Here is a 227,314-nt window from a genome sequence, read left to right on the forward strand (position 1 = left end):
TGCAGGCCCGATTGCGCGAGCTCCTGATTGCGGCGGATCGTGTCGGTGAAATGCGTGTTGCCGCCGTCGATCAGCACATCGCCCTTCTCGAGCAGCGGCTTGAGCGATGCGATCGTCGCATCGGTCGCTTCGCCGGCCTTCACCATCATCAGGATCCGGCGCGGCGTTTCGAGCGACGCGACGAATTCCTCGAGCGTATAGGTCGGCACCAGGTTGCGGCCGGGGAATTCGGCGATCAGTTCGTCGGTTTTCTCGCGGCTGCGGTTGTACACAGACACCGCGTAACCGCGGCTCTCGATATTGAGTGCGAGATTGCGGCCCATCACCGCGAGCCCGATCACACCGATTGCTTGTTTGCCCATTAGTCAATTCTCCGGAAAAAACGGGGCGCGACCCGAACCGGGTCGCGCGCACAGGCGAAAGGATAGTGGAAACCCGGCGGCGATGCGCGCTTGCGTGTCACTGCTCCGCGTGCGGCAACCGCCGGAACACGACGCTCAGGTTGTTCGCCGGCATCTCGACCACCTCGATGCAGTCGAGCCCGCGATCGAGGCCGAGCGCGACGACGGTTTCGAGATCGCGCACGCCCCACGACGGGTCGCGGCTGCGCAATTGCAGGTCGAATGCCTCGTTCGACGGCGCCGTGTGCCGGCCCTCGCGGCGATACGGCCCGTACAGGAACAGCACGCCGCCCGGCCGCAGCAGGCGCGACGCGCCCGCGAACAGCGCGTCGGTGCAGGCCCAGGGCGAGATATGGATCATGTTGATGCAGACGATCGCGTCGAGCGCGTCGACCGGCCACGACGCGTCGCGCACGTCGAACGCCAGCGGCCCGGCAACGTTCGCAAGGCCCGCATGGGCAACCCACGCGGCGATCGAGCGGCGCGCCTGCGCATCGGGATCGCTCGGTTGCCAGTGCAGGCCCGGCAACGCCTGTGCGAAATGGACGACATGCTGGCCCGTGCCGCTCGCGATTTCGAGCACGCGGCCGCTCGCCGGCAACACGCGGCGCAAGACGTCGAGGATCGGCCCGCGATTGCGTTCGGCTGCCGGCGCCGACAGCCGCGCGGACGGATCGGGCGAAGCGGTCGGATCGGTCACGATGCGTGCTCCGGTGCGTGGCCCGCGAGGCCCAGCCGCGCGGTGAGCGCATCGAGCGCGGGTGCGCAGCGCGCCTCGACCTTCAGCGTCAGGATCGGATCGGCGCGCGTATGGCCGAGATTGAGCGCGGCGACCGGCTTGTGCTGCGCCTGCGCCCACACGCAGAAGCGGTAGCCGGAATACACCATCAGCGACGAGCCGACGACGAGCAGCGCATCGGCCGCATCGAGCGCCTGCGACGCGAGCGCCACGCGCTCGCGCGGCACGTTTTCGCCGAAGAACACGACTGCCGGCTTCAGCAGCCCGCCGCACGCGGGGCACGCCGGGATGCGGAACGTGTCGAGCGCCGCCCATTCGAGATGCGCGTCGCCGTCCGCTGCAGGCTCGGCCTGCGCGCCCAGCAGCTCGGGATTGTCGGCCTCGAGCATGACCTGGATCGTCGCGCGCGCATGATGCGCGCCGCAATCAAGACACGTGACGCCGTCGATGCCGCCGTGCAGCTCGATCACGTCGCCGCTGCCCGCGCGCTGGTGCAAACCGTCGACGTTCTGCGTGACGAGACGCTCGATCCGCCCCGCGCTGCCGAGCCGCGCGAGCGCGACGTGCGACCCGTTCGGCTGGGCGCGGCCGACGACGGGCCAGCCGATCATGCTGCGCGCCCAGTAACGCCGCCGCGCGGCATCGGAGCCGAGAAATTCATGGAGCTGAATCGGCGGCGAGCGCATCCACTGGCCGTTGCGGTCGCGATAGCCGGGAATGCCGGAGTCGGTGCTGATGCCCGCGCCGGTCAGTACCAGCAGGCGCGGATGACGTTCGACGAACGTCTGCAGCGCATCGAGTGCGGCCGGATCGATGCCGGCGGTTGAGGGGTCGTGCAGGGCTGTGTCGTTCATGTTGGCAACGCGTGATCGGGTGCGCCGGCAAGCCGTGCGCCCGCACGGGCAGCCAGGCACGCCAACACATGATACAGAACGCCGCGCGATCGGGCCGATGGCCCGCGTCGCAAACCGGCGCACAAAAAAAGACGCCCATCCGCCACTCGGCGATGGGCGCTTCAACAATTGATCCATCGGGGTAGTGGATCAACTGACAGCACAATTTCGCGGCGCCCGCCATGCCGCGGCCGGCGAACGCTTCCCCTGGACTGCATGTATTCCGCGGTGCCGGACACATCGATGCGCTGTTGGCTTTCCGGTGCGACCCGGTGCGTTCCGGTTCGGGCCCGTCGCGCCGACGCGATACGCGGCGCACGAACACCTGCGCCGCGCGACGACTCGCGTTGCGCGCGCCAGCATGACGATCCGGGTTCCGGGCCGGGCCATCCACGGATATTCGAAGTTCGTCCCCGACGGCCGACCGGCACCAGTCGGCCTCGTGCGTCACACCTGCACGTCGTCGTTCAGAACAAACCCGATTGCTCGGATGGAACGGAAAGCCGCGCGCTCACGTCGCCTCGATCAACGGCGAAGCGAATACCCAGGCAGGTCGGCGATTCATGTTTGCAACACGGCATGTTGCGATTCGGTCTGTTTTCATTCTCTTGTCCCCGTCTCCGATACGTCCGACCCACTGAAGCGATCGCCGGACCGACTGCGTCCGCGACCGCGCTCACGGCACGTACAGATATGCAAGGAGCGCACCATGCTTCATGCCGCAAGGCCGCGCGGGCCGAAGCGGGGCCATCGCGGCGAATCGCGCACCGGCAAGCAGCGCGAACGTTTCGAAACTGAAACGCGTGCCGGATCGGCGACCGTCGGCCGGGCATGCCGCGATGTCGTCATGCCGCGCCGGCACGGTCCGCGCCGATGTCGCGTCGTTGCATCCGCGCGCGATTGCCGACCGGCTTACAATCGCCCCACAGTGCCGCATACGCACGAACGGACGCGCGGGCCCGCCCCGGCCGGCTTCGCGCAACTCGCCGCCACCTGACGGGAGCCACCTGCCCGACCTATGCCTGACACACACGACTGGCTGGATATCGACTACCGGACGCTGTTCCGGCTGCATCCGGATCGCCGGATCGAACGCGAGAACGATCCCGACTGCTCGCCCGGGCCCCGCTTCTGGCTCGGCAGAGGCGCAAAACGCACCCTGGCGGGCGTACGCGCCGACGTGCCCTTTCCTGTCGCAGAAAAACTGGCGCGCCTGGCCGACAGCGAAACGCCGTCGGCGGACTGCACGCAGCCCGCGCATCTCGAACGCTATCTGTCGCTGCTCGCCCCCGTTCCGCACTGGAACATCGGTCTCGTCTACGCGCTGCCGCACGCACTCGGCTTCGACACCGACGCACACGTCGAACTGATCGACGGCGACAGCGACGCGGGCCGGCATCTGCTGCACGCGCTGTCGACACGCGGGATGCCCGAAGGCCTGTTCTCGATGGGGTTTCAAGACGCCGCCGATCTGTGGGCGCCGTGGTGCGCGGCCGTCGTCGACGGAGAAGTCGCCTCGGTCGCATTCGCCGCGCGGCTATCCGAAGTCGGTGCCGAACTCGGTCTCGCGACGGCCCCTGCATTCCGGGGGCGCGGCCTCGCGGCGGCCGTGACCGCCGCGTGGTCGCGGCTGCCGTCGCTTCGAACCCGCACGCTGTTCTACAGCACCGACAGCGACAACCGCGCGTCACAACGCGCGGCGGCGCGCCTCGGCCTCACGCTGCGCGGCACGACGCTGCGGGTGGCATAGCGCCGGGGCCTGCGCGACACCTCAACGAAAGGCCTCGATAACCTTCACGCGACGTTCGGTTTCGCCGACGAAGCAACTGTCAACCTCCACGAGCCCGAGCGTACCGCCTGCATCGGGCTGCCGCGATTCGGCGCAGGCAGCATCCCGCGCCTTGAGCCAGCGGCGCTCGTCGTCGCGCAACCTCGCCTTGCCCTGTGCATCCAGGCTCGCCATCTTCGTCTTGTAGACGGCATTCAACCGTCGGTCGGCCTCGTCGTATTTCAGCCGCAGGCAATTGCGGATGTCGGCCGTGTAGCCCGTTTCCTCGGCGGTCTTGCAGATAGCGGTACGCTGCGCATCGTCCGCGCGCGCGCCGGGCGCAACCGTGAAAAGCATCGCGCTCGCCGCCAGACCGATCATCGCGTGTTGAAGCGCATTCATCCGGATTCGCTGTTCTCGATGATTGAAGGCACCGATTATGCCCGGCCCGCTGCCCGCATGGCTCCCGTTACCTCGACGTCACCGGTCACGCCCGATCGGGCGCTGCGCATGCCGTGCCGCGCAGCCGGCGCGCAAACACGCTAGCATTCGGACACGCAACGTCGCACGCCCGCTTTGCCCCGCCTCCAAGGACCCGACATGACCACGCCCGCCCCTGCCCGTCCCGACGTCGCGCATCGCGTCTTTTCGGCCGGGCAGCTGTCGATCGGCCTCACGTTGCCGCTGCTTCGCACCGGCCATGTCGTCGCCGACTTCGACGAGCAACTCGAACTCGCGGCGCTGGCCGACACGCTCGGCTTTCGCGCGCTGTGGATTCGCGACGTGCCGCTGAACAGCGCCGACTATCCCGACCCGGTCGGCCACCTCGACCCGTGGGTCCTGCTCGGCGCACTGGCGTCACGCACGCGCCGGATTGCACTCGCCAGCGGCGCGATCGTGCTGCCGCTGCGTCATCCGCTGCATATCGCGAAAGGCGCGCTGTCGGTCGCGACGCTGTCGGGCGGACGCTTCATCCTCGGGCTCGGCTCCGGCGACCGGCCGCCCGAATATGCGGCGTTCGGCGTCGACGCGGAAACGCGCCGCGACCGGTACCGCGCGCACTGGGACGTCGTCGCGGCCGCGCTCGGCGTGCCATCGCGCGTGCTGCCCGACGAAGCGCCGCCCGATGCGCCCGACTTCACGCTGCTGCCTCGCGGCGCCGACGCGGTGCCGATGCTGGCGGTCGGCTCGGGCGGTCAAAGCGTCGACTGGATCGCGCGTCACTCGATCGGCTGGATGACGTACCACCGCGATCCGGACACGCAGCGCGCACGGTATTCGATGTGGCGCGCGGCGGTTGAAAGGCTCGCGTCGCCGGCCTTTCGCGCGTTCGGCGTGTCGATGCGACTCGACCTCGTCGAGGATCCCGATGCGCCGGCTACCGCATTGCCGCTCGGTTATGCAACCGGACGCCGCGCATTGATCGACATCCTGCGGAACATGCGCGCGGCAGGCACGCATCACGTCACGCTGAATCCGGGCTCGGACCGGCCCGTGCGCGACGTCATCGAAGAAATCGCGGAACACGTCCTGCCGGTTTTTCACGACGGGGAAGCGTGATTTGGCAGGATTCCGGATGAATTCGGCGCGATGCGCGCGGCGCTCGCCGTTGCCCGCAAGCGGGCATTACGCGAGCCTTACACGCCGGCAATCGAGTCGCCTCCCCGCTGCGTCAGCCACATGACCGCGGAAACGCGCCGCAAACGGCCGCGCCGCGTCGTGCATGCCCGATTCGAATGATCGTCGACGGAACTATTCGGTTCCGGGCGCGATCATGTTAACTTCCCGTCCATCGTTCAGCCCGGCGGGCCGCGCGCCGATGCGCGCCCGCATGCCCACTCCATGCGACATATCCTCCTCGGCTGGCTGCTTGCCGCCGTCGTCACGGCCGCTCACGCGGCCGCTCCCGCCCCGGCCGCCGCGTCGGCCGCTTCCGGCACCGCGCCCGCGCTGACGCCGCAACAGGCTCAGCAGGCACTCAACGTGCTCGAAAATCCACGCGATCGCGCGCAGGTCGAAACGACGCTGCGTGCGATCGCGGCCGTCGGCGCGCTGAGCGCACCCGCGGTCGTGGCCAGCGATGCGGCGGCGGCCAGCGGCGCATCGGCTGCCGCGGCCCCGGGCGCGCTCACGTCGAACGGGCTCGCGTCGATGCTCGTCCGGCAGGGATCGCGCTGGGCCACCGAAATCGGCGGCGCGCTGAAGGAGTCGCTGCGCTCGCTGCTCGATGTCGGCTCGGTCGGAAGCTGGTGGCACGACAGGCTGGTGCGAGCCGACGAGCGCGCGAATCTCGCGCACGCGTTCTGGATCATCGTCGCCGTGCTCGTGCCCGCGCTCTTCGTCGAATGGTTGGCAAAGCGGTTGTTGCGACGCGCGCTGGCCGCAGTGGCCGCACGGCGTGCCGACACGTCGCCACGCACCGCGCCGGACTCCGCCTCGCCCGATGACGACGACGCGCCGCCGGACACCCTCGCCAAACCCGACGCCGCCGATCCCGCCGATGCTCCTGACACCGCCCCCGCATCGTCACAAGGCCGAGGCCACGCGCGCCGCCACACCACGCTGCTGCACCGGATGCCGCGCGCGCTCGTCAGCCTCGCGTTGCGGGCCGTGCCGCTGCTCGTGTTCGTCGGTGTCGCGAGCCTGACGATGTCGGCGATCGGAGAGACGGGTACCCCGGTCGAATCCGCGCTCGAAGCGCTGATCGACATCTACGTGATCTGCCGGCTCGTCACGATCGTCAGCCGGCTGTTCTTCCAGCCCGATGCGCGGCAATTGCGGTTGCTGCACATCAGCGATGCGTGGGCCGATTTCGCGCAACGTTCGATCGCGCGGATCGTGATCGTGGTCGGCGCCTGCACGGCCGCTGTCGAGATCGCCGCGAGCTTCGGGCTCAGCGAGGCCGGTCATGTCGCCCTGCTGAAAGCCGTCGCGCTCGTCGGGCACCTGATGGTGTCGGCGCTGATCCTGCGGTGCCGCCAGCCGGTCGCCGCGCGGATCCGCGCGGCCGGCGACGACCGTGCGTCCTTCGAGATGGTCGCGAATGCGCTCGCGGACGCGTGGGCTCCCGTGTCGGTATTCATCGTGATGGCGCTGTGGTTCGTGTGGGCGCTCGACGTCCACAACGGCTATCGCGTGCTGATCACGCTCGGCGGCCGCTCGATCGCCGTGATGATCGGCATGCGGATGGTCTCGATCGTCGTGTTCGGCGCGCTCGCGCGGCTGTTCCAGGGCCGCGACGAAGACCGCACGCTCGTCCACCTGCACGCGTACCGCTACTACCCGCTGCTGCGCCAGATCGTGTCGGGCGCGATCGGCATCGTGACCGTCGTGTTGCTGCTGCAGATCTGGGGTGTGCCGATCTTCCGCGCGTTCGAAACCGGCACCATCGGCCACCGGCTCGCGTCGGCGCTGGTGACGATCGCGATTGCGGCCATCGTCGCGCTCCTCGTGTGGGAAGCCGCGAACATCGCGATCGAGCGCCGCCTGCAGCGGTGGACACGCGAAGGCAATCTCGTGCGCGCGGCGCGACTGCGCACGTTGCTGCCGATGTTGCGCTCGCTGCTGTTCGTGATGATCGCGCTCGTCGTCGTGCTGACGGGCCTCAGCCAGCTCGGCGTGAACGTCGGCCCGCTGCTTGCCGGCGCGAGCATCTTCGGTGTCGCGCTCGGCTTCGGCTCGCAGAAGCTCGTGCAGGATTTCATCACCGGGATCTTCCTGCTGATGGAAAACGCGATGCAGGTCGGCGACTGGGTCACGCTCGCGGGCGTGTCGGGTACGGTCGAGTACCTGTCGATCCGCACCGTGCGGCTGCGTGCGGGCGACGGGTCGCTGTACACGATCCCGTTCAGCTCGGTGACGACCGTCAACAACACGAACCGCGGGCTCGGCAACGCCGCCGTCAAGATCAGTATTGCCTACGGCGAGGATATCGATCGCGCGATCGCGACGCTGAAGGAGATCGGCGCGGCGTTGCGCGACGATCCGAATTACCGCGACGGCATCCTGTCGGACTTCAGCTACTGGGGGATCGACCAGGTCGACGGCGCGGCACTCGCGCTGTCCGGACAGATGCAATGCACGGACGCGACGCGCTGGAGCGTGCAGCGTGAATTCAACCGGCGGATCGCGGAGACGTTCCGCGAACGCGGCATCCGGATCGCCAATCCGCAGCGCAGCGTCGTCGCCTATGCGGACGGATCGCGGCCTGTCGTCGAAGGCGAAAACGGCGGCAATGGCAGCGACGGTGACAACAGCGGCAACGGCCATGCCGCAGAACCGGCGGCCCGGCCGCCGTCGCCCGCCGAACCGGAGCGCAAGCCGGGTTGACCAGCCGGGGGCGATGCCGCGCCGCGCTCAACGCGCGGCGGGCTTGTTCACGCGCCGTGTGCTTTTCGCGCCGGGCGCCGATGCCCCCGCCTTCGCCTTGACCGCACGTTTCGCCGCCGCGCCCTGCCCGCGCTTCGCGCCGGCTTCCGGATCGGCAGCCGATGCATCGCGCTGCGCATGCCATTGCTCGAGCAGCAGGCGTGTCTGGTCGGCGATCGTGTCGACCAGCAATGCCGCGCGCTCGCCCTCGAACGCATCCCATTCGAGCAACTGCAGCGCCGAACGCTGCGCGATGTGGAACACCGTGATCTGCCCGAACAAGCTCAGCGCACGCAATCGGGTGACGGGATCGTTGGCCGGCCGGCCCGAGATACGGCCGATCAGTTCGGCGCTCACGTCGTTGAGCGGCTTGCGCATGCGCTTCATCAGGATCTCGCTCGCGCTCGCCGGCTCCTGGCCGCCTTGCTCGCGTGCGAAGAACATCCGCTGGTTCATCGTCTTCGGCGCGGTGAACATCCGGTCCGACAGCGCGCGCAGCAGCCCGATGAACGCGTCGATCAGCACGTCGACGTCCGCGTCCGCATCGAGCATCGCCCTCGCATGGCCGACCGACGGTGCGAACACTTCCCTGCCATTCTCCGCGATCGCCTCGACGCACGCGCGGTACACGCCCTCCTTGTTCTCGAAGTAGTACTGGAGCGCCGGCGCGTTCACGCCGGCCATCGCAGCGATCTCGCGTGTCGATGCACCCGCGAACCCGCGCTCGCCGAACAGTTCGATCGCCGCCTCGATGATCCGCTGGCGCGTTTCGTCGCCGCGGGCGTAGCCGCCCGCCGACGTCCGGCGCAGCTTCTTCGCTTCGTTCATGCCTTCCCCGTCATTCGATCGATCGATATTCTACTTGACACAATTTTATCAACTGGAATAATTCTTCCACTTGGAATAAATTGGACACCGGAATGTCGACGCCGCAAGACCCGCCACAGCAAGCAGATCGTCAGGAAAACGGAACAACACCGCGAAACGGAAGCAAATCCGGAAACGGATCGAAACGGCGCATCCTGCTCGTCGTCGCCGTGCTCGCGGCGATCGGCGGCGCCGTCTGGCTCGGCCGCTGGTGGACGGTCGGCCGTTTCATCGAAAGTACCAACGACGCGTACCTGCAGGCGGACAGCATGACTGCCGCGCCGAAGGTCGCCGGCTACGTGACCGATGTGTATGTCCGCGACAACCAGGCCGTGAAGGCCGGCGATCCGCTCGTGCGACTCGACGTCCGCCAGTACCAGGTTGCGCTCGCGCAATCGCTTGCGACCGTCGATGCACGCCGCGCGGATATCGCACGCGCCGAGGCCGACATCAGCCAGCAGCGTGCGAATCTCGAACAGGCCGACGCGCAGGCGAAGGTGTCGCGGATCAATGCGCAGCACGCCGGCGACGAATACGCGCGTTATGCGCCGCTCGCGGCGACCGGTGCGGAGACGCACGAACGTGTGGCAGACCTGAAGAGCACGCGCGATCAGGCGGTCGCGACGCTCGCCGCGAACAATGCGTCGATCGCGGCCGCACGCACGCAGATCGCGTCGTTCACAGCCCAGCTCCAGCAGGCACGCGCGCAGCTCGAAGCCGCGCAGGCCAGTGCCGCGCAGGCGCAGCTCGACCTCGACAACACGATCGTGCGCAGCACCCTCACCGGCCGCGTCGGCGATCGCACGGTGCGCGTCGGTCAATACGTGCAGCCCGGCACGCGCCTGCTGACCGTGGTGCCCGTCGATTCGATCTACCTCGTCGCGAACTTCAAGGAAACGCAGATCGGCAACATGCGTATCGGCCAGCCGGTCGAACTGCATGTCGACGCCTTGCCGGACGGTGCGCTGTCCGGCGTCGTCGACAGCTTCGCACCCGGCACCGGCGCGCAGTTCGCCCTCCTGCCGCCCGAGAATGCGACCGGCAACTTCACGAAGATCGTCCAGCGCGTGCCGGTACGCATCCGCCTCGCCGCGAACGCCCGCGCGCAGCGCATGCTGCTGCCGGGGCTGTCGGTGACGGTCGACGTCGATACGCGCTCGGCCCGCGACGAGACGCATCATGGCTGAACCGTCCGCCACGATGCCCGTGCCGCCGCACGAAGGCCGCGCGAGCGTGACCGACTGGATCGCGGTCGCGGCCGGCGCGCTCGGCGCGCTGATGGCGACGCTCGACATCTCGATCACGAATTCCGCGCTGCCGCAGATCCAGGGTGAAATCGGCGCGACCGGCACCGAAGGTACGTGGATCTCGACCGGCTACCTGATGTCGGAGATCGTGATGATCCCGCTCGCCGCGTGGCTCACGCGCGTGTTCGGGCTGCGCAATTTCCTGCTGACGAACTCCGCGCTGTTCATCGCGTTCTCGATGATGTGCGGCTGGTCGCATTCGCTGCCGATGATGATCGCCGGCCGGATCGGCCAGGGCTTCACCGGCGGCGCGCTGATCCCGACCGCGCAGACCATCATCCGCACGCGGCTGCCGCTGTCGCAGTTGCCGGTCGGCATGACGCTGTTCGGCCTGATCGTGCTGCTCGGGCCGCTGTTCGGCCCGGTGCTCGGCGGCTGGCTCGCGGAAAACGTGAACTGGAGCTGGTGCTTTTTCCTGAACCTGCCGGTGTGCCTGCTGTTGATGGGGCTGCTGTGGTTCGGGCTGCCGTCCGACCGTCCGCAATGGAGCACGTTCTTCAACGCGGACTGGCTCGGGATCGCCGGCCTCGCGATCGGGCTGAGCTCGCTCACCGTCGTGCTCGAGGAAGGCCAGCGCGAACGCTGGTTCGAATCGCAGATGATCGTCACATTGAGCCTGGTGTCGCTCGCCGGGATGATCCTGATCGCGCTGTCGCAACGCTTCGCGAAGCGGCCGATCGTGCGGCTGTCGCTGATGCGCAATCCGCGCTACGCAAGCGTGATCGTGATCGTGTCCGCGGTCGGTGCCGGCCTGTACGGCGTGTCCTACCTGCTGCCGCAGTTCCTCGCGATCGTCGCCGGCTACAACGCGGAACAGGCGGGCGCAATCATGCTGCTGTCGGGGCTACCGGCCTTTCTCGTGATGCCGATCCTGCCGCGCCTGCTCGGCAAGGTCGATTTCCGCATCCTCGTGATCTCCGGGCTGCTGCTGTTCTGCCTGAGCTGCATGCTCGACATCAGCCTGACCGCGCAGAGCGTCGGCCACGACTTCGTCTGGTCGCAACTGATTCGCGGCGTCGCGCAGATGCTCGCGATGATGCCGCTCAACCAGGCATCGATGGCGGCCGTCGCACGCGAAGACTCCGGCGATGCAGCCGGGCTCTACAACATGGCACGCAACCTCGGCGGCTCGATCGGGCTCGCGATCATCGGCACCGTGATCGACCGGCGCACGACCTTCCACACGGCCGCGCTGCGCGAATCGGTGACGGCGAACTCGCTGATCGGGCAGGACCGGCTGTCGGCCTACGCGGCCAACTGGTTCGCACACACCGGCGATCTCGCGTATTCGAACATGCGCGCGCTCGGACAGCTGGCGCAGCAGATCCAGGTCCAGGCCGTCGTGATGACCTATTCCGAAACCTTCTATCTGCTGGGCCTTGCACTGCTCGCCTGCGTGCCGCTCGCGCTGCTGCTGAGAACGCCGCGCGGGCCGCAGCCGATGTCGTCCGGCCACTGAACCGTCTTACGCGATGAAACCCTTCTCCCTGCCCCGCCGCCCCGTGCTCACGCTGTGTGCGGCCGCGTGCCTGCTCGCCGGCTGCACGGTCGGCCCCGACTACCGCGGCGCGCCCGCCGCACCGGATGCGCCGGTCTTCGTGCGCGCGCCGGCCTCCGGTGTCGACACCGCCGCACCCGCGCCAAGCGCGTGGTGGCACGCGCTCGACGATCGCCAGCTCGACGACCTGATCACTGCGGCGCTCGCGTACAACCCCGATCTGCACGCTGCGCAGGCACGCTTGCGCGCATCGCGCGCGCAGCTCTCGCAACAGCGCGCGGCGCAGTTGCCGAAATCGTCCGCCACCGTCGCCGCCATCCGCATGCGCGAGCCGGACGTCAGCGCGCTCGGTTCGCTGCTGCCGTCGAACGGCTCGAACCAGTCGGGCGGTGCATCGCCGTCGCTGGGCGGCTCGGGTCCGCTGCAGCTCTATTCGGCAGGCTTCGACGCAACCTGGGAAATCGACCTGTTCGGCGGCACGCGCCGGGCGGTCGAAGCCGCTTCCGCTCAAGCGGAAGCAGTCGACGCCGATCTCGCCGACACGCAGGTGTCGATCGCGGCAGAAGTCGCGAACGCGTATGTCGACCTCCGCGACCAGCAGCAGCGGCTTGCGCTGTCGCGACGCACCGCCGAGTTGCAGCAGAAGATGCTTGAACTCACGCAGCAGCGCCGCGCGCGCGGCGTCGCGGCCGATGCCGACATCGAACGCCTGACGACACAGGTCGAGAACACGCGAGCCTCGCTGATCCCGCTCGACGCGCAGGTGACGGAATCGCTCGACCGGCTCGCGATCCTGACGGGGCGCGCGCCGGGTGCGCTCGACGCGACGCTGACGACACCGGCCGCGCCGCTGCCGACGCTGCCCGGCAGCGTCGCGATCGGCGATCCGGCCACACTGCTGAAACAGCGCCCCGACATTCGCGCGGCCGAGCGCCGGCTCGCATCGAGCAATGCGCAGATCGGCGAGCATGTCGCCGATTACTTCCCGAAGGTGACGCTGCTCGGCGATCTCGGCTTCAGCGCGGCGGACCCGGGCCACCTGCTCCGCAAGCAGAACTTCACGTGGGTCGGCGCGCCGTATCTGCAATGGAACATTCTCGACTTCGGGCGCACGCGTGGCGCGGTGCGCGCGGCCGAAGCATCGCGCGACGAAGCGGAAGCGAACTATCAGAAGGCGGTGCTCGGTGCGTTGCAGGACGCCAACACGGCATTGCAGCGCTACGGACACCAGCGCGAGCACGTCGTTGCGCTCACCAAGGTTCAAACCTCCGCCGTGCATTCGCGATCGCTGATGGATGAACGCTATCGCGCGGGCGTCGCATCGATGATCGACCTGCTCGATACGCAACGCGAAGCACTTTCCGCGCAGCAGAACGTGATCGCCGGGCAGGCCGAACTGATCAAGGACTACGTGTCGGTGCAGAAGAGCCTCGGGCTCGGGTGGCAGGCGGGTGCGGGTTGATGGTGAGTCGAGCAGTGCCGTACGGGCGGGTTTGTCGCGGCTGCAACGCATCGACAACAGCGATGCGCGGGACAGAAAAACGTTTCGCGCGCCGCCCGTGACCACCCGATGAATCAGAAAAACTCGTCGAGCAGCCGGTAGAAAGCGATCCGGCCCGGATCGGGCTGCCCGACTCCGTACCGGTCGAAGAAAGGCGCGACCCATTCACTGACGAGATCGGCTCCGATATCTCACACCGGCGATTCGAGTCGCGCCTCGAACACGATCGGGCAATCGCGCCAATTACGCATCGAACCGGAAACGATCGGCGAACCGCATTCAGCATTACTTTCTTCGTTGGCGTCGAATATTACAAATTACTGCCAAAATTTTCAAAAACATTGCATTTATTCGCTTTAAATTTGTTTCATATAACCAAAAAAAGTTTGACACCCCGCTTTCGTTCTTGATACCGTCCGATGCAAGCAATCTGACAAATTGCTCACTGCGCAATCGCTTCCGCTCCACGTTTTTTCGCTTCCGCCGCACCGAAGTGCCAGCCGCCGGCCGTATCGTTCGCGCGCCGGCCATGCAACATCCCGATGCATTTCATTGGACGACTGCCATCCGGCAGCGGGCCGAAGGATCGAATCAAATGAGAAGGACAACGAAACTGTTGCTCTAGCAATCCCGCCCGCGCCCAGTCCGCGCGACTGCGCCGTATCGCGACGCAGCCCTCTCGCTACCGCATTTTCCGAATTTCGCCCCCGGAGAAAAAACACCTTTCCGGATCGGGCGAAAGGCCCTGTCGCGTCCGCGCCATCCGCACGCATGCGACAGAAATCGGCGGTGCACGATCCGCGCCGCTGTCGACCGTTGTTGTTCGTGCCGTTCGATGTTCAACCGGAGGGGTAATTCAAATGAATCAGGTTGCAGACAAGAATCAAAAGCACAATCGCTTCATCAAGCTCGCCTTCGCCGCCGCGGCAGCCGCATCGTTCGGCATCGCGACCGTCCACGCCGCGCCCGCGGCCGGCTGGACGGAAACGCGCACCAAGGGCTTCCTGCCGCTCGTGCAGCAGAACGAAGCCGGTACGGCCGGCGCGCCTGCCGCAAGCACGGCCGCCGCTGCCACGGCAGCCATCGAGATGGCACCCGGCGAATCGGTGGACATCGTGCTCGGGCTGAACCTGCGCAACGAAGCACAGCTCGACCAATACCTGCACGACCTGCATACGCCCGGCTCGCCGCACTACCGGCAGTTCCTCACGCCGGCGCAGTTCGCCGCGCAATATGCGCCGACCGACCAGCAGGTCGCCTCGGTCGTCGCGCACCTGCGCAAGGAAGGCTTCGTGAACATCGTGGTCGCACCGAACCGCCTGCTGGTATCCGCGTCCGGCACCGCGGCGACCATCAAGTCCGCGTTCCGCACGACGCTCAAGCGCTTCACGCGCAACGGCCGCAGCGTCTATGCGAATACCGACGCCGCGCAAGTGCCGAACGCGATCGGCGGCGTCGTGGGCGCGGTGCTGGGCCTGCAGAACGTCGAACTGATGCACACGGGCGCGGGCAGCAAGCCGCAAGGCAACACCAGCAACCTGACGATTCCGGCCGGCGCATCGGCGGTGCCGCACAACCCGACCGAGTTCTCGTCGATCTACGGCGGCAACGGTACGCCGACGGCCTCGCAGACCACCGTCGGCATCATCTCCGAAGGCGACCTGTCGCAGACGGTGAGCGACCTCAACACGTTCGCCGCAAACAACAGCCTCGGCACGATCAGCAGCAGCATCGTGAAGACGGGCCCGTCCGGCAGCTCATACACCGATACCGACGGCACCGTCGAATGGAACCTCGACAGCCAGTCGATCGTCGGCGCGGCCGGCGGCAGCGTGAAGCAGGTCGTGTTCTACGTCGCACCGTCGATGACGCTCACGGCGATCACCGCCGCATACAACAAGGCCGTGACCGACAACGTCGCGAAGGTAATCAACGTGTCGCTCGGCGTGTGCGAATCGTCCGCGAACAGCACCGGCTCGCAGGCAACCGACGACACCATCTTCAAGCAGGCGATCGCGCAGGGGCAAACCTTCTCGGTATCCGCCGGCGACCACGGTGCATACGAATGCGCGGGTGGCACGCCGTCGCGCTCGACCTACACGGTGAGCGAGCCGGCAACGTCGCCGTACGTGATCGCAGTGGGCGGCACGACGCTGTTCACCAATACGTCGACCAACGCTTACAACAGCGAGATCGTCTGGAACGATCCGAGCTGGCAGCCGGGCACCGTGTGGTCGACGGGCGGCGGGTACAGCAAGTACGAAGCCGCGCCGTCGTGGCAATCGTCGAGCCTCACGGGATCGACCAAGCGCGCGCTGCCCGACGTCGGCTTCGATGCCGACCTGCGCACCGGCGCGATTCTCGTCGTGAACGGCCAGACCTCCGACACGCTGTGGGGCTCGGGCTACCTGAACAACGAAGGCGGCACGAGCCTCGCCGCACCGATCTTCACGGGCATCTGGGCGCGGCTGCAGTCCGCTAACAACAATGCGCTCGGGTTCCCCGCGTCGAGCCTCTACAAGTACTTCCCGAGCAACGCGGCGCTGCTGCACGATGTCACGTCCGGCAACAACGGCAGCGGCACCTACGGCTACAAGGCGAAGGCCGGCTGGGACGCGACGACGGGCTTCGGCAGCGTGAACATCTCGAAGCTGAACGCGTTCATCCAGAGCACGCCGGATTTCGCACGCTGATGAACCGATGACCGCCCCGGTTCCGCGTGTGCTCCGAGGCGCACGCATGGAACCGGATGCGGTCGTTCAAATCACCCGCGATGACCGCCAGGCCGTCGCGGGTTTTTTTGCGTTCCGCGCAATCTCGCGGGGCAGCAGCCGGTGCGACGACGCACTCGCCGGCCTTTCAATCGTTGCGCAAGCGACTTTAACGTCCAATACCCGTGCATGAGCATCGCACCGAGTGAAACGCACCCCGCCACGGCAGCGCGGTATTCGCGCTGCCTGCCGACGAAACGCGCGTCGTGCCGCCATGCGACGCGAGCACGACTCAAACGCCGTACCCCGCCGTCTTCCACGAAGCCGCGCGGCCTTGCCGCACAACTCACTCGGCCCAGTTCCGGACGTAGTCCGGCACCGGCATGTTGCCGTCGGCATGAACCGGTGCGCCGCGCGTCGTCTTCAGCGGCAGGATCCCCGTCCAGACAGCAAGCGCGAGATCTTCATCCTTGTCGGAAGGCAGCGAATCGCTGACTTTCACCGCCGCTTCCGCAAGGGCAATCCGCAGCACGCTGGTCGCATTGATTTCCTTCTCGTTGCCGGGCCGCGCGTCATGCTTGCGACCGGGTGCGATCTTGTCCATCAACGCATCCAGCGCCGCCAGCTTGTCGTCACGGCTCTCCACGACGTCGAACCGCCCGTAGATCACCGCGGATCGATAATTCATCGAATGGTTGAAGGCCGACCTGGCCAGCACGAGCCCGTCCAGCAACGTAATCGCGACGGAGGCCGGCGCGCCCGCCGACAGCGCCTTGATCATCCGGCTACCGTTGGACCCGTGAATATAGAGGTCATCGCCCCGTCTCCAGTGCGCGGTCGGGATGCAATGCGTGTCGTCGCCTGCACCGAACGCGATGTGGCAGACGTAGGCTTCGTCCACGATGCGATGAAGCATCGTGCGATCGCGATTCGCCAATTCCGGCAGGCGGCGAATGGTGGTGCGGGGTGTGGAAGCGATGACGGTCTGGTCTTTCATGTTTCGTTTTCCTGTTCGCGCGCCCTTGCGCACATCGAGCGACCCGCGTTCCGGCAGGGCTCAATGATCCGCCCGGAATATATTTGTACTGCGAATTTAATCGAATTGAACACGTGCGACTTCCACGCCTGAACGACCGATCGATCGCCCCATCGACAGCCGCGCTTCAAATCGATCAAAATATGCGCGTGCCGCAATCGGGGACGATCGCCGGAAGGCCCCGCGCACCGGCCGGCACCGCGAGAACTGAACGATACGATGCGCGCCGAATCTTCAAAAGAACCAGCTCACCGAAAAATTCTGGAACCAGCCCATGGATCTCGCGCTGCTCATCTCGTCGCTTTCCAGACAGGAGGGCACGACGCGCCACAGCCAGCAGGAAGCCCTCTACCGGAGCCTGCGCAACATGCTGCTGGACGGGCACATCCCGTCCGGCACTCGGCTCGTGTCGACCCGCGTGCTCGCGGCGGAATTGGGCATCGCGCGTAATTCGGCCGTCTATGCGTACGAGCGACTTGCCGAGGAAGGCTTCGTGGCGGCCACGCGCAACGGTACGATCACGCGCTGGGACGGATGCGGCCGTTCGAGCACCGGGCTCGAGAGCGGGCCGGCCACGGTTCGCTTGTCCGAGCGCGTGCACGGGCTGGAGAACGCCGATCCCGAACCCGAACGCATGCTGCCGTTCGTCCCCGGTCTTCCGTCGCTCGATGAATTCCCGGTTGCCCAATGGCGCCGTTGCATCGAGCGCGCATGGAAAGTCATCAAGCCCGCGCAGCTCGCATACGGTCCGGTCGAAGGGCTGCCCGAATTGCGACATGCCGTGGCGGCCTACATCCGCGTCTCGCGAGGCGTGCGCTGCGAAACAGGCCAGGTATTCATCACCGACGGCACGCAAGGCAGCCTCGAACTGTGTGCGCGCATGCTGGCGAATCCCGGCGAACCCGGCTGGCTCGAGAACCCCTGCTACAACGGCGCCCGTACCGCATTCCGCTCGACCGGCCTCGATATCGTGCCGATCGAGGTCGACCGCGAAGGAATGGCGCCCACCGACGAACAGTGGCGCTCCCGGCCACCCCGGCTGATCTATACGACGCCATCGCATCAATACCCGCTCGGCGCGCTGATGAGCCCCCGGCGGCGAGCGGCGATCGTCGAGCACGCACGTGCGTGCGGTGCGTGGATCATCGAGGACGACTACGACAGCGAGTTCCGCCACGACGGCCAGCCGCTGCCCGCGATCCAGGGCCTGCATGCCGACGCACCGGTCTGCTATCTCGGCACCTTCAGCAAGACGATGTTTCCCGCCCTTCGGCTCGGCTTCATGGTGGTTCCGCCGGTTCTGGTCGAACGCTTCACCCGGACGCTGCGCGAACTCGTTCATCGCGGCCACTCGGCCGATCAACTCGCGATGGCCGAGTTCATCGACACCGGCCTCTTTGCGCGGCACCTGCGCAAGATGAGGGCGCTGTATGCCGAGCGGCGGAACAACCTGGAAACGGCACTCGCCCGCCACCTCGGCACCGCGCTGTGCGTTCGGGAAAGCCCGGGCGGCATGCATCTGTCGGCGGACCTCGCGCTCCCGCTGCGCGATACCGACGTCGCCCGCGCCGCAGCCGCGCGTGGCCTGCTGCTTCAGCCGCTGAGCAGCTACCGGGTCGGCGACGGCCGGCCGTACAACGGCTTCGTGCTGGGATACTCCGGGCTGAGCGATACGACGATCGAGACCGCGACGATGCAGCTCGCTGCCGTCATCGACGCGCAGGGCTGCACGCGCGGCTGAGCGTCACACGCGGCATCGTCGCTTACAGTTGCGACTCCAGCGGAAACAGCCCGAGAAACCAGACTTCCATCCGCCGCCCGGCCGACACTTCCGGTTCGTGATCGAGCTCGGTGACCTTCCCGTTCGAATCGGTCTGAATCCACTTGAGCTGCCCCTTGCCCGCCGCATCGGTCCTCGGCTCGACGCGCCACGCGATTAGATCGAGCCGCGCTTCCAGATCGTTCGCCACCTGCGACGCAATCGCCGGGCTCTCGCAGTAAACGCCGATCTCCGTATTGAGGTTCAGCGAACGCGGATCGAGATTCATCGATCCGATGAAAATGCTCTTGTGGTCGAACACGTAGGTCTTCGCATGCAGCGACGCACGCGACGATCCGATGATGACCTGCTTCGAGATGCTCTTGTCGCCCGACGGCCGCCGTTCGTAAAGCCGCACGCCGGCTGCCACGAGATCGCTCCGGTAATGCCGGTAGCCCGCATGCACGGCCGCCACGTCGGTCGACGCGAGCGAGTTGGTCAGCACCGTGACGCGCACGCCGCGCGCCGTGAGCGCGCGCAGCCGCTCGACGACATCCTTGCCCGGCACGAAATACGGCGACACGATCAGCAGGTCATGTTCGGGCTGCAACGCGAGCGCCCGCAATTGCGGCATCAAATGCCCGTCGCTGTCCTTCGGCGCGTGCGCGATCTTCGACGGATCGTCGTACAGCACCGTTGCGCGGCCCCATGACAGTTCCGTGCCCTGCCCGTGAACGATCCGGTCGAGTCGCTGCCTGGCCTCGAGCACGTACGGATTGTCCTCCATGGCCCTCAGGTAGTCGCGCAACCGTTCACGCTCGCGGTCCAGCCCGCCCGGTGCCGCCTCGTGCCCGACCAGCGCGCTGATCGGATACGCGTACGGGGAATTCCAGAACGTGTCGAATTCGGTCGAGATGTCCTTCACGACCGGGCCGTGGACGACGACATCGAGATCGCCGAACTCCAGCATCGACGATGCGCCGAAATACTCGTCGCCGATATTGCGGCCGCCGATGATCGCCGCCTGGTTGTCCGCGATCATCGCCTTGTTGTGCATGCGCCGGTTGACGCGCGCGAACTCGAACACCGTGCCGATCTTCTTGAACCGCCGCGTGGCGACCGGATTGAACAGCCGGATCTCGATGTTCGGGTGCGAACTGATCTCGAGCAGCTTGCGGTCGTCCGCGTTCGTGCCGAGATCGTCGAGCAGCGCACGGACGCGGACGCCGCGATCCGCCGCGCGAATGATCGCATCGGCCAGTTCGTGCCCGGTCAGGTCGTCGTGCCAGATGTAGTACTGAAGGTCCAGCGAGCGATCGGCGCGGTCGGCGAGCAACACGCGCGCATCCAGCGCGTCGACCGGATCGGTCAGCAGGTGAAACGCGTCCTGCCCGGGATGGGCGCTGGCTTGCTGCCGGAACGCTACGCCCAGCCGCGTGTTGTCCGTATCGGTATACGCGTGCGTCGGCGCGCGATCGGCCTGCGGCGGCAGGCTCGCGCATGCGACGAGCGCCAGCAACGAAAGAATCGCACCCCACGAACGCAGCATGGTCATGATTGCCGTCCCGCTCCCGGCCGAAGTCTGTTTGTTCTCGCCGCCGGATGGATCGCGGGGCTGCCTGGTTTTCGTTCGGCCGTACCTGGTGTCGCGTGTGGAACGGCCGCGCTACAGCATACTTCGATTGACAGCGGCGCGGCACCCTCTCGGTACTTTCCTGATCGCGGCACGCGTCCATACAAAGAAAAACCCGCGATGCATGAAGCCATCGCGGGTTTTCGGCATGCGGCGCGAGCGCGCGCATGAAATCTGGTGGGCCCGGCGGGGTTCGAACCCGCGACCAATCGATTATGAGTCGACTGCTCTAACCGCTGAGCTACAAGCCCTGAAAAGAATCGAAGCGTGTCACACGCTGCCCCGGCAAAGAAGCCGGGCCGGCATTGTAACAACAAAGGAGACAAACGCCACCGGCATCACGCGGATACCGGCGGCGTTCGCAGGAGAGACGCTGGAAATCAGTTCCCTTCGAGGAACGACTTCAGCTTGTCGGAACGGCTCGGGTGACGCAGCTTGCGCAGCGCCTTGGCCTCGATCTGACGGATCCGTTCACGCGTGACGTCGAACTGCTTGCCGACTTCCTCGAGCGTGTGATCGGTGCTCATCTCGATACCGAAGCGCATCCGCAGCACCTTCGCCTCGCGCGGCGTCAGCGAATCGAGCACGTCCTTCACGACGTCGCGCATGCTCGCATGCAGCGCGGCATCCGCCGGCGCGACCGTGTTGGTGTCCTCGATGAAGTCGCCGAGATGGGAATCGTCGTCGTCACCGATCGGCGTTTCCATCGAGATCGGCTCCTTCGCGATCTTCATGATCTTGCGGATCTTGTCTTCCGGCATCTCCATCTTCTCGGCGAGCGTTGCCGGATCCGGCTCGAGACCGGTTTCCTGCAGGATCTGCCGCGAGATGCGGTTCATCTTGTTGATCGTCTCGATCATGTGAACCGGAATACGGATCGTGCGCGCCTGGTCCGCGATCGAGCGCGTGATGGCCTGGCGGATCCACCACGTCGCATAGGTCGAGAACTTGTAGCCGCGACGGTATTCGAACTTGTCCACCGCCTTCATCAGGCCGATGTTGCCTTCCTGGATCAGGTCGAGGAACTGCAGGCCGCGGTTCGTGTACTTCTTCGCGATCGAGATCACGAGACGCAGGTTGGCCTCGGTCATTTCGCGCTTCGCCTGGCGCGCCTTCAGTTCGCCGGCCGCCATCTGGCGGTTGGTTTCCTTCAGGTCCTTCAGCGGCAGCACGACACGCGCCTGCAGGTCGAGCAGGCGCTGCTGCTGTTCGCGGATCGCCGGAACGTTACGCGACAGCACCGCGCTGTACGAATGGCCTTCGGCCATGATCTTCTCGGCCCAGTCGAGGTCGGTTTCGCTGCCCGGGAAGCGCGCGATGAATTCCGAACGCGGCATGCCGCACTTGTCGACGACGATGTGCAGGATCTGGCGTTCGACCTGACGCACTTCGTCCACCTGCGCACGCAGCGTGTCGCACAGGCGTTCAACGGTACGCGCGGTGAAGCGGATCGTCATCAGTTCGGTCTGGATCGTTTCCTGCGCCTTCAGGTAGGCCTTCGACTTGTAGCCTTCCTTTTCGAACGCGCGGCGCATCTTGTCGAACCACTCGCTGATCTGCGAGAACTTCTCGAGCGACGCACGCTTGAGGGCTTCGAGCTGGGCGGCGTTGGCCGATGCCTGTGCGGCACCGTCGTCTTCCTCCTCTTCCTCTTCTTCCTCTTCCTCTTCGGCTTCCTCGTCCTCGTTCTCGATGGCTTCCGCTTCCTTCGCGGAGAAGCCGTCGGTATCGGCGGAGTCCGAAGCATTCGGATCGAGCAGGCCGTCGACGAGCTCGTCGACGCGGATCTCTTCGTTCGCGACGCGTTCGGCCATCGCGAGGATGTCGGCGATCGTCGTCGGGCACGCGGAGATGGCCATCACCATGTGGCGCAGGCCGTCCTCGATCCGCTTCGCGATCTCGATTTCGCCTTCACGCGTGAGCAGTTCGACCGTGCCCATTTCGCGCATGTACATCCGGACCGGATCGGTCGTGCGGCCGAATTCCGAATCGACGGTGGACAGCGCGACTTCCGCTTCCTCTTCGACTTCATCGTCCGACGACGCGGCGGGCGCGTTGTCGTTCAGGAGCAGCGTTTCCGCGTCCGGCGCCTGCTCGTAGACCGCCACGCCCATGTCGTTGAACGTGCCGATGATGCCTTCGAGGGCTTCGGTCTCGGTGAAGTTGTCCGGCAGGTGGTCGTTGATTTCGGCGTACGTGAGGAAGCCGCGCTCCTTGCCGAGCTTGATCAGCGCGCGCAGCTTCACGCGGCGCTCTTCGAGCTCCTCGGCCGTACCCGGCGTGCTCGTCGCGAACGCTTCCTTCAGCAGCGCCTTTTCCTTGGCGCGACGGTCGCGCACCTTGGATTTGCCCGGTGCAGCCGCTGCTGCTGCTGCGGGCTGCTCGTCGCTCTGATTTGCGTCGTCTTCGACGGATACTTCGTTCAGCTTTTTGGTCATGGAGTTCGCCGTACCGGCTATATCGACTCGCGGCTGCTGGACGACAGCCGGTTGAACCGTGGGTGCATGAGTAGTACGTACTGCCGTTTCGTCCGCGGCGGCAGTCGTGTCCCTTGCGCTTTTCGCACTTGCCCGCTTCGCCGCCGGCTTGGCCGGCCCGGAGTCGGGTCTGGCGGCAGCCCGTGTTCTGGCTGCCGGCGCCGGCGCAGCCTGAGCAGTGCCGGCCGCGGTTTTTTTTCCTGCTGGGGCTGACGTGGCTGAAGACGTTGTCCTGGTGGAAGAAGCAGACTTGGCCGCTGTGACCTTCTTGGTCGGCTCCGTCGAGCCCTTGCCTGTTGCTTTCTTTCCGCCTGTCGTCTTTGCCATCGCGATTCTCGCCTCTGCTTAGAAAACAAACCGCTGGAAACCTTATATTATAGCACGCTGGGGAACCCTCTCTAAGCTCCCCGGCCGCCTACAGCCCGAGCCGACGCTTCATGTCGGTTCGCTGCTGGTTCAATTCCGTCAATTCGGCCAATTCCTCGGGTGTGAAGGTGGATTGCCGCGCCAGCCTGTCAAGCCGGTCGCAGCAAGCGTCGTAACGCATCTTGAGCACCGCGGCCTGCAACTCCTCCCCCGCGATCCGTTCCTGCTCACGCTGCCGCTCGGGCACCGTCTCGTCTTCCGGATTCTGTAACAGCAAATCGCGGACGTTTTCATCATAGTCCAGAATTTCGCGGAAGATTTCCTCGTAAGTCGCTCCATTCGAGGACGTCCGCAGGACATCGGAAAGCAGCCGGAACTCTGCGCCGTCGCCCAGCGCGCGGGCATGATCGACGACCTCCGCGAACAGTTCGCCGATGCGCGGCAACGCACGCAGGGTCGCAAGCTGTTCATCGTCGAGCTGGGACGCGATGCGCGGATGCATCACCAGCGTGCGCAACGCACGCTTTTCGCTGTCCGTCACGCGGCGCCGCTCGCTGCGTGCAGGCGCCTGGCGCGGCGGTGCCGCGATCCGCGTATCGACATCGGACAGCCCCGCAACCTCTTCGAACGGGATATCGAGGCGGTCGGCGAACATGTGCATGATCTGCGCGCGCAACGCGTTCGCGGGCAGCGCCTGCAACATCGGCTTCGCATCGAACAGCGCCTTCGCACGGCCTTCCGGCTGATCGAGCGCCTTGCCGGCAATTGCTTCGTTCAGCAGAAATTGCGACAGCGGCATCGCGCGCTCGACCTGTTCGGAGAACGCATCCGCGCCGAATTCGCGCACGTAGCTGTCCGGATCGTGCTCGGCCGGCAAAAATAGGAACCGGATCGTACGGTTGTCGCCGGCATGCGGCAGGCATGCCTCGAGCGCGCGCCGGGCTGCCCGCCGTCCTGCCGAATCGCCGTCGAAACTGAAAATGACCGTATCGGTCTGGCGCAGCAGCTTCTGCACGTGAATCGGCGTACACGCTGTGCCGAGTGTCGCAACCGCGTTCGGGAACCCGAGCTGCGCGAGCGCGACGACGTCCATGTAGCCTTCGACGACCAGCACGTACTTGCGCTCGCGAATCGCGAGCCGCGCCTCGAACAGGCCGTACAACTCGCTCCCTTTGTTGAACAACGGGGTTTCAGGCGAGTTCAGGTACTTCGGCTCGCCGCTGCCGAGCACGCGGCCGCCGAAGCCGATCACCTGTCCCTTCACATTGCGGATCGGGAACATGATCCGCTCGCGGAACCGATCGTAGCGGCGCGCGACGCCCTGCGCATCGGTCTTCTCGCTGACGATCACGAGCCCCGACTCGACGAGCGACTCGTCGCGATAGTCGGGGAACGCAGCTTCGAGGTTCTGCCAGCCGTCCGGCGCATAGCCGAGCCCGAAGCGTGCGGCGATCTCGCCGGTCAGGCCCCGGTTTTTCAGGTACTGGATCGCGACGGTCGCGCCACGCAACTGCTTGCGGTAGTAGTCGCACGCGGCGGTCATTGCATCGGACAGCGCGGTCGCAACCGATTTCGACACCGGCGCCGGATAGTCGCCGCCACCGCCACCCCCACCGCCGCCGCCACGCATCGACGGCTCGTGCGGCACGGTCAGGCCGACCGACTGCGCGAGCTCCTGCACGGCTTCCGGGAACGTGAGCCCCGCGTGTTCCATCAGGAAGCCGATCGCCGTGCCGTGGGCGCCGCAGCCGAAGCAGTGATAGAACTGCTTGGTCGGGCTGACCGTAAACGACGGGCTTTTCTCGTTATGGAACGGGCACAGCCCCATGAAGTTGGCGCCGCCCTTCTTGAGCTGCACGTACCGGCCCACCACGTCGACGATATCGACGCGGTTCAGCAAATCCTGCAGGAACGAATGCGGAATCACCGTGGGATCGAGCGAAAAAAGACAATACGACACCCCGGCGCACGCACCGCGCGCACCGGGGAAACGGGTGTTACTTCGAGAGCGCGGCCTTGACCAGTGCGGAAATGGCCGTCATGTCGGCACGGCCCGCGAGCTTGCCCTTCAGGACGCCCATCACCTTGCCCATGTCCTGCGGGCCCGCGGCGCCCGTCTGCGCGACCGCGGCCTGGACTTCGGCGGCCACCTCGGCCTCCGACAGCTGCTCGGGCATGTAGCCGCTCAGCACGACCAGCTCCGCCTGCTCCTTCGCGACGAGGTCGTCACGGCCGGCGGCCTGGAACTGGCTGATCGAATCCTTGCGCTGCTTGATCATCTTGTCGATCACGGCCGTGATGCCCGCGTCGTCGAGGGTGATCTGATCGTCGACTTCGCGCTGCTTGATCGCGGCCATCAGCAAGCGAATCGTTGCCAGGCGCTCGCTTTCCTTCGCGCGCATCGCGGCCTTCATGTCTTCGCTGATCTGCTCTTTCAAACTCATCTTTCACCCAGGAAGGAAACGTGAATCCGACGCCCGCCATACGGGCGTCAACACAAAAACCCGCTTGGGACTGTGTCTCAAGCGGGTTGCTCGAATCCGGCATCGGCGGCTCGCCCGATCGGTCGCACGATCATGCTCGATCTTCCGCGATCGCCCGATCGCACGGAGTCGCCGGTGCGCCGCTCAGCGAACCGCGCGGCGCCCAATCGTTCAGTACAGCTTCTTCGGCAGCGTCTGGCTGCGGATACGCTTGTAATGACGCTTCACCGCTGCCGCCTTCTTGCGCTTGCGCTCCGCGGTCGGCTTCTCGTAAAACTCGCGCGCGCGAAGTTCGGTCAACAGCCCGTTCTTCTCGATCGTGCGCTTGAAGCGACGCATTGCAACTTCGAACGGCTCGTTCTCTTTAACGCGAATGATCGTCATGATCCGACACGAATAAAGGTTTGCAGGGAAAGACTACCGAGTATAGCAGAGCGATTGCCCAAAGGCACGGGGCCTGGTCCCGCCAAAACGGCGTCGGCCCGGCATGTCAGGCGCCACGCGAATACTCCGCGGCAGCCTGCCCGGCCGCCGTGCCGGACGCCCACGCCCACTGGAAGTTGTAGCCGCCGAGCCAGCCCGTCACGTCCACCGCCTCGCCGACGAAAAACAGCCCCGGCACACGCGTGCTCATCATCGTCGCCGACGACAGGTCGCGCGTATCGACCCCGCCCTTCGTCACTTCGGCTTTCTTGTAGCCCTCGGTGCCGTTCGGCGTCAGCGTCCAGCCGGACAGCGCGTCGCCGATCTGGCGCAGCGTCTTGTCGGGCAGGTCCGCGAGCCGCGCGTCGGCTGCAACGCGATGCGTGTCGAGCCACGCATGCGCGAGGCGCGACGGCACCCAGTCCGCGAGCAGCGAACCGATCTGGCGCTTCGACGTGCGCTTCGCGTCGAGCAGGTCGGCTACCGTATCGCGTTGCGGCAACAGGTCGACGCGGATCGGGTCGCCCGGCTGCCAGTAACTCGAAATCTGCAGGATCCCTGGCCCGGACAGGCCGCGATGGGTCAGTAACAGGTCCTCGACGAATTCTCCGCCGCGCTTCTTGTCGCCGGTCGATACACGCACTTCGAGCGATACACCGGACAACGCCGCAAACGGCTCCCAGTCCTGCTGCGCGAACGTCAGCGGCACGAGCGCGGGCCGCGTGTCGATCAGCTTATGGCCGAACTGCTTGGCGAGCCGGTAACCGAAGTCGGTCGCGCCGATTTTCGGAATCGACAGGCCGCCGGTCGCGATGATCAGTGCACGCGCGCCGATCGTCCCCGCCTGCTGCGTGTCGAGCGCGAAGCCGTCGGCCGGCGCGTGGCGCACCTCGTCGACGACGACGGGCCTGCGCCACGCGATGCCGCCCGCGTCGCACTCGTGCTTCAGCACGTCGATGATCGCGTCGCTGCCGTGGTCGCAAAAGAGCTGGCCCTTGTGCTTTTCGTGCCAGGTCACATGATGGCGCTTGAGCAGCCCGAGGAAGTCGCGCGGCGTATAGCGCGCCAGCGCCGAGCGCGCGAAATGCGGATTCGCCGACAGATAGTTGTCGGGGCCTGCGTAAAGATTCGTGAAGTTGCAGCGGCCGCCGCCCGAGATGCGGATCTTCTCTGCGAGCCGCGGCGCGTGGTCGATCAGCACGACGCGGCGGCCGAGCTGCCCGGCAACCGCGGCGCTCATCATCCCGGCGGCGCCCGCGCCGATCACGGCGATGTCATAAGTTTCCATGGCGCGGATTGTACCCGCCCGGCCTCCGGCCCGGGCTGCCTGCGGCGGCGACCTGCCCCCGCCTGCTATAATTTCCGGTTACGTTGACCTTCCCGCGGCGCGCTCGATACGGCGCGCCCTGCCCGCACCCATGCTCGTTCTCGGCATCGAAAGCTCCTGTGACGAAACCGGCCTCGCGCTCTACGACACGCAGCGCGGCCTGCTCGCGCACGCGCTCCATTCGCAGATCGCGATGCACCGCGAGTACGGCGGCGTCGTGCCCGAGCTCGCATCACGCGACCACATCCGCCGTGCGCTGCCGCTACTCGAGGAAGTGATGGCGCAAAGCGGCACGCGCCGCGACGACATCGACGCGATCGCGTTCACCCAGGGCCCCGGCCTCGCGGGCGCGCTGCTGGTCGGTGCGAGCATCGCGAATGCGCTCGCGCTTGCCTGGAACAAGCCGACCGTCGGCATCCATCACCTCGAAGGCCACCTGCTGTCGCCGCTGCTCGTCGACGAGCCGCCGCCGTTCCCGTTCGTCGCACTGCTGGTGTCCGGCGGCCACACGCAACTGATGCGCGTGACCGACGTCGGCGCGTACGAGACGCTCGGCGAAACGCTCGACGACGCGGCCGGCGAAGCATTCGACAAGACGGCCAAGCTGATCGGCCTCGGCTACCCGGGCGGCCCGGAAGTCTCGAAGCTCGCCGAAACCGGCACGCCGGGTGCGGTCGTGCTGCCGCGCCCGATGCTGCATTCGGGCGATCTCGACTTCAGCTTCAGCGGCCTGAAGACGGCCGTGCTCACACAGATGAAGAAATTCGAAGCGGCGAAGCTGGAGGGCGAAGCGCTCGAACGCGCGAAGGCCGACCTCGCGCGCGGCTTCGTCGACGCGGCCGTCGACGTGCTCGTCGCGAAGTCGCTCGCCGCGCTGAAGAAGACGAAGCTCAAGCGCCTCGTGGTCGCGGGCGGCGTCGGCGCGAACCGCCAGTTGCGCGCCGCGCTGTCGGCCGCCGCGACCAAGCGCGGCTTCGACGTGCACTACCCCGACCTCGCGCTCTGCACCGACAACGGCGCAATGATCGCGCTCGCGGGCGCCTTGCGGCTCGGCCGCTGGCCCGAGCAGGCGAATGCCGACTACGCCTTCACGGTGAAGCCGCGCTGGGATCTCGCGTCGCTCGCACGCTGAGCGACGCCCCGCGACACAACGCCACACCGACAAACGAAAAGGCCGCTCATACGAGCGGCCTTTTTCATCGGCGCGGCAAAACGACGCAGCGTTATGCAGCCTGCCGCTTGTCGCGTTCGATCAATGCATACGCGCTGTGATTGTGGATCGACTCGAAGTTCTCGGCTTCGAGCACATACGCGACCACGCGCTCGTCCGCGTCGAGACGCTGCGCGACGTCGCGCACGAGATCCTCGACGAACTTCGGGTTCTCGTATGCGCGCTCGGTGACGAACTTCTCGTCCGGACGCTTCAACAGGCCCCACAGCTCGCACGATGCCTCTTCCTCCGCGATGCGGATCAGCGCCTCGACCGGCAGGTCGGCCGCGAGCTCCGCGTCGATCGTCACGTGCGAGCGCTGGTTGTGCGCGCCGTATTGCGAGATCTTCTTCGAGCACGGGCACAGGCTCGTCACCGGCACGAGCACCTTGAGGAACAGGCGCGTGTCGCCGTTGCGGCTTTCGCCCGCGAGCGTCACTTCATAGTCGAGCAGGCTCTGCACACCCGACACCGGCGCCGTCTTGTTCACGAAGTACGGGAACGTGACCTCGATGCGGCCCGCCTCGGCTTCCAGCTTCTCGAGCATCGACGCAAGCATCGCGCGAAAACGCTCGACCGTCAGCGGCGCACGGTTCTCTTCGAGCAGCGCGACGAAGCGCGACATGTGCGTACCCTTCTGGTCAGCCGGCAGGCGGACGTCGAGATTCCAGACGCCGACGGTCGGCTGCACGTCGCCGCCTTCGGTACACACCGTCAACGGATGCCGGACCGCCTTCACGCCCACGCGCTGAATCGGAATCTGGCGGGTATCCACCGTGCTCTGCACGTCGGGCATCACGAAGGCGGGATTCATCTGGTTCATCTTGTTCAATCCTTGTAAGCCGCGCGTTCGATGACGCGCACGCCGCGTCATGCGGCAGCCGGAAAAGCAACATGGGCCCGCAGGCCCATGTTTTCCGCATCAATGAAGACCGGTCGCGCCAGTCGCACCGGCACCGCCCGCGGGCGGCGCCAGCTTATGCGACGCGCTTCGCCTGACCGGCGACATCGGCCGCCGGATTCAGAAAGCGTTCGCGAATCGATTTCGCGATACCCGCGCCGTCGAGGCCGCATTGCGACAGCAGCTTCGCGGGGTCGCCGTGATCGATGAACAGGTCAGGGAGGCCCAATTGTAGTACGGGTCGGATAACCCCACTCTCCATCAGGGCTTCCACGCAGGCCGAGCCCGCGCCGCCCATCACGCAACCTTCCTCGACCGTGACGAGGTAGTCGTGCGTCTCGGCGAGTTCACGCACGAGCGCAGCGTCGACCGGCTTCACGAAACGCATGTTCGCGACGGTTGCATCGAGTTCCTCGGCGGCGGCAAGCGACGGTGCGACCATCGTGCCGAACGCGAGGATCGCGACGCGCTTGCCTTCCGGCTGCGACGTGTGGCGACGCACTTCACCCTTGCCGAGCGGGATCTCGGTGAACTCCTTCACCGTCGCCACGCCCGTACCCGCGCCGCGCGGATAACGCACCGCGGTCGGGTTCGGCTGTTGCAGCGCCGTGTGCAGCATCTGGCGGCATTCGTTTTCGTCGGATGCGGCCATGATCGTCATGTTCGGGATGCAGCGCATGAACGCGAGATCGTACGCGCCCGCATGCGTCGCGCCGTCCGCGCCGACGAGGCCCGCGCGGTCGATCGCGAACACGACCGGCAGGTTCTGCAGCGCGACGTCGTGGATCAGCTGATCGTACGCACGTTGCAGGAACGTCGAGTAGATCGCGACGACCGGCTTGAGCCCTTCGGTCGCGAGGCCGCCCGCGAACGTCACCGCGTGCTGCTCGGCGATGCCGACGTCGTAGTAGCGATCCTTGAAGCGCTTCTCGAATTCGACCATGCCCGAGCCTTCGCGCATCGCCGGCGTGATGCCGACCACGCGCGTGTCGCGCTCGGCTTCATCGCACAGCCACTCGCCGAACACTTGCGTGTACGTCTTCTTCGCGGGCGTGGCGGACGGCTTGATGCCTTCGGCCGGATTGAACTTGCCCGGGCCGTGGTAGAGCACGGGATCGGCTTCGGCGAGCTTGTAGCCCTGGCCTTTCTTCGTCACCACGTGCAGGAACTGCGGGCCGCGCAGTTCGCGGATGTTCTGCAGCGTCGGGATCAGCGAATCGAGATCGTGACCGTCGATCGGGCCGATGTAGTTGAAGCCGAACTCTTCGAACAGCGTGGCCGGCACGACCATGCCCTTCGCGTGCTCCTCGAGCTTGCGTGCGAGCTCGAGCACCGGCGGTGCAACGCTCAGCACGCGCTCGACGCCCGCGCGCGCAGCCGCATAGAAACGGCCCGACATCAGGCGTGCGAGATGGCGATTCAGCGCACCGACCGGCGGCGAGATCGACATGTCGTTGTCGTTGAGGATCACGAGCACTTTCGCGTCTTCCGACACGCCCGCGTTGTTCATCGCCTCGAACGCCATGCCGGCCGTCATCGCGCCGTCGCCGATCACGGCGATCGAGAAGCGGTCGTCGCCGTTCAGCTGACTGCCGATCGCCATGCCGAGCGCGGCCGAGATCGACGTGCTCGAGTGCGCGGTGCCGAACGTGTCGTATTCCGACTCCGAACGGCGCGGGAAACCCGAGATGCCGTCCTGCTGACGCAGCGAATGCATCTGGTCGCGACGCCCCGTCAGGATCTTGTGCGGGTAGGTCTGGTGCCCCACGTCCCAGACGATGCGATCGTTCGGCGTGTTGAACACGTAGTGCAACGCGATCGTCAGCTCGACCGTCCCGAGATTGGACGACAAATGGCCGCCCGTCTTCGACACACTGTCGAGCACGAACGCGCGCAGTTCATCCGCGAGCGGTTGAAGTTGGCGACGATCGAGGCGGCGCAAGTCCGCCGGGTCGTCGATGGTTTTCAGCAAGTCGTACATCGTCGTTCCATTGTAGGAAATCAAACGCGCCCGCATTCTGTTGCACGCACCGTAGCATGTGCGCGGCGGCGGGCTTTCGCGTCAGCTGACCCGGTTCACTACCAGGTCGGCAAGTTCGGCGAGACGCTGAGCGCGTGCGCCGAACGGTTTCAGCGCGTCGTGCGCTTCGGCGCGCAGTTGTGCTGCGAGCTCGCGCGACGCCTCGAGGCCGAGGATCGATACATAGGTCGGCTTGTCGTTCGCTGCATCCTTGCCGGCCGTCTTGCCGAGCGTCGCCGAATCGGTCGTGACGTCGAGAATGTCGTCGACGACCTGGAAGGCCAGACCCACGGCCCCTGCGTACACATCGAGCGCCGCCATCGTTTCCGCCGACGGCGTCTCGCCGGCCAGCGCGCCCATCCGCACGGCCGCGCGCAACAGTGCGCCCGTCTTCATCCGGTGCATCGTCTCGAGCTGCTCGCGCGTCAGCTTGAGGCCGACGCTCGCCAGGTCGATCGCCTGCCCGCCGGCCATGCCGATCGAGCCGCTCGCCAGCGCCAGCTCGCGCACGAGCGCGGCCTGCTGCACCGGCGACAGCGCAGCGGCGTCGGTCAGCGCAACGAACGCCTGTGACTGCAGCGCGTCGCCGACCAGCAGTGCCGTCGGCTCGTCGTACTGCACGTGCACGGTCGGCTTGCCGCGACGCAGTGCGTCGTCGTCCATGCACGGCATGTCGTCGTGCACGAGCGAGTAGACATGGATCATCTCCAGTGCCGCCGCCGCCGCATTGCGCGCCGCTTCCGTCGCGCCGGTCAGTTCGCCTGCTGCATGGCACAGCAGCGGGCGAACGCGTTTGCCGCCGCCGAGGACCGCGTAGCGCATCGCCTCGTGGAGTTTCGCCGGCACCGCGGTTTCAGCCGGCAAATAGTGGCCGAGTGCGTCCTCGACACGGTCTAGCACGGACCGCATCCATTGTTCGAATGTCATAGATCGTCGTCTTCGCCGTCCGTGGCGGCCGTTCCGGACGAAAGCGGCTTCAGCGTCGCGCCGTCGAGCACGCGAACCTGCTGTTCCACTTTCTCAAGCTGCTGTTGGCAAAACGCAACGAGGGTCGCACCGCGGCGATACGCCGTCAGCGAATCCTCGAGGCTCAACGCGCCGCCTTCCATCCGGGCAACCAGCGTCTCGAGCTCCGCGAGCGCCGTCTCGTAATTGTCCGGCAACGGTTCGGTGCCATTGCCGGGCGGCGTGGCGCCTGGGGATGCGGTTTTCGCCATGGACGAGGGTGTCAAATTTCAAAACAAGTCGGACATTCTACGGCAAAAGAGAATTTTCCGACCTGCCGTCTTGGGCACCCGGCTACATATTCCGGCCCCACCTTCGACGCACATTGTGCGCCTTCCGATTCCCACCCGACAAAAAATTGACACAAATCAGGCACTTAATCCTGGCCTTGCGAGGCGAACCGGGTATAATTCCGCGTTTCCCTAAATCGATTTTTCGATGGTTGGGTTGTTCACTGCTTTCACGCTAACACCGGGAGTGGGAATGTCCAATCTGAGCGATGCGCTTCAGTTGAAGTCGGCCCACAGCCAGCTTCCAGTCACTGCATACTTCGATGAGGCGCTACTCGAGCGCGAGATCGAAACCCTCTTCAAGAAAGGACCTCGTTACGTCGGGCACGAGTTGATGGTGCCCGAGGCGGGGGATTATTTTGCGCTGCCGTCCGAGAAGGAAGGTCGCGTGCTGGTCCGCAACCCCGCGAACCAGATCGAACTGCTGTCGAACGTCTGCCGTCACCGGCAGGCGATCATGCTCAACGGGCGCGGCCACACGCAGAACATCGTGTGCCCGCTGCACCGCTGGACGTACGACCTGGACGGCCAGTTGCTCGGCGCGCCGCACTTCCCCGACAAGCCGTGCCTGAACCTCGGCAAGAGCCCGCTGCAGAACTGGCAGGGGCTGCTGTTCGAAGCCGAAGGCCGGAACGTCGCGCGCGATCTCGCCCATCTCGGCACGAAGCATCACTTCGACTTCTCCGAATACCACTTCGATCACGTCGAAGTGCACGAGTGCGATTACAACTGGAAGACGTTCATCGAGGTCTACCTCGAGGATTACCATGTCGTCCCGTTCCATCCGGGCCTCGGCAGCTTCGTGTCGTGCGACGACCTCAAGTGGGAGTTCGGCGACTGGTACAGCGTGCAGACGGTCGGCGTGCACAACGCCCTCGCGAAACCGGGTAGCGCGACTTACCAGAAATGGCACGAGCAGGTGCTCAAGTTCCGCAACGGCGTGCCGCCGGAGTTCGGCGCGATCTGGATGGTCTACTACCCGGGCCTGATGATCGAGTGGTATCCGCACGTGCTCGTCGTGTCGTGGCTGATCCCGCGCGGCCCGCAAAAGACGACCAACATCGTCGAGTTCTATTACCCCGAGGAAATCGCGCTGTTCGAACGCGAATTCGTCGAGGCGGAACGCGCCGCCTATATGGAAACGGCCGTCGAGGACGACGAAATCGCGATGCGGATGGACGCAGGTCGCCGTGCGCTGATGGCACGCGGCGAGTCGCAGGTCGGCCCGTACCAGAGCCCGATGGAAGACGGCATGCAGCACTTCCACGAGTTCCTGCGCCGCCACCTCGGCGACATCTGAAAGCCGGTGCGGCGCTTTGACGCCGCACGGCATCCGGCAGACGAAAAGACGGGCTTCGGCCCGTCTTTTTTTGTTTAGACTTGGAATGTCAGGCCATTCGCACTCCAGGGAGCCGTCATGCCACACACCCACTACACCACACTCATTTCCGCCGCCAATCTCGCCGAGCGCCTGGCGGCGGCGCCCGGCAGCGTCGCACTGTTCGATTGTCGCTTCGATCTCGTCGATCCCGCCGCCGGCGAAGCCGCGTATGCGGCCGGTCATATCCCAGGCGCACAGTATCTTCATCTCGACCGCGACCTGTCCGGCCGCAAGACGGGCACCAACGGCCGCCATCCGCTGCCGACCCGCGACGCACTCGCCACGCTGCTCGCGAGCCGAGGCCTCAAGCAGGGCCAGCAAGTCGTCGCGTACGACGCACAGGGCGGCGCCTATGCGGCGCGCCTGTGGTGGCTGCTGCGCTGGCTCGGCCACGATTCGGTCGCCGTGCTCGACGGCGGCCTGCAGGCCTGGGAAGCAGCCGGCCAGCCTCTGGCGACCGACGTGCCGCACCCGGCCGCCGGCGATTTCCGCGCGGCTGCGCCGCTCGAATCGACGGTCGACGCGGCAGCCGTGCTCGCCAACGTGAGCACACCCACGCGCGTCGTGATCGATGCACGCGCACCCGACCGCTACCGCGGCGAAAACGAAACGATCGATCGTGTGGGCGGCCACATCCCCGGCGCGCGCAACCGCTTCTTCAAGGACAACCTCGCCGCGGACGGCCGCTTCAAGACCGGCCATGAGCTGCGCGAAGCGTTTTCTGCGGTGCTGGCTGGCACCGAACCGAACCGCGTGATCCTGCAATGCGGCTCCGGCGTCACCGCCTGCCACAATGCGCTTGCACTGGAGGTGGCGGGCCTGCACGGCGCGTCGCTGTATCCAGGCTCGTGGAGCGAATGGAGCGCCGATCCGTCGCGACCGATCGCAACCGGCCCGACACCGTAAGCGCGGTCGCAACGCAGCGGCGGCATGTGCCGCCGCTTGCCGGTTACATCACGCCGTACTTGTGGAACCACGCGATCGCGCGCTTCCAGCTCTCCTCCGCATCAGCCTTCACATAGCTCGGCCGGTAATCGGCAAAGAACGCGTGGCCGGCATCCGGATACACGACGATCTCCGATTCGCGCGCGAGCTTCGAATCGCTCGCCTGGATCGCCTTGCGCATGTCGGCGAGCGATGCCTGCGTGATGTTCGCGTCCTTCTCGCCGTAGAGCCCGAGCACGGGCACCTTCAGCAACGATGCATGATCGACCGGGTTGAACGGCGTCATCTCGTCGGTCTTGCCTTCGACGAACCCGTACCATGCAATGGCCGCACGCACGTGCGGGTTGTGCTCGGCATACAGCCAGCTCTGACGGCCGCCCCAGCAGAACCCCACCACGCCGAGACGCGACAGGTCGCCGCCGTTCTTGCCGGCCCACGTGACGGTCGCATCGAGATCCTCGGTCACCTGCCGGTCAGGCACCTTGCTGATGATGTGCTCGGACAGATCCTTGATCGTCGGATACTTCGCCGCATTGCCCTGCCGTACGAACAGGTCGGGCGCGATGGCGAGATAACCGAGCTTCGCGAAGCGGCGGCAGACGTCGGCGATGTGCGCGTGCACGCCGAAGATCTCGTGAATCACGATGACGATCGGCAGGTTCGTCTTGTCCTTCGGCTGCGCGCGATACGCGGGCACGCTCGCGTCTCCCGAGCGGATCTCGACGGTGTCGACGTCCAGCCCTTCGCTGTCGGTCGTGACCGTCTGCGCCGACACAGGCAGCACCGCCGCTGCGAAGGCACCGCCCAGCGCGGCCTGCATGAACTTGCGGCGCGAGAACGGAACGTGGGGGACCAGGCTGTCGACTTCGGGTTTCAACATGAATGCACTCCTCGATTGGGCGCCGCCGTCACGATCGCGGATACGGCATGACGTGGCATCGCGCCGGTATGCGGCGCGGATGTCGCGGCGGTTGGCACCCCGCCGCAAACGGAAACCCGGACAAGATGCCCAATAATCCGTTGTCACGTCAACTGTCGGATATGTAAGACTCGATTACGGCGTGTTGCTTCGACACGCCGATCGCCGCGCAAAAAACCGCAGGCGCCCCATCGAATCGCGATGCAACAAGCCGCATGTCGATCGCAGTCGAGCGATCGGATGCTGGCGAATTGAAACGAAAAACACGCGATCGATGTTGCCCGTCACACGCCGGCACGGCAGCCCGCAAAGAACGACGGGCAGGGACTACGCACGACGTGCGCTCCCCGCCCGCTTCCCGCGCGAACGCGCGCTCAGTGCAACTTGACGCGCGGCAGCGTCGTGCGCCGCAGCCAGTGCGCAACCGTGTCGAGCATCATGCGCGGATAGCCGTGCAGCGCGGCGATGTGCATCCGGTACAGCGACATGTACATGAAGCGCGCGAACAGCCCTTCGATCAGCATGTTGCCGCCGATCAGCCCGCCCATCAGGTTGCCGACCGCGCTGAAATGGCCGAGCGACACGAGCGAGCCCAGGTCGCGATAGGTGAATTCGGGCAGCGGGCGCCCGTCGAGCCGACAGCCGATTGCCTTCAGCAGGAAGCTCGCCTGCTGGTGCGCAGCCTGCGCGCGCGGCGGCACGTTGCGCTCGTTGCCGGGCCATGCGCATGCCGCACAATCGCCTAGCGCGAACACGTTGTCGTCGGTAAAGGTCTGCAGCGTGCGGCGCACGTCAAGCTGGCCGAGCTTGTTGACCTGAAGGCCATCGAGATTGGCGAGCACGGACGGCGCCTTGATGCCTGCGGCCCAGACCGTCAGGTCGGCACGCACCGTCTTGCCGCTCGCCGTATGAACGGCCCCGGGCGCCACCTCGGTCACGCGCTCGGCAAGCATCAGCCGCACGCCGATCTTTTCGAGCAGTTCGGCCGTCGCCGACGACACGCGCTCCGGCAACGCCGGGAGAATTCGCGGCCCCGATTCGATCAGCACGATGCCGACGTCGTGCCGCGGGTCGAGCTTGTGCAGCCCGTAGGCCGACAACACCTGCGCGGTGTTGCGCAACTCGGCGGACAACTCGACGCCCGTCGCGCCGCCACCGACGATCACGACCTGGATGCGCGGCTCGGCCGCCTCGCCCGGCGCGGTCGGCGCCGGCGCCTGATGTTCCGCACGCATGCACGCGGCGATCAGCCGCTTGCGGAAACGCTCGGCCTCGCCGACCGTATCGAGCGCGATCGCGTTTTCCGATGCACCCTGCACGCCGAAGAAGTGGGTCGTGCTGCCGATCGCGATCACGAGCGTGTCGTATTCCAGCTCGCGCGCCGGCAGCAGTTCCTCGCCGTCGCTGTCGTTGATGGGTGACAGCGTCAAGCGTTTCGCCGCGCGGTCGAGTCCGGTCAGCTCGCCCTGCTGGAATTCGAAGCCATGCCAGCGCGCCTGCGCCGCATATTCGAGCTCCTGCGTGAACGGATCCATGCTGCCGGCCGCGACCTCATGCAGCAGCGGTTTCCAGATGTGGGTCGGATTGCGGTCGACGAGCGTGACAAGCGCACGCGCGGGACGATTGCCGCGCGCGCCGTAACGGTCGCCGAGCCGCGTCGCCAGTTCCAGGCCGCCCGCGCCTCCGCCTACGATGATGATCCGATGCATCTGTTCCCCCTTTGCGATTCGAAACTGCTGCCGCCGGACAGTGCGAACGCGATGCATTCGCGCCACCCGTTGGATTAACCGGTTCGGACATCATCGATGTGCAGTTCGAAGCACTTCGATGCGACCGCTCCGGGAACGCGGGGCGCGCAAGCCCCCGTGTCCATGACATGCATTGTCCGGGAGCTTGCGCGTTGACCACAAGCAAACCATCTCGATATTCAGCATCCCTGCAACAATATGCCGCAGGAATCGGGAACCGCGTGGCGGTGCGTCAGTGTGCCTCTTCCCAGTTCGCGCCGGCACCCACTTCGGCGACGAGCGGCACCTTGAGCTTCGCCACGCCGCACATCATTTCCGGCAGTTTCTCGCGCACCAGCGACAACTCGCCGTCGGGTACCTCGAGCACCAGTTCATCGTGCACCTGCATGATCATCCGCGACGCAAGCTTGTCGCGCGTGAGCCAGTCGTCAACCGCAATCATCGACAGCTTGATCAGGTCGGCCGCCGTGCCCTGCATCGGCGCATTGATCGCCGCGCGCTCGGCTGCCTGGCGGCGCGGCCCGTTGCCGCCGTTGATCTCGGGCAGCCACAGGCGGCGACCGAAAACGGTTTCGACGTAGCCCTTCTCCTTCGCCACCGAGCGCGTGTCTTCCATGTACTGCGCGACGCCCGGATAACGGGCGAAATACCGGTCGATATAGAGCTTCGCCGCATCACGCGTAATGCCGAGGTTCGATGCGAGCCCGAACGCGCTCATCCCGTAGATGAGCCCGAAGTTGATCACCTTCGCGATCCGGCGCTGGTCGGAATTGACCTCCAGCGGCGTCACGCCGAACACCTCGGCGGCCGTTGCACGGTGAATGTCCTCGCCCTGCGAGAACGCGCGCAGCAGCGACGCATCGCCCGAGATATGCGCCATGATCCGCAGTTCGATCTGCGAATAATCGGCCGACACGATCCGGTGGCCCGGCGAGGCGATGAACGCCTCGCGGATCCGCCGGCCCTCGGCCGTGCGCACCGGAATGTTCTGAAGATTGGGATCGTTCGACGCGAGACGGCCCGTGACCGCGACGGCCTGCGCGTAGTTCGTGTGCACGCGGCCCGTGGACGGGTTCACCATGCGCGGCAGCTTGTCGGTATAGGTCGACTTCAGCTTCGACAGCCCGCGATGCTCGAGCAGCAGCTTCGGCAGCGGGTAGTCCTCGGCCAGTTTCTGCAGCACTTCCTCGTCGGTCGACGGCGCGCCGCTCGGCGTCTTTTTCACGACCGGCAGTTGCAGCTTCTCGAAGAAAATCTGCCCGATCTGTTTCGGCGAGCCGAGATTGAATTCGCCGCCGGCCAGTTCGTACGCCTGCCCTTCGAGCTCGATCAGGCGCGTCGCGATTTCGGTGCTCTGCGCCTGCAGGCGCGCATCGTCGATCAGGACGCCCGTGCGTTCCATCTTGCGCAGCACGAGCGACACGGGCATTTCGATCTCGCGATACACGCGCTCGAGGCCCGGTTCGCGTGCAACCTGCGGATACAGCACGTGATGCAGCTGCAGCGTGATGTCCGCATCTTCGGCCGCGTATGCGGCGGCCTCCGCAAGCGCCACTTCGTCGAAACCGATCTGCTTCGCGCCCTTGCCGGCCACGTCTTCGTACTTGATCGTCTTGACGCCCAGATGACGCAGCGCGAGGCTGTCCATGTCGTGCGTGCGGTGCGATTCGACGACGTACGATTCGAGCAGCGTGTCGTGCTCGATGCCGTTCAGTTCGATGTCGTAGTTCGCGAGTACCTGCGCGTCGTATTTCAGGTGCTGGCCGACCTTCTTTCGATCGGCCGACTCGAGCCACGGCTTCAGGCGCGCGAGCACTTCGTCGAGCGGAAGCTGTTCGGGCATGTCGGGGCCGCGGTGCGCAACCGGCAGGTATGCCGCCTTGCCCGGCTCGATCGAGAACGACAGGCCGACGAGCCGCGCGAGCATCGGGTCGAGCGAAGTCGTCTCGGTGTCGAACGCGGTCAGCGCGGCCGTGTCGATCTTGGCGAACCACGCGTCGAACTGCTCCCAGGTCTGGATCGTGTCGTATTCGCGGACGATGTCGGCTGCCACCACCGGCGCCGGCTCGCCTTCCGGCGCATCGGCGCCGCCGCCTTCGGCCGGCGCGCTGTCGACTTCGCGCAGCCAGGTCTTGAAGCCGTAGCGTGCGAAGATGTCGCGCATCATGTCGCGGGCTTCGCCGTCCGTCTTCAACGACGCCTCGATCGATTCGAGGTGCGGCGCGAGATCGCAGGCCGTCTCGACGGTCACGAGCTTGCGGCCGAGCGGCAGGAAGTCGAGCGCGCGGCGCAGGTTGTCGCCGACCACGCCCTTGATGTCGCCCGCATGCTCGATCACGCCGTCGAGGCTGTCGTATTGGGCCAGCCATTTCACGGCCGTCTTCGGCCCGCACTTCTCGACGCCCGGCACGTTGTCGACGGTGTCGCCGATCAGCGCGAGGTAATCGATGATGCGCTCGGGCGGCACGCCGAACTTCGCGATCACGCCGTCGCGATCGAGCGTCTCGTTGGTCATCGTGTTGACGAGCGTGACGCGGTCGGTCACGAGCTGTGCGAGATCCTTGTCGCCCGTCGACACGATCACGTTCATCCCGTGCCGCTCGGCTTCGCGCGCGAGCGTGCCGATCACGTCGTCGGCCTCGACGCCTTCGACCATCAGCAGCGGCCAGCCGAGCGCACGCACGGCGCCATGGATCGGCTCGACCTGCAACGCAAGATCGGGCGGCATCGACGGACGGTTTGCCTTATAGTCGGCATAAAGGTCGTCACGGAACGTCTTGCCCTTTGCATCGAACACGCAAGCGCTATACTCTGCACTGACTTCCTTGCGCATACGGCGCAGCATGTTGATGATTCCGTAGAGCGCTCCGGTCGGCTCCCCGCCAGGGCCACGCAAATCAGGCATCGCATGGTAAGCCCGATACAGATAGCTCGAACCGTCAACCAATAGCAGGGTCTTACCTTCCAGATTTCGTTCTTCAGGCATTATGAACAAGAGAAAAGTGATTCCGAGTCTGCGTTCGCTCGCAGATCAAGAACGCGCGACGGCCAAGAAGGCGCGCGCATCGTGGCAGATGTTCACGATTATGGCAGAGTTTATCGAGGCGACCGAGTACCTGTCGGAGATCCGCCCGGCCGTCAGCATCTACGGTTCTGCCCGCCTCAAGCCCGACACGCCGCACTACAAGCTCGCCGTGCAGATCGCACGCAAGCTGTCCGACGCCGGCTTCGCCGTGATCTCCGGCGGCGGCCCCGGCATCATGGAGGCTGCGAACAAGGGCGCGCACGCCGGCAAGGCGCCGTCGGTCGGCCTGAACATCGAGCTGCCGCACGAACAGGCCGGCAACCACTACCAGGACATCTCGCTGCGCTTCCGCCACTTCTTCACGCGCAAGGTCACGTTCGTGAAGAATTCGGATGCGGTGATCGTGATGCCGGGCGGCTTCGGCACGCTCGACGAGCTGTCGGAAGTGCTCACGCTGATCCAGACGAAGAAGTCGCGCCTCGTGCCGATCATCCTCGTCGGCAGCGAGTTCTGGAAGGGGCTGCTGCAATGGTTCCGCGACCAGTTGATCCCGATGGGCCTCATCAATCCGGAAGACATGAACCTGATGCAGGTGATCGACGATCCCGACCAGGTGCTCGACGCCGTGCTCGCGTTCTACGAGGACAGCGGCGAGGAAGAAGGTTCGGACGACGATGGCCATCCGCCGCGCCCCGAAGAAGACCGGATGTTCTACCTGTAACCGGTCGATGAAGACCGCCGGCCCGAGGGCCGGCTTCCCGCTTTCCGCGCGGCAGGCGTGGCGATCCCGCCACCTGCCGTGTGTCAGTTTGTAACGCGCCATTAATCGCGCTTGGCGTGCCATACGCCGTCGAATGTCAAATTCGCAAGGCCGGTGCCGTGCGACGCGCGCAATCATCCGCAAACGCGGGCCGCCATTGTCAAATGACGCGACCCGGCGCCCGTACCCTGCGCCTGCCGGCCGCCAATCCGCCGTAACAAACCCGCCTCGCGTTTTCCGTCGCGCACCAGCACACTGCATGTGTCGGTGCGGCGTTTCCCCCGGTGGAACGATCCCCCCTCGCTTCCATCGCGTCGCGCCGGCCTTTTACAACGACATCACGGAAAAGAACATGCAACGCTCGCTGATCGCCCTTGCCTTCGCCGGCCTCGGCCTTTCGCTGTCCGGCCTCGCCCACGCCGTCAACGTCGACGTCAACATCGGCACGCCCGCACCGGTCGTCGTCGCGCCCGCACCCGTCGTGGTCGCCCCGGCGCCCGCAGTCATCGTCGGCTGGCACGGCGACCGCTACTGGGACGGCCACCGCTACTGGGAACGCCGCGAATGGGAAGATCACCAGCGTTATCGCGGCCGCGAACATGGCCCGGATCGCCGCGGCTATCACTGCCCGCCGGGGCACGCGAAGAAGGGCGAGTGCTGAGCGACAGCGCATTCGCCTGACCGGCAAGGCCGCCCGTGCGCTTCAGCGCCGGGCGGCCTTGTCGCTTTCAGCGGCGCGCTCCGCGCCATCCCTGCCCCCACCGGCGATGCGAGCGGCAAGCCCGACTGTCGCGCACGCCGCGGGCCGGTGCAGCGCGTGCCTGCAACCGCCCGCACGACCGTGGGAACCAATGGTAGGATCGGCCCTGTCCATGGCCATTCCCGCCACCCATGCCACTCATCCGGATCTGGGCTGTCGACCATGCCCTTGCGTCTGGCATCGCCGCGCCGACCGACATCTTCACGGCAGCCAATCATCTCGCCCCGTCATTGCGTATCGGCCGGCCGCAAGCCCCGTTTCGCTGGCGCATCGAATCGATCGACGGCAAGCCGGTACGCACGGCTTCCGGCCAGGCCGCCGCGGTCGACGGCACGATCGACGGTCACGGCACCGCCGATGCGATCTGGCTCACCGCTCCGTTCGTCGCCGATCTCGAGCGGCTGCTCGCCCGGCCGGCGTCACTCGCGCCGCTGTTCGACGCGCTGCGCCGGCAACATGCGCGCGGCACACTGATCGCAACGTACTGCACGGGCGCGTTCCTGCTCGCGGAAGCCGGGCTGCTCGACGGCCGCGTCGCCACGACGCACTGGTCGAAAGCATCGAGCTTCCGCGTACGCTATCCGGACGTGGCATTGCGCGCGTCGGACGTCCTGACCGAACAGGACGGCATATTGTGCGGCGGCGCCGTCACGTCGTATCAGAATCTCGCGTTGCGGGTCGTCGACAAACTGGCGAACGCGCGCCTTGCCGCAGCCGTCGCAAAGGTCATGCTGATCGACGTGAACCGCGTGTCGCAGGATTCATTCATCGATCTCGGCCGGATGGGGCATGACGGGCACGACGATGCGGCCATCGCACGCGCCCAACGCTGGATGGAAAAGCACCTGCGCGAGCCGTTCAGCCTCGCCCGGCTGAGCGATCACGTCGCGATGAGCGAGCGCACGCTCCATCGCCGCTTCAGGGACGCCGTGGGCGCGCCGCCGCTCAGGTATCTGCAGACGCTCCGTATCGAAGTCGCGAAGCGGCTGCTCGCGGAAACGACGCTCGCGATCGACACCATCTGCGAGCGCGTCGGCTATGCGGACATCAGCGGCTTCCGGCAACTGTTCAAGCGCGAGACCGGCATTTCCCCCGGCGAGTATCGCCGTCGCTTCACGCGATAAGCGCGCGCAACCGTCGTCGGGTGCAGTGTCGGAAATGGCATCGTCGAATGGCGGTTTCGCCACTCCGCGTGGCGGCATGCGGTTCGTACACTGGATTCACGTCGCCCGGCATCGGAGCGACGCCATCCTCACCGAACCAGGACACCATCATGCCGATGATCGACGTCTACATTCCCGAAGGTGCGCTCGCACCGCAGGCCGAAGCCCAACTGATGGAAGAACTGACCGGAACGCTGATCCGTCACGAGGGACTCGATCCCGACAATCCGCGCACGCGGGACGTGACCTGGATCTTCGTCCATCGGCCGGCAGCCGTGTATCGCGCAGGGGCTGTCGCGCCTGCGCCGATCTACCGGATCGTGCCGACCGTGCCGGAAGGTCAGTACACGGATGCCGCGCGTGCCGGGCTGATCGCGGACGTGACCGCTGCCGTCGCGCGCGCGGAGGGCCTGCCGGTCGATGCCGTCGCGACGCGCGTGTGGGTCTTTCCAACGGAAATCGACGACGGCTGCTGGGGCAGCCGCGGCGTCGTGCGCCGCCTGCCGGACATCATGGAATATTTCGGTGGCGCCGAACTGCGGGCGCTCGGGGAATGGCGGCTGGCGATCAAGCGACAGGCGGATGCGGGTCGGGTCGTCGATGCGGTGCGAGATTCGATGTTGGAAACGGCTCGGAGTGGATCGCACGAACCGGCCGCCAAAGCCGCGCGCTGACCCCGGCGCGCAGCTGCTTGTCCGACACGCACAGCAGCGTGCCGGACGGCACGAAAAAGCAATACACGGACGAGATGCGCCCAAGGGCGAGCGCACCTGTTCAATCACTTATTCGGTCAATAGCACGGACACTTTTTGACAGGGCCGGGACCAATCACCGCGACGGGTTTGCAGGGGTTGGACGGACCGATTACTGCGACGGGTGCACAAGGATTGGACGGGCCGATCACCGCGGTTGTGGCCATTGCCGACAGAGATGTGGTGAACATCAGGGAAGCCAGCAAGAGATTGATTTTCATCAGGTATGCCCTCTTTCATTTTGATAGGAATCGATCGGATCGACTGTTCGCCGTTCCTTCGTACGGGCGTCGAATAACGCCGCGCAGGAGAGCATATTCTCGATGACAGGGGCAACCAATAGGACAACTTCCAAATTGCAGAAAATGATCGAGTTCCAGTACTAAGGCCGCGACGCGCGCCACCGCGAGTGGCTACGCACGGCCAGACGGAGCGGTACAAGTGCACGCCTGCCGCCTTGAAGCCCGTCATGCCCCGGGTCGCGATTGCGCCTGACATCGCGACGCGCACCGCACCCGGGGCCGCCGTTCACATCACTGGAACGCCACTTCCGCAAAGCTCCGCAGCTTCCGGCTATGCAGCTTGTCGAGCCCGTTCGTGCGCAGGATCTCCATCGCCTTCACGCCGATCTGCAGATGCTGGTCGACCTGCCCGCGATAGAACGTATCGGCCATGCCCGGCAACTTGAGCTCTCCGTGCAGCGGCTTGTCCGACACGCAGAGCAGCGTGCCGTATGGCACGCGGAAGCGGAAGCCGTTCGCGGCGATCGTCGCGCTTTCCATGTCGAGCGCGATCGCGCGGCTCTGCGACAGGCGCTGCACAGGTTCGCGATGATCGCGCAGCTCCCAGTTGCGGTTGTCGACGCTCGCGACGGTGCCCGTGCGCATCACGCGCTTCAGTTCGACGCCATCGAGCCGCGTGACGTCGGCCACCCCGCGCTCGAGCGCGAGCTGCACTTCGGCGAGCGCCGGAATCGGCACCCACAGCGGCAGGTCGGCATCCAGCACGTGATCCTCGCGCACGTAGCCGTGTGCGAGCACGTAGTCGCCGAGACGCTGCGTATTGCGCAGCCCCGCGCAGTGACCGAGCATCACCCATGCGTGCGGACGCAGCACCGCGATGTGATCGGTGATCGTCTTCGCGTTCGACGGACCGACGCCAATGTTGACCATCGTGATCCCGCTGCCGTCCGCGCGCTTCAGGTGATACGCGGGCATCTGCGGCAGGCGCGGCGGCGCGGCGCCCTCGGCCGGCTCGCTGCCGAGGTTCGCGTTGTAGGTCACGACATCGCCCGGCTCGACGAACGAGCTGTACTGGCTGCGATACGCGCGCACCTCGGGATCGTCGCTCTCCGTCATCACCGTGCGGCCCAGCTTCACGAACTCGTCGATGTAGAACTGGTAGTTCGTGTAGAGCACGTAGTTCTGGAAATGCGTGGGCGACGTCGCCGTGTAGTGGCGCAACCGGTGCAGCGAGAAGTCGACGCGCGCGGCCGTGAACAGCGCGAGCGGATGCGGCTCGCCCGGCGCCGGCTCGAACGTGCCGTTGACGATGCGATCGTCGAGATACGACAGGTCGGGCGTATCGAAGATGTCGCGCATCGCGAGCAGGCGGTCGCGGTCGAGCTCGCCCTCGAGATGGATGCCTTCGGGAAACGCGAAATGGATCGGAATCGGCTGCGACGACACGCCGATCTCGATCTTCACATGGTGGTTCTTCGCCAGCAGGCGCAGTTGCTCGCGATAGTAGTTCGCGAAGAGGTCGGGGCGCGTGACCGTCGTCTCGAACACGCCGGGGCCCGCGACGAAACCGTACGAGCGGCGCGAATCGACGTGCGTGTTGACATCGGTGCGGATCCGCACGAACGGGTAGCACGCTCGCACGTGCTCGGTGATCGGTTCGTGGCGGCGATAGCGCGCGAATGCGTCACGCAGGAAACCCGTGTTCGTGTCGTAAATGGCGGACAGCCGCGCGACGGCGGCGACCGGATCGTCGAAAGCCTCGACCGACGGGCTCTCGGGCGTCAGCACACGGTGCCGGCGGCTCAAATCGTTCTTCATTTTCATCACCTCGTCTGATCCGACGACATTACCACGGAACCCGGTCGCCCTTGTGGCTGCCCCCACGCACGCGAGGGCCGGATGGTGCGCAGTATTTGCTAAAATCGGTGGGTTCACTGGAGACTCATCATGAAGCCGCTCATTCTCGTCGTCGCTGCCGCCGCGTTTGCCGCCGCCAGCGCCGCTTACGCCGCCGGCGGCACGCCTGACGCCGACGCGCAGGCACGGGCCGAGGCCAACGAGGCCGCCGGCCTGCCCGATCTCCGCAAGATCAACCGGCCGGGCGCCGAAGTCACGTCGAAAGTCGACTTCGCCGACATCCGCCGCACGCCGAGCTTCCACGAAAAGAGCAAGAACGGCACCGAAGTCACCGAGTACCGCGATCGCGGCAAGCCGGTCGAGATCGACGTGAAGTCGAACTTCGGCACGCGCTACCAGATGAGCTCGACGCCCGACACGTCGCCGAAGCCGCACGACGCGGGCATCCCGATCACGCGCCTGCCGTCGCTGAACCTGCGCTACTGATTCCGTGGCGCGCCGCACCGAACGCCGCGCGCCGCTTCCCTTCACCTGCTGTCGCGACGCACGCCGCCCGCGTGCCGACACCCTGACCTGACGCATCCCGCATGGCCGTTTTCACAGCTGTTTCCGACTCCGATCTCGCGCAATGGATGCGCCACTACGAACTGGGCGACGTGCTTGCGTTCCGCGGCATTCCGTCCGGTATCGAAAACAGCAATTTCTTCCTGACGACGACGCGCGGCGAATACGTCCTCACGATCTTCGAAAACCTGACGGCGCAGCAACTGCCGTTCTACCTCGACCTGATGCGCCATCTGGCCGGCCACGGCGTACCGGTGCCGGATCCGATCCCGCGTGACGACGGCGCGTTGTTCGGCGAGCTGCACGGCAAGCCGGCCGCGATCGTCACGAAGCTCGACGGCTCCGCCGAACTCGCGCCGGGGGTCGAACACTGTATCGAGGTCGGGCAGATGCTCGCGCGCATGCACCTCGCCGGCCGCGACTATCCGCGCAACCAGCCGAACCTGCGCAGCCTGCCGTGGTGGCAGGAGAACGTGCCGGCGATCTCGCCGTTCATCACCGACGCGCAGCGCGCGCTGCTGGAAAGCGAACTCGCGCATCAGGCCAGCTTCTTCGCGTCGGACGATTACGTGGCGCTGCCGGCCGGACCGTGCCATTGCGACCTGTTCCGCGACAACGTGCTGTTCGCGCACGCGGCGCCCGGCACCGGCCATGACGTGCGGCTCGGCGGCTTCTTCGACTTCTATTTCGCGGGCTGCGACAAGTGGCTGTTCGACGTCGCGGTCACGGTCAACGACTGGTGCGTCGACCTCGCGACCGGCGTGCTCGACGTCGCGCGCGCCGATGCGCTGCTGCGCGCGTACCAGACCGTGCGGCCGTTCACGGCCGAGGAGCGCCGCCACTGGAGCGACATGCTGCGCGCGGGTGCGTACCGCTTCTGGGTGTCGCGCCTGTACGACTTCTACCTGCCGCGCGCGGCCGAGATGCTCAAGCCGCACGACCCCGGCCATTTCGAACGCATCCTGCGCGAGCGTATCGCGCATACGCCCGCGCTTCCCGAGATCCAAACCGCATGCAACTGATCGAAGTGCCCGCGAAAACGGGCTATGTCTGGTTCCGCCAAGGCATCTGGCTGTTCCGCCGGAACCCGCTCGCGTTCATCACGCTGTTCTTCACGTACCTGCTGGCGATCACGCTGGTGTCGCAGGTGCCCGTGATCGGCTCCGCGCTGCCGCTGGTGTTCATTCCCGGCATCGCGGTCGGCTTCATGGCCGCATGCCGCGATACGGTGGCCGGGAAGCCCGTGATGCCGACGATCCTCATCGACGGCTTCCGCTCGTACGGCACCGTCGCGACCCAGCGGCTGCTCGTGCTCGGCGTGATCTACGTCGCGTCGATGGTGCTCGTGTTCGCTGCCTCGTCGTTCGTGGACGGCGGCGCGCTGTTCCACGTGATGATGGGCGCGGCCGACGAAGCGAGCGCGACGCCGGAAACGCTCGCCGCGCAAGGCACGTTCGGCGCGCTGATGTTCGCGACGCTGCTCTACCTGCCGGTCGCGATGCTGTTCTGGTTCGCGCCGGTGCTGGTCGCGTGGCATGACGTGCCGCCCGCCAAGGCGCTGTTCTTCAGCGTCGTCAGCTGCTGGCGCAATCGCGGCGCGTTCGTCGTGTACGGCGCGCTGTGGTTCGGCGTCGCGCTCGGCACGTCGCTCGCCCTGTCGCTGCTGCTGCAGGCGCTCGGCGCCGGCGCCTATGCGCTGACGATCATGATGCCGGTGACAATCGTCATCGTCACGATGCTGTACTGCTCGTTCTACGCGACCTATCGCGGCTGCTTCGGCATCCAGGAGCCGGGCGCGACGACCACCACGTCGGGTCGCTGAAATCTCCCCGGCCGGCGCGTGTCGCCGGCCCGCCGCGCTCGCGCCGGGTTACCGCCCGGCGCCTCCTCCGTTCCCCCGCCTCCGTCGGCCACCGCCCCGCGCCGGCCGCCCCCTGTTCATCCCGATCTTTTGCGCGCAAAATGATTTGCGTACAAATTGTTCGCGCGTTCGACGCGCCGCCCGAATGATGGACCGCCCGCCCCCGTTGCCCCAGACGCTCGACGAGCAACTCTGCTTCGCCCTCTATTCGACTTCGCACGCGATGACGAAGGCGTACAAGCCGCTGCTCGACAAGCTGTCGCTGACCTATCCCCAATATCTCGCGATGCTCGTTCTGTGGGAGCGCGACGACATCGCCGTGAAGGACATCGCCGCGCGGCTAGACCTCGACCCGGCCACGGTCACGCCACTGCTGAAGCGGCTGGAGGCGCTCGGCTACGTCGAGCGCGTGCGCAGCGCAGCTGATGAACGCGTCGTGAACGTGCGCGTGACACAGGAAGGCCGTGCACTGAAGGAGCGCGCGCGCTCGGTACCCGCCGATCTGTTCTGCGCGATGCAGCAGTCCCCCGAGTTCCTGGTCAGGCTGCGCGCCGATCTCCACCAGTTGCGCGACGCGCTGTCGGCCGCCAACGAACGCTGACGGGAAAAGCATCGACGAACCGGCCCGGCACCGTCGGGCCTTTTCTTCAAAATTTCATTTGCACACTAATCATTTGTGTTCTATATTTTTCTCGTGGCCGGCGACACCCCGTTCGACCGGGCCGCTTTTCCTCCCTTTTCCCGACAGGAGCTGCACGATGAACATTCTGTACAAGACCAGTGCCACGAGCACGGGCGGCCGCGACGGCCGCGCGGTATCCGCCGACAACAAGCTGGAAGTGAAGCTGGCCGCGCCGCGCGAACTCGGCGGCACGGGCGCGGAAGGCACGAATCCGGAGCAGCTGTTTGCCGCAGGTTACTCGGCCTGTTTCCTGAGCGCGATGAAATTCGTCGCCGGCCAGGACAAGAAGGCGCTGCCGGCGGACACGCAGGTCACGGCGGAAGTGGGCATCGGGCCGAACGACGCAGGCGGCTTCGGGCTCGACATCGAGCTGCGCGTGTCGCTACCGGGGCTCGACAAGGCCGACGCGCAAGCGCTGGTCGAAAAGGCGCACCACGTGTGCCCGTATTCGAACGCGACGCGCAACAACGTACCGGTGCGCCTGACGGTCATCTGACGCGACGCACCGCCACGCATGCAAAAAGGGCGCGTGCGGCATGTAGCCGCACGCGCCCTTTTCTGCTGCGTGACTCGCCGGAATGGCGGACCGGCCGGCCCGCCCTGCGCTGCTTAGCGCGCGCCGAACGAATACGGGCGGTTCATCGCCGATTCGCGATCGATCTTGCGCATGCGGAATTCGAGATCGTAGATATCGGTGGCTTCGGACAGGTACGCCTCGGCGCGCTCTTTACGGGCCGTTTCAGCGTTCTTGGTCAGCATCAGGAAGAGGTGGCTCAGCAGGTACATGGTCGATCTCGCAATCCAAGGGTTCTTTGACTAGGGTTTTCCCGGATTATAGGGAAAACCCTAGTTCTTGGCCAGCGTCGATCAGACGATGCGTCGTTCGGTCGCCACAGTGCGCCGCTGTGCCTCGAAAAAGGCCCAGATCATCGCGCTCGCATCGGGGCCGACCGCCGCATGAAACGGCACGGCTTCATCGCCGCCGGCCCACGCATGATCGAGCCCTTTCACATGACAGAGCCGCACGACAGGCTGGCCGTCGCGGCAGACATCGGTGATCTGCGCGCCCGCGTCGCGCGTCTCGACCCGCTCGCCGCCGCGCAGTGCGCCGCGGCTGTCGGCAAGCCCGTTCAAGCGCATGAATTGAACCGTCAGCTGGTCGGCATTCTTCGGGGCGACCACGTGGTCGCCGTCGCCCTGGACGATCAGCGCGGGCATGCCCGGATACGCGGCGGCATCGACCAGCGCATCGACGGCTGCAGCCGGGTTTTGCCGCACGCCGCGCCGCATCACATCCATCGCGGTAATGCCGGAATTCGCCTCGCCGAGCGCGGGGCCCGAGTGCAGCGCCACCGCCGCGAAGCGGTCGGGATGATGCAGTGCAAGAAGCGACGCAAGGCCCGCGCCGGCCGACAGTCCCGCGACATAGACACGCGATGCGTCGAAACCGTGTTCGTCGACGAGCGCGTCGACGAGCGACGCCACCGCGTTCGCCTCGCCGCGGCCCGCGCGGTCGGTATCTTCATACCAGTGCCAGCAGCCATGTGCATGCGCGCGCAGCGACTGCTCCGGATACAGCACCGCGAAACCATGCTTGTCGGCCAGCAGGTTCATCCGCGTGCCTTGCGCGAATTCGTCGACGGACTGCTGGCAGCCGTGCAGCATCACGACGAGCGGCATCGCGCCGCGCCGGCGGCCGGGCGGCACGTAGAGCCCGTAAGCGAGATGCTGGACGAGGCGCCCGAGCGCGGGTGCCATCGGATGTTCGCCACGCGTCCATTCGCCTGCCGCCCATGCGGCCGCGCGCGGGCGCACGCGCGATTCGCGCGGCGGGGACAGATCGGATACGGCGGGAGACGCCGCTGCCTCGAGTGCGTCGCGTGTGATGCGCTGCGCATCGCGCGCCGCGCGTTTGGCGGCCGGAGACAGCATGCGTTTCATGCCGCCCAGCCACACCTTGGTCAGACTTTTGGTCATCGATCGGGCTCGCAGTCAGGAAAAATAGGGGCACCACAGCGGATGCAGCGTTCGACTTTGTGCAATGCACCATAACATTGTTTCCGGGATTTTTCCTGCACGCGGATATTTCCCGGCCGCGCAAAAAACGGGGCTCGGGCGCACGCGGCGCTATACTGGGGCTTCGCCGCTTGTATCCGTTGTAGTCGTTCTTTCCGGCTCGCGCGTTGATTTAAGCATCTTCCCCGCCTTCGTTCGTCCCCTTCCCGATGTTCGACCTGTCGTCTCACCTGTGGATCATGATCACCGCGTTCGGCGGCGCCGGCCTGACCTTGCCGCTCGCGATCACGATCGCCGTCTGGCTCGCGCTCGGCTACTCGTGGCAGCGCGCGGCCGCATGGCTCGGCGTGCTCGCGGCCGCGATCGGCGTGGTAGCGCTGACGAAGATCGCGTTCCTCGGCTGGGGCATCGGCATTCGCAAGTGGGATTTCACCGGGTTCAGCGGCCATGCGATGCTGTCGACGTCGGTTTATCCGGTCGCGATTTTCCTGGCGCTGATCCGCACGCGCACGCCGGTGCGGATCGCCGGCATCGCGCTCGGGCTCGCGGCCGGCGTCGCGGTCGGCGTGTCGCGCGTCGCGCTCGACGCGCATTCGCCGTCCGAATCGATCACCGGCTGTATCGTCGGCGCGATCGCCGCGCTCGCGTTCATCGCGGGTTCGTGGCGCGCGGTGCCGCACCGCTGGTCGGTGCCCGCGGTCGTCGCGAGCCTCGCGCTCGTCACCGTGGCGCTGCACGGCATCACGGTGCCGTCGCATCGCTGGGTCACCAAGGTGGCGCTGCAGTTGTCGGGCCACGAGCGCCCGTTCGTCCGCGCGCGCTGGAAGGCCAACCCGAACTACCGCCCCGCATCGCAGCCGTCGTCGCTGCAGCGCACCCAGTCGTCGTCGCAGACGCTCCGTACGTGACCGGCCGCCCGGCCGGCCCTCCTTTTCAGGTCTGACCATTCCATGCGCGCCGTCGCATGTGCGGTATGTCGAGCGTTATAACCCGCCCTATATTACGATTACGGTTTCCACCCATTCGAACGAACTCGCCATGCGCTCAACCGTCCGTCCGCTTCGCCGCACCCTGCTTCGCCTGCTGCCGATCGCCATGCTTGCCGCCGGAGTCGCGTTCAGCGCGCCCGCTTCCGCCGCCGATGAACTCGTCGTGTCGGCCGCCGCCAGCCTGACGAACGCGCTCAAGGCCGTCGGCGATGCGTACGAGAAGCAGCATCCGGATACCAAGGTGCTGTTCAACTTCGGCGCGTCGGACGTGCTGATGCAGCAGATCGCCAAGGGCGCGCCGGCCGACGTGTTCGCGTCGGCCGACCAGAAGGCGATGGATCGTGCGGCCAGCGAAAAGGTGATCGTGCCCGGCACGCGTCGCGATTTCGCGGCGAACTCGCTCGTGCTGATCGTGCCCGCGGACAGCCACGCGGCCGCGCCGACGTCGCTGAACGACCTGACCGCATCCGGCGTGAAGCGCATCGCGTACGGCGACCCGGCGTCGGTGCCGGTCGGCCGCTACACCGAAGGCGCGCTGCGCGCGGCCGGTGTGTGGGACGCCGTCAGCGCGAAGGGCGTGCTGGCAGCCAACGTGCGCCAGAGCCTCGATTACGTCGCACGCGGCGAAGTCGACGCAGGCTTCGTGTTCGGCACCGACGCGGCAATCATGCCGGACCGCGTGAAGGTCGCACTGACGGTGCCGACCAAAACCGCCATCACCTACCCGATCGCCGTGGTCAAGGACAGCCGCCACGCCACGCAGGCGCAGTCGTTCATCGACTTCGTCGCGTCGCCGCAAGGTCAGGCCGTGCTGTCGACGTTCGGCTTCAAGCCCGCGGGCAAGTGAGCGTAACGCGATGCAAGACGCCTGGGTCCCGCTGCTGCTGTCACTGAAGGTTGCCGGCTGGGCGACCGCGCTCGACATCGTGCTCGGCGTCGCGGCCGCGTTCATGCTCGCGCGCTGGCGCTCGCCGCTGCGCGACGTCGTCGATTCCGTGCTGACGCTGCCGCTCGTGCTGCCGCCGACGGTGCTCGGGTATTACCTGCTCGTGCTGCTCGGCCGGCGCGGCGTGTTCGGCGCGTGGCTCGACAGGCTCGGCATCGAGCTCGTCTTCACGTGGCAAGGCGCGGTGATCGCGTCGATGGTCGTCGCGTTTCCGTTGATCCTGAAATCCGCGCGGGCGGCGTTCGAAGGCGTCGATCCGCATCTCGAACGCGCCGCGCGCACGCTCGGGCTCGGCGAAGCGGCGGTGTTCTTCCGCGTGACGCTGCCGCTCGCCACGCGCGGCATTCTCGCGGGCGCGCTGCTCGCATTCGCACGCGCGCTCGGCGAGTTCGGCGCGACGCTGATGATCGCGGGCAACCTGCCCGGCCGCACGCAGACGCTGTCGGTCGCGATCTACGCGGCCGTGCAGGCCGGCGACGACAGCACGGCCAACTTCCTCGTGCTGGTGACGTCGATCACCTGCGTGCTCGTACTGCTCGCGACCGGCTGGCTCGTGCCGTCGCGTGCCCGGCGGAGCCAGCTGACATGACGCGCCTGCCTCGCCCATCGTCTTGCGTGGCCGGCCGGCTTCCGCGGAGGCCCGCATGAGCCTCGTCGTCGACATCCGCAAGACCTACGCGAATGCCGAGCGCCGCTTCACGCTCGACATGTCGTTCACCGCGACGATGCAGCGCGTCGTGCTGTTCGGGCCGTCCGGCGCGGGCAAGAGCATGACGCTGCAGGCGATCGCCGGCCTGTTGTCGCCCGACGAAGGCACGATCGTGCTGAACGGCGAACCGCTGTTCGACGCCGCGCGCCGCATCGACGTACCGACCCGCGAACGCCGCGTCGCGTACCTGTTCCAGGACTACGCGCTGTTTCCGCATCTGAACGTGCGCCAGAACATCGCGTTCGGGCTCACGCCGGGGCTGCGCAACCCGCGCGCGAAAGCAGTGCCGCCGGAAGTCGCGTACTGGCTGCAAGCGTTCGATCTCGAGGCGCTCGCAGGGCAGTATCCGTCTCAGCTGTCCGGCGGGCAGAAACAGCGCGTCGCACTCGCGCGCGCACTGGTCGCGCAGCCGCGAATCCTGCTGCTCGACGAACCGTTCGCCGCACTGGACGGCGCAATGCGCCAGCGCATGCGTCACGAGCTCGCCGAGCTGCAGGCGCGGCTCGACATCCCGATGGTGCTGATCTCGCACGATCCCGACGACGTCGCCGCGTTCGGCGACCAGGTCGTGCAGTTGAGCGAAGGACGCGTGCAGGCGGCGACGCCGCACGCCGAGTGGCCGACGCGCGTCGCTTGAGTGCGCGTGGCCGTGGTCGTCGTGGCAAGCACGTTGGAGCCTGAGAGAAGCCGCCAGCAGCGGCACAAGCGGAAAGCGGAAACGAAGCCGGCGCCGTACCGATACAGCGGCGACGCCGGCTTCGCTCCGTCCGTCACACAACGGCCGATGCGCGCCGGTACGCCGCCGCTCAGCCCGTCACCGCAAGAATCACGCTCGACGCCTTGAACAGCGCGATCGCGCGCCGGCCGGCACCGAGCTGCAGCGCATCGACGCTGTCGTTGGTCACGACGGCCGTCAGCGTCCCGCCGCCGTCGAGCGCCAGTGTCACCTCGCTGTTCACCGCGCCCGCTGCGACCGTTTCCACGTGGCCGCACAGTTGGTTCCGCGCGGACACCTTCAATGCGTGCTCGCCATCGTCGGCCGCGAGCACGACCCAGGACGCCTTCACGAGCGCGCAGGCATCCGCGCCAACCTGCAGGCCGAGCGCATCGGCGCTCTCGTGCGTCAGCACGGCAACGACCGGCTGTCCGCCGGGCAGCGTGAGCGTGACCTCGTCGTTGACGGTGCCGCGCACGATCGCCGCGACCTTGCCGAACAACTGGTTGCGCGCGCTGGTCTTCATCCCGATCCTGCCGATCAGCGCCCAGTCGACGTCGAACCCGGCCACGGCCGCGCTCGCGGCCTCGATAAACCGGCGATGCTCGCGCTCGATCGTGCGGAACGCGGCGATCAGCGACGTCGCGCGCGGCGTCAGCGTCGTGCCGCCGCCGCCCTTGCCGCCCGTCGAACGCGCGACGAGCGGTTCGCCCGCGAGATTGTTCATCGTATCGACGGCATCCCACGCGGCCTTGTAGCTGAGGCCGACGGCCTTCGCCGCGCGCGTGATCGACCCGGTGTCGCCGATCGCCGCGAGCAGCGCGATGCGCGTGGCGCCGCCGAGCGTCTGCTCGCCGGCGCGCAGCCACAGCTCGCCGCCCAGTTCGAGCGGTTCGGCGGACGGGGAAGAATGCGGTGCGTCGGTCATCGGGATACGTGCGGGAATTGGACCGGAGCCGGAATCGGGCCGGAATCAGGCGGCCATTATAGTCGGCGCGTGCCGCTCAACCCGGCTTGCCGTCGAGCTTCGGCGGCCGCAGGCTGGCAAGCAGCGTCTCGGCGTCGCGCGCCGCGCGCTGCTCGAGCGCCGCGCCGTAGCCGCGCACGAAACCGAGCTGGTACGGCGGCGCCGCCAGTTTCTCGAGATGATGCAGCGCGACTATCGTGTCGTTGGCTTCGCCGAGCACGCTCTGCACGCGCGCGAGCGTCTTGACCGTCTCGGTGCGCGTGCGGCGCGATGCCAGCGACGCGAAGAACTCGAGCGCATAGCGCAGCCGCTTCGCATCGATCCGCACCTGGTGGCGCGCAGCCGTGTCGAGCGACGTGAGCGACGGCGACGCGTACAGATGGCCGAACAGCCGCCGCACGCGCTTCGTCGCGTGGCGCCGCAGCGAGGGTGCGTCGCCGTCTTCGGCGTGCGGCAGCGCAAGCGAGCCCAGCCATTCGAGCCAGCCGAGCGTCAGCCGCGCGTAGCGGGCCGAATGCAGCGCCTGCCGCAGCTCGCCCCGTGCCGCGACGCACTGCGCGCGCGCGGCGTCGAGCGTGCCGTTCCATTCGCCGTCGCCGCCGTCGGCTGCGATCAGCGCGGGCAGGCTCTCGATCGCGAACACGTCCCAGTCGCGCACCGTGCCGAGCAGCGCGGCAAGCCAGTGCATGTCCGCGCCGAGCGTGTCCCGCCACTGGCGGTCGGCAAAGCGCGGGAAGAAGCGCATCAGCGTACGCAGGCGGCGCAGCGCGACCCGCATCTGGTGCACGAATTCGGGATCGTCGTACTCGAGCACGCCGCCCTCGTTGCCCAGCCATTGCGCGGTGATGTCGCCGGACAACGCGAACAGCGCGGCGCGCTGCGTGCGCACGCCGGTCAGGTCGACGGGCTGCGCCTTGACGGGCCCGCTGGCGGCCGGCTCGTCCGCACATGCGCGATCGATCACGCTCGTCAGCTGGACGAATGCGGGCCACGCGCCGCTCAGTTCGCGCGCCGCGGCAAACAACGCGTGCAGCGCGGCCGTGCGCGCGGCCCGGGTTTCCCAGTCCGGCGCGGCAAGACGCAGTTCGACATAGCGGCGCGGCGGCTCGCCGCCGCGATGCAACGTGACGTCGTCGAGCGTCATCTCGACCACGACGCCGCTGTCGTCGGCCCACCGCCCGCGCCGCCGCTCGCTGACGAGGCGCAGCGCCGACGATTCCGGCTGCATGCCGGCCTCTGCGCGCCCGGTCGTATCCGGCGCGACGCCGTCAACTTCGCCTGCCGCCTCGGGTACGGGCAACGGCATCGCGACGACGATGCCCGCATGCTCCGCGTCGAACAGTTCGCGCGTCGTGACCCCCGGCGCAAACACCTTCGTGCGCGACGCGACGACCCGCCTTCCATGCGCGTTCGACTCGACCCACGTCCACCAGCTTGTGCCGGGGCTCGGCTCGGCCTCCTCGATCTGGCACGGCTCGATCGTCACGCGCTCATGGCCGCGGCGCATCCGGACCTGCGGGCAGATCCGCCACGCGCGCACGAGTTCGGCACCGAAATCACGCTGCGTGCCGCGGGCGCGACCCGCAGCCTTGGCCGGCCACCCTTCCAGCGACAGCGACAACACGATTTCCAGCACACGCGACATGGAGGCTCCTGCACATGAAGAAGCGCCGGCGGGTCTTCCGATCGCGCCGGCGTCGTCCGTGAAGCTGCTTCCATAGTACACGCCGCAAAAACGGGCAGGCAACGATCTGGCCCTGTCGCCCTGTCACAGGTCAAACGGCGTACTGCGCGAGGCCGTTGCCGAACGACCAGTTCTCCTTCAGCACCTCGACGAGACTGATGAAGACGTCCTGCTGCCGCACGCCGGGCTGCTGCGCGAGGTTGTCCGCGATCGCCCGGTACAGCGCGCGCTTCTGCTCGAGCGTGCGCGTATTGTTCGCGGTGATCTGGATCATCACGAGATCGTCGCTGCGTTCGATGTCGAGGTAGTGGCGGCCGTACACGAAGTTCTCGGCCGCATGCTCGGTGACGACCATGAAGATGTCGTCCTCGGGCACGTTGAACGCGTGCATCAGCGCGCGATGCACGCCATCGACGAGCGCCGCGCGGTACGCGGCCGGTTTGCCTTCGCGGACTGCGATACGGGTGAATGGCATGGTCCTGCTCCTGTCGGTGAAGTTGACGTTGACGAACGGAAACACAGCGTCAGGTTAGGCGCGCCGAACTATAATGAACAGTCATTGATGAATATTTCATCCATTTACATCGAAAATGAAAGTCCTCGACCTCGATGCCGTACGCGCGTTCGTGCTGGTCGCCGATCTCGCCAGCTTCACGCGCGCCGCCGACGCGCTCGGCACCACGCAGTCGGCCGTGAGCCTGAAGCTGAAACGGCTGGAAGCGCACCTCGGCAAGCCGCTGCTCGCGCGCACGCCGCGCGTGGTCAAGCTGGCCGCCGACGGCGAGAATTTCCTGCCGGCCGCCCGCGCGCTGCTCGACGCGCACGACCACGCGCTCGGCGCGATCTCGGCCGGCACGCACCGGCTCGCGCTCGGCGTCAGCGAGCATGTCGCCGTGCCCGACCTGCCGGCCGTGCTCACGAGCCTGCATCGGCAGGACCCGGGGCTGTCGCTCGAAATGCATCTCGGAACGTCGACGAACCTGCTCGCGCAATACGACGAACGCCGGTTCGATGCGGTGATCGTGCGGCACGAGCCGGGCGAAGACCCGCCGCGCGAAGACGGCACGTTGCTGTTTTCCGAGCCGCTGGCCTGGCTCGCCGCGCCGGACTGGGCACCGCGTGCAGGCGAGCCGCTGCCGCTCGCGGTGCTGGCCGGCCCGTGCGGCGTGCGTGCGGCCGCGCTGCGTGCACTCGATCACGCGGGGCGGCCGTGGCGAGAACGCTTTACGGGAGGGGGTGTCGCGGCGGTCACGGCCGCCGCTGCCGCGGGGCTTGCCGTCTGCCCGCTCGCGCGGCGTGTCGCGCCGCGCACGCTGGTCGACGTCGGCGCGAAATTCGGGCTGCCGCCGCTGCCGCTGTCGCAGGTCGTGCTCTACTCGCGCGTGCGCGACCCACGCGCGGCCGCCGCGCTGCGCAGGTTTGCCGACAGCCTTGCAATCTCGGCGTAAACTGATGGGTTTCGCCGCCAGCAATCTTCAGAAGAATTCCAATGAAGCCCGAAGCCCGCAAGCACCTCCGTGCCAACCTGCTGATGCTCGCCGCCGCCGCGATCTGGGGTTCGGCTTTCGTCGCGCAACGCCTGAGCCTCGACGTGATCGGGCCGTTCCTGTTCACGGGGCTGCGCTTCCTGCTCGGCGCGCTGGTGCTGGTGCCGCTGCTGACGCTGAACACGGCGTCGCGCGCGCAGCTCGCGGCGATCCGCCGTGCGCCGGCGCTGCTGCTGCCGGGCCTCGCGCTCGGCGGGCTGCTGGCGGTATCGATATCGCTGCAGCAGATCGGCCTGCAGTACACGCGCATCGCCAACGCGGGGTTCATCAGCTCGCTGTACGTCGTGATCGTGCCGCTGATGGGTGTGTTCGCCCGTCACCGGATCGGCGCGGGCACGTGGTTCGGCGCGCTGCTCGCGGCGATCGGCCTGTATTTCCTCAGTATCGACGAGCACTTCTCGGTGCTGTACGGCGACTGGTTCCAGCTCGCCGGCGCCGTGATCATTGCCGCGCACGTGATGGCCGTCGGCCATTTCGCCCGGCGCCACGATCCGCTCGTGCTCGCGTTCCTGCAATTCCTCGTGTGCGGCGTGGCGTGTCTCGCGGTCGGTCTCGCCGTCGAGCCGGTCAGCGGCGCCGTGCTGCGCGGCGCACTGCCGACGCTGCTGTACGGCGGCCTGTTGTCGGTGGGCGTCGGCTATACGCTGCAGGTCGTCGCGCAACGCGACGCCGCGCCCGCGCACGCAGCCGTGATCTTCAGCATGGAAGGCGTGTTCGCGGCGATCGCCGGCTGGGCCGCGCTCGGCGAAACGCTGACGCTACGCGCGCTCGTCGGCTGCGCGCTGATGCTGGCCGGCCTGCTCGCATGCCAGTTGCTGCCGAACGGCGACGCCCGGAAAAAGGACGAGGACGCACTGCCGGCGTGACACGCACCGTCCCTATAATGGCGGTTCGCGTGATAACCACGCCAACCGCTTCCGACAGGCCCGCTCCGTGACGTCCACTTCCGTCGATCCCGCCGCCGACCTGCTGCGCGAACGCGCAGCGCACTACGCCACCCAGGCGGCGCTGTTCCTGCGCGACCAGGCGCTCTCCACCGCGTCGCACGACCTGCGCAGCCCGCTGAACGCCATGCATAGCTGGGCATACGTGCTCGAGCGCCAGCTCGCCAACGCCGATCCGAACCTGCAGCGCGCGCTCGCGGGCATCCGCACCGGGATCGACCAGCAGGTCGCGCTGATCGACGACGTGCTCGATGCGCCGCGCGCGGAAACACGCACGCTCGCACTCGCGCCGCAGCCGTTCGCGCTGCGCGCGTTGCTCGACGACACACTCGCACTCGTCCGTTTCGCGCTCGCCGACGCACGACAGGTCACGCTCGACGCGACGCTGCCGGACGGCGAACCGTCGCTGACCGCCGACCGCGAACGCATCGCGCAGGCGCTCTGGACGATGCTGACGATCGCGGTCGAAGCCAGCGCCGCCGGCGGCCGCGTGACGTTCGCGTGCGCGCGCGACGGCGTGCAGTTCACCGCGCGCGCCACATGCACCGTCAACGCCGACACGCTCGCCGATCCCGCGCAGCCGCACGCGTTCGAATCGTTCGCACGACGCGAGCTGCTGCGCGAGCGCGACGCGAAGCGCGTCGCGTGGGCGCTTGCGCTCTGCCAGCGCGTCGCGCTCGCACACGGCGGCACGTTCTCGCACGACGCGTTCGCCGATGGCGCAACCGCCACCGTCACGTTCTCCGTCCCCGGCGAGGCGCCGGTGTAAGCCAGCGGCCGCCCGATACATTACGAATTCCTTTCTGGCTCTATACTGACGGGCCTGTCATAACCGGAGTGATTCTTTGTTACAGATCTTCGCGCTCATCGGCGCGTTGTTCCTGGTGGCCCTGAACGGGTTCTTCGTCGCGGCCGAATTCGGCCTGGTCAAACTGCGCGCCACGCGCGTCAAGACACTGGCCCGCAAGCACGGCCTGCGCGGCCGCATCCTCGGCATCGTGCACGGCCGGCTCGACGCGTATCTTTCCGCGTGCCAGCTCGGCATCACGCTCGCGTCGCTCGGCCTCGGCTGGGTCGGCGAACCGGCGTTCGCGCAACTGCTCACCCCGCTGCTCGACCTGATCGGCGTGCAGTCCGAGCGCGTCGTGCACCTGATCTCGCTGGTGTTCGCGTTCTCGCTGATCTCGTTCCTGCACATCGTCGTCGGCGAACTGGCGCCGAAGTCGATGGCGATCCGCCAGTCGGAGAAGGTCGGCCTGTGGGTCGCGCTGCCGCTCTATGCGTTCTACTGGGCGATGTACCCGGCAATCTGGGTGCTCAACAACAGCGCCAACGCGGTGCTGCGGCTCGCCGGGCTGTCGGCCGACCATGGCGGCGACGCGCACTACTCGACCGACGAATTGAAGCTGATCCTGCGCAGCCGCCGCAGCACGGCCGGCAACACCGCGCAGCCGGCGCGCGGCACGTACAGCAACGACGAGTGGAACACGCTCGCGCATTCGCTCGATTTTTCGTCGATGACCGTATCGGACCTGATGCGGCCGGCCCACGAAATGATCGGCCTGCGCCGCGACCTGCCGCTGCCCGACAACATGGAGATCGTCGCGCGGCACCGCTTCAGCCGCTATCCGCTGTTCGAGGATGCGTCGCGTGAACAGGTGAGCGGACTGATCCACCTGAAGGACCTGCTGCTCGCGCGTCACGCGGGCGCCGCGCTCGAAGACCTGTCCGACTACGTGCGCCCCGTGCAGTACGTGAAGCCCGACACGCCGGCCCTCGACCTGTTCCGCCGTTTCCGCAAGGGCGCACCGCACTTCGCGCTGGTCGGCAACAAGGGCGAGAAGCCGATCGGCTTCCTGACGCTCGACAACCTGCTCGGCGCGCTGGTCGGCCAGATCCACGACGAGTTCCGCCAGGGCGACGCCGATTGGAGCCGCCTCGACGACGGCACGCTGATGGGCAAGGGCAGCCTGCCCGTCGTGTCGCTCGAACAGGCGCTCGGCATCGACATCGACGAAGGCCGCGCGGAATCGGTCGGCGGCCTCGTGATCCAGGCGCTCAGCGACCTGCCGACCGAAGGGCAGCGCGTGTCGTTCGACCGCTTCGACGTCGTCGTGAAGAAGATGAACGGGCCGCGCATCGTGCTCGTGCGCGTCTACCCGAAGATCGCGAAAGAGGCCGACGAATGACGGCCGCGCGTGGCTGCCGCCGGCGCACGCGATGAACGCGACGCTGCCGCACTGCTGCGTGATCACGCCCGAGCCGGCGTCCGCGTCGGCCGCCGATTGCGCGGCGTTCCTCGACCGGCTGTCGGCCGTGCTCGCGCGCGGCGAGACGCTCGTGCAACTGCGCGTGAAATCGCTCGACGCAGCCGCGTTTGCGCGGCTCGCCGCCGCGGCGCTCGCACGCTGCGACGCGGCCGGCGCACACCTGATGCTGAACGGCCCGATCGATGCGGCCGGCGTGATGCGCCTCGACGGCGCCGGCTGGCATCTCGACGGCCCCGCGTTGCGCGCCGCCACGCAGCGGCCGTTGCCGGCCGGAAGATGGGTGTCCGCAGCCTGCCACACGCGTGACGACCTGCTGCTGGCCGCGCGCGCCGGCGCGGATTTCGTCACGCTGTCGCCCGTGTTGCCGACGCTCAGCCATCCCGGTGCGCCGACGCTCGGCTGGACGCAGTTCGGCACGCTGGCCGCCGAGGCCGCGATGCCCGTCTTCGCGCTCGGCGGCATGAAACGCTCCCACCTCGACGATGCACGCCGCCACGGCGCGCACGGCATCGCGGGCATTCGCGGGTTCTGGTAGTCCGGGGATTTCCTGCGACGCAACCGGGCGCAGATGCGCCCGGCCGTTCAGACATTACCGCCTCACGTCGTCATGCGTTCAGGTTCGGGCGCCTTCCGCGCCACGCGCCGTCGTCGATGCGACGCGCATCGTGCGTGAGCGCATACCGGTTGACGTCACCCGTCAGCCACGCGACGAGCGAGTACGGCGGCAACTCCCCTTCATCGACCCGGTCGCGCGCACGCGCCGGCGTCTCGAACACGACCCGCCCTCTCGGCGCATCGAACGGCACCGCCTCGGGCGACAGGTTCAGCGCGATCGTCAGCGTCTCGTCGTCGGCGAGCCGCCACGACGCAAGCAGCGCGTCGGCATCGCCGTCGCCGTCCGACTTCAGCGCACGCGCATCCTGCGGCCGGCAATCGGACAGCCTCGGCGCGATCAGCTTCGCGCGCACCGCCAGCGCCGACTGCACGAAATGCGCGCGATCGGCGTCGCGCGCGGTTTCGTCGAAGATCAACGGGATCTGCGGCGTGAGCAGCGACAGCGCAAGCGCGGCCAGACCGGCCTCCTGCCCGTGGTCGCCCTGCCCGCTGTCGCGCCACGCGCCGTCGGACAGCACCAACGACGTCAACGACAGCCCGCTGTCGGCAGCCATGCCCTCGCCCGACCCGGCCGGCTGGAATGCGGCCCCGGCCGCGGTCAGCGCGCGGGCGAGCGTGTGGATCGACTGGTGCGCGGAAATGCCTTCATGAGCCGACGTGTCGCGGCCCGTCAGCCGGTGCAGCGCGCGTTCGCCGCACCCGTTCCACTGCGCATCGAAATGGGTATCGGCAAGATGCGCGGGATGCCGCTCGCTGCCGAGTACGAGATGGATGAGCCGGTCGGCCGGCACCGCCGCGCGCACGCGGTCCGCGATCTCGCGCAGCCACGACACGCCGATCCGGTCGGCTTCGCGCAGGCGCAGACCGTCGCAACGGTACTCGTCGATCCAGTACAGCGCGTTGTCGCAGAAGAAATCGCAGACTTCCGGATGATCGAGCGCGAGCGGCGACGCCTGCAGCGGATCGTCGCGCGTATGGAAGAACGGCGCCGCGTAGTGGCGCAGCGCATCGGTGCCGCTGCCGAAGCGCGCGTAGTCGAGTTCCAGCAGCACCGCGAGACCGTAGCCGTGCACATCGTCGATCAGCGCCTTCAGCGCGTCGGGGCCGCCTTCGGCCGCGAGCGGCGCGAACGGCAGGCTGTCGTGCGGCGACGCGAGCAGCTCCAGCGCGGTCACGCCGAGGCGCGCGAGTTGCGGCAGGCGCCGGCGCACGCCGCCGAAGCCGCCCACCGCGTGCGGGCGAATCGCATAGAGCGAGATGTCTTCCCATGCGCGCCCGCGCCAGAACGTGTTGCGCCACGTGAACGCGCGCGGATCGACGACCTCGCTCGGGCCGTTGAGCCCCTCGGGTTGCGAGCGCGATGCGGGATCGGGAATCGATACCGTATCGTCGAGGCGATAGCGGTAAAGCGCACCCGCGCCGCAATCGGCAAAGACTTCGAACCAGTGCGTGCCGGCGGCCGTCATCGGAACGAGCAACGGGCCGAAACCGGTATCGAGTTCGAGCTGGACCTGCGTGCTGCCCGGTGCCCACACGCGAAAATGCGTGCGCGGCGTCGCGCAGAGCGCGCCACAGGGCTGTGCGCCGAACGGCAGGCAGTGAATGTAGTGCTGCGCATACGGGTCGTGCGGACAATCGGACATCATGCGCTCCTCGTGCGTACCGAGCGGCATGGCCGCGCCAGCGGCGCGGCACATCGGGGCCCGGCATGCGACGGCCAGGCGGGGGGGGAGAAACGAGTATGCGCCGGATTCGCCATCGCGATGCAACGTCCCCGGACATTATTAAATGCGAATCGACCCCTGGAAAACCCGCGGTCCGGCAAGCGCCGGCGAGGCAGGTAGCCCGCATACCGGAATGCCTGCTCGCCTTGTTGCACCGGCCGTGCACGCTTACGCTCTGCGCGATGCTCGTGGACACACCGTCCGCGCCCGACCCGAGGAACCCGTCATGTCGCTTCCCGCCAGCGCCGCCAAATTCGATCCGGCACGCGCACACGAATACGCCGAGCAATCCCGCATCGCACTCGCCGGCTACGATGCCTGCCATGAACTCACCGCGTGCATGCTCGCGTCGGCAATCGCCGCACCCGATGCGCGGATCCTCGTCGCGGGCGCGGGCGGCACGGGGCAGGAAATCTGCGTGGCGGCCGCGCTCGAGCCGGGCTGGCGGTTCACGGCCGTCGACCCGTCCGGGCCGATGCTCGCGCTCGCGCGCTCGAACGTCGAGGCCGCGGGCTGCGGCGCGCGCACGGCGTTCGTCGAGGACGGCGTCGATGCGTTGCCCGATACACCTGCGTTCGACGGCGCGACGCTGATCGGCGTGCTGCATCACGTCCCGGGCGACGAAGCGAAGGCGGCGCTGCTGCAGGCGATCGCGCGGCGCCTGAAACCCGGCGCGCCGCTCGTGCTCGCCGGCAATCATCGCCGCTACGCGGATCACCCTCGCCTGCTCGACGCATGGCAGCAGCGCTGGCGCATGAAAGGTGCGACGCCCGACGCGGTGCGCGCGCAACTCGCGAAGATCCTGCAGGGCGCCGATCCGCCCGCGTCCGAGGAAGCCGTGTTCGCCCTGCTGCGCGACGCGGGCTTCGATGCACCGCTGCGCTTTTTCGCGAGCCTGTTCTGGGGCGCGTGGATCGCCGTCCGGCGCGCGTGATGGATCGGGGCGGTTGGCCAGACGCGGTCGGCTAGACGCGGTCGGCCAGACGCGTCGCGCCACGTCGCGTGACGCGTTTCGCATGCGCGCCACCCGCGCTGGGTATGATGTCGTTCCCGCCCCCACTTCCGGCGTCGACATGCTCACCGTCCATCACCTGAACAACTCGCGCTCGCAGCGCGTGCTCTGGCTGCTCGAAGAACTGGAGGTGCCGTACGAGATCGTGCGCTACGCGCGCGACCCGAAGACGATGCTCGCACCGCCCGAGTTGCGCGCAATCCATCCGCTCGGCAAGTCGCCGGTCGTCACCGACGAGGGCCGCACGTACGCCGAATCGGGCGCGATCATCGAATATCTGGTCGAACGCTACGGCAACGGGCGCCTGGCGCCGCTGCCCGGCACGCCCGAGCGGCACGACTACACGTACTGGCTGCACTACGCGGAAGGATCGGCGATGCCGCCGCTGCTGCTCAAGCTCGTCGCGCTGCGGATCGCGCATGCGCCGATGCCGTTCTTCGCGCGGCCGATCGCGCGCAAGATCGCCGAGACGCTGCAGTCGGGCTTCGTCGATCCGCAGATCGCGCTGCATCTCGGCCATGTCGACGGTGTGCTGCAGCGCACCGGCTGGTTCGTCGGCGACAGCTTCAGCGCGGCCGACATCCAGATGAGCTTTCCGCTCGAGGCCGCGACCGCGCGCGGCGGCGACGGCCGGCATCCCGCGATCGCGCGCTTTCTCGACGCGATCCACGCGCGGCCGGCATACCGGCGCGCGCTGGAGCGCGGCGGCCCGTACGAGCTTCTCAAATGACGCGGCGCACGACCTCGGCCCGCGTCAGCTCAGCAGGCCGGCTGCCACGTTGATCGACAGCCCGAGCACGGCCATGTTGAAGTAGAACGACAGGATCGACTGCGCGAGCACCGAGCGCCGCGCGGAGCGGCTTGCCAGCGACACGTCGGCCGTCTGCGACGCGACCGCGAGCGTGAACGCGAAATACAGGAAATCCCAGTAATCGGGTTCGGGATTGCGGTCGGGGAAGCGCAGCGCGCGGTCGTTGGATGGCGAGCCGTAATAGAGGCGCGCATAGTGCAGCGTGAAGATCGTCGGGATCAGGAACCACGCGCCGAACAGCGTCGCGCCCGTAATCGCGTAGTGGCTGAGCCCCGCGCTGAAGCCCACGCTCTTGGCGGTCGCGAGTTCGATCGCGATCGCAGCCACGCTCGCCACGGTCGCGAAGCACACGACGGTCAGCACGGTCGTCGCGTTTTCGTCTTCGCGGATCGCGACTTCGCGCACCTTGTGATGATGCGCGGTGACCATGCGCACCCACATCAGCACGAGATACAGCCAGACCGCGCAATCCCAGCCGATCAGCGCCCGCGCGGCCGGACGCAGCGGAAACGGCAGCAGTACCGCGCACAGCACGCCGGCGATGAACGCCGCGACCATGCGCGGCCGGTTGCGTAATACTTGGGGATAGAACGTCATCGTGTGATTCCGAAAGCAGATGGAAAGGGTTCGGCCGACGCGCGGGACGCCCCGCCGCGCCGCACCGGCGGGTAGCGCCCCGATTATCGTCATTCCGTCGTGACGTGGCGATGGGCGCGAGCGCCTAAGATAATGGGATGACTGCCACCGCCCCCCTCTGCCACCATCCCGCGAATACGGCCGGCCGTGACTTCGTCGTCGGCGACCTGCACGGCTGCGTGGATGTGCTGCGCGCGCTGTTGCACGACATCCGCTTCGATCCGGCTCGCGACCGCCTGTTCTCGGTCGGCGACCTCGTCGACCGCGGCCCTGCATCCGAAACCACGCTCGACCTGCTTGACCGCCCGTGGTGCCACGTCGTGCGCGGCAATCACGAGGAAGTGCTGAGCCTCGTGGCGCGCGGCAAGCTGTCGCCCGACGCGTGGCGCGGAATCGGCGGCGACTGGGGCGCCGACCTGCCGGCGGAACGGCTTCACGCGCACGCGGCGCGCGTCGACGCGCTGCCGCTGGTGCGCGTGATCGGCGACGGCCCCGGGCGCTTCAACGTGCTGCATGCGGAATTCTTCGGCTCGGACGCCGATCTCGACACGGGCAGCTATTCGCACGACGTGCGCGAACGGCTGATCTGGGGCCGCGATCTCGTCCAGGGGCTCGCCGATCCGGGGCGGCAGGCCGGGCTGTCGCTGACCTGCACCGGGCACACGCCGGTGCGCACACCGCAGCGGATCGGCGCGCAGTGGTTCATCGACACCGGTGCGTTCGCACCGGCCGGGCGGCTCACGCTCGTCGAGCCGCGCACCGGGCGCACCTGGTCGATGACGCAGGCCGAGGCGCGCGAACGCCACGCGGGCGACTGGCCGCTGCCCTGATGCCCGCGAGCGCCCACTAGCCGACCTGGTTCAGTTCGAACACCGCATCGACGGCCGAGCCGTTCCAGTTGTATTCGAGGTAGGCCGCGTGATGGCAATCGCGCAGCAGCGCGGTGCGGAACGCCGCCAGGCACTCGCCGCGCGGGTCGCGCACCGACGGATAGACGATCCCCGCACCGCCGGCATTGCGCACCGCGCGGCCGAGCGCCTGCCCGGCGCTGTAATCGAGCGGGTGCAGCAACGCCGGATCGCGTTTCGGCCACATGCGCACGTCAGCCACGTCGCCTTGCGCGATTACCGTATAGAGCCGCATCTGCTGGCGCATCGGCGGCTCCTTCGTCGCCGCCAGGAACAGCGCGCTGTGATAACGCGTTTCGGCAATCGCCGTATCGCGCGAGCGCGCGCAGTAGAACACGCCGTAGCTGCCGTCGGAAAAACGGCTGCCCTGCGGATTCAGGTGCGTGAACGCGGCCATGATCGGCCCCCAGCCCTGCCCGTAGCGACGTTCGGCGGGCGGGACGAGGTCGAGCGTGCCGACTTCGTTGCGAATGCGGTCGTTGGTCAGCGATTCGAGCGCGTACAGCGCGTCGAAATCGTCCGCCGACGCAACGCGGTCGAACAGGTTGATTGCCGGAAAACGGGTGGGGATCACGCGATAGGCAGGCGCCCAGTCGACCGCGGTCGTGGGCCATTGTTGTGCTTGGATCGGCATCGTCACGCCCAGCCACCTCGCATCGCGTCGAGATATTGGCGGACGGCGACCAGATCGCCGACGTTGCCGGCGAGCATCCGGTCGAGTGCGCGCTTGCCGCCGAACGGCGCCGCGTCGTTGGGCCGCTTGACCCACGCATCGGCCGCGGCCGGCTGCGGCAGCAGGATCTGCAACGCCTTGTAGATGCCGAGCAGCAGCGATAGCCGCTCGAGCGTATCGCGCGGCAGCCGCGCCGATTCCGGCGTGGCCTTCCACTTGAAGAACGTCGAACGGCCGGGCGACCCGAGCAGCACGATCTGTTCGTCGATCGTCAGCTCCCAGTCGCGTGCGATGTTGAAAAACGCACGCAGGCCGGCCGCCGACATCTGCGCGACCGAGGCCTGCGGCGGGGAGGAATGCGATTCGTAGGCGGGCTGTGACATGATCGTTAGTCTCGAAACGAATTTACTAACAAGATTAGTCCATTTTCGTATTTTTGCAAGGGTCGGCACCCGGCGACCGATTCACGTATCCGGCAAAACGATATTTTTTGTCCATTCTGGACTCTGATTTTATTTTCTGCGTTAATGGCCGTGCGGACACCGCGCGCAGATGCGGCTCGGGTCCGTGAAACCGTGTCGCACAGAACCGGAAGCACCCCGCCAAGGAACGCACCATGAAGAGACTGATTGCCGCTGTTTCGATCGCCCTGCTCGCGGTATCCGCAGGCCCCGCCGTCGCGAAGGACTGGACCACCATCCGCTTCGGCACCGACGCCAGCTACGCGCCGTTCGAGTCGAAGGCGCCCGACGGCAAGCTCGTCGGCTTCGACATCGACCTCGGCAACGAGATCTGCGCGCGCCTGAAGGCGAAGTGCGTGTGGCTCGAGAACGATTTCGACGGGATGATTCCGGCGCTGAAGGCGAAGAAGTTCGACGCGGTGCTGTCGTCGATGTCGATCACGCCGCAGCGTGCGCAGCAGATCGGCTTCACGACGAAGATCTACAACCAGCCGACGCGGCTCGTCGTGAAGAAGGGCTCGCCGCTGCAGCCGACAGCCGAATCGCTGAAGGGCAAATCGATCGGCGTCGAGCAGGGCACGACGCAGGAAACGTACGCAAAGGCGTACTGGGGCAAGCAAGGCGCGAACGTCGTGTCGTACCAGAACCAGGACGGCGTGTACGCGGACCTGACCTCGGGCCGCCTCGACGCGGCGCTGCAGGATGAAGTACAGGCCGCGATCGGCTTCCTGAAATCGTCGCGCGGCGCGAACTACACGTTCGTCGGCCCGGAGCTCGTCGACGAGAAGGTGCTCGGCATCGGCGCCGGCATCGGGCTGCGCAAGGAAGACACCGACCTGAAGGCGAAGATCGACGGCGCAATCCTCGACATGGTCAAGGACGGCACCTACAAGCGGCTCGCGTCGAAGTACTTCGACTTCGACATCTACGGCGGCTGAAACGGCGTCGCGCGCGTACGGGCGCCACTCCCGTCGCGCGCGTCCGACCGCCCCTCCCCTCACCACCGGACGGCAACGGCGTGACGCCGTTTGCCGTCGCATCGAATGCATCATCCGTCGCGCGCGCGGCAAGACCCTCGCGCCTCATTCGGATTGCAGATCAATCGTTCGCGGCGACGATGCCCGGCGCGAACGGATATCGTGCGGCTTCGGTCAATAGGCGAAGACCGGGCGTCGAGGTACCGGCGCCCGAGCGCACATGCCCTTGCGAATCGGGTTCGCGTGCAGGAAAGTACCGACCCGGCGCGGATGACCGGCAATCAGCCGGATCCGCCTCGCACCGGGCGCGGAGAGATGGCCTGTCGATGCATGCCGGCCGGCCGAGAGAACGACATGCGACCGGCGATGCTCCACATCACTGCGATCGCGGCCTGCCGGCCGCGGCGTGTGGCGATCGATCATTTTTCTACCCCGTATCAGTCTGATGGTTGTTCCGGCAACCGGACGAGGCCGGTGCCCCGACGATCAGGCGACGACGCTCCGTGCTCGCCGGAACGCGGCTGTTGCGCCGCGCTCCGCCGCCGCATCCCCGCGGACCGTGTCCTGGCCGGTACTGACAGGGTTCGCTGCCGAACCGGACGGACCGTGCATCGTCGACCTTCGCACGCCCACTTTCGCAAGGAGCGGGCCAGCTTCGCGCGAGCCTGTCCGGACAAGGGGCCGGCCGGGCAGCGTGGCGGCCGGAACGGGTGCCGAATGCGGGAAGTTGCGAAACTGAAACACGCGGCGCGCGGCACGCGCGGGCCCCGTGGCGGCCCTGGCTTGCCGGATAAGGCTGAACAATGAAGCACGGCATTTTTACCGATGGACGGCCGGCCATTCACGCCGATTCACCACGCAAATTCGCATGGCCGCCGACGCGAAATGTTTCATGCGCTTTACATGCCGCAGGCAGCACGCGGGCCGCGGGTTGCCCGCGCGATCCATCCGCCGGTACCGGGCCGGCCGGGCGCACGGCTATACTGCGAAACCGGCGTGCGTCGTGTTCGCATCGGCGCCTCCGGCCGGCGGATGCCGTGCCGCACGACGACGCCACACACACCGCCCCACCGCCCGAACGATCGCCCCGCCGATGATCCGTACCCTCTATATCGCCGAACGCGCCAGACTGATTCGCTTCGGTGTGTCGGGCCTCGGTTCGACCGCGCTGCACGCGTTGATCGCGGCCGCGATGTTCGCGCTGTTCGACGCGACGCCCGTGACCGCGAACGCGGTCGCGTTCGCCTGCTCGACCGCGTTCTCGTATCTCGCCAACACGCTGTGGAGTTTTTCGTCGCCCGTGACGTGGGGCAACTTCATGCGCTTTCTCGCCGTCGCGATGGTCGGCCTCGTCGTGACGATGCTGCTTGCGCACGGCGCCGTGACGCTCGGGCTGGCACGCGCGTGGAGCGTCGTCGCGGTCGTGCTGTGCGTGCCGCCCGTCACGTTCGTGCTGCACCGGCTCTGGACCTATCGCTGAACCGGCTCACGCGTCGCGCGTGCGCTGCTCAGCCGACCCGCTGATGCCCCGCGTCGCCCGACGGCGCGCCGTCGTGCCCGCCGTTGTCGCCGTTGTTGTCGTGGTCGTTCAGCCCGTGCTCGATCATCATCCGGTAGAGCGTCACCCGCGAAATGCCGAGTTCGGCAGCGGCCTTGTTGATGCGGTGATCGTTGCGCAGCAGCGCATTCTCGATCGCGGTGCGCTCGGCGAGCGCCCGCGCCTGTTCGAGCGTCACGGGTTCGGTTTCGCCCGGCGTATCGAGCCCGAGATCGTGCGGCGTCAGCAGCCGGCTCTCGGCCATCACGATCGCGCGCCGCACGCGGTTGATCAGCTCGCGCACGTTGCCGGGCCACTCGTAGCGCCGCATCGCGTCGAGCGCGGCCGACGTGAAGCCGCTGATCTTGCGACCGCTATCGGCCTTGTACTTCTGCAGCACGTAGTGCGCGAGGATGTCGATGTCCTTGCCGCGCGCGCGCAGCGGCGGCTCGTGGATGCGCAGCACGCACAGGCGGTGATACAGGTCGGCGCGAAAGCGCCCGGCCTCGACCGCGCCGTCGAGATCCACGTGGGTGGCCGAGATGATCCGTACGTCGACCGGAATCGATTCCTGCCCGCCGAGCCGCTCGATCTTCCCTTCCTGCAGGAAGCGCAGCAGGCTCGCCTGGCTTTCGACCGGCATGTCGCCGATTTCGTCGAGAAACAGCGTGCCGCCGTTCGCCGATTCGATCCGGCCCGCGCGACGCTGGTTCGCGCCGGTGAACGCGCCGCGCTCGTAGCCGAACAGTTCCGACTGCAGCAGGTGATGCGGAATCGCGCCGCAATTGATCGCGATGAACGGCCCCTTGCCTCGGCCGGAACGCTCGTGAATCGCAAGCGCCGTCAGCTCCTTGCCGGTGCCCGACTCGCCCGAGATGAACACGCTCGCGTCCGTCTTCGCGACCTTGCGGATCGTGCTGAACAGCTGCTGCATCGCCTCGCAGTTGCCGATCATCCCGTGTTCGCCGATCGACGCCGCGTAGGCCGCGCCATCGACGCGATCGAGCGCGGCCATCCCGCGCGCGTGGCCGAGCACGTGCGAAATCCACTCGTACGGCAACGGAAGGGTCACGTAGTCGAAGCAGTAGCTGCGGATCAGCTCGCGCACGGCCGGGCCGATCGTGATACCGGCCTGGGCGATGGAAATCCAGCCGATCGACGGCTGGCTCAGGCACGCCTTCAGCGCGGGATACTCGCGCGACGTGAACCCGGAGAAATCGACCAGCCCGGCAGCGACGCTCACGCCGGACGTCATGTTCTGCGCGGCGCCGGCTGTCTTCGCGACGGAGATTTCCCAGCCCAGCCCGCGCAGTTGCGCAAGCAACGGCTCGTCGGGCGAACGCATGATCACGAACAGCTTGCGTCCATCCTCGGGCGCGGTGACGGACACATGCGTCATCTCGGGCGCCGTGTGCCCGTTTGCGTCAGGTGACCTAGCAACCATCGTTGTTCCCCGCTTGGCATTGGTATCGCGCGCCCGGCTCGCCGCCGCGTGCGACGAACCTCGATCGAACCGACATATTGGCCGCATTTCCGTCCGAATAAAATCCCCCCGTGCATGAATCGCGCGTGAGGTGGACAGCGTCATCAACGGTATATCGATGTGGCCGGCGCGCGACTAGATGGGTGTTATCCCGGTGGCGTGCGCGGCGCGGGCGGTCCACGGGTGGCCGCGCGACGCGCAAAGCCGCGCCGGTGCTGGCGCACGGAGTTCGCGGGCGATGCGGCACCGACAGGATCGGCCCGCCCGCGCATGCGTGCGCGGCCGGTCGACCGGCCGCCGGGATGCCCGCCCGGCCGGTTCGAATTGATTTCGGTCAATCGTCAGAGGAAGCCGGCTGATGCAGGAACGCAACATGCTCGGCCCGATCCCGCGCACGCCGGCGCAGCGGAGGGGTCAACGGCCCGATGCGAGCGGCGCAGGCGCGTTCGCACGGCCACGGCCGGCCGGCGTGCCGCCGTGTTCGCCGTAGGCGGCGGCAAGCGCGTCGACGCGCGCGAGATGGTGATGATTGTCGTGATCCCACGGATGGAAGCCCGGTCGGAAGAAGCTCAGCCATTCGCCGGCGATGCGCGGGAACAGCCCGCGGCGCGGCCCGTACAGGAACGCGATCATCCGCAGCATGCCGCGCACGTGATGGCCGGCGCCGCGATCGCGCCACAGCAGCGTCGCGTGCATCAGGAACACGGTCGGCCAGAACGTCAGCGTCGTCAGCAGATACACGCCGATGCGGATCAGGTAACGACGCAGCCCCGGCGCCATCACGGTGTTCCACACGTCGAACGACACGGCCTTGTGCTCGGTTTCCTCGAGCGCGTGCCAGATCCACATCTGACGGTAGCCCTCGACCGAGCCTTCCAGGCGCGTCGGGTCGCGCAGCAGCCAGTCGGCGAGCATCGCCGTGTAGTGCTCCGCCGCGACCGTGTGCGCGAGCTGCACCGAATGCGGCAGCTTGCGCTTCATGTAGCCGAGCACCGCCCACACACGCTTGTCGAGCTTGCGCGCGGGCAGGTGGTTCGCCTGCATCAGCTCGTTGTACTCGATGTGCTCGCGCGTGTGCATCGCCTCCTGGCCGATGAAGCCGAGCACCTGCTGCTTCAGTACGGGATCGTCGATCCGGTCGCGATAGTTGCGCACCGAATCCATGAAGAAGCGCTCGCCGGCCGGGAACAGCAACGACAGCGCGTTGAAGAAATGGGTCACGTGCGACCCGAGGCCATGCCAGTCCTTCGCGCGTTCGACCGGCAGGTCGAAGCGCAGGTCGCGGCGCACCGGCATGATTCCGGCTGCGGTGGCGGAAGCGGCTGACTTCATGTTCATCGTTCTCCTGGTTCCGGAGCGGCCCGGCGCGTCGTCCGACGCGGCCGGCGCGGGCCCGGGCGGCGCATCGCGCACCGCCAAAATCTTGACATCGACAGCTGTAAAGATAGGCCGCCCGCGGCGGCGCGCGCAAGCCGCGCGGTAGATGCGCGCTTCCAAACAGGGCACGGTCGAAAAGGCGGAAAAAACGGCGTTCGAACGGCGTCCGGACACGGCGGGATTCGAACGCACGTGACCGCACGCGAGCCATTCGCGGCAGCCGGCACCGCATCGCTGCGGTGACCCGGAAGCCGCGCGTGGCGGGGCATTTCACGGAATCCGGCAACCCAGCGTGGCATGCGGCCGAGCACCCCGGTAGCACCGATTCATACGCGCGTCGCACTCGCGCGGTGCAACCTCGGTCGCGGGGTGGGCCGGAAATTCAAACGCGCGTTCCATTTGTGTTCCGCGCAATCGCGGCCGCGACGGCCCGCCGCCGTCCGCGATACGCGTGCGACCGGCCGAAAGCCATGAGCGGCGGCCCGCAGCGCGCTCGCCTACAATAGCGGTTTTACCCATCCTTTTTCAGGAGAAGTCATGTCTGTCATCACGACCGAATCGGGCCTCAAATACGAAGACCTGACCGAAGGCACCGGCGATGTAGCGCAAGCCGGCCGGACCGTCAGCGTCCACTACACGGGCTGGCTGACCGACGGTCAGAAATTCGATTCGAGCAAGGATCGCAACGACCCGTTCGCGTTCGTGCTCGGCGGCGGCATGGTCATCAAGGGCTGGGACGAAGGCGTGCAGGGCATGAAGGTCGGCGGCGTGCGTCGCCTGACGATCCCGCCGCAACTCGGTTACGGCCCGCGCGGCGCAGGCGGCGTGATTCCGCCGAATGCGACGCTCGTGTTCGAAGTCGAACTGCTCGCCATCTGACACGGCACACGAGCCCCCGGCTGACGCCCCGCCCCATGGCACACCTTCCGTCCCCCACCGTCGAGCTGCAACGCTACGACGCGCTCGAAGCGTCGGACGTGCACGACTTTCACCAGATCGTGCTCGGCATCGACGGCGCGATGGTGATGGCGGTGAACGGCGTCAGCCAGCGCCTCGACCGGCACCGCGCCTGGCTGGTTCCAGCCGGCGCGCGCCACGATTACGCGGGCCTCGGCGAGAATCGCCAGCTCGTGCTCAATCTTCCCCTCGCGTCACTCGCGGTGCCGCAGCGGCTGTTCGACAGCGCGCGCGCCGTGGCAATCGATCCGGCCCTGACGTCACTGGTCGCGCAGATCGCGGCGGCGGCCGCGCAATTCGAAGCGCCTGCCGCCGACGCGCCGCACGCGGCCGCGCACCGTTTCCAGTGGCAGGCCGCCGCCCGGCTGTGCGGCGCACTGCTCGACGAACGCGACATCCCCGCGCCCGCATCGGGCCTCGATTTCGCGCGCATCGACCGCTGGCTGCGCGCGCGGCTCGCCGAGCCGCTGCGCATCGCCGATCTCGCCGCGCACTGCGGCTACGGGATGCGCCGCTTTCATCAACTATTCGTCGATGCGTTCGGCGAAACGCCGCATCGCTACCTGCAGCGGCTGAGGCTCGACGCGGCCGTGATCCTGCTCGCGGATGGCCGGTATCCGCTCGTCGATATCGCCGGGATGGTCGGCTTCGCGGATCAAAGCACGTTTACGCATGCGTTCACGAAGCGCTTCGGCGTTGCGCCGGGTCGCTGGCGCGGCGAGCGCCATTGAACGCAGCCAGGGTTCCGCGCTGAGCGCGCGTCGACACGGGTCGTAGCGGCACGGTCGGGCACACGGCGCTCACGTCGGCCCGCGCAGCATTCTTCGCTCCTGCTTCGTCCCGCTCGCCGCCCTGCTGCTTCGTCCCCGGCGCTTCGACGCTTCACGCCCCACTGAAACATCGCCGGCCGGCCACGCCCTACGATTGGCGCATGGACACGACCATCCCCTCCTCCACCTTCCCGCCTGCGCTCGCCCGCGTCGTCGCGACCGTCAGCACCGGTTTCGTCGTCACGCAGCTCGACGTGACGATCGTCAACATCGCGCTCGCGCATCTCGCCGGCGACCTGCGCTTGCCCGTCGCCGGCCTGCAATGGGTCGTCGATGCGTACACGCTCGCGTTCGCGGTACTGATGCTGTCGGGCGGCGCGCTCGGCGACCGCTTCGGCGCGCGCCGCCTGTACATCGCCGGCCTCGTGCTGTTCGCGCTTGCGTCGCTCGCATGCGGCGCCGCGACCGCGCCCGCGATGCTGATCGCGGCGCGCGCACTGCAAGGCGTCGGCGCCGCGGCGATGCTGCCCAATTCGCTTGCGCTGCTCAACGACGCGTGCCGACACGACCCGCGCCTGCGCGCGCGGGCCGTCGGCTGGTGGACGGCGGCCGGGTCGATTTCGATCGCGGCCGGCCCGGTCGTCGGTGGCCTGCTGATCGCGGCGTGGGGCTGGCGCGGCATCTTCCTCGTGAACCTGCCGCTGTGTGCGGCCGGGCTGGCGGCCGCCTTTGCATGGATACCTGCGTGCCGTGCGGCGGCAACGCCGGCCGCGCCATCCCGCTCCGTCCGCGCACTCGACCTGCGCGGCCAGTTCATCGCGATCGCGATGCTGACCGCGTTGACCGGCGCCGTGATCGAATGGCGTCCGCTCGGCTTCACGCACCCGGTCGTCGCCGGCGGTTTCGCGCTGGCGGCGCTCGCCGCGCTCGCATTCGTCGCGGTGGAAACGCGAACGGCCACGCCGATGCTGCCGCTGTCGCTGTTCCGCCATCGCACGTTCAGCGCGGCCGTGCTGTTCGGGATCTGCGTGAACCTCACGTACTACGGCACCGTGTTCGTGCTCGCGCTGTACCTGCAGCGCGCACGCGGCGAATCGGCGTTGCAGGCCGGCCTCGCGTTCCTGCCGCTGACGGGCGGCTTCCTGCTGTCGAACCTCGCGAGCGGCCGCGTCGTGGCGCGTCACGGCCCGCGCGCGCCGATGCTGGCGGGCGCGCTCGTCGCCGCGCTCGGCTACGGATCGCTGCACCTCATCGACGCGTCGACGCCGCTGGCCGTCCTGCTCGTGCCGTTCCTGCTGATTCCGTCGGGCATGGGTTTCGCGGTGCCGGCGATGACGACCGCCGTGCTCGCGTCGGTCGCGCCCGAACGGGCCGGCATCGCGTCGGCCGTGCTGAATACCGCGCGGCAGGCCGGCGGCGCGATGGGCGTGGCCGCGTTCGGCGCACTCGCCGGCGGCGGCGGCGCGGCGCAGGTCGTGGACGGGTTGCGGATCGAAACGGCCGTGTCGGTCGCGCTGCTGGTCGCCGCCGCACTGCTCGCGACGCTGGTGCGGCCCGATGCGCATCGCGGCGCATCGTCCGTGCGTCAGGCCGTGCCGGCAGCCGATTGAACGGCTGCGGTCATGCGTCGCCGGGGTCCCGCTGGATCAGGTGACGCCACGGAAACACGTTGTCCTTGAAGTGACTCACGTAACCGCCGCTGCCGGCCTGGATCACCATGAACGACAGCCGCGGATGCAGCGCCTGCAGCGCCTCGAGCGCTTCCCGGTCGAGACAGGTGTTTCTCAGCGTCAGCGTGCGGAGCCGCTGGCCCGCACGGCTCTTCAGCAGGCGCTCGTAGGCGTCGAACGACGTCACGCTGCCGGCGGCGCGCTCGCGTTTCCACGTCGAATGCAAGGCGGTCGACTCGGAGAAATCGAGCCAGCCGAGCGACGGCAGGTTGTCGCAGTCCGCCAGATGGTCGATGAACTGCTGCGTGTCGTCTCCGCCGCCGATGCGCAGCCGCTCGAGATGCGCAAGCGGCACATCGAAGAATCGCGCATCGGGCGCGTTCGGCACCGTCAGCTCGGCGAGAAATGGCGCCTTCGCGGCAAAGCGGGCAATCTCGCCGCCCTCCTGTATGATCAGGTCGCGACGCACGATCATCGACTGGTTGTGATCGGCCGGCTCGGTCGGCCGCACGTACAGCGAGCGCAGCATCGGAAAGCGCGCATCCGAATCGAGCAGCGGCCCGAAATCCCATTCGCGCGTGCCGTTCGCCCCTTCGTCGATGCCGCTGAACGCGAGGTCGGTCACGAGATCCGCGACGTCCCGCAACGCCAGACACTGCAGCGTCCAGTCGAACGGTTCCTCCCAGGCGCCGCCGAAGTACCGGACGTGCAGCCCCGCCCGCATCGGCGCGACGGTGACATGGTTGAAATCGGTCTGCCACAGCGGCTCCGCGGGATCGGCATGGTCGCGCCCGTACTCGGCGCCCTCGCGCTCGCAGAAGTCGTGAATGCGCCGCTGCAGGTCGAGCAACAGCCGATAAGCGGCGGAATCCAGCGGATGGGACATGGCGATGCAGTTCCGGTCGGCAACGATCGCGACAGTCTATCCGACCGTGCAGCCGTCGCGCACGACGCTCATCGCCGCCGTGCGCCCGTTTCGTCGCCGACCTTCTTCACGACCGTCTCGCCCGCCTTCACCGGCCGGCCGTCGTCGTGGCGCAGCGCGAGCTTGCGGATCGCGCGCCCCGTCTGGCGGTCGACCAGCACCGAATGCGGCTCGCCTCGCGCGAACAGGTTCGCCTCGCCCCACTGTCGCAGCATCACGATCACCGGGAACAGCCCTTCGCCCTTCCTGGTCAGCACGTACTCCTGATACGCGCTGCCGTCCGACGCCGGCACGACGTCGAACACGCCCGCATCCACGAGCATCCTGAGCCGGTCGGACAGGATATTGCTCGCGACGCCGAGGCTCGCGCGGAAATCGCCGAACCGGCGCACCCCGTCGAACGCATCGCGCACGATCAACAATGCCCAGCGATCGCCGACGATTTCGGTCGCCCGTGCCACCGGGCACGGCGAATCCGCAAGACTTTTTTGCCTGGCCATATGCCTCTCCGCAATCGTGCCGGCCGCCTTCGCGGCAACGCCGGCCATCCGTGCACGGACGTCTCGCCCGCCGCACAACAGGTTGCATTTTAAAACCACTTTTCCTACACTCACACCAGTTTCAATTTGCAACTACTTTGCGCGAGGAAATCCATGGCGTCTTCCTGTCGTTCCGGCACCGTTGCATCGAACGCATCCGCGCCTGCCGCGCATCCGGCCGCGGTCGGCACCCTGTCCACGGCGCGCGTCGCGGCGCTGGCCGTCTGCTGCGCGGCCAGTGTCGCGAATGTCTACTACGCGCAGCCGCTGCTCGATTCGATCGCGCGGGATTTCGGCATGTCGCAGGCGGCCGTCGGCGGCGTCATCACCGCGACGCAGCTCGGCTGTGCGCTCGCGCTGCTGTTCGTCGTGCCCCTCGGCGACCTGCTGAACCGCAAGCGCCTGATCGCCGTGCAGCTTCTGCTGCTGACGGCGGCCTGCATCGGCGTCGCCGCATCGTCGACGCGCATTGCGCTGCTGGCAGGGATGGTCGCGGTCGGACTGCTCGGCACCGCGATGACACAAGGGCTGATCGCCTGCTCGGCCGCGCTCGCGGGCACCGGCGAACGCGGGCGCGTGGTGGGTGCCGCGCAAGGCGGTGTCGTGGTCGGGTTGCTGGCCGCACGCTCGCTGGCCGGCGTCGTCACCGACATCGCGGGCTGGCGGGCCGTCTATCTGGTATCCGGCGCGCTCGCGATCGCCATGCTCGTCGTGCTGTCGCGACTGTTGCCGGACGAGAACGGGCCGAGCGAGCGCATCGGCTACGCGGCGCTGCTGCGATCGATGGTGTCGCTGCTGCGCGACGAACGCGTGCTGCGCGTGCGCGGCGCGATCGCGCTGCTGATGTTCGCGGCATTCAGCATCTTCTGGAGCGCACTGGTGCTGCCGCTGAGCGCGCCGCCGCACGCGATGTCGCATACGCAGATCGGCGCCTTCGGCCTCGTCGGCGCACTGGGCGCGGCGGCCGCCGCCCGCGCGGGCCGGCTCGCGGATCGCGGGCGCGGCGAAGCGACGACCGGCGCCGCGCTCGCGCTGCTCGCGTGCTCGTGGCTGCCGCTCGCGTTCGGCGATTCGTCGATTGCATGGCTGGTGGTCGGCATCGTGCTGCTCGACGTCGGCGGGCAGGCCGTCCACGTCGTCAACCAGAGCATGATCCTCGGCACGCGGCCCGATGCGCACGCGCGCCTCGTCGGCTGCTACATGCTGTTCTATTCGGCCGGCAGCGGGCTCGGCGCGATTGCATCGACGATGACGTATGCGCGCGCCGGATGGACGGGCGTCTGCGTGCTCGGCGCGGTCGTGAGCATGGCGGCGCTCGGCGTCTGGGCCGCGACGCTCAGGCGCGCGTGAGACGTGCCGGCGTCGCGCATCGGATCGGGAGAACCAGCCGGCCCTGCGCAGGCGGCCGGCACGCGAACCGGCCGCGCATGCGCACCGGTTCGGCTTCCCGTTCGGCGCGCAGATCGCGCGCCACGGGCGCTCAACCTGCCGCCCGGATCGCCTCTTCGTACACGCCGGCCACGCGCCGCGCGATCACCGCGTTGTCGAAATGATCGCGTGCATAGCGCTTGCACGCGGCCTCGTCGGGCAGCGTGATCGCGCCCGACAGCGCGGCACCGAGCCCTTCCGCGATCGCGTCCGCGCCGGTGGACGGCAGCACGAGATCGTCGGACAGCCCGGCCACCGCCTCCGGCAGCCCGCCGACTGGCGTGACCAGCACGGGCGTGCCGGACGCGAGCGATTCGACGGTGATCAGCCCGAAGCCTTCGAGCGCGACCGTCGGCACGACGCTGACCGTCGCCGCGCGGTACAGCGCGGCGAGATGGTTGTCCGGCACGAAGCCGAGCAGCTTCACGTTGTCCTGCAGGCCTGCCGCATCGATGCGCTGCTGCAGTTCCTCGCCGATCTTGCCCTTGCCGGCGATCAGCAGCAGCACGTCCGGGTGACGGTGCTTGAGGAGGCCGATCGCGTCGATCAGGTCCTCCAGCCCCATGCGCCGCACGAGCCGGCGCACGGCCAGCACGATCGGCCGGTCCTGCGGCAGTTGCAGCTTGTGCCGCGCCTCGGCGGGCGTGAGCGGCGTGTCGAACTGCGCGGTATCGACGCAACCGGGAATCACGCGCACACGCGACGGATCGATCCCGTAGCGGTTCGTCAGGATCTGGCCGAACGCCTGCGACAGCACGATCAGCCGCGACGAACGCGTATAGACGGCCTGCTCGAGATAACGCTTCGCGCGCTGGCCGAGCGACGCGGCGCCCTCGACCTGGCTTTCGTCGGCCCACGGCCCCTGGAAGTGCGACACCTGCGGAATCCCGCGCGTGACGTCGAGGCCCGGGAACGTGTACAGCGCGAAGTGCGACGAGATCACGTCCGGCCGCTCGCTGCGGATCTCCTCGCGCAGCGCGCGCCGCGCGGCGAGCATGCGGCGCGCGAGCGGCTCCGATGCGGGGCCGAAGCCCTGGATCGCGCCGCCCGTGTCGTCGGCGACCTTCTGCGAGCCGGCGACGAGCCCGCGCACCTCGACGCCCGCGCCCGGCAGCGCGCCGACGAGCGAGTAGTACATCCGGTCGAGGCCGCCCGCGCGTTCGGGGAACCAGTGCATGCCGATCTGCAACGATTTGATCGGCCGGGAAGAGTGGGACATTACGATTGCTCCTGCGTCACTGCATGCTCGACCCGCTCGAAGGCGGACGGCTGCGTGGGTTGGCCGATGCGCCGGTAGAGCGCGACATACTGGGCGCCCATGTGCGCCCAGCCGAAACGGGTCATCAATTCGCGGGCCGCGTCGCCCATCGCGCGGCACGTGTCGCGCGACGCCGCGAGCGAGCCGATCGCCTGCGCGAGCGCGGCCGGATCGTCCGGGTCCTCCAGCACGATCCCGCATTCGCGCGTGATGATTTCGGCGCCGCCCGCCGTACGCGCGGTGACGACCGGCAGCCCGGCCGCCATCGCCTCCAGCAGCGACAGGCTCATCGCTTCGTAGCGCGACGGGAATACGTAGGCGTCGACCGAGCGCATCAGCGTCGGCATGTTTTTCACGAGACCGAGGAAATGCACGCGCGCATCGATGCCGAGCGCGCGCGCCTCTTCCGGATACGGGCTGCCGGGCAGATAACCGGCCACCGCCAGGTGCACGTTCGCGGGCAGCTTCGTCAGCGCCTTCAGCACCGTGCCGAGGTTCTTGCGCGGCGTGCGCAGGTCGCCGACGAACAGCAGCAGGAACGCGTCGTCCGGCAGCTTGAACGCCGCGCGGTCGGCCTGCGCACCGGCGAACGCGCTGCCGTCGACGCCGTTGTAGATCACGCTGATCTTGCGGCTGTCGATGCCTAGCCCGGCGATCTCGTCGGCCACCTTCTGCGACACGGCGGTGATCGCGCGCGACCGCTTGTACGCCCAGCGCTCGAGCGTGGTGTTCACGCGCGTATAGACGTACTGATAGGCCGACCACAGCCCCTTCGTCGGCCCGAACGGATAGTACGGACTCTTGAACCAGCCGCCGTGCACGAAGTGCGCGGTATTCACGTCGGCCTTGATCCACGAGATGAAGCCGTTCACGTGCAGCACGTCGTATTCGCTGCGGTGCGCGCGCAGCCAGGCCGCGCTCTTCAGCGCGAACACCTGCTGCTTGACGAGATTCGACGGCCAGAAGCCGCCGACCTTCACCGGCACCCAGCGCACGCGCGGGTCGGCCAGCAGCTCGGGCGCGACGTGCGACGCGACCAGCGTGACCTCGTAGTTCTCGGCCAGCGCCGCGCGCGCGATTTCGTAATTGACGCGGCCCTGGCCGTCGTTATGTCGCACGACGTGCGTGACGATCGCGATTCTCAATGGTCGCCTCCCCGTGAATGCGCGGCGGCCAGCAGGCGTTGTGCCTTTTGCCAGTGCGCCGCGGCTAGTATCGAAAAAATGGCTGTGAACATCAGCAGGCCGCCCGTGCCGATCAGCGAGTTCGTGAACACGAGCATCGCGAAGGTCGACAGGCACAGGCTCAGGCACGCGCCGACGAACTTGTCATTGCGCAGCTTGAATGCCGCACGCAGCGTGCGGCCGAACAGCATCACGACGCCGGCGAGATACAGCAGCGTGCCGGGCCAGCCGAGCACGAACGGCACGTTCATCACGCCGCTGTCGAAGCTGCCGTACTTGCCGAGCTCGCCGCTGTCGCTCGACAGCTTCGTGGATGCACCCGTCGCGCCCATCCCCTCGCCGGCGACGTCGGTGAACGCCGTCTGCGCGAAGGTGGCGTAGAACTTGTTGCGGTCGTCGTAGCTGCGGTCGTCCTTCAGGTTCGTGATCGACTGCAGGCGCGCGCCGAGACGGTCGGCCACCGGCCCGACGGTCAGGAGCGGCACGCACAGCCCGACCAGCACGACGCCGCTGATCAGGATCCGCATCCGCACGCGGTTGCTCGACTGCACGAGCTGGATCGCGAGCGCGATCACCCAGCCGCCCCAGGTCGAGCGCACGAGACACAGCGCGAACGACACGAAGCCGGCCGCGCCCGCGAACCAGCGGATCTTCTGCGGCGCGGCGAACACGAACACCAGCGCGCCCATGATCGCGAACGCGAACGGCCCGGACGAGTTCATCGTGCTGAACACGCGCACGCCGTACGGCACCGGCTCGCCCTGCGAACCCATGTCGGAGCCGATCATCCACAGCACGTCCCACTGCGGCATCACGAAGTACTGCACGACGCCGTACAGGCCCATCACGAGCATGCCCCACATGAACGTGGACAGCAGCACATCGCGGTATTCGGGATAGTCGCGGGCGTTGACCATGATGTGAAAACCGATCAGCACCGGGTACACCCAGTTCGCGAGGTCGTAGGTCGCGGCCATCACGCCGCTCGATACGATCCCGACGAGGTACGCGTACGCGAGCCCGAACAGCATCAGCAGGATCGGGATTCCGCGCCGCTGCGCGAGCACGCGGTAATGCCGGATCAAACCCAGGCCGGCGATCATCGTCACCGCGAGCGGCGCGACCTGGATCAGGCTCGTCGGCGTGAACGCGCCCTTCGACCAGTCGGCGAGACGCCGCACTTCCGGGCTCAGGAACCACACCCACCACATGAAGCCGACGTAGCGCGCCGGACTCTTGAAATACAGCCAGATGCCGACCGCGATGGCCAGCACCGGAAACGCGAGCGTCAGCACCTTGCCCTGGTGAATGGCGATCAGCGCGGCGGTGAAGGACCACAGCCCGGCCTGCCCGACCCAGTGCTTCCTCTCGGGCAGCCAGTTGCGGCGGCGCGACGGTGCGCGTTCGGCAGCAATCGTACTCATCGATCCGCTCTCACCGCGACGACGGGCGCGAATCTGCGAGCGGCATCGCCAGGCCCGCCGCCGCCGGCGTCCGACGCCGGCGCAGCATGTCGCGCGTGATCCGCACGTGCTGCTCGGCGAACGCCTGCGTGGTCAGGTCGCGCTCGCGCAGGCACGCGGCGGCGGCCCGCGCGCAGCCCAGCGCCGCGACCGGATCGGCCGCGAAGCGATCGGCGGCCTGGCGCATCGCCTGTGCGTCGAAGGCCGGCACATAGGCGGCCGTATCGTGCGGGAAATAGTCGCTGAGCCCGCCGACGTCGGACACGATCATCGGCTTGCCGACCGCGGCCGCCTCGAGCATCACGGTGATGCCCGACGCGTGGAAATTCGGCCGCAGCGGCACGACGATCACGTCGGCCCATGCGTACAGTTCGTGCTGCTTCGCGAGCCCCGACGCCGAGCCGATCTTCACGTTCGGTGCATGCCACTCGCGCGGCACGCGGCGCCGGGTCGCCAGCCGCACGTCGTAGCGCGCGTCGCCGCCGAACGCGGCGAGGAACGTGCGCCAGTCGCGGTCGCGGTCGTTGCCGATCGCCGCGATCCGCAGCGGCCGGTTCGGTTGCCATTGCTGCGGCTCGACGATCGGGAAATCCTGCGTGTTCAGCCCGTAGTAGACGAACTCGGCTTCGCGGCCCAGATAACGGCGGCACAGGTCGGCGTTGTCGCGGGCCAGCGTGGTCAGCGCGTCGGCGCGCGCGATCAGCTTGCGGTACAGCCAGCGGCGCGGGCCGCCGAAGCTGCCCCACTTGTCGAACAGCCACACGCTCTGCGCGAGCAGCAGCGGACGCTTGCCCTGCTCGCCGGCCAGCTTCAGGATCAGCGACGCCGCAAGGTGCTCCTGCTCCGTATGCGTCCAGATCACGTCGGTGTTCAGCAACGCGGCACGGTTGCGCCATGCATGCACGACGTCGAAGCCGAGCGCCGCCTTCAGCGCGCGGCGCACGAGGCTGGCGACGCGGCTCTCGCCGCCGTCCTGCGAATAGGTCAGCCGGAATTCGTCGGATTCGGCGTGGTGATAGCCGTACAGGCAGCCGATGTTCTCGCCTTTCCGGTAGGTACGCGGATCGGCGCCGTGGAACAGATGGACATGGACCTTGGTTGCAGTCATTCGAGCCCTTCTCCGGGTTCGGCCGCGCGGCGTTGCGCGCGCGGCTCGTTCAAGACGTCACCGGCGGCATCGCCGCACGGTGGGGGGCAAGGTTCGCGCGGCGGGCATCGCGCGCGCCGCGGCGTACCGCGCGCCAGTGCTCGCGGATCCGCTCGCGCTTCGCCGTATGCAGCGACAGCAGCACGTGCGCGAGGCCCGGGTAGACGCGCGTACCGACCAGCGTCCACCACCACCACGCGATTTCGCGCCGCACGGGCGGCAGGTGCTCGCGCAGGATCAGGTGCAGGTTGTACGCGCCGTTGCTGATCGCATTCAGCGACGCGGCATCGCGCCGGTCGTCGTCGAAGCGTTCCGCCGGAAAATGATCGACCGCGATCGCCGGGTCGTAGACGAGCTTCCAGCCGTTGCGCTGCACGTGCATGCTGAAACCCATGTCGTTGTGCACCTGCGCACCGGCGCCGCGCAGCCGCGTGTCGAAGCGCAGCCGCTCGATCGCGGCACGGCGGTAGCTCATGTTCGCGCCTTTCAGCATGTCGACTTCGCGCATGCCGCCGACGCCCAGGTGATGATTGCCGACGATCTTGCCGGACAGCGTGAGCTGGCCCACGAGCTCGCGCGATTCGTCGAGCACGCGGCCCTTCTCGTGCACCCAGTCGCGGCCGCCGACCGCGCCCACGCGCGGGTCGGCCTCGAACGCCGACTCGACGCGGGCGAGCCAGTCGGGATGCGGCGCCGCGTCGTCGTCGGTGATCGCGACGATGTCGCCGTTCGCCGAGTCGAGCCCCTTGTTCAGCGCGGCGACCTGGCCCGGCACATCGACCGGCACGATGCGCAGCGGCAGCGCGCCGCCGACCGCCGGATCGGCGAGCCGTTCGTGCGTGGCATCGTCCTCCGGGCGCGCGACGACGATCACCTCGTCGGGCAGCCGCTGCTGCCGCTGCAGCGCCAGCAGGCAGCGCGCGAGGTCGGCGGGGCGCCGATAGGTCGGAACGAGCACGGAAATTTTCATCGTTGGTTCTCCTGTCGGCCGGGCAGGCGGCACGCGCGGCCCGCCCGGTTACGTGCGATTCGGATCAGGCGCTCAGGTATTCATGCACGGCCGCATAACCGCGGCCGTAGCCGCGCGCCTTCGGCGGCACGCCGTTGAAGATCCCGCCTTCCAGATCGACGCCCGCGGTACGCAGGCGCTTGATCGCGTCGGCGATCTCGCCTTCGGTATGCATGCCCGAGCGCAGCACGAGGAACGTCGAGCCGGCCATGCGGCCGATGATGGTCGCGTCGGTCACCGCCAGCACCGGCGGCGAATCGATCAGCACGACGTCGTAGCGCTTGCCGAGCCCTTCGAGGTATTGCGGCAGGCGCGTCGACATCAGCAGCTCCGACGGGTTCGGCGGGCGCGTGCCGGCCGAGATGAACGACAGGCCCTGCACCGGTGTCTCGCGCACGGCGTCCTCAAGCGCCGACTGGTCGCTCAGCAGCTCGGACAGGCCCGGCTGCGAGGTGAGGCCGAAGTAGCGGTCGAGCAGGCCGCGGCGCATGTCGGCGTCGATCAGCAGCACGCGCTTGCCCGAATGCGCGAGCAGCACCGCGAGGTTGACCGTCAGGAAGCTCTTGCCGATGCCGGGCGTCGGGCCCGTCAGCACGATCACGCGGTTCTTCGCGTCCATCATCGCGAACTGCATCGCGGTACGCAGGCTGCGCAGGCTCTCGACGCTCAGATCCTTCGGACGCAGGCTCGCGAGGATCGGCCGTGTGCGGCTGCCGCTCTTCTCGGCCGCCGCGTCGAGCTTCACCTGCTCGGCGCTTTGCGGCACCAGCCCGTACAGCGGCAGGTTGAACGTGCGCTCGATGCGGTCGGGGTCCTCGATGCCCTGGAACAGGTTGCGGCGCAGGAACACGACGCCGGTGCCGAGGATCAGCCCGAGGAACACCGCGGCCGACAGGATCAGCACCTTCTTCGGCTTGACCGGGGCGCCCGGACGCAGCGCGGAGTCGACGAGGTGGATGTTGCCGCCCGTGCCGGCCTTCTGCACCGACAGCTCCTGCACGCGGTTCAGCAGCAGCACGTAGATGTCCTCGGCGACCTTCGCGTCGCGCTGCAGCTGGACGGCCTTCACTTCGGTGGCCGGCAGGCTGCGGAAGCGGTTGCTGAACTTGTCCTTCTCGCCCTGCAGCTCGGCGAGCTGCTGCTTCGCGGCGATCACCATCGGGTGCGAATCGGTGAAGCGCTGCGCGAGCGACGCGAGCTGCAGGCGCTGCGCGGCGATCTGCTGCTCGTACTGCACGCTGCCCTCGAGGTAGACCTTCGCCTCGTCGCTCGCGTTGATCGAGCCCGACGTGCGCTGGTACTGCGTCAGCGCGGCTTCCGCCCGTTCGAGGTCGGCCTTCAGGCGCGGTTCCTCGCCCTTCAGGAAGTCGAGCATCTTGGTCGCTTCGGCCTGCTTCGCGACCACGTGCTGGTTCAGGTACGACTGCGCGAGCGCGTTCGCGATCGCGGCGGTCTGGTCCGGGTCCTTGCCTTCGAGCGAGATCTGCACGACGCCCGTCTGCTTGCCCTGCTCGGTCACCTGGATGCCGGCCTGGAAGCCGCTGATCGCGTCGAGATCGTTGTAGCGGACCACCGTGAACTGCGTGCCGGGGCGCGCGACGAGCTTCGACACGAGCAGCGTCACGCCGCCGCCCTGCGTCGATTCGCCGACCTGGCCCGACAGCAGCCGCGTGCCGTTCTGGTCGACGAGCGAATAGGTGCCGTTCGGGCCGGCCGTCAGCGTCAGCTTCTTGCCTTCGAGCGCGGGCACGACGCTGATCGAATCGACGTCGGCGACTTCACCGCCCCATGCATACGATTGCAGGCCGAGCCACGGCCGCGACGGCGTGCCCGGCGTCGCGACACGCGCGGCGAGGCTGCCGATCAGCGGCAGCGTCTTCGGCACGACCGAGAAATTCAGCTTGAACTGGTCGACCACCGGCGCGACGACGCCGCGGCTCTTGATGATCTCGATTTCCGCATCGGTCTGCGCCTGCTGCGGACCGGAGTTGATCGTCGCGCCGGTCTGCGTCTGCGTGAGCGCCTGCGACGTGTTGTCGTTGCTCTCGACCCGCACGTGCACGTCGGCCTGGTACACCGGCTTCGCGACGTAGCAGTAGAGGCCGGCGAGCGCGACGACCGTCACCGCGATGCCGAGCAGCAGCCAGATGTCGTCCATGATCACCTGGAGCAACTGGCCGAGGACGACGTCCTCTTCCTCGGTTTTCACGGACAGATCCGCGTAGGAGTGTTTCGCTTGCGTGTTCACCATTCGTTCCCGCTTGAGTGGTGCCGGGGCGGAGGTGCCGCCCCGGCGGGCTATCAGCGCGTGATTTGCCGCATGTAGAAGATCGTCTGGATCGTCGGCAACACCTGCTGCAGCACTCGGTTGAACTGCACCGAGCTGGCCGTGCTGACGTAGACCACATCGAGCGGCTGAAGCGGGAAGCGGCTCGACAGCATCAGCGCATCGGGCTGCGTCATGTCGAGACGGAACACTTCAGGCTTCGTCGGGTTGTCGCGCATGCCGCGCATCACGTAGATCTTGCGCGGGTTCGCGTCGGTGTCGAGGATGCCGCCGCCGGCCGTCAACGCGTCGGCGATGGTCAGCTTGCCCTTGAGCATCGGCACCGTGACCGGCGTCTTGACCTCGCCCATGATGAACACGCGGCTGTCGCTGCGGTCCGGCACGTTGATGATGTCGCCCTGCTGCAGCATCACGTTCTGCCGCACTTCGCCGCGGTCGAGCACGCCGTTCGCGTCGAGCGTGTAGAGCTTGCCGTCGCGCGTCAGGCGCACGCGCTGCAGATCGGCGTCGGTGGTCGAGCCGCCCGAACGCGAGATCGCGTCGACCAGCGTCAGCGGCACGTCGCTCATCGCGAGCGGGCCCGGCGTCTTCACCTCGCCGGTCACCTGCACCTTCTGGCTGCGGAACGACAGCACGCGCACGTCGAGCTGCGGATTCTTCACGTAACGCGCGAGTCGCGTGGCCAGCTCGTCACGGGTCTGCGCGATCGTCTTGCCCGCCACGTGGATGCGGCCGACGAACGGGAAGAAGATCGTGCCGTCGGCGGACACCGTCTGGCCATAAGGATCGGCCTGGCCCGGCAGCGACGACGAATAGGGTTGCTGCAGCGCGCCCGCGATCGTCTGCGTCGTGTTGCCGCCGCTCGAGAACGACTGGCCCTGCGGCGTCGTCAGCTCCGGGTGGTCCCAGACGGTGACGCCGAGGATGTCCTGCGGCCCGATGCGGTACACGTATTGCGACGGATCGGTATAGCGTCCGGGCGGCAGCGGATGGTCGACCTGCGCCTTCTGCAGCTGGTCCATCACCACTTTGGCGTCGATGTAATGAACCGGATAGGTCTCGGCCGCTTGCTGGCGGCCTTCGTCCTTCAGGTTCGACGAGTCGAGGTAGTTGCCGGGCGCGGTTGCACAGGCTGACAGGAAGGTCGTCAGCGCGACGGCAAGCGCCACCGGGCGCATCGGGCGTTTCAGCATAGTTTCTGTAGCCATCCTTGAACCAGACGTTCGATCAGTGAGTAGCTCTCGCGGTAATCGGCCTCGGGGCCGCCGTGCGGATCGGCAATCTCGGCCCCTTCCCACTTGCCGAGCAGGTGGACCTTGCCGCGCGCGAACGGATCGACCTTTTCGACGGCCGCGATCTGTCCGCGCTCGCTGACGAGAATCAGGTCGGCGTCGCGCACGATCCGGCGCGACAGCCGCCGCGAGCGGTGGGTCGTCGCATCGACGCCCCGCTCGGCGAGCAGCTGCCGCATCACCGGATCGATGCCGTCGCCGTCGTTCGCATGCACGCCGGCCGAATGGAACGTCGGGCGCGGGCCGCCGCGCGACGCGGCGTGCGACTTGAACAGCATTTCCGCTGCCGGGCTGCGGCAGACGTTCGCGTGACAGACGATCAGGATGTTCCGGAACATGGCGTCTCGTAACGAGTGACGGGAAACGGGTTACGCGCTCGCGGGCGCGGTGCCCGGCACACGCGCGGCGACGGCCTGGCGCGAGCCCGGCCGGCCGATCGGGTGGTATTCGATGCCCAGCTCGGTCATCGTCTCCGGCTCGTACAGGTTGCGGCCGTCGAAGATCACCGGCGCTTTCCACAGGCGGCCGAGCGCGACGAAGTCGGGGCTCTTGAAGATCTTCCATTCGGTGACGATCACGAGCGCGTCGGCATCGCGCGCGGCCTGCGCTTCGTCGTCGACGAAGCTCAAGCGCTCGAGCCAGCTCGGGTGATCGGCGAGATCGAGCGCGATCACGCGGCGCGCTTCCTCCTGCGCGACCGGGTCGTACGCGGCGATGCGCGCCCCGCGCGACAGCAGCTCGGCGATCAGCTCGCGGCTCGGCGCTTCGCGCATGTCGTCGGTGTTCGGCTTGAACGCGAGGCCCCAGATCGCGAACGTGCGGCCGGTCAGGTCCTCGCCGAAGCGGGCGACGATCTTCTCGGCAAGCACGCGCTTTTGCGTGGCGTTGACCGACGACACGGCCTTCAGGATCTGCAGTGCCTGCCCGTGCTCGTCGGCCGTGCGGATCAGCGCCTCGACGTCCTTCGGGAAGCACGAGCCGCCGTAGCCGCAGCCGGCATACAGGAAGTGATAGCCGATGCGCGGATCGGAGCCGATCCCGCGCCGCACGGCCTCGATGTCCGCGCCGAAGCGGTCGGCGAGGTTCGCCAGCTCGTTCATGAACGAGATGCGGGTCGCGAGCATCGCGTTCGCCGCGTATTTCGTGAACTCGGCCGAGCGCACGTCCATGTACAGCGTGCGTTCGTGGTTGCGGTTGAACGGCGCATAGAGCTTCTTCATCAGCTCGCGCGCGCGCTCGCCCGGCACGTCGTCGTCGCAGCCGATCACGATGCGGTCCGGCCGCGTGAAATCGTCGACCGCCGCGCCTTCCTTCAGGAATTCCGGATTCGACACGACCGAGAACATCTGGTCGCCGCCGCGCTTCGCGAGCTCTTCCGCCACCGCCGCGCGCACGCGCTCGGCCGTGCCGACCGGCACCGTCGACTTGTCGACGATCACCTTGAAGCCCGTCATGTAACGGCCGATGTTGCGCGCCGCCGCGAGCACGTATTGCAGGTCGGCCGAGCCGTCCTCGTCGGGCGGCGTGCCGACCGCGATGAACTGCACGTCGCCGTGCGCGACCGCGGCCTCGATATCGGTCGAGAAGCGCAGGCGGCCCGCCGAGCGGTTGCGCGCGATCACTTCCTTGAGGCCCGGCTCGTGGATCGGCACGCCGCCGTTGTTCAGGATGTCGATCTTTGCCTGGTCGACGTCGAGACAGAACACGTCGTGCCCGATGTCGGCGAGACAGGCGCCGGTGACAAGACCTACGTAACCGCTGCCGATGATAGTCAGATTCATGATGTGTCGGACCTCTTGACCAATGATTCGAAATTCGTAAAACCGCGATGCCTGCGTGGCGCGGCCTCGGTACTCAGTACGCGTTGCTGCCGGTGAAGCCTTTCCAGAGCGTCAGCACGACGATCTTGATGTCGAGCCAGAACGACCAGTTCTGCATGTAGTACAGATCGAGCTTCACGCGCCCCATCATCTTCTCGATCTGGTCGGTCTCGCCGCGAAAGCCGTTGATCTGCGCCCAGCCGGTGATGCCCGGCTTGATCCGGTAGCGGAACATGTAGCCCTTGACGAGATCCTTGTAGATGTCGTCGTGCGCGAGCGCATGCGGGCGCGGGCCGACGACCGACATCTCGCCCTTCAATACGTTGATGAACTGCGGCAGCTCGTCGAGGCTCGTGCGGCGCAGGAACCGGCCGACCGGCGTCACGCGCGAGTCGTTCTTGGTCGCCTGCGTGACCTGCCCGGCCACTTCCTGATGCACCTTCATCGAGCGGAACTTGTAGATCTCGAACTCGTGCCCGTCGATGCCCTTGCGTTTCTGGCGGAAGAACACCGGCCCGCGCGACGTCAGCTTGATCAGGCCGGCAATCAGCACCATCACCGGCGCAAGCGCGGTGAGCGCGGCCAGCGCGAACAGCCGGTCGAACACGAACTTCGGCAGGATCCGCACGTCGGTGATCGGCGACGCCGCGAGGTTGATCGCCGGCACGCCGAGCACCTCGACCACTTCCTGGTTGAAGAACGACAGCGTGCGCACGTCCGGGATGAAACGGATGTTGACGAAGTCGTGGCGGAACACGGTCACGATCTGGTGAATCCGGCGTTCCTCCGTGATCGGCAGCGTGAGCCACAGCTCGCTGATCGCGCGGCTGCGCACCAGCCACACCAGCGATTCGAACTGCCGCTCGATGCGCACGTCGTCGAGCGCGACCTCGCCCGGCGCTTCGCTTTCGTCGTATACGCACACCGGGTTGAAGCCGGCCTCCGGCCGCGCCCGCATCTGCGCGATCAGCCGCCGCGCCGCCGGCGTCCCGCCGACGATCGCGACCGCCTTCAGGTTGTAGCCGCCGCGGCGCAGCTGCCGCAGCACGACGTGCACGCAGGTTTTCGAGCCGGCGAGCAGCGCCATCGTCGCGAGCGCCCAGTAACCCAGCCACAGCCGCGACAGGTCGCCCGACTGGTGGAAGCTGAAGCTCATCAGGATGCCCGCGAGCTCGACCACGAGCCATGCGAACGCAACCCGGCCCACCAGCCCGACGAGACGCTTGCCGCGCCACGACTGGTAAATGCCGATGGCCGGAAAGAACACGACGACGAGCAGGCAGTCGAACAGCACCGTCGTGCGCTGCAGGTCGTTGAGCCAGATGCTGCCGTCGTGCAGTGCGGCGGCGATCAGCGCCCCCGCTACGACCATCGCGATATCGATGACTCTCGCCAGCACGCTCAACATGTCTGCTTCCTCTTTGAACAGGCGTTTGCCGAACAGCTCCTTGTGCGACCCGTGCCGCACATTCGATTCAAACGTTGCATGACGCTATTGAAGCGGTAAGAAAATTCCGCCTCAAGCGCACAAGTATTTCGAAAAATAATCGGAAATTCTTGCTGCGTAGTTTTTGAATTAAATCGGCAGCTTTTCCCGAAATGATCGCGAATCGGGAATTTTTCGGAAGCTTTACGGTTTCCGCTCACCCTTTGCGGACGGTCAACACCAGCCGATTCACCGATTTATTTTTTACTTTTTTATTTGCACCGGATGCTGGCGAGGAAAATTCTTCCCGGTGAATGCCCGGCGAATATCAGGCAATGGGCCCGGTTTTATTGTCGATTTACTTCATGCTACAACGGCAGGCACTGACTTCAACCGTGGAGAGTGTCAACATGAATGCTCCGGCCGTGGCTGCCGAAACGCGCCATTCCCCTTCCGCCGCACCCGCCGCCGGCACGCGCGTCGCCGTGCAACCGGTGATTCTCGCCGGCGGCTCCGGCACGCGCCTGTGGCCGATGTCGCGCGAACGCTTTCCGAAACAGCTGATCGGCTTGCTCGGCGAACATTCGTTGCTGCAGTCGACCGCGCTGCGCCTCGACGGCCTGGCGGGCGATCATCCGCTGACCGACGACGTGCTGATCGTATGCGGCGAGGATCACCGCTTCACGACCGCCGAACAGCTGCGCCTGACCGGCAAGTCCGCGTCGATCATGCTCGAGCCGATCGCCCGCGACACCGCGCCCGCACTGACGCTCGCCGCGCTGCGGCTCGTCGCCGACGGCAACGACGCGATCATGACCGTGATGCCGGCCGACCATGCGGTGGCCGACCTGCCGCGCTTTCACGCCGCGGTCGCAGCCGGCGTGCACTGCGCGAAGCAAGGCCGGATTGCGACGATGGGCATCGTGCCCAAGCACGCGGAAACCGGCTACGGCTACATCCGCGTCGGCGCGCCGCTCGGCGACGCCGCGACGGGCAGCCTCGACGTGCGCCGCCTCGATCGTTTCGTCGAGAAACCGCATCTCGAACTCGCTCGGCAGTACGTCGCATCGGGCGAATACTGGTGGAACAGCGGGATCTTCATCGTGCGCGCATCGGTGTGGCTGAAGGCGATCAGCCAGCTCGAACCCGCGATCTACGCGGCCTGCGAACAGGCCGTCGCCCAGGGCAAGGCCGACGGCGATTTCTTCCGCGTCGATCGCGATGCATTCGCCGCGTCGCCGTCGAACTCGATCGACTACGCGGTGATGGAGCCGCTCGCGAGCCTGCCGCAACTGTGCGAGAGCGTCGTCGTGCCGCTCGACGCGGGCTGGTCGGACGTCGGCTCGTGGGATGCGATCTGGCAGATCTCGGAGAAGGACGAAGCCGGCAACGTCGGCCGCGGCCACGTGCTGCTCGAAGACGCGGAATCGACGTTCGCGCATTCGGAAAGCCGGCTCGTCGCCTGCGTCGGCACGCAGAACCTCGTCGTCGTCGAAACCCCCGACGCCGTGCTCGTCGCGGACAAGTCGCGCGTGCAGGACGTGAAGAAAATCGTCGGGCGCATCAAGGCGCAACGCGGCGCGGAAGCGTCCGATCACCGCAAGGTGCATCGCCCGTGGGGCCACTACGACTCGGTCGACATGGGCGAACGCTTCCAGGTGAAACGCATCGTCGTGAAACCGGGTGCGCGACTGTCGCTGCAGATGCACCACCACCGCGCCGAACACTGGATCGTCGTGCGCGGCACCGCGCGCATCACGCGCGGCGACGAAACGTTCCTGCTGTCCGAAAACGAATCGACGTACATCCCGCTCGGCGTGTCGCATCGCCTCGAGAACCCGGGCAAGATGCCGCTCGAGCTGATCGAAGTGCAGTCGGGCGCGTATCTCGGCGAGGACGACATCGTCCGCTTCGACGATACCTACGGCCGCCAGTAATACACGTGCGCCCGGGGCGCCGCTTCGACGGCGGCGCCCCGGGCAATGCAGGCAGGCATGGAAAGACGAGGCTTCCGCGCGGGCGTCGTGGCACACGACGGCCCGCCCGTTTCACCGGTGCGGCGATCAGCCTACGCGGTACACGTATTCGCGACGCTCCTGCTGCACCGGATCGTTGCGGCTTTCGGACAGCGCGCCCGTGTGACGCTCGGCGATGAAGCGCTTGATGTCCGACTCCGCACGCGCGAGCGCGGACAGGCCGGCCAGCACCTCGCCTTGCGGCGCGCGTGCCGGTTCGTCGCTCGCGCCATGGCGATCGATCCACTGACGTGCCCAGTCGAGCGCGAACTGCTCGGCTTCCTCGGCATCGGTGAAGCGCGGGCCGATCAGGCCCGAACGCTCGACGCGCCGCTCGTCCTGCGAGATCTCGGCCCACGCGCGATACATCAGGTTCTGCACGGGCTGCGCGATGCCGCGGATCGTATAGCCGCGATACTCGTCGACTTGCGGTTCGGCCGCGGCGAAGCTCGCCGACGACGCACGCGCATGGCGCAACTCCCCCGACCGCGCGCCCGGCACCACGAACGACGCGTCGGACGGCCGCGCTTCGGCGTCGTCCTGCATCGACGACTGCGACGCGCCCTCGCCCTCCCAAACGTTTGCGTGCGCGACCGGCAATTGCCACGACTCGGGGTTTTGCCAGAACACACCGCGCAAGCGATCGTTGTCGGGCACGGGCTCGGCACGGCGTGCGGGCACGACCGGCACCGGCGGCGGCGGGATATACGCGAACGTGCGCCCGCTGAACTGGGTCAGCACGTCGATCATCTGCAGCAGCGTGCCGGACGCCAGCCATTCCTCGTAACGGCGACGGCACGTCGGCCCGGACGGATAACGACCGGGCAGCTTCGACCAGGCTTCACCGGTCGTCAGGATCCAGAGCACCGCGTTGGCGACGACGCGCGGTTCGGCACGCGGACGCCCACGACGGTTCAGCCGGATGGGTTCATCGGCGATCAGCGTTGAAAGACGAAACCACTCTTCATCGGTAAGCTCATCGAAGAACATAGTAGATCTCTCCACGCAGCCAGGCCGGGGCTGCGATTGGCGGCGCCATCGCGACACATCGCGTCGCGGGGCGGCCAGGTTGCACATTATGCTTATCCGGTGTTGTGCATGCCGGTGCGACACCGCACTTTCACGGTGCCGCCATTCCCGGCAATGGCGCACAAATCACGGTCTCACTCCAATGTGGGAATTTTTGTGCACGAAGCATACCATCCCTAGGGTTTATCTCAATATGACAATGACTTAATGTTACGCACTGAAACAACCTGCCAAGGGTGCGTAATGTATTTACGCTTGAATTTTTTTGCGGGATCTTTATGCCCGACGCTGCAAAGGCCCGTCTGGCGGGGCTCTACAGCGTATGAAGAATGCCCGCGAATGGGCATTTTCGGGTCGCTCCGACCCCTGCCGGCAACAATCCCGCGCATTGCTGCCCAACATCGGTAAATCAGGGAAAAAAGCGTAACAAGATATTCACGAATCGGTAAATCATTCAAATTTCGCCGATTTTAATTATCTCCGTGCACAATCTTTTTATTGTTTCTCTGCGAGTGATGAAAGCCCGGTGACGTGCGATGCACGTCTTTCGCTGCATGCAAGTTCGTGACGCCTGTTACATCTTCGCGGCGGCAGGCGAGCGAAACGCGCCGCGTCGCGTGCGGAGATCGCGTTTCGGGTCGGAACGGAAAATGGAAACCGGTGCGCGGGACGCACCGGACGTGCGGCTGACGTGCGGCGGATGCGTCAGCGCAGATCGCCGGCCAGCGATGCGGTCACGTCCGCGTCCACGCGCTGCGCCGGCATCGTGTAGGCCGGGTGATCGCAGCCGATCGACAGCGCCGCCCCGCCCTTGAGCGCCGCGCGCATCGGCGCGTCGAGCTCGAAGCGCACGAAGTGCACGGCCGACGTCTTCTCGGCGTTGTCGCGCTCGAGATCCTCGTCGGCGATCGCGTAGATGCGCGCGTGCCCGTCGACCTGCAGGTACACGCGATCCTCGACACCGATCAGCCGCGCGAGCGCCGCGCGCCGTTCGACCTCGTGCTCGTACTCGATCTGCATCGTCGCCTTCAGGTTCGTGCCGTCGGGCACGAGCGGCAGATACGCTTCCAGCTCCCCTTCGATGCCGGCCTGGTCGAAGATCTTCTCGATGTGCAGCATCTCCTGGATCTGATAGCGGATCGTCGTCTCGTCCTCGAACAGGAAGCGCAGGTGGTTGCCGAGGGCCACCGCGCGGCGGCGCTTGTACGCGACCAGCCGCGCATGTTCGGCCTTGCGGATCTTCGCGTACGCTTCGAGCGTCAGCAGGGAATCGCGGGTCAACGTCATGGGATGTCCTCGTGGGTCGGCCGGCGGCGGCTCAGATGCCGTATGCGCGGCGCAGCAGCGTGAGCGGATGCGCGAGCGGCGCGGACGGCAGCCCGTTGTCGTCGATGCCCTGCACGATGTGATGGCCGGCCAGCGCGCAGTCCGACGACACGAAATCCGGCTGCGGCTCGGCCATCGCCTTGAACACGGGCCCGCCGATCCGCATCGCGTCCGCATGAAACTCCTTTTTCACGCCGAACGTGCCCGCGTGGCCCGAGCAGCGCTCGACGACGTTCACGCGCGTATCGGGCACGAGCGACAGCGCGTCGGCCGTCTTGCGACCGATGTTCTGCACGCGCGCATGGCACGGCACGTGATACGACACGGTGCCGAGGCCCGTCTTGAAATCGGTCTTCAGCAACCCGTCGCGATGCCGCGCGATCACGTATTCGAACGGATCCCAGAATGCGTCGGCCACCGCGCGCACCGCGTCGTCGCCGGGGAACATCAGCGGCAGCTCGCTCTTGTACATCAGCACGCAGCTCGGAATCGCGCCGATCAATGCATAACCTTCGCGCGCATAGCGTTCGAGCACGGGCAGGTTCACGTCCTTCTTCGCGGCCACGCCGGCGAGATTGCCCTGCTCGAGCAGCGGCATTCCGCAGCAGGCTTCTCGCGTGACGAGCTCGTAAGGGATGTCGTTGTGCGCGAGGATCGCGAGCAGGTCGTGGCCGATGCCCGGTTCATTGAAATTCACGTAGCAGGTCGCGTAGATCGCGACCTTGCCGGGCGTGCGTTCGCCGTCGCGCACGGGCAGGCCGTCCGACGGTTTCGCCGCGCGCCGGAACTTGCGCGGCGCGAATTCCGGCAGCCACGCATGGCGATCGACGCCGAGCGTCGCTTCGAGCGCATGACGCGCGGGCGGCGTACGGTTCACCGTGTTCACCGCCTGCGTGACGATCGGAATGCCGGCAAAGTGACCGAGTGCGTCGGTGTTCGACAGCACCTTGTCGCGCAACGTCGCTTCGCCGCGCTTGTAGCGCGCCGCCTTGCCGCGCAGCATCAGGTGCGGGAAATCGACGTTCCATGCGTGCGGCGGCACGTACGGGCATTTCGTCATGTAGCAGAGGTCGCACAGGTAGCACTGGTCGACGACCTTGCCGAACGCCGCCTTCGGCACTTCCTCGATATCGCCCATCGGCGTGTCGTCGACCAGGTCGAACAACGTCGGAAACGCGCCGCACAGCGACACGCAGCGCCGGCATCCGGCACAGATGTCGAACACGCGCGTCATTTCCGCATCGATCGCGGCCTGGTCGTAGAACGCGTCGGACTGCCAGTCGAGCGGATGCCGGGTCGGGGCTTCGAGACTGCCTTCCTTGTGGGGCATGGGGCGCTCCAGCGTGGCGCGCATGCGCGCCAGCGCCGCCCGCGCGATGCGGGCAGCGATGAACGAACAGCCGGCCGCTTGCCGGTCGCACGGCCTGCCGTGCGGCCCGCGGCGGCCCGTCAGTCGACGAGACTGTCCAGCGCCTTCGTATAGCGGTTCGCGTGGCTGCGTTCGGCCTTCGCCAGCGTCTCGAACCAGTTCGCGATTTCGTCGAAGCCCTCGTCGCGCGCCGTCTTCGCCATGCCCGGATACATGTCCGTGTATTCGTGCGTTTCGCCGGCGATCGCCGATTCGAGATTCTGTCGCGATGAACCGAACGGCAAGCCCGTTGCCGGATCGCCGACGGCTTCCAGGTATTCGAGATGGCCGTGCGCATGGCCGGTTTCGCCTTCGGCGGTCGAGCGGAACAGCGCGGCGACGTCGTTCTGGCCTTCGACGTCAGCCTTCGAAGCGAAATACAGATAACGCCGGTTCGCCTGCGATTCGCCCGCGAATGCGGCCTTCAGGTTCTCTTCGGTTTTGCTGCCCTTGAGTTGAGCCATTTGCGCCTCCGTTCGAGTCGGCGCGGCCGCGTGCGAAGCCGGGCCGATCAGGTATGTGGGGAACGATGCGTGCGCTGCGGCGCGGCGCGCGCATCGTGCTCTTCAATCTAGGCGCTCGCGTTCGCATCCCCCAATAGGCTTTTTCAATCCGGACGATAGTCGGCGCGTTGCGCGGCGGGGCGCGATGCGCGGCGGGGTGGTGCGCGGGGTACGCGTGTGCGGGGTACGGTGTGCGGTGTGCGGTGTGCGGTGTGCGGTGTGCGGTGTGCGGTGTGCGGTGTGCGGGGTACGCGTGTGCGTGCTGCGTGCTGCGTGCTGCGTGCGTGCCGCGTGCCTCACGCGTCGGTCGCACGCTTCAGCAGCAATTCGCGCTCGCGCTCGTTGCGGGTCAGTTCCGCCGCACGCCGGAACTCGATCTTCGCCTCGTCGGCGCGGCCGAGCTTCGCGAGCAGATCGCCGCGCACGCTCGGCAGCCAGTGATAGCGCGCAAGCGCGGGATCGTCGCGCAGCACGTCGACGAGTTCGAGCGCCGCGGCGGGCCCGAACGCCATCCCGACGGCCACCGCGCGATTCAGTTCGACGACCGGCGACGGCGCAACCTCGGCGAGCGCGTCGTACAGCGCGACGATCTGCGCCCAGTCCGTGTCCGCCGCCTGCCGCGCACGCGCATGGCATGCGGCGAGCGCAGCCTGCAACGCATACGGCCCGCGCACGCCGCCGAGCTTCGCCGCCTGCTCCAGCGCCGCGAGGCCGCGCCGGATCAAGAGCTGATCCCAGCGGCTGCGATCCTGGTCGAGCAGCAGGACGGGCCGGCCCTGCGCGTCGGTACGCGCGTGCATGCGCGACGCCTGCAGTTCCATCAGCGCGACGAGCCCGAGCACTTCGCTCTCGTCCGGCGCCAGCCCGGCCAGCACGCGGCCGAGCCGCAGCGCCTCGTCGCACAGCGCCGGGCGCGTCCAGTCGTCGCCCGCGGTCGCCGCGTGGCCTTCGTTGAACACGAGATAGATCACTTCGAGCACCGACGCGAGCCGCGCGGGCCGCGCATCGGCGGCCGGCACCTCGAACGGCACGTGCGCGGCCGCGAGCGTGCGCTTGGCGCGCACGATCCGCTGCGCGATCGTCGGCTCGGGCGTCAGGAACGCGCGCGCGATCTCGCCCGTCGTCAGCCCGCCGAGCAGCCGCAGCGTCAGCGCGACGCGCGCATCGGTCGACAGCACCGGGTGGCACGACGTGAAGATCAGCCGCAGCAGATCGTCGCCGATGTCGTCGTCGCTCGCGTCGGCGAGCGCATCCGCGATGTCGGGCACGACATGCGATTCGAGCGCGTCCATCTCGTGGCCGAGCTGGTCGCGCTTCGCCGCGTGGAGCGACTCCTGCCGGACCCGGTCGAGCGCGCGGCGTTTCACGGCCGTCATCAGCCACGCGGCCGGGTTGTCGGGCACGCCGTCGACGGGCCAGTGCTCGAGCGCCGCGACGAGCGTGTCCTGCGCCAGTTCCTCGGCCACGCCGACGTCGCGCACCACGCGCGCCGCGCGCGCGATGATCTTGGGCGCCTCGATCCGCCAGACCGCTTCGATCGCACGGTGAGTCGCCTCGAGCGTCACGACGCCTGCCCCTGGGCGGACGCATCCAGCGGCATGGCCATCAGCTCCCATGCATGGCCGTCCGGATCGTCGAACCCATGGCCGTACATGTTCGGATACTCGCGCGGCGCCTGCGGCGCGGACCCGCCGGCCGCGAGCGCCTTCGCGACGATCGCGTCGACCTCGGCGCGGCTGTCGCACGACAGGCACGTCAGCGCCTGCACCTGCGTCGCCGGATCGACGATGGTCTTGGCGGTGAAGGTCTGGAAAAACGGCCGCACGAGCAGCATCGCGAAAATCGTGTCGCTGATCCTGATGCAGGCGGCCTGTTCGTTGGTGTAGGCCGGCACGACCTCGAAACCGAGTGCCTGGTAGAACGTCTTCGCGCGCGGCAGATCGGCCACGGGCAGGTTGATGAAAACCATCTTGTGCATGACGGATGCTCCGGTGAACTTGGATTCGGGTGGATTCAGGCCTGGGTGCGGCCGACGTGGAGATCGCGGAACCGCTCGACCGCGTCGCTCGGGGTGAGGTCGTCGAGCTCGAACAACGGCCGCACCTCGATCTCGCAATCCATTTCGGCGCCGAACGGCGCGGGGAACCGGCGCGTCCATTCGAGCGCCTCGTCGCGCGAACGCACCTGGATCAGCGTATAGCCGGCGATCAGCTCCTTCGTTTCGGCGAACGGGCCGTCGATCACCGTGCCCTTGCCGCCCGTGTAGCGCACGCGCCAGCCGCGCGCGCTCGGCCGCAGCCCGTTCGCGTCGAGCAGCACGCCGGCCCTGGCCAGTTCCTCGTGGTAGACGGTCATGGCTTCGACCAGCCGGTTGTCCGGCAACGCGTCGGATTCGCTGACGGCGTTCGCCCGGATCATGATCATGAATCGCATCGTTTACTCCTTGTCATCGGTGGAAGGCGGCGCCCGTTCGGCGGCGCCTTATCCGGACGACGGCCGGAAGACGCCCGGATCGACACGTTCCGCGACCAATCAGGGTAAATACCGAGTCGCGGCATTCACAGGAAGCACGGGCCGACCGCGCGCACCTCGACCGTGCACCACTGCGCGGCCGGGCACTGGCGCGCGATCTCGATCGCTTCCTCGCGGGTGTCGACGTCGACGAGGAAGAAGCCGCCGACCATCTCTTTCACCTCCGCGAACGGGCCGTCGAGCAGGCGCGTCTCGCCGTCGCGCACCTGCACGCGCGTGCCGCGCTCGGAACGCTCCAGCGACTCGACACCGCGCAGCACGCCGCGCGCCTTCAGCGTCTCGGCGAAATCGACCATCCGCGCGTACAGCGCCTGGCCTTCGTCGAGCGTGCGCTCGGCGCGCTGGTCGGTCGGCTCGACAATCAACAGCATGTAAGACATGGATTTCTCCTGTGGGAACGGGGCGCGGCAGCGTGTGCTGCGCGATCGGGATGCGCCGCCGATGCAAAAGCGTAACAGCCGCCGTGCGCCTTGCATCGTCGGCCGTTCGGCACACTGGCCGGACGGCCAATTTGGCCGCTTCCTGACATTTTGCCGTCAAGATGCTTTCCCGAATCGTCGGATTTTCTTCCTGTGGACCGCCCCATGTCACGCCTGCTTTCGCCGCCTGCCGTTGCAGCGTTCGTCGTCCTCTTCGCCCTCTTCGTCCTCCTCGCCGGGCCCGCCGCGGCCGCGCCGCCGGTCAGCGCCGGCTGCGGCGGCGCAACCACGCCGATTGCCGACCTCCGCGGCGCCGGCGGCCCGTCGCCGCTGGCCGGGCAAACGACCTCGATCGAAGCGGTCGTCACCGCGGCATTCGCCGGTGCCGACGGCCTGGGCGGCTTCTTCGTCCAGCAGGCCGACGCACAGCGACGGCACCGGCCGGGCATCCCCGAAGGCGTGTTCGTGTACGCACCGAACGCACGTGCGAAGGCCGGCGATCTCGTGCATCTCACGGGCCGCGTCGACGAGCGATACGGCCGAACGCAATTCACGCTGTCGGGCGGCATGACCGTCTGCGCACGCGGGCAGACCGTCACCCCGGCGACGCTCACGCTGCCGGTCGCCACGCTATCGGTGCTGGCCGCGCATGAAGGCATGCGCGTGCGCCTGCCGCAAACGCTGACGGTCAGCGATACCCACGCACTCGGCCGCTACGGCAGCGTCGTCCTCAGCCACGGCCGGCTGCGCACCCCGACCCACATCGCACCGCCGGCCGAGGCCGCCGCGCTCGCGGCAGCCAACGCACGCAACCGCATCGTGCTCGACGACGGCTCGACCCGCCGCGATCCCGCAACCGTGCGCTATCCGCCCCCCGCGCTCAGTGCCGCCAACACGCTGCGCGCGGGCTACACGGTGCGCGGCGTCGAGGGTGTGCTCGAACTGCGCTACGGCGCATGGCGGCTGCAACCGGTGGCCGGCGCGGCGCCGGTCTTCGATGCCGCCTCGAACCCGCGTACCGATGCGCCGGCCCGTCATCCCGATGCCGACGCGCGCATCGTGTCGTTCAACGTATTCAACTATTTCAATGGTGACGGGCACGGCGGCGGATTCGATGCCCCGGCCGGCCGAGGAGCGAAAACGCCCGCCGCGTTCGCGCGGCAGGAGGCGAAGATCGTTGCGGCATTGCGCGCGCTGCGTGCCGACGTGATCGGGCTAATGGAAATTGCGAACAACGGCCACGGCGACGCGAGCGCCGTGCGGCGTCTCGCCGCGCGGCTTGGCGAAGGCTGGCGCGCGGTCGATCCCGGCACCGCGCGGCTCGGCCGCGATGCAATCGCGGTCGCGCTGCTGTACGACAGCCGCACGATCGAGCCGGTCGGCCGCGCCGCAACCGTCTCGCTCGGCGGCCGGCATCGCCCGCCGCTCGCGCAGACATTCCGGCGCATCGGCGGCACGCGCGCGTGGACGGTCGCGGTCAATCACCTGAAATCGAAAAACTGCCCGGACGCGACCGGCGCCGATCTCGACCGGTCGGACGGCCAGGGCTGCTGGAACGCGGCGCGCACGCGGGCCGCCGTGCGCATCGCCGACTGGCTCGCCGGATCGCCGACCGGCGCCGCGGCCGATGGCGTACTGCTGGTCGGCGACCTGAACAGCTACGCGAAGGAAGATCCGGTTCGCGCGCTCGAGTCGCGCGGCTACGCGAACCTGGTGGCGCGCTTCGTCGGCAATGCTGCGTACAGCTACGTATTTCGCGGCGAGGCCGGCAGCCTCGATCACGCGCTCGCGACGCCGGCCCTGACCGCGCGCGTCAAAGCCGTACACGTCTGGCACATCAACGCCGATGAGCCGTTTGCACTGCAACCCGTGCCCGATTACAAAACGGCCGCACTTCGGTCGTCCTATTACGCACCCGACGCGTATCGATCGTCGGACCACGATCCCGTCGTCGTCGACCTCGCACTGGACAACGGCTCGCGAATGCCGGTCGCAGGCACAAACCCTGCTCGCCCGTACGGCGTCGATTAGTGCATTTGCATCAGCCCATCGCCTGCAATGGCACTATTTACCTGGTACCCCGGGCGACGCCATATTTACCGGGCATTCACTTCATATCGCTTCTTGTTGCACGCGTTTCGCCCATTTGAGAATTTTTTTCAATCTTCGCGCGGCCCCGCGTGGCGGGGCTTTCAGGCAATTCCGCCAACGAATTGAAAATTTGTCTCGAAACTCAACCGGGCCAAGCGAATCACATTAGTTGCTGGGATTCGTCTTATCTTCAAATTGGCCTTGAATCGAAGGAGGATAAACACCATGGCGCTCACTGACTCGATCGAACACAAGCTGGACCGCGGCCTGTCCGACATTCGTCGCACGGGCCGGCGCGTGGGACGCACGACGCGCTCTGCCGCCCGCGACCTGCATGCCGACGTCACCGACGATCTGCGCGGGCTGGTCGATGAACTCGAGGATCTGCTGAAAAACGACGGCGACGGCGATATCGCCGCGCTGCGCAAGCGTGTGCAATCCAGGCTCGATGAAGCACGCGGCGCGCTCGACCATGCGTCGGGCAGCGCAGCCGCCCGGCTGCGCGATTCCGCCGAACGCGTGTCGCAGGTCGTGCAAGACAACCCGTGGCAAACCGCCGGCGTCGTTGCCGGCCTCGCGTTCGTTGCGGGCCTGCTCCTTGCCCGCCGTTGAACGGAGCCGGCCGTCCCGCCGCCCGCCCCGTCCGTCATCAATCAGACAAAGAAGGAGAAACGCCATGCAGAAGACCTTTGCCATGAAAGCCGCCGCTGCCGTCCTGCTCGGCAGCCTCGCGCTCGCCGGCTGCACGACCACCCCGGACAAGCCGGAAGGCGCCGCGGCCAGCGCGTCGAAGCGCCAGTCGATCGACGCCAGCGTCAACGCGACGCTCTCGCGTCTCTATTCGACGGTGCCGGGCTCGCGTGAACTCGTCGCGAAATCGCGCGGCGTGCTCGTGTTCCCGAGCGTGCTGCAGGCCGGCTTCATCGTCGGCGGCCAGTCCGGCAACGGCGCGCTGCGCGTCGGCGGCAGCACGGTCGGCTACTACAACACGTCGTCGCTGTCGGTCGGCCTGCAGGCCGGCGCGCAGTCGAAGGCGATCGTGTTCCTGTTCATGACGCAGGATGCGCTCGACTCGTTCCGCAAGTCCGAAGGCTGGTCGGCCGGCGCCGACGCGTCGGTCGCGGTCGTGAAGGTCGGCGCGAACGGCGCGGTCGACTCCAACACGGCCACCGCACCGGTCGAGGTGCTGATCCTGACCAACGCCGGCCTGATGGGCGACCTGTCGGTGAACGGCACGAAGGTCACGAAGCTCAACATCTGACGATGCGGCACGCGGCGTTGCGCCGCGTTTGCTTCCCGGCAGCGCCGCGGCCCCGGCCGCGGCGTTTTCGCATGTGCCGCGCGTAGCCGCTATGATGGCGGCACCTTTGCGGGCATACTCCGGTTCGGGCCGCCCGGCGGATGGCCGCCCGCAGCGCGTTGCGCCGGGAACCCGTGACGATCGCGAACCGATCGCGCACGGGGCAACGAGATTCAATCAAACCACGCATCAATCTGCGCGAATGTCATCCATGGATAGCGGACACGACCACCAAAAATTCTTCTATTTCCTGCTGGCCGCGGTCACCGTCGGACTCTGCTGGATTCTCACGCCGTTCTCCGGCGCCGTGTTCTGGGGCACCATACTCGCGATCCTCTTCCAGCCCGTGCAGCGGTGGCTCGCCGCACGCTTCGGCAAGCGGCGCAACCTGGCCGCGCTCGTGACGCTGTCGCTGATCGTGCTGATCGTGATCCTGCCGCTCGTGTTCGTCGCCGCGACGCTCGTGCAGGAAATCGCGTACGTGTACCAGGAAATCAAGACCGCGCAGCCGAACTATTCGCAGTACTTCCAGGACATCATCCACGCGCTGCCTACGTCGATCCAGCACCTGCTGCAGAAATACGGCCTGAGCAACCTCCCGGGCATCCAGAAGAAACTGACCGATGGCGCCGCGCAGATCAGCCAGCTCGCGGCAACCCAGGCGCTCAGCATCGGCCAGAACACCTTCCAGTTCGTCGTGAGCTTCGGCGTGATGCTGTACATGGTGTTCTTCCTGCTGCGCGACGGCGGCGAGATCGGCCGCCGCGTGCGCCGCGCGCTGCCGCTCGACGACGAGCACAAGAACCTGCTGCTGGCCAAGTTCACGACGGTCGTGCGCGCGACGGTGAAGGGCAACATCGCGGTCGCGCTCGTGCAGGGCGCGCTCGGCGGCCTGATCTTCTGGATCCTCGGGATCGAAGGCGTCGTGCTGTGGGGCGCGCTGATGGCGTTCCTGTCGCTGTTGCCCGCGATCGGCGCGAGCCTCGTATGGGTGCCGGCCGCGCTCTACTTCCTGATGATCGGCGCTGTGTGGAAATGCGCGATCCTTGTCGCGTTCTGCGTGGGCGTGATCGGCCTCGTCGACAACCTGCTGCGCCCGATCCTCGTCGGCAAGGACACGAAGATGCCCGACTGGGTCGTGCTGATCTCGACGCTCGGCGGGATGGCGCTGTTCGGCATCACCGGCTTCGTGATCGGGCCGCTCGTCGCCGCGCTGTTCATGGCGAGCTGGGACATCTACGCACGCGCCGAACAGGGCGAATGACGCAACGCGTGGCCGCGTGCCACGCCCCTGCCGACACGCGCCGTCACGGATGACGAATGCGGATCACGACGGGCGCCACGGCGCCCGTCGCGTCATCCGCCGCGAGCGTCATCACGCCGCCATACGGACCCACGCGATACGGGCGGCCCGATACCAGCGGCACGCTTCGATCTTCGCGCGCATCGCGCCACGTTGCGCGCACACCCGACGCGGCATCCGGTACGAACGGCGCGCCGTCGGGCCCGACCAGCGCCACATGAGCCCCCGGCAAGCGCCGGCCATGTGCATCGAACCGCAGTGTGGCCACCGCCCCGCCGCTCTCCACCTCGCGTCCCGGAACCACCACGCCCGACCGCGCGTCGAGCGTCACGTCGTAGAGATCGACGAGCGCGCCGGCAAACCGCACGATACCGCCCGGCGCGGCATGCCCGGCCGCCATTGCGCTCGACATCGCAAGCGCAACACCAAGCCCGATCGCCATCCTCGGCACAGTACCGGCGCGCCACACCGTTCGATTGCGCGTCGCCGCCGATGCCGCCCGCTTCGCGTCGTTTCGCATGTTTACGCTCCTCTTCCGTGTAACCAGAAAAAAAGGCGACGTGACGCGTCGGTCACGCCGCCATCTGCTGGCAATCACTTTAGGGAGACACGCCCCGACAATATATGAGACAAGTCCGAAACTTAGGCCCGGTTGATCGAACGCATCATGGTCGACACCCCCTCGCGGCAGCGTGCGAACGACATCGCACGCCGTGCCGCGGGCCGGTCACGCGTCCGGATCGACGCGCAGCACGAGCTTGCCGCGATGATCGCCGTCGAACAGGCGATTCAGCACGTCGGGCGCGTTTTCGAGACCGTCGGCGACCGTCTCCTCGGCCTTGAGCCGGCCGTCGCGCAGCCAGCCCGAGAGCGTCTGCACGGCCTCGCGGCTCTTGCGATAGTCGAGGATCAGGAAGCCGCGCATCGTCAGCCGCTTCGAGATCAGCACGCCGACGTCGTCCGCCGCACGGCCGCTGTTGTAGTTCGAGATCACGCCGCACAGCGCGACGCGCCCGCCGATCACCATCCGCGACAGTACCGCGCGCATCACCTCGCCGCCGACGTTCTCGAAATTCACGTGCACGCCGTCCGGCGTCGCGGCCTTCAGCTGCTGACGGAAATCGTCGGCCTTGTAGTCGACGGCCGCATCGAAGCCGAGCGTCTCGGTCAGGTAGCGGCACTTGTCCGCGCCGCCCGCGATACCGACCACGCGCGCGCCGTGGATCTTGCCGATCTGGCCGGCGATCGAGCCGACCGAACCGGCTGCCGCCGATACGACGAGCGTCTCGCCCGGCTGCACCGGCGCGATGTCGGTCAGCCCGTAATACGCGGTCAGTCCGCTCATCCCGCACGCGCCGAGCAGCGTCGGCAGCGGCAGGCCCGACTGCGCGGGCAACTTCACGAGCTGCGCGGCCTGGTCGGCCGGCACGACCGCGTAGTCCTGCCAGCCGACGAGCCCCTGCACGAGATCGCCTTCCGCGAAACCCGCGTTGCGCGACGCCACCACGCGCCCGATGCCGAGCGCGCGCATCACCTCGCCGATCGCCACCGGCGGCAGGTATTGCGGCACGTCGCTCATCCACACGCGGTTGGTCGGGTCCATCGACAGGTACAGCACGCGCACGAGCACCTCGCCGTCCGCGAGCGCCGGCACGGGCGCTTCGACGAGCGAGAAATGTTCACGGCCGACCCGCCCTTCCGGGCGCGTCTTCAGCAGCAGTTGGCGGTTCACGGGTGTGGACACGATGTTCTCCTCCGGTCGTTGTTGTTCGGGATGCGCGTCAGACCGCGCACATGCCGCCGTCGATCACGAGTTCGGCGGCCGTCACGAAGCGGCTCTCGTCGGACGCAAGATAAACGGCCGCGTGCGCGACGTCGTCCGGCTCGCCGAGCCGGCGCAGTGGAATGCCGCGCGCGAGCTTGCGCGTCGCGTCGCGTTCGCCGAGCGTCTGGAACAGCGGCTCGACGATGCCCGTGCGGATGAACGCCGGGTGAATCGAGTTGCAGCGCACGTCGAGCTCGCGGCGTGCGCAGTCGATCGCGACCGACTTCGTGAGCGACGCGACGGCCGCCTTCGACGCGTTGTACGCGGTGAAATCCGGCTCGACCTTGAACGCGGCGACCGACGAGATGTTGATGATCGATGCGGGATGGCTTTCGGCCAGATACGACAGCGCATGCTTGCAGCCGAGCACGATGCTCTCGACGTTGATCGCCATCACGCGCCGCCATTCGTCCAGCTCGATTTGCGCGGGCGAGCCGATCGAGCCGACGCCCGCGTTGTTGACGAGCACCGACAGCCCGCCCATCGCGTCGACCGCCTGCGCGAGCAGCGCCTGCCAGCGCGCCTCGTCGCGCACGTCCTGCGTCGCGGCGAACGCGACCGGCGTCGCATGGCCTGCATTGAGTTCCTGCGCGAACGCGTCGAGCACCGCCGCGTCGGCGATGTCGGTCACGAACACGCGCGCGCCCTGTTCGACCATCCGGCGCGCGATCGCGCGGCCGAGGCCGCCCGCGGCGCCCGTGATGTATGCGCACTTGCCGGCAAGGCGCGAAGAAACGACTGTCATGTGACCATCTCCTATCGTGAATCGTCGTCGCGGAACGCTGCCGCGACGGATGTTCCGTGCCGGTTCCCGCCAGCGCGGGCCGGTTGACCATGCGTCGCCATCACGAGGCGCCGCACGGTTTCCGCGAGTATATCGAGATGAGCGTGACGCGCGCCGGACACGCCGGGCAGCCTGCCCCGGTTGAACGACAGCCAGCGTACGCGAATGCCGCCGATCGATGAAATGAATATTCGTTATGCCCGGTCATAGGCTCGACTCATGACCTTCGCGTGCCGTCACGCACGCGCAAGCCGGCGCGGCCGGTCACGCAGACCGGCCGGTTCGTCGAATCGTGTCATGGCGAGGGTCGCGTTCCGCGCAGGCGAGGAAGCAATCGGGAAAACGGGCGGCGAGGAATCGCGCGACCGCCGGGCGAATGCGGAAGGAAATCGACAGGAAAGCGGCGCCGGCGCACCGCGGCCGGCGACCGTCAGAAACCGTCGCCCGACGGCGCGCGCACGAACGCGCAGAGTTGCGGCGAATGCGTGTCGATCATCTGCTGGAACGGCGCGCGGTGCCCGTACGCGATGCCCGACACGAGCAGCAGGCAGACGGCCGCGACGCGCGGCGAGAATGCGCGCTGCCGCGCACCGTCGTAGCCGCGCAGGAACACCAGCGCGACCAGCGCGCCGAGCATCCAGCCGACGATCACTTCAGGAACGGTATGCGAATGATCGAACACGCGTGCGACGGCCGTGACCGCGCCGATGGCCAGCCCGGCCGCGATGCCGGGCACCTTGCCCGTCCGGAACGCCTGCCACAGCATCGACAGCGCGACGGTCCACACCGACGTCGACAGCATCGTATGGCCGCTGATCACGCGGAAATCGAATTGCGGAAGCTCGATGCCGCACCCGGCATACAGGATCTTCGTGGCGCCGACGACGCCCATGCCGGCGGCGAGCAGCACGCCCCAGCGGGCGGCGAGGCGCCAGTCGGTCAGCGCGAGCCAGGCCGCGCAGGTCAGCGCGATCGGCAAGGTCAGCGCGGCATCGCCGATGTTGCTGATTTCACTCCACATAACGGACTTCGGACGACGATCGAAAGGCCGCAGTTTACCGCATGCGCGCCGCGCGACTGTGTCAGCCTGTGACAGGCTGTATCAGCCCGCGACACCGGTAATCAGCAGCAGGTTCGTGCCGGTGATGACGACGAACAGCGCCCACGCGGCGGCCTGCATCCCGCGCCCGATCGTGTGCTCGCCCATCGTGTTGCGATCGCTGACCGAGCGGATCAGCGGCCACATCGCGAACGGCAGCTGCAGGCTCAGCAGCACCTGGCTCCATACCAGCAGTTTCCCGACCGAGCCGTCGCCGAGCCACAGCACGCCGATCAGCGCGGGCACGAGCGCGAGCCCGCGCGTGATCAGCCGGCGCTGGTAGCACGGAATCTTCGTATGCAGGAAGCCGTCCATGATCACCTGGCCGGCGATCGTGCCGGTGAGCGTCGAACTCTGCCCCGACGCGAGCAGCGCGATGCCGAACAGCAGCGCGGCCGCGCCGCCCGCGATCGGCGTAATCAGGTTGTAGGCCTGCTCGATGTCGGTCACGTTGTGCTGGCCCGTCGCATGGAACGCCGCGCCCGCGACGATCAGGATCGCCGCGTTGACGAGCATCGCGACGAACAGCGACACGCAGGTATCGATGCGCACCAGCGCGAGCGTGTCGCGGATCACCCCGCGCGCCCCGCCGACCACGCGCCGCGTCTGCACGACCGACGAATGCAGGTACAGGTTGTGCGGCATGATCGTCGCGCCGACGATGCCGAGCGCGAGCACGATCGCGTCCTTGCGGTCGTGGCCCGGATCGCCCGGCACCAGCCCGCCGGCCACCGCGTGCCAGTCGGGCGGCGTGATCGCGACCTGCGCGACGAAGCAGAACGCCATCGTCGCGATCAGCGCGAGCACGATCGCCTCGATCTGCCGGAACCCCTTGCCCTGCAGGCCGAGCACGATCACCGTGTCGAGCGCGGTCAGCACGATCCCCCACGCGAGCGGCACGCCGAGCAGCAGCTTGAACGCGAGCGCGCAGCCGAGGACTTCCGCGATGTCGCACGCGATGATCGACACTTCGGCGGTCACCCACTGCACGATGCGGCCGAACCGCCCGTAGCGGTCGTAGCTGGCCTGCGCGAGATCCCTGCCCGCCACGAGGCCGAGCCGCGCCGCGAGCATCTGCAGGAAGATCGCCGCGAGGCTCGAGAACGCGACGACCCACAGCAGCGAATAGCCGAACTGCGAGCCGGCCTGGATGTCGGTCGCCCAGTTGCCGGGATCCATGTAGCCGATCGCGACCAGCAGGCCGGGCCCGAAGAAGCGCTTGAGCTTCTGCCAGCGCGGCGCGCCGGCATCGATCGTGATGCTGCCCTTTACTTCCGACGGGCAGAAAGGGGCGGTGGCAGTGGTGGGGAGGAAGGACATGGAAACCGGGAATCGAAATCGCGACAGGACGATTCTACGGGTATCCGTCCGGTTTTTTCCCGCGCGGCGGCGCACGGGGCGCATTGCCCCCCGGCGCCGTCGCAGGCCTCCCCGTGCGCATCGGCCGGCGGGGCGCCGCGAGTGAGGATCCTTTCACGCTCGGAGACGCGATATTCGGTCGGCGACATCAGCATGCGCTGGCGGAACAGCTTCGCGAGCCGCTCGCCGCTGCCGAACCCGGTGCGGCGCGCGACCTTGTCGGCCGGCAGCGTCGTGTGAACCAGCATGTGGCAGGCGCGCTCGAGCCGCACGTGCTGGACGAATTCGGTCGGCGTCACGCCGATCTCCTTCTTGAAGCGCCGCAGGAAATTGCGCTCGCTCATCGCGGCGGCCTGCGCGGCGTTCGCGATCGAGATGCGGTTCACGCTCTGCGCGCGCAGCCGCTGCGCCGACATCCGGATCGACGGGCTCGCGCTCAGCTCGCGAAAGGCCCACATCGACTGCGCATAGCGCTGCTCGACCGGCCGCAGCATGTTGCTGGCGATCTCCTGCGCGGCGCCGTCGCCGAGATCGACGCGGAACATGTCGAGCACCGCGGCGAACACGTCGGCTTCCCCGACCTGCAACTCGACCGTCGTGGCGACCCGGCGGCCGGCCCGGCCCGGCCGCCCTTCGATCGCCGCCGACGGTCGCTGCATGGCCGCGAGCGTCGGCAGGTCCATCGCGTCGACGATCCAGCGCGCATGGCGGCGGATGTCGGTGAGGCGACGCTGCAATGCGTCGTCCCAGTTGACGGCCGCACGGTCGCCGTGAAGATGAAAGAACGCGAGCGCGCGGCGACCGTGCTCGTCGCCGAGCGGATCTGCCGCGATGCTCACGCCGGACGACGACTGCAACAGCCCCCCGCTTTCGGATACGTACTTCAACTGATAGTCGGCACTGTGTGCGTGCAGGCGATTCGCCAGATTGAAAGCCTCGCCGATACGCGCGGCCTGGGCCAACGAAAACCCCGTACTCAAATAGATAACGACCCACCTCTGATCTGCTGCATTCACTGGCCAAGCCCCCGACTTGTTTCGACTTCTTCTAATACCGTCGAACTGTCAGGCTTATATTTGGTTTGAATGCGTGCGACAGGACGGCTATCCCGAAATATGAAGCGACGGCATCTTAGCCGAACGGGTCGCGGCTTTGGCGCGAAATGGCCGACGTGGACAGCATGATGGCGGATTACTACAGGCTGCCAGGGGTTGCCGGCGGGCCGGTGCGGAATTGCACGGGCCGATATCGCCAATTGTTACGATTGTGTACATCGAAATCCGTGCATTTTCACGACGACGAATTGCGTCGGGTATCCGGATAAATGCACAGCCGAATATCGGCGCAAACGATATCCCCATGTATTCAATACCGTCGATCGCCACGCAGGAAAGCCCGCGTATCCGTTGCCTGCGCATCCTTTAGAATCGCTCCACCATTCACCACGCCACCCGCGCCCCGTGCCCGCCGACCATCGTCTCGACCTGAACCTGTTTCGCGTGCTCGACGCCGTCTACGTGCATGGCGGCATCGGCGCGGCCGCCCGCGCGCTGCATCTCACGCAGCCGGCCGTCACGCACGCGCTCAACCGGCTGCGCGCGCATTTCGACGATCCGCTGTTCGTGCGCCAGGGCAACCGTGTTGTCGCAACCGAACGCACGCGCTCGATCATCACGGACGTGCAACTGCACCTGAAGGGCCTGCAAGGCACCGCGCGCGCGCCGTCGGCGTTCGATCCCGCGACGCTCGACCTGAGCATCGCGGTGGGCATTCGCGACGTGCTCGAATCGATCGCGCTGCCGCGGATCGTCGCGGCATTCGCCGACGAAGCGCCGGGCCTGCGGCTCGTGAGCCGTCGCATCGCGGTAGCCGGGATCGAACGCGAACTTGCATCGGGCAATCTCGATCTCGCCGTCGATCGCCGCGTGCCGACCTGCCCGCGCATCGCCACCGAACACCTGCTCGACGATTCGCTCGTCGTCGCACTGCGACGCGATCATCCGCTTGCGCGCGAGCCGTTGCGGCGCGGCGACTATTTCGCGGCGCAGCATGTCGCGGTGTCGTCGCTCGGCGAGCCGCAATCGCTCGACGTGCTGCTCGGCAACGACGGCCGCTTTCGCGATATCCGGCTCACCTGTCAGCACTATTTCGCCGCGTGCCAGATCGCCGCGACCGGCAACCTGCTGGTCACGCTGCCGCACACCTATGCGTTGCGGATGGCCGCGATGCTGCCGATCGTCGTGCGGCCGCTGCCGTTGCGGCTCAAGCCGTTCCCGCTCCTCGCGTACTGGCACGAATCGCGCGACGCCGATCGCGCGCACCAGTGGGTACGCGAGCGCATCGCCGCACTCGTGCGCAGCAGTGCCGGCGGCGCGGACGCGTAGCCGCATCGCCGTCGCCGTCGGGGCGGTATGCTGACGGCTGCGCGCCGCCGCGCGGCGCCCACTTTCCGCTTCCCGACTCCCTTTTTTCTTTTCCCGCTGACCGGAGACTTGCCATGTCGCTCATCCACGCCGCCGCCGTCCTCGACGCCGATGCGCCCGATTACGTCGTCCAGCTTCAGGCCGGCACCCACGCGCTGACCGGCGACGAAGCCCCACGCGAGGGCGGCCAGGATCGCGGGCCGGCGCCCTATGAATTCGTGCTGGCCGGCCTCGCGCAATGCACGGCCGCGACGCTGCGCATGTACATGCAGCGCAAGGCGTGGCCCGCCGCGCGTATCGACGTGCGCACCGAGTTGCATGCCGATCGCGAAGGCACGCAGTACGTGCGCCGTGTCGTGACGCTCGACGGCCCGCTCGACGATGCGCAACGCCAGCGCCTTGCCGAAATCTGCGAGAAGACGCCGGTCACGCAGTTCATCAAGCGCGGCACGCGGATCGACACGACGTTGAACTGATACGCAACGCACACGACACACGATCACCGCGCAAATCGCCGCGCAAAAGGAAACGGGGGGCCGCGCACGATGCGCGGCCCCCCGTTCGTCGATCCCGTCAGGCGCTTACAGTCCGAGCGCGGACAGGTCGAGCTTGCCGTCCTTCATCGGCGGGCACCAGAAATACGCGCCCGTCAGCGGCCGCGTGAAGCGGAACAGGCCGTCGACGATCCCGTCTTCCGCGCCGCTCATCCGGCGCATCTGCACGTCGAACGCGCGGAACGAGCAGCCGAACGCCACGAAGTAGAGCCCCGCGCGGCGCGCGTCCGACCACGGCGACGAACGGCGCAGCATGAACGCTTCGGGCTCGAAGCTTTCCTGCGCGGTACGCTTCACGTGCGCGAACTCGGGTGCGTCGTCGAGTTCTTCATTGTCCGAGCGGCGGCGCCCGATGATGTTGTCCATGTCGCCCGACGGAATGCGCTCCATCTGCTCGAAGTCGTGCAGCCATTGCTGGACCGCGACGAAGCTCGCACCGTCGAGCCCCGCGCCCTGCCCGGTCACGATCGCCGCGGCCACGGCTTCGTCGCCTTCGGGGTTCTCGGTGCCGTCCTCGTAGCCGGACAGGTCGCGATCGTTCGAATAGCGGAAACCGTCGACCGCATCCTGCAACGCGAACGCCGGCGCCAGCGCGCGTTCGATCGCCCGCGCGCGCAGCACGATCTCGCCGCGATCGCCGCCGCGCAGCCAGACCCACACGTCGGCCGGCGTCGCCGGCAGCGTGCGGTCCTTCACCGCGAACGCCGGGAATCCGGTCAGGCCCGGCACCGGGTGCCCGAGGTGCGCCGCCAGCGCATGTCCGAACCCGACGACCGTGTCGCGTCCGTCGACGATCTCGCGCAACGCGGCCAGCGCCGCCGCCACATTGCCGTCGTTCGACATCGTGAAAGTGAGGTATCGGGCCGCCGTATCGATCGGGGTCAGGATGCCTTGCTGAACGTCGCTCATCGTTTCCTCAGGAATGTATCGTGGTGAATCTGCGAGGGCCGCGGCGCGGTGCGCCGCAAACGTCGAAGTGTAATCGATGCGTGTGCCGGCCCCTGCGCTGCCGCACTGTGGAAGGCCCGCAAAAGCAGGGCCGAAGCCCTGAATACTAACCGTATCGACGCTGCAACGCCGCATTCGTCAGACGTTGCGGGGCGCGCGGCACTGCTGATAGAATCTTTCCACGTCTTTTCGGCGTCCTTTCAACCGTTCACTTCAGGGGAGGTGCAGATGTTCCGAATGCCAGCAACCTTCCCGAACGTGGTCCCACGGCGCAGCTGATCCAGCCCGCCGTCCGCGCCGGCTCCCGAGTTTTCCACTAACCCGTCAGCCGCGCCGTTTCCCGACAGCCCGTTTCGTTTCGCCGCACGGTTTCCGCGCGGCCCGGCTGTTGCGTTTTCGATGTTCGCCCAACCGGAAAGCCCCGTCGCGCGATGCGCCGGGCAACGATAAATGACCAGAAAAACCACCCTTCTGGGCGGCCAGGCATTCCAGGCCGTCTTCGGCTTCACCTTCCGTTACTGGCGCAAGCAGCCGGCCCGCACCGCCACGGTCGCGAGCCTCGCGCTGCTCGCCGCGCTCGCCGACGTGCTCACGCCGCTGTTCGCCGGCCGCCTCGTCGACGCGCTGTCGACCGGCCTGACCGACCGCGCCGCCGCGTGGCATGCAGCCCTCGTCGCGTTCGGCACACTCGCCGCGCTCGGCCTCGGCGCGACGGTGCTGCGACAAGGCGTCTACCTGAACATCATCACGCTCACGCTGAAGATGATGAGCGAGATCGCGGCCGCATCGTTCCATCGCGTGCAGCGCTTCTCGACCGACTGGCACGCGAACAGCTTCGCGGGCTCGACCGTGCGCAAGATCACGCGCGGCATCTGGGCGCTCGACCTGCTGAACGACACGGTGCTGATCGCGCTGTTGCCGTCGGTCACGATGCTCGTCGGCGCGACCGTGCTGCTCGGCACGCACTGGCCCGTGATGGGGCTCGTCGTCGGCGCGGGTTCGCTGCTGTACATCACGGTGACGGTTGCGGTGTCGCTCGGCATCGTCGCGCCGGCCGCCCGGCTCGGCAACCTGTGGGATACGCGCATGGGCGGCGCGCTCGCCGATGCCGTGAGCTGCAACGCGGTCGTGAAGGCGTTCGGCGCGGAAACGCGCGAGGAAGCGCGGCTCGCCCGCGTGATCGGCAAGTGGCGGCAACGCACGCGCCGCACGTGGGTGCGCGGCACGCTCAACGGCGGGTTGCAGGGCGCGATGCTCGTCGCGATGCAGGCCGCGATGATCGGCGTCGCGCTGCGGCTGTGGGCGAACGACGAGGCGAGCGTCGGCGACATCGCATTCGCGCTGACGATGTTCTTCATGCTGCAGGGCTACCTGCGCGACGTCGGCATGCACATCCGCAACCTGCAGCGCTCGGTCAACGACATGGAAGAACTCGTCGCGCTCGAACGCCAGCCGCTCGGCATCGACGATCGTCCCGGCGCGCCGGCCATCCGGATCGGGCAAGGCGAGATCCGCTTCGAGCACGTGACGTTCCGCTACGGCAACCATCCGGTGCCGCTGTACGACGATTTCTCGATGCGCATCGCGCCGGGCGAGCGGGTGGGCCTCGTCGGCCACTCGGGGTCGGGCAAGACGACGTTCATCAAGCTGATCCAGCGCCTGTACGACGTGTCGGGCGGCCGCATCACGATCGACGGCCAGGACATCGCGCAGGTCCGGCAGGATTCGCTGCGCAGCCAGATCGCGATCGTCCAGCAGGAGCCCGTGCTGTTCCACCGCACGCTCGCCGAGAACATCGCGTATGCACGCCCCGACGCGAGCCGGGCCGACATCGAGCGCGCCGCGCGGCTCGCCAGCGCGCACGACTTCATCGCCGCGCTGCCGGACGGCTATGACACGCTGGTCGGCGAACGCGGGATCAAGCTGTCGGGCGGCGAACGCCAGCGGGTCGCGATCGCGCGCGCGTTCCTCGCCGATGCGCCGATCCTGATCCTCGACGAAGCCACGTCGAGCCTCGACAGCGAAAGCGAGCTGCTGATCCAGCAGGCGATGGAGCGGCTGATGGTCGGTCGCACGACGCTGGTGGTCGCACACCGGCTGTCGACCGTGCGCGCGCTCGACCGGCTGCTGGTGCTCGACCGCGGCAAGGTGATCGAGGAAGGCAGCCACGACGCGCTGATCCGCATCGACGGCGGCATCTATCGCCGGCTGTTCGAGCGGCAGGCGCTGGAACTCGCGAAGGGGCTCGCCGATTCGCCGCGGCGCACGGCGGACAATCATGCCGGGCCGCTCGGCGAGCCGGCCGAGGCGTGACGCAAGAAAGGCGCGACGCGCGCCGGTGGTGCGGTCATCACCGCCGGCACGCGTCGACAAATGGATCCGGATCGAGGCCGTGCCAGGTGCACGGCCTTTTTTCGGCCGCGAATTCCGCCCGCCCCTCCGCAAGCCGCGCGCCGCCAGGCCGCCTCTTCCGGTATCCCTTATCATGTGGGCCAGCAAGTTTGCGACAAGGGATCGACCATGTTTACAGGAATTGTCCAGGGCGTTGCCACCATCAAGACCATCGCCGACCACGGGGAACTGAGAACCTTCAGCATCGAATTCCCGGAACGGTTTACCGACGACATCGAGATCGGCGCCAGCGTCTCGGTCGACGGCGTCTGCCTGACGGTGACGACCATCCATTCGCCGGAACTGATCGACTTCGACGTGATGCTGCCGAGCCTGAAAATCACCACGCTGGCCGACCTCACGACAGGCGCGCGGATCAACGTGGAGCGGGCCGCGAAGGACGGCGCGGAGATCGGCGGGCATCCGCTGTCCGGCCATGTCGACTTCACCGGGACCATCCGGCACATCGCATCGTCCGAGCATAACCGGATGGTGCGCATCGGCGTGCCGGACGCATTCAAGCGGTACGTGTTCGCGAAGGGCTATATCGCGATCAACGGCTGCAGCCTGACGGTGTCCGACGTCAACCGCGACGAAGGCTGGTTCGATGTCTGGCTGATTCCCGAAACGCGTCGCGCGACGACCTTCGATGCGAAGGGCGTCAACGACACGGTCAACATCGAGATCGAGCGCAGCACGCAGGTGGTCGTGGACACGATCCGGGAATCGGTCAAGGAAACGCTCGGCGAACTGAACGGTGTCGTCACGGCGTTGCTGGCCGAAAAGGGCATCGATATCGAGGAATTGCTGGCGCGCCATGTCGCGCGCCTGCCGAAGCAGTAACGGTTGCCGGCGCGCTAGGTGATCCGCTGGATCACCGAGTACCGGTCGCCGTCGCAAAACACCTCGACCCACGGCTCCGCTTCCTCGAACGTCCAGAGGACGAGATCGAGATCGACCGGTTCGTCGTCGTCGGGCCAGCGCATGTTCCACCCGCCCGCGACGGCGACCGCCCCGCCCGTGTAGAGCGGGCATTGCGCCATCCACTCACGCTCGTAGTCGTGCGCCGCGATGCCCTTGAAGTTGCTGTTGAATCCCCAGTCGCGTTGCCAGCCGTGCGCGTCGAGATAGGCGTCGATCGCGGCTGAGCCGAAGCGGAACACCGCTTCGACCGGCGGGAGCGACGTAGCGTCGGATCGGCACAGCGGGCGGTCCGACCGGACGGGTTGCGCGGCGGTTTCCGCGCGGCCCGATGTCCCGCCCTCGTCGAGATACACGTTCAGCCAGGTGCCGTCCCGCTCGACGGAGACGCACGGCGCGCCTGCTTCAACGCCATGCCAGTAGCCGGTGACGGGTTCCCCGCCACTCGCGAAGCGATATTGACGGCATGGCCTGGCAAGGCGCCGCGCTTCGATCAGAAAGTCTTCCAGCGTCATCGAATGTCGTGCTCCCGGTTTCTGGCACCGCGGGTGCCGCATGGATGCGTCGGGCCGCCGCCCGCGACCGGACACGGATCGTGTTCACTCGACGGCATCGACGCCACGATGAAGCGTTCGATATCGCCCGCCACGCGGTCGGGCGTGCCGTCGCTCGAGAACCGCCTGCAGTTCAAGCGCATGAAGGCGGGAAACCGGTCGCGGATCTTGCGCATCTCGTCGGCTTCGTTCGCGTTCAGATAAGGCCGGGACATTTGCCGGGCCACGACCGTTTTCGCGCAGCGTTCGAGATCGAACGAAGGCAACAGGAGCGCGGTCAAGCCGTCCTCCTCGATGTCACGGCGAAGTGCCGGATAGGCCGGCGCGACATCGTCCGGATACAGCATGAACCCGGACGACACCGCGCAGATCGCAGGCGCCGACAGGTCACGCTTGAGTTGCTCGTACAGCCGGACGTTGTGCGACGCATATTCGGCATAACCGCGCTCCCGGATGAAATCGGCGATGTTCCCGTGCTCCGCCAGGAAACATCGATCCACATCGACGAACCGCCAGTTCAGGCGCTCCGCGACGATCGCGCCGACCGTGGTCTTGCCGGCGCCGCCCGGGCCGATCAGATGTACCAGCAACGACACCTTCCCCCTCCCGCAAGCACCGCGACGCATTGCCTCGCCCGCATCATTCGGCTTCGGCCTGCGCACCCTTGCCCACCGCCACGCGCTGCGCGCGATAAATCCCAGCGTGCCCCGAGAACAGATACGCAACGACACACGCGACGATCGCATACACGCCGATATCCGCCCCGAACAGTTCGATCGCCATGATCGTCGACGCGATCGGCGTGTTGGCCGCGCCCGCGAACACCGCGACGAAGCCGAGCCCCGCGAGCACGGGCACCGGCAGCGCCAGCACCTGGCCGAGCGCGTTGCCGAGCGTCGCGCCGATGTAGAACAGCGGCGTCACTTCGCCGCCCTTGAACCCCGACGCGAGCGTGACGACGGTGAACGCGAACTTGCCCGCGAAGTCGTAGAGCGGCAACGGGCCGTGAAACGCGGCCTCGATCGTCGGGATTCCGAGGCCGAGATACTGCGGCACGTTCAACGCGGCGGCAGCCGCGGCGACCAGCAGGCCGCCGAGCACCGGCTGCAGCGGTGCATAACGGATGACGCGGCGGAACCACGCGGTCAGCGCATGCGTCGCGAACGCGAACAGCCGCCCGACCACGCCGAACGCCACGCCCGCGACGACCGTCACGGCCAGCCCCGTCGCCGACACGGCCGGCACGAACGGAATCGCATAGGCCGTGTGATGCACACCCCACGCGCGGCAGACGACATCCGCGACGATCGCGGATGCGACACAGGTCAGCAGCGCGTCGTACCGCACGCGCCCGATCGCCAGCACCTCGAGCCCGAACACGGCGCCCGCGAGCGGCGTGCCGAACACCGATGCGAAACCGGCCGCGATGCCGCCCATCAGCAGCACGCGGCGATGTTCGCGATCGAGACGGAACACGTGCGTGACGCGATCGGCGAGCGCGCCGCCCATCTGCACGGCCGTGCCCTCGCGGCCGGCCGAGCCGCCGAACAGGTGCGTGACGACGGTCGCGACGAGCACGAGCGGCGCCATCCGTTTCGGCACGAGCGCCTTCGGGTCGTGGATTTCGTCGATCAGCAGGTTGTTGCCGCGCGCGACGGACTGGCCGAAGCGATGGTAGATCCAGCCGGTCGCGAAACCGGCCGCCGGCAGCCCCCACAGCAGCCACGGATGCGCGACGCGCGTGCCGGTCGCCCAGTCGAGCGCGATCAGGAACAAGGCGGAAGCCGTGCCGGCCAGAGCGCCAAGCAGGGCCGAGAGCGCGAGCCAGCGGCACACGTAGCGCACGGTCGCGAGAAGATCGGCAGAAGTCGTGAAGAACATGATTTCCAGATTCGACGGAACATCAAAACCTGGGCGGCAGAATACCGCATCGACGGCCTGCGACCTCCTGACGACCCAGGAACACGCAGGCATCATCAGCCGGGCTTACCGGCGGTTGAGGGCCGCACCGTGCGCAACGCGCCGCGTACGACCGCAGGGAGGCATGCCATCTCCGCAGGCCGCCATTGTACGCGAGTGCGCGCCGCCCGCAATGCGGCCGCCGGCGCAACGGGATGGGACGGCGCCGCCGGCCCGTTGAACGCCGTCAGTCGCGCAGCGGACGCGTGATGCGCGAGATCAGCTGGGGCGCGATCCGTTCGAGCGGCAGGATCGCCGACGCCGCCCCGATCGCGGCGGCCGCCTTCGGCATTCCGTACACGGCGCTCGTCGCTTCGTCCTGCGCGATCGTGTGGCAGCCCTTCGCGCGCATCGCCTTCAGGCCGAGCGCGCCGTCGCGCCCCATGCCCGTCAGCAGCACGCCGAACGCTTCGCCCTGCCAGCCGTCGGCGACGCTGTTGAAGAACACGTCGATCGACGGCCGGTACGGTGTCTCGACCGGATGCCGCGTATAACCGAGCACGCCGCGCGGCGACAGGTAAAGGTGATCGTTGGTCGCCGCGAGCAGCACCTCGCCGGCCTGCGGCACGCTGCCCTGCCGCGCGACGCGCACCGGCAGCCGCGTATAGCCGTCGAGCCACTCGGCCATCCCGAGCGCGAACGCCTGGTCGACATGCTGGACGATCACGATCGCCGCCGGAAAGTCGGCCGGCAGCGCGCGCAGCAGCGCGGTCAGCGCGGTCGGCCCGCCCGCCGACGCGCCGATCGCGACGAGCGTCGGCTGGCCGCGCTCGGGCGCCGGCCCCGGCGGCACGAGCGCCGCGGAACGGCTTTCGAGCAGCCGGCCGATCTGGTCGATCTTCGCGAGCAGCGCCTGCGGCGACGCGTCGGCCGACAGCCCGAGCGCGAGCGTCGGCGTGTCGACCGCATCGAGCGCACCCGCGCCCATCGCCTCGTAGACCGACGACGTGTTCGCGCTGACGCTCGCCGTCACGATCAGGATCGCGCAGGGCGCGCGCGCCATGATCCGGCGCGTCGCCGCGACCCCGTCGACCTTCGGCATCACGAGATCCATCAGCACGAGATCGGGCGGATGCGCGACGCAGAAATCCACCGCCTCGTCGCCGTCGGTGGCGACCCACAGCACGCGATGGTCGGTGCGCAGCGCGATCACGCGGCGCAGCGCCTCCACGGCCAGCGGCAAGTCGTTGACGATGCCGATGTTCATCCTCGCGCGTCCCCGATCAGGTCGTGCACGGCGTCGAGCAGCGCCTCGTCGTGGAAGCTGCTCTTCGCGAGGTAGTAGTCGGCGCCCGCATCGAGCCCGCGACGGCGATCCTCGTCGCGATCCTTGTACGACACGATCATCACCGGCACGCGCTTGAGCATCGGATCGCCCTTGATCAGCGTGACGAGTTCGATGCCGTCCATGCGCGGCATGTCGACGTCGGTGACGACGAGATCGAACGCATCGCTGCGCACCGCGTTCCAGCCCTCCATCCCGTCGACCGCGACCGTCACGTCGTAGCCGCGCTTTTCCAGCAGCTTGCGTTCGAGCTCGCGCACCGTCAGCGAATCGTCGACGACGAGCACGCGGCGGCGCCGGTCGGCCAGCGCCAGTTGCGGGTCGCGCGTGAGCCGCGCGAGCTGCCCGCCGCGCACGAGCTTGTCGACCGAGCGGATCAGGTCCTCGACGTCGACGATCAGCACCGGGTCGCCGTTCTCGAGCAGCGCGCCGGCCGCGATGTTCTGGATCTTGTGCAGGCGGCTGTCGAGCGGCTGCACGACGAGCATCCGCTCGCCGAGGAAGCGGTCGACCGCGACGCCGTACAGCTCGGGTTCCCCGCCGACGACCACGACCGCCGTGCTCGTGCGCGCGACGTCGGGCTCACCCGCGTCGAGCAGCTGATGCGCGGCGACGAGGCCCGCGCGCCGGCCGTCAAACGGGAAATGCGGCTGCCCTTCGAGCACGTCGATATCGTCGTGCGAGAGTTCGAGCGTGCGGCGCACGTGCGCGAGCGGGAACGCATACGGCTCGCCACCGACCTCGACGAGCAGGCTGCGGATCACCGACAGCGTGAGCGGCAGCTGCAGCACGAAACGCATGCCCGCGCCCGGCTCGTTGAAGATCCGCACCGCGCCGCGCACGCCGCGCACCATCTCCTGCACCGCGTCGAGGCCGACGCCGCGGCCCGACACGTCGGTCACCGCGTCGCGCATCGAGAAACCCGGCAGCAGCAGGAATTCGAGCAGTTCGGGATCGGACAGCCGCGCGGCCGTCTCGTCGTCGGTCAGGCGCTGGCGCACGACGGCCGCGCGCAGCGCGTCCATGTCGACGCCCGGGCCGTCGTCGATCACGCTGACCAGCAGCGAGCCGGCACTGTGGCGCGCCTCCAGCGTCACGCTCGCCTCGGCCGGCTTGCCGCGCGCGCGCCGCGCCTCCGGCGAATCGACGCCGTGGTCGATCGCGTTGCGCAGCAGGTGGCCGAGCGGCGCGTCGAGCAGGTCGAGGATGTCGCGGTCGACCTGCGTGCCCTCGCCGACGATCGAGAAACGCACCTGCTTGCCGAGCGAGCGCGCGAGATCGCGGACGATGCGCGGATACGCACGCGTCGCGTCGCCGAACGGCCGCATCCGGCATTGCAGCGCCTCGTCGTACAGCTGCTCGGCGATATGCGTGCTGCGCCGCTCGAAGCGGTCGAATTCGTCCATGCGCTCGGCGAGCGAGCGCTGCAGGTCGTTCAGCATGTGCCGGACTTCGTTCATCGACGCGAGCATGCCCGCGTCGAGATCGTCGGCGAATTGTTCATACATCAAATCGAGCGAGCGGGCTGCGTCGCGCTGGGCGCGCTTCACGCGCAGCATCGATTCGGCGAACGGCTTGAGCCAGCGCGATTCGACCAGCGATTCGCCGGACAGGCTCAGCAGCCGGTTCAGCGTATCCGCGCGCACGCGGCGCATCGCGCCGGCGCCGGCCACGCGGCCGGCCTGGGCCGGATCGGGCACCGCGCTCGAGACCGCAAGCGGCGGCACCGCGGCACTCGCCCCGACGGGCTCGTTCGCGGCACCGTCGTGCTCGCGATACGGCACGACCGTCGGCGGCGCCTGCGGCGGGACGACGCCCGACACCTGCATCGTCTGCGCGCCGTCGGCACCCGTGAGCGCCGCGGCGAACACGTCGATCTCCGTCTGCGTCACGGGCTGCGCCTGCGGATCGCCGACGCGCACCAGCAAATCGACGCCCGCCAGCAGCACGTCGACGTGCGTGGCCGTCAGCGCGATCGTGCCGGCCTGCGCGGCGACGAAGCACTCCTCCATCCGCCCCGCGATGTCGACGCCGAGCGGCACGCCGACGATGCGCGCGGCCCCCTTCAGCGAATGCGCGGCGCGCATGCATGCCTCGAGCGCGACGGAATCGGGCTCGCCCGATTCGAGCGCGAGCAGCCGTTCGGACAGCGCCTGGGTCTGCGTGCGCGTCTCCTCGCGATACAGCTCGAGCAGCGACAGGTGGCTCAGGTCGTCATCGCCGCTCATCGCATGCTCCGTGTGACTGCGTCGAACAGGCGGTCGTCGTCGAGCAGGCCCACCGACTTCCCGCGCCACGACAGCACGCCGCGCGACAGGCCGGCGCTCGCGCGCCCGACCGTGGCCGGCACGGGCACCCAGTCGGATGCGCCGAAACGCAGCACGCCCTCGACTTCGTCGACCGGAAACACGACCGGCTCGCCCTGGTGCGCGGCGACCAGCAGCCGCGTGAAGCGGCCGTCGTCACCGCCCTTGCCGCCCTTGCCGACATCGAGTCCGAGCAGCGCGCCGATCGAGATCGCGATGCGCAGCGTGCCGCGGATGTTGACCACGCCGCGCACGGCTGAATTGCGGCGATGCGGCAGCGAATGGATCGGGCGCGTGCCGGCGATCTCGCGCAGCACGCCAATCGGCAGCGCGAGCCATTCGTCGGCCACGCGGAACGCCAGCGCCGCATGGCGCGTATCGGCGTCGGCGTCGCGCACGTGGGGCGTGCCGGGCGCGCTCATCCGGCGCGTGGCGTCGGCCATCTCCGCCCCGTCGAGCGGGCGCTCGAGCAGCTTCGCCGCGTGATACGCGTACACCGGGCAGTTCAGGCAGCGCAGGCACTCGTTCAGTCGCTCGCACGTGCGGTCGCCGCGCGTGCCGATCCGGTTCCAGCAATCGTCGACGTCGATCGTCGTCTCGTCAATGGCAGCGGCGGCGCGGTTCATGAATTCCTCTGGTCATCGCGGTGTCGGTCCCCAACCCGTAGTCTTGTCAGCCGGCCGAGCGCCGTGCACGCTCGAGCAGCCATTGCGCGCCCGCACGATCGCCGCCGACGTCGAGCAGCGTCGCGAGATGGGTCAGCGCTTCGTGATGCGTGGGCCGCAGGTACAGCGCCTTCCTGTAGAAGTCGCCGGCTTCCGATGCGCGCCCGCGCGCATCCGCGATCAGCCCGTTCAGGTAGAACGCATCGGCGTGCGGCCCGACGCGCGCCGAGAACTGCGCGAGCACGCGCTCGGCCTCGTCGAACGCGCCGGCATTCGCCAGCGCCTGTGCGTCTTCCAGCGTCGGCGCGGGGCCTTCGGCCACCGGTGCGACCGTTGCAACAGGCGCAACCGGTTCGGCCGCCGCTGCCGGCAGATCGGCCCGCGCGTCGAACGCGGCCGCATGCATGGCCGGCGGCGCTGCCGCGAACGGCTCGCGTGCGTCGCCGAGCCAGGCCGGCGGCGCGACCGCCAGCACCGGGCGTGTCGCCGCGGGCGGCGCGACCGTGAAACGCTCCGCGCGCCGGTACGGCGCCGCCGCCACGGACAGCGGCGCCGCCGGCCGGGCCGCATAGGCATCGGGCGCCGCGCCGGCGGGCTCGCGATGAAACGCGAATGCCAGCGGCACGCGCGCCGAGCGCATCCCGTGCCGCATCGCGACCCCCGTCTCGGCCGGCCCGACGAACAGCACGCCGTCGTCGGCAAGACGCTCGCCGAGCGCGCGGATCACGCGATCCTGCGCGTCGCGATCGAAGTAGATCAGCACGTTGCGGCAGAACACGAAATCGTAGCGAAGGCCCGTGTCCGCCGCCGGTTCGACGAGGTTCGCCTGACTGAACTGCACACAGGCGCGCACGCGCTCGTCGAGCAGCCAGCCCTCGCGGGTCGGCGTGAAGTGCCGCGCGCGAAACTCCGTCGCGGTGCCGCGGAACGCGTTGCGCCCGTAACAGCCGAGCCGCGCCTGCTCGATCGCGCGCGTGCTGAGGTCGATCGCGTCGATCGTGAAACTGGCCGGGTCGAGCCCCGCGTCGAGCAGCGCCATCGCCGCCGAAAACGGTTCCTCGCCCGTCGAGCACGGCGCGCTCAGCACGCGGATCACGCGGCCGGGCAGCGCCGCGAGCCGGTCGGCCGCGAGCCGCGCGAGCGTCGCGAAGGCCTCGCGGTCGCGGAAGAACCAGGTCTCGGGCACGACGAACAGCTCGATCAGCGCACGCCGTTCGTCGGCCGACGCGTTGAGCTGCTGCCAGTAGGCGTCGAGCGCGTCCTGCGTCACGGGCGGCCGCGCCGCCGACGACAGGCGCTCGCCGTCCGCCTGCAGCGCGTGCACGCGCTCCGTCAGCGCGCGGGTCAGGAAATCGTTGCCGAGCGAATCGGGGTCGATGCCGGTCTCGCGCAGCAGCCAGCCGCGAAATCGCGATTCGGACTCTTTCATGCGGACTCTCCCCCGTGGCCCGGCAGGCCGTCGTCGAACAGATACAGGCGTGCAACGTCGTCGATCAGGTCGGCAACCGATACTTGCTGCACGACGCCGTCGGGCGTATTCGCGACGGGCCCGAGCCAGCGCGTGCGCGCGGTCGAGATGCCGCTCGCGCGAAACGCCGCGCGGTCGATCCGCATCGTCTGCGTCGCACGCTCGACGATCAGCCCGATCGTGCGCTCGCCGCCCGCCTCGTGCGCCCGGTAGCGGACCATCACGAGCCGCGTCGAGCGCAGCGCATGCGCGCGGCGCCCGAGCGCCAGCATCGGCACGTCGATCACCGGCACCGGCTGGCCGCCGCGCATCAGCAGCCCGGCAATCCATTCGGGTGCGCCGGGCACGGCTTTCGTGACCGCGAGCGGCAGCACCTCGTCGATGCCGGCCGCGTCGAGCGCATAGCGTTCGCCGTCGAGCTCGAACATCAGGAACAGCGCATGCGCGCCGTTCTGCGTGTCCGCGCGCATCACGCGTCGACCTTGAAGCGCGACACGCTGGTGCGCAACTGGTTCGCGACGAGCGTCAGGTCGTCGATCGCCTGCGACGACTGGCGCAGCGACTCGGCCGTCTGCTGCGCGGCCTCCGACAGCTGCGACAGCGCCTGCGTGATCTGCTCCGCGCCGTTCGCCTGCGTCTGCATCCCTTCGTTGACCATCTGGAAGCGCGGCGAGAGCGTCTGCACCTCGGCGATGATCTGCGACAGCTGCCCGCCGACCTGCTGCACGTCGAGCATCCCCCTGCGCACTTCCTCGGAGAACTTGTCCATCCCCATCACGCCCGCCGATACCGCCGACTGGATCTCCTTCACCGTCTGCTCGATATCGTAGGTCGCGACCGCCGTCTGGTCGGCGAGGCGGCGGATCTCGGTCGCGACGACCGCGAAGCCGCGGCCGTATTCGCCGGCCTTCTCGGCCTCGATCGCGGCGTTCAGCGACAGCAGGTTGGTCTGGTCGGCCACCTTGGTGATGGTCGCGACCACCTGGTTGATGTTCAGCGCCTTCTCGTTGAGGATCGCGAGCTTCGCGTTCACCGAGCCGGCCGCGTCCATCACGCTGCGCATCGTCTCGCCCATCCGCGTGAGCCCGCTCTGGCTCACGCCCGCGAGTGTGGCCGACTGCTCCGCCACGCCGGCCACTTCGTTCATCGTGCGCACCAGGTCGCGCGACGTCGCGAAGATTTCGCGCGAGGTCGCGCCGATCTCGGTCGTCGTCGCCGCGGTTTCGTTCGCGGTCGCCTGCTGCTCGCGCGACGTCGCCGCGATCTCGGCGACCGACGTCGTCACCTGCAGCGACGACTGCTGCGCACGCGCGACGAGCTCGGTCAGTTCGTCGGCCATCCGGTTGAAGCCCGTCTCGAGCGTGCCGAATTCGTCGCGGCGGCGCAGGTCGAGGCGGCGCGTCAGGTTGCCGGTACGCATCACGTCGTGTACCTCGACGAGCCGCGCCATCGGGACGGTGACCGAACGGTACAGCATGTAGCCGAACCCGAGCGCGGACAGCAGCATGATCGCCAGTGCGGTCGCGAGCACCACCTCGGTGTCCTGCACGGATTCACGGATCAGCTTCGCCGACTGATCGGCGAACTTGCGGTTTTCCTGCACGAGAATATTCGCATTGCGCACGACCTCGGCCCATGCGGGCTGCACCTTCACATACCCGGCGACCGCGTCGTCATGCGATTGACGGTGCCGCTGCACCGCTTCGTTCAGCAGCGGCAGGTAGTGGTCGTAGGTGCCCCGGAAGGTCGCGAAGCGCTGCCGGTCGTCGTCGCGAAATATCGAGTTCTGGTACTCGACCGACAACGAATCGATGTCCTTCGCCACTTCGGCGATCTTCGCGAGATCGCGCTGGACGCTTTCGGGATCGGTCTCGACGAACGTCGCCTGCTGCAGCAGCATGAACGATTCATTCACTGCGCCGCGCAGCGACGACGCGAGGTAGACGCCGGGCAGCGAATCGCGCTCGATGCTGACGGCTTCGCTGTTGATCGCACGCAATCGCTCGTAGGACACGCCGGCTGTCACCAGCATCAGCACGAACAGCACGCCGAAGCTGAGCAGGATGCGATTGCCGAGCGTCAGCCGGGCAGCGCCGATCGTCGGATGCAGGCTTTCATTGGTCGCGCGGGGCGTCACGGTGGCCATGTTCGTTATGGGCTTTCTAATATCAGCGTTGAAAAAATCCGCGCCCGCCTGCGCGCCGGACGGCGCGCCACGAGCGCATCAGGGCTTGCAGGCGGCGCGGCGCCGGCAGGCCGCGCCGCGAAATCACCGCTCCGCTTGCGCCGGCAGCCGAAGCGCGACCATGAAGCCGCGCGCCGTATTGCGCATCAGGATCTGGCCGCGATGCCGCGCCGCCGTCGCGCGGACGAACGCGAGCCCGAGGCCGAAGCCGCCGCGCGCCGCGCCATGCGCGGTCTCGAGCTGCACGAACGACTCGGTCGCGGCCGTGCGTTGCTCCGGCGCGATTCCCGCGCCGGTATCCTCGACGCCGATCAGCCATGCACCGTCCTCGCCGCTCAGCGTGCAGTGCACGTCCGTGCCGGCCGGGCCGTACTTCAGCCCGTTGTCGATCAGGTTCGCGACCGCGCGCGTCAGCATCATGCGGTCGCCCATCGTCACGCACTCGGTATCGGGCACGTGCGCGGTGACCCGGCTGCCGAGCCCGGCCGCCTTCTCCCACAGCTGGTCGACGGCGTCGAGCACGATCTCGTTGAGGCTCACGACCTCGTGCGCGCGGCGCTCGGACCGCGCGCGGGTCAGGTGGATGAAGCCGTCGGCAAGCGCGAGCGCGCGCCGCGCATGGCCGGCAATGCGTTCCATGATCGCCGGCATCTCGCCGTGCTCGGCGCGGTAGACGTCGAGCAGCGCGAGGATCGACGTCTGCGGCGAACGCATGTCGTGCGACAGGAAGTCGAGCGCCTCGTCGCGCTGCCGGGACATCAGGTACGAATTCGAGTGATAGCGGATCCGTGCGGCCAGCTCCATCGCGTCGGGGAGCTTCACCAGATAGTCGTTCGCGCCGGCGATGAACGCCTCGCGCTTGACGATCGGCTCCTCCTTCGCGGACAGCACGATGATCGGCACGCGAGCCGTGCCGGCGTCCGCGCGCCACGCACGGACGAGATCGAGGCCGTCGATCTCCGGCATCACGAGATCCTGCAGGATGACCGTCGGCTTCACGTCGCGCGCGACCGCCATCGCCCGGTGCGCGTCGGTGCACACGTGCAGGTCGATGTCGTGTTCGCTGCGCAAAGCGCGGCGGATCACCTCGCCGACGAACGGTTGATCGTCGACGAGAAGGACCGATAACCCCGATTCAAGACAATCCGAGGCATTATCAACGCTCGATTCTTTCATAAATACAGTTTCAAACGCCGATTCTCCAATCGATTCTTTCATAGGAGTTGTTTATCAGACTTGGGACGCTATCTTAATTCGGCGGTTGAAAAAACCGCCCGATTCCGCCGATTTGGCCTGTCGGCATTGGCCTTGCAGGGCTCCGGACGCCGATTTCTCCCCGTTGGCGGCCGCATTACCTCCGCATCCTTTCTCTCAATAAACATAACCGGCTGATTCTAAATGAAATTAGAACACAGCATCTATCTCCTTCCGGTTTAGTTTTGCCAAATATGCAGAAAGAGACGGAATCAGTTAAATCAGATCATTTCCGGATTCGAAAGACGATAACGTTTGCGAGACCGGCGCCATAAGGTTTGCATGCGCTGCAAGGCTGGTTGTCCGCCTCATTTGGGGCCGGATGGAAATGCGCCGAATCGGCGGGCGCGAGGAAGAAAAAAAGCGCGCCGGGCAACGATCTGCCCATGCGCGCTTCCGGTCGGCCGGCACCGGCCGCCGGATGACGGCATGACGGTGCCGTGCAGCCTTATCCGCGCGCGTGCTGCGCGGACACTTCCTGCAGGTCGAGGTCGCGTTCGAGCGCGTGCAGCATTTCGTCGTGGATGCGGCCCGAACGGTGCAGGCGCAACAATTCGGCGCGCCCGGCCCTGATCGCGGCCAGCACGACGTCGTAGTGCGCGGTGCGCACTTCCGCCGGGTACGCCGGCTCGTCCTTCGCCCGTTCGGTCAATTCCGCGCGATACGTGTACTGCTCGAGCAGGCGCGGATGGATCACGACCCCGTTCTCGTCGCGCACGAGCGGCTGGATCGCCGCGAGTTGCGCGGCCTCGACGTACGCCCACGTCTGCGGCTCGGTCAGGTGGTGCGCCGCGCGCTCTTCGCGCTGCGGCAGGCGCAGCAGCCGGATCAGCGGCCCGATCGTCGTGCCCTGCAGCAGCACGGTGACGAGGATCACCGCGAACGACGCGACCAGGATCACGTCGCGGCCGGGCATCGCCTCGGGCAGCGACAGCGCGATCGCCAGCGTGACGACGCCGCGCATCCCGGCCCAGCTCATGATCGTCGCGGCCTTCCAGTCCGGCGCCTCGCCGCGCCGCGCGATCCCGCGCACCGGCCACTTCAGCGCCTCGACCGCGTAGATCCACACGAAGCGCGACACGATCACCGCCGCCAGCACCGCGAACATCGGCGGCACCATCGTCGCGAGCACCTGCTCGAAGCCGCCGAGCCGGTGGATCGCGCCGCGCAGCGACAGCCCGATCAACACGAACACCATCGCTTCGAGCAGGAACACGATGACCTGCCAGAACGCGGTGCCGCGCGTGCGCACGGCCGCCGAGAACACCTCGTGCTGATGCCAGCCGACGATCATGCCGGCCGTGACGGTGGCGATCACGCCGGATACCTCGACCATTTCACCCGCGATATAGGCGATCCAGCCGGTGATCACCGCGACGGTGATCACGAGATAGTCGTCGTCGAGCTGCTTCAGGAACCACACGACGAGCTTGCCGACCACGAAGCCGATCGCCACGCCGCCGAGCCCGAGCTCCGCGAAGCGCACGACCGCGTGCTCGAGGCTGAACGCGCCGGTGAGCGCGGCCGCGACCGCGAAGCGGAACAGCACGAGGCCGGCCGCATCGTTCAGCAGGCTCTCGCCTTCGAGCAGCACCATCAGCCGGCGCGGCAGCGCGACGCGTTCGAGCACGGCCTTCGCCGCAACGGCGTCGGGTGGCGACACGATCGCGCCGAGCGCGAAGCACGCGGCCCACGGCAGCGACGGCGCCACCCAGTGCACGGCGAAGCCGACCGCGAACGTCGTGAACACGACCGCGCCGATCGCCAGCAGCAGGATGCCGCCGACGTTGCGCTTGAACTCCTCCCACACCGAGAAGTACGCGCCGTCCATCAGCAGCGGCGGCAGGAACACCAGCAGCACCAGTTCGGGATCGAGATCGATCGGCGGCAGGCCGGGGATGAACGCGATGCCGATGCCGCCGATCAGCAGCGCGGCCGCGGGCGGCAGCCGCAGCCGCTTGGCGACGCATTCGAGCGCGACGATCGCGAGAAATGACAACAAAACCAGCTTGAATGCCGAGACGGGAGACATGAATCGACCTCATGAAGAATGAATTCGCGCTTTCCGGCGTCGTACCCCGGTCGGCAGTTTCGCGCGATTACATCACGAGGCGAGTCCCGTAGTCGAGCGCGTTCCGGCAGCCCGCCACGCGACGCCACTCGGGCACGATACGGGCCCGGCGGGGCCCGGCGCCGGCCCGCTGCGCGCGACGCCATGAAAAACGGCACGCGGGCCGGCCTTGCGCCCGCCCGCGTGCCGTCGCGGCACCGCGCATCCCGCCCCGCGTTACCGGCGCCGCACGACCATCAGCCGCGGCTCGGTCATGTCCTCGATCGCGTAGCGGATCCCTTCGCGGCCGAGGCCCGAATCCTTCACGCCCCCGTACGGCATGTTGTCGACGCGGAACGACGGCACGTCGTTGATCACGACGCCGCCGACCTCCAGCTCGTCCCACGCGCGCTGCGCATGCGTGAGCGAATCGGTGAACACGCCGGCCTGCAGCCCGAAGTCGCTGTCGTTCACGCGGGCGAGCGCATCGTCGAACCGGTCGAACTTCTCGAGGATCGCGACGGGGCCGAACGCCTCCTTCCGGTACAGGTCCTGCTCGTGCCCGACGTTTTCCAGCAGCGTCGCTTCGAACATCGCGCCGTCGACCTTGCCGCCCGCAACGATCTTCGCGCCCGCCGCGACGGCCGCGTCCATCCATCCCGACAGCCGGCGCGATTCGGATTCGGAAATCATCGGCCCGACGAACGTCGACGGATCCTTCGGATCGCCCATCTTCAGCGAACGCGTCTTTGCGATCAGCTTCTCGCGCAGCGCGTCGTACAGATCGGCATGGACGAGGATCCGCTGCACGCCGATGCAGCTCTGGCCCGACTGGTAGTACGCGCCGAACGCGAGGCGCTCGACCACGTAGTCGAGCCGGTCGCGTTGATCCGCATCGACGATCGCGGCCGCGTTGCCGCCGAGCTCAAGCACGACTTTCTTCTTGCCGGCCTTCTCCTTCAGCGCCCAGCCGACGGCCGGCGACCCCGTGAACGACAGCAGCTTGAAACGCTCGTCGGTCGTGAACAGGTCGGCGCCGTCGCGATGCGCGGGCAGCACCGAGAATGCGCCCTTCGGCAAGTCGGTTTCGGCGAGTACCTCGCCGATGATCAGCGCGCCGATCGGCGTGCGGCTCGCGGGCTTCAGCACGAACGGACAGCCGGCCGCGAGCGCGGGCGCGACCTTGTGCGCGGCGAGGTTCAGCGGGAAGTTGAACGGCGAGATGAACGAGCACGGGCCGACCGGCACGCGCTTCGTGTAGCCCGTATAGCCCTGCGCGCGCGCGGAGATCTCGAGGTTGATGATCTCGCCGTCGATGCGCACCGACTCCTCGGACGCCACGCGGAACGTGTCGATCAGCCGCGTCACTTCGCCCTTCGAATCGTTGATCGGCTTGCCGGCCTCGATGCACAGCGCCTCGGCCAGCTCGTCGAAGCGCTCGCGAAAACGCGCGACGCAATGGTCGAGCACGGCCTGCCGCTTGTAGGCCGGCAGCTCGCGCATCGGCTTCGCGGCGGCGACCGCCGCGCCGATCGCCGCATCGATGGCCTTCGCGTCGGCCAGCGCGACGCGCGTCGCGACCTTGCCGCTGAACTTGTCCGTCACGTCCAGATCGGTGTTCGCGTAGACGGCTTCGTTGGCGAGGTAGTACGGATAGGTTTCCTTCAACATGGAACGACTCCTTCCTGTGGACGGGACATTCAGAGTTGCGCCGACAGGCGCTTGATCTCGCGGTTCAGCACGCGCTCGTTGTCCGAATAGTCGATCGGCACGTCGATCACGTGCACGCCCGGCGTCGAGAAACACTCGCGCAGCAGCGGCTCGAGATCGTCGGCCGATTCGACGCGGTGCCCGTGCGCGCCGTAGCTTTGCGCATACGACACGAAATCGGGGTTCTGCAGCGTCATCGCGAAATCGGGGAAATTCATGTTCTCCTGCTTCCAGCGGATCATCCCGAAGGCATCGTCGCGCAGGATCATCACGACGAGGTCGAGCTTCAGCCGCACCGCCGTTTCGAGCTCCTGCGAATTCATCATGAAGCCGCCGTCGCCGCACACGGCGATCACCTTGCGCTGCGGGTGCACGATCTTCGTCGCGATCGCCGACGGCAGGCCGGCGCCCATCGACGCGAGTGCGTTGTCGAGCAGCAGGGAATTCGGCTCGTGCGCGCGCCAGTAGCGCGCGAACCAGATCTTGTACATCCCGTTGTCGAGACAGACGATGCCGTCGACCGGCAGCGCGTTGTAAAGATCGTTGACGATCCGCACCGGGTACATCGGGAAGCGCGGATCGTGCTGGCCCTTCTCCAGATGGGCGTCGAAATGCGCCTTGATCATCGTGAAGCGCGAGAAATCCCAGTGCGGCTGCGGCGTGAGCGCCTCCTTCATCTGCCACACCGCGTTCGCGATGTCGCCGACCACCTCGATCTGCGGGAAGTAGACGGGATCGACCTGCGCGCCGAGGAAGTTCACGTGGATCACGGTCTTGTCGTCGGTACGCATGAAGAACGGCGGCTTCTCGATCACGTCGTGGCCGACGTTGATGATGCAGTCCGCATGCTCGATCGCGCGGTGGACGAAATCGCCGTCGGACAGCGTCGCGTTGCCGAGCCACAGCGGGTGCGTCTCGTCGATCACGCCCTTGCCCATCTGCGTCGTGAAGAACGGGATGCCCGTCTTGTCGACGAATTCGAGCAGCATCTTGCAGGTGGTCTTGCGGTTGCCGCCCGCACCGATCATCAGCAGCGGATGGCGCGCGGCCTGGATCGCGTCGACCGCATGCGCGATCGCCTTTTCCTCCGCCACCGGCCGCCGGCTGTAGCTGCGCGGGATCGGCTTGCCGTCGCCCTCCTCGTGCGCGATGTCTTCCGGCAGCTCGAGGTGCGCGGCGCCCGGACGCTCCTCCTCCGCGCGGCGGAACGCCTCGCGCACGGCCGACGGGATGTTGCCGATCGACACGATCTGCCGCGTGAACTTCGTGAGCGGCTGCATCATGTCGACCACGTCGACGATCTGGAAGTGGCCCTGCTTGCTGGACTTGATCGGCTTCTGCCCGGTGATCATCAGCATCGGCATCCCGCCGAGCTGCGCATACGCGGCGGCCGTCACGAAGTTCGTCGCGCCGGGCCCGAGCGTGGCGATACACACGCCGGTACGGCCCGTCAGGCGGCCGTAGGTGGCGGCCATGAACCCGGCCGCCTGCTCGTGCCGGGTCAGCACGAGCTTGATCTTCGATCGCCGCAGCGATTCGAGCAGATCGAGGTTTTCTTCGCCGGGAATGCCGAACACGTACTCGACGCCTTCGGCTTCCAGCGCCTTCACGAACAGATCCGATGCTTTCATGGGGGACTCTCGGTTGATGCCGCCTGCCCGGCCTACGGACACGCAGCGTTCAGAACGCGCGCCGGCCTACGGCACGCGGACGCTTTACCTACTGGACACAAACCACGGCACTGCCCGCCGCGCAACGAGCGATGCGCGGCGGCGCCTCCGGATAGCGGAGGACAAACGGATCCGCCCGCGCGCGGCAAGCGCGCACGGGCGGCAAAGACGTGATTGATTGTAGACGGATTCGCAGAACTCCGACTTCGGCCGAACGGCCATTTGGCACGCAAACGAAGCGGGCAGCCCTAATGTAGCGGCTACCGAATAACCCGACCCGGCCCGACCCATCTGTGAACCATGGTTGACATACCGCAATCAATGCCCTACAGTGCGCCTACGTTCAGCATCCGGACCACCGACGTCTTCGACGCATGGTTTGCCGGCCTGCGCGATCGCGTCGCGAAGCGCCGCATCCAGGCACGCATCGACCGCCTGTCGATGGGCAATCCGGGCGACTGGAAATCCGCGGGCTCGCCGATCGTCGAAATGCGGATCGACCACGGCCCCGGCTATCGCGTCTACTACGTCCGGCGCGGAACGATCTGGGTCATCCTGCTCGGCGGCGGCGATAAATCGACGCAACAGGCCGACATACGCGCCGCGCACGCGATGCTCGCGCACCTCGACATGGAGTAATCGATGGACAAGATCAACACCCGGCCGTGGGATTCGGCCGACCATCTGAAGACCGAAGACGACATGGCCGACTACTTCGAAGCGTGCCTGCAGGAAGCCGGCGACGATCCGGCCTTCATCGCGCACGCGCTCGGCGTGATCGCACGCGCACGCGGCATGTCGCAGGTCGCGCGCGACGCGGGCCTGTCGCGCGAAGGGCTGTACAAGGCGCTGTCGCACGACGGCAACCCGAGCTTCGGCACCATCCTGAAGGTCATCAAGGCGCTCGGCCTGCAACTGCACGGCGCGAAAGCGCATGCATGACGCGCGGGCGCGGCCCGTCGCACCCTCCGCGCCCTCCCGCGATACCCGTGGCCGCGTCAGTGCAGCCAGCCGGCCGCCCAGCGCGGCACCAGCGCCACCAGATACAACCCGAGCCCGATCAGCCCGCCGACCAGCGTGCCGTTGATGCGGATGTATTGCAGGTCCTTGCCGATGTTCAGCTCGATCTGCCGCGACATCTCGCGCGCATCCCAGTTGCGCACCGTGTCGCGGATATGGCGCATCAGGAAATCCGCGAAATCCGGCGCCATCTCGTGCACGGCCTTCTCGACATGCTCGTTCAGCGATGCACGCAATGCCGGACTCTCCGCCAGCCGCGCACCGAGCCAGCCGCCAAGCGTCGCCGCCTGCCGGTGCAGCGCCGAATCGGGGCGCGCGAGATCGGCCTTCAGCCACGCGCGCAACTGATCCCACAAGTCGCGGACATACTCGTTGAACGCGGCGCCGTCGCGAACGTAACGCTTGATCTCCTCGCCCTTCGCGATGAACGCGGGATCGTGCTTCAACCGCTCGGTCAGCCGCACGACCGTCCGGTCGAAGCGCTGCCGCAGCTCGTGCTCGGGGTCCGCCGCCACGCCTTCCAGCACACGGCTCACCGCGCTCGCGAGCATCCGCGCGCCGTTCTCGCCGAACCACTGCGTCGGCATGATCTTCTCGACCTTCGGGTACTGCGTCTTCAGCCATTCGACGATGAAACCCGCGATCACCTCGCGGTTTTCTTCCTTGTCGAGCACGTCGACCACCTGTTCGATCGCGTCGTCGAGCAGCACCTGGTGGCGGCCGTCCTTCGTCAGCGTGTCGAGGATCGCACCGGCCGATTGCGACAGGTCGACCCGGTCGATCACCGCGCGAAACGCATCGTGGACGAACGACTGGATCCGCGCGTCGTCGGTCATGTCGAGCGCGAAACTCATCAGCTTCGTCACATAGCCGCCGAGCGCGTCAGTGTTTGCCGGCTCGCCGAGCCACGCGCCGAGTTTCTGCGCGGGATCGTGCTGGCGGATCTGCGCGGCGAGCGCGTCGGGACCGAGGAACTTCTCGCGCACGAACACCGCGAGGTTGTCGGCGATCTTGTCCTTGTTCTTCGGAATGATCTCGGTATGACGCGATACGAACGGGATCGGTACACGGCGGAACAGCGCGACGACCGCGAACCAGTCGGCAAGCGCGCCGACCATCGCGGCTTCGGCCACGGCCTTGAAGCCGTCGACCCACGGGCCACGCGGCAGCAGGATCGTCGTGACGAACACCGCGACGGCGGCCAGCAGCAGCCACAGCGCGCGGCGCTTGCTGCGTTTCAGTTCGAGGGCTTTGTCTGGCGTCATGGCGGCAGGCGAATCGGCGATGCCGCTAATATCCCCGATTTCGCACCGGCCGACAAACGCGCGGCATGAAACGCAACGGCCCCGCGCGATCGCCGCCGGGCATGACGTCACCCGCCGCGTCGCGCAATCGTCCGGCAAGCGCGCGGCCGGCGACGTCGTCGCCGACGCCATCCGTCCGCCGCGCCTGCCATACTCGCCGCGCCTGCCGCCGTTACAGGAACGTCTTCAAATTCACCGTCGGATCGGCGAGCTTCACCGGATCGGGCACCGCCCCGGCCGCGATCAGCCGGCGCGATGCGCCGATGTCGCGCCCCTGGTTCGCCGCGGCCACCGCGACGATCCTGCCGTCGTCCCCCAGCCCGAACACCGTGAACGGCCCGTTCGCCGGATCGCCGCGCACGACGATCGTGCGTTCGCTGCCGAACAACCCGAGCATCTGCAGGTTGCAGTCGTACTGATCGGACCACAACCACGGCAGCTCGGCATAGGTTTCGTCGGCACCGAGCAGGTTCGCCGCCGCGACAGCCGGCTGGTTTTCGGCCACCTGCCACGATTCGATCCGCACGTGACGCCCGAGCAACGGATTGAAGTGCATCGTCACCTCGCCCGCCGCGAAGATCGCGGGATCGACCGTACGACAGCCCGCGTCGACGCGTATCCCGTTGTCGACATCGAGCCCCGCTGCGTGCGCGAGCTCGACATTCGGCACCACCCCGATACCGACCACGACGAGATCGGCCGGCACGTCGCCACGATCGGTCTCGACGATCGCGCCGCCACCCGGCGCGCGACGGATCGCGCGCGGCAGCGTCGCCATCCGGAAGACCACGCCGCGTGCGTCGTGCAGCCGATGCGCATACGCGCCGACGACTTCCGGCAACGCGCGCTGCAGCAGGCGCGGCGCCGGATCGATCACCGTCACGTCGCAACCGAGCTGGCGCGCCGCCGCCGCGACCTCGAGGCCGATGAAACCGCCTCCGAGCACCGCCACGCGGCGCCCCGGCGCGAGCTGCGCGCGCAACGCACGCGCATCGTCGACCGTGCGGACGTAATGCGGCGTAACGCCTTCGTCGATCTCACCGCCGAACGTACGCACCCGCGAGCCCGTCGCCAGCACGAGCCGCGCATAAGGCAGCGTCGTGCCGTCGTCGAGCCGCACGCGCAACGCATCGCGCTCGATCGCCTCGACGCGCGTGCCGAGCAGCAGCTCGATGCGCTGCGCGTCGTACCACGCGGCATCGCGCACGAACGCGCGCTGCTCGCCACCGTCGCTCAGCAGCGCATCCTTCGACAGCGCGGGCCGGTCGTACGGCAGCTCGCGTTCCGCGCCGATCATCACGATGCGCGCCGCGGCGTCGCGCTCGCGCACCGCTTCGGCCGTGCGCCGCGCCGCGTGGCCGGCGCCGACGATCACGAACGGATCAGCCGACATTGACTTCCACCTGCCCGTCGACGATCCGGATCGGATAGGTACGCACCGGCTCCGTGATCGGCGCGCATTTCGGCGCGCCCGTGCGAATGTCGATCAGCCCCTGGTGCAGCGGGCATTCGACGCAGCCGTCCTCCACATACCCCTCGGACAGCCGCGCATGGCCGTGCGTGCAGAGATCGTGCATCGCGAACAGTTCGTCGCCGATCCGGAACACGGCGATCGGCTTCTGGCCGGCGACGCGCGCCGCCGGTTCGTCTTCGGAGAATTCGTCGAAAGCGCCGAGCGGATGCCACTCGGCGAGCGTTGCTTCAGTCATGACTGTTCCTTGCTTCCGTATCAGATCGGGGTCGCGAGCAGCGTCTGCACGCGCGACGTGTCGTAGATCACCCGCTTGGTCTTGTAGCGCAGCCCGTCCGGCGTGCGCACGACCGTGTCGTAGTACTTGCCGGCCTGGTACACGTTCGACTCGCCGTTGCTGCGCGTCTGCACGACGACGTAGTTGCTCTCGGTGTCGATCTCGCCGTCACGTTCCGCGACGATCGTCAGGCCCGACGTCATGTGCCGGTACGTATGCTCTTCGTAGATGTTCGCGTGCCGCAGCGACACCACGCGGTCGCGCAGCATCCGCTGGTTCGTGCAGTGGACGATCCCGACCGGCAGCCCGAGGTCGGCATTTTCCTTCGGCACGATTTCGTACGTGCAGTCCTCGGTGAACATCGTCGGCCATTCCTCGAGCCGGTTGTTGTCGAGGTGCCCGATATAGCGGTTCTGGAGCATGTAAATCTCGAACCACGTCTTCATGTCTTCCGTCAGGTTTTCCATCGTTCCGCGCTCCCGCTTCAATAGCCCATCAGCTTCTGGTAGCCGCCCCAGAACTTGCGGATCAGGCTTTCGGTGATCACCGTGTCCTGCTGGTCCGGATTGCCGCGCGACATCTCGATCACCGACGTCGCGTCGCCGTCGCGCACCGTGCCGCGCTGCACGAGCTCGGTCGCCTCCGTGTCCTCCATCGAGATATAGCCGGCCGGCCCGACGAGGTTCGCCTGCTTGATACGCAGCGCGCGCAGCTCGGGCGTATCGTCCGCGTAGCCGAAGAAGTGGAAGATCAGCTCGAAGTTGTCGGGGCCCTTCGGCAGGATCTGGCGGGCGACCAGCGTGTTGTGGATCTGCTGGATCACGAGCTGCGGAAAGATCGGCTGGATATGGTTCGTGCAGTCCTCGTCGTATTCCGACACGAGATCGAGAATCGATTCGTCTTCCAGATGGAAACCTTCGTCGAACGAGCGAATGTTCTGCTGCTTGTACGCGGCCGACGTATCGTCGCCCGTCTTCGTCACCGTGATGATGCTGTGCAGCCCGTGGTTCGCATCCGGAATCGAGCGCGCCTTCATCCCGACGCGGAAGATGTTGAAGGTCGTATGGAACAGGTGCAGCATGCTCGCGTGATACGGGTCCTTCACGTTCTCCATGTACAGCTTCCAGTTCGACTTCGAATACTGGCGCGTGCAGCCGAGATACTCGATCGGCTTGTGGAAGATCCGGTCGATCCACGGGCGCATCTGCTCGCCGAGATAGTCGGGCAGCGGCATCACGTCGTCGCTGAAGGTGGCGAACACGAGCCCGCGATAGCTGTCGACACGCAGCTTGCGCAGCCCGTGCTGCTTCGGGTCGAAGTCGGCCGGCATCCCGGACATCCCCTTCTGGCCGCGCCGGAACGGCACGCCCAGCAGGTTGCCCGTATTGTCGAAGCTCCACTGGTGATACACGCACGTATGCGAGCTCGCGTTGCCGCGCGACTTGCGGCACACCTGCGCGCCGCGGTGCGCGCAGCGGTTCACCCACGCGGAAAGCGCGCCGTCCTCCGTGCGCGTGACGACCACCGGCGTATCGCCGACGAACGTGCTCTTGAAATCGCCGGCGTTCGGGATTTCCGCTTCCAGCGCGACGAAGTTCCACGTCGGGCCGCGAAAGATGCGTTCCTGCTCGCGTTCGTAGACGGCCTGCGAGCTGAACACCTTGTACGGCACGCGCGAGCCGTCGTCGTGCGGAAAGCTCACGTCGGACGCGTCGTCGCGCGAGGCGAACACGACGGGCGATTCTGTCTGCTCCATGTCGGACTCCTTGTGGTTCCGTTTCATTAACAAGATGGAGTCCATTTTTGAAAGGCTAATATTCCCCGTCTATCCGGAAAGTGCGATTGCGGCGGCGCAATATCCACTTTCGGCGGATTTCTGAGCTAGCATGACGGCACACACGACCCTGCGCACGATCGCGACCCATTCATCGGATCGAAGCGCGCGTCGCTCATACAAAGGCTGAGGCCCATGTCCCCAACGTCGTTCGAGCCGCTCGCGCTGCGCGCGCACCGGCTGTTCGAATCCCGCGATCTCGACGAGACGCGCGAGCGGATCTCGCGCGTGATGCAGCCGCATGCGCTGCTGCCGAACGGCCGCACGCATGGCGCGTCGCACATGGATTTCGTCCGGCTCGGCGGGCTCGGGATCGGCACGATCGCATTCGGCGACGCGATGCGCGTGCAGGTCGACGCGGTCGACGGCTACTACCTGCTGATGTTCTGCCTGTCCGGCCAGGCCGAGGTGCGCGCGATGGGGCGGCAGCTCGGCGTCGACGGCCAGACCGGCGTGCTGTGCGCGCCCGGCGAGCGCTTCGACGCGGTGCTGTCGGCCGATTGCGAGCAGTTCGTGCTGCGCATCGACGCGGCCACGGTCGGCTCGCTGACGGGCGACCCGCGCGCGACGCTCGACCCGGTGCTGCATGTCAGCGACGCCGCGCTCACCGCGTGGCGCCAGCAACTGATGCTCGTCGCCCGCTCGCCCGAGCTGCTCGAGCGCGCGAACGCGAACCCGCGCGTCGCGTCGCAGCTCGAGCACCTGCTGATCGACCTGCTGATCGAAGGCCACCCGCCGTCCGTGCTGCACGCCTCGCACCGCGACCCCGCGCCGGGCTTCCTGCGGCGCGCGCAGGAGTTCGTGGACGCGCACTACGCGCAGCCGCTGCAACTCGCCGATATCGTCCAGGCCGCCAACGTGCCGGAACGGACGCTGCGCGACGCGTTCCTGCAGTTCCGGGGAATGAGCCCGATGCAATACCTGCGCGCGACGCGGCTCGACCATGCGCGCGAGCTGCTGCGCGGCGCGGCGTCCGACCGGCGGATCGCCGATGTCGCGCTCGATTGCGGGTTTACGCACCTTGGCCGGTTCGCGATCGCCTATCGGGAAAAATTCGGCGAGTCTCCGTCGGAAACGCTCGACGTGAAGCGATAGCGACGCGTTCGATGGCGCGGCCGGTGGCATGCGGCTTGTGGCCTGCGACCCGCAAAACCAGCGCGGCACTTGCATCGACGCGCGTGGCATTACGACACCCCCTCCGCATCCACCGGCGCACGCCAAAACAGACCGTTAGTTGCGATACTTGAAGGCGGCGACGCCCGTCAGGCCGACGCCCCGATCATCTCCCGCGCAATCGCGCAGAACGCGGCCGTGGCGGCGCTTTCGCCGTGCAGCCGGCGGCTCATGATGATCGGCGACGTCGCGGCCGGCTCCGGCAACCGCCGGTAGACCACGCCCTTCACGCGCACGCCCTCCACGCTCTCCGGCACCAGCGACACGCCGACCTGCGCGGCCACGAGCCCGAGCGCCGTCTGCAGCTCGCGCACCTCGTGCACGGCCGCCGGCACCAGCGCGCCGTCGCGCAGCGCCGACAGCTGCTGATCGGCGAAGCTCGGCCGCGGCGTGCTCGGATAGACGATCAGCGTCTCGTTCGCGATATCCGCGAGCGCGAGAGGCCGATCGGGATCGGCGAGCGGATGCCCGACCGGCAGCGCGGCGATCAGCTTTTCCTCGATCAGCGCCTCGCGCACCAGCTGGTCGTCGTCGAACCGCAGGCGGCCGAACCCGACGTCGATCCGCCCGCCCTTCAGCGCGCCGAGCTGTTCGAGCGTGAACATTTCGATCAGCGACAGTTCGACGTCCGGCTGCGCCTCGCGAAACGCGCGGATCACGTCCGGCAGCGCACCGTACAGCGTCGACGGCACGAAGCCGATCACGATCCGCTCCGACAGCTGCGCGAGCCGCCGCGTCAGCGGGCCGAGCTCGTCGGCCTGGTCGACGAGGCGCTTCGCCTGCGCGTAGAACACGCGCCCCGCATCCGTCAGCTTCAGCGGCCGCGCGCCGCGCTCGAACAGCGGCAGCCCGATCTCGTCCTCGATCGCCTGGAGCTGGCGGCTCAACGGCGGCTGCGTCATGTGCAACCGCTCGGCCGCCCGCGTGATGTTCATTTCCTCGGCGACGGCGATGAAGTAGCGGAGCTGGCGCAATTCCATTTCATGCCTCAAAGGTATGGAAGTAGTCGGAAAGAGTGTTGGACGACGCGGGGCGGGAATTCCTACCATGTGCACCAACAGGAGGAATCGCATGATAGCAACTGCCGCCACCATCGAACGCATCGAGACTTTGCTGGTCGACGTGCCGACGATCAGGCCCCACAAATTGTCGGTCGCCACGATGAATTGCCAGACCCTCGTGCTGGTTCGCGTTCGATGCACGGACGGTATCGAAGGCGTCGGCGAGGCGACGACCATCGGCGGCCTCGCCTACGGCGAGGAGAGCCCTGAAAGCATCAAGGTCAACATCGACACCTATTTCGCGCCACTGCTGCAGGGCATGGACGCGACCCGCCCGGGCGCCGCGATGGCGCGCGCCCGCAAGCTGTTCCAGGGCAACCGCTTCGCGAAGTGCGCGATCGAGACCGCGTTGTTCGACGCGCAGGCGCGCCGCCTCGGCGTGCCGCTGTCGGAACTGTTCGGCGGCCGCCGGGCCGACGCGGTGGACGTCGCATGGACGCTCGCGAGCGGCGACACGCAGCGCGACATCGCGGAAGCCGAAGCGATGCTCGACGCGCGCCGCCACCGCGCGTTCAAGCTGAAGATCGGCTCGAACGCGGTCGCCAGCGACGTCGCACACGTCGTCGCGATCAAGCGCGCGCTCGGCGAGCGCGGCGACGTGCGTGTCGACGTGAACCAGGCATGGAGCGAAACCGACGCGATCTGGGCCGGCGCACGGCTCGCGGAAGCGGGCGTGAGCCTCGTCGAGCAGCCGATCGCCGCGACCAACCGCGCGGGGCTGAAACGCCTCACGCAGCTCGCGCAGGTGCCGATCATGGCCGACGAGGCGCTGCACGGCCCCGTCGATGCGTTCGCGCTCGCGCAGGATCGCGCGGCCGACGTGTTCGCGGTGAAGATCGCGCAATCGGGCGGCCTGCAGGGCGCGGCGAGCGTCGCGTCGATCGCGGCGGCGGCCGGCATCGAGCTGTACGGCGGCACGATGCTCGAGGGCGCGGCCGGCACGATGGCGTCCGCGCAACTGTTCAGCACGTTCGACTCGCTGAATTGGGGCACCGAGCTGTTCGGCCCACTGCTGCTCACCGAGGAAATCCTCGTCGAGCCGCTGCGCTACGAGGATTTCAAGCTGCACCTGCCGGCGACGCCCGGCCTCGGCATCACCTTCGACTGGGCCCGCATCGAACGCATGAAGCGCGACGCCCGCTGATCCCCACACGACAACCGAAACCGGAGACACACATGGACAAGCAAGCCATCGACGCCCTGCTGAAGACGTTCGACGACGCCGCGGAGAAGCCCGGCAACCCGCGCGTGCGCGCGATCGTCAACCGGATCATGAAGGACCTGTGCTACACGATCGAGGATTTCGACGTGCAGCCGAGCGAATTCTGGACCGCGCTCAACTACCTGAACGAAGCGGGCAAGGAGCTCGGCCTGATCGCCGCGGGCCTCGGCCTCGAGCGCTTCCTCGACGTGCGGATGGACGAAGCCGAAGCGAAGGCCGGCATCGAGGGCGGCACGCCGCGCACGATCGAGGGGCCGCTGTACGTTGCCGGCGCGCCGGAATCGGTCGGCCATGCGCGCCTCGACGACGGCACCGATCCGGGCCAGACGCTCGTGATGCGCGGCAAAGTGCTCGGCCACGACGGCGCGCCGATCGCGAACGCGCTCGTCGAGGTGTGGCATGCGAACCATCTCGGCAACTACTCGTACTTCGACCAGTCGCAGCCCGCGTTCAACCTGCGCCGTTCGATCCGCACCGACTCGGAAGGCCGCTACAGCTTCCGCAGCGTGGTGCCGGTCGGCTACAGCGTGCCGCCGGGCGGCAAGACCGAGCAACTGCTCGACCAGCTCGGCCGCCACGGCCATCGTCCGGCGCACATTCACTTCTTCGTTTCGGCGGACGGTTATCGTAAGCTGACGACGCAGATCAACATCGAAGGCGATCCGCACCTGTGGGACGACTTCGCATTCGCAACGCGCGACGGGCTGATCCCGGCAGTGAAGCAGGCCGAAGGCGCGGAAGGCAAGCCGTACGGCGTCGACGGGCAGTTCGCGCTGATCGACTTCGATTTCTCGCTGCTCAAGGAAAAGCAGGACGTGCCGGCAAGCGAAGTCGAGCGAGCCCGCGCGCAGGCGTGAGCGGCCTTCCCGTTCGACGAATCGACAATGCAAGGAGTGCAGGATGCTGTTTCATGTGGAAATGACCGTCCGTCTGCCGACGGACATGGATCCGGTCAAGGCGGCCACGCTGAAGGCGGAAGAAAAGGCAATGTGCCAGCGGCTGATGAACGAAGGTATCTGGCGTCATCTGTGGCGGATCGCCGGGCAGTATGCGAACGTCAGCATCTTCGACGTCGAAAGCGTGCAGCAACTGCATGACCTGCTGAGCCAGTTGCCGCTGTTCCCGTATATGGAGATGGAAGTGCGCGCGCTGTGCCGGCATCCGTCTTCGGTGCGGGAAGACGATCGGTAAGCAGGCGATCGAGTTCCGACAAGACGGGCGGCCCGCGATTGCATCGCGGGCCGCCCGTTTCGTTTCGTCATCCGCCGGGGTGGATCGGGTTGCCGCGCGGCCGGCTTCCGCGCATCCGTCGCGCCGATCTCCGGAAACGGCTCGATTCGCGCGCAGGTGTCGATATGCCCGCGCGCCGCTTTCCCGAGCGGGCCCGCCATGCGTCATCAATACGCGTGCGCCAGATGCGCGGCAAACCCCACCGTCCCCGGCACGATCTCCTCCTTCAGCGTCAACGCCGGAATCTCGTAATCGCCCGCGTTCTGTCGCCGGAACGGAATCGGCTGCGCGGTCCACAACGCATCGAGACGCTTGCCGAGCGCCGCACGCGTTTCGTCGAAGCGCGCGTCGTTCATCTTGCCCGTCCGGTAGATCACGAACGGCGGCAGCACGTCGAACCCCGGGTAATACAAGATCCCGTGCTGGATCGGAAACAGCACGTCGTCGATCGGCCCGTTGATGCCGCGCGGGCTGTAGTGCGATTCCCACCCGCCTGCCGTGACGATCAGCATCGCCCGCTTGCCGGCCAGCGCCCCTTCGCCGTAGCGGTTGCCCCAGCGCGTCTCCGAATGCTCGCCGACGCCATACGCAAAACCGTACGCATACACACGCTCGACCCAGCCCTTCATGATCGCCGGCATCGAGAACCACCACAGCGGAAACTGCAGGATCACCGCGTCGGCCCACTTCAGCTTCTCCTGCTCGCGCGCGATATCTTCGCTTTGCGTGCCGGCCGCGAATGCGTGCTTCGAGTCGAGCGACGGATCGAACCGCGCGTCGGGTGCGCGACCGGTCACGTCGTTCGCGTCGAACGCCGCCTTCCAGTTCATCGCATACAGATCCGTCACCTGCACCGCGTGGCCGGCTGCTTCGAGATGCTCGACGGCAAAGTCGCGCAGCGCGCCGTTCAGCGAACGCGGTTCGGGATGGGCATAAACGATCAGCACATTCATGTTCGTCACTCCTTTGATTGAATGACTACAGGATGCCGCCGTCGAAGGTATATTTGAAATGAATTCCTGATATTCCAGGTATAGCCATGAATAATCTCAGACGACTCGACCTGAACCTGCTCGTCACGCTGGACGTGCTGCTCGCCGAGCACAACGTCACGCGCGCGGCCGAGAAACTGAACATGTCGCAGCCGTCGGTGAGCGTGCAGTTGCAAAAACTGCGCGACCTGTTCGGCGATCCGCTGCTGTTGCCGGGGCCGCGCGGGATGCGGCCGACCGCGCGCGCGGAAACGCTGCGCGAGCCGTTGCGCGATGCGCTCGAAGCCGTCGAGCGCGCGGTGGTTCCGGCCACACCGTTCGATCCGGCGACCGCGACGAACACGTGGCGCGTGGCCGCGACCGACCACGGCGAATCGACGATCGTGCTGCCCGCGCTGCACACGCTGCGCTCGGCCGCGCCCGGTACGCGGCTCGCCGTCGTCGAACTCGCGCCGCCGCGCATCGAGCAGGATGCCGAACGAAACGGCATCGACCTCGCCTTTCATACGACGGAAGGGTCGCCGGCCGGCATGCGGCGCCTGCCGCTGTTCGTCGAGCGTTATGTGCTCATCGGCCGCGCCGGGCATCCGAAGCTGAAGCGGCGCCCCACGCTCGCGCAGTTCGGCACGCTTGAACACGTGATCGTGTCGCCCGATGGCGGCGGCTTCTTCGGCGTGACGGACGAAGCGCTCGCAAAGGTCGGTGCCGTGCGGCGCGTCGTGCTGTCCGTGCCGCACTTCCTGTTCGTGATGTCGGCGGTCGCGAGCACCGATCTCGTCGCGATGCTGCCCGAGCGACTGGTGCGCGACGTGCCTGCGTTGCGTGTGGTGGACGCACCGGTCGAGGTGCCCGGCTATGAAATGTCGATGCTGTGGCACGAGCGCGTGCATCGCGACCCGGCGCACCGGTGGCTGCGGGAGACCATCGCGGCAGCGGTCTGACACGGCCCGGTTGCCGGACGGCTGCCATCTGCTGTCATCGGGGGCTTGAAAGTGCGCCGATCACTGTATATATTTACAGTGTTTCTGCGTCATTTGACCCGAATTCCGTCCCCGAGGCGGTCTTTAGTGAGGCGACCATGTTCCAGTCATCCGCATTCGATCCCGAGCAACCCGGCTTCAATCCCGTCCACTTCGAGCGCGCCGCGCGGCAGGCGGTCGTCGATCTTCAGCGTGTCGTCGGCGGCCCCGCGCAGCGGGCGCTCGGCTTGCGGCGCCGCAGCCATCCGGCCGCCGTCCGCACGATGAGCTGGCAGGCGCTGCTGAATGTCGAAGAACTGGCGTTCTCGAACTCCGGCTTCCTGAACCGCAACGATCCGACGGTCGTCGACGCCTTCATCCGGCTGCGCGACAGCCGGATGGTCGCCGCGGACGTCGAGGAAGCCGTCGACTGGAAGCGCGACGACGACGATCTGCCCGCCGTTTATCTGATCGTCAAGGCGATGCTGGAAGCGGAAGAGCGCGAGACGCAACACGCCGAGATGGAGTAACGGCGGCGACGCGCGGCCGTCCCGTTACAGCCGTGCCGCGAGGCGCGCACCCTGATCGATCGCGCGCTTCGCGTCGAGTTCGGCGGCCAGTTCCGCGCCGCCGATCAGGTGCACGGAACGCCCGGCCGCCTGCAACGGCGCGAGCAACGCGCGCTGCGGCTCCTGCCCCGTGCAGAGCACGATCGTGTCGGCTTCGATCAGCTCGTGATCGGTGCGCTGCTCGCCGTACGACACGTGCAGCCCGCGCGCATCGATCAATTCGTAGTTCACGCCGCCGATCATCTTCACTTGCTTCATCTTCAGCGTCGCGCGGTGAATCCAGCCGGTCGTCTTGCCGAGCCCCTTGCCGAGCGGCGCGGCCTTGCGCTGCAGCAGCGTCACTTCACGCGCCGGCGCCGTGACCTGCGCACGCGTCACGCCGCCACGCGTCGCGGCCGGGTCGGTCACGCCCCACTCGGCCTTCCATTCTTCCAGATCGAGCGCCGGCGATTCGCCGTCCTGCACCAGATACTCGGCGACATCAAAGCCGATCCCGCCCGCCCCGACCACCGCGACACGCCGACCGACCGGCTGCCTGCCCGCGAGCACGTCGATGTAGCTGAGCACGTTCGGCCCGTCCTGCCCCGGAATCTTCGGGTCGCGGGGAGCGACGCCCGTTGCGAGCACGATTTCGTCGTAGCCGCCCGCGATCAGGTCGCTTGCGTCGACGCGGCGGTTCAGGTGCAGGTTCACGCCGGTCAGCTCGACCCGGCGGCCGAAGTAGCTCAGCGCTTCGTGAAACTCCTCCTTGCCCGGAATCCGCTTGGCCATGTTGAACTGGCCGCCGATCTCGGCCGCGCCGTCGAACAGGTCGACCCGATGGCCGCGCTGCGCGAGCACGGTCGAGCACGCGAGCCCGGCCGGCCCCGCGCCCACCACCGCGATGCGCTTCGGCTGCGGCGCGGGCGTGTATTTCAGCTCCGTCTCGTGGCATGCACGCGGATTCAGCAGGCACGACGCGATCTTGTTCTTGAACGCGTGATCGAGACACGCCTGGTTGCAGCCGATACAGGTGTTGATCTCGTCGGCGCGGCCCTGTGCGGCCTTGATCACGAACTCGGCATCCGCGAGCAGCGGGCGCGCCATCGACACCATGTCCGCGCAGCCGTCCGCGAGGATCTGCTCGGCCACTTCGGGGCGATTGATCCGGTTGGTGGTCACGAGCGGAATGCCGACCTCGCCCTTCATCTTCTTCGTCACCCACGCGAACGCGCCGCGCGGCACCGACGTCGCGATCGTCGGCACGCGCGCCTCGTGCCAGCCGATCCCCGTGTTGATGATCGTCGCGCCCGCGCGCTCGACGGCCTTCGCGAGCTGCACGGTTTCGCTCCAGTCGCTGCCGTCCGGAATCAGGTCGAGCATCGACAGCCGGTAGATCAGGATGAAATCGCGGCCGACCGCTTCGCGTGTGCGTTCGATGATCTCGATCGGCAGCCGGATGCGGTTCTCGTACGACCCGCCCCACTGGTCGGTGCGCTTGTTCGTATGTATCGAGATGAACTGGTTGATCAGGTAGCCTTCGGAGCCCATGATCTCGACGCCGTCGTAACCGGCTTCACGCGCGAGCTTCGCGCAACGGACGAACGCGCGGATCTGCCGCTCGACCCCGCGCGCGCTCAGTTCGTGCGGCGCGAACGGCGAAATCGGCGACTTGATCTTCGACGGCGCGACCGCGAACGGGTGATAACCGTAGCGGCCCGTATGGAGGATCTGAAGCGCGATCTTGCCGTCCTCTGCGTGCACGGCGCCGGTGATCTCGCGATGGCGCCGCGCGGCGGCCGACGTCATCAGCGTGCCGCCGAACGGCTTGGTCCAGCCGGCCACGTTCGGCGCGAAGCCGCCCGTCACGATCAGGCCCACGCCGCCGCGCGCGCGTTCGGCGAAATATTCGGCGAGCCGCGGCAGCGTCTTGCGGCTGTCCTCGAGGCCCGTGTGCATCGAGCCCATCAAGACGCGGTTCTTCAGCGTCGTGAAGCCGAGATCGAGCGGCGCGAGCAGGTGGGGAAAGGGTGTCGTCATGATGATCGTGCCAGTAAGCGATGCGTGACATCGTAGGCGCGCGCCGCCTTGAACGTGAGGGGGCAAACAGCCATAATGCTTGTCATTTCCGGCCAAAACGACATGACTTCCCCTCTCGCCAAGGATCGCCTCGGGCTGCGCCGGCCGACGATTCCGGTCGCCTACACGCGCCTGCTGCTGCAGGCGCTGGCCGCGCGCGGTGTCGACCTGGCCGCCGTGCGCGCCGGCACGGGCCTGCGCGATGCGGTGCTGGCCGAACCGGACGCGCGTGTCGCGCCGTCGCAATGGGGGCGGCTCGTGCTCAATGCGATCGAGATCGGCGGCGATCCGGGCATCGGGCTCGCGTTCGGGCTGCTGCTGAAGCCGACCGTGCACGGCTTTCTCGGCTACGCGACCCTGACCGCGCGGGACATCCGCGAGGCGCTATCCGTCACGCAGCGCTACTTCCGGATGCGCAACCGCCAATATCGCCTGACCTATGAAGAGGACGAACGCGGCGCGACGCTCGAACTGCACGGCGTGCAGGCGAGCCCCGTGCTGCAGCATCACGTGATGTTCGAATTCGTGCTGACCGGGCTCGCGCAGAACATCTCGCAATGGGCCGGGCGCGCGTCGCCGCCGATCGCGCTGCAATTCACGTGGCCGGAGCCGCCCTATTTCGCACGCTATCGCGACCAGTTGCCGCCGGTCGAATTCGGCTGCGCGGCCAACGCGCTGTGGATCGCGCGCGACGTGCTCGACTGGCCGCTGCCGCTCGCCGACGAAGTCGCGCACCGGCAGGCGCTCGTGCAGGTGGAGCGTGAGTATGCGCAGGTGCGCCAGGAGGAAGGCGATCTGGTCGAACGCGTGCGTGCGGAGCTGGCACGCGGGGCCGGCGATTACCCGGGGCCGGAGACGCTCGCCGATGCGCTGCTCGTGTCGACACGCACGCTGCGGCGCCGGCTCGAGGAAGCCGGGTCGAGCTATCGGCAGTTGCTCGACGAAGCGCGGTTTCGCGACGCGAAGCAGTTGCTCGCCGCGTCGGATCTCGACCTGAAGACGATCGCCGAGCGGCTGCAATTCACCGACCCGGCGAATTTCACGCGCGCGTTCCGGCGCTGGGCCGGGCAGACGCCGAGCGCCTATCGGGAGGCGGCTGCGGGCACGGCACGCGACTGATGCAGGGCCGCGACCGGCACGAGGTGCCGGCCCGCGATTTCATCGGTATGATCAATCCCACGCCCAAGCGGCGCCGACCGGCGCACTCTCCCGCCCCATGCCCAATCACACCACGCTGATCGAGTCGACGATCGACCGTATCGATACGAACCTCGTCCGGATCAAGGCCGACATCAGGAAGGCGCCGCTTTATCGCCTGACGATGCCGAACGCCTGCTACTTCATCGCCGCCGACGATATCGACGCAGAAGCGTTCAAGCAGATCGATCGATTGAAGCCCGGGATGGCCGTGCGCGCGTGCATCTTCGACGATCGCGGCCGTCACCGGATCGCGTGGCTCAGAAGCAGCGACCTGGCGATCGCGCCTTACGATGCGCTCGGACAAAAGAGCCGCAACCTGACGCTGCTCACATGGGCGTCGATCGTCTTCGTGCTGAGCCTGCTGATCGGTGGCGCCGTGTTCAGATCGGGCTGGGCGTTCGTCGGCGCCCTGGCCTTGCTCGCGAGCATCATCAGCCTGCTGGGCATCCTGCTCGCGATCGCGGGGCTGTCCGATCTGGTGTTCCGGCCTCAGCGTCGCGAGGCGCAGGAAAAGTGGCGGTACGAACCCGCCGGGTTCACGATGGAACGGAGCAACGGATGACCGGTCGCACCATGCAAATCGCATCCGGCCGCGTGACGTCCGTCAGCCAGAAGACGATCACTACGCAGGTCTGGAGCAACAATCTCGGCTGGACGACGCAAGGCATCGAGGAGATCGCGCTGCAGCTCGACACGTTCGACGCGCCGCTCACGCTCGTGACCAGCGCCACGCGCAGCCTGTTCCTCGTCGCGGGCGATCGGCTGGAGGTGGCGTACGCCGAAGGCCCGGATCGCCCGGCCATCTACGGCATCCACAACGCGACCGACGCCTCGGTGTATCTGGTTCGACCCGCGAAAGTCGCCGCGGCCCGCATCGATGTGTTCGCGACGCTATTCCTGCTGGTCGCCTCCGTCTTCATTCTCGGCATCATGTCCGCGGTGTCGCGCAGCCTCGCCGGGATGCTCGACACGTTCGCGTGGTTCGCCGGGGGTGCGATCGGGTTCTTCCTGCTGAGCACGATCCTGCGCACCGTGTTCGGCGTGATCGTGTGGCCCGAGATCCGGCGGCTCAGGCAGCCCGGCGGCAAGCGCGAGATGAACGCCGCAAGGCAGGCGCTGTCGCTCGCGAACGACGATACGCCGAACATCCGTTTTCTCTGACGCGATACGCACGCGACACGTCAGCAGCCGACGACGATCCGCGCCCCACCGTCACCCTCGCCCGCCTCGATCCGCACCTCGCCCGTCGCGGCGACGATCGCGTCGTACACATCATCGGTCACGCACACCACCGGCACCGCGATCGCATACAGCTCGGCCGCCACGATCGCGCCGATCGAGATGATCAGGTCGCGCTCCTTCAGCACGATCCCGACCGGCCCCGTGCCGTTGCGCACGGCTTCCGCGAGCACGCTGCTGCTCGAACTCGAGCCCTTTGCGTGCGGCATCACCATCACCTTGCCGGCGAGGCTCGCACCGGCCTGCGGATGCCCGCGATCGACGATCTTTCCCGCGCCCGAATCGTAGCCGCCCCAGAAACTGAGCGGCTTGTCGAGCACGAACGCGCGCGCGCATGCGCTGCCCGGCACGAGCGTGTCGCCCGTCAAGCCCTTGCCCGTCGCTTCAGTCATCGAATCGCACCTTTCCTTCGAACGCCGACCGCACGCATTCGCGCATGCTGCCGTACGCGACCGTCACGCCGATGTTCGCGGGCGCATACGACGCCCATTTCCCCGAATTGGTCATCACCAGCCCTGACAGTTGCTTCATCACCGGCGTGATGTACGTGCAGGTGTCGACGACGATCTGAATGCCGCGTGCGGCGAATTTTTCCGCGAGGCCGACTTCCTCCAGCTCCCACAAGATGAAGCGGCTCGTGTTCACGTAGAAATCGCAGGCCGGCTTGCCGTCGAACGCGTCGAGCAAGGTGCCAAGCGTGCGGAATTCGGCCAGCGAGAAATGCGGCGTGCCGAGCGCCACCGCGACGAGTGCGTCGCCGGCCGCGCCGTGGTTCAGCGTGCGGCGAATCTCGTCGAGGTCGGCCATCGCGACGTCGACCGTGCGTTGCGCCGCTTGCCCGTGCAACGCGGCGTCGAGCGTCGGCGCCTCGGGTGTGATGCCCACCGCATGGAACAGCGCGACGGCGCCGCTCGATGCGGCCGCCGCGCCCAGCGCCTTGAGTTCGTCTTCGGTGGTATCCGCCGGCAGCCCGACGATCGCGGGCACGATCGCGCCCGCGATCCTGCCGATCAGCAGACCGAGCGCGGCGAAATAAATGTCGCGCGACGGCAGGCGGTTGAAGTCCGGCGCGTTGAACACGATCCGCGCGGCGCGGTTCGCTTCGACGTGCAACCCCGCATACGGCGCGCGCCCGGTGATCGCGGCAGCCAGGTCGAGAAAATCGCCATACCGGCTCGTGCGCGCGCCGAGCACCGAGTTCGCGAACACGATCGCGTTCGATTCGGCCCACGCGATCTGCTCGCCTTTCGCGGGACGGTTCTTCAGTTGATACGGCGCGCACGTGAAGCTCGATTCGCAGCCGAGTTGCAGATGCGCGTCCATCAGGCGCTGCGCGTCGCGCTGGATCGTGCGGTCGCCGTGGTACAGCTCGGGATGGATCAGGTCGAGCGACCCGACGTTCAGCGTGGTCGGCACCGCGACCTTCGCGCCGGTGTCGACGAAATATTCGACGAAGTCGAGGCTCGTCTGGCCGTGGTACAGGCAGCCGTCGATATGCGCGGACGTGATGTCGATCAGGTGCGGCGCGGACATCACCTGCGCCGTGCGTGCGACGATCCGCATCGCGCGCGCGACGCCATCGCCGTAATCCCCGCGCAGCATGGCGCTGTCGCGGTCACTCAACTGCAGCATCGGTTGCTCCTCTGACGCGTGCCGGCGGCGCCGGCCCGTGAAATCCGTCAGGGGACTCTACAACTGGAAATAAAAACTGTCCAGATCCGCGCCGATCCGGACAGTTTAAAAACCAATTTCAGCCATATAGCGTCACCGAAGTGGGCAATGGCTCGAATTTCGCTCCAGTTTGCCGCCGGTTCGTCTACCGTTCCGCGGTCACGCTGAACAGCTCGTCGCGCAGCGCCTTCGCGCGGTCGCGTCCGAACTGCGTCTCGAACTCGTCCTGCGCGGCCTGCCACGCAACCAGCGCCCGCGCGAACGTGCGCTCGCCCGGCTTCGTGAGGCTCAACGCGTGCGCACGCGCATCGTGCTCGGACGCGGCCGTCGCGACGAAGCCGTCGCGCTGCAGCGGCTTCAGCGCGCGCAGCAGCGTCGTGCGGTCCATCACGAGGCTATCGGCGAGTTCGCTCATCAGCAGGCCGGGCCTGCGCGTCAGGTTCGACATGATCGAGAACTGGGCGGGCGTGACGCCAACCGGGGCCAGATGGCGTTCGTACAGTTGCGTGACGAAGCGCGCCGCCTGACGCAGCGCGAGACAGTTGCACGCCTGGGCAATCGAGGTGTCGTTCATGCCTCGCAATTTATATGTGCATATGCATAAAGTCAATGTACACTCCGCCGTAACCAGGCCGGCGGCCGGCCCTCGCGTCAAGGAGACGGACATGGACTACATCGACAAGCTGCGGATCTTCCGGTCGGTGGTGGAGCTGCGCAGCTTCACGCGCGCAGCCGACATGCTCGGCCTCGCCCGGCCTGTCGTGTCGCGCGCGGTCGCGGATCTCGAAGCGCGCTTCGGCAGCCGGCTGCTGCACCGGACCACGCGCCAGGTGTCGCTGACCGAAACCGCCGAGCGCATCTATGAGCGCTGCGCGGCCGTGCTGGACGAGCTCGACTCGCTCGAAGCGGAAGCGCAGGCGCCGACGCGCGAGCCCGAAGGCCTGTTGCGGCTCGTCGCGCACACGACGGCCGCGCTGAACCGGCTGGTGCCGCTGATCGCCGGCTTCAAGGCCGCGCACCCGAAGGTACGCCTCGACGTGACGCTGACCGAGCGCCCGGTCGATCTCGTCGGCGAAGGCTACGACATCGGCATCGTCGTGCCGTACATGCTGACGAGCGAAACGACCGTCGTGCGGCTGGTCGAACGCATTCCGGTCGTGATCGTCGCGACACCCGCGTACCTGCGCGCGCATTCGCATCCCCAAACGCCGGCCGATCTGGCCGACCATCCGTTCGTGCCGATGTCGCCGTCGCTGCGGCGGCCCGCCTTGTCGTTCCGCATCGACGGCGACACGCTGACCGTGCCGTTCCGCTTCGACATCTCATCGAACAGCCCCGTCTTCAACCGTGAAATGGTGATGCACGACTTCGGCATCGGCGTCGTGCCGAAAACGCTCGTCGGGGACGAACTCGCGTCGGGCGCGCTCGTGCAGCTGCTGCCGGACGCCGATCTCGTCGATGCCTTCGTCGAGATCAAGCTCGCGTACGCGAACCGCGCGCTGCTGCCCGCGAAGGTCAAGGCGTTCATCGACTACACGGCCGCTTACTGCGACCGCGAAGGCTGGATCGTTCCGGCTGCGGCCTGACGCCGATTGGTACAGCCGTGACAACAATCTGATCCCGCGCCTCCGCTCGCTTCACGCCGTATTGCCACCTAACATGTGCACATGCACAAGACCACGCTCACCGACGATGATTGCTTCGCGGTCCGGCAAGCCGCCCGGCGGATCTCGCAGTTCTACGAGCGTTACCTGTCGCGCGCGGGCGTCACGCCATCGCAATACAGCATTCTCGCGCTGCTGCGCGACCAGCCCGGCCTGACGATGGCGACCTTGTCGAGCGTGCTGGTGATCGAACGCACCGCGCTGCTGCGCGCGCTCAAGCCGCTCGTCGGCGCGGCGCTGGTGACGGGCCGGATCGAGCCGCCGTGCCGCGGCCAGACGTTCGCACTCACCGAGCACGGCGAAACCAAGGTCGCCGATGCGCACGTGCACTGGCTCGCCGCGCAGGAAGCATTCGAGCGGTGTTTCGGGTCGGCGCAGGCGGCCCGCCTCAGAGACGAATTGTTCCGGATCACGCACAACCTGCCGGAACGCTGATTGACGACTTCCCCGACGGACGGCACGCCGTCTTTCGTTTTGATACGTGCATATACATAGGTGAATCGATGGAAACGACCCAAGCCGCTGCCGCGTCACGCGAAGCAGCCACAACCGACCAACCCGCGAAGCAACAGCGCCGCGTGCCGTGGATGCGCATCGCGGTGGGTGCCGTCGTCGTCGTCGTGGCCGCCGCCGCGCTCGACTGGCTGTTCGTGCTGCGCTTCCAGGAAAGCACCGACGATGCCTATGTCGGCGGCGACGTGACGGTGCTCGCGCCGAAGGTCAACGGCTTCGTCGACAAGATCCTCGTGACCGACAACCAGCGCGTGAAGGCCGGCGACGTGCTCGTGCAGCTCGATGCACGCGACTACGACGCGAAGCTCGCGCAGGCCAGCGCCGAAGTCGACAGCGCGCGCTCCGCCGTGACCGAACTCGAGGCGAAGCAGCAACTGCAATATGCGGTGATCGGACAGCACGCAGCGGACAAGAACGCTTCGTCGGCCGAGCTGACGCGCGCCGCATCGGATCGTGTGCGCTATCGCGAGCTCGTGAAATCCGACGCGGTGTCGAACCAGATCGTCGAACGCGCGGACGCCGATTACTCGAAGGCCGGCGCCGCCGTCGAACGCAGCGACGCCGCGCTGCTCGCGTCGAAGCGGCAACTCGACGTGCTCGGCGCGCAGCTCGCCGACGCGCGGGCGCGCGTGAACACCGCGCTCGCCGCGCAGCGCGTCGCCGCGCTCAACGTCGAATACACGACGATCCGCTCGCCGGCCGACGGTTACGTCGGCAATCGCACGGGCCGCGTCGGGATGCTCGCGAACGTCGGCGTGCCGCTGCTGACGATCGTGCCGGCTTCCGGACTGTGGATCGACGCGAACTTCAAGGAAGACCAGCTTCGCAAGATGCACGCGGGCGATCGCGTCGACGTGTCGCTCGATGCGTCGAGCACGCGCCTGCACGGCCGCGTCGACAGCCTCGCGCCCGCGACCGGCGCGACCTTCAGCGTGCTGCCGCCCGAGAACGCGACCGGCAACTTCACGAAGATCGTCCAGCGCGTGCCCGTGCGCGTGCATCTCGATCCGCAGCCGGGCCTCGAGCACGTGCTGCGCCCCGGCCTGTCCGCGGTCGTCACCGTGCATACCGGCCGCGCGAGCTGAACGGGAGACGACGATGACCACCGCGTTTTCCGGCGACCCGGCGTCGCAACCGACGAAGCAGCGCGTCTTCGCCTTCGCGCTGATGTGCGTCGGCTTCTTCATGGCGACGCTCGACATCCAGATCGTCGCGTCGTCGCTGCGCGACATCGGCGGCGGCCTGTCCGCCAGCCAGGACGAACTGTCGTGGGTGCAGACGGCCTACCTGATCGCCGAGATCATCGTGATCCCGATGTCGGGCTGGCTGTCGAAGGTGATGTCGACGCGCTGGCTGTTCGTCGCGTCGGCCGTCGGCTTCACGATCACGAGCATGCTGTGCGGGCTCGCGTGGGACATCAACTCGATGATCCTGTTTCGCGGGCTGCAGGGCGCGCTCGGCGCCGCGATGATCCCGACCGTGTTCACCACCGCGTTCGTGCTGTTCCCGGGCCGGCAGCGGCTGATCGCGTCGACGACCATCGGCGCGCTCGCGTCGCTCGCCCCGGCCATCGGCCCCGTGATCGGCGGCTGGATCACCGATCAATGGTCGTGGCACTGGCTGTTCTACCTGAACCTCGTACCGGGCATCGCGGTGGCCGCACTCGTGCCGCGCTACGTGCATATCGACGAACCCGACCTGAGCCTCATCAAGCGCGGCGACTACCTCGGCATCGTGCTGATGTCGGGTTTCCTCGGCTGCCTCGAATACGTGCTGGAGGAAGGCCCGCGCAAGAACTGGTTCGGCGACGATGCGATCGTGATCTGCGCGTGGATCTCCGGCATCTGCGGCTTCCTGTTCCTCGTGCATGCGCTGACCGCGAAAGATCCGATCGTCGACCTGCGCGCGCTCGCCGTGCGCAACTTCGGGATCGGCAGCCTGCTGTCGTTCGTGACCGGCATCGGGATCTTCGTGACCGTGTTCCTGACGCCGCTGTTTCTCGCGCAGGTGCGCGCGTTCAGCTCGCTGCAGATCGGCATCGCGCTGCTGTCGGTCGGTGCATTCCAGTTGGTCGCGCTCTGCGCGTATGCGTTCGCCGCGCGCTTCTTCAGCCTGCGTGCGCTGCTCGTGTTCGGGCTGATCTGTTTCGGCCTCGGCTGCTACCTGTACACGCCGATCACGCACGACTGGGGCTGGCGCGAATTGCTGCTGCCGCAGGCACTGCGCGGCATCGGCCAGCAGTTCAGCGTGCCCCCGATCGTCACGATGGCGCTCGGCTCGCTGCCGCAGTCGCGGCTGAAATCGGCGAGCGGCCTGTTCAACCTGATGCGCAATCTCGGCGGGGCGATCGGCATCGCGGTGAGCGCGACGATGCTCAACGACCGGCTGAATTTTCACTACCTGCGGCTGAACGAGCACGTGAGCGCCGGCGAGCCGCAAATCGCGTCGCTGCTCGATCGACAGGCCGCGTACTGGGGCTCCGTCGCAGGCAATACGCTGAATACCGCGCAGGCCGGGCTCGCGAACCTGCATCGGCTGATTTATCGCGAGGCGCTGACGCTCACTTATGCGGATGCGTATTACGTGCTGTCGCTGTGTTTCGTCGTCGCGCTGTTTGCCGTTGTGTTTTCCAAACCCATTACGTTGAACGCGCCGCCGCCGGACGCGCACTGAGGCCAGGGTCATCATCATGAAAAAGCTACTCGTCGCGCTGGCTGTCAGCGCATTTGCCGCCGGGTGCGCGGTGCAGCCCGCGCAGCATCCGGCGCTGTCCGAATCCGTCCAGACGCTCGCACCCGCCGCATGGGATACCGACGTGCCGCGTGCGGACATCGACGCCGCCGCCTGGTGGGCACAATTCCACGATCCCGTGCTCGACCGGCTGATCGCGGTTGTGCTCGACGGCAACCTCGATCTGCAGGCCGCCGCCGAACGCGTGAAGCAGGCGCAGGCGCTGACCGTGCAGAAGCGCGCGGTGCTGCTGCCCGAACTCGACGCGACCGCGCATGCGGCCGACGCACGCCAGAACACGCCACCGCCGCTCGGCTATGTGCGGCAGGCCGGCGCGGGGCTCGCACTGAGCTGGTCGCCCGACGTGTTCGGCGGTGAACGGCTCGACCTGCTCGCCGCGCAGGCGGAACTCGTCGGCCAGAAGCATGCGGAAGATGCGATGCGGCTCGCGCTCGCAGCGGATGCGGCGTCCGCGTATGTCGATCTGCGTTGGGCACAGCAGGAACTGAAGATCCTTCAGGACAACGCGAAGATCCGGCAGCATGCGCTCGAACTCACGCGCAAGCGACAGGCGTTCGGGCTGTCGACGGAACTCGACGTCACGCGTGCGCAGAACCAGCTCGACGCGCTCGAAGCGCGGATTCCGCCGACGCAGGCGCAGATCTCGCATCAGCTCAATCTCATTGCCGTGTATTCGGGGCGCACGCCGGAATCGGTCGATCGGCTCGTGCTCGCGCAGGCCGGCGACATTCCCGCGCCACCGGTTGGCGCACCCGGTACGTTGCCTTCGCAGGCGTTGCTGCGGCGGCCCGATGTGCTGACTGCGTATGCGCAGGTCGAGCGGCGGGCGGCGCAAGTCGGCGTGGCGAAGGCCGAGCGGTATCCGAAGTTTTCGTTGAACCTGACGGACGGGATTCTCGCGGCTTCCTATCTCGGGTTGCCGACGTTGACCGACAACCTGTTCAGCGCGGCGCTAAGTGCGACGAGCCCGATCTTCAATGCGGGGCGGATTACGGCCGATATCTCGCAGAGCGAAAGCCGGATGCGCGAGTCGGAACTCGGGTTACGGCAGACGATGCTGCAGGCGTTGCGGGAAGTCGAGGATGCACGCGCGAATCTCGTCAGCGCCGATGAGGCGACGCGGCGGCTCGATAGTGCGCTCGCTGCGTCGGACAAGGCGCTCGGGCTGGCGAATCAGCTCTACAAGGGTGGCGCGACGGATTTTCTGGATGTGCTGTCGGCGCAGGAGGTGTATCTGCGGGATTCGGATTCGCTCAACCAGGTCAGGCGCGAGCATGCGCTGGCGGCGGTCGCGCTTTATCGGTCGCTTGGGGGCGGGTGGAGCAGGAACGACGCGACGGGTGGGCCGACGGTGGAGGCGGTGGCGAAGAACTGAACGTGATCACGATACGACGCCGGCCTCAACACTTGCCGGCTTACTCTAGCACGCCGATTCTGGTTGCATGCGGGACGATCTGAAACGCGGCGTGCCGGCAGCCGCATACTTTCCCTCGTGCCGCCGCCGCGGGCCTTGCAACCGCGTATTACAGGGGCGGGCGCGTCGGCAGGCTCCGCGTGGATCGATACGGCGTGTGCGACAAATTAGCCGCCGCTGGAAAGGCGATGTTCGAAGTTTTGTCTGCGCTGCAGCGGTTGGTCAGACGGCCTCGGGCCAGCGGTAGCCGATCACTTCGTTCAACGGGTACGCGAGTTCGCGCACCTCTTCCAGTTGATTGCCGCCGAACAGATGTACGTGCTCGTCGTCGTGACGCAGGTAGAAACCGACATGCCCTTTCCAGCTCGCGGGATCGTCGCGCGTCAGGATCGCGATGCAGCCGTACACAGGGCGCTCCAGCGGCCGGCCCCATTCGAGCCACGAACGCGCGAGCGCGGAGCCCGTCCCGCGAATGCCGGCGTGCGTCATGCACCAGTTGACGAACGACGAGCACCAGGAAATCTTGTCGTCGTAGCCGACCAGGTTCGTCTGGTTGTTGTATTCGACGATGCGCGGATTGATGCTGCCGGGCGGATGGCGGCGGATGCCGAGTTCCGCCATCGCGACGGGCATCCAGGGCGGGTGGGCGGTGTCCGGTTTGCTCTCAGGGTTGAATGCGGTCACGTCGTTCTCGAGCGAGTGTGATGTGCGGTCAATCTTCGCACGAATGATGCGAGGCGACGAGCACCTGTACGCGTGGCCTCGCGTTGTACGAGCGCGTTCAAGTGCCTGACGACCATGCTCGGCGACAGGCCAGCTTCGGAACCGGGAGAGCGTGGTGCGCCGATCGAATCGAAGCGTAACGAATCGATCGCGCGCGAGGGTTGGACGCGCGTTGTCGTGCGCGCCCGGGTGACTCATCTGCGTTGGGTGTCGGGTACCGCGGCGCTACCTTTAACCGCGTGTGTCGATCCAGCGACGTGCCCAGCGAGCCGAGTGCCGCAGTGCCTGCGCTTCGCTCGCGAAGTAGTCGAGCGAATAGAACTGGTAGCGGCCTTCCGCGGGTGTGCTGTCGGTACGTTCGAGCACCAGGTTGGATGAAAAACTACCGTCGGGCAAACGATGCGCCGAGGGTTGGACGGCATAGCCGTTGTATTGTTGAATTCGTTTGTTTTGCATTTTTAATTTTAATCATGTTCGAGTGCGCGCATGCCGTGCGCAATATGCACGGACGCGCCGATTCAAAGCTATTGCAAGCTGAATCTGAAGCTTTCGGAAAGCGAAAGTGAGGCGTTGCTGCCGGAGGGGGGAATGAAGTGCAACGAGGCGTGTGGCGCTTGGCGAGCTGCTGAATGAACAGATGCAGCTAAGAGCAATCGCGCCAACTTCAGGAGACGAAGCTCCGTGGGGGTGTCGCTGCGACCCGGCGTCCGTCGTGGGAGGCCGGGCCCTTCAAACTTTACAGCGGCGTGATGTTGGCCGCTTGCAGACCCTTCGGGCCCTGCTTCGTTTCGAAGCTCACTTTCTGATTTTCAGCCAGCGTCTTGAAGCCGTCGGCACGAATTTCGGAGAAGTGGGCGAACAGGTCGTCACCGCCGTTATCCGGCGTGATGAAGCCAAAACCCTTGCTGTCGTTGAACCACTTGACGATACCGGTATCCATGAAGATTCCTTGAGAAAAAAATAGAGAGATTTGCGCCGTTGAAGAGCGCGTGAAGCGTCAAGGAGGGAGAGGACAACGAATACCGCTGTGGAAAGCGAGCAATTGATGAACAGCAATCGGACTTCTTGGACTTCGATCCGTACACTAACCGCCGGGCTGGCGCGCGTCAACTGCTAACTTGTAACTGTTTTACCTCGCGATCCGCTTTTCGGGCGAATCGATGTGGCCCCAACCGGCTGCGCGCGTTACCCGGCCGGGCGCGCGTTGCGCACAATCTCCGGACGAATACGCTGATCGGCAACGCCCTTCTCTCCTTGTGATTTCCGTTCGCTCAGTCCGTATCATGTCGGTAGCCCCTTCCGACTACCCGTCTGCCATGCGCATCACGCCTCTTCCGCCTCTACAGTGCCTGGTCGCGTTCGAAGCCGCCGTGCGACATGCGAGCTTCACGAAAGCCGCCGCCGAACTGCACCTGACCCAAAGCGCGATCAGCCGTCAGATTCAACAACTGGAAGAATTCCTCGGCCGCTCGCTGTTCGTCCGCGAGCATCGCTCGCTGCGGCTGACGATCGCCGGCGAGCAATACGCGGCGCAGGTCCACCATCTGCTCACCCAATGCGCGGAAGCCACGCACGACGTGATGAAACCGTACGGCGATCTCGAGCTGACGATCGCGTGCTCGTCCGGCGTTGCGGTGCTTTGGCTGACGCCGCGGCTGCCAGACTTTCGCGCCGCGTATCCGAACGTCAAGCTGCGCCTGATCGTGCGCGACGGCCTTGCGTCGATGTCGCCGGCGGAATTCGACGTCGGCGTCTACTACGTGCGCCAGCAGGCACCGGCCGAATACACCGCGCGCAAGCTCTTCGACGAGGAAGTGTTTCCCGTCTGCGCGCCGGGTTATCTGGCCGGCCGCACGCTGAACGCGGCCGACCTCGCGAACGAAACGCTGCTGCGCCTCGAAGACGGGCAGCGTCAATGGATGTCGTGGTCCGAATGGTTCGACATGAACGACGTCGACCGGCAAAAGGCGCAGCCGCAGGACATCACAATCAATTCGTATCCACAGATCGTGCAGATGACGATACTCAGCCAGGGCGTGTCGCTCGGCTGGCGCTACATGATCGACGCATGCATCGAAGCCGGGCTGCTCGTGCGCGTGACGGACGCGTCCGCAAGCCACGGCGGCGGCTATTACGTGATCTCGCCCAACGACCGCGCGCAGAACCACGCCGCCCGCCTGTTCACGCGTTGGCTGTTCGAACAGGCGGAGAAGCAGACCGCGCCCTGAGCGCGATGCATGCGTACAGCGCATGCGTGCATGCGAATCTTTCGTTTCAGAAAAAAACCCGGCTGTCCTTAGCATGAGATTCATGCGGGGCAGCCGTCCCGGCTTCTGACAAAGGAAGAGACCATGCAAGGAACGCTTTCCCCGCGCGCCGCGCCTGCCGTTGATGCGGCCGTGCAGCAACGCCGCCGCGCCATCGTCGCGACCGTGATCGGCAACGGCCTCGAATGGTTCGACTTCACCGTCTACAGCTTCTTCGCGGTGATCATCGCGAAGCTGTTCTTCCCGACCGGCAACGAACTGACGTCCGTGCTGCTGACCGTCGCGACGTTCGGCGTCGGCTTCTTCATGCGGCCGGTGGGCGGAATCGTGCTCGGCGTGTATGCGGACAAGGTCGGACGCAAGGCCGCGCTGTCGCTCACGATCCTGCTGATGGCGGCCGGCACCGCGCTCATCGGGATCGCGCCGACCTACGAACAGGCCGGCATCGCCGCGCCGATCCTGATCGTCGTCGCGCGGCTGCTGCAAGGTTTCTCGGCCGGCGGCGAGATGGGCGGTGCCACCGCGTTCCTCACCGAATACGCGCCGCCGGAGAAGCGCGCGTATTACTCCAGTTGGATCCAGTCGAGCATCGGCTTCGCGGTGCTGCTCGGCGCGGCGACCGGCACGTTCGTTACCACGTCGCTTGATACGCAGGCGCTGCACAGCTGGGGCTGGCGGCTGCCGTTCCTGCTCGGGATCATCGTCGGGCCGGTCGGTTACTTCATCCGCAGTCATATCGACGAGACGCCCGCGTTCAGCGCCGTCGAATCGCAGGCGAAGGAAAGCTCGCCGCTGAAGGAGGTGCTGTCGACCTACCCGCGCGAAACCTTCGCGAGTTTTTCGATGGTCATTCTGTGGACGGTCTGTACCTACGTGCTGCTGTTCTACATGCCGACGTATTCCGTGCGCACGCTGCATCTGCCGCAATCGACCGGCTTCGCGGCCGGCATGGTCGGCGGACTGATGATCATGTGCTGCTCGCCGATCGTCGGTCGGCTCGCCGACGTGTGGGGACGGCGCGTGTTCCTGTCCGGCTCAGCGCTCGCGATCCTCGTGCTGGCGTGGCCGATGTTCGCGTGGATCAACCATGCGCCCGGGTTCACGTCGCTGATCGTGTTCCAGGCCGTGTTCGGCGTACTGATTGCGACTTATACCGGGCCGATCCTCGCTGCGTTCGCGGAGCTGTTCCCGACCAAGGTGCTGTCGACCGGGCTTTCCGTCGCGTACAACTTCGCGGTGACGATCTTCGGCGGGTTCGCGCCGTTCCTGATCACATGGCTGATCGCCCGCACCGGCAGCAACATGGCGCCCGCGTTCTACGTGATGCTCGCGGCGGCCGTCAGTTTCGTCGGCACGCGCTTCGTGAAGGATGCGAAGCGTGCGGCCTCAACGACTCGATAAGGACATTTCTCCCATGACCATTACCGTGCTTCAAGGCGGCAACGTGCTCGACCTCGAACGAGGCGTGTTGCTCGAACATCATCATGTCGTGATCGAAGGCGAGCGGATCGTCGAAGTCACCGATCGGCCGGTGGATTTTCCGAATGCGCAGGTGATCGACGTGCGCGGCAAGACCGTGATGCCGGGGTTCATCGATTGCCATGTGCATGTGCTGGCTTCGAACGCAAACCTTGGCGCGAATGCGACGCAGCCGAATATTCTCGCGGCGATCCGGTCGCTGCCGATTCTCGATGCGATGTTGTCGCGTGGGTTTACCAGCGTTCGGGATGCGGGGGGCGCGGATTGGAGTTTGATGCAGGCGGTCGAGACGGGACTGATTCCGGGGCCGCGGATTTTTCCGTCGGGGAAGGCGTTGTCGCAGACCGGCGGGCATGGGGATTTTCGTCCTCGGGGAGATTTGCTGGAGCCCTGCTCTTGCTGTTTCAGGACGGGGGCGATTGCGCGGGTTGTCGATGGGGTCGAAGGGGTACGGCTCGCCGTGCGTGAGGAGATTCAGAAAGGCGCGACGCAGATCAAGATCATGGCGTCAGGTGGCGTGGCCTCCCCGACCGATCCGATCGCGAACACGCAGTATTCGGAGGATGAGATTCGAGCCATCGTCGATGAGGCTGAGGCTGCGAATACCTACGTGATGGCGCACGCATATACGGGGCGGGCGATTGCGCGGGCGGTGCGATGCGGTGTGCGGACGATCGAGCATGGGAATCTCGTGGATGAAGCGGCCGCGAAGATCATGCATGAGCATGGGGCGTTTGTGGTGCCTACGCTCGTGACTTATGACGCGCTGGCCAAGCATGGCGCGGAGTTCGGGATGCCCGCCGACTCCGTCGCGAAGGTGGCTTCCGTGCAGCAGAAAGGACGCGAGTCGCTGGAGATCTATGCGAAGGCCGGCGTGAAGATGGGGTTCGGGTCGGATCTGCTCGGCGAGATGCACGCGTTTCAGTCCGGTGAGTTCCGGATTCGGGCGGAGGTGCTCGGGAATCTGGAAGCGCTCAGGTCAGCGACTACGGTGGCGGCGGAGATTGTGAATATGCGCGGGCTGCTCGGGGTGGTTGCGGCGGGAGCGATTGCCGACCTTGTCGTGCTGGATGGCAATCCGCTTGAGGATATCGGGGTCGTGGCCGATGAAAGAGCACGGGTCGAGTATGTATTGCAGCGGGGAACGATCGTAAAGCGGCGTGACAGCGGGCGTTGATGTGGCGCCGTGCGGCTATTTCGGCAAGCGCAGTGCAGCCTCGCGGGCCGTGCGACCGTGACAGTTCTTGAAGGTGGCAGTGGGTGTGAGGCGCGGCGTTCGCGGCTTGGCTTCGCCCTTCTCGTAGCCCAAGTGGTGGATCGGTTCACCGCCCAGCGCGCTCGAAGATCGCCTTCTTGAGCGCCGCGAGCTGCTCGTTGATCGTCGCCCGATCCAGCGTTCCGGGCACCAGTTGCTTGATCAGTTCCGAGTCCAGGTTCAAGCCTTTGCCCGGCTCAACCCACGGCAGCCGTCCCTCAGAAACGCTCCATTCTAAATCGCGAATCAGCCTTTATTCATCCACCTTGAAAGCCGACACGAGCCTCGTCAGTTCCGCCGCCTGCTGTTTCAAGCTCGCCGCCGCCGCTGCGCTTTCCTCGACCAAAGCCGCATTCTGCTGCGTCATCTGATCCAAAGACTGCACCGCATCGCCGATCTGATCGATCCCGGCGCTCTGCTCCAGGCTGGCTTCGGCGATCTCGCTCATCATCGCGCTCACGCCCTGCACCTGCGACACGACATCGCTCATCACCTTCCCCGCCTCGCTGACCAGCCGCGATCCGGTATTCACCGTGCCCGCGCTATGCTCGATCAGCGCCTTGATCTCCTTGGCCGCCTGCGCGCTGCGCTGCGCCAGATTCCGCACTTCCGAAGCCACCACCGCAAACCCGCGCCCCTGCTCCCCGGCCCGCGCCGCCTCGACGGCCGCATTCAGCGCGAGAATGTTCGTCTGGAACGAAATGCTGTCGATCATCACGATGATCTCGGAGATCCGCTGCGACGCGTCGCTGATCTGCTCCATCGTCGTCACGACCTCCCCCACCACCCGGCCGCCGCGCGCCGCCGTATCCGACGCGCCGTTGATCATCTTCGCGGCCGTCGTGGCCGTCTCGGTGTTGTTGCGCACCACGGCCGTGATCTCTTCCATCGACGAAGCCGTCCGCTCCAGGTTGCTCGACTGCCCTTCGGTACGTTCGCTCAGGTCAGCATTCCCCGACGCAATCTGCGCCGAACCCGTGGCAATCGACGCGGACGCCGCGCGAATGCTGTGCACCAGCGTCGACAGCGACGACACGAACCGGTTGAACGCGTCCGACAACTGCCCGATTTCGTCCTGGCTCTCGACCGTCATCCGGCGCGTGAGGTCGCCCTGGCCGCTGGCGATCTCCGACAGCAGCGTCGCCGCGCGGCGGATCGGCGCGGCAATCGCGCGGCCCACCAGCCAGATCACGAGCAGCGCGACCGCGAGGCCCACCACCGCCGCGACCAGCGCCGCGCTGCGGATCGCGCGCGTCACCGGCCCGAGCAGTTCGGCCTGCGGCACCTCGACGACGACATACGCGTTCAGCTCCGGAATGAACGACGTCGCGATGAAGCGCGCGCCGCCGTCGCCGTCGTAGCTCAGGTACGCATACGGCTTGCCGGCCAGCAGCGTCGACGACGCATCGCCGGGCAACCCCTGCTGGTCCTTCATGAAATGCTTGCCGTCGATCAGCGACGAATCGCGATGCATCATGATCGCGCCGTCGGGACGCACGAGATACGCGAACCCGGTCTCGCCGATCCGGTAGGCGGCGATCCCCTTCGCGAGCGCGTCGACGGACAGGCTCATGCTGGCCGCGCCGATCGGCACGCCGTCGAGCTCGACGCGGCTGTTGATGAACATCATGTAGCCGCCGACGGTCACCTCGCGGTCCATGTTCACGTCGAACGCCTTGCCGGACGACAGGAAGCCGGTCAGCCACTGATCCTTGTCGGTCACCTTCCGTTGCAGGCCGGATTCGTTGTAGTAGTTGCCGCTCTTCACGGACACCCACTGCACCGACGCGGCCTTCTGCTCGTCCTTCACGTTCTTCGCGAGCTGGATCCAGTTGCGCGTGCCGGCGTCGGGTTCGCCGTCGGCTTCCCATTGCAGCAGGAACGCGTCGCGCGCGAGAATCCGCGACGCGGCGATCGGCCCGGCCATCTGCCGCTGCACGTCGGCGCGGATGCCGTTCACGGCCGTCGGCAGCTCCTCGCGGACGACGCGATCGCGCACCGCGTTGCCGATCAGACGGATGCTGAGTCCGCTCGAGATCGCGACGAACACGAGCAGGCAACTCGTCATGCTGAGAATCAGCTTGTTCTGAATGGAAAGCTTGCGCCAGAAGTGCATGGGGAACCCTCGGTAACCGCTCGGTCTGAGCCAGTTTGGGTTATCGGCACGCACGCGCGGAACCGCATCGCGGATTTCAGATGTTCATCATGCGAGATTCGTTATGTTGTTGCCAGGCGGGCATAGCCGGCCGCCTGTCGACGCGCGATCAGCGCAAATCAGTATGCGACGAAGATCGTGACACGCCGATTCCGCGCCCGCGAAGCCGCATCGTCGCCCGCGACGAGCGGCTGCGTATCGGCCCGCCCGATCGCCGCCAGGCGATGCGGCGCCACGCCGCGCTCGGTCAGGTAGCGCACGACGCTCCCCGCACGCGCCGACGACAGCTCCCAGTTCGATTCGTATTTCGCGTTTGCGATCGGCAGGCTGTCGGTATGCCCTTCGACGAGGATGTCTCCGGTCGCGTGCTCGCTCAGCGCCTGCGCAATCTGGTTCAGCACCGGCGACGAATCAGGCAGCAAGCGCGCATCGCCGACGTTGAACAGGATCTTCGCGTCGATGCCGATCTCGACACCATGCGGCGCCTTCACGAGCGAAATCCGGCCGTTCGACTTCAACGAATCGAGCAACGCGAGCCACGGCGGCGCACGATCGGGCGTAGCCGCATCGGCCGCACTCGCGGCACCACCAGCCTGCCGCGCAAGCGTCTGGTACCGCGCGTCGAGCGCGTTGTATTTCGCGAGCTGGAGCACGTACAACGCGAGGAACAGCACCATCAGCGTCGTGATGAGATCCGCGTACGAAATCAGCCAGCGGCCGGACTGCGCGCCTTCGACTTCGTGGTCGTCGCGATCGGCGGCGGAGGCACCGTCAGTTCGAGCAGTCATGCGATTGGAAATCCCGGTTGGTCGTCCGACACACGCTCGTCACGCAAGCGATTCCGCCGCGCGCCCGCGCACGTCGCCGGTCAGGCGCGTTTCGATCGTATGCGGCGATTCCTTGCGCGATATCGCCAGGAAACCGTCGAGATACAGCTTGCGAAACCGCAGCTCGCTGTCGATCTGCGCACGCAGCTTGCCGTAAAGCGGCAGGAACACGAGGTTCGCGAACGCCAGCCCGTACAGCGTCGCGATGAACGCGACCGCGATGCCCGGCCCGAGCTGCGCCGGTTCGAGCATGTGGCTCGTCACCTGCACGAGCCCGAGCACCGACCCGAGAATGCCGAACGTCGGCGCATATCCGCCCGCCTGCTGCCACACGCGCGCGGCCGCCAGGCGGCTGCGTTCGTAGGCATCGAGTTCGCGCTGCAACGCGTCCTCGAGCACGGCGGTCGACACGCCGTTCGCCAGCAGTTCGAGCCCGCGGCGCGCGAACGGATGGATGCCGCTCACGTCCATCGATTCGAACGCGAGCAGCCCGTCGAGCTTCGCGCGGTCGCCCCATTCGAGCAGGTCGGACAGGTTCTTGCGATCGACCTCGCGCGCCCGCACGAACGCGAGCCGCAACTGTTTCACCGCGTCGAAGAAGCGTGCCCAGGTGTTCTGGATCATCACCGCGCCGAGCGTGCCGCCGAGCACGATGACGAGCGCCTCGAACTGGAACAGCATCGGGAAATGCCCGCCTTCGAGCGCGAAGCCGAACACGATCGCCGCGCCGCCCAGCACCACACCCGCCAGGGTCAACAGATCCATGCGCGCCCCCTTGGTCATGCATCCGATGCCGATGCGACGGGCGCGGTGCCCGCCGCCAGCGCCTTCGCCGCGCGCACGGCATCCAGCACGCGCCGCTCGATGTCCTCGATCTCGACCGGATCGAGCTTGAGCTCGCGACGCATCACCCACGACACCTCGTTGCGCCGTGCCTCGGTCATCACGGAGAACAGCTTGTCGGCCACCGCGCGATCGTCGAGATTCGCGATCAGCTTCGCGAGATCGTAGGTGTCGAACGCGCTGATGACGTCGAACAGCGTGCGCTGGTCGATCCACACGAGATCCTCCAGCGCGCGCACGTCGCCGCCGCGACGCGCGTTGCGCCGCGAGAAGTACGCGACGCCCTTCTGCTCGACGTAACTGAGCACCTTCGATTTGCGGAACGCGAACACCTCGTCGGCAATCTCGCCGTTCGACAGCTTGTTGAGCAGCATCGTCTTCTCGACGCCGATCAGCGATTCGAGATCGGCGAGCTCGATGAGCTCGAGTTCGCTGTTGATCGACAGGTCGAGATCATGATCGGCCACCTGTTGCGCGCGATCGATCACGCGCGCGGCGTCGAACGTGACGACCTGGCGCGCATCCGACGACGCCGCGTAATCGGCCGCCCCGCCGGCGTGGTCCGCCTGCGCTGCTTCGATCGTGACGAGATTGAGCTTCTCCATGCGTCGCAGCATCGCGAGCACGTGCGGCCGCGAGTGGCCGGCGATCGCGCGGCATTTGCGGATCACTTCGGCGAGCGGCACCGACGTTTCGGCCGCATGCGCCTGCATCGGCCGGCGCGTCCACGCGTCGCCGGTTTCGCGCGCATCGGCGCCCGCCATCAGCGCCAGCACATGCGCATACGACAGCACGCCCGGCATGAAGTCGGCATGCGTATAGGTCGCGAGCTGGTCGTCCTTGCGCTTCACGCGGCGGATCATCGTGCGCACGATATGACGCAGCAGCGCCGACACACGCTCGATTTCCTCGTCGAGCATGCCGGCCGGCACGACCGTCAGCTGACAGAATGAAAGCGCCTTCGCGGTATGGGCACGCGGCTCGGCCGCGAGCAACGCCGATTCACCGAAGAACTCGCCCCGACCGAGCGTCGCGACGACGACACGCTTGTCGTCGCATCGCGTGGACAGTTCGACCTTGCCGTCGGTGATCAGAAAGATGACGGGCTCGCCCGCAAAACCCTCGGAATAAATGATTTCCCCGGGCGCCGCCGTACGCGTCCACGATTGCTGACGATTCAAGTCGATTCCCCTGCTGCGCTGATTGTTGCGGACTGCGCGTCGCACGTCGGAAGCATGCGATCGCGAGTCGTCCCCGTGACTCGTTTACGTCATCGCGCTCAACATCCTTTAGGGCATTCGTCCTCGCGTCGAACCGAAATCAAGGTAAAACGTTTGCGCGTTACGCCGCCGGATCGAAACGTCCGTTTCGATGCCGGTGCGTGTAGTGCAATTGAAAGCGACGTGCGATCCCGCGCGTCAGAACTCCATGTCGAGTTCGTCGATGTCTTCGTGCTCCGCCTTCGCCGCATCGATCCACTCCGTCACGAACGGATGCGCGAGCACCTGCATGCAGTACTCGGCGATATCGGGCTCCAGCTTCACGTCGTAGGTCAGGAAGCGCGTGACGACCGGCGCATACATCGCGTCGGCGATCCCGATCTCCGCGCCGAACAGCCAGGGGCCGCCGTACGCGGCCAGGCACTCGCGCCAGATCGTCACGATCCGCTCGATGTCGTGCTGCGCGCGCGACCAGATCCGGAAGCCGGGGAAATGCGCGCGCAGGTTCATCGGCAACGCGGACCGCAATGCGCTGAAACCGGAATGCATCTCGCCGCAGATCGACCGGCAATGCGCGCGCGCTCGCCGGTCTTCGGGCAGCAGCCGCGCCTGCGGCCGAATCTCGTTCAGGTATTCGGCGATCGCGAGCGTGTCCCACACCGTGTTGCCGTCGTGCGTCAGGCACGGCACGAGAATCGACGGCGACAGCAGCAGCAACTCCGCGCGCGACGCGGCATCGATCGGCACGCTGACCGTCTCGAACACGAGCCCGCTCAGCTTCGCGAGCAGCCAGCCGCGCATCGACCACGACGAGTAATTGCGGCTGCTGATGGTCAGCGTCGTCTGTCCGGTGACTTCCATGTCGCTCCCCTGTCCAAAACCGTTCGTGCCCCTGCACCGAAAACGGACGCCACGCGGCTCACCCGCACCATGCCGGTGCCGCGGATTCGCCGAACCGGCGCGGCAACGCACGCTGTCGCGGCGCCAGACCGGCGCCGCAACGCATCGCACGCGCCTGCCGGTTCTCGCGTGCCGCCTGCGGCGCCGCGCTTCCGAACCGCGTGCAACGCGCGTGCCAGCCGCGGGCTGGCACATGGCTTGCCTCGTTCGATGCAACGCGGCACAACGAGCAACGGCCATGAATCTGCTTGCCTATCCGTTCTATCAATGGTCTGCCGAATGCGTGCGCCCGGCGCGCGCTTGGGCCGCGGCCGCCCGCGCGACGATGTCGCTGTGGCCGCCCTCCACCGCGACGCCGACCGGCCGCATGCTCGACGCGCTGTGCGAACTGCTCGAATGCTGCGCGTTCTCGCACCGGCGTCCGCCGTTCGGCATCGCGTCGGTCGTCGTCGACGGCAAAACGGTGCCGGTCGTCGAGGAAGCCGCCGCGGCCACCCCGTTCGGCACGCTGCTGCATTTCCGCAAGGCGCTGCCGGTCGCGCCCCAGCCGCGTGTGCTGATCGTCGCGCCGATGTCCGGGCATTTCGCGACGCTGTTGCGCGGCACCGTGCATACGATGCTGGCCGACCACGACGTGTACATCACCGACTGGCACAACCCGCGCGACATCCCGCTGACGGCCGGACGGTTCGGCTTCGACGAATACGTCATGCACGTGATCGACTTCATCCGCCAGATCGGGCCGGACGCGCACGTGCTCGCGGTCTGCCAGCCGACCGTCGCCGCGCTCGCGGCGGTCGCGCTGATGGCCGCCGGCGGCGATCCGGCGCAGCCCGCGAGCCTGACGCTGATGGCGGGGCCGATCGACTGCCGCGTGAATCCGACCAAGGTCAACGCGCTCGCGACGAGCCAGCCGATCGAATGGTTCGCGCGGAACCTGATCAGCGTCGTGCCGGCGGGCTTCGTCGGCGCGCAGCGATGCGTGTATCCGGGTTTCGTGCAGGTCGGCGCGTTCATGTCGATGAATCCCGATCGCCACGCGGCGTCGTTTGCCGACCTGTATTACGAGCGCGCGAAAGGCGACCCGGCGAAAGCCGACACGCTGCGGCACTTCTACGACGAATACTTCGCCACCGCCGATCTCACCGCGGAGTTCTATCTGGAAACGGTCGAGAAGGTATTCCAGCAATACGCGCTCGCGCGCGGCGAGCTGACGGTCGGCGACCGGCTCGTCGAGCCGGCGGCAATTCATCGCACCGCGCTGTTGACGATCGAAGGCGAGAAGGACGATATCTGCGCGGTCGGCCAGACGGTCGCCGCGCAGGAGCTGTGTTCGGGATTGCCGCCGTACCTGAAGACGCACCACGTGCAGACCGGGGCGGGCCACTACGGCGTGTTCAACGGCAGCCGCTGGGAAACGCAGATCTATCCGATCGTGCGCGCGACGATCCATGACAACGAGCCGTACGATCGCACCGCGGGCGCGGAAGGCGACGCGGACGGCACGCACTACGTGACGCTGCGCGCGCTGCTCGATGCACGCGCAGCGGCGCACGACGGCGCGACCGATACGACCGCCGCGGCGTCGGATCAAGCCCGCTGAAACCGGACGGCGCTGAAAACGAATCGCCCCGCCGAGGTTGGCGGGGCGTGAGTAGCCGCAGCGTGCGGACGACGCGCGACGAAGCGGGCTCGCGCGTCGGCCTGCGTTACGAACAGGCCTTGCCGTGCGACGCGTGGTAGCCCTTCGCCTTCGCATCGGCTTCCGACATGTAGCTGCCGTGCTTCGTCTTGCCGTAATACTTGTCGGTCGAGCAGTGATAGACCTTCGTGCTGTCGTTGACCCACACCTTGCCCGGGCCGCCGCCCGGCGCTGCCGCCGCGGTCGTCGCGGCCGCGCTCTTCGCCGGCGCGGTGCCGGATGCAGCAGCAGCGGAGGCCGCCGTTGCGGGCGCCGCGGCCGGTGCGCTCGCGGCTGCCGCCGACGAGGCGCCGTACCAGGTCTTCACGCCCTTGTGGCCCGCGCATGCGCCCTTCTTCGACGCGCCCGAGTAGAACGAGCCGTCCTTGCACAGACCGGTCGTGCCGGCCGGCGCGCTGGCCGGCACCTGCGCGAACGCACCGATCGACAACCCCATGCCGGCGACCAGCGCGGCGATCAACATCGTTTTTTTCATGATCCTCTCCTGATTTGCCTGACTGAAGAATGCGTTCCGGGTCGCCCCGGAAAATTCGCGCTTACCGCACCCAGCGGCACACGCGATGGTGGTGATGATCGACGTGGCACACACGATGCGAATGCGCTTCGGCAAGCGCCGGAACAAGAACCGCACATGCCACTGCGGTAGCCGTCAGGATCTTCGCGATGCGCTTCATGAAACTCTCCCGGGTAGGTCAACCGGCGATCCGGCTGGTACCTCCTTAACGCCGGTCGTCGGCAGACCGTGCACCGCTTCCACGCGCAATTGACGATCTTTGACATCGCGGCGCGGCCAGCGCGTCGAAGCTGACGAATGACTTTCTTTTCTTTCCGGATCTTCAGCTTCTCGACCGTTCGGAATTCGAAAGAACGTTGCCGAGGAAGGGGAAACGTGTCGCAGGCGTGATCGGTACGCACGGAAGCTTCCAGGAAGCGCGCAACAAAAAACCGCCCGAAGGCGGTCTGATGCAAGCGTGCGCGTGATGCGCGCCCAGGGCAACCGGGCAGCTACGCGCCCGCCTCCCCCCAAGGCGTCGGCGGCGGCACGGCGCACGGCCCGTCGACGTCGATCGACTTGAAATCGGCGGGCCCGACGATCTCCAGGTATTCCATGTCAGGCGAGTAGTCGAACAGATAGTGGACGATCCCCGGCGCCTGATGCACGCAGTCGCCGGCCGCCACCAGCGTCTCCCGTTCACCGTACATGAAGCGCGCCCAGCCCTTCAGCATGATCACGATATGGAACTCGGCCTCGTGACGGTGCCAGCCGGTGCCCACCTCCGGTGCATGATTCGCCCTGACGAGTTGCGCGACGACCTTGCCGTTCGTCGCAGCCGCGATGCCGAGATCGCGATACAGGAAGAAGTCGCGCAGGCCTTCGCCGCGATACGCGGTGTCCTGCGGCTTCACGTGGGAAAAAGCGGTGGTGGTCTGCTCGCTCATCGCAGTGCTCCTTCATCGAAAGGATCCCGCGTGACAAGCATTTAGCGTTCCACCCTGCACCACCGCCCGCCTGCTTACTTCAGCCGCCCCGACAGGAACTGCCCGAGCCGTTCGCTCTTCGGATTCACGAGAATCTCCTGCGGATTCCCTTCCTCCTCGATCTTTCCCTGATGCAGGAAGATCACGTGATTCGACACGTTGCGCGCGAAGCCCATCTCGTGCGTGACGACGACCATCGTGCGGCCTTCCTCGGCGAGCTTCTGCATCACCTTCAGCACTTCGCCCACCAGCTCCGGATCGAGCGCCGACGTCGGCTCGTCGAACAGCATCACTTCCGGCTCCATCGCGAGCGCGCGTGCAATGGCCACGCGCTGCTGCTGGCCGCCCGACAGGTGCGACGGATACATGCCCTCGACGCGCGGTGCGAGGCCGACCTTCTCCAGGTACTTGCGCGCCCGCGCGATCGCCTCGTCCCTGCTCACCCCGAGCACGGCCATCGGCGCTTCGATCACGTTCTCGAGCACCGTCATGTGCGCCCACAGGTTGAAGTGCTGGAACACCATCGACAGCTTGGTGCGCATCCGCTGCAGCTGCTTCTGGTCGGCCACGCGCAGCGAGCCGTTGCGGTCGCGCGTGGTCTCGATCGGCTCGCTGCCGATCGTGATCTGCCCCGAGCACGGCTGCTCGAGGAAGTTGATGCAGCGCAGGAACGTGCTCTTGCCGGAGCCGCTCGAACCGATGATGCTGATCACGTCGCCGGCCTTCGCCTTCATCGACACGCCCTTCAACACCTCGTTGTCGCCGAACTTCTTGTGCAGGTTGTCAACGGTAAGCTTGTACATGCTGGGTCCTTCCTTGCGAATCTTGCGAATGCGTTAATGGCCGCGCGGCGAGAGGTACGCGAGCCAGCGCGTCTCGAGCTTGCGGAACGCCCAGATGAGCGTGAACACGACGACGGCATACAGCACGGCCGCGATGCCGTAGGCCTGGAACGACATGTACGTCGCCGAATTGACGTCGCGCGTGACCTTCAGGATGTCGGGCACGGTCGCGGTGAACGCGAGCGTCGTCGCGTGCAGCATCAGGATCACTTCGTTGCTGTAGCTCGGCAGCGAGCGGCGCAGCGCGGACGGCAGGATGATCCGCGTATAGAGCTTGAAGCGCGACATCCCGTAGGCCATGCCGGCCTCGATCTCGCCGGCCGACGTCGCCTTGATCGCGCCCGCGAAGATCTCCGTCGCATACGCGCATTCGTTCAGCACGAACGCGAGCAGCGTGCAGTTCATCGCGTTGCGGAAGAACGTGTCGAGCAGCACGTGGTTGTGCACGACCTGCAGGCTGTAGATGCCCGTGTAGCACATCAGCAGCTGCACGTAGAGCGGCGTGCCGCGGAACACGTACGTATAGAGCCACACCGGGCCCGAGATCCAGCGGTTCGACGACGCGCGCGCGATCGCGAGCGGCACGGCGAGCGCGAAGCCCAGCGCGATCGACACGACCAGCAACCACAGCGTGATCGCGAGGCCGCTGAAGCGGTAGCCGTCGGTGTAGAGATAGCTTTGCCAGTACTGGCTGACGAGTTCGATCACAGTGCGAGCCTCCGGACGCCGACGGAATAACGCTTCTCGAGGTGATGCAGCACGACGTTGGACACCGTCGTGATCGCGAGGTAGATCGCGCCTGCCGCAAGCGTGAAGAAGAAGAAATCGAGCGTGCTCTTGCCCGCGTCCTGCGACGCCTTGACGACGTCGGCGAGGCCGATGATCGACACGAGCGCGGTGGCCTTCACGAGCACCTGCCAGTTGTTGCCGATGCCGGGCAGCGCGAAGCGCATCATCTGCGGGAACAGGATGCGGCGGAACACGCGCCAGCCGCTCATCCCGTACGCGAAGCCCGCTTCGAGCTGGCCGCGCGGCACCGACAGGAACGCACCGCGGAACGTCTCGGTGAAGTACGCGCCGTAGATGAAGCCGAGCGTGATGACGCCCGCCACGAACGGGTCGATGTCGATCTGGTCCCAGCCGAGCATGTCGGTGAAGTTGTTCAGCAGGATCTGGATCCCGTAGAACAGCAGCAGCATCAGCACGAGATCCGGCACCGCGCGGATCAGCGTCGTGTAGAAGGTGCCGATCGACTTGAGCACGCGGTTCGTCGACAGCTTCGCGCTCGCACCGATGAGGCCCAGAACGAGCGACGCGGCCAGCGACAGCACCGCGAGCTTCACGGTCTCGACCGTGCCGGCCCACAGAAGCGGGCCAAATCCTTGGAAGATCATAGAAGGGATCCAGAACGAAGTGGCTGGATTGTCAATAGCCATTAACCGCGCATCAAACGATATCTGCGCACTACCTGATGCGACCCGCTCATCAAGCCGGACGCATCCCGCGACGCGGATTGCACCCGGCAACGGATGCGGCGCGCGCCGCACGGACGGTCAGCCGCCGTAGACGTCGAATGCGAAGTACTTCTTCTCGAGCTTCTTGTACGTGCCGTCCTTGATGATGTCGGCGATCGCGCGGTCGATCTTCGCCTTCAGGTCGGCGTCGTCCTTGCGCAGCCCGATGCCGGCGCCGTTGCCGAGCGTCTTCGGATCGTCGATGTCCTTGCCGGCGAAATCGAAGCTCGCGCCGCGCGGCGTCTTCAGGAAACCGATGTCGGCCTGCACCGCGTCCTGCAGCGCCGCGTCGAGGCGGCCCGACATCAGGTCCTGGTACACGCCGTCCTGGTTCTGGTAAGGCACGACCCGCACGCCCTTCGGCGCCCAGTACGTCTTCGCGTAGGTTTCCTGGATAGTGCCCTGCTCGACGCCGACCGACTTGCCCTTCAGCGATTCGGCCGTCGGCTGCAGGTTCGCGCCCTTCTTCGCGACGAGGCGCGTCGGCGTGTTGAACAGCTTGTCGGAGAACGCGATCTGCTCGGCACGCGCCGGCGTCATCGACATCGACGACAGCACGCCGTCGAACTTCTTCGCCTTCAGCGCGGGAATCATCCCGTCGAAGTCGTTCTCGATCCACACGCACTTCGCCTTCAGGCGGGCGCAGATCTCGTTGCCGAGATCGACGTCGAAGCCGACGACCTTGCCGCTTGTGTCCTTCGATTCGAACGGCGGATAGCTGGCGTCGACGCCGAACCGGATCGTCGACCAATCCTTGGCGTGGGCACCGACCGCGATGCAGGCAAGGGCAATACTGAGCGCGAGTTTCTTCATGGCGTTCCTGTCGTGGACGAACTGGGCAAGGGTCCCGTCGGACAGCCCGCACCGGCGCGGCCGGCACGGCGCCCCGCCGTGAACCCTTCCAACCCGGGCATCGCCTCGTCCGGCGACCGCCCAAGTTGTACATACAACTTTGCCCGCGCAGGCGCACCACCAGCAATCCGTGTTTATCTCTAATTGTCGGCGGATTATGGCCGTGGGTCGTAAATTCCCTTCAATTTCAATTAATTACGAATTACAGCGAGCTAAACGACAGCTTTCTCCGCGCGCAGGCTGGTGGCCGGGAGCGGGTTTTCACCTGTCTAGACCTGTCGACGCCGCATCACGCTGCCCGTCCGTCATGCCGACCGTTTCCAGACCGACCAGCCGGTAGCCGAACTGCAGTTCCGTCAACAGGTGCCGCGGGCGTGCCGGCACCGGTTCGAGCTTCTGCCGCAGGTTCGTCATGTACACGCGCACGTAGTGCGCGCGTTCCGCGTCGTGGATCCCCCACACCTCGGCCAGCAATTGCCGCGCGGCGACCACGCCGCCGCGCGCGCGAATCAGCGCGGCGAGCAGCCGGAATTCGAGGCGCGTCAGATGAACCGGTTCGCCGCCGCGGGCGACTTCGTGCTTGCCGAGATCGACGGTCACGTCGCCGAAGCGCACGATCGACGACGATTGCCCGTCGGCCGACACGAACGCCGCGCGCCGCAACTGCGCGCGCGCCCGCGCGAGCAGTTCGGGCACGCCGAACGGCTTCGGCAGGTAATCGTCCGCGCCCGCGTCGAGCGCCGCGACCTTCTCCACCTCCTGCTGCCGCGCCGACAGCACGATCACCGGCACCGTCGACCATTCGCGCAGTTCGCGGATGAACGTCTTGCCGTCGTCGTCCGGCAGCCCGAGATCGACGATCACGAGATCGGGCTTGCTGCTCGACGCGTACATCCGCGCCTCGCGGGCCGTCGACGCCTCGCAGGTGTCGAGCCCCTCCTGTTCCAGTGCCATCCGCACGAAACGGCGGATGTCCGATTCGTCCTCGACGATAAGTACGCGCGATCTGATCATGTCCGGCTCTCGTGTTCGATGTCGGGCGGCGCACCCAGTGGCAGGCGAATCTCGAACCGCGCGCCGTGCGGATCGAGCGGCACCGCGCGGATCGAGCCGCCGTGCGCGTTGACGATGCTGCGGCACAGCGCGAGCCCGAGCCCCACGCCGCTGATCGACGATTCCTTGCGCTCGCGCTCGAACGGCTCGAACAGCGGCTCGGTGTTGCGCGCGACGAAGCCGGGCCCGTCGTCCTCGACGAACACGTACAGCGTTTCGCCGAACACGCGTGCGCGCACCGCCACGGCCGCATCCGCGCCCGCGTACTTCGCCGCGTTGTCGAGCAGGTTCATCAGCACGCGCTCGATCAGCAGCGCGTCGACGTCGATCAGCGGCAGGTCGGCCGGCAGGTCGGCGCTCACGTCGCGGCCGGCCAGCACGCCGGCCGAATGCGCGAGCGCGCTGCCGACGATCTCGTCGAGCATGTGCCACTCGCGATTCAGGCGCACGCCCTCGCTCTGCATGCGCGCGAGGTCGAGCAGGTTCACGACGAGCCCGTGCAGCGCCTCGGCCTGGTTGCGGATGCCGTGCGCGAGCGCGGCCGGCTGCCCGTCGGCCAGCCGCTCGGGCCGCTCCAGCGTCTCGGCGAGCCCGCGGATCGCGGTCAGCGGCGTCTTCAGGTCGTGCGACACGGCGGCGAGCAGCGCGTTGCGCAGCCGCTCGCCTTCGATCCGGACGAGCGTGTGCTGCGCGACGCCGACGTAGTGCACGCGTTCGAGCGCCATCGCGATCGACGAACACAGCGCGTCGATCAGGCGGCGATCGTCGGGATCCGTGGGTACCGGCTGCGCGTCGCCGAACAGCACGAGCACGCCGCGCACGCGCATCGGCGCCTTCAGCGGCAGGTACTGCGCAGCCGCGCGCTCGAACGGCGGCAGCCCGCAACCGGCGCCGCGCGCATGCTCGTAGGCCCAGCGCGCGATCGGCGCTTCGACGAACGCGGCGTGCGGCGCCGGCATCAGACGGTCGTCCGCATCGGGCAGCACGAGCGCGACGCGCACGCCGAGCAGCGGCGCGATCGTGCCGGTGCAGATCGATGCGATCTGTTCGGTTTCAATCGCCGCCGACAGGTCGTGCGCGACACGCGCGAGCGCGGCCGAGCGCTTCTCGTTCGCGCGCGCGGCCCGCGCCTCCGCGCGCAGGCGTGCCGCGAGCTGGCCGATCGCGAGCGCGACGGCGAGCATCAGTGCGAACGTGAACACGTACTGCGTATCGGACACCGCGAACGACAGCCTCGGCTCGACGAAGAAGAAGTCGAAGCAGCCGACGCAGACGAACGCGGCCCACGCACCGGCCAGCCGGCCGAGCCGCAGCGCGATCAGCACGACGGTCATCAGGAACAGCATCACGACGTTCGACAGGTCGAACACGCGCAGCAGCGCGCTCGCCGCCAGCGTCGCCAGCGCGCACACGAGCGTGGCGAGCAGCAGCGGCACCGCGTACTGCGACATCCACACGTGCGTGCGCGGGCGCGCCTCGCGCACGGCCAGCGCCGGCCGCGTATCGGGCCCCGCGCCCGCGATGCGGTCGGCCAGCGCCGCGCACGCGCGCAGCACGGCTCGCCAGCGGTCGCGGCACGCGCCGGCCCCGCTGCGGCGGGCAGCGATGTCCCGCCGCCTCGTTGCCCGTCGATTCGCATCCTTCACGTTCACATTCACATCCATGATCGCTTCCGGCAATTGAAACGCCGAACGGCCCCGCGCACGCCGCGAAGGCGTGAGCGGGGCCGCGACGGCGCGTTCGGTCAGATAAACGGCGTCAACAGCATGTCGATCAGCTTGATGCCGATGAACGGTGCGACGATTCCGCCCACGCCGTAGATCAGCAGGTTGCGCCCCAGCAGCTTCCCGGCCGGTTCCGCGCGATACTTCACGCCCTTCAGCGCGAGCGGGATCAGCGCGACGATGATCAGCGCATTGAAGATCACCGCCGACAGGATCGCCGACGTCGGGCTGTGCAGGCCCATCACGTTCAGCGCGCCGAGCGCCGGATAGGTCGCGACGAACGCGGCCGGGATGATCGCGAAATACTTCGCGAGATCGTTGGCGACGCTGAACGTGGTCAGCGCGCCGCGCGTCATGATCATCTGCTTGCCGACCTCGACCACCTGCATCAGCTTCGTCGGGTTGCTGTCGAGGTCGACCATGTTGGCCGCCTCCTTCGCCGCCTGCGTGCCGCTGTGCATCGCGACGGCCACGTCGGCCTGCGCGAGTGCGGGCGCGTCGTTGGTGCCGTCGCCCGTCATCGCGACGAGATGGCCCTTCGCCTGGTGCTCGCGGATCAGCCGCAGCTTGTCCTCGGGCGTCGCTTCGGCCAGGTAGTCGTCGACGCCGGCTTCCGCCGCGATCGCGGCCGCGGTGAGCCGGTTGTCGCCGGTGATCATCACGGTCTTCACGCCGACCTTGCGCAACTCGGCGAAGCGCGCGGCGATCCCGTGCTTGACGATGTCCTTCAGCTCGATCGCGCCGAGCACGCGGGCGCCGTCGGCGACGACGAGCGGCGTGCCGCCGCGCCGCGCGATTTCGTTGACGGCCGTCTCGACCGCCTGCGGAAACGCGCCGCCGAGCGCATCGATGTGTGCGCGGATCGCCGACGCCGCGCCCTTGCGCACCTGCCGCCCGCCGATATCGAGGCCGCTCATCCGCGTGCGCGCGCTGAACGGCACGGCAATACCGTCGTCGATCGTCTTGCCCTCCAGCGAGAACCGCTGTTTCGCGAGTGCGACGATCGAACGCCCTTCGGGCGTCTCGTCGGCAAGCGACGACAGCTGCGCGGCCTCGGCCAGCGCACGCTCGTCCACGCCGGGCGCCGGCCGGAACTGCACGGCCTCGCGGTTGCCGAGCGTGATCGTGCCGGTCTTGTCGAGCAGCAGCACGTCGACGTCGCCGGCCGCCTCGATCGCGCGGCCCGACGTCGCGAGCACGTTCGCGCGCATCATGCGGCTCATCCCCGCGATGCCGATCGCCGACAGCAGCGCGCCGATCGTCGTCGGGATCAGGCAGACGAGCAGCGCGATCAGCACGGTCAGGCTCACCGCCGAACCCGACGCGTTCAGCAGCACGCTGAACTGCGAGAACGGCAGCAGCGTCGCGCACACGAGCAGGAAGATGATCGTCAGCGCGACGAGCAGGATCGTCAGCGCGACTTCGTTCGGCGTCTTGCCGCGCTTCGCGCCCTCGACCATCGCGATCATCCGGTCGAGAAAGGCCTCGCCCGGCTGCGCGGTGATCTTCACGACGATCCAGTCGGACAGCACGCGCGTGCCGCCCGTCACCGACGAGAAATCGCCGCCCGACTCGCGGATCACGGGCGCGGATTCGCCGGTAATCGCCGATTCGTCGACCGACGCGACGCCGTCAATCACTTCGCCGTCGGCGGGAATCGTGTCGCCGGCCTCGACGAGCACGATGCTGCCGGCCGCGAGTTCGTCGCTCGGCACGCGATGGCTGGTGCTGCCGTACCGCTTCGGCTCGTCGAGCACCTTCGCGTACACGCGCTTGCGCGCCGCGCGCAGCGCGTCGGCCTGCGCCTTGCCGCGCCCTTCGGCCAGCGCCTCGGCCGCGTTCGCGAACAGCACGGTGAACCACAGCCAGCACGCGACCGCGAAGATGAAGCCGGCCGGCGCATCGCCCGTGCCGGTCAGCGCCTGCAGCCACAGCACCGTCGTGACGATGCTGCCGAGATAGACGACGAACATCACGGGATTCTTCAACTGCACGCGCGGCGCGAGCTTGCGGAAGGCCTCGCGCAGCACGGCCGTCCGGCGCATCGGCGGCACGGCGCCGACCGGGATCGCCGCCGGATTGATCGGGGTTTCGATATGGGACATGAGTGACTCCGTGGTTCCTGCCATTACTTCGCGCCGGCCGCCTGGCCGAATGCGCGATCCAGCGCGAGGTTCAGGTCGAGCACGCGCACGCGCGGTTCGCCGAGCACGCCGAGCTGGCGCGGCGATGCGACGCGTTCGACCAGCGCCGCGACCTGTGCGGCATCGACGCCGCGTGCCTGCGCGACGCGTGCCGCCTGCAGCCGCGCGTTCGCCACCGAGATCTCGGAATCGAGCCCCGATGCCGACGCGGTCACGGCATCCGCCGGTACCGGCGTGCCGGCGGCGAGCGCGTTCTCCTGCCGGTACGCGCGTACCCGCTGCGCGATATCCGCGAGCAGCTTCCTGCTGGTTGCCCCCTGGTTGCTGGCGCCGCTGCCGGCCGCGTTGTACGGCTGTTCGACCGTCTTCGACGGATCGGCCGGATCGGTGCCGGTCGTCGCGCTCGGCCGCCCGTGGAAGTAGCCGGCGCGCGTGAAGGACTGCCCGATCACCGTCGAGCCGATCGTCGTGCCGTTGCGCTCCACGAGACTGCCGCGCGCCTGCGACGGGAACAGCGCGTTCGCGACGCCCGTGGTGAGCAGCGGATACGCGATGCCCGTGACGAGCATGAACAGCACCGACGATGCGATCACGGGCCGCACGAGGCCGCGCGTCGCCGCGCCGAACGAAGAACCGGGTGCCGGCGCGGCGGCGGCCGCTGCCTGGCGATTGCCTTGCATCATGATGTTTTCCTCAGAACAGTTGGCCGCCCGACATCAGCAGGTGCTCGACGACCGGGCCGAGCGCGAGCGCGGGCAGGAACGTGAGGCCGCCGACGACCAGGATCACGAAGACCAGCAGGCCGGCGAACAGGCCCGTCGACGTCGACAGCGTGCCCGCGCTTTCCGGCACGCTCTTCTTCGCGGCGAGGCTGCCCGCGACCGCGAGCATCGGCAGCAGCGTCAGGTAGCGGCCGATCAGCATCGCGAAGCCGATCGTCGTGTTGAAGAACGGCGTGTTCGCGTTCAGGCCCGCGAACGCGGAGCCGTTGTTGGCGGTGCCCGACGTGTACGCGTACAGCACCTCGCTGAAGCCGTGCGGGCCGAGGTTCGCGAGGCTGTCCATCGTCGAGTGCAGCATCGCGGCCAGCGCGGTGAAGCCGAGGATGCTGAACGGATGCGCGAGCACCGCGAGCATCACGAGCTTCATCTCGCGCGCCTCGATCTTCTTGCCGAGGAATTCCGGCGTGCGCCCGATCATCATCCCGACCAGGAACACCGTGAGGATCGCGAACGTGAACAGGTTGATCAGCCCGACGCCGTCGCCGCCGAACACGTTGTTCAGCATCATCTGCGCGATCGGCACGAGGCCGCCGAGCGGCGTCAGCGAGTCGTGCATCGCGTCGACCGAGCCGGTGGTCGCGGCGGTCGTGACGGTGGCGAACAGGCTCGTCTGCGCGATGCCGAAGCGCATCTCCTTGCCTTCCATGTTGCCGCCCGGCTGCGCGGCGCTCATCTGCTGGTCGACGCCGAGCCCGGCCACGAGCGGATTGCCGTGCTGCTCGGCCGAATAGATCACGGCGAGGAAGCCGACGAACATCACGACGAACGCACCGAGGATCACCCAGCCCTGGCGGCGCCGGCCGATCATCGTGCCGAGCGTGTACGTCAGCGCGGACGGAATCAGCAGCATCGACAGCATGTGCAGCGTGTTGGTGAGCGGCGTCGGGTTCTCGAACGGATGCGCGGCGTTCATGCTGAAGAAGCCGCCGCCGTTCGTGCCGATGTGCTTGATCGATTCGAGGCTGGCAACGGGCCCCGTCACGATCTGCTGGCGCGCGCCTTCGAGCGTGGTCGCCCACGCATCGGACGCGAGCGTCTGCGGCATGCCCTGCCACACGTACACGAGCGCCATCGCGAAGCTGAGCGGCAGCAGCACGCGATAGGTCACGCGCGTGAAGTCGACCCAGTAGTTGCCGATGTCCGCCGCGCTCTTGCGGCTCAGCCCGCGGATGAAGCCGCCCGCGGCCGCGACGCCGGTCGCCGCGCTGGCCACCATCAGGAACGTGATGACAGCCATCTGCGAGAAGTTCGACAGGCTGCTCTCGCCCGCGTACGCCTGCCAGTTCGTGTTCGTGATGAACGACGCGGCGGTGTTGAACGCGAGGTCGGGGCTTTGCGCGGCGCGCTGCAGCGCATCGAACGGCAGCGTGTCCTGGATGCGCAGCAGCAGATAGCCGAGCAGCATCATCCCGGCATTGCTGAGCAGCAGCACCATGCCGTAGCGCTGCCACGACATCGCTTCGTCGGGATTCACGCCGAGCAGCGCATAGGTACGGCGTTCGACCCACGCGTGGCGCGGGCTCGTAAAGGCGTGCGCGAGCCATTTCCCGACGACGGGCACCAGCGCCAGCATGATCGCGAGAACGATCGCGAATTGAATGAGATTGTTGAACATGTCGACGCTCGCTCAGATCCGGTCAAGGCCGGTGATGAAACCGGCCGTCAAGGCAAAGAACGCGAGCGTGAACAGAATGAAAAGCAGATCGCTCATGACATTCACCGATATTTTTCGAATTCCTGTTGAATCGCGCCGATCAATACCGCTCGGGTTTGATCAATGCATGAAACAGATAGATAAAGAGCGCGAGCGACAGCGCGCCGGTGATCCACAACATGGCTTTCCCCCTTTTTTCATATGCGCGGCGACACCGCGCGATCGTCGGCGTGGCGGGCCTTGCCTTGCCGGCGCAGGCCCGTGTGACGCCCCCATGCTCGTCTGGCGAATGGGATGCGACAGTGTAGAAATCCGCGTATCAAAGCGGTGTTCAATTTCTTTACAAGGAATAAAAAAGCCGTAAAGAAGAAAGCCGGCCGACGGGGCATTTTTATGCGTTCTTTTCAGGGCCCGCGCGAGTCTATACACCGTATCGTCACCGCGATTCCTAGAATGGGCGGCATGTCAAAGACGAGATCTCCGCGGTGCGGAGCACGATGCGACCGGGGTGCCAGCATGAAACCGACCAGAACCGAAATCGCCGCTTCACGCGCTCTGTCGCCCGCTCGTTCGCGGCGCCGGTACCCCGCCGACGAACGCGTGCTGCTGTCGATCCGCGTCGAATCCGACAACCTCGCCGTCGTGCGGCGCCTGCTGCACCAGGCGGTCGGCGCCGCGCTCAATTTCTACACGGCCGCGATCGACAAGCGCACCGGGCGCGCCTGCATCGAGCTCGAGGTCGCACGGTCGCAGGCATCGCCGGCCATCCTGTCGATCCTCCGCCTGCTGCCGGCCGCCGAGTTCGGCACGATCCGCCTGTTGCAGCACTAGCGGCGTTCGCCGCGGCCGCGCGTGACACGCGTCACGCGCCGCCTCCCATTTTCAACGATTCATCGATTCATCGATTCGAACGCGTGTTCCGGCGCGAACGCGCGACGAATCGTCGTTCCCGTCGCGACGGGCCTTTCCAGGAAGCACTCGCAATGAAAAAAGCAGTCGTCGGTACCCTTTCCCTCGCATTCTTCGGCGCCGCCGCGCATGCGCAAAGCAGCGTCACGCTCTACGGGATGCTGGATGCGGGCATCGCCTATACGAACAACCAGTCGGGCAAAAGCGCGTGGCAGCAAGGCAGCGGCCTGCTGTCGAATACGGTCTTCGGCCTGAGCGGCAACGAGGATCTCGGCGGCGGCCTGCATGCGCTGTTCCGCCTCGAGAACGGCTTCAACCTGAACAACGGCACGCAGTCCTACCGGAACACGATGTTCGGCCGCCGCGCGTACGTCGGCCTGCAGAGCGACCGGTACGGTGCGGTGACGCTCGGCCGCCAATACGATGCCGTGGTCGACTACCTCGGCCCGCTCGCGATGGCGAACAACGGCGACGGCAACAATCTCGCGTCGCATCCGTTCGACAACGACAACATCGACGATTCGTTCTACATCGACAACGCGGTGAAATACACGAGCCCGACGCTCGCCGGCTGGCAGTTCGGCGGCCTGTACGGGTTCAGCAACGCGGCCGGCGGCTTCGCGAACAACCGCTCGTACAGCGCGGGCGTGTCGTATGCGAACGGGCCGGTCAGCCTCGGCGCCGCGTACCTGCAGCTCAACCGCGGCGGGCTGACGGCCGGCGGCGCGCTGTCGACGAACGACGGCCCGAACTTCCCGGCCGTGCGCCAGCGCGTGATGGGCGCGGGCGGCAGCTACGCCTTCGACCGGCTGACGGTCGGCGCGCTGTGGACGCACTCGATGTTCGACGAAACGGCCGCGTCGTCGCTGCCCGGCGCGCTGAACGCGCTGCGCTTCGACAACTTCGAGGTCAACGCGCGCTACACGCTGACGCCGGCCGTCTCCTTCGCGGGCGCCTATACGTTCACCGACGGCCGCTACGACGACGCCACCGGCAGCCACCGGCCGAAATGGCACCAGGTGACGCTGATGGCCGACTACGCGCTGAGCAAGCGCACCGACGTGTATGCGGAGACGGTCTACCAGCACCAGTTCGGCGTGCCGTCGGGCGCGACGCTCGGCTTCGCGAACGTGACGGGGCTCGCGGCTTCGTCGACCAACACGCAGGTGGTCGCGACGGTCGGCATCCGGCATCGGTTCTGACCGCGCGGACTGCCGCGGGCCGGCCGCTCTGTGCAATCCCGCATGGACGCGCGCCGGCCGAACAGGGATCATTCGGGAAATCCGGGCCCGCACGCCCGCGAAACCGGTACACTCGGCGCCGGGCGCGCGCCGGATCGGCATTCGGCGGCGGGCCGCCGCCGACTCTGGAACCGTGATCCCATGACCACACCGATCTATCAGGAAATCAAGGACTTCATCCTCGCGCGCATTCATGCCGGCGAATGGGCGGAAGGCGACCAGGTGCCGTCGGAGAACGAACTCGCGCGCGAATTCAACGTCGCGCGGATGACCGTGAACCGCGCACTGCGCGAACTGACCGCCGAGCAGGTGCTCACGCGCACGCGCGGCTCCGGCACGTACGTCGCGTCGCCGAAGTACGAATCGACGCTCGTCGCGATCCGCAGCATCTCGGACGAAGTCGCCGCGCGCGGCCACGGCTATCGCGCGCAGGTGCTGCTGGTCGGCGCGGCCGTTGCCGACGCGAAGCTCGCCGACGAACTGCAGCTCGACACGGGCAGCCCGATCTTCCATTCGCGCGTGCTGCACTTCGAGAACGACACGCCCGTGCAGCTCGAGGAACGCTGGGTCAATCCGGCCTGCGCGCCCGAATACGCATTGCAGGACTTCACGACGACGACGCCGAACCAGTACCTGACGCGCGTCGCGCCGCTGCAGCGCGTCGAATACCGGATCGAGGCCGCGATGCCCGACGCCGAAACACGCCGCCACCTGACGATGGACGACCGCGAGCCGTGCCTGCTGCTGCATCGGCGCACGTGGTCGCAAGGGATGGTCGCGTCGGTCGCCAACCTGTGGCACCCGGGCAGCCGCTATCGCTTCACCGGGCATTTCTGACGTCGACGCGCGGGCTCACCGCGCGCCCGGCCGTCCCCAGCGCTCGATCGCACTGACGGCCAGCGTCAGGCCTTCGTCCCGCGCGATGCGCGCGCCGAGTTCCGTTGCGCGCGCCTTCGTGTCGCGGCGCTCCGCGAACGCGATGGCCCGCGCAAGCGCGGCGGCGTCCACGCGCCGCCCCGCGACCGGCGCATCCGCGACGCCGAGCCGCTGCAGCCGGTTCGCCCAGAAGAACTGATCGCCCGCGAACGGCACGACGACGGACGGAATGCCGGCCCGCGCAGCCGAATGCGTGGTGCCCGACCCGCCATGATGGATCGCCATCGACACACGCGGGAACAGCCGGTCATGCGGCGTATCGCCGATCACGTGAACGTGCGCGGGCAGCATTGACGCGTCGATGCCGCTCCAGCCCGGATGGAACAGCGCACGCCGGCCGGCGAGCGCACGCACGAGTGCATCGGCCATCCCGGCACGATCGAAGCCGGCCATGCTGCCGAAACCGATGTACACGGGAGGATCGCCCGCATCGAGAAACGCCGCGAGATCAGGCGGCGGTTCCCATGCACGTGCATCGATTCGCCACTGGCCGCAGGCCAGCGCCTGCGACGGCCAGTCGGCCGGGCCCGACAGCAGTGCCGGCGACACGCCGTACAGCATCGGATGATCGGTCCACACCCGCCTGCGCGGCGGCACCCCGCACACGCTCGCGCGCGCCGCGTTCGTCGACTTCCTGAACGCCTGCCACAGCAGCGCGTTCACGAACCGGTGGCTCGCGCGGTTCAGCCAGCGCGGCACCTTCCCCGGCGGCAGGAACGGCGACGCGAATGCCGCGGTGGGCGTAATCGGGATCATGCCGGCGCCGATCGCCGGCACGCCGCGATACTCGGCAACCGACAAGCCGACGAACGATACGAGCCCCGACACGAGGATCGCATCGCACCCGGCTGATGCCTCCGCAACCTGCCGCATCCACGCGGCCGTGTTCGCATTGGCGATCGCCGCGAGCGCCTTCGACGTGTCGTTGAAGCCGCCGCGCCCGCGCACCGCATCGGCCAATGCGCCCTCCGGCGCAATCGCACGGCGGATATCGCCGGACAACGCCGCCGACGGCACGCCGAGCACGGCGGCCGAGCCGAGCGTCGCCGCGTCGGCCAGCAGCCGGACGTCATGGCCGGCATCGATCAGCGCACGGCCGAGCGCCGCGAGCGGGCGCGTGTCGCCTTCAGTACCGTAGGTGGCGATGACGAGTTTCATGCGTGACTCCTTGCGCCCGACGGAGGCAGGTGGATTCATAAAAGTGCACGTCGTATACTAATGCAATTCGTACACTTTTATCCGATCCCTCGCCATGCCGACTCCGACCGACGATCCGGGCCGCCGCGCGCGCAAGCGCATCCAGATGCTCGCGCACCTCGCCGCCACCGGCGCACGCTTGTTCGACGCGCACGGTTACGATGCCGTCACGATGGAGCAGATCGCCGCGCAGGCCGATGTCGCGAAGCGCACGCTGTACAACCACTTTGCGACGAAGGAAGCCGTGCTCGCGCACTGGCTCGAAGGCGAGCTCGCGCGCGATCTCGCCCATCTGCAGCGCGACGTCGCGCGGCGCAAGACGTTCGTGTCGCGCATCGGCTGCGTGCTCGATGCATCGGCCGCGTGGTGCGAGCAGCATCCCGCGTACCTGCTCGCGTATCTGCGCCATCGCTTCCTGAGCATCGGCGTGGCCGAACCGGAAAGCAGCAACGAGAACGGCAGCGATATCGCGCTCGTATGGCAGCAACTGATCGCAGCCGGGCAGCAATCAGGCGAACTGAACGGCACGCTGCGGGCCGACCAGCTCGCGACGTGGTTCCATCACCTGTATCTCGCGGCGATGCTGCGCTGGCTGACCGTGCCGGGCCTGTCGCTGAAACGGGAGTTCCAGGCGGTCGCGAAGCTGTTTGTCGAAGGCGCGGAAGCGAAACGCTGAACGGCGCCGGTGATGCATCGAGCGACGCAGAACCGGCCAGCGCAGCGCCTCCGGTGAATACGGTGCGATGGCGCGCGTCGCGCGGCGCATACGCATTTTTACGACGAACGCATGCATCGCATGCCAAATTTCCCGCGCGGCAGTATGCTGGCGACGTACGGCTGCGCACGACGCTTCGGGTAATCCCTGTATCGGCACATCGTCGCGCGGCCGTCGCGACCGCAATCATGCGTTGCAAGGAGGGATTCGTGATGGCAACCACGCATCAGCACTTCCACCTCGAACTACGGCACGCCACCGCGCCGACCTATTTCATCAGCTACCTGTTTCCCGCCTTGCTGTTCGTCTACGAACTGCTGCGCGTCGGCCAATGGATCCGCGATCACGGGATGCAGTTCGCCGCGTTCAAGCAGATGGGTTACGAGTATCTGCTGATGCTGCTGTTCGTCGGACTGCAGATTCTCGTCGAGGCGATCTTCCTGCTCGGCGCCGCGATGCGCCGCGACAATCGCGACTTCGAGCACCGGCTGCCGAACGTGATCCTCGGGATCGGCTGTTCGATCGCGTTGCTCGCGATCGACCTCGCGATCCAGCTCGCCTTCTGACGGCCGGCGGGCCCGCGCCCGCCGACGGCAGCCGCGCTCAGGCGAGCGCGTCGCGCAGGAACGTCGCGATGGCGGCCAGCACGTCGTCGGTCCGCTCGCGGTGCGGCATGTGCCCGCACCGGCCGAGCAACAGATACGACGACGGCCCCGCGACGCGCGCGGCGATCCGCTTCGGATGCACGTCGGATCCGTATTCGTCGTCTTCGCCGTGAATCGCGAGCGTCGCGCATTGCACGCGCGGCAGATCGTCGTCGAGACTCCAGTGGCGAAACGCGGGCGACAGCCACGTGTCGACCCACGCGCGCAGCACCCATTCGGCCTTGTCGCCGTGATAACGCGCGAGCCGGTCGAGCTGGCCCGGCTCGTCGAACTGCTGCCCCGCGTCGCGAATGCCGGCCAGCGTGCGATCCTCGACGAATGCCTGCGCGGCGATCGTCACGAGCGCACGGCAACGCGCCGGATAGGCGGCACACCCGACCGCCATCCCGCCGCCGACGCTGTGCCCCAACGCGACGAACGCATCGATATCGAGTTGGTCGAGCAATGCGGCGAACGCATGATCGGCCTCGTCGCGCACGAACGTCGTGCCGAGTTTCCCCGGGTGCCGATCCGAACGGCCGAAACCGAGGCGGTCGTAGGCGATCACGTCGCGCTGCGTGGCGCTCGCGAGCTGCGCGGGGAAGTCGCGCCACAGGTCGACGCAGCCGAGCGAATCGTGCAGCAGCACGATCGGTGCGGCCGGCTCGGGCGCGGCCGGCTCGCCCGTACCCGCTGCCCGTTGCGCCGGGCCGCCGCGCCAGCGTTTCGCAAAGAGGCGCCCTTGCGGCGTCTCGACGCTTGTCTCCTCGATCGGAATGTCGGTCATGTGCCTGTCGTCTGCATGAAAGCGGCCGCACCTCGGCGGCCTTGCCGGATCCGGCGATGTTGGCCCGCGCCCGCGCCCAGCGTCAAGCAAGCCCCCACCGCCCGCGCGTTCATTCGGGCTGCGGCGGCAGATACTCCATCTGCGCCTCGTCGTACAGCCGGTAGATCAGCGCCTGCATCGCGCGAATGTCCTCCGATTCGTCGAGCATCCGCATGCTCATGATGATCGGCGACACGAGGTTCGGATCGTCGAGCGGCTTGTAGCTGATGTCGTCGCGCTTCAGCCCGTACACGCTATGCGGCACCACCGACACGCCCTCGCCCATCGCGACGAGACCGAGCGCGATCTGCAGTTCGCGCGTCTCGTAGATCTTGCGCGGCTGCAGCGCGCGATCGTGAAAGGCCGCGAGCACCTGGTCCGCATAGCTCGGGCGCGGCGCCTTCGGAAAGATGATCAGCGTGTCGTTCACGAGATCGTGCAGCGACAGCACGGGCTTCGCGCTGTCGAGCACATGGCCGACCGGCAACGCGACGATCATCCGCTCCTCGCGCAGCACGACGCGCCGCACGCTCGGGTCCTCGTGGCGGATGCGTCCGAACCCGACGTCGATGCGCCCTTCCTTCAGCGCCTTGATCTGGTCCATCGTCGACATCTCGTGCAGGCTCAGCTCGACGGCCGGATACTCGCTGCGAAAGCGCCGGATGATCTTCGGCAGCATCCCGTACAGCGTCGAGCCGACGAAGCCGACCGACATGCTGCGTTCGATCTTGCCGACCCGCTTCGTCATCGATTCGAGCTCGGTCGTCTGTGCGAGCAGCTGCACCGCGTGCGAATAGAAGAAGCGCCCCGCGTCGGTCAGCTTCAGCGGCCGCGCGTTGCGCTCGAACAGCGGCACGCCGAGCGCTTCCTCGAGCTGCTGGATCTGCCGGCTCAGCGGCGGCTGCGCGATATGCAGCCGTTCGGCCGCCCGCGTGAAATTCCGCTCTTCGGCAACCGCGACGAAGTAACGGAGGTGTCTCAACTCCATGTTCGATGTCTCCCGGACAGCGATCCGGCGGTCAACCCTGGCCGGACGATGTCGTCACGATACCGCAGGCGGCGCAATCCGCCACGCGCGGCCCCGGCGCCGTGCCGCCCAAAGCAAAACGGGAAGCCCGCGAGCTTCCCGTTGCCTGATCGGCGCCGCGGCATGGCGGCGTCACGCGCCGTCCGTCACACCTCGGTCGCGTAGAGCGCGTCGCGCTGCGCGTCGCTCAGCGAGTCGAGCGGCACGTCCGGCAGCTGGTAGCAGATCATCGTGCCGTACAGCTCCGCGAGGCAATTGCTGCCGGCGTCGAGCGCGTAGCCGTCCTCGCCGTCAGGCGCCGGCGGGTACACTTCGCGCCACGCGTTGATCGCGGCTTCGATTCGCACGATGGAAACGGGTCCGGCCTTCCGCTCGGCGGGTGATGCGCTCATGGATTCCTCTGGGTTGCGCGCTCCGCGGGCCGTATCGGCCCGGATGGAACGATGAAAACGCCGGGCATCTCGCCGGCCGCCGCACCGCGCGCGCGCCGGATGCCGATCCGCGCTGCGCGCCCCGCGCCGGCCGGGCCGTGGCCCGGTAGGGTCGGGCAATATAACCGGCTTTGACCCCGTGCAGGCAAAAGCCGGGCAAAAAAAACGGGAAGCGCGCGGCTTCCCGTTTCGTCGCATGCCGCGCGGCTGTACGCCGCGCCCGCGTCAGCCCGCGGTTTCGCGGTTCGCCACCGGCTGCCGCTGCGCGCCGCGGCTCGCGGCGATCCACGGCGCGATTTCCATGTCCTCGTAGCGCACGAAACGGCTCTTCTTCAGGAACCGGAAGCCGAGCCACACGACGAGGAACAGCGGAATGCCGATATAGGTCGCGGCCACGCCGGCCCAGTCGATCCGGTTCGCGAGGAACGCCTGATAGTCCTGCCCGAGCGCGATCACGAGGCACAGCACGAACGCGAACAGCGGGCCGAACGGGAACCACTTCGACTGGTACGGCAGCTGGTCAAGCGCGTAACCCTGCTTCACGTACCCCTTGCGGAACCGGTAGTGGCTGACCGCGATGCCGAGCCATGCGATGAAGCCCGTCATCCCCGACGTGTTCAGCAGCCACAGGTACACGGTCTTGTCGCCGTACAGCGACGTGAAGAAGCACAGCGCGCCGACGGCCGTCGTCGCATACAGCGCGTTGCGCGGCACGCCGCCGCGCGACAGCTTCGCGAAGATCCTCGGCGCACGGCCTTCGGTCGCGAGGTTGTAGAGCATCCGCGTGGACGCGTACATGCCCGAGTTGCCGGCCGACAGCACGGCCGTCAGGATCACCGCGTTCATCACGCCGGCCGCGAATGCGAGGCCCGCGTGGCGGAACACGAGCGTGAACGGGCTCACGCCGATGTCGGTCACGTCCGTCTTGAGCAGGTTCGGGTCGGTATAGGGAATCAGCACGCCGATCACGAAGATCGCGAACACGTAGAACAGCAGGATCCGCCAGAACACCTGGCGCACCGCGCGCGGGATCGTCGTGCGCGGGTTTTCCGATTCGCCGGCCGCGACGCCGATCAGCTCGGTGCCCTGGAACGAGAAGCCGGCGATCATCGCGACGCCCATCAACGCCGGCAGGCCGCCCGCGAACGGGGCGTCGCCGATCGTCAGGTTGCCCCAGCCGTTGCCCGGCGCGCCCTTCAGAATGCCGAAGATCATCAGCAGGCCGACGCCGATGAACGCGACCACGGTGACGACCTTGATCAGCGCGAACCAGTATTCGGCCTCGCCGAAGCCGCGCACGGTCAGCGCGTTGAGCAGGAACATCACGCCGAGGAACGCCGCGCTCCACCACACGCCCGGGACGTCCGGAAACCAGTAATGCATCACGAGCTGCGCGGCGACGAGCTCCACCGCGATCGTCACGGCCCAGTTGTACCAGTAGTTCCAGCCGAGCGCGAAACCGAAGCCCTCGTCCACGTATTTCGCGCCGTAGGTCGCGAACGAGCCCGACACCGGCATGAACGCGGCCATTTCGCCGAGGCTCGTCATCAGGAAGTAAACCATCAGGCCGATCAGCATGTACGCGACCATCGCGCCGCCGGGGCCGGCCTGCGAGATCGACGCGCCGGACGCGACGAACAGGCCCGTGCCGATCGAGCCGCCGATGGCGATCATCGTCAGGTGGCGCGCCTTCAGCGCGCGATGAAGCTTGGGTGGGTTCGCGGACGAACCGGGTTGGTCGGATTTCGGAAGTGCGGACATAAACGAGACGAACGTTGAGCGGGCCGGCATCCGTAGCCGGCGCATGCGGAATCGGAGCGCGGGGCGCGTCCTACGATGCATTCGATGCGGCCCCGATACGCGTTGCGCGGCGGGCGCCTGCGGCGAAGCGCGGATTCTACCTGATTCGTCACGGGGACAGCTCGGGTGCCGCCGCCCGCGGCCGCTCCGGAGATTTCGCAGAATCAAGGGGTTGGCCGCGTCGCGACCGGTCAGGCCGGGCCGGCCGGGCCGTCGCCGCGCTCCGGTGCAAAAACCATGTACTCCGGGCGGTCATCCCGTTTTCCTCTCCCAGGTGTTTCTCCACTGCCTTGTCGCAATCCGCCAGCTACCACGCCGGCATACATAATCGCCGGGTAATTACGGGATTATTCAGACAAAATGACCGATATCGGCAATTGATTCAAATCAAATCACCCGCACCTAAAGCGGTAACGATGCGTAACCGTTTTGAATCACCGCCCCGGCATGCATGTTTTGCATGCGCACACGAATGCCTGGAATTCGCGAGATAATGCGGCCCGATTCGAAATCAACAGCGAGCGGAATCGCCAACGACGCGAAATCCGCCGCCCGCCACCCTCGAGGATGAAGTCATTCACGCTGCCCGCCACGCTGCGCCGCCATACGGCGTCGATCGTGGCACGCATTCTGTCGCCCCGCGGCGTACTCGTTGCGGGGATTTTGCTGCTGATGTTCAGCTGGGGGCTTTCCACGGCGCTTTTAATCGAGGCGCGGCGCGATGCATATGACCATGCGGTCGAAAATGCACGCAACCTGATGCTGCTGATCGAACGCGATATCGCGCGCAATATCGAGCTCTACGATTTGTCGCTGCAGAACGTCCTCGACGGCGTGGCCGATCCGGAACTGACGACATTGCCGCCCCGCCAGCGCCATCGGCTGCTGTTCGACCGCGCCGCCACCGGCGAATATCTCGGGTCGCTGTTCGTGATGGATGCGCACGGCAATATCGTGATCGATTCGAGCGCGTCGCCCGCGCGGCAAGGCAACTTTGCGGATCGCGACTATTTCACCGTGCACCGCAACGATGTCGCGCAGGGTCTCTATATCAGCCGGCCGTACGCATCCCGGCTGCGCGGCGGCGCGCTGACGATCGCGCTCAGCCGCCGGATCACGCTGCCCGACGGCTCGTTCGGCGGCATCGTCGTCGGCACGCTCAGCATCGACTACTTCCGCGCGCTGCTCGACGGCCTCGCGGTCGGCAAGCACGGCAGCGCGGCAATCGCCGAGCTCAACGGCACGCTCGTAAGCCGCCTGCCCTACGACGCGCGCGTGGTCGGCATCGACCTGCGCAGGTCGCCGCTGTTCATCGAGGCGCTGCGCAGGCGGGAAGGCGTGCTGTCGGGCGTCGGCAGCATCGACGGCGTGCGGCGCGTCTATGTTTACAAGCATCTCGCCGGCCTGCCGCTGATCGTCGACGTCGCGCCCGCCGAGGTCGACATCTACGCGTCGTGGCACCACCGCGCGATCTGGACCGTCGTGCTGATGTGCCTGTTCACCGGGTTCATCGCGTGGGGATCGCTGGCGCTGTCGCGCGAACTGACGCGCCGGCAGGTCGCCGAATCGAAGCTGTACCGGCTCGCGCACACCGATGCGCTGACGGGCCTCGACAACCGCGGCACGTTCGACACGGTGCTCGCGAAGGAGGCGCAGCGGGCGTCACGCAGCGGCCGCCCGCTGTCGGTGCTGTTCGTCGACGTCGATCACTTCAAGGCGTTCAACGACTACTACGGCCACCCGGCCGGCGACGACGTGCTGCGGCGCGTCGCGCAAACCGCGTCGCGCTGCCTGCGTCGCGACGGCGATCACGTCGCGCGCTACGGCGGCGAGGAATTCGTCGTCACGCTGCCCGACACCGATGCGCAAGGCGCGCTGACCGTCGCCGAAAGTATCCGGCGCGCGATCGCGGAGCTCGGCATCGAGCACGTGAAAAGCCCGTACGGGCGTGTCACGGCGAGCATCGGCGCGGCGACCGCCGCCGACGGCCGCCTGAACGCCGCGACGCTGCTGCGGCGTGCCGACGAGGCGCTGTACCGCGCGAAGTCCGGCGGACGCAACCGCGTGCTGGAAGCGCAGCCGGGCACCGCGGACGCATGACATCGCGCTGACGTGACGCGAAGCCGCGCGGCGGCCGACCCCGCCGGACGACCGCGCCGTGGACAGCCCTGCCGCGTTCGGCTAGCGTTACGTCTGCTGCGCATGCGGCGCGGCGCCGGCCCGCGCAGGCCGCGATGCGCGTTCCGGCCACTCCAGCTCCGTCATGACCACCCCGTTCCCTGCCCGGCTGCCTCCGCTCCTGCGCAACGCGCTCTGCCCGCTGCTCGACCCGTACCGCCGCTACCGGCACGCGAAGCTGATCCATGCGGCGCGCGTCGCGCTCGCGATTCTCGTGTCGATCGCGCTGTCCACCGGCCTGAACGTGCCGCACGGCGAGTGGTCGACGATTACCGTGCTGATCGTCGTCGGCGGGCTGCAGCATCACGGCAACATCCGCAAGAAGGCGGCCGAGCGCGCGCTCGGCACGTCGATCGGCGCGCTCGCGGGGCTCGGGCTGATCCTGCTGTATTCCGCCGCGCACGCACCGATCGCGATCTACCTGCTGATGGCGCTCGCGTGCGGCATCTGCGCGTATCACGCGATCGGCAAGGCCGGCTATATCGCGCTGCTGTCGGCGATCACGATGGTGATCGTCGCCGGGCACGGCGACAACGAGATCGTCGACGGCCTGTGGCGCGCGGTGAACGTGCTGATCGGCATCGCGATCGCGCTGGCGTTCTCGTTCGCGCTGCCGCTCTATGCGACCTACTCGTGGCGCTACAAGCTCGCCGACGCGCTGCGCGCGTGCGCGGCCGTGCATGCGCGGGTCGCGGGCGACCGCCAGGTGAGCGACGACGCGCACCTGAAGGAAATGGCCGCGCTGAGCGCGCTGCTCGTGCAGCTGCGTTCGCTGATGCCGTCGGTGTCGAAGGAATGCGAGACGTCGATGACGCAGCTCGAGGCGATCCAGCGCAGCCTGCGCCTGTGCATCGGCTATCTGGAGATCCTGTCGAGCGCGGTGCCGGCCCGCGACGACGCCGCGGCCCGCGAATACATGCGCGTCGACATGAAGGCCGTGAACCGGCGCATCCGCGATACGCTGGTCGGCGCGAGCCGCGCGCTCAAGTTCGGCACGCCGAGCCGGCTTGCGCCGCGCCGCCGGCCGGCCGACCCACCGCACGACGCACCGCCGCCGCAGCTGTCGGGCTACGTGTCGATCACGGCCAAGCTGGCCGTGGAAGTCGACCAGTTGCGCGAGAAGCTGCTCGACACCGCGCAGTCGTGGAACATCTGACGCTCGCGGGCATCCGGGCTTCACGCAGCACCTTTCATATTCCTTTCGGATCGGCGCGCCGGCATCCTGACCGCTGCAGCCCCGCCATTCGGCCGATCCGGCCCCGGAAACACGGCCGGCGTCCGGGCTCATCGGCGCCTGATTTGCCGTGATTTCGCGCCGCCCCGGGCGGCGTTCTCCACCCGGTTAACCGCCCGTCAAGCCCGCCGCGACAGGCCCGGCGACGGTTCCGGACGAAAATCAACCCTTGCCCCAACCTCCCGGACAGCCGATACTCGCATATTCCGCGAAATACGATCCCACCGGCTTCAATCCACGGTAATTCCTATGAGCACGATTCTCGAAAGCCTCCCGACCGGCCAGAAGGTCGGTATCGCCTTCTCCGGCGGCCTGGACACCAGCGCAGCGCTGCACTGGATGAAACTCAAGGGCGCCGTCCCGTACGCATACACGGCGAACCTCGGCCAGCCCGACGAAGACGATTACGACGCGATCCCGAAACGCGCGATCGAATACGGCGCAGCCGGCGCCCGCCTGATCGACTGCCGCGCGCAGCTCGTCGCAGAAGGCATCGCGGCGCTGCAAAGCGGCGCGTTCCACATCACGACGGCCGGCGTCACGTACTTCAACACCACGCCGATCGGCCGCGCCGTGACGGGCACGATGCTCGTCGCCGCGATGAAGGAAGACGGCGTCAACATCTGGGGCGACGGCAGCACGTACAAGGGCAACGACATCGAGCGCTTCTACCGCTACGGCCTGCTCGTGAACCCGGATCTGAAGATCTACAAGCCGTGGCTCGACCAGACGTTCATCGACGAGCTCGGCGGCCGTGCCGAAATGTCCGAATTCATGAACCAGGCCGGCTTCGCGTACAAGATGTCGGCCGAAAAGGCCTACTCGACCGATTCGAACCTGCTCGGCGCAACGCACGAAGCGAAGGATCTCGAAAGCCTCGAGAGCGGCATCAAGATCGTGAACCCGATCATGGGCGTCGCGTTCTGGCGCGACGACGTGAAGATCGCCGCGGAAGAAGTGACGGTGCGCTTCGAAGCCGGCCAGCCGGTCGCGCTGAACGGCGTCGAGTTCACCGACCCGGTCGAGCTGCTGCTGGAAGCGAACCGCATCGGCGGCCGTCACGGCCTCGGCATGAGCGACCAGATCGAAAACCGGATCATCGAGGCGAAGAGCCGCGGCATCTACGAAGCCCCGGGCCTCGCGCTGCTGTACATCGCGTACGAGCGTCTCGTCACCGGCATCCACAACGAAGACACGATCGAGCAGTATCGCGAGAACGGCCGCCGTCTCGGCCGCCTGCTGTACCAGGGCCGCTGGTTCGACCCGCAGGCGATCATGCTGCGTGAAACGGCCCAGCGCTGGGTCGCGCGCGCGATCACCGGCGAAGTGAAGATCGAACTGCGCCGCGGCAACGACTACTCGATCCTGAGCACGAAGTCGCCGAACCTCACGTACCAGCCGGAACGCCTGTCGATGGAGAAGGTGGCATCGACGTTCTCGCCGCGCGACCGGATCGGCCAGCTGACGATGCGCAACCTCGACATCACCGATACGCGCGACAAGCTGCGCGTGTATTCGCAAGTCGGGCTGCTGACGCCGGGCGAAGCATCGGCGCTGCCGCAGATCAAGGGCGACGACAAGTAAGTCGCCTCGCTCGACGCCGTGCCGCATCGCTGGATGCGGCACGGTCAGGCAGGCTGCGCGGGTTGATCCTCTTCTTCACGCACGCAGCCTGCCGCTCCCTCCCTCTCCCCCGCCTTTCCGCTTCCCCTTCCGCAATTGCATCAGGCCGCGTAGCGCACCGGCGGCACGGCACCGCCGCGCCAGTCATGGCAAGCTGCGAGTCATCTCGATGCATGAAGCCGGGCGTGCTCACGATACGCGCCGGCCCGGCGTCCCGGCGCACCGGCCGCGCCTACGAGTGATGCCGCACGCCCGGCACGGCCGCTTCCCTCGCACCCTTGCGGCTCAGCATCAGCGTGACGACCGCCGACACCGCGAGCGTGCCCGCCACCACGTAGAGCCCCGCGGCATAGCCGCCCGTCACGTGCTTCAGCCAGCCGATCGCGAACGGCCCGACGAACCCGCCGAGGTTGCCGATCGAGTTGATCATCGCGATGCCGGCCGCCGCGCCGGCACCTGACAGGAACGCGCTCGGCATCGCCCACAGCGGCGCCTTCGCGGCACTGATCCCGATGTTGACGACGACCAGCGCGAGCACGGTGAGCAGCGCGGTGCCCGCCTGCCCCGCAAACACGAAGCCGATACACGCGAGCACGCACGGAATCACGACGTGCCAGGTGCGCTCGCCGCTGCGATCCGAATGCCGCGCCCAGGCGATCATCGCGACGACCGCGGCGATGCTCGGGATCCCGGTGAGCAGGCCCGTCTGCAGCGCGGTGAAGCCGAACTGCTTGACCATCAACGGCGCCCACAGGCCGAGCGTATACAGCCCCGCCGACGTGCCGAAATAGATCAGCGCAAGCGCCAGCACGCGCGGATCGCGCAGCGCCTGCCACGCGCCGGCGGTATGTCCGGCATGCGTGTGGCGCGCATCGGCTTCGGCTTTCAGCTTCGCGACCAGCCAGTCGCGCTCGTCCGCCCGCAGCCATGCGGCCTTCGACGGCGAATCGGTCAGGCACCTGAGCACGACGAAGCCGAGCACGACCGCCGGCAGCGCTTCGACGATGTACAGCATCTGCCAGTCGGCGAGCCCGAACATCGGCGGCATCTGCATGATCGCGCCCGACAGCGGCGAACCGATCGCGGTCGAGATCGGCGCGGCCGCCATGAACCACGCGGCGGCCACCGCGCGCTGCTTCGCGGGAAACCACAGGCTCAGGTACAGGATGATGCCGGGGAAGAATCCGGCCTCGGCCATGCCGAGCAGGAAGCGCAGCACGTAGAAGCTCGTCGGCCCGGCCGCGAATGCGGACACGGCCGACACGATCCCCCACGTGATCATCACGCGTGCGATCCAGATGCGCGCGCCGACGCGATGCAGAATCAGGTTGGACGGCACTTCGAACAGGAAGTAGCCGATGAAGAACAGGCCGCCGCCGAACCCGAACGCGGTCGGCGACAGGCCGATCGCCTTGTTCATCGTCATCGCGGCAAAGCCGACGTTGACGCGATCGAGAAAGCTGACGAAATAAAGCAGCATCACGAACGGAATGATGCGCCACATCAGTTTCCGCGCGACGCGCGTTTCCAGATCCGCTTGCATGTGTCTCCTCCTTCGAGGTCGAGCCGTGCTCTGCCGTGAATGCTCGCCGGCGCCGCCGCGAAACGGGCGCCGGGGCGCCCGGGCGCCCGGCTCGCGTCGGATGCGCGAGTCGCGGGCAGGAAAACGGGGAGACGATGAACGGGCGACAGCCGGTGACCGGTTGCGCACGCGCGCCGCCGCTACGTCGCGGCCCGCCCGCCCATCGCCGCCCGTGTCATCAGGCGGCGATCGCCGCGTTCGCGACACGCTCGCAGACAGCCGCCGTCACCTGCGCGGTCGTCGCGCTGCCGCCGAGATCGCGCGTGTGCAGCGACGGGTCGGACGTCACCGCCTCGATCACCCGCATCACGCTTGCGGCGGCCTCCGCTTCGCCGAGGTGGTCGAGCAGCATCACGACCGACCAGAACGTGCCGACCGGATTCGCGAGCCCCTTGCCCATGATGTCGAACGCAGAGCCATGGATCGGCTCGAACATCGACGGATAACGGCGCTCGGGATCGATGTTGCCGGTCGGCGCGATGCCGAGGCTGCCGGCGAGCGCGGCCGCGAGATCGCTGAGGATGTCCGCGTGCAGGTTGGTCGCGACGATCGTGTCGAGCGACGCCGGCCGGTTGACCATGCGCGCGGTCGCCGCGTCGACAAGCTCCTTGTCCCACGTCACGTCGGGAAACTCCTGCGCGACCTGCTTCGCGATCTCGTCCCACATCACCATCGCGTGCCGCTGCGCGTTGCTCTTCGTGATCACGGTCAGCAGCTTGCGCGGGCGCGACTGCGCGAGCCGGAACGCGAAGCGCATGATGCGTTCGACGCCGGCGCGCGTGAGGATCGACACGTCGGTCGCGGCTTCGATCGGATGGCCCTGGTGCACGCGGCCGCCGACGCCCGCATATTCGCCCTCGGAGTTCTCGCGGACGATCACCCAGTTCAGGTCGCCGGGCCCGCAGCGCTTCAGCGGCGCGTCGATACCGGGCAGGATGCGCGTCGGTCGCACGTTCGCGTACTGGTCGAAGCCCTGGCAGATCTTCAGGCGCAGCCCCCACAGCGTCACGTGATCGGGCACGTCGGGGTCACCCGCCGAGCCGAACAGGATCGCGTCCTTGCCGCGCAGCGCGTCGAGGCCGTCGGCCGGCATCATCGCGCCGTGCTCGCGGTAGTATTCGGCGCCCCAGTCGAAATCCTCGAACTCGAACGCGAAGCGGTCGCTGCCGCGGGCCAGCGCCTCCAGCACCTGCTTGCCGGCCGGCACCACTTCCTTGCCGATCCCGTCGCCGGGAATCGTTGCGATACGGTAGGTCTTCATGCGCACATCCTCGATTGATCGTCAGCGTGGAGGCACTTTACCGAACCAGGAGTGCAGGAACCGGTGCTAGACTCAAAGCATCTTTAACTTGAATTCATGAATCCCGTCATGGCGGATACCGTCCAGCCGGCCGATCTCGGCTTCTTCTCGACGCTCGCCGCCTCCGGCAGCCTCAGCGCGGCCGCGCGCGAACTCGGGCTGACCGCGGCGGCCGTCAGCAAGCGGCTCACGCAGATGGAACGGCGCGCGGGCGTCACGCTGGTGAACCGCACGACGCGGCGGATGATGCTGACGCCGGAAGGCGACGTGTGTCTCGACTACGCGCGCCGGATCCTCGACCAGATGGACGAACTCGGCGAGTTGCTCGGCAGCGCGAAGCAGCGCCCGAAGGGGTTGCTGCGCGTGAATGCGACGCTCGGTTTCGGCCGCAGCCACGTCGGCCCGGCGATTTCACGCTTCGTCGCGCGGTATCCGGAAGTGTCGGTGCAACTGCAGTTGTCGGTGATGCCGCCGCCGCTCACCGACGACGCGTTCGACGTGTGCATCCGCTTCGGCGAGCCGCCCGATTCGCGCGTCGTCGCGCGGCGGCTCGCGCCGAACCGCCGGCTGCTGTGCGCGGCGCCCGCGTATCTCGCGCGGCACGGCACCCCGGGCACGCCGCACGACCTGACGCGGCACAACTGCATTGGCATCCGCCAGGGGGACGAGGGTTACGGCGTCTGGCGCCTGACGAGCGGGCGCGGCACGGCGCGTTATACGGAAGCCGTGCGGATCAACGGCAACCTGACGACGAACGACGGCGAGATCGCCGTGAAGTGGGCGCTCGACGGGCACGGGATCCTGATGCGCGCGGAATGGGATCTGCGCGACTACCTCGCCGACGGGCGCCTGGTCGTCGTGCTGCCCGATCACGAAACGCCGGGCGCCGACATTTATGCGGTGTATGCGCAGCGTCACCAGATGTCCGCGCGGATTCGGGCGTTCGTGGATTTTCTGGCGGAGGAGCTGGGGCGGTTGAGGACGGTGCAGGGAAAACCGTAAGGCCGAGGCAAGCCGCCGTCGCCATATGCGTGCGGCACGACGACGCTCGACGGCCGAATCGCCCCGCACGTGGCCACGGTTCGCTCCGCATGCGCATGGGCTTGTCTCGCCAGGCTGGGCATCAAAAGGCAAATATTCTGGCGAAACACGGCTCACGATCGCCAGAATATTTGCATCTCGATGCACCGCCCCCATCCTGCGACGCGGCTCGCACTGCCCGCCCCCGAGCAGGCGCACATGGCCGCCGCGTTTCGCCTCGCGCACGATTGACCGCCCTTCGTTCAGCGCTCCCCGTTCACGCCACTGCGACCTGACTCCCCTCGCGATCGTTCATCTCGACGACTTCCCGCACCAGCTGTCGCGCCATGGCCCCCGCGACGGCCACGCCCTCCCGATCCCGTTCAAACCGCTCGACGATCCAGTCGACGAACGCGCGCACGCCGGGCGACACATGCGGGCGCTTCACATACACGGCCGACACCGCGATCGCACCCGGCCGCCAGCGCGGCAGCACTTCCCGCAACCGCCCCGCGTCGATCAGCGGCTGCGCAGCGACGCGCGGCGGCTGGATCAGCCCGAGGCCATGCACGCCGCACGCCAGGTACGCCTGCTCGTCCTCCACACTGACGATCCCGTCGAGCCGCACCTTGCGCACCGCGCCATCGACGAGGAAATCGAGTTCGGCCGTACGCTGCCCCGGAACCGACGACGCGCCGACCGCACGATGCACGGCCAGATCGTCGAGCGTGCGCGGCGCGCCGTGGCGGTCGAGATACGCGGGGCTCGCGCATGTCACGCGCTCGAGCGTGCCGAGCCGGCGCGCAACGAGCGACGAATCGGGCAGTTCGCCAAGCTGGACGCTGCAGTCGATCGCGTCGCCGATGCGATCGGCCGGGCGCCCGGATACGCCCAGCGTCAGCGCCAGATCGGGATGCCGTGCATGGAACTCGCCGAGCGCCGGCAGCACGATCGCATCCGCGACCGCCGCCGGCAGCTCGACGCGCAGCGGCCCGCTCGGGTGCAGCGCGGCGCCGCGAATGCTGGCCTCGAGCTCGTCGACGTCGGCCGTGATGCGCACGCAGCGCCGGTAATACGCGTCGCCTTCGGGCGTCGCCCGCAGCGCGCGCGTCGTACGCACCAGCAACGGCATGCCGAGCGCCGTTTCGAGTTCCTGCACGGTCCGCGTCGCGGTGGCGCGCGAAATGCCGAGCGCCTGCGCCGCGCGCGTAAAGCTGTTCATTTCGACGATGCGCGTGAAGATGCGCATCGCGCGGATCGGATTGTCCACCGGACACCCCTGCATGTTTGCCGCATGCCGCGGCGCACACTTGCGCGCCCGCCGTGCATGCGTATCGAGGAACGCCGCGCCGTCGGCGCGGCAGACGGTTCAGCCGTTCGCCGCCGCGGCGCCGCGCGCCGGGTCGTCGAGCAGCCGTTGCGCCAGCGCGAGTGCGTCGTCGCGGGTGGCGGCCGCGTTCAGCGGATAACCCCAGACCTTCTCGAACGCGCCCGAGAACGCGTCGAGCGCCGCGCGCCGCGCGGCGTCGGGCTCGATCGCGATCATCGCGGGGATCCATTCGTGCGACTGCGCGCGGTTGGCCTTGCTCCACTTCGCGAGCTGCTTGCGCAACTCGTGATCGTCGGCGCCGCGGTCATTGCCGGACGGCGCATCGTCGGTCAGAAGAACGAACGGTTCGCGACGCGCGAGCAATGCGTCGAGTTCGGCGATCAGGCTGGCGGGGTCGGTGTGCGTCGAACCGGTGTAACGCAACCAGACAAACGGGAATTCGGTCGTGGTGATGTGCATGTCGGCCTCCAGATGAGAACGATTCTCATTTTATGGATCGAGGCCCACGGCGTCATTTATCGTCCCGGCCAACCGCTTGCCCGATCCGGCCAATCGCGCCCGGATGGCGCGAGTCGCGCGGTTCAGCGTTGCCGGTCGGTCAGGAATTGCGTCGGCGACTTGCCGGTCGCCTTGCGGAACATCGTCACGAAGCTGCTCGCGCTCTCGTAGCCGAGCTCGATCGCGATCTGGTGCACGCGGCGGCCGGTCGTCAGCATCCGCAGCGACAGCGCGACGTGCAGCCGCCGGCGCCAGTCGCCGAGGCTCATCCCGAGCTCCTTCGCCGCGAGCCGCGTCAGGCTGCGCTCGCTGATGCCCGCGCGCCGCGCGAGCTCGGCCAGCGGCGACTTGTCGGCCGGATCGGCGAGCAGATGGTCGATCAGCTTGCGCAGCCGGCGATCGGCAGGCATCGGCAGGTACAGGTCCTCGACCGGTGCGGCGACGAGTTCGTCGAGCAGCGTCGCCATCAGCCGCCCCTGCGGCCCGTCGACGTCGTACAGGTTCGGAAAGCTCGCCGCCTTCAGCAGCAGTTCGCGCAGCAGCGGCGACACCGACAGCGTGCAGCAGCGCGCGGGGAGGTCGAGGGCGGCATCCGGTTCGACCAGCACCGCGTAGAACGTCGCGCCGGCCGAGCCGCGCGCCGCGTGCGGAACGTCGCCCGGAATCCATACCGTGCATTGCGGCGGCGCGCTCCACACGCCACCGTCGATCTCGCAATAGATGACGCCGCTCAACGTGTAGAGCAACTGCGCCTGCGGATGGCTGTGCCACTCGAGCCGCCATTCGGGCTCGACGACCGAGCCGCCGAACACGACGAGCGGACGCGGCACGTGGAAGACTTCGTCATCCGCTGCGGGATCGGTGGTCGGAGGAAGCTGGCGCATGAAACGGTGGACGATGGAGGAAGCCGGACGCCCTGCCCGCGCGTCCTTTAGTGCTTATACCAGAAAGGCGCCGGCGCGGCCCTGCCGGCCGGGCGGGTGCCCGTGCGGCGTCTGCAGCCGCCTGCCGATGCGAATACAATGCCCCGATCCCCCGCCGCCGCCGCACCCACCTGCCGGAGCCGTCATGTTCGACCTGACCACGCTGACCACTTTCACGGCCGTCGTCCTGGGCCTGTTCCTGATTCCCGGCCCCGCCGTGCTGCTCGTGCTGAGCCGCACCGTGCAGGGCGGCCGCAAGACCGGCATCCTGACCGGCCTCGGCGTCGCCAGCGGCGACTTCGTGCATACGCTGTTCGCGGCCGTCGGCCTGTCGGCGCTGCTGATGACGTCGGCGCTCGCGTTCAATGTCGTGAAGGTGATCGGCGCCGCGTACCTGATCTATCTCGGCGTGCGCGCGCTGCTGGAGAAGCCGTCCGATCCGTCGCTGCCGAGCGTATCGCCCGTCACCCCGCTCAAGGCGTACCTGCAGGCGATTCCCGCCGAGGTGCTGAATCCGAAGACCGCGCTGTTCTTCCTCGCGTTCATGCCGCAATTCGTGCATCCGGAACGCGGCTCGACGTTCGTGCAGTTCGCGGTGCTCGGGCTGATCTTCGTCGTGCTCAGCTCGCTCTACACGACGCTGATCGCCTGCTCGATCCGTCCGCTCGGCCGCATCGTGAAGCGGCTCACGTGGCTCACGCGCTGGCAGGGGAAGATCATCGGCTCGATCTTCATCGCGCTCGGGCTGCGCGTGGCCGTGCAGCAGCGCTGACACGCGCGGCCGCATGACGTCCGCCGCCACGCCCGCCGGCGAAGCGCTCTACACCGACCCGCGCCTCGTCGCGGTCTACGACCTGTTCAACGCGGGCGATCGGGATTTCGCGTTCTACGCGTCCGTGATCGGCGCCGCACGCCGACGCATCCTCGACCTCGGCTGCGGCACCGGCACGTTCGCGCGCCGGCTCGCGGCAGCCGGGCACGACGTCGTGGCGATCGATCCCGCGCCGGCGATGATCGAATACGCCCGACGCCAGCCGGGCGCCGACGCGGTCCACTGGCTTGCGTGCGGGCTGGACGGCCTGCCGCCCGACGCGCCGCCGTTCGATGCCGTCGTGATGACCGGGCATGCGTTCCAGTGCCTGCTGACCGACGCCAAAATCGATACGACGCTGCGCGGCGCGCGGCGCGTGCTCGCCGACGGCGGCCGCTTCCTGTTCGAGACCCGCAATCCGCGCATCGCGCCGTGGCATGCATGGACGCCGGCACATTCGGCACGCAGCGTCGAATCGCGCGAATCGGGCATCGTCGACCTGCATCATGCGGTGCGCTCCGTGGACGGCGCAATCGTCACGTTCGACACGCACTACCGCTTCCGCCGCGACGACACGGTGCTGACGAACACGAGCCGGCTGCGCTTCATCACTCAACCCGACTTGCGGGAGCGCGTGATCGCGGCCGGATTCTCGTCGGCCGAGTGGTACGGCGACTGGCAGCACGCGCCGTTCGACGCTGCGACCAGCGCGGAGATCATCGCGATCTGCCGCGCGTGAGTGCGCGTTCCCGGTCGCGTCAGCCCGCCACCGGCAGCGTGTCCACCGCATACACGTGCCGCAGCGTGCGGCCCAGCACCGGATCGTCCAGCTCGACCTCGAACCGCTCGGCCGGCCGAATGCCGCCGATCGCCGCCAGCGTGCCGCACAGCATCGCGGTGCCGTCGACGAAGCGGCCGTCGTGGCGTGCGAACTGCGCGAGCAGGTCGTCCGGTGCGCGCATCGTGCTCACCTTGCCTTCCTGGTACAGCACGCGCTCGCCGCCGATCGTCGCGTAGGCGCGCAGCACGAGCTGATCCCAGTGCCCGGCCACGTCGTCGAGCTTCCACAGCGTGTTCGCGCACGGCTTGCCGCACATCTGCTTCGACACCGTGATCCCGTACGTCTCGACCTCCCGGTCGGTGTGGTCGGACGCGATGCCGACGAACGTCTCGCCGCCGTCGCGCACCAGCACGAATTCCGCTTCGCCGCTGCTCTGCCCGCCCGACACCTGGATTGCGGGCGACGGATCGAGGCGGTCGGCCGCGACGCGGTAGAACACGGGCGTCGTCGCCGGGCGCTTGACGCCCAGTTCCTCCAGCTCGCGGATGTGCTTCTCCATGGCAGCCGTGTCGCGGCCGGTCCAGCCCGCGATCACGAGCGTGTCGATCGCGATCGCGCGCTCGGTGCGGCCGTCGCGACCGTCGATCGCAAACGTGATGGTTTTCATCGAATGCTCCTCGTAGCGGGCAGCGCACGCGCGATGCGGCGCCGCCCGCGATGTGTCGTGAATGGCCGGGCTCAGGCCGGGTCGTAGTAGTGGATCTCCAGCAGCACGCAGCCGCCGTTCGACTTGAACGGGCCGTGCCATGCGCCGGGCGGGCGCACCGCATACGTGTAGCCCTTGAACGGCGTGCCGCCGTTACCGTGTTCGTCGTTGCCGACGGTCAGGTCGCCTTCGACGAGAAACACCTCTTCCCAGTAGTCGTGCACGAACGGCTTCTTCGTATGCAGCCCGGCCGGCAGGCGCAGCAAGCGCGTGCGGCTGCCGCGCTTCCGCTCGGTGTCGAGCGCGCCGGACAGGATCAGTTCCTGCGCGCCGGATGCCGGGTCATAGCCTTCCGGCAGTTGCCAGTCGCGCTGCATGTCCAGCGTATGGAATTCGTCGTGAAGCTTGTTGATGGCCATCTGTCTCTCCTGTGGCGATAGCGGATGAGTCGAACGCGATGCGGCGCGTCAGGCGGCGCGCGGCGTCGACAGTTCCTGGTTCAGCGAATAGCTGCCGAGCATCGAATCGACAAGATGCGACGCGCGCTGCCAGTCATACGTGCGATACGCATGCCCCTTCGTGACGAACGACGCGCCGGCGTAGAACAGTTCGTACTGGTTGTGGCGCGACGCGAATTCGGAGCCGACCGCATCCCACGCGAGCTTGAAGAACTTCACGCGCTCCTCGGACGAGCACACCGGCGACTTCTGCGTCTTCTCGATGATGCGCAGCAGGTCGGGGTTCTCGAAATCGCGCACGCTGGACGGCAGCATGATCATTCCGCCGCCGGCGAGCTCGCGCAGCGTGTTGAGCACCTTCGAATAAAGCTGCTGCGTGACGACCTGCGAGCCGTACAGCATGTTGCGGTCGGGCACGTAGAAGCCGTTGACGACGGTGCCCTTCGCTTCCATCCCGTAGACCCACGCCTCGACCATCGACGCTTCGGCCGCGAGCTGGCCCAGCGTTTCGCGCACCTGCGGGAACGCATTCGTGCCGTTGACCTCGGAGATCTTCAGGCCGAGCCCGACGAGGAAGCGCAGCTTCGTCATCAGGCGCACCTGGCATTGGTAGTTCTGGTACACGTGCGCGGGCGTCGCGTGGAACTGCTTCGCGCACATCGCCGTGTTGCCGGCAACGAAGATCCGTTCCCACGGCACCTTCACGTCGTCGAAATACAGCACCGCGTCGTTCTCGTCGAAGCGGCTCGACAGCGGGTTGTCGAACACCGATGTCGCGTTCTCCTCGTACGACTTGCGCGACAGGATCTTCATCCCCTTCGCGTTCATCGGCACCGCGAACGACAGCGCATACATCTCGTCGCCCTCGCGCAGCGGCTGGATGCAGCTGCAGAACACCTCGTTCGCCATGATTCCGCTCGTCGCGAGCATCTTCGCGCCGCGCACCGTGATGCCTTCGGCATCCTGATCGACGATGCCGACCGCGAGGTACTTGTCCTCCTGCTCGTGCGCGGCTTTCGACTGGTTCGCCTGCGGATTCACGATCACGTAGGTCAGGAACAGGTCGTTGTCGCGTGCGTAGCGGTAGTAGTCGCGCAGCGCGCCCGCCCGCGCCGGATCGTATTGCTCGAACACGTCGGCGCCCATCACCATGCCGGCAAGACAGGACGCGACGTGATCCGGCGAGCGGCCCATGAAGCCGTAATGCAGTTCCGACCACGCTTCCAGCGCGGCGCGGCGTTCGACGAGTTCGTCGTAGGAGGTCGGCAGTTGCCAGATCCGGCTGACGCGGTTGCCCGAGTCGGGCGACACGAACGTCATCTTCTCGACGTTTTCGTCACGCGCCTGGTAGTCGTACAGGCTCGCGTAGCTGCGGATCGAATTGCGGAATGCCGCATGCGCGGTCACGTCGCCGACCGGCTGGCCGTTCAGGTAGACCTGCCGCTCGTCGCGCAGCGACGCGCTGTGCTGGGTCCCGTTCTTGATCATGATGTCCTCCTGGGTGGAATGAAACGTGGATTGCATTCAGGCAGACGGCGCGTGCATGCCGTCGAGCGTGCGATAGCGGCCGCCGAAGAAGATCAGCGGGCGCCCTTCCGAGCGCGCGCGGTGCCGCGTCACGCGGCCGACGAAGATCACGTGATCGCCGCCGTCGTACTGCGCGTAGGGCTCGCATTCGAACGTCGCGAGCGCGTCGGGCAGCAGCACCGCGCCGTCGTCATCGGCCGCGCCGGCACGCCAACCCCACTTGTCGCCGTTCGCTTTCGCGAAGCAGTTCGACAGGTGCTGTTGCGTCTCATCGAGCACGTTGACCGCATAGCCGCCCGCGCCGGCCAGGTCGCCGAGGCTCAGGCTGCGACGGTCGACCGAAAACAGGATCAGCGGCGGGTCCAGCGACACCGAATTGAACGACGCGACCGTGATACCGATCGGCGCCCCCTCCTTGCGCGGGGCGGTAATCACCGCGACGCCCGTCGCGAACATCGACAGCGCGGCGCGAAAGCGCCGCTGCGCGTCGGCACCCGCACCGGTTCCGGCATGGTTCTCGCTCATCTCGTCCTCCTTGGGTTGCATCGCCGGATTCCGCAGCGGAATCCGGCCCAACAAAGCACCGTTACTTAGCTTTGTTATTTAGCTTTTATTAAATGTAAACACAAAGGCGGGTTCAAGTTGTCGTAAACCCTGATCTAGAAAGCTTTGTTTGAAAGACAACCCTACTGGCGGGATGGGTGTTGCGCGGCGCCCGCGAATGTCCACGTACACTGCGGCTACCCTGTTCCGCGGTGCTTTCGCGCACCGCGGGAGACACCGCTTTCCGGAGCCGCATCGATGCAATCCCGTCCGATCTACATGGACTACAGCGCGACGACGCCCGTCGATCCGCGCGTGGTCGACAAAATGGTGCCGTTCCTGCACGAGCAGTTCGGCAACCCGGCTTCACGCAGCCACAGCTATGGCTGGGATGCCGAGCAGGCGGTCGAGGAGGCGCGCGCCCACGTCGCCGCGCTGCTCGGCGCCGATCCGCGCGAAATCGTGTGGACCTCCGGCGCGACCGAGGGCAACAACCTCGCGATCAAGGGCGCCGCGCACTTCTACCAGGGCAAGGGCAGGCATCTCGTCACGGTGAAGACCGAGCACAAGGCCGTGCTCGATACGTGCCGCGAGCTCGAACGCCAGGGCTTCGACGTCACGTACCTCGACGTGCGGGAAGACGGCCTGCTCGATCTCGACACGGTGCGGCAGGCGCTGCGCGCCGACACGATCCTGGTGTCGGTGATGCTCGCGAACAATGAAACGGGCGTGATCCAGCCGGTGACGGAGATCGGCGCGCTGTGCCGCGCGCGCGGCATCGTGTTCCACTGCGACGCCGTGCAGGCGGCCGGCAAGATCCCGGTCGACGTGAATGCGTTGAACGTCGACCTGCTGACGGTGACCGCGCACAAGGTCTACGGCCCGAAGGGGATCGGCGCGCTGTACGTGCGCCGCAAGCCGCGCGTGCGGATCGAAGCGCAGATGCACGGCGGCGGCCATGAGCGCGGGATGCGCTCGGGCACGCTGCCCACGCACCAGATCGTCGGGATGGGCGAGGCGTTCCGGCTCGCGAAGGAGGAGATGGCGGAGGAAAGCCGCCGCGTCGGCGCATTGCGCGACCGGTTGCTGGCCGGCCTGTCGACGCTCGACGAGGTTTACGTGAACGGCGATCTCGCCCGCCGGATTCCGCACAACCTGAACGTCAGCTTCAATTTCGTCGAAGGCGAATCGCTGATCATGGGGATCAAGGGTGTCGCGGTATCGTCAGGCTCCGCGTGCACGTCGGCATCGCTGGAGCCGTCGTACGTGCTGCGCGCGCTGGGCCGCAGCGACGAGCTCGCGCACAGCTCGATCCGCTTCACGCTCGGCCGCTTCACGACCGAAGCCGAAGTGGACAGCGTGATTGCGCAGGTGCGCGACACGGTCGGCAAGCTGCGCGCGCTGAGCCCGCTGTGGGACATGCATCTCGAAGGGGTCGACCTGAATACGATCGAGTGGGCCGCGCACTGAATGCGGTCGAAGCGTCAGGCGGGCCGGCGGCGCGTGCGCGTCAGCCTTTTTCCTGGCGCGCGATCAGGTGCGCGAGATCGAGCGTCGCGCGGTCGCCGTTGGTGACGAGGCGGTCGATCACCGAGCAGAGCGCCTTGAATTCGGTCTTCGTCACGCCCTCGAACAGCACGTTGTTGATGCGCTGCTGCGTATCGGTGAGCGCCTTCAGCAGCTTCGAGCCGGCCGGCGTGACCGTGAGACGCATCTTGCGCTTGTCGTCGGGGTCCGGGCGTTTGTCGATCAGGCCGAGCTTCTTCAGCTTGCCCGTCTCGATCGTGACGAATGCGCCGCTCAGGTGCAGGTGATCGGCGAGGCGGTTGACGGTCACGACGTCATCGTGCGAAAGATGCGAAACCGATACGAGCAGCGAATACTGGATGCCGGTGAGGCCGACCAGCGAGCCGAAGCCGTCGCGTACCGACAGCAGGCGGGCAGCAAACGGCAGCAGCCCGTTGATCAGGTGGCGAAATTCCGTGTCCGTGCCGTCGATCAGGCAGGCCGGGTTGGTGATGGTCAGAACGGACTCCTCTTGCTGCTTGGCCATGACTTCGACGCTCCGTACGGTCATGCGAATTTAGCTTTGAAACGAAATTATACGGCAAAGGCACATGCGCCCCGGGCCAGGTCCGGCCGCTGCGCGTGACCCCATTTCCCGCTACAGGAGGCTCGTCCATGCCCTTCCCGCTTCATCCCGCGTCGGTTCGCGCGCTGCTCGAATGCTATCTGCGCGCAAAGGACCTGAACCGGCCCGCGCTGATCGCCGACTGCTTCGCGGCCGATGCCGAGCTGAGCTTTTCGCTCGCGAACGACGACATCGATTTTCCGCCGCGCGTGACGGGCGCGGCCGCGATCGCACGCACCCTGGTCGAGGAATTCGGCGAGCGGTTCGAGCGGTGCCGGACCTATTACGTTTGCACGGAGCCCGAAGTCGACCCACATGGCGTCAGCAGGATGTCGTGGCTCGTCGTGATGCGGCAGAAGGACAACGGCGCGTTGCGGATCGGGCACGGCACGTACCGCTGGCAGTTCACACCCGACAGCGAAGGCGGTACGCGGATCGCGGCGCTGCACATTCATGTCGCGCGCATGGATACGATCGACGACCCGAAGTCGACGAAACTCGACGCGCTGCATGCGGCGTTCGGGTATCCGTGGCTGCCGGCGCACGCGTTCGCGCGCGGGCTGGCGGATGTCGCGGCCGCGCAGCCGGAATGGGCATTCCTGGCGTCGTTTCACGAGGCGGCGGCAGCGGCGTCCGGTTGAAACACGGCCGAAGCGCGTCGCCGCATCACGCGCGGGCAAGGAGCTGACGGACCGTCATCACGCGCGGATCGTCGATCGTCAGAACCTCGCCGTAATGGGCAATCGTTGCACGGCGGTCGAGCAACAGCGGAATCGAGACGCGCCCGAGCAGCGTCCGCTCGACCGCTTCGCCGAACGTGAATCCGCACAGATGCACACCGTCGACCACGCAATTGGTCGAGAACACTCGGCCCTGCGCATCGACATAAAACTCGGCGTACCCGAGATCGTCTTCGGCGAAGCCGATCATCGTCGTCCCGAGCGCCTGTTCCCACGCGTCGATCTGGTGATCCTTGCGCGCCAGCGCATGAAAGACGAGCCCCATTCGCGCGCAGGTTTGCCCGCTGGCAGAGGCGCCCACGATCAGCCCGCCGAATTCGCGCAGGATTGCATCTCCCGGATGCTCGCCGTCGCCGGATGACACACGGCAACCGGAATCGCCACGCCACCCCGAATCTGCAAACAGCGCTTTGACCGACGAAGGAATCACGATCACCACCACCCTCCCGACGTTTGCGTGCACGATACCGCACGCGCTATCCGCCATGCGCGACGCAGGGAATGCATCGCGCATGCCCGTCACCTCGACGCATCGAGCGCGCCCCTCACCCCCTCCCAATCCAGCCCGAACCGCGCGAGATACTTGCGCAGCCTGTCCGCATCGTTCGGCTGCTTCTTGCTCTGCCGCGACACCGCGAACAGCGTGCGCCCCGCTTCCGACAGGCTTGCCGACACGCGGCACACGTCGAGCACGCGTTCGAGCTGCGCACGGTCGAACAGGTCGAGTTCCGCCGCACGCGCGCCGAACACCGCGTCGACGCATGCCTCGGACGATCCCGCGCCGCCCGGCTGCGACCACGTGCGCGTCAGCCGCTCGACTTCCTGTTCGGCAAGCGCTTCGGTAATCCGCCCCGCATCGGCCAGCGTCGCCATCCGCGTGACCGACGCGGACAGCTCGCGGAAGTTGCCGGCCCACGCCGCACGCGGCGACGCGGCGAACGCGAGGTAGCGCCGCTTCGCCTCGACGTTGAAACGCACCTGCTCGCCCTGCTCGCGGCCGAACCGGTCGAGTTCGAATTCGAGGTTCGGCTCGATGTCCTCGCGGCGCTCGGCCAGCCCCGGCAGTTCGTACGTCCACAGGTTGATCCGCGCATAGAGATCCTCGCGGAAGGTGCCGGCCGCCACCATCTGCCGCAGGTCGCGGTGCGTGCCCGCGATCAGTTCGAAATCGCTGGTCGCCTCGACGTCCGCGCCGACCGGCAGGAAACGCTTCTCCTCGATCGCCTTCAGCAGCATCGCCTGTTCGTCGAGCCCGAGTTCGCCGATCTCGTCGAGAAACAGCAGGCCGCCGTCCGCCGCGCGCAGCAGCCCGGCCCGCGCCGACTGCGCGCCCGTGAACGCGCCCTTCACGTGGCCGAACAGCGTCGACATCGCCGCGTCGCCGCGCAGCGTCGCGCAGTTGATCTCGATGAACGGCCCCGCGAGCCGATGGCGGCCGCGCTTCAGCTCGTACACGCGCTTCGCGAGAAACGACTTGCCGGCGCCCGTCGGCCCGACCAGCAGCATCGGCGCGCGCGACCGCACGGCCACGCGCTCCAGTTGCTCGATCAGCGCATTGAAGCGCGCGTTGCGCGTCGCGATGCCGGCCTTCAGGAACGACACCGTCTCGTCGCGCTCGCGCGTGAAGCGCTGCGCGATCCGGTTGTAGCGCGACAGGTCGAGATCGATCACCGACATCGTGCCGGGCCCGCTCGGCCCCTCGTCGGTCTTCTGCGGCGGTGCCGTCTGGGCAAGACGCGCCGGCAGGTAGCGCGCCTCCGCCAGCAGGAACCAGCAGATCTGCGCGACGTGCGTGCCGGTGGTGATGTGGATCAGGTAGTCCTCGCGGTCGAGATCGAACGGGTAGGCGCGCGCGAAATCGTGCAGGGTCGCGTAGACCTCCTCGAAATCCCACGGATCGCGAATCTCCATCGGAACGAGCCGCACGTCGGTGTGCGGCGACACGCGCTCCAGGTCCTGCTTCACACGGTTCGCGAGACGCGCGTAGTTCGGCGCGTGCAGCAGTTCGAGCCGGTCGACCGGCATGTCGCGCTGCTCGCACAGCGAAATCGTCGGCCGCCAGTTGCGCCAGCGACGCTGCGAGCCGCCGCCCTGGTCGAGCACGGTACCGAGAAAACCGATCGCGACGGTCTTGCGCATGTTTATCCCACAAGATAAGAAGCGATCCGATTGTATCGAATATTCGGATCGAGCGACGATCGGATTTTCATGCGCCGCCCGTCACGACAAATAATTTCCCCTTCCATTTCAATGACTTGAGATTTATTTCGTGCCTTGCGCCGCCCGCTGGCACGCTCCTCGCTAAATAGAAAGCGCCGGATGTCCCGCTGGCCCGCGAGCCAGGGTTCACAAAGCCCTGCTGGTGCGCCGCCGCCGAACCTGGTTCGTCGCGGTCGCGCATGCCGCCATGGGCAGACGAAGGCAAACGGGCGCGTACTGGAACTTCGCCCGGGTTCGAATCCCGGGGCGCCCTCCGTTCGGTAGCTCATTCGGGTAGAGCAGCCGGCGCAAGCCGGTGTGTAGCGGGTTCGAATCCCGCTCGAACGCTGTCCGCAAGAACAGCCTTGTAATGAAAGCAGTACCCGCCGGTGCGGGCCGCAAGGCCCGCCGCGCGTCGGACCGGTTGCGGTTCCGCGCGATCGGCCGGACGGCCGCACGGCCCGCGCGAAGGCGCACGACGACGCGAAGCAGGATGCGTCGCCGCGCACTTCGGCGCCGGGCCTGCGCGCCGCCCGCCCGGTTGCGTCGCCCCGCGATCCGCACGATGCGCGTCACCCGGCGGTCATCGAAGAAAAGGACAAGAATATGTGGATGCGACATGTAGTGAAAAAGAACGAACGCGCGCTGCTGATGAACGAGGGCGATTTCGTGAAGGTGCTCGAACCGGGCGTGTTCAAGGCCTTCGATCCGTTCAAGCGCCTGTCGGTGCAGACCGCGCGTCTCGACGCGCCGCTCGCCGACGCGGCACTGGCCGATTACCTGCGTCACGACGCACAGGACGTGCTCGCCCGGCACTTCGTCGCGATGGATCTCGCCGACGACGAAGCCGGCCTGCGCTACGAAGACGACGTGCTCGTCGAGATCCTGGCGCCGGGCACGCGCCGGCTGTACTGGCGCGGCCTGACCGCGCACCGTCTCGAGCGTGTTGATCTCGCGCAGGACAGCATGCTGCCGGCCGCGCTCGTGAAGCGCATCGCGCAACCGGCGCTGCGGGCGCGCGGCGTGGCGGGCCTGGCGGGCGTACTGCTGGCGCAGGTGCCGGCGTACCACGTCGGCGTGCTGAAGATCGACGGCAAGATCGAGCGGCTGCTGGACGCGGGTGTCTCGGCGTTCTGGCGCTTCAACCGCGACATCGCGGTCGAACTCGTCGACCTGCGCGTGCAGGCGCTCGAAGTCGGCGGACAGGAAATCCTGACGCGCGACAAGGTCGCGCTGCGGTTGAACCTGTCGGCGACGTGGTGTTATGCGGACGTGCTGCATGCGTTCGGCCAGCTGCAAAAGCCGGTCGAGCACCTGTATCGCGAGCTGCAGTTCGCGCTGCGCTCGGCCGTCGGCACACGCTCGCTCGACGAACTGCTGGAAGACAAGCAGTCGATCGACGACGTCGTGATCACGCAGGTGCGTGCACGCCTGGGCAACTCGGGCGTGGACGTGCGCAGCGTCGGCGTGAAGGATATCGTGCTGCCGGGCGACATGAAGACGATCCTCGCGCAGGTGGTCGAGGCGGAGAAGTCCGCGCAGGCGAACGTGATTCGCCGCCGCGAGGAAACGGCGGCCACGCGTTCGCTGCTGAACACCGCGAAGGTGATGGAAGAAAACCCGACCGCGCTGCGGCTCAAGGAGCTGGAAACGCTCGAGCGCGTCGCGGAACGGATCGACCGCATCTCGGTGTTCGGCGGTCTCGACCAGGTGCTGAACGGACTCGTCAGCATCAAGGGCGCCTGACGGGCGCAACGGCGCGGCGCAAGTGTGCCGCGCCGCATGAATGAAGGAATCAGGTGAAGCAAATGAGTGCAATGGATTACCAGGTGATGGAACTGGCGAACGGCAAGCCGGTGAAGATGTGGACGCAAGGCGTCGCCGTCGAGGACGAAGCGCGCGCGCAGCTGCGCAACACCGCGCAGATGCCGTTCATCTTCCGCCACGTCGCGGTGATGCCGGACGTCCACCTCGGCAAGGGCTCGACGATCGGCAGCGTGATCCCGACGAAGGGCGCGATCATTCCGGCCGCGGTCGGCGTCGACATCGGCTGCGGGATGATGGCCGCGCGCACGACGCTGACGGCAGCCGACCTGCCGGATTCGCTCGCGGGCCTGCGCAGCGCGATCGAACGCGCGGTGCCGCACGGCCGCGCGCCGGGCCGCCGCGATCCGGGCGCGTGGGGCGACCGCACGCCGGCCGCCGTCACCGAATCGTGGAAGTCGCTGCAACCGGGCTTCCAGCGGATCGTCGACAAGTATCCGAAGCTGGAAAAGACGAACCACTACGCGCATCTCGGCACGCTCGGCACCGGCAACCACTTCATCGAAGTGTGCGTCGACGAAGCGGACCACGTGTGGTTCATGCTGCACAGCGGCTCGCGCGGCGTCGGCAATGCGATCGGCAGCCTGTTCATCGAACTCGCGCAGGCCGACATGCGGCAGCACATCGCGAACCTGCCGGATCGCAACCTCGCGTATTTCACCGAGGGCAGCCGCCACTTCGACGACTACGTCGAGGCGGTCGGCTGGGCGCAGGACTACGCGCGGCGCAACCGGCAGGCGATGATGGATGCGGTGATCGGCGCGGCGCGCGGCGTGATCGCGAAGCCGTTCTCGGTCGACGAACACGCGGTGAACTGCCACCACAACTACGTGCAGCGCGAACGCCATTTCGGCGAAGACGTGCTCGTGACGCGCAAGGGTGCGGTGTCCGCGCAGAAGGGGCAGCTCGGGATCATTCCGGGCTCGATGGGTGCGAAAAGCTTCATCGTGCGCGGGCTCGGCAACCCGGAAAGCTTCTGCTCGTGCAGCCACGGCGCGGGCCGGACGATGAGCCGCACCGAAGCGAAGCGCCGCTTCACGGTCGACGACCAGGTGAAGGCGACCCAGGGCGTCGAATGCCGGAAGGACTCGGGCGTCGTCGACGAAATCCCGATGGCCTACAAGGATATCGACGCGGTGATGGCGGCCCAGCGCAGCCTCGTCGAAGTGGTGCATACGCTGCGCCAGGTGGTGTGCGTGAAAGGATAGCGCGGTGCGCGGCCGATGGCCGGCGGCCGCGCGCAACGAGAGAGAAACGACAATCATGAAAACGGAACAACTGACTGCCGTGCGCAGTGCGCACCCGGTCGACCCGGCCGTGCGGGCGCGCGTGATGGCGGAGCTCGCGGAAGTCGAGCGCCGCCATGACGTGAGCGTGCTGTTCGCGTGCGAATCGGGCAGCCGCGGCTGGGGATTCGCCTCGCCGGACAGCGACTACGACGTGCGCTTCGTGTATGCGCACCGGCGCGACTGGTACCTGAGCGTCGAAGCGCAACGCGACGTGATCGAGCGGCCGCTCGACGACGAGCTGGACGTCAGCGGCTGGGAACTGCGCAAGGCGCTGCAACTGCTGCGCCGCTCGAACCCGACGCTGCTCGAATGGCTCGACTCGCCCGTCGTGTATCGCGAAGACGCGCGCTGGGCGCCGCGGCTCAGGTCGCTGGCGTCGGCGTTCTTCTCGCCGGTGCGCGGGCGTCATCACTACCTCGCGATGGCGAAGAAGAACTTTCGCGGCTATCTGCAAGGCGACACGGTGCGTTACAAGAAGTACCTGTACGTGCTGCGGCCGCTGCTCGCGGTGCGCTGGATCGACGCGGGGCTCGGAATGCCGCCGATGCGTTTCGCGGCGCTCGTCGACGGCACCGTGCACGAGCCGTCGGTGCGCGCGGAGCTCGACGCGCTGCTCGCGCTGAAGATGAGCGCGAACGAAAGCGAATACGGGCCGCGCCGGCCGGCGATCCACGCGCTCGTCGAGACGATGCTCGCCGATGCCGAACACGATCGCGAATACAAGCGGCCGTGGGGCGACGTGGCGACGCTCGACGCGTTCCTGCGCGACGTGGTCGACGCACGATGAAAAGCGAACGGCGCGATGCCTGCGGGCATCGCGCCGTTTGCGCATCCGTGCACGTGCGCCCCGTGCCGGCCAGTAACGTACGTGCCCGCACACGAAGCGTCGCCGCCGCGATCGGCGCTCATTGCGGCGGTATACTCGAAACCGTTCCGCAAAGCGCGCCCCTGCATGCGCCGCTGCCTTCGACCGCCCCGCTTGCTGACGATGCGCTTGCAGTCCGACGTCTTGCGCCCGCCCATCCACAGTCGATACGAACCGTCATGTCGCACCGCCTTTCGCTCGCCATCGCCGCCCTCCTCGCCGTTTCCCCGATCGTTGCCCAGGCCCGTCCGCTCACGCGGCCGCCGGTCGAGCGCGACTTCAAGAACTGGTCGGTCGTCTGCGACAACGTCAATCGTTGCATTGCCGAAAGCCATGCCGACGACATCGACGACTCGCGCACCAGCCTCATCCTGCGCGTGACGCGCGATGCCGGCCCGGACGCGCAAGCCTCGCTCGCCCTCTATGCGTCGGCGCCGCTGGACCTGCGCACCGCACGCGCGGACGGCCGCCCGTTCGATGCGATGGCGGCCCAGTGGCATGCGTTCGGCGGCAAACCGGACGACGACGAAGCACACCCGTTCCGGATCCGCACCGACGATCCGGCAACGGTTGCCGCATGGCTCACCGCGGCGCGCAACGCGCAACTGCTGAGCTTCGGCGATCCGGCGTCGGCGCAAACCGCCCGGACGCCGTTGACGGGGTTGAACGCCGCGCTGCTGCTGATCGACGACACGCAGGGCCGGGTCGGCACGACGACGGCGCTGCTGCGCCCCGGCAACCGGCCCGCGTCGTCGGTGCCGGCCGCGCCGGCACTGCCGCCCGCCGTCGTGCCGGCGCCGGCCGTCGCGGACCTGCCGGCCGGCGGGCAGCGCCCGCTCGTCGACGCGGTGCTCGCGAAGTTCGGCGACGACATCAAGCAATGCGCGGCCGACGTCGAAGACGAAATGTCGGCCAGCGATCGCCGGAAGGCGTCGCGCGCCGTGGCGATCTCCGCCGACGAGGCGCTCGTCGCGATACCGTGCCAGACCAGCAGCATGTATAACCGCACCGACCTGTGGTATCGCGTGCGAAGGACGGCACCGTTCACGCCGACGGCGATGAATTTCGGCGAGAACGCGAACGCGGGGCTCGACTCGGCGTCGTTCGCGAACGAACTGACGGAGGCCGGCTACGACCGCACCCGCGCGACGCTGTCGAGCAAGGTCAGGCTGCGCAGTGCCGGCGATTGCGGCTCGACCGCGTCGTGGATCTTCGACGGCCGGCGCTTCCTGCTCAGCGACATCGCCACGCACGGCACGTGCAACGGCCTGTTCGACGATCAATGGCCACGCCTGTATCGACGCGCCGATGCGCCAGTAAACCGCTGACGCGTGCATCGCACCGCAACACGCCGGCAGTCACACCCATAACAAACCGAGGGGCCGACCCATGCATCTCCCGTTCATCGACGCGTCGCGCAACGCGACCGCGACGCGGCGCACGCGCGGCTGGCGTGCCGCAATTGCGTTCGCGCTGCTCGCCGTCACCGCGTTCGCCTTTTCGCCAATGAGTGCGGCAAGGGCGGCAAGCGCCGACGATACGGTCGAGATCCCGTTCTGGTCGCGCGACTGGGTCGGCACGATCGGCAACCGGCATGTCGAAGTCTCGCTGTCGCGCGTGGCGGGCACGGTATCGGGCTCGTACTGCTACGCGCCCTGCACGTCCGACAAACGCTACCGGCTCGCGCTGAAGGGGACGCTCGACGCGCACGGCGCCACGCTGTCGGAACGCGACAGCGGCGCGAAAGCCAACGCCGATCGCGTAACGGGCACGTGGCGCGTGGCATCGCTCGACAATGCGGTGGCCGGCACGTGGGCGTCGCCGGACGGCAAACGCACGCTGCCCGTCTCGCTCGCAACGAAACAGGACGGCAGGCCGTTCCCTTACGAGATCCGCCTCGTCGCGGACAAGCTGCCGGACGACGACGGTTCATGCAACGACCCGCCGCACGTCGCCGCGATCCGCCTGTACGATCGCGGCCGCCTCGTGCAGACGCTGCAGACCGATTCACGCGGCACCTGCGGCCTGTTCACGCCCGATTTCGCCGACGTGAATTTCGACGGCTGGCCCGACCTGATGCTCGCGCAATCGATGGGCGCGGGCCCGAACATTCCGTACCAGACATGGATCTTCGACCCGAAGACGCGGCGCTTCGTCGACGCGCCGCAGGGGCTGCAGGGCATCACGTCGCCGGAGTTCGATGCCGTGCACCGGATCATCTGGACGAGCTGGCGCGCGAGCTGCTGCGAGCACGGCGTGACGACCTACCGCTGGCAGGGCAACGACGTGAAGGAGGCCGACTCCGCCAGCAGCTACCTGCTGCCGGTGCTCGACGGGAACACGCGCCGCTATTGCTACGTCATGCCCGGCTACGGCGACGGCTACATCGAGTTTCCGCAGCGCATCGAGCAGACCGGCACCGGGCTGCGCTCGACGCTGGGCGCGCTGAAAGACTGCGAGGTGGACGCGTCACCGTGGATGGCGCGCGTGTACATCGACATCTGGAAGCCGGGCGCGCCCGGCCACGCGCCGACGCTCGTCCGCACCGAAAAGGTCGCGTGGAAGCGCACGTCGACCCGCGCCGGCATGAAGTTCTGCCCCGACGTGCCGTTCTACGACAACGGCCGCATCCGCCGCATCGTGCTGCGCGACGATCCCGACCAGTGCAACGACAGGAATCCCGACCAGAACTAGTGTGCGGGTCGACCGCACGCGCGTGCCGCCCTCACGTCACGCGCCGACGATCGAGATCGAGAACCCGTCCCAGCCCTTCTGCCCGACCGTCTGCACGGCCGTCGTGGTGACGTGCGGCGCGGCCGCGAGACGCGCGAACCCGTCGCGCACGCCGGCCACGTCGGGCTCGCGATTGTCGGGATCGGCCACCCGCCCGCCGCGCACGACGTTGTCGACGACGATCACCGTGCCGGGCCGCGACAGCTTCAGCGCCGCGTCGAGATAGACCGGGTTGTTGTCCTTGTCGGCATCGATGAAGATGAAATCGAACGGCGCTTCGCCTGCGTCGACGAGCCGCGCGAGGCTGTCCTTCGCGCTGCCGACCACCACCGTCACGACCTCCGCGAACCCGGCACGCGCGATGTTCCGCGTCGCGACCTTCGCATGCTCGGGGTTCAGCTCGAGCGTCACGAGCGTGCCGCCCGGCGGCAATGCGCGCGCGAGCCAGATCGTGCTGTAGCCGCCGAGCGTGCCGACCTCGAGAATCCGCCGCGCGCCGCGAATCGTCGCGAGCAGTTGCAGCAGCTTGCCCTGGTTCGGCGCGACGTTGATCGCGGGCAGCCCGGCCGCGTGGCTCGCCGCCAGCGCGGCGTCGAGCACGTCGTCGGACGGCACGAGCGTCGCGGAGAAATACGCATCCACCTGGTTCCAGTGATCCTGATTCATCGCGCACCCCTTGTTTGCGGAAAGGGCATTCTATGCGCCGCACCGCCATAAGCAACAAACCATTCGTTCTAAGGGCCGCCGCGCACGTGCTCCTATAATCGCTCGACCACCACAACAACAGACGGAGCACCCATGACCGATCAGGCCTCTTCGAACTGGCGCCTCGAAACCATCGCCGTGCACGGCGGTTATCGTCCCGACCCGACCACGCGCGCGGTCGCCGTACCGATCTACCAGACCGTTGCGTACGCATTCGACGACACGCAGCACGGCGCCGACCTGTTCGACCTGAAGGTGCAGGGCAACATCTACACGCGGATCATGAACCCGACGACGGACGTACTCGAGCAGCGTATCGCCGCGCTCGAGGGCGGCATCGGCGCGCTCGCGCTCGCATCGGGACAATCGGCCGTCACGTACGCGATCCAGACGATCG

Annotated in this window: 208 protein-coding genes, 2 tRNA genes, 1 pseudogene and 1 riboswitch (2 of these 212 cut by a window edge); of the genes and pseudogenes, 89 read left to right on the forward strand and 122 right to left on the reverse strand. The window is 67.3% G+C overall.

Going from position 1 to position 227,314, the window contains the following annotated elements; all coding sequences use genetic code 11:
- The 3 genes from gndA to E9536_RS03075 form a co-directional block, all read right to left on the reverse strand.
- Positions 1-362 carry the 5' portion of an NADP-dependent phosphogluconate dehydrogenase gene (gene gndA, locus E9536_RS03065; RefSeq protein WP_021160879.1) on the reverse strand. 1,051 nt of this gene lie to the left of the window's left edge, so only the first 362 of its 1,413 coding nucleotides appear in the window; its start codon is at positions 360-362; its stop codon lies beyond the left edge, outside the window.
- A 97-nt stretch (positions 363-459) separates the two neighbouring features.
- Entirely contained in the window at positions 460-1,101 is a 642-nt protein-coding gene (locus tag E9536_RS03070) for a DUF938 domain-containing protein (protein WP_027791097.1), read from the reverse strand.
- Positions 1,098-1,994, reverse strand: coding sequence for an NAD-dependent protein deacetylase (locus tag E9536_RS03075; protein WP_027791096.1), 897 nt, complete (start codon positions 1,992-1,994; stop codon positions 1,098-1,100). The genes E9536_RS03070 and E9536_RS03075 overlap by 4 nt, the downstream gene beginning before the upstream one ends.
- Before the next feature lie 1,057 nt (positions 1,995-3,051).
- Here E9536_RS03075 and E9536_RS03085 point away from each other — a divergent pair.
- Positions 3,052-3,783: a GNAT family N-acetyltransferase gene (locus E9536_RS03085; protein ID WP_136469256.1), complete on the forward strand. Its 732-nt coding sequence runs from the start codon at positions 3,052-3,054 to the stop codon at positions 3,781-3,783.
- Positions 3,784-3,804: 21 nt separating this feature from the next.
- Here the strand turns inward: E9536_RS03085 and E9536_RS03090 are convergent, their stop codons facing one another.
- Entirely contained in the window at positions 3,805-4,182 is a 378-nt protein-coding gene (locus tag E9536_RS03090; RefSeq protein ID WP_168799491.1) for a lysozyme inhibitor LprI family protein, read from the reverse strand.
- 3 nt (positions 4,183-4,185) lie between these two features.
- Between E9536_RS03090 and E9536_RS41290 the strand changes: the two genes are divergently transcribed.
- The 3 genes from E9536_RS41290 (at position 4,186) to E9536_RS03100 (ending at position 8,130) form a co-directional block, all read left to right on the forward strand.
- Positions 4,186-4,347, forward strand: coding sequence for a hypothetical protein (locus E9536_RS41290; protein ID WP_168799492.1), 162 nt, complete (start codon positions 4,186-4,188; stop codon positions 4,345-4,347).
- Positions 4,348-4,401: 54 nt separating this feature from the next.
- On the forward strand, positions 4,402-5,361 hold the full coding sequence (locus E9536_RS03095; RefSeq protein WP_119338926.1) for an LLM class oxidoreductase: 960 nt from the start codon (positions 4,402-4,404) through the stop codon (positions 5,359-5,361).
- Positions 5,362-5,643: 282 nt separating this feature from the next.
- Complete coding sequence (locus tag E9536_RS03100) at positions 5,644-8,130, forward strand: mechanosensitive ion channel domain-containing protein (RefSeq protein ID WP_136469257.1); 2,487 nt, start codon at positions 5,644-5,646, stop codon at positions 8,128-8,130.
- A 27-nt stretch (positions 8,131-8,157) separates the two neighbouring features.
- On the opposite strand, the gene E9536_RS03105 is transcribed toward E9536_RS03100, so the two are convergent.
- Positions 8,158-8,997 (reverse strand): CerR family C-terminal domain-containing protein, encoded by an 840-nt coding sequence (locus tag E9536_RS03105; RefSeq protein ID WP_124917954.1) that lies wholly within the window; start codon positions 8,995-8,997, stop codon positions 8,158-8,160.
- Between the two features lie 92 nt (positions 8,998-9,089).
- On the opposite strand from E9536_RS03105, the gene E9536_RS03110 reads away from it, so the two are divergent.
- The 4 genes from E9536_RS03110 (at position 9,090) to E9536_RS03135 (ending at position 16,035) form a co-directional block, all read left to right on the forward strand.
- Complete coding sequence (locus E9536_RS03110; protein WP_136469258.1) at positions 9,090-10,223, forward strand: HlyD family secretion protein; 1,134 nt, start codon at positions 9,090-9,092, stop codon at positions 10,221-10,223.
- On the forward strand, positions 10,216-11,802 hold the full coding sequence (locus E9536_RS03115) for an MDR family MFS transporter (RefSeq protein ID WP_027791090.1): 1,587 nt from the start codon (positions 10,216-10,218) through the stop codon (positions 11,800-11,802). Before E9536_RS03110 ends, E9536_RS03115 begins: the two co-directional genes overlap by 8 nt.
- Before the next feature lie 13 nt (positions 11,803-11,815).
- Entirely contained in the window at positions 11,816-13,303 is a 1,488-nt protein-coding gene (locus E9536_RS03120; RefSeq protein WP_136469259.1) for an efflux transporter outer membrane subunit, read from the forward strand.
- 899 nt (positions 13,304-14,202) lie between these two features.
- Positions 14,203-16,035: a S53 family peptidase gene (locus tag E9536_RS03135; protein ID WP_059693972.1), complete on the forward strand. Its 1,833-nt coding sequence runs from the start codon at positions 14,203-14,205 to the stop codon at positions 16,033-16,035.
- Positions 16,036-16,399: 364 nt separating this feature from the next.
- On the opposite strand, the gene E9536_RS03140 is transcribed toward E9536_RS03135, so the two are convergent.
- Positions 16,400-17,050 (reverse strand): pyridoxamine 5'-phosphate oxidase family protein, encoded by a 651-nt coding sequence (locus E9536_RS03140; RefSeq protein WP_136469260.1) that lies wholly within the window; start codon positions 17,048-17,050, stop codon positions 16,400-16,402.
- Positions 17,051-17,363: 313 nt separating this feature from the next.
- Here E9536_RS03140 and E9536_RS03145 point away from each other — a divergent pair, with 313 nt between their 5' ends.
- Positions 17,364-18,830, forward strand: a complete 1,467-nt coding sequence (locus E9536_RS03145) for a PLP-dependent aminotransferase family protein (RefSeq protein WP_136469261.1) — start codon at positions 17,364-17,366, stop codon at positions 18,828-18,830.
- Between the two features lie 22 nt (positions 18,831-18,852).
- Here the strand turns inward: E9536_RS03145 and E9536_RS03150 are convergent, their stop codons facing one another.
- From E9536_RS03150 to E9536_RS03180, 7 genes are all read right to left on the reverse strand, one after another.
- The gene (locus tag E9536_RS03150; RefSeq protein WP_059693970.1) at positions 18,853-20,403 is read right to left on the reverse strand and encodes a phospholipase D family protein; all 1,551 of its coding nucleotides are present in this window, start codon (positions 20,401-20,403) and stop codon (positions 18,853-18,855) included.
- A 253-nt stretch (positions 20,404-20,656) separates the two neighbouring features.
- Positions 20,657-20,732: transfer RNA gene (locus tag E9536_RS03155), tRNA-Ile, on the reverse strand.
- A gap of 129 nt (positions 20,733-20,861) precedes the next feature.
- The gene (rpoD, locus tag E9536_RS03160; RefSeq protein ID WP_081064669.1) at positions 20,862-23,285 is read right to left on the reverse strand and encodes an RNA polymerase sigma factor RpoD; all 2,424 of its coding nucleotides are present in this window, start codon (positions 23,283-23,285) and stop codon (positions 20,862-20,864) included.
- 88 nt (positions 23,286-23,373) lie between these two features.
- Positions 23,374-25,251, reverse strand: a complete 1,878-nt coding sequence (gene dnaG / locus E9536_RS03165; RefSeq protein WP_059694334.1) for a DNA primase — start codon at positions 25,249-25,251, stop codon at positions 23,374-23,376.
- 70 nt (positions 25,252-25,321) lie between these two features.
- On the reverse strand, positions 25,322-25,768 hold the full coding sequence (locus tag E9536_RS03170; protein WP_021160855.1) for a GatB/YqeY domain-containing protein: 447 nt from the start codon (positions 25,766-25,768) through the stop codon (positions 25,322-25,324).
- 210 nt (positions 25,769-25,978) lie between these two features.
- Positions 25,979-26,191, reverse strand: coding sequence for a 30S ribosomal protein S21 (gene rpsU / locus E9536_RS03175; protein ID WP_006479415.1), 213 nt, complete (start codon positions 26,189-26,191; stop codon positions 25,979-25,981).
- Between the two features lie 106 nt (positions 26,192-26,297).
- Positions 26,298-27,518 carry an NAD(P)/FAD-dependent oxidoreductase gene (locus E9536_RS03180; protein WP_060083411.1) on the reverse strand — a complete coding sequence of 407 codons (1,221 nt, stop codon included), beginning with the start codon at positions 27,516-27,518 and terminating at the stop codon, positions 26,298-26,300.
- A gap of 130 nt (positions 27,519-27,648) precedes the next feature.
- Between E9536_RS03180 and tsaD the strand changes: the two genes are divergently transcribed.
- Positions 27,649-28,689 (forward strand): tRNA (adenosine(37)-N6)-threonylcarbamoyltransferase complex transferase subunit TsaD, encoded by a 1,041-nt coding sequence (tsaD, locus tag E9536_RS03185; protein ID WP_136469262.1) that lies wholly within the window; start codon positions 27,649-27,651, stop codon positions 28,687-28,689.
- Positions 28,690-28,780: 91 nt separating this feature from the next.
- On the opposite strand, the gene folE2 is transcribed toward tsaD, so the two are convergent.
- From folE2 to E9536_RS03205, 4 genes are all read right to left on the reverse strand, one after another.
- Positions 28,781-29,590 (reverse strand): GTP cyclohydrolase FolE2, encoded by an 810-nt coding sequence (folE2, locus tag E9536_RS03190; RefSeq protein ID WP_021160853.1) that lies wholly within the window; start codon positions 29,588-29,590, stop codon positions 28,781-28,783.
- Positions 29,591-29,744: 154 nt separating this feature from the next.
- Positions 29,745-31,649: a 1-deoxy-D-xylulose-5-phosphate synthase gene (dxs, locus tag E9536_RS03195; RefSeq protein ID WP_021160852.1), complete on the reverse strand. Its 1,905-nt coding sequence runs from the start codon at positions 31,647-31,649 to the stop codon at positions 29,745-29,747.
- 81 nt (positions 31,650-31,730) lie between these two features.
- Entirely contained in the window at positions 31,731-32,615 is an 885-nt protein-coding gene (locus E9536_RS03200; protein WP_027791080.1) for a polyprenyl synthetase family protein, read from the reverse strand.
- Positions 32,612-32,905: an exodeoxyribonuclease VII small subunit gene (locus tag E9536_RS03205; protein ID WP_027791079.1), complete on the reverse strand. Its 294-nt coding sequence runs from the start codon at positions 32,903-32,905 to the stop codon at positions 32,612-32,614. The genes E9536_RS03200 and E9536_RS03205 overlap by 4 nt, the downstream gene beginning before the upstream one ends.
- A gap of 271 nt (positions 32,906-33,176) precedes the next feature.
- On the opposite strand from E9536_RS03205, the gene E9536_RS03210 reads away from it, so the two are divergent.
- Complete coding sequence (locus E9536_RS03210) at positions 33,177-34,283, forward strand: aromatic ring-hydroxylating dioxygenase subunit alpha (protein WP_027791078.1); 1,107 nt, start codon at positions 33,177-33,179, stop codon at positions 34,281-34,283.
- Between the two features lie 117 nt (positions 34,284-34,400).
- A complete protein-coding gene (locus tag E9536_RS03215; RefSeq protein ID WP_059693931.1) occupies positions 34,401-35,270 on the forward strand; it encodes a sulfurtransferase in 870 nt (289 codons plus the stop codon).
- Between the two features lie 43 nt (positions 35,271-35,313).
- Here the strand turns inward: E9536_RS03215 and E9536_RS03220 are convergent, their stop codons facing one another.
- The 3 genes from E9536_RS03220 to polA all read right to left on the reverse strand — a co-directional run bounded on the left by E9536_RS03220 (position 35,314) and on the right by polA (position 40,962).
- Entirely contained in the window at positions 35,314-36,189 is an 876-nt protein-coding gene (locus E9536_RS03220; RefSeq protein ID WP_136469263.1) for a dienelactone hydrolase family protein, read from the reverse strand.
- Positions 36,190-36,602: 413 nt separating this feature from the next.
- Complete coding sequence (locus E9536_RS03225) at positions 36,603-37,937, reverse strand: NAD(P)/FAD-dependent oxidoreductase (protein WP_042975832.1); 1,335 nt, start codon at positions 37,935-37,937, stop codon at positions 36,603-36,605.
- A gap of 271 nt (positions 37,938-38,208) precedes the next feature.
- Positions 38,209-40,962 (reverse strand): DNA polymerase I, encoded by a 2,754-nt coding sequence (gene polA / locus E9536_RS03230; protein WP_027791074.1) that lies wholly within the window; start codon positions 40,960-40,962, stop codon positions 38,209-38,211.
- A gap of 1 nt (position 40,963) precedes the next feature.
- Here polA and E9536_RS03235 point away from each other — a divergent pair, with 1 nt between their 5' ends.
- From E9536_RS03235 to E9536_RS03250, 4 genes are all read left to right on the forward strand, one after another.
- The gene (locus E9536_RS03235) at positions 40,964-41,722 is read left to right on the forward strand and encodes a TIGR00730 family Rossman fold protein (protein ID WP_027791073.1); all 759 of its coding nucleotides are present in this window, start codon (positions 40,964-40,966) and stop codon (positions 41,720-41,722) included.
- A 391-nt stretch (positions 41,723-42,113) separates the two neighbouring features.
- Positions 42,114-42,422, forward strand: coding sequence for a hypothetical protein (locus tag E9536_RS03240; protein WP_027791072.1), 309 nt, complete (start codon positions 42,114-42,116; stop codon positions 42,420-42,422).
- A 230-nt stretch (positions 42,423-42,652) separates the two neighbouring features.
- Positions 42,653-43,645, forward strand: a complete 993-nt coding sequence (locus E9536_RS03245; RefSeq protein WP_060194895.1) for a helix-turn-helix domain-containing protein — start codon at positions 42,653-42,655, stop codon at positions 43,643-43,645.
- Between the two features lie 149 nt (positions 43,646-43,794).
- Positions 43,795-44,358 carry a Tautomerase enzyme gene (locus tag E9536_RS03250; RefSeq protein ID WP_027791070.1) on the forward strand — a complete coding sequence of 188 codons (564 nt, stop codon included), beginning with the start codon at positions 43,795-43,797 and terminating at the stop codon, positions 44,356-44,358.
- Between the two features lie 611 nt (positions 44,359-44,969).
- On the opposite strand, the gene E9536_RS03260 is transcribed toward E9536_RS03250, so the two are convergent.
- On the reverse strand, positions 44,970-46,496 hold the full coding sequence (locus tag E9536_RS03260) for an AMP nucleosidase (RefSeq protein WP_027791069.1): 1,527 nt from the start codon (positions 46,494-46,496) through the stop codon (positions 44,970-44,972).
- Positions 46,497-46,625: 129 nt separating this feature from the next.
- Between E9536_RS03260 and E9536_RS03265 the strand changes: the two genes are divergently transcribed.
- From E9536_RS03265 to E9536_RS03285, 5 genes are all read left to right on the forward strand, one after another.
- Entirely contained in the window at positions 46,626-47,021 is a 396-nt protein-coding gene (locus E9536_RS03265) for a hypothetical protein (protein WP_021160838.1), read from the forward strand.
- Positions 47,022-47,122: 101 nt separating this feature from the next.
- Positions 47,123-48,121: a homoserine kinase gene (locus E9536_RS03270; RefSeq protein WP_136469264.1), complete on the forward strand. Its 999-nt coding sequence runs from the start codon at positions 47,123-47,125 to the stop codon at positions 48,119-48,121.
- Entirely contained in the window at positions 48,112-48,921 is an 810-nt protein-coding gene (locus E9536_RS03275) for a BPSS1780 family membrane protein (RefSeq protein ID WP_027791067.1), read from the forward strand. The genes E9536_RS03270 and E9536_RS03275 overlap by 10 nt, the downstream gene beginning before the upstream one ends.
- 187 nt (positions 48,922-49,108) lie before the next feature.
- Complete coding sequence (locus E9536_RS03280) at positions 49,109-49,561, forward strand: MarR family transcriptional regulator (RefSeq protein WP_027791066.1); 453 nt, start codon at positions 49,109-49,111, stop codon at positions 49,559-49,561.
- 157 nt (positions 49,562-49,718) lie between these two features.
- On the forward strand, positions 49,719-50,138 hold the full coding sequence (locus E9536_RS03285) for an organic hydroperoxide resistance protein (protein WP_027791065.1): 420 nt from the start codon (positions 49,719-49,721) through the stop codon (positions 50,136-50,138).
- A 113-nt stretch (positions 50,139-50,251) separates the two neighbouring features.
- Here E9536_RS03285 and E9536_RS03290 read toward each other — a convergent pair whose 3' ends face one another.
- Positions 50,252-50,428, reverse strand: a complete 177-nt coding sequence (locus E9536_RS03290) for a DUF3563 family protein (protein ID WP_021156289.1) — start codon at positions 50,426-50,428, stop codon at positions 50,252-50,254.
- Positions 50,429-50,509: 81 nt separating this feature from the next.
- On the reverse strand, positions 50,510-51,619 hold the full coding sequence (locus E9536_RS03295) for a PHB depolymerase family esterase (protein WP_027791064.1): 1,110 nt from the start codon (positions 51,617-51,619) through the stop codon (positions 50,510-50,512).
- Positions 51,620-51,867: 248 nt separating this feature from the next.
- Here E9536_RS03295 and E9536_RS03300 point away from each other — a divergent pair, with 248 nt between their 5' ends.
- The 4 genes from E9536_RS03300 (at position 51,868) to E9536_RS03315 (ending at position 54,939) form a co-directional block, all read left to right on the forward strand.
- A complete protein-coding gene (locus E9536_RS03300) occupies positions 51,868-52,566 on the forward strand; it encodes a phosphatase PAP2 family protein (protein WP_060173131.1) in 699 nt (232 codons plus the stop codon).
- A gap of 130 nt (positions 52,567-52,696) precedes the next feature.
- Positions 52,697-53,494 carry a molybdate ABC transporter substrate-binding protein gene (modA, locus tag E9536_RS03305; RefSeq protein WP_136469265.1) on the forward strand — a complete coding sequence of 266 codons (798 nt, stop codon included), beginning with the start codon at positions 52,697-52,699 and terminating at the stop codon, positions 53,492-53,494.
- A gap of 10 nt (positions 53,495-53,504) precedes the next feature.
- Positions 53,505-54,182 (forward strand): molybdate ABC transporter permease subunit, encoded by a 678-nt coding sequence (modB, locus tag E9536_RS03310; protein WP_021156293.1) that lies wholly within the window; start codon positions 53,505-53,507, stop codon positions 54,180-54,182.
- Positions 54,183-54,237: 55 nt separating this feature from the next.
- Positions 54,238-54,939, forward strand: coding sequence for an ATP-binding cassette domain-containing protein (locus tag E9536_RS03315; protein WP_027791060.1), 702 nt, complete (start codon positions 54,238-54,240; stop codon positions 54,937-54,939).
- A 169-nt stretch (positions 54,940-55,108) separates the two neighbouring features.
- Here the strand turns inward: E9536_RS03315 and E9536_RS03320 are convergent, their stop codons facing one another.
- From E9536_RS03320 to E9536_RS03330, 3 genes are all read right to left on the reverse strand, one after another.
- Complete coding sequence (locus tag E9536_RS03320) at positions 55,109-55,945, reverse strand: TOBE domain-containing protein (RefSeq protein WP_136469266.1); 837 nt, start codon at positions 55,943-55,945, stop codon at positions 55,109-55,111.
- 76 nt (positions 55,946-56,021) lie between these two features.
- Positions 56,022-57,629 carry a CHAD domain-containing protein gene (locus E9536_RS03325; protein WP_136469267.1) on the reverse strand — a complete coding sequence of 536 codons (1,608 nt, stop codon included), beginning with the start codon at positions 57,627-57,629 and terminating at the stop codon, positions 56,022-56,024.
- A gap of 130 nt (positions 57,630-57,759) precedes the next feature.
- Positions 57,760-58,143 carry a tautomerase family protein gene (locus tag E9536_RS03330; RefSeq protein WP_027791057.1) on the reverse strand — a complete coding sequence of 128 codons (384 nt, stop codon included), beginning with the start codon at positions 58,141-58,143 and terminating at the stop codon, positions 57,760-57,762.
- Positions 58,144-58,258: 115 nt separating this feature from the next.
- Between E9536_RS03330 and E9536_RS03335 the strand changes: the two genes are divergently transcribed.
- The 5 genes from E9536_RS03335 (at position 58,259) to E9536_RS03355 (ending at position 62,964) form a co-directional block, all read left to right on the forward strand.
- Positions 58,259-59,116 carry a LysR family transcriptional regulator gene (locus tag E9536_RS03335; RefSeq protein ID WP_021156298.1) on the forward strand — a complete coding sequence of 286 codons (858 nt, stop codon included), beginning with the start codon at positions 58,259-58,261 and terminating at the stop codon, positions 59,114-59,116.
- Between the two features lie 41 nt (positions 59,117-59,157).
- Positions 59,158-60,081 carry a DMT family transporter gene (locus E9536_RS03340; RefSeq protein WP_059693920.1) on the forward strand — a complete coding sequence of 308 codons (924 nt, stop codon included), beginning with the start codon at positions 59,158-59,160 and terminating at the stop codon, positions 60,079-60,081.
- A 67-nt stretch (positions 60,082-60,148) separates the two neighbouring features.
- The gene (locus E9536_RS03345; protein ID WP_136469268.1) at positions 60,149-60,928 is read left to right on the forward strand and encodes a HAMP domain-containing sensor histidine kinase; all 780 of its coding nucleotides are present in this window, start codon (positions 60,149-60,151) and stop codon (positions 60,926-60,928) included.
- A 76-nt stretch (positions 60,929-61,004) separates the two neighbouring features.
- On the forward strand, positions 61,005-62,348 hold the full coding sequence (locus E9536_RS03350) for a hemolysin family protein (RefSeq protein ID WP_059684444.1): 1,344 nt from the start codon (positions 61,005-61,007) through the stop codon (positions 62,346-62,348).
- A gap of 31 nt (positions 62,349-62,379) precedes the next feature.
- Positions 62,380-62,964 carry a thiamine phosphate synthase gene (locus tag E9536_RS03355; RefSeq protein WP_136469269.1) on the forward strand — a complete coding sequence of 195 codons (585 nt, stop codon included), beginning with the start codon at positions 62,380-62,382 and terminating at the stop codon, positions 62,962-62,964.
- A 70-nt stretch (positions 62,965-63,034) separates the two neighbouring features.
- Here the strand turns inward: E9536_RS03355 and E9536_RS03360 are convergent, their stop codons facing one another.
- Positions 63,035-64,687, reverse strand: a complete 1,653-nt coding sequence (locus E9536_RS03360; RefSeq protein WP_136469410.1) for a DUF3459 domain-containing protein — start codon at positions 64,685-64,687, stop codon at positions 63,035-63,037.
- 307 nt (positions 64,688-64,994) lie between these two features.
- Between E9536_RS03360 and E9536_RS03365 the strand changes: the two genes are divergently transcribed.
- Together E9536_RS03365 and E9536_RS03370 are read left to right on the forward strand one after the other, a co-directional pair.
- A complete protein-coding gene (locus tag E9536_RS03365) occupies positions 64,995-65,702 on the forward strand; it encodes a class I SAM-dependent methyltransferase (RefSeq protein WP_059693917.1) in 708 nt (235 codons plus the stop codon).
- 139 nt (positions 65,703-65,841) lie between these two features.
- A complete protein-coding gene (locus E9536_RS03370; RefSeq protein ID WP_136469270.1) occupies positions 65,842-66,510 on the forward strand; it encodes a glutathione S-transferase in 669 nt (222 codons plus the stop codon).
- Positions 66,511-66,534: 24 nt separating this feature from the next.
- Here E9536_RS03370 and E9536_RS03375 read toward each other — a convergent pair whose 3' ends face one another.
- Entirely contained in the window at positions 66,535-67,188 is a 654-nt protein-coding gene (locus tag E9536_RS03375; RefSeq protein ID WP_027791048.1) for a DUF1345 domain-containing protein, read from the reverse strand.
- A gap of 137 nt (positions 67,189-67,325) precedes the next feature.
- On the opposite strand from E9536_RS03375, the gene E9536_RS03380 reads away from it, so the two are divergent.
- Positions 67,326-68,057: a metallophosphoesterase gene (locus E9536_RS03380; RefSeq protein WP_060207981.1), complete on the forward strand. Its 732-nt coding sequence runs from the start codon at positions 67,326-67,328 to the stop codon at positions 68,055-68,057.
- A 16-nt stretch (positions 68,058-68,073) separates the two neighbouring features.
- On the opposite strand, the gene E9536_RS03385 is transcribed toward E9536_RS03380, so the two are convergent.
- Both E9536_RS03385 and E9536_RS03390 read right to left on the reverse strand, forming a co-directional pair.
- Positions 68,074-68,769, reverse strand: a complete 696-nt coding sequence (locus E9536_RS03385; RefSeq protein WP_048022260.1) for an RES family NAD+ phosphorylase — start codon at positions 68,767-68,769, stop codon at positions 68,074-68,076.
- Positions 68,770-68,771: 2 nt separating this feature from the next.
- Positions 68,772-69,191, reverse strand: coding sequence for an MbcA/ParS/Xre antitoxin family protein (locus E9536_RS03390; RefSeq protein ID WP_042972651.1), 420 nt, complete (start codon positions 69,189-69,191; stop codon positions 68,772-68,774).
- A 233-nt stretch (positions 69,192-69,424) separates the two neighbouring features.
- On the opposite strand from E9536_RS03390, the gene E9536_RS03395 reads away from it, so the two are divergent.
- Both E9536_RS03395 and E9536_RS03410 read left to right on the forward strand, forming a co-directional pair.
- The gene (locus E9536_RS03395; protein ID WP_059693914.1) at positions 69,425-70,207 is read left to right on the forward strand and encodes an ABC transporter substrate-binding protein; all 783 of its coding nucleotides are present in this window, start codon (positions 69,425-69,427) and stop codon (positions 70,205-70,207) included.
- Between the two features lie 1,132 nt (positions 70,208-71,339).
- On the forward strand, positions 71,340-71,726 hold the full coding sequence (locus E9536_RS03410; protein WP_059684456.1) for a GtrA family protein: 387 nt from the start codon (positions 71,340-71,342) through the stop codon (positions 71,724-71,726).
- A gap of 28 nt (positions 71,727-71,754) precedes the next feature.
- Here the strand turns inward: E9536_RS03410 and E9536_RS03415 are convergent, their stop codons facing one another.
- Both E9536_RS03415 and E9536_RS03420 read right to left on the reverse strand, forming a co-directional pair.
- Positions 71,755-73,227, reverse strand: a complete 1,473-nt coding sequence (locus E9536_RS03415; protein ID WP_059693913.1) for a sigma-54 dependent transcriptional regulator — start codon at positions 73,225-73,227, stop codon at positions 71,755-71,757.
- 453 nt (positions 73,228-73,680) lie between these two features.
- Positions 73,681-74,598 carry a metal-dependent hydrolase gene (locus tag E9536_RS03420; RefSeq protein ID WP_027791041.1) on the reverse strand — a complete coding sequence of 306 codons (918 nt, stop codon included), beginning with the start codon at positions 74,596-74,598 and terminating at the stop codon, positions 73,681-73,683.
- A gap of 582 nt (positions 74,599-75,180) precedes the next feature.
- Here E9536_RS03420 and E9536_RS03425 point away from each other — a divergent pair.
- The 3 genes from E9536_RS03425 (at position 75,181) to E9536_RS03435 (ending at position 77,980) form a co-directional block, all read left to right on the forward strand.
- Positions 75,181-75,522 (forward strand): FKBP-type peptidyl-prolyl cis-trans isomerase, encoded by a 342-nt coding sequence (locus E9536_RS03425; protein WP_059693912.1) that lies wholly within the window; start codon positions 75,181-75,183, stop codon positions 75,520-75,522.
- Positions 75,523-75,557: 35 nt separating this feature from the next.
- Positions 75,558-76,331, forward strand: coding sequence for an AraC family transcriptional regulator (locus E9536_RS03430; protein ID WP_027791039.1), 774 nt, complete (start codon positions 75,558-75,560; stop codon positions 76,329-76,331).
- Between the two features lie 200 nt (positions 76,332-76,531).
- Entirely contained in the window at positions 76,532-77,980 is a 1,449-nt protein-coding gene (locus E9536_RS03435; RefSeq protein WP_136469271.1) for an MFS transporter, read from the forward strand.
- 10 nt (positions 77,981-77,990) lie between these two features.
- Here E9536_RS03435 and E9536_RS03440 read toward each other — a convergent pair whose 3' ends face one another.
- Entirely contained in the window at positions 77,991-78,926 is a 936-nt protein-coding gene (locus E9536_RS03440; protein WP_136469272.1) for a hypothetical protein, read from the reverse strand.
- Between the two features lie 68 nt (positions 78,927-78,994).
- Positions 78,995-79,465: a helix-turn-helix domain-containing protein gene (locus E9536_RS03445; RefSeq protein WP_211097451.1), complete on the reverse strand. Its 471-nt coding sequence runs from the start codon at positions 79,463-79,465 to the stop codon at positions 78,995-78,997.
- A 153-nt stretch (positions 79,466-79,618) separates the two neighbouring features.
- Here E9536_RS03445 and E9536_RS03450 point away from each other — a divergent pair, with 153 nt between their 5' ends.
- The gene (locus tag E9536_RS03450; protein WP_136469274.1) at positions 79,619-80,854 is read left to right on the forward strand and encodes an MFS transporter; all 1,236 of its coding nucleotides are present in this window, start codon (positions 79,619-79,621) and stop codon (positions 80,852-80,854) included.
- A gap of 130 nt (positions 80,855-80,984) precedes the next feature.
- Here the strand turns inward: E9536_RS03450 and E9536_RS03455 are convergent, their stop codons facing one another.
- The 10 genes from E9536_RS03455 to E9536_RS03500 form a co-directional block, all read right to left on the reverse strand.
- The gene (locus E9536_RS03455; RefSeq protein ID WP_027791034.1) at positions 80,985-82,151 is read right to left on the reverse strand and encodes a glycosyltransferase family 4 protein; all 1,167 of its coding nucleotides are present in this window, start codon (positions 82,149-82,151) and stop codon (positions 80,985-80,987) included.
- The gene (locus tag E9536_RS03460) at positions 82,151-83,335 is read right to left on the reverse strand and encodes a glycosyltransferase family 4 protein (protein ID WP_048022243.1); all 1,185 of its coding nucleotides are present in this window, start codon (positions 83,333-83,335) and stop codon (positions 82,151-82,153) included. Before E9536_RS03460 ends, E9536_RS03455 begins: the two co-directional genes overlap by 1 nt.
- Positions 83,332-84,798, reverse strand: a complete 1,467-nt coding sequence (locus tag E9536_RS03465; protein ID WP_059693905.1) for a glucose-6-phosphate isomerase — start codon at positions 84,796-84,798, stop codon at positions 83,332-83,334. Before E9536_RS03465 ends, E9536_RS03460 begins: the two co-directional genes overlap by 4 nt.
- Before the next feature lie 10 nt (positions 84,799-84,808).
- Positions 84,809-85,945 (reverse strand): glycosyltransferase family 4 protein, encoded by a 1,137-nt coding sequence (locus E9536_RS03470; protein ID WP_059693904.1) that lies wholly within the window; start codon positions 85,943-85,945, stop codon positions 84,809-84,811.
- Between the two features lie 49 nt (positions 85,946-85,994).
- A complete protein-coding gene (locus tag E9536_RS03475) occupies positions 85,995-86,954 on the reverse strand; it encodes a glycosyltransferase family 2 protein (protein WP_021163248.1) in 960 nt (319 codons plus the stop codon).
- Positions 86,955-87,018: 64 nt separating this feature from the next.
- Entirely contained in the window at positions 87,019-89,244 is a 2,226-nt protein-coding gene (locus E9536_RS03480; protein WP_059693903.1) for a polysaccharide biosynthesis tyrosine autokinase, read from the reverse strand.
- Between the two features lie 50 nt (positions 89,245-89,294).
- Positions 89,295-90,473, reverse strand: a complete 1,179-nt coding sequence (locus E9536_RS03485; RefSeq protein WP_059684471.1) for a polysaccharide biosynthesis/export family protein — start codon at positions 90,471-90,473, stop codon at positions 89,295-89,297.
- Positions 90,467-90,910 carry a low molecular weight protein-tyrosine-phosphatase gene (locus E9536_RS03490; RefSeq protein WP_027791027.1) on the reverse strand — a complete coding sequence of 148 codons (444 nt, stop codon included), beginning with the start codon at positions 90,908-90,910 and terminating at the stop codon, positions 90,467-90,469. The genes E9536_RS03485 and E9536_RS03490 overlap by 7 nt, the downstream gene beginning before the upstream one ends.
- 30 nt (positions 90,911-90,940) lie before the next feature.
- A complete protein-coding gene (locus E9536_RS03495; RefSeq protein ID WP_027791026.1) occupies positions 90,941-92,353 on the reverse strand; it encodes a UDP-glucose/GDP-mannose dehydrogenase family protein in 1,413 nt (470 codons plus the stop codon).
- Between the two features lie 73 nt (positions 92,354-92,426).
- Positions 92,427-93,800, reverse strand: a complete 1,374-nt coding sequence (locus E9536_RS03500) for an undecaprenyl-phosphate glucose phosphotransferase (RefSeq protein WP_060083715.1) — start codon at positions 93,798-93,800, stop codon at positions 92,427-92,429.
- Positions 93,801-94,228: 428 nt separating this feature from the next.
- Between E9536_RS03500 and E9536_RS03505 the strand changes: the two genes are divergently transcribed.
- Positions 94,229-95,755 carry a mannose-1-phosphate guanylyltransferase/mannose-6-phosphate isomerase gene (locus E9536_RS03505; protein WP_027791024.1) on the forward strand — a complete coding sequence of 509 codons (1,527 nt, stop codon included), beginning with the start codon at positions 94,229-94,231 and terminating at the stop codon, positions 95,753-95,755.
- A 126-nt stretch (positions 95,756-95,881) separates the two neighbouring features.
- Here the strand turns inward: E9536_RS03505 and E9536_RS03510 are convergent, their stop codons facing one another.
- The 8 genes from E9536_RS03510 to E9536_RS03545 form a co-directional block, all read right to left on the reverse strand.
- Positions 95,882-96,823, reverse strand: a complete 942-nt coding sequence (locus E9536_RS03510) for a transposase (protein WP_136469411.1) — start codon at positions 96,821-96,823, stop codon at positions 95,882-95,884.
- Positions 96,824-97,567: 744 nt separating this feature from the next.
- Complete coding sequence (locus tag E9536_RS03515) at positions 97,568-98,149, reverse strand: DUF3501 family protein (RefSeq protein ID WP_059684477.1); 582 nt, start codon at positions 98,147-98,149, stop codon at positions 97,568-97,570.
- Between the two features lie 31 nt (positions 98,150-98,180).
- On the reverse strand, positions 98,181-99,518 hold the full coding sequence (locus E9536_RS03520) for a heterodisulfide reductase-related iron-sulfur binding cluster (protein ID WP_136469275.1): 1,338 nt from the start codon (positions 99,516-99,518) through the stop codon (positions 98,181-98,183).
- Positions 99,519-99,637: 119 nt separating this feature from the next.
- Positions 99,638-100,060 carry a rubrerythrin family protein gene (locus E9536_RS03525; RefSeq protein ID WP_027791020.1) on the reverse strand — a complete coding sequence of 141 codons (423 nt, stop codon included), beginning with the start codon at positions 100,058-100,060 and terminating at the stop codon, positions 99,638-99,640.
- 335 nt (positions 100,061-100,395) lie between these two features.
- Complete coding sequence (locus tag E9536_RS03530; RefSeq protein ID WP_136469276.1) at positions 100,396-101,664, reverse strand: RNA polymerase sigma factor; 1,269 nt, start codon at positions 101,662-101,664, stop codon at positions 100,396-100,398.
- Positions 101,661-102,077, reverse strand: coding sequence for a VOC family protein (locus tag E9536_RS03535; RefSeq protein WP_060173108.1), 417 nt, complete (start codon positions 102,075-102,077; stop codon positions 101,661-101,663). The genes E9536_RS03530 and E9536_RS03535 overlap by 4 nt, the downstream gene beginning before the upstream one ends.
- 35 nt (positions 102,078-102,112) lie before the next feature.
- Positions 102,113-102,532, reverse strand: a complete 420-nt coding sequence (locus E9536_RS03540) for a YciI family protein (RefSeq protein ID WP_021164039.1) — start codon at positions 102,530-102,532, stop codon at positions 102,113-102,115.
- A gap of 125 nt (positions 102,533-102,657) precedes the next feature.
- A complete protein-coding gene (locus E9536_RS03545) occupies positions 102,658-103,011 on the reverse strand; it encodes a YciI family protein (RefSeq protein WP_021164040.1) in 354 nt (117 codons plus the stop codon).
- Between the two features lie 204 nt (positions 103,012-103,215).
- Here E9536_RS03545 and E9536_RS03550 point away from each other — a divergent pair, with 204 nt between their 5' ends.
- From E9536_RS03550 to E9536_RS03565, 4 genes are all read left to right on the forward strand, one after another.
- Positions 103,216-105,081 carry an ExeM/NucH family extracellular endonuclease gene (locus tag E9536_RS03550; RefSeq protein WP_136469277.1) on the forward strand — a complete coding sequence of 622 codons (1,866 nt, stop codon included), beginning with the start codon at positions 103,216-103,218 and terminating at the stop codon, positions 105,079-105,081.
- Positions 105,082-105,366: 285 nt separating this feature from the next.
- A complete protein-coding gene (locus E9536_RS03555; RefSeq protein WP_021157600.1) occupies positions 105,367-105,753 on the forward strand; it encodes a DUF883 family protein in 387 nt (128 codons plus the stop codon).
- Positions 105,754-105,817: 64 nt separating this feature from the next.
- Positions 105,818-106,402, forward strand: coding sequence for a YSC84-related protein (locus tag E9536_RS03560; protein WP_027791015.1), 585 nt, complete (start codon positions 105,818-105,820; stop codon positions 106,400-106,402).
- Positions 106,403-106,652: 250 nt separating this feature from the next.
- Entirely contained in the window at positions 106,653-107,705 is a 1,053-nt protein-coding gene (locus E9536_RS03565) for an AI-2E family transporter (protein ID WP_027791014.1), read from the forward strand.
- 43 nt (positions 107,706-107,748) lie between these two features.
- On the opposite strand, the gene E9536_RS03570 is transcribed toward E9536_RS03565, so the two are convergent.
- The 6 genes from E9536_RS03570 to E9536_RS03595 all read right to left on the reverse strand — a co-directional run bounded on the left by E9536_RS03570 (position 107,749) and on the right by E9536_RS03595 (position 113,773).
- The gene (locus E9536_RS03570) at positions 107,749-108,264 is read right to left on the reverse strand and encodes a thioesterase (protein ID WP_136469278.1); all 516 of its coding nucleotides are present in this window, start codon (positions 108,262-108,264) and stop codon (positions 107,749-107,751) included.
- A gap of 207 nt (positions 108,265-108,471) precedes the next feature.
- The gene (locus tag E9536_RS03575; protein WP_021157603.1) at positions 108,472-109,488 is read right to left on the reverse strand and encodes an NADP-dependent oxidoreductase; all 1,017 of its coding nucleotides are present in this window, start codon (positions 109,486-109,488) and stop codon (positions 108,472-108,474) included.
- Between the two features lie 37 nt (positions 109,489-109,525).
- A complete protein-coding gene (locus E9536_RS03580; RefSeq protein ID WP_048022225.1) occupies positions 109,526-110,314 on the reverse strand; it encodes an SDR family oxidoreductase in 789 nt (262 codons plus the stop codon).
- 469 nt (positions 110,315-110,783) lie between these two features.
- Positions 110,784-111,374, reverse strand: a complete 591-nt coding sequence (locus E9536_RS03585) for a phosphatase PAP2 family protein (protein WP_060194934.1) — start codon at positions 111,372-111,374, stop codon at positions 110,784-110,786.
- 81 nt (positions 111,375-111,455) lie between these two features.
- Complete coding sequence (locus tag E9536_RS03590; protein WP_027791010.1) at positions 111,456-112,772, reverse strand: Nramp family divalent metal transporter; 1,317 nt, start codon at positions 112,770-112,772, stop codon at positions 111,456-111,458.
- The gene (locus E9536_RS03595; protein WP_136469279.1) at positions 112,721-113,773 is read right to left on the reverse strand and encodes a helix-turn-helix domain-containing protein; all 1,053 of its coding nucleotides are present in this window, start codon (positions 113,771-113,773) and stop codon (positions 112,721-112,723) included. Before E9536_RS03595 ends, E9536_RS03590 begins: the two co-directional genes overlap by 52 nt.
- 498 nt (positions 113,774-114,271) lie before the next feature.
- On the opposite strand from E9536_RS03595, the gene E9536_RS03600 reads away from it, so the two are divergent.
- Positions 114,272-115,195 (forward strand): LysR family transcriptional regulator, encoded by a 924-nt coding sequence (locus E9536_RS03600; protein ID WP_136469280.1) that lies wholly within the window; start codon positions 114,272-114,274, stop codon positions 115,193-115,195.
- 113 nt (positions 115,196-115,308) lie between these two features.
- Positions 115,309-115,710 carry an OsmC family protein gene (locus E9536_RS03605; RefSeq protein ID WP_059591685.1) on the forward strand — a complete coding sequence of 134 codons (402 nt, stop codon included), beginning with the start codon at positions 115,309-115,311 and terminating at the stop codon, positions 115,708-115,710.
- Between the two features lie 105 nt (positions 115,711-115,815).
- On the opposite strand, the gene E9536_RS03610 is transcribed toward E9536_RS03605, so the two are convergent.
- Complete coding sequence (locus E9536_RS03610; RefSeq protein WP_124544201.1) at positions 115,816-116,697, reverse strand: Dyp-type peroxidase; 882 nt, start codon at positions 116,695-116,697, stop codon at positions 115,816-115,818.
- A 489-nt stretch (positions 116,698-117,186) separates the two neighbouring features.
- Here E9536_RS03610 and E9536_RS03620 point away from each other — a divergent pair, with 489 nt between their 5' ends.
- On the forward strand, positions 117,187-119,049 hold the full coding sequence (locus tag E9536_RS03620) for an ABC transporter ATP-binding protein (RefSeq protein WP_091920085.1): 1,863 nt from the start codon (positions 117,187-117,189) through the stop codon (positions 119,047-119,049).
- Positions 119,050-119,256: 207 nt separating this feature from the next.
- Entirely contained in the window at positions 119,257-119,970 is a 714-nt protein-coding gene (locus E9536_RS03625; protein WP_027791004.1) for a riboflavin synthase, read from the forward strand.
- Between the two features lie 14 nt (positions 119,971-119,984).
- On the opposite strand, the gene E9536_RS03630 is transcribed toward E9536_RS03625, so the two are convergent.
- From E9536_RS03630 to E9536_RS03695, 13 genes are all read right to left on the reverse strand, one after another.
- On the reverse strand, positions 119,985-120,563 hold the full coding sequence (locus E9536_RS03630) for a hypothetical protein (RefSeq protein ID WP_136469281.1): 579 nt from the start codon (positions 120,561-120,563) through the stop codon (positions 119,985-119,987).
- Positions 120,560-121,264, reverse strand: coding sequence for a shikimate kinase (locus E9536_RS03635; RefSeq protein WP_247873407.1), 705 nt, complete (start codon positions 121,262-121,264; stop codon positions 120,560-120,562). Before E9536_RS03635 ends, E9536_RS03630 begins: the two co-directional genes overlap by 4 nt.
- Complete coding sequence (locus tag E9536_RS03640; protein WP_136469282.1) at positions 121,242-122,483, reverse strand: voltage-gated chloride channel family protein; 1,242 nt, start codon at positions 122,481-122,483, stop codon at positions 121,242-121,244. The genes E9536_RS03635 and E9536_RS03640 overlap by 23 nt, the downstream gene beginning before the upstream one ends.
- A gap of 79 nt (positions 122,484-122,562) precedes the next feature.
- A riboswitch (Fluoride riboswitch) is annotated at positions 122,563-122,666 on the reverse strand.
- An 82-nt stretch (positions 122,667-122,748) separates the two neighbouring features.
- Positions 122,749-123,768, reverse strand: a complete 1,020-nt coding sequence (locus E9536_RS03645) for a chemotaxis response regulator protein-glutamate methylesterase (protein WP_027791001.1) — start codon at positions 123,766-123,768, stop codon at positions 122,749-122,751.
- On the reverse strand, positions 123,765-126,074 hold the full coding sequence (locus E9536_RS03650; protein ID WP_027791000.1) for a hybrid sensor histidine kinase/response regulator: 2,310 nt from the start codon (positions 126,072-126,074) through the stop codon (positions 123,765-123,767). The genes E9536_RS03645 and E9536_RS03650 overlap by 4 nt, the downstream gene beginning before the upstream one ends.
- The gene (locus E9536_RS03655; protein ID WP_027790999.1) at positions 126,071-126,778 is read right to left on the reverse strand and encodes a chemotaxis protein CheW; all 708 of its coding nucleotides are present in this window, start codon (positions 126,776-126,778) and stop codon (positions 126,071-126,073) included. The genes E9536_RS03650 and E9536_RS03655 overlap by 4 nt, the downstream gene beginning before the upstream one ends.
- A 46-nt stretch (positions 126,779-126,824) precedes the next feature.
- Positions 126,825-128,246, reverse strand: coding sequence for a CheR family methyltransferase (locus E9536_RS03660; protein ID WP_027790998.1), 1,422 nt, complete (start codon positions 128,244-128,246; stop codon positions 126,825-126,827).
- Positions 128,243-128,758, reverse strand: coding sequence for a chemotaxis protein CheW (locus tag E9536_RS03665; RefSeq protein ID WP_060083384.1), 516 nt, complete (start codon positions 128,756-128,758; stop codon positions 128,243-128,245). The genes E9536_RS03660 and E9536_RS03665 overlap by 4 nt, the downstream gene beginning before the upstream one ends.
- Positions 128,755-130,431: a methyl-accepting chemotaxis protein gene (locus E9536_RS03670; RefSeq protein WP_060194941.1), complete on the reverse strand. Its 1,677-nt coding sequence runs from the start codon at positions 130,429-130,431 to the stop codon at positions 128,755-128,757. Before E9536_RS03670 ends, E9536_RS03665 begins: the two co-directional genes overlap by 4 nt.
- A 123-nt stretch (positions 130,432-130,554) precedes the next feature.
- Positions 130,555-131,688, reverse strand: coding sequence for a hybrid sensor histidine kinase/response regulator (locus tag E9536_RS03680; protein WP_027790995.1), 1,134 nt, complete (start codon positions 131,686-131,688; stop codon positions 130,555-130,557).
- A gap of 484 nt (positions 131,689-132,172) precedes the next feature.
- Positions 132,173-133,756, reverse strand: a complete 1,584-nt coding sequence (locus tag E9536_RS03685) for a Na+/H+ antiporter (protein ID WP_027790994.1) — start codon at positions 133,754-133,756, stop codon at positions 132,173-132,175.
- Positions 133,757-134,011: 255 nt separating this feature from the next.
- Entirely contained in the window at positions 134,012-135,445 is a 1,434-nt protein-coding gene (locus tag E9536_RS03690; RefSeq protein ID WP_136469283.1) for an aldehyde dehydrogenase family protein, read from the reverse strand.
- Positions 135,446-135,474: 29 nt separating this feature from the next.
- Positions 135,475-137,115, reverse strand: a complete 1,641-nt coding sequence (locus E9536_RS03695; RefSeq protein WP_136469284.1) for an acetolactate synthase large subunit — start codon at positions 137,113-137,115, stop codon at positions 135,475-135,477.
- 360 nt (positions 137,116-137,475) lie between these two features.
- Between E9536_RS03695 and E9536_RS03705 the strand changes: the two genes are divergently transcribed.
- Positions 137,476-137,793, forward strand: coding sequence for a type II toxin-antitoxin system RelE/ParE family toxin (locus E9536_RS03705; protein ID WP_168799493.1), 318 nt, complete (start codon positions 137,476-137,478; stop codon positions 137,791-137,793).
- Between the two features lie 3 nt (positions 137,794-137,796).
- Positions 137,797-138,096, forward strand: coding sequence for an addiction module antidote protein (locus tag E9536_RS03710; RefSeq protein ID WP_136469285.1), 300 nt, complete (start codon positions 137,797-137,799; stop codon positions 138,094-138,096).
- Between the two features lie 56 nt (positions 138,097-138,152).
- Here the strand turns inward: E9536_RS03710 and E9536_RS03715 are convergent, their stop codons facing one another.
- The 5 genes from E9536_RS03715 to andAc form a co-directional block, all read right to left on the reverse strand.
- Positions 138,153-139,439 carry a DUF445 domain-containing protein gene (locus E9536_RS03715; protein WP_136469286.1) on the reverse strand — a complete coding sequence of 429 codons (1,287 nt, stop codon included), beginning with the start codon at positions 139,437-139,439 and terminating at the stop codon, positions 138,153-138,155.
- Positions 139,440-139,650: 211 nt separating this feature from the next.
- Positions 139,651-140,871: an anthranilate 1,2-dioxygenase system ferredoxin--NAD(+) reductase gene (andAa, locus tag E9536_RS03720; RefSeq protein WP_136469287.1), complete on the reverse strand. Its 1,221-nt coding sequence runs from the start codon at positions 140,869-140,871 to the stop codon at positions 139,651-139,653.
- Positions 140,861-141,187, reverse strand: coding sequence for an anthranilate 1,2-dioxygenase ferredoxin subunit AndAb (gene andAb, locus E9536_RS03725; RefSeq protein WP_006479527.1), 327 nt, complete (start codon positions 141,185-141,187; stop codon positions 140,861-140,863). Before andAb ends, andAa begins: the two co-directional genes overlap by 11 nt.
- Before the next feature lie 20 nt (positions 141,188-141,207).
- Positions 141,208-141,693 (reverse strand): anthranilate 1,2-dioxygenase small subunit AndAd, encoded by a 486-nt coding sequence (gene andAd / locus E9536_RS03730; RefSeq protein ID WP_034196026.1) that lies wholly within the window; start codon positions 141,691-141,693, stop codon positions 141,208-141,210.
- Positions 141,694-141,710: 17 nt separating this feature from the next.
- Positions 141,711-142,982, reverse strand: coding sequence for an anthranilate 1,2-dioxygenase large subunit AndAc (gene andAc, locus E9536_RS03735; RefSeq protein ID WP_136469288.1), 1,272 nt, complete (start codon positions 142,980-142,982; stop codon positions 141,711-141,713).
- A 213-nt stretch (positions 142,983-143,195) separates the two neighbouring features.
- Between andAc and andR the strand changes: the two genes are divergently transcribed.
- Positions 143,196-144,155: an anthranilate 1,2-dioxygenase regulatory protein AndR gene (andR, locus tag E9536_RS03740; RefSeq protein ID WP_027790986.1), complete on the forward strand. Its 960-nt coding sequence runs from the start codon at positions 143,196-143,198 to the stop codon at positions 144,153-144,155.
- 167 nt (positions 144,156-144,322) lie between these two features.
- Here andR and E9536_RS03745 read toward each other — a convergent pair whose 3' ends face one another.
- Positions 144,323-145,213: a LysR family transcriptional regulator gene (locus E9536_RS03745; RefSeq protein WP_021157296.1), complete on the reverse strand. Its 891-nt coding sequence runs from the start codon at positions 145,211-145,213 to the stop codon at positions 144,323-144,325.
- Between the two features lie 91 nt (positions 145,214-145,304).
- Here E9536_RS03745 and E9536_RS03750 point away from each other — a divergent pair, with 91 nt between their 5' ends.
- Genes E9536_RS03750 through catC form a run of 3 tightly spaced genes read left to right on the forward strand, consistent with a single transcriptional unit; the run spans position 145,305 to position 147,707 of the window.
- Positions 145,305-146,438, forward strand: a complete 1,134-nt coding sequence (locus tag E9536_RS03750; protein ID WP_136469289.1) for a muconate/chloromuconate family cycloisomerase — start codon at positions 145,305-145,307, stop codon at positions 146,436-146,438.
- Positions 146,439-146,470: 32 nt separating this feature from the next.
- The gene (catA, locus tag E9536_RS03755; RefSeq protein ID WP_136469290.1) at positions 146,471-147,373 is read left to right on the forward strand and encodes a catechol 1,2-dioxygenase; all 903 of its coding nucleotides are present in this window, start codon (positions 146,471-146,473) and stop codon (positions 147,371-147,373) included.
- Between the two features lie 43 nt (positions 147,374-147,416).
- Complete coding sequence (catC, locus tag E9536_RS03760) at positions 147,417-147,707, forward strand: muconolactone Delta-isomerase (RefSeq protein WP_021157297.1); 291 nt, start codon at positions 147,417-147,419, stop codon at positions 147,705-147,707.
- Between the two features lie 206 nt (positions 147,708-147,913).
- Here catC and E9536_RS03765 read toward each other — a convergent pair whose 3' ends face one another.
- On the reverse strand, positions 147,914-148,699 hold the full coding sequence (locus E9536_RS03765; protein WP_027790982.1) for an NAD(P)H-dependent oxidoreductase: 786 nt from the start codon (positions 148,697-148,699) through the stop codon (positions 147,914-147,916).
- Positions 148,700-148,785: 86 nt separating this feature from the next.
- Between E9536_RS03765 and E9536_RS03770 the strand changes: the two genes are divergently transcribed.
- Positions 148,786-149,679, forward strand: coding sequence for a LysR family transcriptional regulator (locus tag E9536_RS03770; RefSeq protein WP_136469291.1), 894 nt, complete (start codon positions 148,786-148,788; stop codon positions 149,677-149,679).
- Between the two features lie 137 nt (positions 149,680-149,816).
- Positions 149,817-150,227, forward strand: coding sequence for a DUF2471 family protein (locus tag E9536_RS03775; RefSeq protein ID WP_027790981.1), 411 nt, complete (start codon positions 149,817-149,819; stop codon positions 150,225-150,227).
- A 24-nt stretch (positions 150,228-150,251) separates the two neighbouring features.
- Here the strand turns inward: E9536_RS03775 and E9536_RS03780 are convergent, their stop codons facing one another.
- Positions 150,252-152,285 (reverse strand): NADPH-dependent 2,4-dienoyl-CoA reductase, encoded by a 2,034-nt coding sequence (locus tag E9536_RS03780; protein ID WP_136469292.1) that lies wholly within the window; start codon positions 152,283-152,285, stop codon positions 150,252-150,254.
- Positions 152,286-152,360: 75 nt separating this feature from the next.
- Here E9536_RS03780 and E9536_RS03785 point away from each other — a divergent pair, with 75 nt between their 5' ends.
- The 3 genes from E9536_RS03785 (at position 152,361) to E9536_RS41795 (ending at position 154,685) form a co-directional block, all read left to right on the forward strand.
- Positions 152,361-153,443 carry an AraC family transcriptional regulator gene (locus E9536_RS03785; RefSeq protein ID WP_060173091.1) on the forward strand — a complete coding sequence of 361 codons (1,083 nt, stop codon included), beginning with the start codon at positions 152,361-152,363 and terminating at the stop codon, positions 153,441-153,443.
- 97 nt (positions 153,444-153,540) lie between these two features.
- Positions 153,541-154,086 carry a hypothetical protein gene (locus E9536_RS03790; RefSeq protein ID WP_168799494.1) on the forward strand — a complete coding sequence of 182 codons (546 nt, stop codon included), beginning with the start codon at positions 153,541-153,543 and terminating at the stop codon, positions 154,084-154,086.
- Positions 154,087-154,097: 11 nt separating this feature from the next.
- Positions 154,098-154,685, forward strand: a complete 588-nt coding sequence (locus E9536_RS41795; protein WP_226159458.1) for a hypothetical protein — start codon at positions 154,098-154,100, stop codon at positions 154,683-154,685.
- 20 nt (positions 154,686-154,705) lie between these two features.
- Here the strand turns inward: E9536_RS41795 and E9536_RS03800 are convergent, their stop codons facing one another.
- The 3 genes from E9536_RS03800 to E9536_RS03810 form a co-directional block, all read right to left on the reverse strand.
- On the reverse strand, positions 154,706-155,155 hold the full coding sequence (locus tag E9536_RS03800; protein ID WP_059684539.1) for a DUF126 domain-containing protein: 450 nt from the start codon (positions 155,153-155,155) through the stop codon (positions 154,706-154,708).
- Positions 155,148-156,395, reverse strand: a complete 1,248-nt coding sequence (locus E9536_RS03805) for an aconitase X (RefSeq protein ID WP_060373384.1) — start codon at positions 156,393-156,395, stop codon at positions 155,148-155,150. Before E9536_RS03805 ends, E9536_RS03800 begins: the two co-directional genes overlap by 8 nt.
- Before the next feature lie 184 nt (positions 156,396-156,579).
- Complete coding sequence (locus E9536_RS03810) at positions 156,580-157,008, reverse strand: MarR family winged helix-turn-helix transcriptional regulator (protein WP_027790974.1); 429 nt, start codon at positions 157,006-157,008, stop codon at positions 156,580-156,582.
- Positions 157,009-157,099: 91 nt separating this feature from the next.
- Here E9536_RS03810 and E9536_RS03815 point away from each other — a divergent pair, with 91 nt between their 5' ends.
- The 5 genes from E9536_RS03815 (at position 157,100) to E9536_RS03835 (ending at position 162,737) form a co-directional block, all read left to right on the forward strand.
- Positions 157,100-158,020: a LysR family transcriptional regulator gene (locus tag E9536_RS03815; RefSeq protein ID WP_124918002.1), complete on the forward strand. Its 921-nt coding sequence runs from the start codon at positions 157,100-157,102 to the stop codon at positions 158,018-158,020.
- A gap of 81 nt (positions 158,021-158,101) precedes the next feature.
- Positions 158,102-158,533 (forward strand): MarR family winged helix-turn-helix transcriptional regulator, encoded by a 432-nt coding sequence (locus tag E9536_RS03820; RefSeq protein ID WP_059693879.1) that lies wholly within the window; start codon positions 158,102-158,104, stop codon positions 158,531-158,533.
- A gap of 68 nt (positions 158,534-158,601) precedes the next feature.
- A complete protein-coding gene (locus E9536_RS03825; RefSeq protein ID WP_136469294.1) occupies positions 158,602-159,696 on the forward strand; it encodes an HlyD family secretion protein in 1,095 nt (364 codons plus the stop codon).
- Between the two features lie 13 nt (positions 159,697-159,709).
- Positions 159,710-161,284 carry a DHA2 family efflux MFS transporter permease subunit gene (locus tag E9536_RS03830; protein WP_027790970.1) on the forward strand — a complete coding sequence of 525 codons (1,575 nt, stop codon included), beginning with the start codon at positions 159,710-159,712 and terminating at the stop codon, positions 161,282-161,284.
- Between the two features lie 16 nt (positions 161,285-161,300).
- Positions 161,301-162,737, forward strand: coding sequence for an efflux transporter outer membrane subunit (locus E9536_RS03835; protein WP_136469295.1), 1,437 nt, complete (start codon positions 161,301-161,303; stop codon positions 162,735-162,737).
- A gap of 261 nt (positions 162,738-162,998) precedes the next feature.
- On the opposite strand, the gene E9536_RS03840 is transcribed toward E9536_RS03835, so the two are convergent.
- The 3 genes from E9536_RS03840 to E9536_RS03850 form a co-directional block, all read right to left on the reverse strand.
- The gene (locus E9536_RS03840; protein WP_136469413.1) at positions 162,999-163,409 is read right to left on the reverse strand and encodes a TIGR02594 family protein; all 411 of its coding nucleotides are present in this window, start codon (positions 163,407-163,409) and stop codon (positions 162,999-163,001) included.
- Between the two features lie 321 nt (positions 163,410-163,730).
- Positions 163,731-163,955 carry a hypothetical protein gene (locus E9536_RS03845; protein WP_021157316.1) on the reverse strand — a complete coding sequence of 75 codons (225 nt, stop codon included), beginning with the start codon at positions 163,953-163,955 and terminating at the stop codon, positions 163,731-163,733.
- A 280-nt stretch (positions 163,956-164,235) separates the two neighbouring features.
- Complete coding sequence (locus tag E9536_RS03850) at positions 164,236-164,439, reverse strand: cold-shock protein (RefSeq protein WP_027790965.1); 204 nt, start codon at positions 164,437-164,439, stop codon at positions 164,236-164,238.
- Positions 164,440-164,815: 376 nt separating this feature from the next.
- Between E9536_RS03850 and E9536_RS03855 the strand changes: the two genes are divergently transcribed.
- The 3 genes from E9536_RS03855 (at position 164,816) to E9536_RS03865 (ending at position 168,422) form a co-directional block, all read left to right on the forward strand.
- Positions 164,816-165,727 carry a LysR substrate-binding domain-containing protein gene (locus E9536_RS03855; protein WP_060194969.1) on the forward strand — a complete coding sequence of 304 codons (912 nt, stop codon included), beginning with the start codon at positions 164,816-164,818 and terminating at the stop codon, positions 165,725-165,727.
- 123 nt (positions 165,728-165,850) lie between these two features.
- Entirely contained in the window at positions 165,851-167,167 is a 1,317-nt protein-coding gene (locus tag E9536_RS03860) for an MFS transporter (RefSeq protein ID WP_059684561.1), read from the forward strand.
- Positions 167,168-167,180: 13 nt separating this feature from the next.
- Entirely contained in the window at positions 167,181-168,422 is a 1,242-nt protein-coding gene (locus E9536_RS03865) for an amidohydrolase family protein (RefSeq protein ID WP_060357516.1), read from the forward strand.
- Between the two features lie 102 nt (positions 168,423-168,524).
- Here the strand turns inward: E9536_RS03865 and E9536_RS03870 are convergent.
- The 6 genes and pseudogenes from E9536_RS03870 to E9536_RS03895 all read right to left on the reverse strand — a co-directional run.
- Positions 168,525-168,711, reverse strand: a pseudogene (locus tag E9536_RS03870) (IS256 family transposase); the annotation flags it as partial.
- A gap of 42 nt (positions 168,712-168,753) precedes the next feature.
- A complete protein-coding gene (locus E9536_RS03875; RefSeq protein WP_136469296.1) occupies positions 168,754-170,616 on the reverse strand; it encodes a methyl-accepting chemotaxis protein in 1,863 nt (620 codons plus the stop codon).
- 158 nt (positions 170,617-170,774) lie between these two features.
- Complete coding sequence (locus E9536_RS03880) at positions 170,775-171,443, reverse strand: OmpA family protein (protein ID WP_059693872.1); 669 nt, start codon at positions 171,441-171,443, stop codon at positions 170,775-170,777.
- A gap of 39 nt (positions 171,444-171,482) precedes the next feature.
- The gene (locus E9536_RS03885) at positions 171,483-172,247 is read right to left on the reverse strand and encodes a flagellar motor protein (RefSeq protein WP_059684574.1); all 765 of its coding nucleotides are present in this window, start codon (positions 172,245-172,247) and stop codon (positions 171,483-171,485) included.
- Between the two features lie 14 nt (positions 172,248-172,261).
- Complete coding sequence (locus E9536_RS03890) at positions 172,262-173,506, reverse strand: cyclic nucleotide-binding domain-containing protein (protein WP_136469297.1); 1,245 nt, start codon at positions 173,504-173,506, stop codon at positions 172,262-172,264.
- Between the two features lie 237 nt (positions 173,507-173,743).
- A complete protein-coding gene (locus E9536_RS03895) occupies positions 173,744-174,406 on the reverse strand; it encodes a glutathione S-transferase family protein (RefSeq protein WP_059693869.1) in 663 nt (220 codons plus the stop codon).
- Between the two features lie 277 nt (positions 174,407-174,683).
- Between E9536_RS03895 and phaZ the strand changes: the two genes are divergently transcribed.
- Entirely contained in the window at positions 174,684-176,048 is a 1,365-nt protein-coding gene (gene phaZ / locus E9536_RS03900) for a polyhydroxyalkanoate depolymerase (protein WP_136469298.1), read from the forward strand.
- Between the two features lie 106 nt (positions 176,049-176,154).
- Here the strand turns inward: phaZ and E9536_RS03905 are convergent, their stop codons facing one another.
- The 12 genes from E9536_RS03905 to kdpA form a co-directional block, all read right to left on the reverse strand.
- Positions 176,155-176,622 (reverse strand): DUF3761 domain-containing protein, encoded by a 468-nt coding sequence (locus tag E9536_RS03905; protein ID WP_059693867.1) that lies wholly within the window; start codon positions 176,620-176,622, stop codon positions 176,155-176,157.
- A 61-nt stretch (positions 176,623-176,683) separates the two neighbouring features.
- A complete protein-coding gene (locus E9536_RS41300; protein ID WP_021157327.1) occupies positions 176,684-176,821 on the reverse strand; it encodes an HHHH-motif protein in 138 nt (45 codons plus the stop codon).
- Between the two features lie 331 nt (positions 176,822-177,152).
- Positions 177,153-177,587, reverse strand: coding sequence for a cupin domain-containing protein (locus E9536_RS03910; protein WP_136469299.1), 435 nt, complete (start codon positions 177,585-177,587; stop codon positions 177,153-177,155).
- 74 nt (positions 177,588-177,661) lie between these two features.
- On the reverse strand, positions 177,662-178,429 hold the full coding sequence (locus tag E9536_RS03915; RefSeq protein WP_027790954.1) for an ATP-binding cassette domain-containing protein: 768 nt from the start codon (positions 178,427-178,429) through the stop codon (positions 177,662-177,664).
- 33 nt (positions 178,430-178,462) lie between these two features.
- Entirely contained in the window at positions 178,463-179,176 is a 714-nt protein-coding gene (locus tag E9536_RS03920) for an ABC transporter permease (protein WP_011355969.1), read from the reverse strand.
- On the reverse strand, positions 179,173-179,862 hold the full coding sequence (locus tag E9536_RS03925) for an ABC transporter permease (protein WP_027790953.1): 690 nt from the start codon (positions 179,860-179,862) through the stop codon (positions 179,173-179,175). Before E9536_RS03925 ends, E9536_RS03920 begins: the two co-directional genes overlap by 4 nt.
- Before the next feature lie 159 nt (positions 179,863-180,021).
- Positions 180,022-180,795 (reverse strand): ABC transporter substrate-binding protein, encoded by a 774-nt coding sequence (locus E9536_RS03930; protein ID WP_136469300.1) that lies wholly within the window; start codon positions 180,793-180,795, stop codon positions 180,022-180,024.
- 300 nt (positions 180,796-181,095) lie between these two features.
- Complete coding sequence (locus tag E9536_RS03935) at positions 181,096-181,848, reverse strand: response regulator (RefSeq protein ID WP_059684591.1); 753 nt, start codon at positions 181,846-181,848, stop codon at positions 181,096-181,098.
- Positions 181,845-183,551 carry a DUF4118 domain-containing protein gene (locus tag E9536_RS03940; protein ID WP_136469301.1) on the reverse strand — a complete coding sequence of 569 codons (1,707 nt, stop codon included), beginning with the start codon at positions 183,549-183,551 and terminating at the stop codon, positions 181,845-181,847. The genes E9536_RS03935 and E9536_RS03940 overlap by 4 nt, the downstream gene beginning before the upstream one ends.
- An 80-nt stretch (positions 183,552-183,631) precedes the next feature.
- Positions 183,632-185,656, reverse strand: a complete 2,025-nt coding sequence (gene kdpB, locus E9536_RS03945; RefSeq protein WP_211097453.1) for a potassium-transporting ATPase subunit KdpB — start codon at positions 185,654-185,656, stop codon at positions 183,632-183,634.
- Positions 185,657-185,739: 83 nt separating this feature from the next.
- On the reverse strand, positions 185,740-186,438 hold the full coding sequence (kdpC, locus tag E9536_RS03950; protein WP_211097452.1) for a potassium-transporting ATPase subunit KdpC: 699 nt from the start codon (positions 186,436-186,438) through the stop codon (positions 185,740-185,742).
- A gap of 10 nt (positions 186,439-186,448) precedes the next feature.
- Positions 186,449-188,152 (reverse strand): potassium-transporting ATPase subunit KdpA, encoded by a 1,704-nt coding sequence (gene kdpA / locus E9536_RS03955; RefSeq protein ID WP_021157335.1) that lies wholly within the window; start codon positions 188,150-188,152, stop codon positions 186,449-186,451.
- Here kdpA and E9536_RS42020 point away from each other — a divergent pair.
- The 4 genes from E9536_RS42020 (at position 188,151) to hutC (ending at position 191,178) form a co-directional block, all read left to right on the forward strand.
- Positions 188,151-188,555 (forward strand): hypothetical protein, encoded by a 405-nt coding sequence (locus tag E9536_RS42020; protein ID WP_247873408.1) that lies wholly within the window; start codon positions 188,151-188,153, stop codon positions 188,553-188,555. The two genes, kdpA and E9536_RS42020, sit on opposite strands and share 2 nt — an antisense overlap.
- 152 nt (positions 188,556-188,707) lie before the next feature.
- Positions 188,708-189,022, forward strand: a complete 315-nt coding sequence (locus tag E9536_RS03965; protein ID WP_081072736.1) for a hypothetical protein — start codon at positions 188,708-188,710, stop codon at positions 189,020-189,022.
- A 152-nt stretch (positions 189,023-189,174) separates the two neighbouring features.
- Positions 189,175-190,302, forward strand: a complete 1,128-nt coding sequence (locus tag E9536_RS03970; protein WP_136469303.1) for a porin — start codon at positions 189,175-189,177, stop codon at positions 190,300-190,302.
- Positions 190,303-190,482: 180 nt separating this feature from the next.
- Positions 190,483-191,178, forward strand: coding sequence for a histidine utilization repressor (gene hutC / locus E9536_RS03975; protein ID WP_060065241.1), 696 nt, complete (start codon positions 190,483-190,485; stop codon positions 191,176-191,178).
- A 15-nt stretch (positions 191,179-191,193) separates the two neighbouring features.
- On the opposite strand, the gene E9536_RS03980 is transcribed toward hutC, so the two are convergent.
- Entirely contained in the window at positions 191,194-192,435 is a 1,242-nt protein-coding gene (locus E9536_RS03980; protein WP_136469304.1) for a glycosyltransferase, read from the reverse strand.
- 94 nt (positions 192,436-192,529) lie between these two features.
- On the opposite strand from E9536_RS03980, the gene E9536_RS03985 reads away from it, so the two are divergent.
- Positions 192,530-193,150 carry a TetR/AcrR family transcriptional regulator gene (locus E9536_RS03985; protein ID WP_136469305.1) on the forward strand — a complete coding sequence of 207 codons (621 nt, stop codon included), beginning with the start codon at positions 192,530-192,532 and terminating at the stop codon, positions 193,148-193,150.
- A gap of 251 nt (positions 193,151-193,401) precedes the next feature.
- Positions 193,402-193,755, forward strand: a complete 354-nt coding sequence (locus tag E9536_RS03995; RefSeq protein WP_136469306.1) for a hypothetical protein — start codon at positions 193,402-193,404, stop codon at positions 193,753-193,755.
- Positions 193,756-193,792: 37 nt separating this feature from the next.
- Here the strand turns inward: E9536_RS03995 and E9536_RS04000 are convergent, their stop codons facing one another.
- From E9536_RS04000 to E9536_RS04015, 4 genes are all read right to left on the reverse strand, one after another.
- Positions 193,793-194,620, reverse strand: a complete 828-nt coding sequence (locus E9536_RS04000) for an alpha/beta hydrolase (RefSeq protein WP_136469307.1) — start codon at positions 194,618-194,620, stop codon at positions 193,793-193,795.
- Positions 194,621-194,729: 109 nt separating this feature from the next.
- Positions 194,730-195,647, reverse strand: a complete 918-nt coding sequence (locus E9536_RS04005; protein WP_021157347.1) for a LysR family transcriptional regulator — start codon at positions 195,645-195,647, stop codon at positions 194,730-194,732.
- A gap of 185 nt (positions 195,648-195,832) precedes the next feature.
- Complete coding sequence (locus E9536_RS04010; RefSeq protein WP_042973317.1) at positions 195,833-196,078, reverse strand: DUF3717 domain-containing protein; 246 nt, start codon at positions 196,076-196,078, stop codon at positions 195,833-195,835.
- Between the two features lie 264 nt (positions 196,079-196,342).
- A complete protein-coding gene (locus E9536_RS04015; protein WP_027790938.1) occupies positions 196,343-197,878 on the reverse strand; it encodes an amino acid permease in 1,536 nt (511 codons plus the stop codon).
- A gap of 606 nt (positions 197,879-198,484) precedes the next feature.
- Here E9536_RS04015 and E9536_RS04020 point away from each other — a divergent pair.
- The 3 genes from E9536_RS04020 to argG all read left to right on the forward strand — a co-directional run bounded on the left by E9536_RS04020 (position 198,485) and on the right by argG (position 202,913).
- Entirely contained in the window at positions 198,485-200,017 is a 1,533-nt protein-coding gene (locus E9536_RS04020) for a sensor domain-containing diguanylate cyclase (protein WP_136469308.1), read from the forward strand.
- A 163-nt stretch (positions 200,018-200,180) separates the two neighbouring features.
- Complete coding sequence (locus E9536_RS04025; RefSeq protein ID WP_136469309.1) at positions 200,181-201,251, forward strand: FUSC family protein; 1,071 nt, start codon at positions 200,181-200,183, stop codon at positions 201,249-201,251.
- A 327-nt stretch (positions 201,252-201,578) separates the two neighbouring features.
- On the forward strand, positions 201,579-202,913 hold the full coding sequence (argG, locus tag E9536_RS04030) for an argininosuccinate synthase (RefSeq protein WP_021157353.1): 1,335 nt from the start codon (positions 201,579-201,581) through the stop codon (positions 202,911-202,913).
- A gap of 271 nt (positions 202,914-203,184) precedes the next feature.
- On the opposite strand, the gene E9536_RS04035 is transcribed toward argG, so the two are convergent.
- Together E9536_RS04035 and E9536_RS04040 are read right to left on the reverse strand one after the other, a co-directional pair.
- Positions 203,185-204,495 (reverse strand): MFS transporter, encoded by a 1,311-nt coding sequence (locus E9536_RS04035; protein WP_060313363.1) that lies wholly within the window; start codon positions 204,493-204,495, stop codon positions 203,185-203,187.
- A gap of 217 nt (positions 204,496-204,712) precedes the next feature.
- Complete coding sequence (locus E9536_RS04040) at positions 204,713-205,795, reverse strand: tartrate dehydrogenase (protein WP_136469310.1); 1,083 nt, start codon at positions 205,793-205,795, stop codon at positions 204,713-204,715.
- Positions 205,796-205,903: 108 nt separating this feature from the next.
- Between E9536_RS04040 and E9536_RS04045 the strand changes: the two genes are divergently transcribed.
- On the forward strand, positions 205,904-206,836 hold the full coding sequence (locus E9536_RS04045; RefSeq protein WP_136469311.1) for a LysR substrate-binding domain-containing protein: 933 nt from the start codon (positions 205,904-205,906) through the stop codon (positions 206,834-206,836).
- Positions 206,837-207,131: 295 nt separating this feature from the next.
- Here E9536_RS04045 and E9536_RS04050 read toward each other — a convergent pair whose 3' ends face one another.
- The 3 genes from E9536_RS04050 to E9536_RS04060 form a co-directional block, all read right to left on the reverse strand.
- The gene (locus E9536_RS04050; protein ID WP_247873409.1) at positions 207,132-208,124 is read right to left on the reverse strand and encodes a LysR family transcriptional regulator; all 993 of its coding nucleotides are present in this window, start codon (positions 208,122-208,124) and stop codon (positions 207,132-207,134) included.
- 99 nt (positions 208,125-208,223) lie between these two features.
- Positions 208,224-208,643 (reverse strand): hypothetical protein, encoded by a 420-nt coding sequence (locus tag E9536_RS04055; protein WP_060195018.1) that lies wholly within the window; start codon positions 208,641-208,643, stop codon positions 208,224-208,226.
- 122 nt (positions 208,644-208,765) lie between these two features.
- On the reverse strand, positions 208,766-209,566 hold the full coding sequence (locus E9536_RS04060; protein WP_059693851.1) for a helix-turn-helix transcriptional regulator: 801 nt from the start codon (positions 209,564-209,566) through the stop codon (positions 208,766-208,768).
- Positions 209,567-209,750: 184 nt separating this feature from the next.
- Here E9536_RS04060 and E9536_RS04065 point away from each other — a divergent pair, with 184 nt between their 5' ends.
- Positions 209,751-210,377, forward strand: coding sequence for a LysE family translocator (locus E9536_RS04065; RefSeq protein ID WP_027790929.1), 627 nt, complete (start codon positions 209,751-209,753; stop codon positions 210,375-210,377).
- A 13-nt stretch (positions 210,378-210,390) separates the two neighbouring features.
- On the forward strand, positions 210,391-211,155 hold the full coding sequence (locus E9536_RS04070) for a class I SAM-dependent methyltransferase (RefSeq protein WP_136469312.1): 765 nt from the start codon (positions 210,391-210,393) through the stop codon (positions 211,153-211,155).
- 19 nt (positions 211,156-211,174) lie between these two features.
- Here the strand turns inward: E9536_RS04070 and E9536_RS04075 are convergent, their stop codons facing one another.
- The 4 genes from E9536_RS04075 to E9536_RS04090 all read right to left on the reverse strand — a co-directional run bounded on the left by E9536_RS04075 (position 211,175) and on the right by E9536_RS04090 (position 214,413).
- Positions 211,175-211,864 carry a DUF2848 domain-containing protein gene (locus E9536_RS04075; protein WP_136469313.1) on the reverse strand — a complete coding sequence of 230 codons (690 nt, stop codon included), beginning with the start codon at positions 211,862-211,864 and terminating at the stop codon, positions 211,175-211,177.
- Between the two features lie 71 nt (positions 211,865-211,935).
- The gene (locus E9536_RS04080) at positions 211,936-212,322 is read right to left on the reverse strand and encodes a hypothetical protein (protein WP_048022440.1); all 387 of its coding nucleotides are present in this window, start codon (positions 212,320-212,322) and stop codon (positions 211,936-211,938) included.
- Between the two features lie 48 nt (positions 212,323-212,370).
- The gene (locus tag E9536_RS04085) at positions 212,371-213,849 is read right to left on the reverse strand and encodes a 4-hydroxyphenylacetate 3-hydroxylase N-terminal domain-containing protein (protein ID WP_136469314.1); all 1,479 of its coding nucleotides are present in this window, start codon (positions 213,847-213,849) and stop codon (positions 212,371-212,373) included.
- Between the two features lie 36 nt (positions 213,850-213,885).
- A complete protein-coding gene (locus tag E9536_RS04090) occupies positions 213,886-214,413 on the reverse strand; it encodes a flavin reductase family protein (protein WP_049097883.1) in 528 nt (175 codons plus the stop codon).
- Positions 214,414-214,689: 276 nt separating this feature from the next.
- Here E9536_RS04090 and E9536_RS04095 point away from each other — a divergent pair, with 276 nt between their 5' ends.
- Positions 214,690-215,901 carry an IscS subfamily cysteine desulfurase gene (locus E9536_RS04095; protein WP_048022443.1) on the forward strand — a complete coding sequence of 404 codons (1,212 nt, stop codon included), beginning with the start codon at positions 214,690-214,692 and terminating at the stop codon, positions 215,899-215,901.
- A 40-nt stretch (positions 215,902-215,941) separates the two neighbouring features.
- On the opposite strand, the gene E9536_RS04100 is transcribed toward E9536_RS04095, so the two are convergent.
- Positions 215,942-216,484, reverse strand: a complete 543-nt coding sequence (locus tag E9536_RS04100; RefSeq protein ID WP_059484198.1) for a MarR family winged helix-turn-helix transcriptional regulator — start codon at positions 216,482-216,484, stop codon at positions 215,942-215,944.
- Positions 216,485-216,612: 128 nt separating this feature from the next.
- Between E9536_RS04100 and E9536_RS04105 the strand changes: the two genes are divergently transcribed.
- A complete protein-coding gene (locus E9536_RS04105; protein WP_136469315.1) occupies positions 216,613-217,203 on the forward strand; it encodes a nuclear transport factor 2 family protein in 591 nt (196 codons plus the stop codon).
- Between the two features lie 25 nt (positions 217,204-217,228).
- Here E9536_RS04105 and E9536_RS04110 read toward each other — a convergent pair whose 3' ends face one another.
- Together E9536_RS04110 and rtcR are read right to left on the reverse strand one after the other, a co-directional pair.
- Entirely contained in the window at positions 217,229-217,816 is a 588-nt protein-coding gene (locus tag E9536_RS04110) for an SUKH-3 domain-containing protein (protein ID WP_244113575.1), read from the reverse strand.
- Positions 217,817-217,821: 5 nt separating this feature from the next.
- On the reverse strand, positions 217,822-219,441 hold the full coding sequence (rtcR, locus tag E9536_RS04115) for an RNA repair transcriptional activator RtcR (RefSeq protein ID WP_059684636.1): 1,620 nt from the start codon (positions 219,439-219,441) through the stop codon (positions 217,822-217,824).
- A gap of 335 nt (positions 219,442-219,776) precedes the next feature.
- Here rtcR and E9536_RS04120 point away from each other — a divergent pair.
- From E9536_RS04120 to E9536_RS04145, 6 genes are all read left to right on the forward strand, one after another.
- Positions 219,777-219,849: transfer RNA gene (locus E9536_RS04120), tRNA-Cys, on the forward strand.
- Positions 219,850-220,107: 258 nt separating this feature from the next.
- Positions 220,108-221,247: a slipin family protein gene (locus E9536_RS04125; protein WP_027790918.1), complete on the forward strand. Its 1,140-nt coding sequence runs from the start codon at positions 220,108-220,110 to the stop codon at positions 221,245-221,247.
- A 62-nt stretch (positions 221,248-221,309) separates the two neighbouring features.
- Positions 221,310-222,533, forward strand: a complete 1,224-nt coding sequence (locus E9536_RS04130) for an RtcB family protein (protein WP_060195038.1) — start codon at positions 221,310-221,312, stop codon at positions 222,531-222,533.
- 55 nt (positions 222,534-222,588) lie between these two features.
- Positions 222,589-223,401 (forward strand): nucleotidyltransferase domain-containing protein, encoded by an 813-nt coding sequence (locus tag E9536_RS04135; RefSeq protein WP_136469316.1) that lies wholly within the window; start codon positions 222,589-222,591, stop codon positions 223,399-223,401.
- 257 nt (positions 223,402-223,658) lie between these two features.
- Positions 223,659-224,807: a DUF1176 domain-containing protein gene (locus E9536_RS04140; RefSeq protein WP_136469317.1), complete on the forward strand. Its 1,149-nt coding sequence runs from the start codon at positions 223,659-223,661 to the stop codon at positions 224,805-224,807.
- 61 nt (positions 224,808-224,868) lie between these two features.
- On the forward strand, positions 224,869-226,173 hold the full coding sequence (locus E9536_RS04145) for a nitrite reductase (RefSeq protein ID WP_136469318.1): 1,305 nt from the start codon (positions 224,869-224,871) through the stop codon (positions 226,171-226,173).
- A 36-nt stretch (positions 226,174-226,209) separates the two neighbouring features.
- On the opposite strand, the gene E9536_RS04150 is transcribed toward E9536_RS04145, so the two are convergent.
- Positions 226,210-226,878 carry an O-methyltransferase gene (locus E9536_RS04150; RefSeq protein WP_027790913.1) on the reverse strand — a complete coding sequence of 223 codons (669 nt, stop codon included), beginning with the start codon at positions 226,876-226,878 and terminating at the stop codon, positions 226,210-226,212.
- A gap of 132 nt (positions 226,879-227,010) precedes the next feature.
- On the opposite strand from E9536_RS04150, the gene E9536_RS04155 reads away from it, so the two are divergent.
- Positions 227,011-227,314, forward strand: partial view of an aminotransferase class I/II-fold pyridoxal phosphate-dependent enzyme gene (locus E9536_RS04155; RefSeq protein ID WP_021157380.1) — the beginning only. 992 nt of this gene lie beyond the right edge of the window; the window shows 304 of its 1,296 coding nt (coding positions 1-304); it begins with the start codon at positions 227,011-227,013; its stop codon lies beyond the right edge, outside the window.

Origin of the sequence: Burkholderia sp. LS-044, from assembly GCF_004803625.1 — a bacterium.
GTDB lineage: Bacteria > Pseudomonadota > Gammaproteobacteria > Burkholderiales > Burkholderiaceae > Burkholderia > Burkholderia cepacia.

What these genes read in the sequence shown, in the direction of transcription:
- E9536_RS03150 (WP_059693970.1), bottom strand. Translation starts at nt 20,403, where the DNA reads ATGACCATGCTGCGTTCGTGGGGTGCGATTCTTTCGTTGCTGGCGCTC.
- E9536_RS03790 (WP_168799494.1), top strand. Translation starts at nt 153,541, where the DNA reads ATGCCCAATCACACCACGCTGATCGAGTCGACGATCGACCGTATCGAT.
- E9536_RS04105 (WP_136469315.1), top strand. Translation starts at nt 216,613, where the DNA reads ATGCCCTTCCCGCTTCATCCCGCGTCGGTTCGCGCGCTGCTCGAATGC.
- E9536_RS03180 (WP_060083411.1), bottom strand. Translation starts at nt 27,518, where the DNA reads ATGGAAACTTATGACATCGCCGTGATCGGCGCGGGCGCCGCCGGGATG.
- E9536_RS03550 (WP_136469277.1), top strand. Translation starts at nt 103,216, where the DNA reads ATGTCACGCCTGCTTTCGCCGCCTGCCGTTGCAGCGTTCGTCGTCCTC.
- E9536_RS03315 (WP_027791060.1), top strand. Translation starts at nt 54,238, where the DNA reads ATGAGCCTCGTCGTCGACATCCGCAAGACCTACGCGAATGCCGAGCGC.
- E9536_RS03325 (WP_136469267.1), bottom strand. Translation starts at nt 57,629, where the DNA reads ATGTCGCGTGTGCTGGAAATCGTGTTGTCGCTGTCGCTGGAAGGGTGG.
- E9536_RS03555 (WP_021157600.1), top strand. Translation starts at nt 105,367, where the DNA reads ATGGCGCTCACTGACTCGATCGAACACAAGCTGGACCGCGGCCTGTCC.
- E9536_RS03335 (WP_021156298.1), top strand. Translation starts at nt 58,259, where the DNA reads ATGAAAGTCCTCGACCTCGATGCCGTACGCGCGTTCGTGCTGGTCGCC.
- E9536_RS04035 (WP_060313363.1), bottom strand. Translation starts at nt 204,495, where the DNA reads ATGCAAGCGGATCTGGAAACGCGCGTCGCGCGGAAACTGATGTGGCGC.
- E9536_RS03450 (WP_136469274.1), top strand. Translation starts at nt 79,619, where the DNA reads ATGGCGTCTTCCTGTCGTTCCGGCACCGTTGCATCGAACGCATCCGCG.
- E9536_RS03750 (WP_136469289.1), top strand. Translation starts at nt 145,305, where the DNA reads ATGATAGCAACTGCCGCCACCATCGAACGCATCGAGACTTTGCTGGTC.
- E9536_RS03765 (WP_027790982.1), bottom strand. Translation starts at nt 148,699, where the DNA reads ATGAATGTGCTGATCGTTTATGCCCATCCCGAACCGCGTTCGCTGAAC.
- E9536_RS04015 (WP_027790938.1), bottom strand. Translation starts at nt 197,878, where the DNA reads ATGTCCGCACTTCCGAAATCCGACCAACCCGGTTCGTCCGCGAACCCA.
- E9536_RS03170 (WP_021160855.1), bottom strand. Translation starts at nt 25,768, where the DNA reads ATGAGTTTGAAAGAGCAGATCAGCGAAGACATGAAGGCCGCGATGCGC.
- E9536_RS03375 (WP_027791048.1), bottom strand. Translation starts at nt 67,188, where the DNA reads ATGACGTTCTATCCCCAAGTATTACGCAACCGGCCGCGCATGGTCGCG.
- E9536_RS03505 (WP_027791024.1), top strand. Translation starts at nt 94,229, where the DNA reads ATGAATGCTCCGGCCGTGGCTGCCGAAACGCGCCATTCCCCTTCCGCC.
- E9536_RS04140 (WP_136469317.1), top strand. Translation starts at nt 223,659, where the DNA reads ATGTCGCACCGCCTTTCGCTCGCCATCGCCGCCCTCCTCGCCGTTTCC.
- E9536_RS04150 (WP_027790913.1), bottom strand. Translation starts at nt 226,878, where the DNA reads ATGAATCAGGATCACTGGAACCAGGTGGATGCGTATTTCTCCGCGACG.
- E9536_RS03270 (WP_136469264.1), top strand. Translation starts at nt 47,123, where the DNA reads ATGGCCGTTTTCACAGCTGTTTCCGACTCCGATCTCGCGCAATGGATG.
- E9536_RS03930 (WP_136469300.1), bottom strand. Translation starts at nt 180,795, where the DNA reads ATGAAGAAACTCGCGCTCAGTATTGCCCTTGCCTGCATCGCGGTCGGT.
- E9536_RS03915 (WP_027790954.1), bottom strand. Translation starts at nt 178,429, where the DNA reads ATGTACAAGCTTACCGTTGACAACCTGCACAAGAAGTTCGGCGACAAC.
- E9536_RS42020 (WP_247873408.1), top strand. Translation starts at nt 188,151, where the DNA reads ATGTCGACGCTCGCTCAGATCCGGTCAAGGCCGGTGATGAAACCGGCC.
- E9536_RS03220 (WP_136469263.1), bottom strand. Translation starts at nt 36,189, where the DNA reads ATGTTGAAACCCGAAGTCGACAGCCTGGTCCCCCACGTTCCGTTCTCG.
- E9536_RS03435 (WP_136469271.1), top strand. Translation starts at nt 76,532, where the DNA reads ATGGACACGACCATCCCCTCCTCCACCTTCCCGCCTGCGCTCGCCCGC.
- E9536_RS03880 (WP_059693872.1), bottom strand. Translation starts at nt 171,443, where the DNA reads ATGACTGCTCGAACTGACGGTGCCTCCGCCGCCGATCGCGACGACCAC.
- E9536_RS03810 (WP_027790974.1), bottom strand. Translation starts at nt 157,008, where the DNA reads ATGAACGACACCTCGATTGCCCAGGCGTGCAACTGTCTCGCGCTGCGT.
- catA (WP_136469290.1), top strand. Translation starts at nt 146,471, where the DNA reads ATGGACAAGCAAGCCATCGACGCCCTGCTGAAGACGTTCGACGACGCC.
- E9536_RS03585 (WP_060194934.1), bottom strand. Translation starts at nt 111,374, where the DNA reads ATGTGGAGTGAAATCAGCAACATCGGCGATGCCGCGCTGACCTTGCCG.
- E9536_RS03235 (WP_027791073.1), top strand. Translation starts at nt 40,964, where the DNA reads ATGAACAAGAGAAAAGTGATTCCGAGTCTGCGTTCGCTCGCAGATCAA.
- E9536_RS04125 (WP_027790918.1), top strand. Translation starts at nt 220,108, where the DNA reads ATGTGGATGCGACATGTAGTGAAAAAGAACGAACGCGCGCTGCTGATG.
- E9536_RS04075 (WP_136469313.1), bottom strand. Translation starts at nt 211,864, where the DNA reads ATGAAAACCATCACGTTTGCGATCGACGGTCGCGACGGCCGCACCGAG.
- E9536_RS03860 (WP_059684561.1), top strand. Translation starts at nt 165,851, where the DNA reads ATGCAAGGAACGCTTTCCCCGCGCGCCGCGCCTGCCGTTGATGCGGCC.
- kdpA (WP_021157335.1), bottom strand. Translation starts at nt 188,152, where the DNA reads ATGTTCAACAATCTCATTCAATTCGCGATCGTTCTCGCGATCATGCTG.
- E9536_RS03645 (WP_027791001.1), bottom strand. Translation starts at nt 123,768, where the DNA reads ATGAACATCGGCATCGTCAACGACTTGCCGCTGGCCGTGGAGGCGCTG.
- E9536_RS03515 (WP_059684477.1), bottom strand. Translation starts at nt 98,149, where the DNA reads ATGACGTTGACCCGCGATTCCCTGCTGACGCTCGAAGCGTACGCGAAG.
- E9536_RS03640 (WP_136469282.1), bottom strand. Translation starts at nt 122,483, where the DNA reads ATGTTCTTCACGACTTCTGCCGATCTTCTCGCGACCGTGCGCTACGTG.
- E9536_RS03650 (WP_027791000.1), bottom strand. Translation starts at nt 126,074, where the DNA reads ATGAGCGGCGATGACGACCTGAGCCACCTGTCGCTGCTCGAGCTGTAT.
- E9536_RS03625 (WP_027791004.1), top strand. Translation starts at nt 119,257, where the DNA reads ATGTTTACAGGAATTGTCCAGGGCGTTGCCACCATCAAGACCATCGCC.
- E9536_RS03140 (WP_136469260.1), bottom strand. Translation starts at nt 17,050, where the DNA reads ATGAAAGACCAGACCGTCATCGCTTCCACACCCCGCACCACCATTCGC.
- E9536_RS03875 (WP_136469296.1), bottom strand. Translation starts at nt 170,616, where the DNA reads ATGCACTTCTGGCGCAAGCTTTCCATTCAGAACAAGCTGATTCTCAGC.
- E9536_RS03110 (WP_136469258.1), top strand. Translation starts at nt 9,090, where the DNA reads ATGTCGACGCCGCAAGACCCGCCACAGCAAGCAGATCGTCAGGAAAAC.
- E9536_RS03820 (WP_059693879.1), top strand. Translation starts at nt 158,102, where the DNA reads ATGCACAAGACCACGCTCACCGACGATGATTGCTTCGCGGTCCGGCAA.
- E9536_RS03470 (WP_059693904.1), bottom strand. Translation starts at nt 85,945, where the DNA reads ATGACTGCAACCAAGGTCCATGTCCATCTGTTCCACGGCGCCGATCCG.
- E9536_RS03980 (WP_136469304.1), bottom strand. Translation starts at nt 192,435, where the DNA reads ATGAAACTCGTCATCGCCACCTACGGTACTGAAGGCGACACGCGCCCG.
- E9536_RS03865 (WP_060357516.1), top strand. Translation starts at nt 167,181, where the DNA reads ATGACCATTACCGTGCTTCAAGGCGGCAACGTGCTCGACCTCGAACGA.
- E9536_RS03290 (WP_021156289.1), bottom strand. Translation starts at nt 50,428, where the DNA reads ATGTACCTGCTGAGCCACCTCTTCCTGATGCTGACCAAGAACGCTGAA.
- E9536_RS04045 (WP_136469311.1), top strand. Translation starts at nt 205,904, where the DNA reads ATGGCGGATACCGTCCAGCCGGCCGATCTCGGCTTCTTCTCGACGCTC.
- E9536_RS03455 (WP_027791034.1), bottom strand. Translation starts at nt 82,151, where the DNA reads ATGTCCCACTCTTCCCGGCCGATCAAATCGTTGCAGATCGGCATGCAC.
- E9536_RS03355 (WP_136469269.1), top strand. Translation starts at nt 62,380, where the DNA reads ATGAACGCGACGCTGCCGCACTGCTGCGTGATCACGCCCGAGCCGGCG.
- E9536_RS03970 (WP_136469303.1), top strand. Translation starts at nt 189,175, where the DNA reads ATGAAAAAAGCAGTCGTCGGTACCCTTTCCCTCGCATTCTTCGGCGCC.
- E9536_RS03385 (WP_048022260.1), bottom strand. Translation starts at nt 68,769, where the DNA reads ATGCCGATCCAAGCACAACAATGGCCCACGACCGCGGTCGACTGGGCG.
- andAa (WP_136469287.1), bottom strand. Translation starts at nt 140,871, where the DNA reads ATGTCGGCTGATCCGTTCGTGATCGTCGGCGCCGGCCACGCGGCGCGG.
- E9536_RS03380 (WP_060207981.1), top strand. Translation starts at nt 67,326, where the DNA reads ATGACTGCCACCGCCCCCCTCTGCCACCATCCCGCGAATACGGCCGGC.
- E9536_RS03370 (WP_136469270.1), top strand. Translation starts at nt 65,842, where the DNA reads ATGCTCACCGTCCATCACCTGAACAACTCGCGCTCGCAGCGCGTGCTC.
- E9536_RS03090 (WP_168799491.1), bottom strand. Translation starts at nt 4,182, where the DNA reads ATGATCGGTCTGGCGGCGAGCGCGATGCTTTTCACGGTTGCGCCCGGC.
- E9536_RS03285 (WP_027791065.1), top strand. Translation starts at nt 49,719, where the DNA reads ATGAACATTCTGTACAAGACCAGTGCCACGAGCACGGGCGGCCGCGAC.
- E9536_RS03525 (WP_027791020.1), bottom strand. Translation starts at nt 100,060, where the DNA reads ATGGCTCAACTCAAGGGCAGCAAAACCGAAGAGAACCTGAAGGCCGCA.
- E9536_RS03780 (WP_136469292.1), bottom strand. Translation starts at nt 152,285, where the DNA reads ATGACGACACCCTTTCCCCACCTGCTCGCGCCGCTCGATCTCGGCTTC.
- E9536_RS41300 (WP_021157327.1), bottom strand. Translation starts at nt 176,821, where the DNA reads ATGAAGCGCATCGCGAAGATCCTGACGGCTACCGCAGTGGCATGTGCG.
- E9536_RS03680 (WP_027790995.1), bottom strand. Translation starts at nt 131,688, where the DNA reads ATGAAAGAATCGATTGGAGAATCGGCGTTTGAAACTGTATTTATGAAA.
- E9536_RS03420 (WP_027791041.1), bottom strand. Translation starts at nt 74,598, where the DNA reads ATGAAGTCAGCCGCTTCCGCCACCGCAGCCGGAATCATGCCGGTGCGC.
- E9536_RS03540 (WP_021164039.1), bottom strand. Translation starts at nt 102,532, where the DNA reads ATGCGATTCATGATCATGATCCGGGCGAACGCCGTCAGCGAATCCGAC.
- E9536_RS03440 (WP_136469272.1), bottom strand. Translation starts at nt 78,926, where the DNA reads ATGTCCCATCCGCTGGATTCCGCCGCTTATCGGCTGTTGCTCGACCTG.
- E9536_RS04020 (WP_136469308.1), top strand. Translation starts at nt 198,485, where the DNA reads ATGAAGTCATTCACGCTGCCCGCCACGCTGCGCCGCCATACGGCGTCG.
- E9536_RS03690 (WP_136469283.1), bottom strand. Translation starts at nt 135,445, where the DNA reads ATGTTGAAGGAAACCTATCCGTACTACCTCGCCAACGAAGCCGTCTAC.
- E9536_RS03770 (WP_136469291.1), top strand. Translation starts at nt 148,786, where the DNA reads ATGAATAATCTCAGACGACTCGACCTGAACCTGCTCGTCACGCTGGAC.
- E9536_RS03360 (WP_136469410.1), bottom strand. Translation starts at nt 64,687, where the DNA reads ATGTCCGATTGTCCGCACGACCCGTATGCGCAGCACTACATTCACTGC.
- E9536_RS04055 (WP_060195018.1), bottom strand. Translation starts at nt 208,643, where the DNA reads ATGCACATCACCACGACCGAATTCCCGTTTGTCTGGTTGCGTTACACC.
- E9536_RS03115 (WP_027791090.1), top strand. Translation starts at nt 10,216, where the DNA reads ATGGCTGAACCGTCCGCCACGATGCCCGTGCCGCCGCACGAAGGCCGC.
- E9536_RS03815 (WP_124918002.1), top strand. Translation starts at nt 157,100, where the DNA reads ATGGACTACATCGACAAGCTGCGGATCTTCCGGTCGGTGGTGGAGCTG.
- kdpB (WP_211097453.1), bottom strand. Translation starts at nt 185,656, where the DNA reads ATGCGCCGGACGGCCGTGCTGCGCGAGGCCTTCCGCAAGCTCGCGCCG.
- E9536_RS03390 (WP_042972651.1), bottom strand. Translation starts at nt 69,191, where the DNA reads ATGTCACAGCCCGCCTACGAATCGCATTCCTCCCCGCCGCAGGCCTCG.
- E9536_RS04100 (WP_059484198.1), bottom strand. Translation starts at nt 216,484, where the DNA reads ATGGCCAAGCAGCAAGAGGAGTCCGTTCTGACCATCACCAACCCGGCC.
- E9536_RS03215 (WP_059693931.1), top strand. Translation starts at nt 34,401, where the DNA reads ATGCCACACACCCACTACACCACACTCATTTCCGCCGCCAATCTCGCC.
- E9536_RS03265 (WP_021160838.1), top strand. Translation starts at nt 46,626, where the DNA reads ATGAAGCCGCTCATTCTCGTCGTCGCTGCCGCCGCGTTTGCCGCCGCC.
- E9536_RS03605 (WP_059591685.1), top strand. Translation starts at nt 115,309, where the DNA reads ATGTCGCTCATCCACGCCGCCGCCGTCCTCGACGCCGATGCGCCCGAT.
- E9536_RS03855 (WP_060194969.1), top strand. Translation starts at nt 164,816, where the DNA reads ATGCGCATCACGCCTCTTCCGCCTCTACAGTGCCTGGTCGCGTTCGAA.
- E9536_RS04040 (WP_136469310.1), bottom strand. Translation starts at nt 205,795, where the DNA reads ATGAAGACCTACCGTATCGCAACGATTCCCGGCGACGGGATCGGCAAG.
- E9536_RS03895 (WP_059693869.1), bottom strand. Translation starts at nt 174,406, where the DNA reads ATGGAAGTCACCGGACAGACGACGCTGACCATCAGCAGCCGCAATTAC.
- E9536_RS03250 (WP_027791070.1), top strand. Translation starts at nt 43,795, where the DNA reads ATGCCGATGATCGACGTCTACATTCCCGAAGGTGCGCTCGCACCGCAG.
- E9536_RS04060 (WP_059693851.1), bottom strand. Translation starts at nt 209,566, where the DNA reads ATGCGCCAGCTTCCTCCGACCACCGATCCCGCAGCGGATGACGAAGTC.
- modB (WP_021156293.1), top strand. Translation starts at nt 53,505, where the DNA reads ATGCAAGACGCCTGGGTCCCGCTGCTGCTGTCACTGAAGGTTGCCGGC.
- E9536_RS03965 (WP_081072736.1), top strand. Translation starts at nt 188,708, where the DNA reads ATGAAACCGACCAGAACCGAAATCGCCGCTTCACGCGCTCTGTCGCCC.
- E9536_RS03200 (WP_027791080.1), bottom strand. Translation starts at nt 32,615, where the DNA reads ATGACATTCGAACAATGGATGCGGTCCGTGCTAGACCGTGTCGAGGAC.
- E9536_RS03985 (WP_136469305.1), top strand. Translation starts at nt 192,530, where the DNA reads ATGCCGACTCCGACCGACGATCCGGGCCGCCGCGCGCGCAAGCGCATC.
- E9536_RS04070 (WP_136469312.1), top strand. Translation starts at nt 210,391, where the DNA reads ATGACGTCCGCCGCCACGCCCGCCGGCGAAGCGCTCTACACCGACCCG.
- E9536_RS03330 (WP_027791057.1), bottom strand. Translation starts at nt 58,143, where the DNA reads ATGCCATTCACCCGTATCGCAGTCCGCGAAGGCAAACCGGCCGCGTAC.
- E9536_RS03480 (WP_059693903.1), bottom strand. Translation starts at nt 89,244, where the DNA reads ATGGTGAACACGCAAGCGAAACACTCCTACGCGGATCTGTCCGTGAAA.
- catC (WP_021157297.1), top strand. Translation starts at nt 147,417, where the DNA reads ATGCTGTTTCATGTGGAAATGACCGTCCGTCTGCCGACGGACATGGAT.
- andAc (WP_136469288.1), bottom strand. Translation starts at nt 142,982, where the DNA reads ATGGAGCAGACAGAATCGCCCGTCGTGTTCGCCTCGCGCGACGACGCG.
- E9536_RS04090 (WP_049097883.1), bottom strand. Translation starts at nt 214,413, where the DNA reads ATGAGCGAGAACCATGCCGGAACCGGTGCGGGTGCCGACGCGCAGCGG.
- modA (WP_136469265.1), top strand. Translation starts at nt 52,697, where the DNA reads ATGCGCTCAACCGTCCGTCCGCTTCGCCGCACCCTGCTTCGCCTGCTG.
- E9536_RS03830 (WP_027790970.1), top strand. Translation starts at nt 159,710, where the DNA reads ATGACCACCGCGTTTTCCGGCGACCCGGCGTCGCAACCGACGAAGCAG.
- E9536_RS03240 (WP_027791072.1), top strand. Translation starts at nt 42,114, where the DNA reads ATGCAACGCTCGCTGATCGCCCTTGCCTTCGCCGGCCTCGGCCTTTCG.
- E9536_RS04085 (WP_136469314.1), bottom strand. Translation starts at nt 213,849, where the DNA reads ATGATCAAGAACGGGACCCAGCACAGCGCGTCGCTGCGCGACGAGCGG.
- E9536_RS03245 (WP_060194895.1), top strand. Translation starts at nt 42,653, where the DNA reads ATGCCACTCATCCGGATCTGGGCTGTCGACCATGCCCTTGCGTCTGGC.
- argG (WP_021157353.1), top strand. Translation starts at nt 201,579, where the DNA reads ATGAGCACGATTCTCGAAAGCCTCCCGACCGGCCAGAAGGTCGGTATC.
- E9536_RS03565 (WP_027791014.1), top strand. Translation starts at nt 106,653, where the DNA reads ATGGATAGCGGACACGACCACCAAAAATTCTTCTATTTCCTGCTGGCC.
- E9536_RS03805 (WP_060373384.1), bottom strand. Translation starts at nt 156,395, where the DNA reads ATGCTGCAGTTGAGTGACCGCGACAGCGCCATGCTGCGCGGGGATTAC.
- E9536_RS03850 (WP_027790965.1), bottom strand. Translation starts at nt 164,439, where the DNA reads ATGGATACCGGTATCGTCAAGTGGTTCAACGACAGCAAGGGTTTTGGC.
- E9536_RS04010 (WP_042973317.1), bottom strand. Translation starts at nt 196,078, where the DNA reads ATGAGCGCATCACCCGCCGAGCGGAAGGCCGGACCCGTTTCCATCGTG.
- E9536_RS03445 (WP_211097451.1), bottom strand. Translation starts at nt 79,465, where the DNA reads ATGGCCAGGCAAAAAAGTCTTGCGGATTCGCCGTGCCCGGTGGCACGG.
- E9536_RS03710 (WP_136469285.1), top strand. Translation starts at nt 137,797, where the DNA reads ATGGACAAGATCAACACCCGGCCGTGGGATTCGGCCGACCATCTGAAG.
- E9536_RS03135 (WP_059693972.1), top strand. Translation starts at nt 14,203, where the DNA reads ATGAATCAGGTTGCAGACAAGAATCAAAAGCACAATCGCTTCATCAAG.
- E9536_RS03670 (WP_060194941.1), bottom strand. Translation starts at nt 130,431, where the DNA reads ATGGCCACCGTGACGCCCCGCGCGACCAATGAAAGCCTGCATCCGACG.
- E9536_RS03210 (WP_027791078.1), top strand. Translation starts at nt 33,177, where the DNA reads ATGTCCAATCTGAGCGATGCGCTTCAGTTGAAGTCGGCCCACAGCCAG.
- hutC (WP_060065241.1), top strand. Translation starts at nt 190,483, where the DNA reads ATGACCACACCGATCTATCAGGAAATCAAGGACTTCATCCTCGCGCGC.
- E9536_RS03845 (WP_021157316.1), bottom strand. Translation starts at nt 163,955, where the DNA reads ATGCAAAACAAACGAATTCAACAATACAACGGCTATGCCGTCCAACCC.
- E9536_RS03205 (WP_027791079.1), bottom strand. Translation starts at nt 32,905, where the DNA reads ATGGCGAAAACCGCATCCCCAGGCGCCACGCCGCCCGGCAATGGCACC.
- E9536_RS03225 (WP_042975832.1), bottom strand. Translation starts at nt 37,937, where the DNA reads ATGCATCGGATCATCATCGTAGGCGGAGGCGCGGGCGGCCTGGAACTG.
- E9536_RS03705 (WP_168799493.1), top strand. Translation starts at nt 137,476, where the DNA reads ATGCCCTACAGTGCGCCTACGTTCAGCATCCGGACCACCGACGTCTTC.
- E9536_RS03630 (WP_136469281.1), bottom strand. Translation starts at nt 120,563, where the DNA reads ATGACGCTGGAAGACTTTCTGATCGAAGCGCGGCGCCTTGCCAGGCCA.
- E9536_RS03295 (WP_027791064.1), bottom strand. Translation starts at nt 51,619, where the DNA reads ATGACCAAAAGTCTGACCAAGGTGTGGCTGGGCGGCATGAAACGCATG.
- E9536_RS03095 (WP_119338926.1), top strand. Translation starts at nt 4,402, where the DNA reads ATGACCACGCCCGCCCCTGCCCGTCCCGACGTCGCGCATCGCGTCTTT.
- E9536_RS04110 (WP_244113575.1), bottom strand. Translation starts at nt 217,816, where the DNA reads ATGCGCGATGCATTCCCTGCGTCGCGCATGGCGGATAGCGCGTGCGGT.
- E9536_RS03935 (WP_059684591.1), bottom strand. Translation starts at nt 181,848, where the DNA reads ATGATCAGATCGCGCGTACTTATCGTCGAGGACGAATCGGACATCCGC.
- E9536_RS03925 (WP_027790953.1), bottom strand. Translation starts at nt 179,862, where the DNA reads ATGATCTTCCAAGGATTTGGCCCGCTTCTGTGGGCCGGCACGGTCGAG.
- E9536_RS03320 (WP_136469266.1), bottom strand. Translation starts at nt 55,945, where the DNA reads ATGACCGACGCACCGCATTCTTCCCCGTCCGCCGAACCGCTCGAACTG.
- folE2 (WP_021160853.1), bottom strand. Translation starts at nt 29,590, where the DNA reads ATGAACCAGATGAATCCCGCCTTCGTGATGCCCGACGTGCAGAGCACG.
- phaZ (WP_136469298.1), top strand. Translation starts at nt 174,684, where the DNA reads ATGAATCTGCTTGCCTATCCGTTCTATCAATGGTCTGCCGAATGCGTG.
- E9536_RS03120 (WP_136469259.1), top strand. Translation starts at nt 11,816, where the DNA reads ATGAAACCCTTCTCCCTGCCCCGCCGCCCCGTGCTCACGCTGTGTGCG.
- E9536_RS03535 (WP_060173108.1), bottom strand. Translation starts at nt 102,077, where the DNA reads ATGCACAAGATGGTTTTCATCAACCTGCCCGTGGCCGATCTGCCGCGC.
- E9536_RS03365 (WP_059693917.1), top strand. Translation starts at nt 64,995, where the DNA reads ATGTCGCTTCCCGCCAGCGCCGCCAAATTCGATCCGGCACGCGCACAC.
- E9536_RS03785 (WP_060173091.1), top strand. Translation starts at nt 152,361, where the DNA reads ATGCTTGTCATTTCCGGCCAAAACGACATGACTTCCCCTCTCGCCAAG.
- E9536_RS03145 (WP_136469261.1), top strand. Translation starts at nt 17,364, where the DNA reads ATGGATCTCGCGCTGCTCATCTCGTCGCTTTCCAGACAGGAGGGCACG.
- E9536_RS41795 (WP_226159458.1), top strand. Translation starts at nt 154,098, where the DNA reads ATGCAAATCGCATCCGGCCGCGTGACGTCCGTCAGCCAGAAGACGATC.
- E9536_RS03425 (WP_059693912.1), top strand. Translation starts at nt 75,181, where the DNA reads ATGTCTGTCATCACGACCGAATCGGGCCTCAAATACGAAGACCTGACC.
- E9536_RS03495 (WP_027791026.1), bottom strand. Translation starts at nt 92,353, where the DNA reads ATGAATCTGACTATCATCGGCAGCGGTTACGTAGGTCTTGTCACCGGC.
- polA (WP_027791074.1), bottom strand. Translation starts at nt 40,962, where the DNA reads ATGCCTGAAGAACGAAATCTGGAAGGTAAGACCCTGCTATTGGTTGAC.
- E9536_RS03835 (WP_136469295.1), top strand. Translation starts at nt 161,301, where the DNA reads ATGAAAAAGCTACTCGTCGCGCTGGCTGTCAGCGCATTTGCCGCCGGG.
- E9536_RS03620 (WP_091920085.1), top strand. Translation starts at nt 117,187, where the DNA reads ATGACCAGAAAAACCACCCTTCTGGGCGGCCAGGCATTCCAGGCCGTC.
- E9536_RS04095 (WP_048022443.1), top strand. Translation starts at nt 214,690, where the DNA reads ATGCAATCCCGTCCGATCTACATGGACTACAGCGCGACGACGCCCGTC.
- E9536_RS03560 (WP_027791015.1), top strand. Translation starts at nt 105,818, where the DNA reads ATGCAGAAGACCTTTGCCATGAAAGCCGCCGCTGCCGTCCTGCTCGGC.
- dxs (WP_021160852.1), bottom strand. Translation starts at nt 31,649, where the DNA reads ATGTACGACTTGCTGAAAACCATCGACGACCCGGCGGACTTGCGCCGC.
- tsaD (WP_136469262.1), top strand. Translation starts at nt 27,649, where the DNA reads ATGCTCGTTCTCGGCATCGAAAGCTCCTGTGACGAAACCGGCCTCGCG.
- rtcR (WP_059684636.1), bottom strand. Translation starts at nt 219,441, where the DNA reads ATGCGCAAGACCGTCGCGATCGGTTTTCTCGGTACCGTGCTCGACCAG.
- E9536_RS03085 (WP_136469256.1), top strand. Translation starts at nt 3,052, where the DNA reads ATGCCTGACACACACGACTGGCTGGATATCGACTACCGGACGCTGTTC.
- E9536_RS03475 (WP_021163248.1), bottom strand. Translation starts at nt 86,954, where the DNA reads ATGAAAATTTCCGTGCTCGTTCCGACCTATCGGCGCCCCGCCGACCTC.
- kdpC (WP_211097452.1), bottom strand. Translation starts at nt 186,438, where the DNA reads ATGATGCAAGGCAATCGCCAGGCAGCGGCCGCCGCCGCGCCGGCACCC.
- E9536_RS04130 (WP_060195038.1), top strand. Translation starts at nt 221,310, where the DNA reads ATGAGTGCAATGGATTACCAGGTGATGGAACTGGCGAACGGCAAGCCG.
- E9536_RS04000 (WP_136469307.1), bottom strand. Translation starts at nt 194,620, where the DNA reads ATGACCGACATTCCGATCGAGGAGACAAGCGTCGAGACGCCGCAAGGG.
- E9536_RS04080 (WP_048022440.1), bottom strand. Translation starts at nt 212,322, where the DNA reads ATGGCCATCAACAAGCTTCACGACGAATTCCATACGCTGGACATGCAG.
- E9536_RS04145 (WP_136469318.1), top strand. Translation starts at nt 224,869, where the DNA reads ATGCATCTCCCGTTCATCGACGCGTCGCGCAACGCGACCGCGACGCGG.
- E9536_RS03905 (WP_059693867.1), bottom strand. Translation starts at nt 176,622, where the DNA reads ATGAAAAAAACGATGTTGATCGCCGCGCTGGTCGCCGGCATGGGGTTG.
- E9536_RS03840 (WP_136469413.1), bottom strand. Translation starts at nt 163,409, where the DNA reads ATGCCCGTCGCGATGGCGGAACTCGGCATCCGCCGCCATCCGCCCGGC.
- E9536_RS03580 (WP_048022225.1), bottom strand. Translation starts at nt 110,314, where the DNA reads ATGACAGTCGTTTCTTCGCGCCTTGCCGGCAAGTGCGCATACATCACG.
- E9536_RS03485 (WP_059684471.1), bottom strand. Translation starts at nt 90,473, where the DNA reads ATGCTGAAACGCCCGATGCGCCCGGTGGCGCTTGCCGTCGCGCTGACG.
- E9536_RS03465 (WP_059693905.1), bottom strand. Translation starts at nt 84,798, where the DNA reads ATGAGTACGATTGCTGCCGAACGCGCACCGTCGCGCCGCCGCAACTGG.
- E9536_RS03610 (WP_124544201.1), bottom strand. Translation starts at nt 116,697, where the DNA reads ATGAGCGACGTTCAGCAAGGCATCCTGACCCCGATCGATACGGCGGCC.
- E9536_RS03590 (WP_027791010.1), bottom strand. Translation starts at nt 112,772, where the DNA reads ATGTCCTTCCTCCCCACCACTGCCACCGCCCCTTTCTGCCCGTCGGAA.
- E9536_RS04025 (WP_136469309.1), top strand. Translation starts at nt 200,181, where the DNA reads ATGACCACCCCGTTCCCTGCCCGGCTGCCTCCGCTCCTGCGCAACGCG.
- E9536_RS03395 (WP_059693914.1), top strand. Translation starts at nt 69,425, where the DNA reads ATGAAGAGACTGATTGCCGCTGTTTCGATCGCCCTGCTCGCGGTATCC.
- E9536_RS03260 (WP_027791069.1), bottom strand. Translation starts at nt 46,496, where the DNA reads ATGAAGAACGATTTGAGCCGCCGGCACCGTGTGCTGACGCCCGAGAGC.
- E9536_RS03715 (WP_136469286.1), bottom strand. Translation starts at nt 139,439, where the DNA reads ATGACGCCAGACAAAGCCCTCGAACTGAAACGCAGCAAGCGCCGCGCG.
- E9536_RS03745 (WP_021157296.1), bottom strand. Translation starts at nt 145,213, where the DNA reads ATGGAATTGCGCCAGCTCCGCTACTTCATCGCCGTCGCCGAGGAAATG.
- E9536_RS03500 (WP_060083715.1), bottom strand. Translation starts at nt 93,800, where the DNA reads ATGTTGAGCGTGCTGGCGAGAGTCATCGATATCGCGATGGTCGTAGCG.
- E9536_RS03825 (WP_136469294.1), top strand. Translation starts at nt 158,602, where the DNA reads ATGGAAACGACCCAAGCCGCTGCCGCGTCACGCGAAGCAGCCACAACC.
- E9536_RS03410 (WP_059684456.1), top strand. Translation starts at nt 71,340, where the DNA reads ATGATCCGTACCCTCTATATCGCCGAACGCGCCAGACTGATTCGCTTC.
- E9536_RS03275 (WP_027791067.1), top strand. Translation starts at nt 48,112, where the DNA reads ATGCAACTGATCGAAGTGCCCGCGAAAACGGGCTATGTCTGGTTCCGC.
- rpsU (WP_006479415.1), bottom strand. Translation starts at nt 26,191, where the DNA reads ATGACGATCATTCGCGTTAAAGAGAACGAGCCGTTCGAAGTTGCAATG.
- andAd (WP_034196026.1), bottom strand. Translation starts at nt 141,693, where the DNA reads ATGGAAAACCTGACGGAAGACATGAAGACGTGGTTCGAGATTTACATG.
- E9536_RS03280 (WP_027791066.1), top strand. Translation starts at nt 49,109, where the DNA reads ATGGACCGCCCGCCCCCGTTGCCCCAGACGCTCGACGAGCAACTCTGC.
- E9536_RS03415 (WP_059693913.1), bottom strand. Translation starts at nt 73,227, where the DNA reads ATGGTTGCTAGGTCACCTGACGCAAACGGGCACACGGCGCCCGAGATG.
- E9536_RS04135 (WP_136469316.1), top strand. Translation starts at nt 222,589, where the DNA reads ATGAAAACGGAACAACTGACTGCCGTGCGCAGTGCGCACCCGGTCGAC.
- E9536_RS03885 (WP_059684574.1), bottom strand. Translation starts at nt 172,247, where the DNA reads ATGGATCTGTTGACCCTGGCGGGTGTGGTGCTGGGCGGCGCGGCGATC.
- E9536_RS03940 (WP_136469301.1), bottom strand. Translation starts at nt 183,551, where the DNA reads ATGGATGTGAATGTGAACGTGAAGGATGCGAATCGACGGGCAACGAGG.
- E9536_RS03075 (WP_027791096.1), bottom strand. Translation starts at nt 1,994, where the DNA reads ATGAACGACACAGCCCTGCACGACCCCTCAACCGCCGGCATCGATCCG.
- E9536_RS04005 (WP_021157347.1), bottom strand. Translation starts at nt 195,647, where the DNA reads ATGGAGTTGAGACACCTCCGTTACTTCGTCGCGGTTGCCGAAGAGCGG.
- E9536_RS03655 (WP_027790999.1), bottom strand. Translation starts at nt 126,778, where the DNA reads ATGAACCGCGCCGCCGCTGCCATTGACGAGACGACGATCGACGTCGAC.
- E9536_RS03300 (WP_060173131.1), top strand. Translation starts at nt 51,868, where the DNA reads ATGTTCGACCTGTCGTCTCACCTGTGGATCATGATCACCGCGTTCGGC.
- E9536_RS03100 (WP_136469257.1), top strand. Translation starts at nt 5,644, where the DNA reads ATGCGACATATCCTCCTCGGCTGGCTGCTTGCCGCCGTCGTCACGGCC.
- E9536_RS03510 (WP_136469411.1), bottom strand. Translation starts at nt 96,823, where the DNA reads ATGTTCTTCGATGAGCTTACCGATGAAGAGTGGTTTCGTCTTTCAACG.
- E9536_RS03910 (WP_136469299.1), bottom strand. Translation starts at nt 177,587, where the DNA reads ATGAGCGAGCAGACCACCACCGCTTTTTCCCACGTGAAGCCGCAGGAC.
- E9536_RS03570 (WP_136469278.1), bottom strand. Translation starts at nt 108,264, where the DNA reads ATGCGAAACGACGCGAAGCGGGCGGCATCGGCGGCGACGCGCAATCGA.
- andAb (WP_006479527.1), bottom strand. Translation starts at nt 141,187, where the DNA reads ATGACTGAAGCAACGCTCGCCGAGTGGCATCCGCTCGGCGCTTTCGAC.
- andR (WP_027790986.1), top strand. Translation starts at nt 143,196, where the DNA reads ATGTCCCCAACGTCGTTCGAGCCGCTCGCGCTGCGCGCGCACCGGCTG.
- E9536_RS03800 (WP_059684539.1), bottom strand. Translation starts at nt 155,155, where the DNA reads ATGACTGAAGCGACGGGCAAGGGCTTGACGGGCGACACGCTCGTGCCG.
- E9536_RS03430 (WP_027791039.1), top strand. Translation starts at nt 75,558, where the DNA reads ATGGCACACCTTCCGTCCCCCACCGTCGAGCTGCAACGCTACGACGCG.
- E9536_RS04065 (WP_027790929.1), top strand. Translation starts at nt 209,751, where the DNA reads ATGTTCGACCTGACCACGCTGACCACTTTCACGGCCGTCGTCCTGGGC.
- E9536_RS03660 (WP_027790998.1), bottom strand. Translation starts at nt 128,246, where the DNA reads ATGAAAGAGTCCGAATCGCGATTTCGCGGCTGGCTGCTGCGCGAGACC.
- E9536_RS03685 (WP_027790994.1), bottom strand. Translation starts at nt 133,756, where the DNA reads ATGTCTCCCGTCTCGGCATTCAAGCTGGTTTTGTTGTCATTTCTCGCG.
- E9536_RS03995 (WP_136469306.1), top strand. Translation starts at nt 193,402, where the DNA reads ATGGCAACCACGCATCAGCACTTCCACCTCGAACTACGGCACGCCACC.
- E9536_RS03545 (WP_021164040.1), bottom strand. Translation starts at nt 103,011, where the DNA reads ATGTCTTACATGCTGTTGATTGTCGAGCCGACCGACCAGCGCGCCGAG.
- E9536_RS03105 (WP_124917954.1), bottom strand. Translation starts at nt 8,997, where the DNA reads ATGAACGAAGCGAAGAAGCTGCGCCGGACGTCGGCGGGCGGCTACGCC.
- E9536_RS03695 (WP_136469284.1), bottom strand. Translation starts at nt 137,115, where the DNA reads ATGAAAGCATCGGATCTGTTCGTGAAGGCGCTGGAAGCCGAAGGCGTC.
- E9536_RS03775 (WP_027790981.1), top strand. Translation starts at nt 149,817, where the DNA reads ATGTTCCAGTCATCCGCATTCGATCCCGAGCAACCCGGCTTCAATCCC.
- E9536_RS03520 (WP_136469275.1), bottom strand. Translation starts at nt 99,518, where the DNA reads ATGCCCCACAAGGAAGGCAGTCTCGAAGCCCCGACCCGGCATCCGCTC.
- E9536_RS03340 (WP_059693920.1), top strand. Translation starts at nt 59,158, where the DNA reads ATGAAGCCCGAAGCCCGCAAGCACCTCCGTGCCAACCTGCTGATGCTC.
- E9536_RS03490 (WP_027791027.1), bottom strand. Translation starts at nt 90,910, where the DNA reads ATGTTCCGGAACATCCTGATCGTCTGTCACGCGAACGTCTGCCGCAGC.
- rpoD (WP_081064669.1), bottom strand. Translation starts at nt 23,285, where the DNA reads ATGGCAAAGACGACAGGCGGAAAGAAAGCAACAGGCAAGGGCTCGACG.